Source organism: Sphingobium sp. SA2, from assembly GCF_032227065.1.
Lineage (GTDB): Bacteria > Pseudomonadota > Alphaproteobacteria > Sphingomonadales > Sphingomonadaceae > Sphingobium.
Window position 1 is genome coordinate 2829965 of record NZ_JAPMXX010000006.1, and the last position, 225678, is coordinate 3055642.

Here is a 225678-nt window from a genome sequence, read left to right on the forward strand (position 1 = left end):
TCATCATGTTCGACCAGCGCGGTGCAGCCTTCCACCCAGTCGCCGTCATTATAATATTCTATGCCGTCGATCTCGCGCATCTCGGCATTGTGGATATGGCCGCACACCACGCCGTCGACGCCGCGCGACCCGGCTTCATGCGCCACCACTTCCTCGAAACGGGAAATGAAGGACACCGCATTCTTGACCTTATGCTTGGCCATCTTGCTGAGCGACCAATAAGGCAGGCCCATGCGCTGCCGCACCGCATTCACCACGACGTTGAGGCGCATCAGCGTCGTGTAGGCGGCGTCGCCGACGAAGGCGAGCCAGCGATGCGCGAGCATGATCGTGTCGAACTCGTCGCCATGCAGCACCAGCAGCTTGCGCCCATCGGCGGTCTGGTGGATCGCCTTGCGCCGGATTTCCACGCCGCCAAAGCTCATGCCGGTGAACTGGCGGAACATTTCGTCATGATTGCCGGGGATGTAGACGACCCGCGTGCCGCGCTTGGCGCGCTTCATCAGCCGCCACACCACGTCATTGTGGGTCTGGGGCCAGTAGAAGCGGCGCTTCAGCCGCCAGCCATCGATGATGTCGCCGACAAGGTAGATGGTATCGCTGTCGACGCTGTCGAGGAAATCGATCAGCATCTTGGCGTTGCAGCCGCGCGTGCCGAGGTGAATGTCCGAAATCCAGATGGTGCGATAGCGGCGACGCTGCCCCGCCCGCTCCGGGATGTGGAACGGGTCATCAATGCCCTGTTCCATCTCACCCAGGAAGGGCAAGCGCGTAATGGCGTTCATGGTACGGTCCCCAAAGACGTCTATCCTTGGGACCGAGTCCTTAGCGCGCCATTGTTACAAGTCCGCACCGAATATGACGGAAATGCTACGTTTTGCGGGGGTTTTGGCTTAGTCGATGTGGCTGAATGATTGCTGCAAGTTTATTTAACGCCGTCATTCCCGCGAAGGCGGGAACCCATCTCCCGACCTCTATTCTGTGGGAAATGGTGGGAGATGGATCCCCGCCTTCGCGGGGATGACGGGGAGAAGGCATGTCGTGCCGAAACATAAACGGAGAGCCAATGGATCCTGACTTTCGTCAGGATGACGGCGGGTGAGGCAGGACCGCTCCAATTCATCCCCTCACACTACTAGCACGATCTTCCCGAAATGTTCGCCGGCGTCCATCCGGGCGTGCGCCTTCGCCGCATCCGCCAGGGCGAAGCGCTGGTCCATGGCCGGGCGGAGCTTGGCTTCGTCGACGAAGGGCCAGACGTTGCGGACCAGTTCGTCGGCGACCAGGCTTTTGAAACCGACCGAGCGGGCGCGCAGGGTCGAGCCGGTCAGGGTCAGGCGCTTTTGCATGATGGTCGGGATGAAGATGCTGGCCTTCGCGCCGCCCAGCACGGCGATCGACACATGCCGTCCGTCTTCGGCCAGGCATTCCAGGTTGCGGGGCACATAGTCGCCGCCGACCATGTCCAGCACGGCCTGCACCCCCTGCCCGCCGGTTATGCGTTGGACCTGCTCGACATAATCCTGGGTGCGGTAGTTGATCGCTTCGTCCGCGCCCCAGCCCTTGGCCTGAGCGCATTTCTCGTCCGATCCGCAGGTCACGATGACCTTGACGTCGAACAGGTTGCACAGGCGGATCGCCATCGTGCCGATCCCGCTGGTACCGCCATGGACCAGCACCGTGTCGCCACCCACCGCATAGGCGCGCTCGAACAGGTTGGTCCATACGGTGAAGAGGGTTTCAGGCAGCGCCGCCGCCTCCACCATGTCATAGTCCGCCGGGACCGGCAGGCATTGGCCCGCAGGCGCCACCGCATATTGCGCATAGCCCCCGCCAGCCAGCAAGGCGCATACGCGCTGGCCGACCAGCATATCCGAACTGCGTCCGGCCGCAACGATCGTGCCGGAGACTTCCAGCCCCGGAATGTCCGAAGCGCCGGGCGGTGGCGGATATTTGCCCTGTCGTTGCAGGACGTCGGGCCGGTTGACGCCGGCGGCGGCGACCCGGATCAGCACCTCGTCATCGCCGGGGATGGGCAAGGGGCGGCGCATCGGCACCAGCGCGTCGGGACCACCGGGCGCGGCGATGCCTATCGCCATCATCTCCTTGGGCAAGGCCTCAACGTCCGCCATAGATTCCCCCTAAAAACCCCAGATGCTGCGATGCATCAAAATTGCCTCATCCAGCATCCACCCATATTGACACCGTGAGCAACAGGGTCAACATTGGCAACCATGGACATGGATGACGACCTCCCCCGCAAGGGCGACGATCTTCTGACCCGGCTTATCCAACAGGATCTAGGCCCCCTGTCCGTGATTGAACTGGAAGCCCGCATATCCGCCCTGGAAGCGGAAATTGCCCGCACCAAAGCAAAAATGCAAAGCGCCGTTAACCATAAGGCAAGTGCCGAGGCGCTATTTAATCGATGACCCCACGTCAAGCCCCAAGCGCCCCGTTCAAGGGCATATTAGGGCATGGACAGTCTGGCAATTCCGGCGATCGGGCGCTGCGCCTTGATCCGCCGTCGAGCAATGCCGACATAGGGTTCACCATCACCCTTCATTGGGGTCAGGAGTAGAGTAGATATGCCTTCATTCGCGCCCGCTCTGGAAACCACGCTGCACAATGCGTTGACCCACGCATCGGAGCGCAAACATGAATATGCCACGCTGGAGCATCTCCTCCTGGCACTGATTGATGACGAACATGCGTCAAAGGTGATGCAGGCGTGCGGCGTGGAAGTCGGCGAACTGGGCGACGCGGTCACCCAATATCTCGACACCGAACTCGACAGCCTCAAGGTCGAGGGGGCAAGCGACCCCTCCCCCACCAGCGGCTTCCAGCGCGTGGTCCAGCGCGCCATCCTCCATGTGCAATCCTCCGGCAAGGATGAAGTGACGGGCGCCAATGTCCTCGTCGCGCTCTTTTCCGAACGCGAAAGCTATGCCGTCTATTTCCTGCAACAGCAGGATATGAGCCGCCTCGATGCCGTGAGCTTCATCAGCCATGGCGTCGGCAAGGGCACGCCCGCGCCCGAGCGTCAGGAGACCAAGGGGGCAGCCGAGGAGGAAAAGAAGGTGCAGGACGGCAAGGGAAAGAAGGACAGCGCCCTCGATCAGTTCACCGTCAACCTCAATGAGAAAGCGGAACGCGGCAAGGTCGATCCGTTGATCGGCCGCGCGTCGGAGGTGGACCGGACGATCCAGATCCTGTGCCGCCGCTCGAAGAACAACCCGCTTTATGTCGGCGATCCCGGCGTCGGCAAGACCGCGATCGCCGAAGGGCTGGCGCGCAAGATCGTCGAGGGCGAAGTGCCCGACGTGCTAAAGGAAGCGGTGATCTATTCGCTCGACATGGGCGCGCTGCTGGCCGGCACCCGCTATCGCGGCGATTTCGAGGAGCGGTTGAAGGCGGTCGTCACCGAGCTGGAAAAGCTGCCCCATGCGGTGCTGTTCATCGATGAGATCCACACCGTCATCGGCGCTGGCGCGACCAGCGGCGGGGCGATGGACGCGAGCAACCTGTTGAAGCCCGCTTTGTCGGGCGGGACGATCCGCTGCATTGGGTCGACCACCTACAAGGAATTCCGCAACCATTTCGAGAAGGACCGGGCGCTGCTCCGGCGCTTCCAGAAGATCGACGTCAACGAACCGACGATCGAGGATACGATCAAGATCCTCGCCGGGCTGCGCTCCGCGTTCGAGGATCATCATCACGTCAAATATACCCCCGACGCGATCAAGGCGGCGGTGGAATTGTCGGCGCGCTATATCAACGACCGCAAGCTGCCGGACAAAGCGATCGACGTGATCGACGAAGTCGGCGCGATGCAGATGCTGGTGGTGCCGTCCAAGCGCAAGAAGGTGATCACGCCCAAGGAGATCGAGCAGGTCATCGCGACCATGGCGCGCATCCCGCCCAAGACCGTGTCGTCCGACGACAAGAGCGTGCTGGAAAGCCTGACCACCGATTTGAAGCGCGTCGTGTTCGGCCAGGACAAGGCGATCGAGACGCTGTCGTCGGCGATCAAGCTGTCGCGGGCGGGCCTGCGCGATCCCGACAAGCCGATCGGCAACTATCTCTTCTCCGGCCCGACCGGCGTCGGCAAGACGGAGGTGGCGCGTCAATTGGCGACGCTGCTCGGCATCCCGCTGCAGCGGTTCGACATGTCGGAATATATGGAACGCCATTCGGTCAGCCGCCTGATCGGTGCGCCTCCGGGCTATGTCGGCTATGACCAGGGTGGCTTGCTGACCGATGCCGTGGACCAGCAGCCGCATAGCGTCCTGCTGCTCGACGAAATCGAAAAGGCGCATCCCGACCTGTTCAACATCTTGTTGCAGGTGATGGATAATGGCCGCCTGACCGACCATCATGGCAAGACCGTCGATTTCCGCAACACCATCCTCATCATGACCACCAATGCCGGTGCGTCGGACATGGCGAAGGAAAGCATCGGCTTTGGCGAACTGACGCGCGAGGATGTGCAGGAGGATGCGGTGAAGAAGCTCTTCACGCCGGAATTCCGCAACCGCCTCGATGCGATCGTGCCCTTCGGCTACCTGCCGCCCGAAGTGGTCGCCCGCGTCATCGACAAGTTCGTGCTGCAACTCGAACTGCAACTGGCCGACCGCGACGTTCACATCACGCTGGACGAAGAGGCGAAGGCCTGGCTCACCAAGAAGGGCTATGACAAGCTCTATGGCGCGCGCCCGATGGGCCGCCTGATGCAGGAAAAGGTCAAGCAGCCGCTGGCCGAGGAACTGCTGTTCGGCAAGCTGGTCCATGGCGGCGAAGTGCATGTCCATATGAAGGACGAGGCACTCGCCTTCGAGATCACCCCGGCGGCCCCCAAAAAGGGCAAGAAGGGTGGCAGGGCCAAGGCGGCCGAAGGCACGAAGTAACTGGGCTTGGACGTGCGACGGAAAGGGCGGCCTGCGAGGGTCGCCCTTTTTCTTATGTGCCAAACCTTTCCTTTTGAAGGGAGAGTGGCCGTCGGCTCGTTGATATTGCAACCTCGGCAATGGGGGCTAATCTGCAACGATGCGGATAGCCGATCGCCTCTATAATATGCGCCGCCGCTATTTCGGCACTTGGTCGGTCGAAGACCCTCGTCCGATCCAAAAGCAGGCACCCTATACCTTCTTCCTGCCGACACCCGACGAGATCATGGCACTCCGGCCGGGCGATCTTGTTAAATTGACCATCAAAGGATCACCACCCGGCGTCGAATATGACGCCGAGCGCATGTGGGTCATTCTGGATTCTCTGGGGCCAGAGGAGTGGCAGGGACGTTTGGACAATCAGCCAAGTGACATGCCGCAGTTGCAGCCGGGAGCCCGGATCGGATTCCAGCCCTATCACATTATCGACCTTCTATTTGAAGGCGAGCGCGAACGGCCTGAAACGATCCCCATGCGGCAATATTGGGATCGATGCCTGGTCGATAGCTGCGTCGTCGATGATGCCGTGCCAGTTCATTTCATCTATCGCGAAGAGACAGAGCTTTCGGAGGAAGGGGACAATTACCCCGATAGCGGCTGGCGTATACGGGGCGACTATCGCGCAACAAGCGACGATGAACTGGCGAACCGCGAAATGAGATATATCGCGATCGGGAAAATATTAAATGCGGACGATAGCTGGCTGCATCTGATCGATGAGCCTGTCGGTTCCGCCTATATCCGCGACTTCGAAACCGGACTCTATGAGGCCGCCGACTAGAGCATGATGACTTTACACAGAACCGTTCGTCCTGAGTAGCCATTGAGCGAAGTCGAAATGGCGTATCGAAGGATATAAAGCGCAGCCGACCCTTCGATACGGGTCTTCGACAAGCTCAGCCCCTACTCAGGGCGAACGGAGTGATGCGACATAAAGTCATCATGCTCTAAATTTGCAGGGAAGTGGCGTTTCCTCGCGGTCTGAAGCGGGAAATCTTGATGCTACAGCGTTTCCAGCAGCCTATCCGCCTGGGCGCGGGCTTCGGCGGTGATTTCCGCGCCGGAGAGCATGCGCGCGATTTCTTCGCGACGTTCCTGGTCGTCCAGCGCGTGGACGCCGGTGCGGGTGACGGTGCCGTCGCTGGATTTGGCGATCAGCAGATGGCCCGCCCCGCGCGCCGCGACTTGCGGGCTGTGGGTGACGACCAGGATCTGGTTGCTTTGGGCGAGGCGGGCGAGCCGTTCGCCGATGGCCGATGCCACCGCGCCGCCGACGCCACGGTCGATTTCGTCGAAGATCAGCGTGTCCGCCCCGCCCTGTTCTGCCAGCGCGACCTTGAGCGCGAGGATGAAGCGGGAGAGTTCGCCGCCCGAAGCGATCTTGGTCAGCGGGGCGAAGGGCGCGCCGGGGTTGGTCGAAATCTCGAACTCGACCCGGTCCATGCCCTGCGCGGTCCACTGCCCTTCGTCCAGTGGCGCGACCACGGTGCGGAAGCGAGCAGCGTCCAGCTTCAAGGGCGCAAGCTCGCCTGCCACCGCTGCATCCAGGCGACCGGCGGCCAGTTGGCGTTCGCCCGACAGTGCCTGCGCCGCGGCCCGATAGGCGGCGGCCTTGGTCGCGACTTCCGTTTCCAGCGCCGCGATATGTTCCTCGCCGCCTTCGATCGCGGCCAGCTTTGCCGCCATTTCTTCGCATAGGGCGGCCAAGTCATCGGGCTGCACCTGATGCTTGCGGGCAAGGCCGCGCAGGTCGAACAGGCGGGTTTCGATGCTGTCGAGCCGGGCCGGATCGAAGCTCAATGCTTCGGCGGCTTCGGCCAAGCGGTCCTCGGCCTCGCCCGCTTCCACCACGGCGCGGTCGAGCGCTTCGAGGACGGCGGTCAGCAGCGGCTCCTCGCCCGCGATCCGGTCCAGCCGCCGGGCAGCCTGGCGCAATTGCGCGAGGCCGCCGTCGGAGCCGGTCAGGCACTCGCTGATAGTGGTGAGATCGTCGGTCAGGCGCCCGCCCTTCTGCATCGTCGCGCGTTCCTCGGCGAGCGTCGCTTCCTCGCCAGGTTCGGGCGCGAAGCTGCGCAGTTCCTCGACCGCGTGGGCGAGATAGTCACGGTCGCGCGCGGCATTTTCGACGGTGGCGCGCGCTTCGGCGAGCGCGGCAGCGGCCTTGCGCCACGCGCCATGCGCCGTGCCGACGGCGCCGGTATCACAGCGGCCATAGACGTCGAGCAAGGCGCGATGGCCGCGCGCGTTGAGCAGGCCGCGATCATCATGCTGGCCGTGAATTTCGACCAGCGAGCCGCCCAGTTCGCGCAGCAACGCCGCCGAGCAGGGCTGGTCGTTGACGAAGGCGCGGCTGCCGCCGTCGGCCTTGACCATGCGGCGGATGATGAGCGGTTCGCCCGGCTCCATCTCCACGCCATTGTCGGCCAGCAGCGCGGCGGCGCGATGGTCGCCGGTCGGCGGATCGAAGGTCGCGATGACGCTGGCCTGCGCCTCGCCATTGCGGACGAGGCCGCTGTCGGCGCGCGCGCCAAGCGTCAGCCCCAGCGAATCGAGCAGGATCGATTTGCCCGCGCCGGTTTCGCCCGTCAGCACGGAAAGGCCCGCGCCGAACTCCAGGTCCAGCGCTTCGATCAGCACGACATTGCGGATGGACAGGGCGGTTAGCAAATCAAAGGACTCTCCCCTCCCGCTTGCGGGAGGGGTTGGGGGTGGGCGCGTCGCGCAGCGGCGTATGGCAACGCCGGGGCCGGATGCTCGCTACGCTCGCAGCCCACCCCTAGCCCCTCCCGCAGGCGGGAGGGGGACAAGAAATGTTACGCCTTGACGCCATGTTGCTGCATCAGCTTGTAGGAGCGTTCATACCATTCGGAGCCGGGATAGTTGGCACCCAATACGGCGGCGGCCTTTTGCGCTTCGGCGGGGACGCCCAGCGAGAGATAGGATTCGACCAGCCGCTCCAGCGCTTCGGGCGTGTGGGTGGTGGTCTGATATTTGTCGACCACGGTCCGGAAGCGGAGCGTGGCGGCGATCCATTGGCCACGGCGCTGATAGAAGCGGCCGACTTCCATTTCCTTGCCCGCCAGATGGTCGTTCACCAGATCGACCTTCAACCGCGCATCGGCGGCATAGCGGGTGTCGGGATAGCGACGGATCAGTTCGCCGAGCGCCGCCAGCGCCTGCTGCGTGATCTTCTGGTCGCGGGTGACGTCGGCGATCTGCTCATAATAGCAGAGCGCGATCAGATAATAAGCGTAGGGGGCGTCCTTGTTGCCGGTGTGGATCGCCAGGAAACGCTGCGCCGCGGAAACGGATTCGGCATAGTCGGTGTTCATATAATAGCTGAACGCCGACATGAGCTGCGCCCGGCGCGCCCAGGGCGAATAGGGATGCTGGCGCTCAACCTCGTCAAACAGCGCGGCGGCGAGCTTATACTGGCCGCGATCGAGCCGGTCCTTGCCGCTATTATACAGCGTCGACACGTCGCGGGCGACATATTGGGTGTCAGCCTTGTTTTTCGATGTCGAGCAGCCCGTAAGCAGAACGGCAGCAAGCAGGACCGGGGTGGTGGCCGCGCCGATGCGCGTCAGTGTTTTCGTCAGCATGATGCGGGTCATAGCCGAGCGGATCGCTGCCGCCAAGCGGCAGAATTGTCGCACGATCAACAGGCGGCGCGTGGCGGCAGGATAAGTTGTGCGACGGCACCGCCATGCGCGCCCGGTGCCAGGGTAAAGCGCCCGCCGATCTGCGCCGCCAGCGTGTTGGCGATGCGGAGCCCTAAGGATTTGCTATGCTCCACGGCGAAATCGGGCGACACGCCGTCGCCGTCATCAGACACGCGCAGGCATAGCTCCCCTGCATGATGGTCCAACACCACGGCAATAGTCCCGCCTCGATGCGGCAGGCCATGTTCGATGGCGTTGCTGACCGCTTCGGCCACGACCAGCGCCAGCGGCACGGTGATGCCGGGTTCGAGCTGCACCTCTTCGGGCGCATCGACGCTGATTGCGATGTCGGTGCGGCCGCTGGCCTCGATGACATCCGCCGTCAGCGTCTTCAAAAAGGCCCGCACCCCCTGCCCCGCGCCGGACGGATCGTAGAGCGCCCGGCTGATCCGGCCGATCAGCGCCAACCGTTCGGAGGCGTCATCCAATGCGCGGCGCGCCACGTCATGATCGACATGGCGGCGTTGTAGCGCGAGCATCGCGGCCACGACCTGTAGATTGTTGGACACACGATGCTGCAATTCGTGGAAGAGCAATTCGCGATTTTCAGCGAGCGCCGCGCTACGTTCCCGCTCGATGGCCAGGTGGAAATTGGCGCGCTGCATGAAGTGGATCAGCACGATATCGACAAGCACGACGCCGGTGTAAAAGATCATCGCTGCGGCCACGCCCGGATTGAGGACGAAGCTGTTGCGGGGGGCGATGAAGAAATACCAGGAGGCGGCGGCGCACAGGATTGCGGCGAATAGACCCGGCCGGACTCCGAACAGGAAAGACGCCAGAATGACGGCGGGAAAGAATGTCACGAACGGATAGCCGTCGGGCAGCAGCGGTTCCGCCGCGAAGCGCAACAGCAGCGCCAGCCCACAGAAAGACAGCGTCAACGCATAAGCATAGACCGGTCGGTTAAGAACAAGCGGTAGCCGTTCGACGAACCGCGCGTTGCTACGCTGCATGCCATGTTCCGATATCCATGTCGTTACACTAGCAGAACTTCATGCCAGTGCATTGATCGAAATCAGTCGGCGGGTGCGCACATGAAAAAAGGCGCCCGGTCAAACCGGACGCCCTCTTTTTCTTGGTTGCTCCGAAGAGCGGCCGATCAGTCCTGCGTCAGGAAGTCGGGCAGGCCGGCATTCGAGCCATCATCCTTGCCGTCGTCCTTGGCAGCGTCGTCGCGCGGGCCACGGTCGCGGCGGGGGCCACGATCACCACGACCTTCGCTACGTTCGCCACCACGGCCACCGCCGCCATCACGACGCGGACCACGGCCACGATCGCCCCGACCTTCGCCACCGGCGCGGGGTTCGCGCGCTTCACGGGCAGGACGGGTATCCTCCAGTTCTTCGCCGGTTTCCTGATCGACGACGCGCATCGACAGGCGAACCTTGCCGCGCGGATCGATTTCGAGAACCTTGACCTTCACTTCCTGGCCTTCCGACACGACGTCGGTTGGCTTTTCGACGCGCTCATTCTTCATTTCGGACACGTGGACGAGACCGTCCTTGCCGCCCATGAAGTTCACGAAGGCACCGAAATCGACGATGTTGACGACCTTGCCGTCATAGATCTTGCCGACTTCCGCTTCCTGCGTGATGCCGAGAATCCACTTGCGCGCGGCCTCGATCTGCGCCGGATCGGAAGAGCTGATCTTGATCAGGCCTTCGTCGTCGATATCGACCTTCGCGCCGGTTTCAGCGACGATCTCACGGATCACCTTGCCGCCGGTGCCGATGACTTCGCGGATCTTCGACTTGTCGATCTGCAGCGTCTCGATGCGCGGGGCATGGGCCGACAATTCGCTGCGCGTGCTGTCGAGCGCCTTGGCCATTTCGCCCAGGATATGCGCGCGGCCTTCCTTGGCCTGATGCAGAGCGGCTTCGAAGATTTCGCGGGTGATGCCCGCAATCTTGATGTCCATCTGCATCGTGGTGATGCCTTCGGAGGTGCCGGCCACCTTGAAGTCCATGTCGCCGAGATGATCTTCGTCACCCAGAATGTCGGACAGGACGGCAAAATTCTTGCCTTCCAGGATCAGGCCCATGGCGATGCCGGATACGGGGCGCTTCAGGGGCACACCGGCGTCCATCATCGAGAGCGAACCACCGCAGACGGTCGCCATCGAGGAGGAACCGTTCGATTCGGTAATGTCCGAAAGAACGCGGATCGTATAGGGGAACTCGTCCTTGCTTGGCAGGACGGGGTGCAGCGCACGCCATGCGAGCTTGCCATGACCCACTTCACGACGGCCCGGCGCGCCGAAGCGGCCGACTTCACCGACCGAATAGGGCGGGAAGTTATAGTGCAGCATGAAGTTTTCATAATGCAGGCCAGTAAGGCCGTCGATCATCTGCTCCGCGTCCTTGGTGCCCAGCGTCGTGGTGCAGATCGACTGGGTTTCGCCGCGCGTGAACAGCGCCGAACCATGGGTGCGGGGCAGGAAGCCGACCATCGCTTCGATCGGACGGATCTGCGTGGTGGTACGGCCGTCGATACGCTTCCCGTCCTTGAGGATGGCCCCGCGCACGATTTCCGCTTCCAGCTTCTTGGTCAGCTTGATGCCGGCCATCACGGTCTGGGCGTCCAGGCCATCGGCGGCCAATTGTGCCTTCGCCTTGGCGCGGGCTTCGTTCAGCGCGTTCGAGCGGGCCGACTTGTCGGTCAGCTTGTAGGCAGCGGTGATGTCCTTGCCGATCAGCTTCTTGAGCTTGGCCTTCAGGTCGCCCAGATCATCGCTCTTGGCCATGTCCCAAGGATCCTTGGCGGCCTTTTCAGCGAGGCTGATGATGGCATCGACGATCTTCTTGCTGGCGTCATGCGCGAACAGGACGGCGCCCAGCATGACTTCTTCCGACAGCTCCTTGGCTTCGGATTCGACCATCATGACGGCGTCGTAAGTGGCGGCGACGACCAGGTCGAGTTCGCCGGTCTTCACTTCGTCCAGCGACGGGTTGAGCTGATATTCGCCATCCTTGTAACCGACGCGCGCGGCACCGATCGGCCCCATGAAGGGCACGCCCGACAGGGTCAGGGCAGCCGATGCGGCGATCATCGCCACCATGTCCGGCTCGCTTTCGCCATCGAACGACAGCACCTGGGCGATGACGTTGATTTCGTTGTAGAAGCCTTCGGGGAACAGCGGGCGGAGCGGACGGTCGATCAGGCGGGAAACCAGCGTTTCCTTTTCGGTCGCACCGCGCTCACGCTTGAAGAAGCCACCGGGGATGCGGCCGGCGGCGGAATATTTTTCCTGATAGTGAACGGTCAGCGGGAAAAAGTCTTGGCCTTCCTTCACGCTCTTGGCGGCGGTCACGGCGCACAGCACCACGGTTTCGCCATAGGTCGCCAGCACGGCGGCGTCAGCCTGGCGCGCGATGCGGCCGGTTTCGAGGGTCAGCGTCTTGCCGGCCAGCTCGATCGATACTTTCTTGACGTCAAACATAGATTTTTTCCTTCGCCCGCATCGGCCCTATTGCCGGGCGGGGCCTTTGGTGGGTCGTGTCGACCCATGAGGTGAGGAGCGAACTCCTCCTATCCGTTCGCCCTGAGCGAAGTCGAAGGGCTTTGCTGAGCGGAGGCGAAGTACACTTCGCTTCGCTCAGTAGAAGGCTTCGACAAGCTCAGCCCGAACGGTGTGGGGAAATGTCCCCTATATCATGAGCGCCGTGCCGAATTGCCCGACGCCATGTTTCAGAATCAGAAACGGCCCCGCATGGGGGCCGTCACTTTTAACAGGCTTACTTACGCAGGCCCAGCTTGCCGATCAGGTCGGTGTAACGCGCCTGATCCTTCTTCTTGAGATAGTCCAGCAGCGAACGACGCTTGTTGACCATCATCAGCAGACCACGACGGCTGTGATTATCCTTGTGGTGACCCTTGAAATGCTCGGTGAGGTTGGTGATCCGCTCGGTCAGGATCGAAACCTGGACCTCTGGCGAACCCGTGTCACCCTCAGCGCGGGCATATTCCTTGATCAGCGCTTCCTTGCGCTCGGCAGTAATCGTCATCTAATCGTCTTCCCTCGACATCAGGTTGAAACCGCGCACCACGATGATCTCTTGATCATCCGACCGGACCAGCGCGACGGGGATATCCCCTTGCGTCGCCAGATACAGGCCGGTGGTGGCAGTGATCCCGGTCAATACCTTCCCCTGGCGGAGCATAAGGGCTTGATCGGGAGAGACGGGGAGAGCCGGGATGTCGTCCAGCCCCGCCGTCAGCGGTAGCATAAGCCCACCGATGCCGCGCTCGTTAGCAGCATGACGCAATTTGTCCAGCGAAATCGCGGATTCCAGGGTGAAGGGACCGGCCTTGATGCGGCGGAGCATGGTGACATGGCCGACCGTGCCGAGCGCCAGCGCGATGTCGCGGGCGAGGCTGCGGATATAGGTGCCCTTGGAGACATGGGCGCGGAGGGTGATCTCGTTAATCCTCTCCCCATCGGGGAGAGGATATGAAGGCTTGGCAGCTTGCTGCCTAGCCGGAGTTGGAGAGGGGGTTGGCGCGCCCTCCCCCTCTCCAAGCTGCGCTAGCCCGCTATGCGGGCAAGCTGCGCTATCCTCTCCCCGCCGGGGCGAGGATATATGCAGCCCATGCACCACAACCGACCGCAGCTTCATCTCGACCTCTTCCCCCTTCCGCGCCAGATCATAGGCGCGCTGGCCGTCGATCAGGATGGCGCTGTAGGCGGGCGGGGCCTGGTCGATTGGGCCGGTGAAGCGCGGCAGTACCGCTTCGACTTGCGCCAGCGTCGGCCGCACAGCGCTGGTCGCGATCACTGCGCCTTCCAGGTCCAGCGTGTCCGTCTGCGCGCCGAAGGCTACGGTAAAATCATAGATCTTGTCACTATCGAGCATCCGTCCGGCGAGTTTGGTCGCTTCGCCGATCGCGATCGGCAGGACGCCGGTCGCCAGCGGATCGAGCGTGCCGCCATGGCCGACCTTGCATTTGCCAGCGCCGCTGTCGCGCAGGGCGCGCTTGACCGCGGCGACGGCCTGCGTCGAGCCAAGGCCATGAGGTTTGTCGAGAATGATCCAGCCGTGCATTGTGCGCCCCTATAGGGCGGCGCGCGCGCTGTCAGCCCCGCATCTGCGCCATGAAGTGACGGCGGCACAAGGCGACATAGCGATCATTGCCGCCGATCTGCGTCTGTTCGCCCCGCCGGATCGGCCGCCCCTCCCCGTCCACGCGCAGGTTCATGGTCGCCTTGCGCCCGCAATCGCACACCGTCTTGATCTCGCTCAGGCTATCGGCCAGCCCCAGCAACTGCGCGCTGCCTTCGAACAATTCACCCTGGAAGTCGGTGCGCAGGCCGTAGCAGAGCACCGGCACGCCGAGTTCATCGCACACCCGCCCCAGCGCCCACACTTGCGCGCGGCTTAGAAATTGCGCCTCGTCAACCAGCACGCAGGAGAGGTGCGTGTCGTGATGGCGCGCGGCGATGGCGGCGAACATGTCGGTGTCAGCCTCGAACAGATGCGCCTGCGCCTCCAGCCCGATCCGCGACACGATCCGCCCCCGGCCATAGCGATCATCCACCGCGGCGGTCCACAGCATCGTTTCCATGCCGCGCTCGCGATAGTTGAAGTCCGATTGCAGCAGCGTCGTCGATTTGCCCGCATTCATCGAGCTATAATAGAAATAGAGCTTCGCCATGGTCGCTTACCGGATCGTCGGAGCGACGCGCGACAGGAAGCGCACCAGTGCATCGGCGAGCGCGATCCGCTTGTCGGAAAAACTATGATCGGTCGGCCACACGGTCAGCCGTGCCTGCGGATTAGCGCCCTGCGCATCCGCCGCCGCCTTGCGCGCCTGATCGCCGATGCCCTTTTCCGCGCCGATGATGCTGAGCGGGCGGCGGCCATAGGCGGCCATGCGGCGGCCAAGGTCGAACTTGTCGCCGCGATCGCGGATTTCGCCGGTCAGCCCGTCATAGGTCGCGCCCTGGAGCGGCGGCAGATCGCTTGCCACCTCCGCCTGCCACGCCGCCGCGCCTTCCGGGGTAGCGAGCGAGGCGACCGTTTGCGCAGGGTCCCATGGGTCGATCAGGAAAAGGCCCGCCACGCGCGATTCGGCGGCGGCGACATCGGCAGCCATGAAGCCGCCCATACTGTGCCCCGCCACCACAATCGCGCTGGTGTCGATGCGATATTTCGCGACGGTGGCGGGCTGTTGCAGAAATTGGAGCGCGGCGAAGGCGTCGTCCGACGCACCGCCGAAGGAGAAATCGCCGGGACTACCCCATGACCCGCGATAATGGAGCGTCAGCACATGCCATCCGGCCCGGCGCGCGGCTTGGGCGAGGTCCAGATTTTGTTCGTTGCCGGGGAAGCCGTGGAGGAGCAGCAAGGTGGGGTGCAACCCGCCGCCCGCAGCGGTGTAGAGAGCCGCGTTCATCGCGCCATCGCCCGAAGGGATGACGAAGGCGCTCATGCCTGCGGGATACGCTGCGTCTGGGGCGGGATCGCTGGTGACGGCGGGGTGGATGGCGGGTTCTTTGGCATTGGCCGGGATAAAGGCACACGACAGAAGTGCACAGGACAGCAGCAACGCCCGCATGGTTGGATTCCCCGATATCATGTCAACGTGATGACGGCGACGGGAGGCGAATCCCCTACCGTCCGCTCTATCCGCCGGTCGAATGTCAAAAACATGTCCGCCTCGGCAGCCATAGATAAATGCATCATATCGGCAAAATCAGCACCAGCGGCAAAGCGATCCAGAACCCAGTCTATGCGGGCCGGTTGCCCCAACGCTTCCGGTAAATCGATTACGTCAAGCAAGGCTGCCGCGATACGCTCGCGCGGCCATCCATAGCTCGCGCGCAATACCCACTCCGTTTCGACCAATACGGTCGGCAATAAGATAAACCCCTGCCTGATCCGGTCAGCCGCAACAGCCGCTTGCGCCAAGTCGTCGCCCGTTAGGAAGCGCACCAGCACATTTGTATCGATCGCCGCTGCCATTAGTCCTGGCGGTCGCGGAACATCTGCGTGATGGCCTGGTCCATGTCTTCAATAGAAACGGGCGGCCCTTGATGCTGGTAACGGGCCTTGATACCCACCATGATGTCTTCGAAGCTGCGACCGGACTTTTTGTGCTGGGGATTCAACAGCACGCCCCCACCCATCGGCACGACGTCGAACACCTGCCCCGACGTAAAGCCGAGTTGGTCCCGCACATCCTTAGGGATGACAATCTGGCCCTTGGCCGAAAGAGTCGTTTTTGCGTTCATGCCGGTAAGATGCGTCTTACCGTTAGCCAAGTCAATCCTCGTCCGCGTCGTCCTTGACCAAGTCCTGCGCGACCTTGGGATCGCGCAGCAGCTTGTCGATATGGCTGCCTTCGTCGAAACTGTCGTCGGCCAGGAATTTGATCTTGGCGGCATATTTGAGCCGGGTGCGCGATGCGACTTCGCGTTGGAAATAGGCGGTGTTGGTGCGCAGCGCCTTCAGCACCGCCTCCTCTTCCCGGCCCAGCAGCGGTTTGATGAAAACCGTGGCGTGGCGCAGGTCCGGTGACATGCGGACTTCGGTGACGCTGACGACATGCTTGGCCAGCACATCGTCATGCACGTCGCCGCGTTGCAGGATTTCCGACAGGATGTGCCGCACCTGTTCGCCCACGCGCAGCGCGCGGACATTTGGACCTTCATTCTGACTGGACATATATCATCCTCATGGCCCCGGCCGAAGCCAGGGCCACGTCTTTCCTATCACAGCGTACGAACGCGTTCCTCGACCTCGAACAGTTCGAGCGTGTCGCCGGCCTTGATGTCGTTGGTGTCCTGCAACACCGCACCACATTCCATGCCCGCGCGGACTTCGGACACATCATCCTTGAAGCGCCGCAGCGAGTGGATGACCGTTTTCGACACGATGACATCGTCGCGGGTGAGGCGCGCATTGAGCCCCTTGCGGATGATGCCTTCCATGACGAGCAGGCCTGCCGCCTTGTCCTTCTTGCCGGCCGGGAAGACCTGCAGGACTTCGGCGCGACCGACGATCGTTTCGATGCGTTCCGGCGCGAGTTGGCCCGCCATTTCGTTGCGCACTTCTTCGAGCAGGTCGTAGATCACGTCATAATAGCGCAGCGAGATTTTCTCGCGGATCGCCAGCGGACGCGCCTTGGCATTGGGACGGACGTTGAAGCCGATCAGCGGCGCACGGCTGGCCGAAGCCAGGGTGACATCGCTTTCGGTGATCGCGCCGACACCCGAACTCAGGATACGCACCTTGATCTCGTCCGTCGAAATGCGGTTCAGCGCACTGACGATCGCTTCGACCGATCCCTGCACATCGCCGCGGATGACCACCGGATATTCGATGACCTTGGTGCTGAGCGCCGAGAACATATTTTCGAAGTTGGTCGGCACCGATGCCGTCCGCTTGCGGGTGATCTGTTCCTGGCGATAGGCGGCGACCTCACGGGCACGCGCCTCATTCTCCACGACCGTCATCTGGTCGCCCGCCATCGGCACGCCCGACAGGCCCAATATCTCGACCGGAGTCGATGGTCCCGCGGATTTGACCTGCTGGCCCTTGTCGTTGATCAGCGCGCGCACCTTGCCGCTCTCTGCGCCGATGACGAAGGTGTCACCGACCTTGAGCGTGCCCTTGCGCACCAGCACGGTCGCGACCGCACCACGGCCCCGGTCGAGTTGCGCCTCGATCACATTGCCTTCGGCCGCGCGATCGGGGTTGGCGGTCAACTCCATTAGTTCGGCCTGGAGCAGGATCTTTTCGATCAGTTCGTCGAGGCCGGTCTTCTTGAGCGCCGAAACCTCTACGTCCTGCACGTCGCCGCCCATATCCTCGACCACGATTTCCTCGCTCAACAGGCGCTCACGCACCTTTTGGGGGTTCGCGTCAGGCTTATCGACCTTGTTGATCGCCACGATCATCGGCACGCCGGCCGCCTTGGTATGGTTGATCGCTTCGATCGTCTGCGGCATCAGCCCGTCGTCGGCCGCCACCACCAGGATGACGATGTCGGTGACGTTCGCGCCACGGGCACGCATTTCCGAGAAGGCTTCATGGCCCGGCGTATCGAGGAAGGTGATGACATCGCCCTTCTTCGTCGTCACCTGATAGGCACCGATATGCTGGGTGATGCCACCGCTTTCGCCCGACACGACACTGGTGCCGCGCAGAGCGTCGAGCAGCGACGTCTTGCCATGATCGACATGGCCCATGATCGTGACCACGGGCGCACGGGGCTTGAGCGCTTCGACCGCATCGGCTTCACCCTCGATCCCGATTTCAATGTCGGCATCCGACACGCGCTGAATGCGGTGGCCGAATTCTTCGACCAGCAATTCGGCGGTATCCTGATCGATCGACTGGTTAAGCGTGACCGCCTGCCCCATCTTGAACAGCGACTTGACCAGATCCGCGCCCTTTTCGGCCATACGGTTGGCCAGTTCCTGCACGGTGATGACTTCGGGCACGATCACGTCGCGCGACTGTTTCTCGCGCGTCTTGGAGCCACCGGCATAATGCGCGCGGCGTTCCTTTTCACGGGCACGCTTGAGCGCCGCAAGGCTGCGGGCGCGCGCGCTGTCGTCATCGGCCAGCGCCTTGGTGACGGTAAGCTTGCCCGCCTGGCGACGATTATCTTCGCCCTTCTTCGCGCGTTCCGGCTTGGTCGGTTCGGGACGCTTGACCGGCGTAACCGGGGTGAAGCGGCGCGGCGGCGGCGGAGCGGCCGTGGTCGGCGCAGCAGCGGCACCAGCGTCGGCCTCGACCGGCGTTTCAGCGGGCTGAGCAGCCACAGCTTCCTGCGGCGCGGCGGGCGCTTCGGCGACGGGCGTGGGTTCAGGCGCAGGCGCTTCCTCGACCGCTGGCGCGGACGCGGCGGTTTCGGCGGCCTGGCGATTTTCTTCGGCGCGGCGCTTTTCGGCTTCGATCGCGGCGAGACGCGCGGCATCTTCACGACGACGCGCCTCTTCCTGCGCGTTCATGCGGGCTTCTTCGGCCTCCCGCAGCAGCTTGGCCTGCAATTCCTGACGCGACATCAGGCTCTGCGGCGGCGCGGTGCGCACCGGCTGTTGCTGGCGCGGCGGAGGGGGCGCAGCCGGACGCGGCGCGGCAGGCGCAGCGGCGGCGGCGGTCGGCGCAGGATCAGCCTGCGGCGTGGCAGCGGGCGCACCACCGGTGCTTTCGCCCGGCTTGCCCAGGACGCGGCGCCGCTTCACTTCGACCACGACCGTATTCTTGCGGCCATGGCTGAACTGCTGCTGCACCTGACCGGATTCCACGGTCCGCTTGATGCCCAGTGGCTTGCGGCCCAGAACCGGCTTGTCTTCCTTGCTGTCACTCATACGATCGAACTTAACCCTTCACTTCCGCTTCGGCCGGATAGGCCCGCCGACGCCTTATTTATACGTTTGCCTGGACGCCCGGCGCATCGGTGGAGCGTGGCTCCCCATGCACAGGCGCCTCAGCAGCGCAACCCAGATAGCTTTCCAATCGGCCGATGGCCGCACGCAGACGCGACGCCGCACGCGAGTCGGTCACTGCGATATGGACGACATTGTCGCGCCCCATTGCCATAGATAGGGCGTTGCGGTCCACAGGCAAGACGATGCCCGCAAGATCCGTGCCTTCCGCTTCCTGTCCGACGCGCAGCGCCTGGTCCAGTTTGCGGTTGCCGTCAGGCGCCGCATCCATTGCGTGGAGCAGCAACCGCACCTGGCCCTTGCGGCAGGCGACGTCAATCTTTTCCGATCCGGTGAGCAACATCGACGCGCGCGATTCCAGACCCAGCCGGTCAAGCAGCGCGCGGCGAAGGCCGGTTTCGATCTGATCCGCGAGATCGTCGGGGATCGCCAGTTCGCCGGTCTTGAAGGCGCGGGCGATGGCGCCGCGCAACTTGCCCTTGGCCAGCGCCACTTCCAGTTCGGCGCGCGACACCCCGATCCAGGCACCACGTCCCGGCGCCTTGGCGCGCAGGTCGGGGAGCAACTGATCCTCCGGGCCGATGGCCAGGCGGATGAGATGGTCGGGGTCGGCGCGGTCGCCGGTCAATATGCATTTGCGTTCGGTCATGCCTGCCCCTCCGCCAAAACGGATGAACTGGCAACCCCAACGCTATTGGATAAGCCTAAACGCTCATCGGGGAGTGTCCGCAACATTGGCGTCCTCCCTTGATAAAGCGACAACCGGCGCGCGGTCAGCCAGAAGCTGACCCGCCGCGCCATAATTCTCGGTCGAAATTTCCGAAATCACCACCTGCACGGCAGCCGCAGGCTTTCCCAGCCGCTCAACGAGCGACTGGGTGACGTCGGCAACGATCGCGGCTTTTTGCGCGCGGGTTGCCGTGCCGGCCAGACGGATATCGACAAATGGCATCTTGGCTCAGGCTTCCTCGTCTTCAAACCAATGCGCACGGGCGGCCATGATGATCTCATTGCCCTGCTCGTCCGACAGGCCATAGGCAGCCAGGATGCCACCCTTGTCCTCGGTCGTTTCGCTCTTGCGGCGGCGTTGGTCAACGCGCTTCTTCTGCACCAACTCGTCGGTGGCGAGGTCGGCCAGGTCGTCGAGCGTTTTGATGCCCGCCTTGCCCAGCGTCACCAGCATGGCTTCGGTGAGGTGCGGCATGTCGGCCAGCGCATCTTCGACGCCCAGCGCCTGACGCTCTTCGCGCGCAGCCGCTTCGCGACGATCGAGCGCTTCTTGCGCACGATTCTGCAGTTCGGCAGCGAGGTCTTCATCGAAACCTTCGATCCCGGCCAGTTCCTCGACGCTGACATAGGCGACTTCTTCCAGCTCGCCAAAGCCTTCGGCGACCAGCAGCTGCGACAGCGTTTCGTCAACGTCCAGTTCGTTCTGGAACAGTTCGGAGCGCGACACGAATTCCTTCTGGCGCTTCTCGCTGGCGTCGGCTTCGGTCATGATGTCGATCGCCTTGCCGGTCAATTGGCTGGCGAGGCGGACATTCTGGCCGCGACGGCCAATGGCGAGGCTGAGCTGATCGTCGGGGACGACGACTTCGATCCGCTCTTCTTCCTCATCGATGACGACGCGGCTGACCTGCGCGGGCTGCAGCGCGTTGACGACGAAGGTCGCGGTATCTTCCGACCAGGGGATGATGTCGATCTTTTCGCCCTGCATTTCCTGCACAACGGCCTGTACGCGGCTGCCCTTCATGCCGACGCAGGCACCGACCGGATCAATGCTGCTATCGCGGCTGATGACGCCGATCTTGGCGCGGCTGCCCGGATCGCGGGCGGCGGCCATGATGGTGATGACGCCGTCGTAGATTTCGGGGACTTCCTGCGCGAACAGCTTCTTCATGAATTCGGGATGGGCGCGGGACAGGAAAATCTGCGGTCCGCGATTTTCGCGGCGGACGTTCAGCACGACCGAGCGAATCCGGTCACCGACCCGGACAACCTCACGCGGGATCTGCTGGTCGCGGCGGATGACGCCCTCGGCCCGGCCGAGATTAACGACGACATGGCCGAATTCGACCGACTTGACGACGCCGGTGATGATCTCACCCACCCGGTCCTTGAACTCTTCATGCTGGCGCTCGCGCTCGGCGTCGCGGACCTTCTGGAAGATCACCTGCTTGGCCGACTGGGCGTCGATACGGCCGAGGTCAATGGCGGGCAGCGGATCGACGATGAAGTCGCCGACGACCGAGTCTGCCTTCAGCTTCTGCGCGGCTTTCAGATCGACCTGCTTGAAATAATCCTCGACCGTGTCGACCACCTCGACCACGCGCCACAAGCGCAGGTCGCCGGTTTCAGGGTCCAGCTTGGCACGGATGTCGTTTTCAGCGCCATAGCGGGCGCGCGCGGCGCGCTGGATCGCATCCTCCATCGCCTCGATGACGATGGCCTTGTCGATCATCTTTTCCGACGCCACCGAATTGGCGATGGCGATCAGTTCTGCCCGGTTGGCGGAAATGGCGTTGGCCATGACTTATGAACCCTTATTCTTCGGTTTCAAATTCATCCGCCCCATCGGAGGAAAGCGGCATGGTAGCAGAAATCAGCGCGTCGGTCAGCACCAGCTTGGCACCATCGATCAGGCCGAAGGGGATGACGACGTCGCCAGCCTTGGTATCGCGAAACTGAATATCCTCGCCCTCGACCCCGCCAAGGATGCCTTTGAAGGTCTTGCGGCCCTCAATCGCCTCGGTCACGGTGATGCGCGCTTCGAACCCGCCCCATTCGACAAAGTCGTGCAAGCGGGTGAGCGGGCGGTCGATGCCGGGCGAACTGACTTCGAGACGATAGGCCTCCTCGATCGGATCGACCTCGTCCAGCAAATCGGACAGGCGGCGCGACAAAGCGGCGCAATCCTCGATCACCAACTGCTTGGTTTCGGGGCGTTCGGCCATGATCTGGAGCGTGCGATCATCGCCCGATCCGAACAGCTTGATCCGTACAAGGTCAAAGCCCAAAGCCTTCGCCTCAGGTTCGATCAACGCTGTCAGTGCGGCGATGTCCGCCATGCGATCTCCAAATCCAGATATATGCGCGCTTTCGCTGCCGCAGGCTGGTAGCCTGCGACCCTGACATGTTTGACGATGTAAGGAAGCAAGGCCGATATAGGCGGACACCATTAAATCTGCAACATTAATCGTCGCCACTCATTCTATCGCTCAAGACCCACCTGTGAACGCTCATAACCGGAGATCGCGATGCGCCGTATAGCCATGACCGCCCTGCCCCTCATCCTCATGGCCTGTTCGGCCGAAAACGCCACGGGCCAGAATGCGGCCGCGCCTGCCGACAAGCCCTTTGCCATCGCCACCATCGCGGATTTCGATTCGCCCTGGGCGATGACCTTCCTGCCCGACGGCCGCGCGCTGGTGACGGAGAAGGCGGGCGAGATGCTGTTGTTCGATCCCAAGAATGGCACGAAAATCCCGATCGCGGGCATCCCGACCGTCGATAGCGCCGGACAAGGCGGATTGATGGACGTCGTCCTGTCGCCTGGCTTCGCGCAGGACAAGATGGTCTATTTCAGCTTTTCCGAAAGCCGTGACGGCGGCAAGGGCGTCGCGCTGGCTAAGGGCGGCTTTGCGCAGGCGAGCGACGGGACGACCAGCCTGACCGACGTGCAGGTAATTTTCCGCGCCAGCCCCTATGTCGAGGGCAATGGCCATTATTCCGGGCGCGTCGCCTTTTCGCCCGACGGCAAATATCTGTTCTTCACCAATGGCGAGCGGCAGAAATTCGATCCGGCCCAAGACCCCAAATCGACCCTGGGCAAAGTGTTGCGCCTCAATCCCGACGGCACCCCGGCGGCAGGCAATCCGCTGGCGGCCAAGGGCTTTCATCCCGCCATCTGGTCCTATGGCCATCGCAACCTGCTCGGCATCGCCTTTGACGCCGATGGCCGCCTGTGGGAGCAGGAAATGGGGCCGAAGGGTGGCGACGAGGTAAACCTCATCAAGCCCGGCCTCAACTATGGCTATCCCACCGTGTCGAACGGCAGCCATTATGATGGTCGCGACATTCCCGACCATAAGCCGGGCGATGGCTTCGAAGCACCCAAGGTGAGCTGGAATCCGGTGATTTCACCGGCTGGCCTGCTCTATTATTCGGGCGATATGTTCCCGGCGTGGAAGGGATCGCTGTTCATCGGCGGCCTGTCGAGCAAGGCGCTGGTCCGGGTCAAGCTGGACGGCGAGAATGCGGCCAAGGGTGATCAGTGGGATATGGGCGCGCGCATCCGCGATGTCGACCAGGGGCCGGACGGCGCGCTGTGGGTGCTGGAGGATGGCGGCGATGGCTCGCAGGGGCGGTTGTTGAAACTGACGCCCAAGCGCTGACTATAAGCGCAATGCCCTCGATCGACGATCCGTGCGGTCGAGGGCAAAGTGCCGGAAGGCTTCACCGTTTGAAGGATAGTGTATGAGTGGCCCCAAATTATTCGAGCCGATAACGGTCGGCGGCCTGACACTGTACAACCGCATCGTCATCGCGCCGATGTGCCAATATTCGGCCGTCGATGGCCAGATGAATGACTGGCACCAGATCCATTTGGGACAGTTGGCGCTGTCCGGCGCGGGATTGCTGACGATCGAGGCCAGTGCCGTCCTGCCCGAAGGCCGGATCAGCCATGCCGATGTCGGGTTGTGGGATGATGCGACCCAAGCGGCGATGCAACAGGTGCTGGACAGTGTTCGCCGCCATTCCGACGTGCCGATCGCCATTCAGCTAGGCCATGCCGGTCGCAAGGCATCGACGCATGTCCCCAGGCAGGGGGGCAAGCAAATCGCACCGGACGCGGTCAATGGTTGGCAGACGGTGGCTCCGTCGGCGCTACCCTTCACGTCCGGTAGCGTTGCGCCGCTCGCTCTGGATCGCGATGGCATCGCCAAGCTGATCGAGGCCTTTGTGAGCGCGGCGAAACGCGCGCATCATCTGGGCATCGACGCCATTCAGTTGCATGGCGCGCATGGCTATCTGCTGCATCAATTCCTCTCGCCCCTCTCCAACCAGCGGGACGATGATTATGGGGGAAGTCTGGAAAACCGGATGCGCCTGCCGCTGGAAATCTTCGATGCCGTCCGCGCGGCCTTCCCTGCCGACAAGCCGGTGACGATGCGCGTGTCCGGCACGGACTGGGTGGCGGGCGGATGGGATATCGAGCAGACCATCGCCTTCGCCAAAGCGTTGGAGGCGCGGGGTTGCGCGGCCATCCATGTGTCGAGCGGCGGGCTACATCCCGATCAGGCGATACCGGTTGGGCCGAGCTATCAGGTGCCTCTGGCCCGCGCGGTCAAGCAGGCCGTGTCGATCCCCGTCGTCGCCGTCGGCCTGATCACTGACTTCGAGCAGGCCGAAGCCATTGTCGGGACGGGGGACGCGGATATGATCGCTCTCGCGCGGACCATTCTCTACGATCCACGCTGGCCATGGCATGCGGCGGCGCATCTGGGTGCGACCGTCAAGGCGCCCAACCAATATCTGCGGTGCCAGCCGCGCCAATATCGCCATTTGTTCGACGCTGCGCGTCGCTGACCGCCGACAAAAAAGGGAGCGTCGAAGCGCTCCCTTTTTCCTTATACCAACCGGCTCTGCTTGACCGCCGCTTCGATGAAGCTGGCGAACAGGGGATGCGGGTCGAAGGGTTTGGATTTCAGTTCCGGGTGGAACTGGACGCCGACGAACCAGGGATGGTCAGGCCGCTCGACGATTTCGGGCAGCGTGCCGTCGGGCGACATGCCGGAGAAGAGCAGCCCGCCCTTTTCCAGCGGCTCGCGATAGCCGGCGTTGACTTCATAGCGATGGCGGTGCCGTTCACTGATTTCGGTGGTGCCATAGACGCCTGCGACAACGCTGTTGCCCGTCAGTTTGGCAGGATAAGCGCCCAGCCGCATCGTGCCGCCAAGGTCGGTTTCGGCGGTGCGCTTCTGCAAGCCTTCGGTGCTCATCCATTCAGTGATGAGGCCGACGACCGGCTCGCTGGTTTCGCCAAATTCAGTGGTCGATGCCTGTTCGATGCCCGCCGTGTTCCGCGCGCCTTCGATACAGGCCATCTGCATGCCGAGGCAGATGCCGAAGAAAGGCACGCCGCGTTCGCGCGCGAACTGGACCGAAGCGATCTTGCCTTCCGACCCGCGCACGCCAAAGCCGCCGGGGACCAGGATGCCGTGCATCGGCTCCAGCCGGGCGGTGATGTCCGAATCCGCTTCCTCGAACAGTTCCGCGTCGATCCACTTGATGTTGACCTTCACCCGATTGGCGAGGCCGCCATGGTGGAGCGCTTCGTGCAGCGATTTATAGGCGTCAAGCAGGCCGACATATTTGCCGACCACGCCGATCGTCACTTCGCCTTCCGGGTTCTGCTGCCGGTCCATGATGTCGTCCCAGCGGTCCATCGTGGGCGCGGGCGCATCATCGATACCAAAGGCGCGCAGGACTTCGGCGTCCAGCCCTTCGGCATGATATTGCTGGGGCACGGCATAGATGCTGGAGGCGTCGAGCGCCGGGATGACCGCTTCGGGACGCACGTTGCAGAAGAGTGCGATCTTCTTGCGCTCGCTTTCGGGCAAGGGATGTTCGCAGCGGCACAGCAAGATGTCCGGCTGGATGCCGAGCGACGTCAGTTCGCGGACGCTATGCTGGGTCGGCTTGGTCTTCAATTCGCCCGCCGCCGCGATGTAGGGCACCAGCGTCACATGGACGAAGATCGACTGGCCGCGATCCAGGTCGTTATGCAGTTGGCGAATCGCCTCCATGAAGGGCAGCGATTCGATGTCGCCCACGGTGCCGCCGATTTCGCACAGGACGAAGTCGAGACCGTCGGTGTCAGCCAAAGCGAACGCCTTGATCTCGTCCGTGACGTGCGGGATGACCTGTACGGTTGCGCCCAGATAATCGCCGCGCCGTTCGCGCTGGATGATCGTCTGATAGACACGGCCCTGCGTCACATTGTCCGACTGGCGCGCGGAAACGCCGGTAAAGCGTTCATAATGGCCAAGATCGAGGTCGGTTTCCGCACCATCGTCGGTCACATAGACTTCGCCATGCTGATAGGGGGACATGGTCCCCGGATCGACGTTGAGATAGGGGTCGAATTTCCGAATGCGGACGCGATAGCCCCTCGCTTGCAGCAGCGCTGCAAGGGATGCGGCCATAAGGCCTTTTCCGAGCGAGGAGACCACGCCGCCGGTGATGAATATATACCGCGCCATGGGAGAGAAGGGTTAGCCTTTCGGAACAACAAAGGGCAAGCGCGCGAATCCACGCGCGCTTAAAAAAGATCAGCGATGTCGATGAACGGTTTAGTTGGCGAGGGGAACCGCGCCGTTGGCCGCCGCACCATTGCCGACCGAATCGGCCGCACCGGTCAACGGATCGACGGTGCCGGTCGCGGGCGCGCCCTGGCTCGTCGGTGCCTGCCGCACCAGCGAGGTGTCGATATCGGTCGGGGCGTGACGCACCGCCGCGATCACCGCCATGGCGATCGACAACAGCACGAAGACCGTCGCCAGGATGGAGGTGGACCGGGTGAGGAAATCCGCCGCGCCGCGCGCCGACATGAAGCCAGCCGGGCTACCGCCCACGCCCAGCCCGCCGCCTTCCGACTTCTGCATCAGGATGACGGTGACCAGCAGGGCGGCCACGATGGCCTGCACGACGAGAAGAAAAGTGAACATGCGACGGGTTTCTGTCCGGGTAAGGAGGGCGTTGCCGGGCACATAGCGACGAAGCGACGCGGGGGCAACCGCCGCTTTGTAGTTCCGCCTGCTGGGAAGAGGTGGCGACGTCCAAATATCCTCCTTGGCGGGGGAGGATTTATCGATCAGCGTGACTTGGCCGGATTCCAGGTCGTGACGGTGCGGCCGGTCATGGCCTTGACCACGCCCTGCAGGGTGGCGGCATAGGCGATGAGTATATCGACCAACGCCGCGAACGGGCCGCTTTTCGCGCGGACACCGGCCCAGATGATCAGGGCGACGGCCAGGGCGCCGACCATATAGAGCATGGGCGAAATCCGCATCGCCAGCGTCCCCGCAGCAATCGCGCCGGTCAGGATGAAGACGCCGCCGAACCAGCGGACGATCTTGCGCGAGGCATATTTGAAGCGATCGATCGCGCGCATTTGGCGCAGTTGCGGGCGCAGGTGGACATGGGTGTGCCAGGCGCGGGCGGCGATCCGTACCTTGCGGCGATATTCGTCCTTGCGCCCCGTCACCAGCCGTTCGCGGGCGATGACGTCCTTGGCCTTCACCAGGCGCTTGCCCGCGAACACGACGGCCATCGAGACCGTGAGGTCATCCAGCACGCTGTCGGGGAAATCGGGATAGAGGCTACGGCGGATGGAGAAGATCGAACCGTCTGCACCCAGCACATTGCCGGTGCGCGATTCCTCGTCCTTCAGCCGTTCCTCGATCCGCCAGTAGAGCGAGCCGACCGAGGCGGTCGCGCTTTCGTCCGCGCCGATATAATGGAGCGATCCCAACACGCCGCCGACATCCGGCTCGGCATAGCGGGCGAGCAGATTGTCGATTGCGTCGCCGTCCAGCAGAACATTGGCGTCGGTGAAGATCAGCACGTCGCCAGTGGCGCGGGCGGCGAGTTGCTTCATGCCATGCGCCTTGCCGCTGCGGCCGGGACCACGGATCAGGGTGACGAGATCGCCCTGCGCCGCGATCAGGTCGCCGGTGCCGTCGGATGAGCCGTCGTCAAAGGCCAGGCATTCAAGCCCCGGATGGCGCGCCTTGAGCATGGCGATATTGGCGAGCTTTTCGGGCATCGCATGGGCTTCACTATAGGCGCAGAAGAGCAGCGAGGCGCTGGGCGGCGTGGTCGCTGTCGGCGCTTCTGGAAGCGTCGGTAAAGCGCGCAAAATCAGGGGGTAGAAGAGGAAGGGCCATAGCAAAGCGAACAGCGAAGCGGACAGTAGAACGCCTATTAGCAGGTCGGTCATGCTCAATAGGCCTTGTGGTGGACGAGGACGCCCAGAGTCGCGACGATGATGCGCAGGTCGCGCCAGACCGACCAGTCGCTGACATATTCCAGGTCCGATTGGAGCCGGTCGATCAGATCCTGATGATGGTCGGTCGAGCCGCGATGGCCGCGCACCTGGGCGAGACCGGTCATGCCGGGCTTGATGCAGTGGCGCGCCCAATAGCGGGGGTCGACTTCCCAATAGAGGCTGTCCCCTGCCCGCGCGGCGGCGGCGTGGGGGCGCGGGCCGACGATGCTCATATCGCCTTCTAAAACATTGAAAAGTTGAGGCAATTCGTCGATACTGGTCCTACGCAGGAAGGTTCCGATCGAGGTCACGCGATCATCGTCCCGCTTGGTCAGGGTCGCGGCCTTCGTGTCGCTGGCCTCTGTCCGCATCGAACGAAATTTGTAGATGGAGAAGGAGCGGCCATCCTTGCCGATGCGCGGCTGGCGGAAGAGGATCGGGCCGGGGCTGGTCAGTTTCACCGCTAGCGCGGCGCCGATCAGGATGGGCGAGAGCAAGATGGTGGCAACGGTAGCGACGATCAGGTCGAACAGCCGCTTGATCAGCCGGTCCCGGAACTGGAGCGGGCCGCCCGCGACGATGATGGTCGGCTGGCCATCAAATTCGGCGACGCGCGCGGGGGCGAAACGCAGCAGTTCGGGCACGACGATCTCGCCACGGGCGGACAGCGATTTGAGCGCCGCCGACCAGTCGGCCATCCGGTCGAGCGAACAGGCGACGATCACGCGCTCGGCCATGCCGACCGCGCTCGCCAGCCGTGCCGCCATGTCGGCATCATGGCGTTCGGGGCGCAGGTCGATGGCGGCGGCTTCGATGACGGTCATATGCGGCCCGGTGGCGATCATCACGCCATCCATGATGACGACGGTGAGGTCGGGCACGTCGCCCAGCACCTGACTCGCCAGCCGCGCGATCGCGAGGCGCACCAGTGCGACGGCAAGACCGCCGAGGCCAAGGCCGGTTACGAAGGTGAGGCGCGACAATTGTTCGGCCATCTTGCCGAGATAGACGATCAGCAGCATCAGCAGCGCCGCCTGCACCAGCGCCCAGAGCGCGCGGACGATGCCGCGCCGGACATTGTTGATGCTTTGAATGCCATAGCCGCCGCCCTGCACCGCCAGCAGCGCATAGAGCGGCGCGATCATCGCGAACATGACGAGGCCGTGCGGCTTGCCCGGCTCGCCCCACAGCGCGCCCAACACGAACCAGTTGGCGGCGAGGAAGGCGCAGAACAGCCCGGCCATGTCCCCGCCCAGGCACAGCGCGTAAAGCCGGAACCGCACGATTTCCTTGGAAACTGTCACTGCTGCGCCCCGATCATCGCCATGCGCTCCGTTGGCACCGGGCGGCGCGGGTTGCAATAGCCCTAGATACAGTCCCCTGTCGTGCATACAGCCCAAAGGCCAATAAACGGCTGCGCTATACTGATCAATATCGCATAGGCCACCAAGAGTGCCAGGAGATATTTTTCCTTCCATTTGGATGGAGGGTTAGCAATCCAAAAACCGCTTATTCCAGCAGCAACGGAAAGCGGCATCATGGCCAAAGCCGCAACATCGCCGCTCCAATAGGGGCGCACAATATGCGCAAAACCAAGCCAGACTAACCAAGGTGCCGCGAACATCGCCGTAACGCCGAGAAAATTGCGCATTGCCCGGCCTACGCCCCGAACAGTCGCGTCAGGGACTTATCCAGCATCAGCAATTGCCACAGCAGGCGGCCATGGTCGGCGACGCCGGAGCGGTGGTCGGTGGCGATGCGGGCGAGCATGGCGCTGTCGAACCATTCGGTCCGGGCCAGCGCCGAACCGCCCGCGATGGCAGTGGCTTCGCCGGCGAGCGCGCCGCGGAACCAGGCGCTGATCGGGGTGACGAAGCCCATTTTCTGGCGGTAGAGTATGTCCTGCGGCAGATAAGGCTCCATCGCCTTTTTCAGCAGATATTTGCCGCTATTGCCGCGAATGCGCTGGCCAACCGGCAGGCGCGCGGCAAATTCGACGAGGCGATGGTCGAGCAGGGGTTCGCGCGCTTCTAAACTGACGGCCATGCTCATCCGGTCGGTCTTGGTCAGAATGTCGCCGGGTAACCAATATTTGATGTCGGCATATTGGGCGCGGTCGAGTGCGTCGCGCGCGGGCGCGTTGGCCATCGCCTTTATATAGCGATCTTCGGCGCGATAGCCGCCGAGCCGTCCCTTCACCTCCTGCGTGAAGAGGCGCTGGCGCAGGGCGTGGGGGGTGATGCCGACCGACGCGGCATAGGCTTCGCCGCCGCTGCCCGCCAGTTCGAGGAAGGTCGATTTGGCCCGCAGCGCGCGCGGTGCCCAATCTGCCTTGGGATAATATTTGCCGAGCGTGCCGAACAGGGGTTCGCGGACCGAGGCGGGGATGAGGCCGCGGATGCGTTCGCCCTGCATCTGGAAACGGTGGCGGCGATAGCCCGCAAAGGCCTCGTCCGCGCCATCGCCCGACAGCGCGACCGTAACCTGCTCACGCGCCAGTTCGCACACGCGGAAGGTCGGCAACGCGGAGGCATCGGCAAAGGGCTCGTCGAAATGGAAGGCGAGCCGGTCGATCAGACCATAATCGTCGGGCGAGACGATGCGGCTGCGATGATCGGTGGCGAAGCGCCGGGCGATCCGGTCGGCATAAGCGGTTTCGTCAAGCGCGGCGACATCGAAGCCGATGGTGCAGGTCTTGACGGCTTGGCTCGACGCCTCGGCCATGAGCGCGACGACGCTGCTGCTGTCCACGCCGCCCGACAGGAAGGCACCCAGCGGCACATCGGCGACCATGCGCGAACGAACGGCCTGCCGCATGAGGGCGACCAGTTCTTCTTCCGATTCCTGGGGTGAGGATTTGGTGCGGTCGGCAAAGCTGACATCCCAATAGCGGTGCGGTTGGGGCAAGGTCCGTCCGCGCACCAGGCGGAGCGTTTCGCCCGCGCCAAGCTTGCGCACGCCCGCGACCAGGCAGGCATCGTCGGGGACATAGCCATAGGCCATATAATCTTCGAGCGCGGAGAGGTCCGGCGCGCGGCGCAGCAGCGGATGGGCAAGCAGGCTCTTCAATTCCGATCCGAAGATCAGGCTGCCGTCGGAGAGCAAGGCATAATGGAGCGGCTTGACCCCCAGACGGTCGCGCACCAGCCAGAGCGACTGGGCGCGCGCGTCGAACAGGGCAAAGGCGAACATGCCGTTGAAACGGTGGACGCACTCTTCGCCCCATTGGCGATAGCCGTGGAGGATGACTTCGGTGTCGCTATGGGTGCGAAAGACATGGCCCTTCGCCTCCAGTTCGGCGCGGACTTCGGCGAAATTATAGATTTCGCCGTTGAACACGACCGCCAGCGCCTCGTCGTCGGTCAGCATCGGTTGCGCGCCCGATTCCAGGTCGATGATTGAGAGGCGCAGATGCCCAAAGCCTACGCCCGGCGCGGTCCAGATGCCGCTGCCGTCCGGGCCGCGATGCGGCATCGCATCGAGCATGGCGCGCACCCGCGCGGGATCGACCGGCTTGGCCGTTTCCAGATGAAAGATACCCGCTATGCCGCACATGCGAACCTCCTTAGCGGATGCCCGCGCTGCGGTCAGCCAAAAGCTGTATGTCGCCGATATTGGTCAGGAAGGCGCGGATCGCCGCATCGGCGCGCGCGCCCTGCCCTTCTTCGGCGGAGATGAGGATGGCGACGGCGCGCTGATCCTGCCCCAGCAGGCGGGCTTTCATCGTGGCGATCTTGACCTGCGGGCGGCTGCCGGTGGGTGCATTGCCGCCCACGACATAATAGCTCAGCACCTGACGCACGACCGGGCCGGGGGCGGTGATCTGTTCGCCGCGCGCGCCTTGCGGTGCTGGGGCTGGCGACGACCAGACCCATTGGCCATCGGGATCGGCCGCGCCCTGGCCGAAGCCGACCAGTTCGCGGCCTTCATCCTGCCGTTCATAGGCGATGATGGCGAGGTCTACGATCTGGCCGTCAGCGTTGCGATAACGGCCCAGAGTGGCATGGTCCGCGCCATCGAAGCGCGGCTTCCAGGGATAGGCCATCGGCGTCGCGCTACGGGTCCAGCCGGGGACCGAGGGCAGGTCGATGCGCGCGGGCAAGGGATCAGCATTGGCGGCGGTGGCGGCGAGCCACAGCGGCGCGGCGACGATCAGGGCCAGTGCAATGCCCGCGTTCCGGCCTGCCGATCCGGTTTGGACGACGGGGCTTTGCAGGCGTTGCGGATCGAACCAAGGGTCGCCAGGCTTGCGATCGAAAAAGGGCCAAGCGGTTGCCATCACCACGATCATGATGATCGCGAAGAAGACCCAGCCATAAACGACATGATCAAAGCCCACCGCCGCATCGATGGTGGTCAGATGCGCGACCAATATGGTGGCGAAAGCGCGCACGCCATTGGCGAGGATGGAGAGCAGCAGCGCGCCGGCCATGAAGATGATGCGGCGCGGCCAGCTTTTGAAACAGACGTTACAGACGAGAACGCCATAGGCGGTCATGGCGATCAGGAACTTCGCGCCCGAACAGGCCTCCGCCACTTCGAAATAGCCGGTCGGCGTGGTGATGAAGATGCCCTCCATATGCGCGGGCACGCCCGACAGGTCGAGGAAGAACATCGTTAGATGCGCCGTCACCAGTTGCAGCGGCGGCACGAGTTCCTCGCCGAATGGCACCATGAAGAAGGCGTAGAAGAGCGGGAAGATGAGTGCACGCGCGACCGCGGGACCGAGCAGCGCGACGGTCGCGCCCTGGAGCATCAGGATGAGCGCGCCATGGCGAACCATCGCCACGCCCGCCGCTGCGCCCAGCAGCCAGGCGAGCGCGCCCAGCCCCAGCCAGATGAGGCCCGGCGTCCAGGCGACGGGCTCCAATTGGCGCAGACCGGGCAGACGTTGCTGCACCAGCCAGGCGATGAGCGGCGGGATGAAGAGGCAATGGCCGAAGGTGGAGGAATTCCACCAGATCGACACCATCGAATGCACATCATCGAAAAATAGCGTCAGGATTGCGAAGGCGACGACGCCGAGCGCGGTCAGATGGCCGCGCCATCCGGTCAGGTCGACGAGCGGGGTGCGCGCCATGGGCAGCGTCTGTCCGGTCATGCGGCGCGGCTGTCCGCTTGGGGACCGAACAGCAGGTCGGGCAGATGGGCGAGCGTGGCCGACCAGCGGTAGCGGGCCTCCATCCGCGCGCGGGCGGCGATGCCGAGCTGGGCTGCGCGGGCGGGATCGGCGAGCAAGGCGTTGATCTTGGCGGCTTCTTCGGCCGGGTTGGCGGCGATCAGGAAGTGCATTTCATCCTGCGCGTCGATGCCTTCGGCGGCTTGGGGCGAGGCGACGACCGGGCGGGCCATTGCCATGGCTTCCAGCACCTTGTTCTGGATGCCGCGCGCGATGCGCAAGGGCGCGACGACGATGTCAGCCGCCGCCAGCCAGCCGCGCACGTCGGGCACGCCGCCGGTCACGATCACGCCGGGCTGGGCGGCGAGCGCTTCGACGGCCTTGGACGGGTTGCGACCGACGATGGCGAAGCGGGCGTTGGGATGGACGGTGCGGATGGCGGGCAAGGTCTGGCGCGCGAAACTTTCGACCGCCTCGACATTGGGGCGATAGTCCATTTGCCCGGTGAAGACGAGCAAGGGGCCGTCGCCATGTGCCATTGGGGGGAAGTCAGCGGCCGGATCGAAATAGTCGAGCGCGACGCCATTTTCGAGCGGCACGATGCGGTCGGGGCCGAGACCGCTGGCGGCGCGGAACAGGGCGGCTTCGGCTTCGCTGACGAAGGTGGAGATGTCGGCGCGGGCGGCGACGCGGCGTTCGAAGTCGAGCAGCACGCGCCCCTCGCGCCGGTTGATCCAGCCCATCGGACCGGACCCCTGCGCGCCATAAGCGGCATATTTGGCCGAATCGAAATCGACGAAATCCATGAGGAAGCGGACGCCGGGGGGCAGCGCGGGGACGAAATGCGCCATCTGCGCCGAATAGGCGACGACTGCGCGGATCGGGCGGTCGGCGAGCGTCTGCGCGACCCATTGGTGCAGGCCAGGATGGTCGAACAGCGACACGAGCAAGGGTTCTCGCTTGGCAAGGCCGGTGAGGCCCGCCACTATCTTGGACCTGTCGCGCCGTAGCAGGCAATGGCTCTGCGCCACGGCGGCGAGTTCCCCGGCAAAGCCCATGTCGCGATCATCATCGGCGAAACAGCCGACATGGACCGGCGCGACCTGCGCCAGCCGCTTGAGCAGGTTGCAGGAGCGGATCTTGTCACCCCTGTCCGGCGGAAAGGGGATGCGATGGCAGAGGAAGAGGATCTCGCCCGTCATCCAAGGCCCCGCGCGATATGCGGGCCGATCAGCGTCGCGAGGCTTTCGGGGAGCTTCTTCCAATATTCGACCTTGCGCCGATATTGGGGCGAGAGCGGATTGACGTCGCGCGTCTCCTTGCCCGGCGCGGTACGCAGATGATAGCCGAGCGGGTCGCCCTCGAAGCCCCAGGTCTTTTTCCAGGCGGCGGGGCCGGTGCCGACCTTTGACCGGCCGAAATCGAAGGTCGTGCAGCCGCGCTCGCGCGCCTGGCGCATCAGCAGGAAATAGAGCGCTTCATTCGAGCGCATCGTCCGCGCGCCATCCGCCGCGCCATGCCAATAGGGCATGCACGCGCCGCCATGATAGAGGCTGATGACCGCCGACAGGGGCGTGCCATCCTTCGACACGAGGGCGATGTCGGCGTCGTCGCCGAGGCGGTCGAGTACACCGTCGAACAGGGCGCGTGGGAAAACCGGGGTGCCCAGATGGTGAACGCTATGGGCGTAGAGGCGGTAATGGATGTCGCGCAACCACTTGTCGCGGCCACTCTCGAAGGTCAGGTCGTTGGCAAGGCTTTTGCGGATTTCGGCGCGGTGGCGCTTGGGGACAGCCTTGAGTTCCGCTTCATCGTCGGCGGCAAGCGGGCGCGAGAAGCCGAGATAGGCGTCGGCTTTGGCCTGCCAGGCGAGACCGGCTGGCGCTTCGCCGCCGCGCAGTTCGAGTGTCGCGCAACCAAGCTTTTCGGCCAGCGTCCAGGCGGCGTCGGCCAGCATCTCGCCGGCCTTGCGATGGGTGGTGAGGATGCCGCCATCGACCGCGAAGCCGCTGCCGACGAGGGCGCGGCCGAACAACATCGAGCGGATATAGGTGAGCGGCAAGACGCCGACGATCTGACTGCCGAGCCGTGCGACCAGCATCCGGGCTTTCTGACCCGTGCCATGTTCGACCCCCATGATCCAGCCGGGGCGCTGGAACGGCGTCGATGCCGGATGCGCGCGCACCCAGGCGTCGATCGCGGCGACCTCCGCCGTGTCGGTAAGGCGCGCCTCTTCCACGATGAGGCCGACCTCGGTTATCCCTTGCATGAACACGACGTCCTAATCCCCCCGACCCCAGCCGGCCCCATGGACCGGCATAGCATATATCCCAGATGTCATCCCAAACCGCGCGCGATGAGCGGGCCGACCAGATTGGCGACCGGCAGCGGCAGTCGTTTCCACAGCGCAATGCGGCGCTGATATTTCTCGCTATGCGGGTTCACGTCGCGCCGCGCGCCATCGGGCGCCCATTCATGATAGACCAGAGGCTGCGGCGCGAAACCGAAACTTTTTTTCCAGGCCGCCTGCCCGCTGCCGACTTTTGAGCGGCCAAAATCGAACGTCGTCATGCCGCGTGCGCGACCATGGCCCATCAGGCGGTAGTACATGAGTTCGTTGGAGCGCAGCCGCCGCGCATCGGTGAGGCCGCCGCCCCAATAGGGCATGACCCGGCCGTTATGATAGAGAGTCAGCACGGCCGAGACGGGCCGGTCGCCATCGCGCACGATCAATATGTCCGCATCGTCGCCGAACCGGTCCAGCACGGCGCGGAACAGGCGCGCGGGGAAGACCGGGGTGCCGAGGTTGCGGACGCTGGTGGCGTAGACGCGATAATGGTCGCGCAGATGCTGGCGGCTGCGGCCGATGTCGATCGCCAAGGCGGGGTTAGCGAGCGCCTTGCGCAGTTCGGCGCGATGTTTGCGCGGGATGGCGCGCAGTTCCGCGTCGTCGGCGGCGGCGATCGGCCGGACGAAGCCGACATGCTGATCGGCGCGCTGTTCCCAGGCTCCGCCGGGCACCGGGCCGCCGCGCAGTTCGAGCGACAGGCCACCGCGATCGCGCGCCAGATCTTCCGCCGCCCTGACGAGGGCCGTGGCGGCGCGATCATTGTCCGCCAATATACCGCCATCGACGGCGAAGGCGGTCGAGACGAGCGCTTGGCCGAACAGGCGGCTGCGCACATGATGCAGCGGCAACAGGCCGCTGATGCCGCCCGAAGGGCCGACTGCTGCGAGTAGCAGGGCCGGATTGGCGGTGCCGTCCTGCACGGCGAGCAACCAGGCCGGGCGGTGAAAGGGCGTGCCGTCGGCATGGGCCATGACATAGGCGTCAACCGCTCGCGCCTGTGCCGGGTCGGTCAGGTCCATGATCGTGACGAAGGGGGTGGCGGACTGCCCCATGGTCAGGACGCGCGCGCCGCTTCGGCATCGGCCAGCGCGTCGACCCGCGTCCAGGCGAAGTCGCGCGTCAGGCGGCGCAGCTTGGCGGCCATGACGGACAGGTTGCTGTAATGGCGCAGGCGCGAGCGCAACGGCGCCTCAGCGACGCGCGGCTGGTCCGGGTCGATTTCCCACGGGTGGAAATAGATGATCGCAGGTCGCCCGGCCTGATGATTGACTTGCCGGATCGCCCAGCGCGAAAATCCATAGGGAAGCAGGCGGAAAAAGCCCCCTCCCCCCGCCGCCAGCGTTCGATTGCCCAGTTTCGCCGTCGTCACCGGCAGTTCGACCAAGTCCGACCCCGACACGGGTTTCCAGGCGAAGCGCGGCGATTCGGGCCAGCCATAATGGTCATGCCGGATCGGCGCGACGCTGGAGGAATAGCGATAGCCCTCCTCCGCCAATATGGGATGCGCCCAGGGCGTGCGCGTGTCGATCGAGAAACTCGGCGCGCGATAGCCGGTCACGGCCTGGCCGCTGGCATCTTCCAGGATGGCGCGCGCCTTGCGCAGGTCGGCGCGGAAGGCTTCGGGGGTGAAGGTGAAGACGCGGGCATGGTCATAGCCATGGCTGGCGACTTCGTGGCCCGCGTCCGCAATGCGTCGTATCAGCGCGGGATAGCGTTCGGCCACCCAGCCCAGGGTGAAGAAGGTCGCCTTGACGTCTGCCTGCGCGAACAGGTCCAGCACGGCGTCTGTATTGCCCTCGACCCGGTGAGTCAGCCCGTCCCAATCGGCGCGACGGATCGTGCGCTCGAACGCGCCGACCTGGAACCAGTCCTCGACATCGACCGACAGGGCGTTCTGCATCATTCCGGTGATCCCAGCGCGTCTTGCAGTCAGGCGGCGACGCTATCCTGCGTCACCCCCGCCATGCGATCTTCGCGTTCGACCCAATCGACCAGCAGGGTCAGGACGCGACGCAGTGCTGTGTCCTGTTCCTCTGCGCGGAATTCCAGCGAGGACAGCCGCTCCTCGATCAGGGTGAAGCAATCCTTGAGCGCTTCGGGATCGATGGTCTGGGCGGGGACGAAGGGCACATGCGCCTGCACCGCACGCAGCGAGGCGATTTCGGCGCGCAGTGCTTCGACCTCGCCCAGCATGTCGTGGCGCAGCGTCTCGACGGCTTGGGCGTCGATGGTGTCGGGCTGTTCGGCCTCGGCTTCGTGCAGGTCGGCGATCTTGGCGTCCAGTTCGTCGGCCAATTCTTCGACGACGTCGGCTTCGGGCTGATCGTCATCCTCTTCGATGGCTTCCACCCCGACAGGCGGCGCGAAAGGCGCACGCTGCATCGACCAGTCCTGCTGGTCATAGGGCGACGTGAAGTCGCCAAGGGTGGCGTCATCCTGTGCGGGGCTGTCTTCGAGCGCGACCGGCGCGTCTTCGATCACTTCGTCTTCGATGACTTCGTTCACGATCTCGGCGTCCTGTGTGTCGGAGGCCAGCGGCCAATTTTCTTCGATCATTGGCTGCTCCGCCTCGACTTCGGGCATGATTTCGTCTGCTTGCGCGACGGTTTCCAGTTCGAGCGGCGCCACATCCTCCTCGATGTCTGCTTCCGGTGCGATCGGGGCAGCGTCCTCACCCACATCTTCGACATCGTCCAGCGCGGACGGCGTCATTGCCGCTGGCGTGACGTCGATGTCCAGACCCATGTCGGCCACGACCGCCTGCACCACATCGGCGTCGATCGCTTCCAACTGCTCGATCGCGCCCATCAGCAGGACGCGACTGACCAGCGCGTTCAGGCGGCGCGGTACGCCGCCGGTCGCGGCGTAGAGTGCGGCAAAGGCGTCGCGGCTGAAGATCGGGCGACCATCCCAGCCCGCCACCGTCAGGCGATGGATGACATAGGGTTCGACTTCATTGGCCATCATCGGTTCGAGATGATGGGTGGCGATGACGCGCTGGCGCAATTGTTCAAGCTGCGGCGATTTGAGCAGGTCGCGAAATTCGGGCTGGCCGAGCAGGAAAATCTGCAGCAGCGACTGGCCGCCCAACTGGAAATTGGACAGCATCCGCAGTTCCTCTATCGCCGAGACGGCGAGATTCTGCGCCTCATCCACGATCAGCAGGGTGCGCCGTCCGGCGCGCGCCTGCATGTGGAGATAGGCTTCGACCTGTTGCAGCGTCGCCGCCTTGGTCATGCCTTCGGTCGCGAGGCCGAAGCTCTGCGCGGCGAGGCGCAGCATGTCGTCGCCCTGCACCTGGGTCGAGACGATCTTGACCGCGGTGAGCCGCGAAGGGTCGATGGTCTGCATCAGATGGCCGACCAAAGTGGTCTTGCCCGCGCCGATGTCGCCGGTGATGACGATGAAGCCTTCGCCCTGCGCCAGACCATAGCCCAGATAGGAGAGCGCCTTGCGATGGGTGGCGCTTTCAAAATAATAATGGGGGTCCGGCGTCAGCTGGAACGGGCGACCCTGCAATCCGTAGAATTGATCGTACATATCTTCGTCTCCCCAGGCCGACCCGTTAGAAGCTGTAGCGCAGGCCGACCTGGCCCAACGCGCTGATGATGGTTTCGAAATCGTCCGCCTGAACGCCGTCAACGCCGACCGAGGCCGATGCCGACAAGCGCCGGGTCAGGCTCTTATAATAGCTGGTGAACGCGCCGAAGTTCAGCACGTCCGGCCGATCGCCACTGGCATCGAAATAGTTGATGTAGGTCACCAGATCCATGCTGTCGCTGTCGTTGAACGTGTAGGTGACCGAACCGTTACCATACCAGTTTTCGTCGCGCGATCCGCTGATTAGCACGCTCTGACCCTGCGGCGTGATGAACTTGCGCTGCGAATAGCCAGCGCCAAGGCCCCAGCCCCATGGGCCGCGCCGCAGCGAATATTGCGCCGCGACGCCGCGATAGCGGAAATTGGCGTCGGTGATGCCCGACAGCGAATCGTTGAAACATTGCCCGCCGCCGGTGGTCGAGAAGGCGCAGCCGGTGAGGTCGCCGGTGAAGGGATTGCGCACGACATTGAGGCTGCTGCCCGACACGGCGGCGACATCGGCCATGATCATGCGGCCGAAACTGTCGATGCCGTCGAACACCATGACGCCGAAGCTGCTGTCCTGGCCCTGCCAGGTGAAGCTGCCCTGATAGGTCATGCCGCCATAGCGTTCGCCCACCCGCGCGGTCAGCGATGTGCGGCGGCTGGGCCGCCACAAGACGCCCGCGTCCCAGATGATATCGTCGAAATTGTAGATGAGCGCGCGCGGCGAGCTTTTGTCGGTGACATAGCGGCCATTGCGGATGAGCGGCGTGCCGTCGGTCGCGCGTTGCGGCGAGCGCTGGCTGATCTCGATCTTTTCATAGCCGATGCCGCCGATCAGCGCGACGGTGCGCGAGACCGGCAGGGTGGCATCGAGCCGACCCCAGGCATTTTCAAACCGCTGGTCGAGCTGGCTGGCGTCTTCGCGATTATAGCCTGCGCTGGCGGTGAGGCCGACCGGCAGCAGCGTGCCGGGGGCAAAGCCAACCGACCCCAAAAGGCTGTGCGTCCAGCTATCGGCGAAGGAACCGCCCTGCCCGCCCGCAAAATCGGCATTGACGCTGTCTTCGACCCGCGCATAGCCCAGTTGATAGGAGCCGTTGACGGTGAAGTCGCCGACCTGCGTCGTGTAGGACGGGCCGACATAACCGGCATAGACCTGGCTGGTATAGCTATTGTCGTTGAGCGAGGTCGCGCCCGACAAGCCATCGGTTCGCACCCGCGTCGCAAAGCCGCCCGCATTGAGCGAGAGACCACGCGCCAGGTTGACGCGCGCGCTGGCGATACCGCTCAGCACATCCTGGTCCGGTGCCTGGCTACCCCAGCCAAAGCTGTGATTATATTGAACGTCGACCACCGCCTCGACGCGGCGGTTCTGCACTTCGGCGGTCAGGCCAGCGGTGACATTGGTATAAGTCAGCACATCGCCGCCGCCCTTGAGCGGGCCGGTCACGACCTGATCGATGCCGATATAGGGCGTGACGTTCATGCGGCGATCCGTATCCTGCGCCAGCGCAGGCGCGGCGGCGGTCGCCAGCGCGACGAGCGATGCGCCGCCGATCCAGAAACGGGTCATGAGCGGGGTTCCCCCTTGGCATAATAGCTGCCGAAACGACGGCCGCCGCCGGTGAAGCGCACGGCGTTGAGCAGAAGCTGGACCTGCGCCCCGCCCTTGAGCAGGCCGATTGCGTCGCGCACGGCGGCTTCGCTGGTCTTGTCTGCGCGCACCACCAGCAGGGCGATGGCGACATGGCTGGCCAGCACGGCGGCGGGCGAAGCCGCTAGCAGCGGCGGCGAATCGAAAATGAGGATGCGGTCGGGCCGGCCTTCTGTCAGACGCGCGAGCAATTGTTCGGTGCGCGCGGAGGACAGAAATTCGGTGTCCGCATTGCTACGCTGTCCGGCGGGCAGGATCGAGAGCGAGGGAATGTCGGTGCGGATCACACAATCCTCGATCGCCACCATCGGATCGGCGAGCGCGTCCATGAGGCCAGGGCCAGCCTCCAGCCCCAGCGCGGCGGGGATGCCGGGCTTGCCGAAATCGGCGTCGATCAGCAGGATTTCGCGATCCTTTTCGGCCGCGAGGCTGAGCGCCAGGTTGATCGCGCAGAAGCTCTTGCCGTCGCCGCTATGAGGCGAACAGACGAGGATGCGGTTGCCGCGCTTATTATCCTGTAGCTGCGCCAGCAGGTCGCGCTTGAGCAGGCGAAATTCCTCGCTCATCGCGGTGACGGGGCCGTCGGGCTGGAGCAGGCCTGCTTCGGCGAGCGCGATGCGGTCGATCGGCTGGATGGGGCCGGTCCAGGGCAAGGCGCGGAAGCTCGTTGGCGCGGGGGCCAGTGCGGCGGGCGCGACAGCGACCGGCTCGACGAGCGGCGGCGCATCGGCGGGCATTTCGACCGCAGGCGCGGCGCGGCCACGCAGCGCAGCGCTGAAATCATAGATTTCGGTGGCGCGCTCGATCAGCGATCCGCCTTTGATGGGGCTATGCTGGTTCATGTTTCCTGGTTCCTTCACGCCCACATCTCAAGCCATGCCACGCTGGACAAATTCGACGACGATCAACAGCAGGCAGACCGCCGCCAGCCCGCCGCTGGCGCCCGCAAACCATTTCATCCGCTGCTTTTCGACGGCGACCTGCGTCGCGCTGACCGCCTGGCTGATCGATCCGGCGACCGGCAGGCCGATGGCGCGTTCCAGACGGACGGCGGTGGGGAATGTTCCCTTGAGCTGGCCCATGGCGAAGGCGACGCCGACACCCGCACCGATGCCGACGATGAGCACGCCGAGCAGCAGCAGCGGCCGGTTGGGCGCAGTCGGCGCGGTAGGGACGCTGGGCGGGTTGATGACGCGGAACTGGACCGATCCGGTTTCCGACTTCACCTCGCCACGCAGGCGGATTTCCTCGCGGTCGGCGAGCAGTTTGTCATATTGGGTCTTGAGCACTTCATAGTCGCGGTCGAGCTTTTCCTGCTCCGATGCGATGCCCGGCTCGTCGACCTGCTTCGCCATCATGGCGTTGAGATCGGCCTGGAGCTGTGCCTTGCGGGTGGAGAGCGCCTGCACCGTGGCGGCGCGTTCGGCCTGCATCGACTTGATCGACAGATAGGCGGGGTTGGGCGTGCCACCGCCGCCGCCCGCGCTGCCGCCGCCACCCTGACGGCGCAGCGCATCGACTTCGCGCTGGGCGGCAATCACATCGGGATGGTTGGCGGTCCAGCCGCGCGCGCGCATCCCGGCAAGGTTCGACTGGGCCTGGCTAAGCACCGAGGGGCCGCCCGCCGCGCCGACGCCTGGCAGGCTTTGCGGCGTGCCTGCCAACTGGCCGTTCATCGCGCTCAAAGCGCTTTGCGCCTGCACCAGCTGCGAATCGATCTGGTTGATCTCCATCCGCGCGGCGTCCATGCGCTGGCTGATGGAGCCTGCGCCGGGCAGCAGTCCGACATAGCGCTGGGCAAATTCGACGCGGCGCTGGTCCGCAGCCTCCATCTGCTTGCCGCGCGCGGCGACCTGCTGGTCGAGGAAGGCGAGGCTCTGCCGGGTCTGCGTCCGATCGCCGGAGAGATTTGCTTCCTGGAAGATGTCGATCAGCTTTTGCGCCACCTGCTGCGCGATGCGGGCATTCGCACCGTCCGACAGGCTCGAATCAGCCGATACGGCGCTGATGTCGATCATGCTGGGGTCGGCCTGCGCCATCACGGTGATATTTTCCCGCAGGGTCGTGATCTTGGCGGCGACATCGCGCGGGCCGGAGACGCCCTGCGACAGATCGGTTTCGCGCACGACCTTTTCGAGATTTTCGGCGCTCGCCAGCGTGCTGCGCACGCGCTCCAGTTCTTGCTGCGACTGGACCTGGGTGATGCCGACCTTGTCCTCCAGCAGCGACTGGGTGCTGACATAGACCCGCGCCTTGGACTCATAGCTGTTGGGTATCAGCGCCACGCCGAGCCAGCCAAGCATGGCCACGCCCCAGGCGACGCCCAGCGCGATCCAGCGGCGGCTCCATATGCCATGGAGCAGGACCAGCAATTCGTCGTACAGACCGGCCATATCAGAACATGCTTTCAGGGATGATGATGACGTCGCCGGGGGCGAGCATGACATTGGCGCGCGTGTCGCCCTTCTTGAGAAGGTCGTTCAGGCGGACCTGATATTCCTTTTGCTTGCCGCTATCCTTGTCGAAGCGGACGAGGCGCGCGCGGTTGCCCGCGGCAAATTCGGACAGGCCGCCAACCGAGATCATCGCGTCGAGCAAGGTCATGTTGGCCCGATAGGGGATGGAGGCGGGCTTGTCGGTCGCGCCGACGATCCGCACCTGTTGACTGAAGGTGCCGCTGAAATTGTTGACGATGACCGAGACGAGCGGATTTTCGATATATTTGGTGAGTGCCAGCTTGATGTCGTCGGACAGCATCCGGGGCGTCTTGCCCACGGCCGGCATGTCGGTGATCAGCGGCGTGGTGATGCGTCCGTCGGGCCGCACCTGGACCTTGGCGCCCAGTTCGGGATTGCGCCACACGAAGATGGTGAGGTCATCGAGCGGGCCGATGATATATTCCTCGCCCGGCCCTTCCTGCGTCGACACGAAGGATGCTGGGGGCAGTTGCGGCCCGGCAGGCACCGTGGCGCAGCCCGACAGGGCGACGGCGGGCAAGGATGCACCGATCAGGAGCCTGGAAACGGACAGGAAACGCATATTCTCACCTCTTTGTGCGGCCTTGCGCGACCGGCCGCCAAAGAGGGGTGGCAAGGCCGTTCAGCACAGGGCTTCGGACCTCTTCATGCCGTCAAAGGGTAAAGATACCGTTAGGAGTTATGTGTAGAGTAATTCAGCCAAGTAAAACTTCACGAGGACTTGGATGGCCAAGAAAAGCGGTCGGGCTGGCCGACGCGCCATAGGCTCCTGCAAGGAAGATGGCAATGAGGTCGCCTTCCTGCACCGGCGGTAACGCCACCTTGTCGCCGAGCCGGTCGATCGGCGTGCAGAGGCAGCCGACGACCGTCAAGGGATCAGCCGCCGGGTCCGCGCCGAAACGGTTGGCGATGGCGATCGGATAGTTGCGGCGGACCACGGTGCCGAAATTGCCGCTGGCGGCGAGTTGATGATGCAAGCCCCCATCGACGACGACGAAGGTTTCGCCCTGGCTGACCTTTACGTCGATTACGCGGGTCAGATAGACGCCCGCCTCCCCAACCAGCCAGCGGCCGAGTTCGATCGCGAAATGGGTGGGTTTGAGGATGTCGGGCAATGCTTCCAGCGCGCTGTCTAGGGCGACACCAATGGGACGGATGTCGAGCGGGACGTCGCCGGGGAAGTAAGCAAGGCCAAAGCCGCCGCCCAGATTGACCAGCGGCGGCGCTACGCCGACTGCTTCTGACAGCCGCGCCGCCAGCGCGAGGGTGGCGGCCTGCGTCTCGATGATCGCCATGGCGTCGAGATTTTGCGAACCCGCGAAAATGTGCCAGCCGCGCCAGTCGGCCCCGCCGTCGATCATCGTGCGGGCAAGTGCAGCAGCGCGATCGGCATCGACGCCGAACGGCTTGGCCCCGCCGCCCATCCGCATGCCGGAGCCTTTGAGATGGAAGTCCGGGTTGACCCGCACAGCGACGTGCGGGGTCTTGCCGATGCGCTGGCCGATGGCGAGTGCGCGACGCCCCTCCCCTTCGGATTCGAGGTTCAGCGTGACGCCTGCAAAAATCGCCGCTTCCAATTCGTCATTCCGCTTGCCCGGCCCGGCAAAGCTGATCCGTGACGGGTCCATCCCGGCCGCGAGCGCCATGTCCAGTTCGCCGCCCGACGCGATGTCGAAGCCATCGACTTGCGCCACCATGCCCGCGAGCAGCGGGGCGTAGGGGTTGGCCTTGATCGCATAATGGAGGTGCAGGGCGGGCGGCATGGCGGCACGGAAGCGCCGGACCTGCGCTTCGACGATGGCCATGTCATAGGCGAAGAGCGGCGTGTCGCCTGCCTCATCCACCAGGCTGGCCGCGCCATAGCCGCCGATCAGCAACATGCCCTCCTCGCCCGCGAACCAGGGCGGGATCGGTCCCATCGGCTTCATCTGTAAAACCCTCTCAGCTTCATATGTGCTCCTGCGAAAGCGGGAGTCCAGGGCGATAGGTCACCCGCCTCACCCTAGGCTCCTGCTTTCGCAGGAGCACCATGTTGGTGCGTGAGGGCGACTCGATCGGTCTTGCCGTTGGGATTGCTGGGAAATTCGTTCAACACAAGGATGTCCCTTGGCTGCATATAATTGGGTAGTTCGCTTTTCAGATGCGCCGCGACCGTTTGCGCGACCGCCGGATCGTCGGCGCGCAGCAGCAGCCGGACTACCTGGCCAAGCCGGTCATCCTTCACCCCCAGCGCCACGGCTTCGGCGACACCGGCGACGGCGACGGCGGCTTCCTCTATCTCGGTCGGACTGATGCGGTTGCCCGCCGACTTGATCATCGCATCGTCGCGACCGACGAAATAGAGCAGCCCCTGCGCATCGCGCCGCACAGTGTCGCCCGACCAGACCGCCATGCCGCCATAGAGGGAGGCCGTCGGCGCAGGCTTGAAGCGTTCGGCGGTGCGGGCGGCGTCGCGCCAATAGCCCTGCGCCACCAAGGGGCCGCAATGGACAAGCTCGCCCGGCTCGTCATCGTCCGTGACGCTGCCATCGGGGCGCAGCACGAGGATTTCGGCAAAGGGGATCGCGCAGCCCATCGAATCAGGGTGGCTGGCCACCAGGGCGGGCGGCAGATAGGTGGAGCGGAAGGCTTCGGTCAGGCCATACATGGGGTAGAGGTCGGCGCGGGGGAACAGGGCGCGCAGTTTTGCCACAAGAGGCCGGGTCAGCGCGCCGCCGCTGTTGGTCAGGCGCTTGAGCTTGGCGGCGACCTCCGGTGGCCAGTCCAGTTCGGTCAGTTGCACCCAGAGCGGCGGCACCCCGGCGAGCGTGGTGATGTCGCGCCGGTCGACCAGCTTCATCAAGTCGCGCGGGGTGAGATAGTCGAGCGGATAGACGCAGCCGCCCGCAATCCAGGTGGAGAAGAGCTGGTTCTGGCCATAGTCGAAGCTGAACGGCAGGACGCAGGCGGTGCGATCGTCCGCGCCCATGCCCAGATAGTCGGCCACCGCCACCGCGCCCAGCCAGAGATTGGCGTGGCTGAGCATCACGCCCTTGGGGCGTCCGGTCGATCCGCTGGTGTAGAGAATGGCAGCCAGCGTATCGGGCGCAGCGTCGGACGGACCGATCGGGTCGCCGCCGCTCATGGCGCAGGCGGCGTCATCTTCGCGATGCAACGGGCAATCGGGCGGCACGTCGCCAGGCTGCAGGCTGTCGAGTCGCGCTGCCGTGCCGATCAGCATAGCCGCCCCGCTGTCGGACAGGATATGGGCGACTTGGGCATGTTTGAGCAAAGGATTGATCGGCACATGGACGAGGCCCGCGCGTGGCGCGGCGAGCGGCATCAAGGCTGCGACCGGCCCCTTGGCGATCCAGCTGGCGACGCGCGCGCCCGGTTCCAGCCCGAACCCGGCAAGCCAGCCCGCCAGCCGCCCGAGCGTTTCTTCCAGTTCGGCGAAAGTATAAGTGCCCGATCGCCCGTCCAGCGCCGGGCGGAGGGGGTCGCCACGCAGGAGGACATGATCGATCGGCAGGCTGTCCGCAGACGGACCTGTCGGGCTTAACTCCATTTCCAGACTTTGCACCTAAGCGTTCCTCTTCTGGTTGCGGAGATAGTCGGTTGCCGACGACAAGGGAATATCACAGCCTGGCCGAAGTCGGGCACGCGCTGCAGGGCCGTGCCGATCGCATCGCCATGCCTTCCCTGTTCGACCGGTTCGACTGGTATGCGCTGCTGCACCAGCATTGCTTTGCCGCCGCGCCGGTGCGCGTGCTGGTGGCGGAGGATATGGGCGCGCAGGCGTGGATAGTCCTGATGCAGCCGGAGGCGCGGCGGGTGTCGGCGCTGGCCAACTGGTATAGTTTTGCCTGGGCGCCGATATTTGTGGGCGATCCCGACGAAGCGCAACAGCGTCGGTTGCTCGATGCACTGGCGCGGCATTTGCTGGCGGGCAATAGCCAGATGGACCTCTATCCGCTGGAAGATGGCGGCGCGTTGCGCGCCAGTTTGCGGCGGGCGGGCTGGTTTGCGCTGTCGCGGCCGATGGGGGGCCGCTATCTGCTGCGTCCGGCGGGGCGCGATTTTGCGACCTATTGGGCGGCGCGGCCGGGCCGGTTGCGGACGCTGGTGCGGCGCAAGGCGCGCAACAGTCCTTATGTACTGTCGATCAGCGACCGGCTGACCGACGATCTGTGGCGGGACTATGTCGATGTGCATGATCGTAGCTGGAAGGCGGCGGAGCCGGGGCTGACCTTCCTGCGCGCGCTTGCGGAACAGGAGAGCGATGCGGGGACGTTGCGGCTGGGCTTTGCGCGGCTCGACGGGCGGGCGGTTGCGACGCAATATTGGACGGTCGAGCATGGCATCGCGCTTATTCACAAACTCTCCCATGATCGCGCCCACGATGCCGGGTCGCCTGGGACGTTGCTGAGCCATGCCATGTTTGCGCAGGCCATCGACCAGGATCGGGTCGATCTGATCGACTATGGCACTGGCGACAATGGCTATAAGGCCGACTGGATGGAGGAGCGGATCGCGCTGCACCGGATCGACGCCTTCAATCCGCGCTTTGCGTCGAGCTGGCTCCCGGCGGCGCGGACGGCCATTTCCGCGCTTGTCGGATAGGGCATGAATGACTAGGAAAGCGCCCTTATGCGGGCCAATCATCCTTCGCCGGTCGGTCAGGCCGATACCATCGACACCCTGACGCGGACGTTGCTTCGCGACGTTCTGGGCCTGTCCCAGGAGCGGGTCGATGCGTTCGAGGCGGACACGCCCCTGTTCGGCGCGCTGCCTGAACTGGATTCCATGGCGGTTGCGGGGCTGCTGACCGAGATGGAGGATCGCTTCGATATCCTGATCGAGGATGACGATATCGACGGTGACACGTTCGAGACGTTCGGGTCGCTGGTGGCCTTTGCGCGGGGTAAGGTCTCCCAATAAGGTCCGTTCGGGCTGAGCGAAGTCGAAGCCCTTGCCTGAGCGGAGGCGAAGGCACCTCGCTTCGCTCGGTAGAACCCTTCGACTTCGCTCAGGGCGAACGGCGGTAAATTACGCCTCCACCATCGCTTCGAAGTCCGCTTCGGCGAGAAACTTCTCGACATCGAGCGCGGCCATGCAGCCCATGCCGGCGGCGGTTACGGCCTGGCGGTAGATTTTGTCGGTGACGTCGCCCGCGGCGAAGACGCCGGGGATGGCGGTGTGGGTGGTGCCCTTGTCGACCAGCAGATAGCCTTCGTCCATCGGCAGCTTGCCGGTGAACAATTCGGTCGCGGGGTGATGGCCGATGGCGACGAAGCCGCCGTCGGTCGGTTCGTGCGACCGCTCGCCGGTGACCGTGTCGATGAGATCGACGCCGACCAGCCCTTCGGGCGTGCCGCCGCCGACGAATTTGTCGACCGCCTTGTTCCACAGTATCTTGATGCTCGGATGGGCGAACAGCCGTTCCTGCAGGATTTTTTCGGCGCGCAGCGTGTCGCGGCGGTGGATCAGGGTGACGTCATGGCTGTGGTTGGTGAGGTAGAGCGCTTCTTCGACCGCGGTGTTGCCGCCGCCGATCACCACCACCTTCTTGCCGCGATAGAAGAAGCCGTCGCAGGTGGCGCAGGCGGACACGCCCTTGCCCTGGAGATGCTCTTCGCCCTCGACGCCCAGCCATTTCGCCTGCGCGCCGGTGCAGATGACGAGCGTGTCGGCGACATAGACGATGCCGCCATCGCCGGTCAGGCGGAAGGGACGCTGCGACAGGTCGACATCGACGATCTGGTCATACATCATCTTCGCGCCGACATGTTCGGCCTGCGCCTGCATCTGTTCCATCAGCCATGGCCCCTGGATCACATCCTTGAAGCCGGGATAATTTTCGACATCGGTGGTGATGGTCAGCTGACCGCCCGGCTGCATCCCCTGCACCACGATCGGCGCAAGACCAGCGCGCGCGCCATAGATGGCGGCGGACAGGCCAGCGGGGCCGGAACCAAGGATGAGCATGCGGGTCGAGTGGGTGGCGGTCATGAACGGGGCTTTCCGGCTGCGATTCGTGGTGAGGGGAGAGATAGGCGGTGACGGCGCGCAGGCAAGCGATGGATTTGCTTGGGGGGCGTCAAGAAGGGATGTGAGTGGGGTTACTGCGGCGCGACAGGGCGAAGTTCACAGTGTCGCAGGCGTGATTTTCGGGGGCGATTCGCGGGCATTGCGACGGGGAAGCCACCGGGACGCGACGGCGACGCGCCAGGCTCGCGACTGTGACGCGACAGTTGGGTAACGGTGACGCGACGGTGGCGCGACGGGGATTGGCTGGGGACGGATGGTGGCAGGCGGCTGATGCACCGGCGGGTTAGATCAGGGATTTTCCTACATTGGAAGGGGCCATCAGGATTGCGTGTTGCCAGCTTATTTCCCGCATCCTTATTCCCCGCCTTCACCCCGCGACGTTCCTGTCCTACATGGGATGGGATGAGCGCTCCCCTGTATAACAAAGACATATTGCGGCTCGCCGCCAGCATCCCGCATCATGCCCGCCTGCCCGAACCGCAGGCGAGTGTGGAGAAGCGGTCGCCGACCTGTGGATCGCGGATCGTGGTCGATGTGGCGATGGCCGATGGGCGGCTCGCTGACATGGGGCTGGACGTGAAGGCCTGCGCGCTGGGGCAGGCGTCGGCGTCGCTGATGGCGGCGCAGGCGATCGGGATGAGCGCCGATGAACTCGCCGAGGCGCGCGACAAGCTGACCGCTTATCTGTCGGGCGCGAGCGAGGATCTGGATTTCTGGCCGGGCCTGGCGGTGCTGGCCCCGGCGCGCGGCTATCCGGCGCGTCATGCGTCCATTCGGCTGGGCTTTGAAGCGATTGCCGAAGCGGCACGGATGGCGGATGCCTGATGCAGAGCGTGCCTGCCCCCCTGCCCGTTCCGGTCAGCGCCACCGATATGCTGTTGTCGGAAGGCGTCATCCTGCTGGGAGCCGCCGTGCTGTTCGTCCTGCTGTTCCGCCGGTTCGGGCTGGGGGCGGTGCTGGGCTATCTGGTCGCGGGTGCGCTGGTCGGGCCGCAAGGGCTGGGGCTGGTCGGCGGCGGCGAATCCAAGCTGGCGATTGCCGAAATCGGCATCGTGCTGCTGCTCTTCCTCGTCGGCCTCGAACTGCATCCGGCGCGGCTGTGGCGGTTGAAGCGCGATATCTTTGCGCTGGGGCTGGCGCAGGTGGTGTTGTGCGGTTGTGTGCTGACGGCGATCATCTTCTATTCCACCGGCTTCACCTGGGGCGCGGCGATCGCGCTCGGTCTGCCGCTGGCGCTATCGTCCACCGCGCAGGTGTTGCCGGGGTTGAAATCCAGCGGGCGGATCAACTCGCCCTTCGGCGAAAAGGCCTTTTCGATCCTGCTGTTTCAAGATCTGTCGATCGTACCGCTGATCACCATCATCGCCGCGCTGTCGCGCAACCCGACCGATGCCGCCGGGCCGCCCGGATGGGTGCTGGCGGGTTATACGGTCGCGGCGATCGCGGGCCTCGTACTGGCAGGGCGATTCATCCTGCGGCCATTGCTGGGGCTGGTCGGGCGGCTCGGCGAGCGCGAATTGTTCGTGGTGGTCGGGCTGTTTACCGTGCTGGCCGCGGCGGCGCTGATGCACAGCCTGCATCTGTCGACCGCGCTGGGGGCGTTCGTGGCGGGCGTGATGCTGGCCGATTCGCCCTATCGGCATGAGATCGAAGCCGATGTCGAACCGTTCCGCTCGATCCTGCTTGGCCTCTTCTTCCTGGCGGTCGGCATGGTGCTGGACCTCAAGACCGTTGCGGCCAATCCGGTGTTCGTCATCGGCATGGCGCTAATTCTGGTGGCGACCAAGGCGGCGATCATCGCTGGCCTGGCGCGATTGTTCGGCATGGATTGGCGACCGGCGCTGGGCGCGGGGCTGCTCTTGTCGCAGGGCGGCGAATTTGGGTTCGTGCTGTTTGCGCAGGCGCAAAGTGCGATGCTGATCGCGCCCGAAGCGTCGAGCCTGTTCAGCGCGATCGTCACCTTCTCCATGGCGACGACGCCGTTCCTGATGCTGTTCGCCCGCCGGTTCGAGTTCGCCGCGTCGCGCGATGGCGCTGACTTGCCCGGCCCGGACGAGGCGCCGCGCGGCACCGCGATCATCGTTGGCTATGGCCGTTTTGGCCAGACGGTGGCGCAGATGTTGATCGGCCATGGCTTTGCCGTCGTATCGATCGACAAGAAGCCCGCGCAGATCGAAGTGTCGCAGCGGTTCGACACGAAAGTCTATTATGGCGATGGCACGCGGATCGACCTGCTCCATCGCGCAGGCGCCGACGATGCCCGGCTGATCGCCTTTTGCATCGATGATCCCTCGCTCGACAGCCGCGCGCTCCAGCCGATCGCCGAGGCCTTTCCGCAGGCTGCGCTGATGGTGCGCGCATTCGACCGCAGGCAATTGCTGGCGCTGCAGAATATGGACCTCGCCGGTGTGGTGCGCGAAGTCTATGAATCGGCGATCTGCATGGGGGTGCAGGCGATGCAGGCGCTGGGCGTGCCCGACGAGGAAGTCGAGGAGGTCGAGCGCCAATATCGCGCCAATGACGAACAGAGGCTGGCGTTGCAGATCGAGCATGGCGACCTGATCGCGGCCAAGGATCTGATCTACCGCCCCGGCAAGGGGATGCGGCTGCTGACGCGCGGCGATGGAGAAAAGACATGATTGCTGTGCTGGCTGCTTTGTCCGCGGCGCTCGCCATTGGCGCGGGCGCGTTCGGCGCGCATGGTGTGAGCGATCCCAAGGCGGTTGATTGGCTGCGCACCGGCGGCACCTATCAATTGATCCATGCGGTCGCGGCGATCGCGATCATGGGCGTCGCGCGCGGCGCGGCGGTGCTGCTGCTGATCGGCGCGGCGATCTTCGCGCTGTCCCTCTATGCCATGGCGCTGGGTGCGCCACGCTGGCTGGGGGCAATCACGCCGATCGGCGGGGTGCTGATGATCGGCGGCTGGCTATGGGCGGCATGGCAGTTCGGGCAGCGCTGACAGCCTGCCCTTGCCCCCGGCCCCGCCCCGGCCTAGATTGGTGCGATGGCCGACCATAAACATCATCATATTGAGCCGACCGGCACCAAATTGGCCGACGCCGCGCGCCGCACGCTGGAAGCCCAGAGCGAACAGTGGACGCCGATGCGCGCCGCCATTTTCGATGCGCTGTCGGCCGAGGAAAAGCCTGCATCCGCCTATGACATTGCCGATACGGTGTCGAAGGCGCGGGGCAAGCGGGTGGCACCCAACAGCGTCTATCGCATCCTCGACCTGTTCGTGACGAACAATATCGCCATGCGGGTGGAAAGCGCCAATGCCTATATCGCCAACGCGCATCCCGGCTGTCATCACGACTGCATCTTCCTGGTGTGCCGCAATTGCAAGCAGGCGACGCATCTGGATGACGACAAGGTGACCAACCAGGTCCGTGCCGTCGCCGAGCAGGAAGGCTTCAAGCCCGAACGACCGGTCATCGAGATATTGGGCACCTGCGCGAAATGCGCGGCGTGACCGCGGCATCGCGCCGTTCGCCCACCCGCTCCAGCGCCTATATGAGTCTATCCCTTTCATGAATGATCGCCCGCAAACGCCGTTGCTCGACCAGGTTATCTGGCCATCCGATCTGCGCACCCTGAAGCCCGAACAATTGCGGCAGTTGGCCGATGAATTGCGGCAGGAAGTGATTTCCGCCGTGGGCGTGACGGGCGGCCATCTGGGGTCGGGCCTGGGCGTGGTGGAGCTGACCACCGCGATCCATTATGTGTTCGATACGCCGCGCGACAAGCTGGTGTGGGATGTCGGCCACCAATGCTATCCGCACAAGATATTGACCGGGCGGCGCGACCGCATCCGCACCTTGCGCCAGGGCGGCGGGCTGTCGGGCTTCACCAAGCGGGCCGAATCCGACTATGATCCGTTCGGCGCGGCGCATAGCTCGACCTCGATCAGCGCGGCGCTGGGCTTTGCCATAGCCAACCAGATGCAGGACCGGCCCGGCAAGGGCATCGCCGTCATCGGCGACGGCGCGATGTCGGCGGGCATGGCTTATGAGGCGATGAACAATGCGCAGGCGGCGGGCAATCGGCTGGTCGTCATCCTGAACGACAATGACATGTCGATCGCGCCGCCGGTGGGTGGCCTTTCGGGCTATCTCGCGCGGCTGGTGTCGAGCCGGGAGTTTCTGGGGCTGCGCGATCTCGCCAAGAAACTGGCGCGCAAGCTGCCCCGGCCGCTGCACAATGCGGCGCGCAAGACCGACGAGTTTGCGCGCGGCATGGCGATGGGCGGCACCTTGTTCGAGGAACTGGGCTTTTATTATGTCGGCCCGGTCGATGGCCATAATCTCGACCAGTTGATCCCGGTGCTGGAAAATGTGCGCGACGCGGCCGAGGGGCCGTGCCTGGTCCATGTCGTGACGAAGAAGGGCAAGGGCTATGCCCCGGCCGAAGCCGCCGACGACAAATATCATGGCGTGCAGAAATTCGATGTAGTGACGGGCACGCAGGCGAAAGCTCCGCCCGGCCCGCCAAGCTACACCAATGTCTTTGCCCAGGCGTTGATCGCCGAGGCGCAGCGCGACCCGAAACTGTGCGCGATTACCGCGGCGATGCCGTCTGGCACGGGCCTCGATAAATTCGCCCTCGCCTTCCCCGATCGCATTTTCGACGTCGGTATTGCCGAGCAGCATGCGGTGACTTTTGCCGCAGGGCTGGCGGCGGAGGGGATGCGGCCCTTCTGCGCCATTTACTCGACCTTCCTGCAACGCGCCTATGACCAGGTGGTGCATGATGTCGCGATCCAGAACCTGCCGGTGCGCTTTGCGATCGACCGGGCCGGGCTGGTCGGCGCGGATGGATCGACCCATGCGGGCAGTTTCGACGTCACCTACCTCGCCACTCTGCCCAATATGGTGGTGATGGCGGCGGCGGACGAAGCCGAACTGGTGCATATGACGCATACCGCCGCGATGCATGACAGCGGCCCGATCGCGCTGCGCTATCCGCGCGGTAACGGGACCGGGGTGGCGATGCCGCAGACGCCCGAACGGCTGGAAATCGGCAAGGGCCGGATCATGCGCGAAGGGCGGCAGGTCGCGATCCTCTCGCTCGGCACGCGGCTGGAGGAAGCGCTCAAGGCGGCAGAGGTGCTGGAGGCCAAGGGGCTGTCCACCACCGTTGCCGACCTGCGCTTTGCCAAGCCGCTCGATGAAGCGATGATCCGCCGGTTGCTGGCGACCCATGAGGTTGCCGTGACGATCGAGGAAGGCGCGATCGGCGGTTTGGGCGCGCATGTGCTGACGTTGGCGAGCGATCTGGGACTGACCGATGCGGGGCTGAAGATCCGCACGCTGCGGCTGCCGGATATTTTCCAGGATCAGGACAAGCCCGAAAAACAATATGCCGATGCGCGGCTGGATGCCGATGCGATCATCGACACGGTGTTGACGGCGCTGCGGCATAATAGTGCGGGGATTGGCACGGAAGCGCGGGCTTAGAGAGCATGGCCAAACTCGCTTTAGCCCTGATCATCATATTGGGGCTATTGGGTGTGTTTGGCTCTGTGCAGGCAAGAAGGCGCCTCAGGCGGCTGACAACGCAACGTCAAGGTGTTCATCCCAGCACCTTGATAGATCAACTTATACAGGCAGGCGTGAGAGAATCTGTCACCGAGTTCATATGGGACGCACTGTCGCCCTATTATGGCGATGGCGATATTCTACCCCACCAAGACGACGACTTGATTAGAGATGCTGGCATCGACCCGGAAGACATCGAAGATATCGTTGCGAGCTTTTTTCATCAAAACCGGCTATCCGAGCCAACGACCGATGACCCGGAACATATCCCTCAGAACATGAGCATATGCGCCTTGGGGCATTACCTCATGTCCTGCGAAGAGCGATACTCAGCCGTCTGACATCGCCTTGAACGCTCCACGAGACGTTCAAGGCGAATGAACTGTCGCTTACGGTTGCGGCGTCACCGCCCTGGCGTCCTGGCCGTCGCCTTCGGGGGCGGCGATGATGTCGCGGGTGGTAGCGCCCTTTTCCACGACTTCGGTGGCGGGGTCGCCGGCCGAGGAGCGGATGCCTGCTGCCGCATTGGCGCGGCCCGCAGCGTCGAGCGTCGCGGTTTCAGTGGCGCTGCGCTGGGCAGGGCCGCCGAACATGGCGTCCATCGCGGCCTTGCCCGAATCGACCGAGGCGGCCGACGGGGAACCGGGCGCGGGCGGGACCAGCGCGAAGTCAGGCGGGATCACCAAGGGCGCCTGGCGCGACACGGCGAATTCGTCGGGGCGCTCGCGGTTGAACAGGCCACCGCCGCCGCCACAGGCGGACAGGGTAGTAAGCAAACCGGCGGCGAGGATCAATTTACGCATTACTTCAAAGTCTCCGTCTTTGCGTCCTTGTCGCGCAGCAGCAACGCCCGCGCAAGCAGGATCAGCACCCCGATGGTGATGGCCGCGTCGGCCAGGTTGAAAATCAGGAAGGGCCGCCATTCGCCAAAGTGCAGATCGGCATAATCAATGACATAGCCGAGCCGCATCCGGTCGACAATGTTGCCGATCGCCCCGCCCAGGACGAGGCCGAGAGCAGCGACATCCTGCCGCGCCTTTTCGCGCCACATCCACACGGCGACGAACCCGGCGATCAGGATGGTCATGCCCACCAGCGCCCAGCGCATCAGGTCGGTATCGGCGTGGAAGAAGCCCATCGAGACACCGCGATTTTCCAGCCAGCGCAGGCGGAAGATCGGCAGGATTTCGATGCCGATATCCGCGCGGCTTTTCAGCGCCAGCGGATAGGTGACGGTATATTTGATGAGCTGGTCGAGCGCGAGCGTCACGATCGCCACGGTCAGGCCCAGCGGGCGGTGGTTGATGGGGGTGGGCATGCCTGCGCTCTCTAGCCTAAAAAACTGTCGTCATCCTGAACTTGTTTCAGGATCCATGCGCCCAACGCTTCGCGCGTCATTGTGTCGCTTGCGCTCATGGATCCCGGATCAAGTCCGGGATGACGGAATGGAAGAACATTGCCTAGCCCGCCAGCACCGCGTCGCAGCGGTTGCAGAGCGTGCCGTCGGTGGTGACTTCGGGCAGTTTGCGCCAGCAGCGGCCGCATTTATGCCAGCTGCTGGGCTGGACGGTGATGCCATCCCCCTGCCCCATGGTCACGCGCGCGACGATCGCCACTTCGGCGAAATCGACATCGCCGACCGCGAGCAGTTCGCCCATGGTGACGTCGGCGTCGAGGCTGGAGCGGACGATCTTTTCGCGGCGCAGCGGCTCGATCGCTTCGTTCACTTGCTCGCGCTGGGTGCGCAATTCGCGCCATTTGTCGTCGAGGTCGCGGTCGAGCCAGTGATGGTCGATCTCCGGCCATTCGAGGAAATGGACGCTATCTTCGTCACTTGGGAAGCGGCTTTGCCACACTTCCTCGGCGGTGAAGGGGATGATCGGCGCGGCGTAGCGGACGAGCGCGTGGAACAGCGTGTCGAGCAGGGTGCGATAGGCGCGACGCTTCGGGTCCGTGGGCGCGTCGCAATAGAGGCAGTCCTTGCGGATGTCGAAGAAAAAGGCCGACAAGTCGCTATTGGCGAAGTCGAACAAGGCGCGGGTGTAGCGGCTGAATTCGAGCCAATTGTCGCTGTCCGCCGCCTTGTCCACGACCGACTTCAATTCCGCATCCAGCGCCGCCAGCCGGTGGAGCATATAGCGCTCCAGTTCGGGCATTTCGGCGTAGGAAACGGCCTCCGTCACATCATCATAGTCGGCAAGAGCGCCCAGCATGTAGCGGAAAGTATTGCGTAATTTGCGATAGGCGTCGGACGACCCGGCCAGCACTTCCTTGCCGATGCGGACGTCGTCGAAATAGTCGGTGCTGGCGACCCAGACGCGCAAAATGTCGGCGCCGCTTTCGGCCATGATCTTGAGCGGATCGACCACATTGCCGAGCGACTTGGACATTTTCTTGCCCGTGCCATCGAGTGCGAAGCCGTGGGTCAGCACGGCGTCATAGGGCGCACGGCCGCGCGTGCCGCTCGATTCGAGCAACGAGGATTGGAACCAACCGCGATGCTGATCGGACCCTTCGACATAGAGGTCGGCGCGAGTGCCTTCACCATAGCGTGCTTCCACGACGAAACTATGGGTCGAGCCGCTGTCGAACCAGACGTCGAGAATGTCGGTTACGACCTCATAGTCGGCCAGGTCATAGTCGGGGCCGAGCAGCGCCTGATGATCGGCGCCGAACCAGGCGTCGGCACCCGCCGCCTTGAAAGCGTCGATGATGCGCGCATTGACCGCCTGATCAACAAGATACTGGCCGCTCTTGCGATGGACATAGAGGGCGATCGGGACGCCCCAGGCGCGTTGGCGGCTGATCACCCAGTCGGGGCGATCGCTGACCATCGCATTGATGCGGTTGCGCGAGCGTTCCGGCACCCAGCGGGTGTTCTGGATGGCGTCGAGCGCGACACCGCGCAGGGTTGGGCCGTTGGTCGGCAAGGCCGTCGCCAGCGCGCCGGTGATCGGCTCCAGTGGCGGGAGCGGATAGTCGGGCATGGTGTTGCCAGATGGCTTATCCATGGGGATGAACCATTGCGGGGTGCAGCGGTAGATGATCCGCGCCTTCGACCGCCAGCTATGGGGATAGCTGTGGCGGAAGTCGCTGGCCGAGAGCAAGGCACCGGCGCCGCGCAGGTCGGTGCAGATCGGGCCATCGACGCCGTTGAACTTGGTGTTGATGACGCTGCCCTGGCCCGGCAGCCATTCCCAATCGTCGCGGTAGAAGCCTGCGTCATTGACCGCGAAAACCGGGTCGATGCCGAGCTTCTTGCAGGCGATGAAATCCTCCTCGCCATGGTCCGGGGACATATGGACAAGGCCGGTGCCCGCGTCGGTGGTGACGTGGTCGGCGGGGAGGAAGGGACGAGGGCGATCGAAGAAGCCATCTCCCTTAAGCCCCTCCCCTTCAGGGGAGGGGTTGGGGTGGGGGCTATCCCCAAGCGCTATGCCATCTTGAGAGCCCCCACCCCCGGCCCCTCCCCTGAAGGGGAGGGGTGAAGAGAGGCGGCCCGCCATGGGGTGGCGCGCGATGGCTCCGGCGAGCTTTGTCCCAAGACCAGTCCACACCGTATTGGAAACGTGAACGCTAACTTCATGCGGCACATTCTCTTGAGAAAGTGCTTTGCCTATACGCTTAAGGAACTCAGCAAGGATATCAGGTTCATTTGCAACCAAGAACTTCTGACCCGACCACTTATTAATCTTCGCAAGGTCATAAGCGTGTTCGGTTTGGAGACGATTAACCGTCGATGTCTCTACGACCACATACTCAATCTCTTCCCCATAAGCGATCGCCTGATTCACCGGGATCGTCCAGGGCGTCGTGGTCCAGATCACCGCATAGGCACCGACCAGTTCGGGCGCGTTTGGTGCCTCCACAATCTCGAACGCCACGTCGATCTGGGTGCTTGTCACATCCTCATATTCGACCTCCGCCTCGGCCAGCGCGGTCTTCTCCACGGGCGACCACATCACCGGCTTGGCGCCACGATAGAGCTGGCCGCTTTCGGCGAATTTCAGCAACTCGCCGACGATGGTCGCTTCGGCGTCGAACTTCATCGTCAGGTACGGATCGGCCCAGTCGCCCATGACGCCGAGACGCTTGAACTGTTCCTTTTGCACGCCCACCCAGCGGTCGGCATAGGCGCGGCATTGGGCGCGGAATTCCTGCGCTGGCACCTCGTCCTTGTTCAGCTTCTTCTTGCGATATTCTTCCTCGATCTTCCATTCGATCGGCAGGCCGTGGCAATCCCAGCCGGGCACATAGGGCGCATCCTTGCCGAGCAGCGACTGGCTGCGGACGATGATGTCCTTCAACACCTTGTTCATCGCATGGCCCATATGGATGTCGCCATTGGCGTAGGGCGGGCCGTCATGCAGGATGAAGCGTTCGCGCCCGGCGCGCTTTTCGCGCAGTTTGCCATAGAGGTCCATCGCCTCCCAGTGCGCGGCGATCGCCGGTTCCTTTTGCGCGAGGCCCGCCTTCATCGGGAAGTCGGTCTGCGGCAGGAATACGGTGGACTTATAGTCGGGTGCGTCGGTCATAATGGGTCCGGCAATGAAATTACTCCGTTCGTCCTGAGTAGCCATTGAGCGAAGTCGAAATGGCGTATCGAAGGATTGATGCTTCGATACGGGCCTTCGACAAGCTCAGTCCCTACTCAGCACGAACGGTTGATGTGAGCGCCGCATTAGGCGAGGTGGGGCGTTCCCGCAAGGTTTTGGCCCGCAAGGATTTGCCGTGCATCGGCGCAGTCCTGGGCAATGCCGTTCATCAGCGCGTCCAGCCCGTCATAGGCGCGTTCGGCATGAAGATAGGCGATCAGTTGCACCGCGATCCGCTGGTCATAGAGATTTTCGGCGAAATCGAAGAAATGCGGTTCCAGCAGCAGTTTGGGCGGGTCGAACATAGGCCGGATGCCAAGGTTCGCCGCGCCGTCCAAAATCCGACCGTCCGGCAACAGGCCGCGCACTGCGTAGATGCCATAGGCCGGGCGCAGATAGTCGCCCATGTCGATGTTCGCGGTGGGGAAGCCGATGGTGCGGCCGAGCTTGTCGCCATGCTGGACGACGCCTTCGATGGTGAAGGGCCGGGTCAGCAGCCGGGTGGCGGTGGCGCAATCGCCCGCCTGCAATGCGGTGCGGATGCGGGTGGAGGAGATGATGTCGCCGCTGGCGTCGGCGACCGGGGCGACCGCCTGCGTCCATAGGTCCGAAGCAGCGCCGAGTTCCGCCAGCACCGCGACCGATCCTGCACGGCCACGGCCGAAGGTAAAATCCTGTCCGGTGACGACGCCCGCGACACCCATATCCTCGGCCAGGAGGCGGACAAACGCCTGCGGGTCGAGCGCGGCGAGTTCGGGCGTGAAGGCGAAGACCAGCATCGCGTCGGCCCCGGCGGCGGCGAACAGCGCCTGCCGCTGGTCCAGCGTGGTCAGGCGGAAATGCGGAGTGTCGGGCCGGAACAGGCTCATCGGGTGCGGATCGAATGTCGCGACGATGACCGGACGACCCTCGGCCCGCGCGCGCGCGATGGCGTGGCCGACCACGGCCTGATGCCCGGCATGAAATCCATCGAAATTGCCCAGCGCCATGACGGCCCCGCGCATATGCGCCGGAACCGGGGCGCTGCTTGTCAGCCGCTCCATGGCGCGGCCTATAGGGGGGTGGGATGGGTGTGGCAATTGGCGATCCACTAGCGCTCCGTTCGCTCTACGCCTGGCGATGGGGCTTGGACCTCGCTGCACTCGGCCGAAGGCTTCGACAGGCTCAGCCCGAACGGATTTTCACGGTCCGCTGTTTTTCACCAACGTCACGAAACTATAAGCGGGGCGGCCGTCGAGTGCGGGATGAGGATCGCGCGCGACTTCCACCCAGTCGGCCGGGTCGGGATAGGCGATGCTGGCGTCGCCTTGGGCCTCCAGATGGACTTCGGTCAGTTCGATCCGGTGCGCGAGCGGTAGGAACAGGCGGTAGATTTCCGCGCCGCCGATGACCATGACGGTGGGCGCATCGGCCAGTGCCAACGCGCCATCCACATCATGCGCCACGTCGGCCCCTGCCCCGGTCCAGGCCCGGTCGCGGGTCAGGACGATGTGGCGGCGGCCCGGCAGCAGGCCCGGCAGGCTGTCGAACGTCTTGCGCCCCATGATCATCGGATGGCGAAGCGTCAGCGCCTTGAAGCGTTTGAGGTCGGCGGGCAGTCGCCAGGGCAGGTCGCCGTCCCGGCCGATGACGCCATTGTCGGCGCGGGCGAGGACGAGCGTGATGTCGGTCACAGCGTCAGCCGCGTCACATGGCCCATCTTGCGGCCCGGCCGCGCTTCGTCCTTGCCGTAGAGGTGCAGATGGTTGGCCGGATCGGACAGGATCGCGGGCCATTCATGCGCGGCCTCGCCGATGAGGTTGCGCATCTCGACCCGGCGCGCGGCGAGCGCAGTGTCGCCCAGCGGCAGGCCGCAAATCGCGCGGACGTGATTTTCGAACTGGCTGGTCAGAGCGCCCTCGATCGTGCCGTGGCCGCTGTTATGGACGCGGGGGGCCATTTCGTTGAAGACCGGGCCGTCGGCGCTGGCGAAAAATTCGCAGGTCAGCACGCCGACATAGTCGAGCGCATCGGCAATCTGGCGCGCCAGGGCGCGGGCGGCGGGCACCTGCCCCTCGATCAGCGGCCCGGCGGGCGCGATCGACGTGTCGAGAATGCCGTCGACATGGACGTTGGCCGAACTGTCCCAGAAGCGCACTTCGCCATCGACGCCGCGCACCAATATGACCGAAAATTCCTCCGCAAAGGTCACGAAGCCTTCGAGGATCGCGCTTTGGCGATCGATCGCGTTCCAGGCACCGACCGCGTCGCCCGGTTCGTTCAGGCGCGCCTGCCCCTTGCCGTCATAGCCCATGCGGTTGGTCTTGAGGATCGCGCGGCTGCCGATCGTCGCGATCGCTGCTTCCAGATCGTCCAGGCTGTCGACCGGCGCGAAGGGGGCGGTCAGCCCGCCGAGGTCGCAGACGAAGCGCTTTTCGGCGAGCCGGTCCTGCGCCACGCGCAGCGCCTGCGCGCCGGGGCGGACGAGGCCATGGCCCGCCAGTGTTTCGACCGCCGAGGGGGCGATATTCTCGAACTCATAAGTGACGACATCGACGCCATCGGCAAAGGCCGCGAGCGCGTGGGGATCGTCATATTCGCCCCGCGTCCAGCGCGGCGACACGTCGGCAGCGGGGCCGCTCTCTTCCGGCGCGAAGATGTGGGTGCGATAGCCAAGCTGCGCGGCGGCGATGGCGATCATCCGGCCGAGCTGGCCGCCGCCAAGGATGCCGATGGTCGAACCGGGCGCGATGGTCGTCATGGGCGTGATCAGTCCTCGACCGTTTCGGCGACCGCATCGGTCTGCTTGGCGCGCCAGGCGTCGAGCCGGTCGGCGAGCGCCGGATCGTTGGTCGCGAGGATGGCGGCGGCGAGCAGCCCGGCATTGATCGCGCCGGGCTTGCCGATCGCCAGCGTCGCCACGGGGATGCCGCCCGGCATCTGGACGATCGAGAGCAGCGAATCCATGCCCTTGAGCGCCTTCGATTCGACCGGCACGCCCAGCACCGGCAACCGCGTCATCGATGCGCACATGCCCGGCAGATGCGCCGCGCCGCCCGCGCCCGCGATGATGATCTTGAGGCCGCGGCCGACCGCGCTGGTGGCGTAATCATAGAGGCGTTGGGGGGTGCGATGCGCCGACACGACCTTGCATTCATGGGCGACGCCGAGCGCGGCGAGCGTGTCGGCGGCGTGGCGCATCGTGTCCCAATCGGACCGCGAACCCATGATGATGCCGACCTCGATTGCCCCGCTCATGCCCGTGCGTTCCCCTCATGGCGCGGCCGTTACGGTGCCGCCCGGAAAGCAAAGCCCCTTAGCGGCAGTCGAGACGTTGATCAAACCGCAAATCCTCCCCTGGTAGGGGGGGGACCACGAAGTGGTGGAGGGGTGTCACCCTATCGATAGCGGGACACCCCTCCGTCTGGCCTACGGCCAGCCACCTCCCCTGCTAGGGGAGGATGGAGAAAAATCACCGTTCCGAGAGATAATAGCGGTCGATGGCGCTCAGGTCGTCGGCCAGTTCGTAGACGATGGGCTGGCCGGTGGGGATTTCCAGATGGGTGATCTCGTCATCGGGGATGTTGGAGAGATGCTTGACCAACGCGCGCAGTGAATTGCCGTGGGCGGAGATCAGCACGCGCTTGCCGGCCTTGAGGTCCGGAGCGATCGTCGCTTCCCAATAGGGCAGGACGCGGGCGATCGTGTCCTTGAGGCTTTCGGTCGAAGGAATCGCGACGCCCGCATAGCGGCGGTCCTGGCTGAGGTCGAATTCGCTGCCTGCTTCCAGCGCTGGCGGCGGAATGTCGAAGCTGCGGCGCCAGATCTTGACCTGATCGTCGCCATGCTTGGCCGCCGTCTCCGCCTTATTGAGGCCAGTGAGGCCGCCATAATGGCGCTCATTCAGACGCCAGTCCTTTTCGACCGGCAGCCACAGCCGCCCCATTTCCTCGATCGCCAGATTGAGGGTCTTGATCGCGCGGGTCTGGAGCGAGGTGTAGCATTGGTCGAAATCCAGCCCCTTCTCTTTCATCAACTGCCCCGCGGCGCGCGCTTCGCCCACGCCCTTTTCGGTCACATCGACGTCCCACCAGCCGGTGAAGCGGTTTTCCAGGTTCCACGACGACTGGCCGTGGCGGATAAGGACGAGAGTGGGCATCGGGCACGTCTCCTGCACAAGAGCGAACATGTAAGTCCCATGACGGGATTATCGCATAAATCGCCACCCCCACACCCGTTCGGGCTGAGCTTGTCGAAGCCTTGTCCTTCTCTTCAAGAAGTGCAGCCCTTCGACAGGCTCAGGGCGAACGGGGAAAGGTAGGCCGCGATTATGCAACGATCCCCATAGCAACCAAAATCGGGGGCGCAAGGTTGCAGCCGCCCGCATCGCGCCCACATTGCAGTCGATCGGGCGATGGGGTAGCCATGGCGCACAGGGCAGAAGGAAGCGGCATTTGGCATTTGTAAAGGGCGCGTGGCGCATTTTGGTGGCGATCAAGGACGGGCTGGTGCTGCTGTTCCTGCTGCTATTCTTCGGCGCGCTTTATGCCGCCCTCTCCTTCTCGCCCAAGCCCGCGACCAGCGTCAGCGCAGGCGCGCTGTTGCTCGACCTGGATGGCACGATTGTCGAGCAACCCGCCGAGGTCGATCCTTTCTCGCTGCTGTCCGGTTCCGGTCCCGACATGAAGGAATATCGCCTTTCGGATATTGTCGCGGCGCTGGAAGCGGCCAAGACCGATACGAAGGTTAAGGCTGTGGTGATGGATCTGGACGGTTTCATGGGTGGCGGACAGGTTGCCATCGCGCGGGTCGGCGAGGCACTTGACGGGCTTCGCGCCGCCAAGAAGCCGGTGCTGGCCTATGCCACCCTCTATACCGATGACAGCTATCAGCTTGCCGCCCATGCGAGCGAGGCGTGGAGCGATCCGCTGGGCGGCGTCGCGATCATGGGTCGGGGCGGGTCGAGCCTCTATTATAAGGGGCTGATTGACAAGCTGGGCGTCAACACCCATGTCTATCGCGTCGGCACCTATAAGAGCTTCGTCGAACCCTATATCCGCGCCGACCAGTCGCCCGAAGCCAAGCAGGCGAGCCAGGCTTTGGCGGATGTGTTGTGGCGCAACTGGCAGGATGATGTCGCCAAGGCACGGCCCAAGGCGCAGATCGCGGCCTATGCGGCCGACCCGGTCGCGGCGGCCCGCGCCGCAGGGGGCAATATGGCGAGCGCCGCTTTGTCCGCTGGGCTGGTCGACAAGCTGGGCGACGCGACCGCTTTTGGGGCGCGCGTGGCCGAGATTGCGGGCGAGCCGTCCGATGCCAAGGCCGGTGCCTTCGCAAAGATCGATCTCGCCGCTTATGTGAAGGCGCGCAAGCCCGCCAATGACGGGCAGATCGGCGTGTTGACGGTCGCGGGCGAGATCGTCGATGGCGAGGCCGGACCCGGCACGGCGGCGGGAGATACTATCTCCGATTTGCTGCTGACGGCGCTCAACGAAAAGGAGTTGAAGGCGCTGGTCGTGCGGGTCGATTCGCCGGGCGGATCGGTCATGGCATCAGAGAAGATCCGCAGCGCCATCATGACCGCCAAGGCGGACGGACTGCCGATCGTCGTGTCGATGGGCAATGTCGCGGCCAGCGGTGGCTATTGGGTGTCGACCCCGGCCGACATGATCTTTGCCGAGCCGGACACCATCACCGGATCGATCGGCGTGTTCGGCATCTTGCCGAGCTTTGAAGGGACGCTCGCCAAGATGGGCGTCACCACCGATGGCGTGGCGACCACGCCGCTATCGGGCCAGCCGGACCTCGCCGGCGGCACATCGCCGCAGTTCGACGCGATCATGCAGATGGGGGTCGAGGATATCTACCGCCGCTTCGTCGGCCTGGTCGCGCAATCGCGCCGCAAGACGCCCGAGCAGATCGACGCCATCGCGCAGGGGCGCGTCTGGGACGGCGGCACCGCGCGGCAGAACGGCCTGGTCGATCGCTTCGGCGGGCTGGAGGACGCGATCGCCGAGGCCGCGCGCCGGGCGAAGATCGACCCCAAGACGGCGCGCGCTTATCGTATAGAGAAGGCGCCGGACAAATGGGCCGAATGGATCGAAGCGATGGCGGAGCGCGATAGCGACGATGCGAACGCGCCGCGCGACATGCTGGCGCGCCAGGCGATGGTCCAGCGTGGCTGGGCGATGCAGGCGGTTGCGGACGTCAAGGCGCTGGTGATGGGCGCAGGCGTGCGGGCGGACTGCCTGGAATGCCGTGGCTATGGCGCACCGAGAACGCGTAATGCGGCGGATGAGCGCGGGGTGATGGCGATGCTGGCGGGGTTGTGGGGGTAACGCCCAGTCCCTTCTCCCCAATGGGGAGAAGGATACGGAGCCTTGCCGAACATAGTGAGGTTAGGCGAAGTTGGATGAGGGGGTTCGACGCTGATGTATCGCGCTTCTGTGAGGGCGCTGCACCCTCACCCAGCTGCGACTAGGCAGCACGCTGCCAAGTCTTCGCAGCCCTCTCCCTCAAGGGAGAGGGGGATTGGGGCTACTCCCCATCCCGATACACCGGCAATCCCAGCCCGCGCCGGATCGCAATAGCGCGTAGCGTGAAGCCCAGCACGGCGGCGATCAGGCCTGCGACCGGCACGTCCAGACCGATGGCGCGCAGCAGCACGAACAGGCCGGAGGCGACGGCCGCGGCGGTCACATAGAGTTCGGGGCGCAGCAGGATCGACGGTTCGCCCGCTAGCAGATCGCGCATGATGCCGCCGACGCAGCCAGTGACGACGCCCATCATCCCGGCGACGAAGGGCGGCACGCCAAAGCTCATCGCCTTGGCCGCGCCGAACACGGCGAAGGCCGCTAGCCCGATCGCGTCGAGCCAGTCGAGCGCGCGTTCGCTCCAGAATTTGCGCGGCGTGAACCAGACCATCAGCGCCGCGACCATACAGGCTATGGCGGGTATGGGATCAGCGACCCAGAAGACCGGCGCGTCGATCAACAGGTCGCGCACCGTGCCGCCGCCGACGCCTGTCACCAGCGCGAAGAAGGCGAAGGTCACTAGCGTCTGCTGCAACCGCGCGGCGGCCAGCGCCCCGGATGCGGCAAAGACGAAGGTGCCGACGATGCTCAAGGTTTCGAGCACAGGGCCGATGGTGGTGGCGAGCGAGGCGACGGGGGGAAGCATGGCGCGATCTAGCGCTGCTCACCCGCTTGTGTCGAGCGAACCTCATCATATTTCCGTCATTCCCGCGAAGGCGGGAACCCATCTCCTACGCTATCGTCGGGTGCGTGGTTGGGAGATGGGTCCCCGCCTTCGCGGGGATGACGAGGTTCGGTTTCAAGAGTCTATTTCCGCCCTTTTTCGGTCGCGAGGCGGCTCATCAGGATGGCGGCACGCTTGGCTTGGCGTTTCATGCTCGACAGGTCGGCCTGTTCCGCCGGGCTGTGGTCGCCGGTCGATGTGACGCCTAGGCCGATCAGCCCGTCCACATCCTGCGAGACGAAGCTGATATCGCCCGCGCCACGTTTGAGCGGATCGAGTTCGGGCATCGTTGCAAGGCCGAGGTCGGCGTTGACGCCGTTGAGCTTGGCGAGCAACGCGCGGTTGCCCGCGGTCGGGGCCATAGAAGGATAGCCCATGTCGAAGGCAATGCTGGCCGAGGTGCCGGGCAGATGCCCTGCCCCGACGATCGCCTGCATCTTGGCGCGCACGCGGGCGGTCTGCTCTTCGCTCAGCGTTCGGAAATCGCCTTTGGCGACAGCGATGGGCGGGATGATGTTGGTCTTGCCGGTCACCGCGATCCGCACGCCGTCCTTGTCCACGTCCGCGCTTTGCCCGCCGCCGATCAGGCCGACATTGAAGGTCAGATTGGGTTCGGGCAATTCCTTGCGGAAGGCGACGATGATCCGCGCCAGTTCATAGACCGCGCCGTCGCCCGCACTGGCGGAGAAGATGCCCGAACTATGGCCGGACTTGCCGGTCGCGGTCAGCGTCCAGCTGTTGGAGGATCGCCGAGCGATCGACCCCATATCCTTGCCGTCCTCGACCGAAAGCCCTTCGAAATCGAGCGCCACGTCGGCGCGCTTGCCCGCCTGGATCAGGTCGGCGCGGGCGATGCTGATGGGTTCGCCCGAATCTTCCTCGTCGCCGGTCAGCACGACTTCGATATTGGCGTTTTTGAGGGTGCCCGCCGCCTGCATCGCTTTCAACGCCAGCAGCATCGTGACGACGCCGCCCTTGTCGTCCGCCACGCCCGGTCCCTTGGCCAGATCGCCTTTGCGCTCGAATGTCTGGAAGGGCGAGTCGGGTTCGAACACCGTGTCGAGATGGCCGATGAGCAGCATCTTCGTGGTTCCGGCGCGGCCCTTATGCACCGCGATCAGGTGCCCGGCGCGCTTGGCGGCGTCCATCGGTTGCCAGGTCACGGCGAAGCCCAGCGCCTCGAACTGCGGGCGCAGCATGTCGGCCACCGCCTTCACGCCCGCGAAATTCATCGATCCGCTATTCTGGTTCACCAGGGTTTCGAGCAGGCCGATCGCGGGTTCATAGCCCGCCTCGACGCTTTGCGTCATGGCGCGTTCGGCGGGCGACAGCGCCGCCATGGCGGGCGTGCCCGCCAGCAGCAGCGCGCCCGCGATCAGGCCTGCCCGCATCACTTGGCGAGTTCCGCTTCGATCGCCGCGACCAGCGCCGCATCGTCGGGCGCGGTGGTGGGCGCAAAGCGGGCGGCGACGCTGCCATCCTTGGCGATCAGGAATTTCTCGAAATTCCACAGCACTTCCGGCACCGGATTGGGGGTCATGCCATAGCCTTTGAGCTTCTCGCGGAAGGCATCGCCCTCCCCCTGTGCTTCCGGCACTGCGCTGGTGAGGGCGGCATAGAGCGGGTGCTTGTCCGGGCCAGTCACCACGATCTTTTCGAACATGGGAAAATCGACGCCGAAATTGGTGGTGCAGAAAGTGGCGATCTCGTCATTGCTGCCCGGTTCCTGCGCGCCGAAATCATTGGCGGGGAAGCCCGCGACCACCAGCCCCTTATCCTTATAGGCGGCGTAGAGCTTCTCCAGCCCTTCATATTGCGGGGTCAGGCCGCATTTGGAGGCGACATTAACGGCCAGGACCACCTTGCCTGCATAGTCGGCGAGGCTGGTGTCGGCACCCTTGATCGTCTTGAGCGGGATCTGCTGAATGTCGGTCATGCTTGGTCTCCTATGGTTGGCGCGAACCCTGCCACTATATGGCCGCGCCGAAAAGATGGCCTACGCCAGCGGTCATCGCCATCGCCAGCGCGCCCCACAACAGGGTGCGCAGGATGGACCGTAGCGGCCTAGCCCCGCCCAGCCGCGCGCCGACATAGCCGAGCAGCGCCAGGCAGATGAGGCACAGGCCCACGATCGCGACCAGCGCGCTGCCAGCCGGGACGATAGCGGAGACCAGCACCGGCGGGGTGGCCCCCACGGCAAAGCTGGCGGCCGAGGCCAGCGCCGCCTGTACCGGGCGCGCGGTCGCCATGTCCGAAATGCCCAGTTCGTCGCGGGCATGGGCGCCCAGCGCATCGGTCGCCATCAGCTGTTCCGCCACCTGCCCGGCCAGATCAGCGGTCAACCCGCGTTCGACATAGATGTCGCGCAGTTCGATCCATTCGGCGTGCGGCTGGGTGGCGAGCGCGTTGCGTTCCTTGGCAAGGTCGGCGCGTTCGGTGTCCGACTGCGCACTGACCGAGACATATTCACCCGCTGCCATCGACATGGCACCGGCCACCAAAGCGGCGATGCCGGTCAGCAGGATGGTCTGGCTGCTCGCGCCCGACGCGGCAATGCCGGTCATCAGGCTGGCGGTGGATACGATGCCGTCATTGGCCCCCAGCACGGTGGCGCGCAGCCAGCCAACGCGGTTGACATAATGGACCGCGTGGTGGGGCTGGTCGATTGCCATGTCGGTCTGTGCGTTCATCGGTCCGTCCCCGTTTCGATCCTGTCCCATAACTGCCGTTCGCTTCGAGCGAAGTCGAGAAGCGTTTGCGCGATAGGTTCTCGACTGCGCTCGAACCGAACGGAGGTAGATGACTTACCCCGCCAACCCTTCGGCCTTTTCCGCCAGTTCCAGCCAGCGCATTTCCGCCGCCTCTTTCTCCGCCTTCGCCTTGTCGATCGCGCCGGTCAGCGCGGCGAATTTCTTGGGGTCGCGGGTGTAGAGCGCGGGGTCGGCCAGCGCCTCTTCATCGCGGGCGATGGCCGCTTCCAGTTCCTCGACCCGCTTGGGCAGCAGTTCCAGGTCGCGCTGGTCCTTATAGGTCAGCTTGGCGGAGACGGGCTTGGGTGGCGCGGGCGCGGCGGCGGCCTTTTTCTCGGCCTTGGCGGCCTTGCGCGGATCGCGCTTGGCGATCCAGTCGGCATAGCCGCCGACAATCACGTCGACGACGCCGGTGCCGTCCAGTCCCAGCGTGACCGTCACCGTGCGGTCGAGAAAGTCGCGGTCATGGCTGACGATCAGCACCGTGCCGTCATAATCGGCGATCACTTCCTGCAACAGGTCGAGCGTTTCGAGGTCGAGATCGTTGGTCGGTTCGTCCAGCACCAGCAGGTTCGATTCGCGGGCAAATTCGCGCGCGAACAACAGGCGCGAGCGTTCGCCGCCGGAGAGGGTCGCGACCTTTGCTTCGGCAAGGCTGGGATCGAACAGAAAGTCTTTGAGATAGCCATGGACATGCTTGCGCACCCCGCGCACGTCGATCCAGTCGCCGCCCTCGGCCAGCACGTCGCGCACCGTCTTGTCGCCCTGCATCAGGCTGCGCTGCTGGTCGATGAAGATCATGTCGAGCGTCTGGGCGAGCGTAACGCTGCCGCTGTCGGGCGCGAGTTCGCCGGTCAGCAGCTTGAGCAGCGTCGATTTGCCCGCGCCATTGCCACCGACGATGCCGATCCGGTCGCCGCGCTGGATGCGCAGGGTGAAGTCTTCGATGATGACCCTTTCATCACTTCCGTTCGTGTCGAGCGACGTCGAGACACCTTCGCGCTGCCGCTTCTCGACTTCGCTCGAAGCGAACGGAGATTTAGGAAAGCGCTTCGTGACATGCTCGGCCTTTATGACGCTCTTGGTCTTGCTGTCGTCGCTGGCCACGGCGATCTTCGCGGTCCCCTGCGGCCCCTGCATCGCGGCGCGGGTTTCGCGCATTTCCCACAGCTTGGCGAGCCGCCCCTGGTTGCGCTTGCGCCGTGCGGTCACGCCGCGTTCGAGCCAATGCGCCTCGATCTTCAGCTTGGCGTCCAGCTTTTCGGCCGCGCGCGCCTCTTCGGCATAGACCGCTTCCATCCATTGTTCGAAGCCGCCGAAGCCGATTTCGCTGCGGCGCATGACGCCCCGGTCGAGCCAAAGCGTCTGCCGAGTAAGCCGGGTCAGGAAGGCGCGGTCATGGCTGATGACGACGAACGCGCCATTATAGCGCGCCAGCCAGTTTTCCAGCCAATCGATCGCGGCGATGTCCAGATGGTTGGTCGGCTCGTCCAGCAGCAGCAGGTCCGGCTCGCTTGCCAGCGCGCGGGCAATCGCCGCACGGCGCCGTTCGCCGCCGCTTGCCGTCTTCGCTTCGCGCGACAGGTCGATGCCCAGTTGGTCGGCAATCGCCTCCACCTCATGCGGTGCCGGCGCGAATTCGCCCGCCAGCGCGAAATCATGCAGCGTGGCGAAGGGCGTGACGTCTGGGTCTTGCTCCAGCATGATGACCCGCGCGCCCGGCTGCACCGATCGCGTGCCACGGTCCGGCTCGATCAAGCCCGCGACCAGTTTCAACAGGGTCGTCTTGCCCGCGCCGTTGCGCCCGATCAGCGCCAATCGGTCGCGCTGACCGACATGAATGTCGATCCCCTCGAACAACCAGTGGGAGCCTTGCGAGAGGCCAAGATTTTCGTAGGAAAGAAGAGGTGCTGCCATGGCCGTGCAGCTAGGCGTTAGCGCGCCGGGGGGCAAGGGCGAAGGAACCCGAAGCTGTCCCACGGCTTTCAACGCATGTCAGCGTCCGTTCATCGCAGCCGATACAAAAGACCGGCATCCCCACAGGAGAGTTATCCTTCATGAAATCCGCCCTTGTTCTTCTGGCCCTGGCCAGTGCCGCCCTGCCCGCCATCGCGGCTGCCCAGACCAATGTGACCATCGCCGAAACCGCGCCGGTCGTGACGCTGAACGTCACCGAAAGCGTGGAAGGATCGCCCGACATCGCGACCGTGGGCACGGGCGTCCAGACCCGCGCGCCGACCGCGCAGGCCGCGATGCAGGACAATGCCGCTAAGACCGAAAAGCTGATCGCGGCGCTGGCCCGTGCAGGCATCGCCAAGAAGGATATTCAGACCAGCGGCATCAACCTGAACGCGCAATATGACTATAACCAGCGCGACGGCGAACCCACCGGCCCGCGCTTTCTGGGTTATGAGGCCTCCAACACGCTGACCGTCAAGCTGCGCGACGTGAAGAAGGTCGGCACGCTGCTCGACGCGATGGTCGCAGCGGGCGCCACCAACGTCAATGGCCCGAGCTTCGCGATCGATGATCCCGCGCCGATGCTGGCCCAGGCCCGTGGGCAGGCGTTGAAGAGCGCCAAGGCGCAGGCGGATTTCTACGCCCAGGCAGCCGGTTTCCGCACCGCGCGGCTGATTTCGATCAGCGAAAGCAACAGCGGTGGCCAGCCGCCCATGCCAATGCTGCAAAGCGCCCGTTTCAAGGCGGATTCGGTCGCCACGACTCCGGTCGAACCCGGCCAGGTCAGCGCTTCGGTGACGCTGACCGTGCAATATGCGCTGGATAAGTAAGTCCTTTTCGTCCCCGTCATGCCTGCATCCGCAGGCGTGACGGGGACGGCGCGAAACAATCCCCATCATTCACCACCTGTTCAATGCCCTGCGCCTATGCCATGCCCATGCTTATGAAGTGGAAAATCCGGCCAGCCTCCATGATGATCGGGATCGGCACGGCGCTCGCGCTGGTGGCGACGATGCCCGTCGCTGATGCAGGCGGTCGCCGCGATGAACAGGACGCCGCCCGACGTGCGATGCTGGACGGGCATGTCATGCCCTTTTCCATGATCAAGCGGCGGGTCGATGCCCAGATGGGCGGGGCCACTTATGTCGGCAGCGAGTTCAACCCCGGTGCCAACCGCTATCGCCTGAAATATGTGAAGGACGGCAAGGTGGTATGGGTTGATGCCGACGGCCGGACAGGCGATATCATCGGCTGGGCGCGCTGACCGCGCTCGCTTTATAAAAGAAACGGAAAGCCCATGCGTCTGCTGATCGTCGAGGATGAACCGAATCTGGGCCAGCAGCTCAGGAACACGCTGGAGGGCGCGGGCTATGCCATCGACCTCGCCACCGATGGCGAGGACGGCCATTTCCTCGGCTCCACCGAAAATTACGATGCGGTCGTGCTGGACCTTGGCCTGCCGACGATCGACGGGCTGACGGTGCTGGACCGCTGGCGCAAGGAAGGCCGCGCCTTCCCGGTGCTGGTGCTGACCGCGCGCGACAGCTGGTCGGACAAGGTGGCGGGCCTGGACGCAGGCGCAGACGACTATCTCGCCAAGCCGTTCCAGAGCGAGGAACTGATCGCCCGTCTGCGCGCACTGATCCGCCGCGCATCGGGCAATGCGTCGAGCGAACTGACGGCGGGCGACGTGCGCCTCGACACGCGGTCGGGCAAGGTGACGCTGGCCGGAGATCCGGTCAAACTCACGGCGCAGGAGTATAAATTGCTGTCCTACCTGCTGCATCACAAGGGCAAGGTGGTCAGCCGCACCGAATTGATCGAGCATATTTACGACCAGGATTTCGACCGCGATTCCAACACGATCGAAGTGTTCGTCACGCGCATCCGCAAGAAACTGGGTGCCGACGTGATCACCACCATCCGCGGCTTGGGCTACAGCCTAGACGAGCCGGGGCGCTGATCTCTTTGCAACCGTTCGTGCTGAGTAGGGATTGAGCTTGTCGAAATCCCGTATCGAAGCATCCTGCACGAACCCTTCGATACGCCGCTTCGACAAGCTCAGCGACTACTCAGGGCGAACGGGCAATTTGTGAATAGCACGGTCGACCAATCCCCCGTCCGCTCCACCGGGTCCATCAGCCGCCGGATGATGGGCATTGCCGCGCTGTGGATCAGCCTGTTGCTGATCGGCGGCGGGGTGGCGCTGGACCGGGTGTTGAGCGACGCGATCACCCGCAATTTCGACGATGGCATGAATTATGTGCTGACCGCGATGATCGCGGCGGCCGAGATCGGGCCGGAAGGCGAGGTGTTGTTCAACCGCGAACTCGCCGATCAGCGCTTTCTGGAGCCTAATAGCGGCCTTTATTATCAGGTCAGCGCCAAGGGGCATGAGGATTGGCGTTCCCGCTCGCTGTGGGACCGCGCGCTCAAAGTACCGGAGGAGCATCGCGACCGGCACCTGCATGTCTATGACAGCAAGCAATTTCCCGGCGAGGATCTGCGCATCATGGAGCGGACCGTCGTGTTGCCCGGTTCCGACAGCCGGTGGCTTTTCATGGTCGGGCAGGCGCGGTCCGGGCTGGACGCGCAGATCAAGACGCTGCGCGCGACGTTGTTCCAGAGCTTTGCACTGCTGGCGCTAGGGCTGTTCGTGCTGGCGACGTTGCAGACCTTTTACGGGCTGCGGCCACTGCGCAAGGTGCGGCAGGAAATCGTGCGGATGCGCGACGGGCAGAAAAGCCGCCTGACCGAGCCGATGCCCGCCGAAGTGCTGCCGATGGTCGAGGAATTGAACGCGCTGCTCGCCCATAATGAGCGGCAGGCGGAGGAGGCGCGCACCCATGCGGGCAACCTTGCCCATGCGCTCAAGACGCCGCTGACCGTCATCATGAACGCCGCGACCGCGCAGTCGCCCGACCTGGGCGAAGCGGTCATCCGCGAGGCGACGACGATGCGGCGGCAGGTCGACCATCACCTCGCCCGCGCCCGCGCGGTCGGACGGCGCGGCGCGGCGCAGAGCCGGGCGGAGGTGTGGGCGAGCCTGACTGCGGTCGAGCGCGCGGTGCAGCGCCTCTATCCGCAGGCGCGGGTGGACATGGATGGCGACAAGGGCGCGGCGGTGCGCGTCGAGCGGCAGGATCTGGACGAAATGCTCGGCAACCTCATCGAAAATGCGGCTAAATATGGCGGTGGATCGGTGTTTGCGACGGTAAAGCGCGCGGGCGACATGGTCGAGATCTTGGTCGAGGATGACGGCATGGGCATTCCGTTGGAAGAGCGCGTCCGCATTTTCGATCGCGGCGTGCGGCTCGATTCGGGCAAGCCCGGCACCGGCCTTGGCCTCGCCATCGTGCGCGATGTCGCGGAAATCTATGGCGGGTCGGTGCTATTGGAGGAAAGCGAGGATCTGGGCGGACTGCTCGCGCGTTTGCGCTTGCCTGCGGCCTGATCTTTCCCTTGCCATCATGGGTCGCAGTTGCGAAACAATAGCAACACCTCCGCTCCCACAGGACCGATCATGCGGCGATATTTTTACTTCATCGCTGGTTGGGCGTCGCTGGGCCTCGGCACGATCGGGGCGTTCCTGCCCTTGCTGCCGACCGTCCCGTTCATGATCCTGGCCGCTTTCTGCTTTGCCCGGTCTAGCCCGACCCTGGAGGCCAAGCTGCTCGATCACAAGCATTTCGGCGCGCATATCCGCCGCTGGCGCGAAGGCGGGGCGATCAGTCGGCGAGGCAAGAAGGCCGCGCTCGGCGCTTTTGCCTTCAGCGTCGTGCTGGCGCTGATCTTCTCGCCCTTTCCCTGGTCCCTGATCCCGATCGCCGCCGCGCTGATCGGCGGGACGTGGATTTGGACCCGGCCTGAGGCCTGAACGGCTCAGCAGCGGCATTTCGCTTTGGCGGCGCGTTTGGGGGCGGTGGTGGCGAATTCGGCGGGGGTCAGTTTGGCGTCGCCATCCTTATCCGCCGCGCCGAAGCGGTCCGATGTCGCCACCGCCCATTCCTCGAAGGACAGCAGGTTATCGCCATTTTGGTCGAGCGCCTTGAACGCCTTGGTCCGGCTGCCGAGCATTTCGATGCGGGTGATCACCCCGTCGCGATTGCGGTCGTAGCGGGCAAAGCGTCGCTCTTCACGGCTTTGCGGGCTTGCCTCGGCGGGCATGGGCGGCGCGGCCCCCACGGCATCGGGATCGCCCTCCGGCAAGTTCTCCATAGCGGGCGGCGGTGGTGCGGCCATGGCCAGTTGCGGTGCGGGGTCGCTGCTCGCTTGGCCCGACCACCAGAAAAGCCCGCCCGCAACCAGCAGCAGCGCCGCCATGCCCCCTGCCAGCAATCGCCCCATATGCCCGCTCCCTCGCTCCTGCGAAGCGCAGCCTATCGCGTCTGCCTATCGCCCGACAAGCGCGATCCGCAGCAGCCGCCAGGCAAGCGAACGCGGCATCCCCAGCGGCGCGCGCCGTCCGGCCAGCACATCCTGATGCGCCAGCGTGGCCACTATGCGCACCGGTTTCCATGCACGCGGCCAGCGCGCGCCGTCCATCCGTGGCGCAATCTCCCGCGCCAGCGCCAGCGCGGCGTCGGCTAGCGTCACGTCACCGACATGCCCGGCCATGTCCCACAAGGCCCAGACCTGCCCCGCCGCGTCCAGCCAATCCGGCGCATCGGCGACATCGGTCAGCGCGCGGAACAGACCGCCGCCCCGACCGACGGCATAGGCGCGCAGGCCTTCCACATCGATCTCCGGTTCGACCACCAAAATTTCCCAGCCGTCGATCATCGCGACCAGCCCCGGCGCGGCCATCGCCCCCGTGGCGCGCAGCGCATCGACCACCGGCTCGCCCCGCCCCTTGCGCGCATCGGCATCATCGATGACGTCATTCCACCAGGCGAGCCGCATCTGCCCGATCGCGGGTTCGCTGGTCGTGCGCGCGACATGGGCGAGCCGCGCGTCGAACGCCCACAGCGCACGGTGCCGCTCCGCCCCCGGCCCGGCATGGGCCACCAGCACATCGACCAGCGGCGGCAATTCCTGCGCCAGGCCGCTCATCGGTGCGCACAGCCGCAGAGCAGGCGGGATTGGCGGGTTATCGGTCCTTTAACCATCTTCCTCATACACATTCTAACGAGTGCGCCTGCATAGGCGAAAATAATCTGTCCGGCCCGAAATGGGGGGCGACGGGCACGACATGGGTGATGGCGGACAAATGGGCAAGCAGATCGAACATCCTGTAGGGTTGTTGGCGCGGCTGGCGAAGAACCAGGCGGGCAATACGCTGGCCATTGTCGCGGCAGCGCTCATCCCGCTTGCGGGGATGATCGGGGGTGGCCTTGATATCAGCCGTGGCTATCTGGGCCAGACCCGCCTGCAACAGGCTTGTGACGCTGGCGTACTGGCAGGGCGCAAATTGATGGGTACCAGCGGCGTGTTAACCAGCGCGGTGACGGATGAAGTCCGCAAATATGTGAAATTCAACTATCCCAACAACTATCTGGGTTCGACGCTTCAAGACGCCAATATCGTACCAACACTGGGCGCGAACGATCAGATCGTTCTGACCGTTTCCACCACCGTTCCGACCGTCATCATGAAATTGTTCGGCAAGGACGACATGACCGTTTCTGCGACCTGCAGCGGGCGTAACGACTATTCGAACATCGACATCGTGCTTGTGCTGGATACGACCGGATCGATGGCGTGCAAGCCGGAATTTACAGCGAGCGAGTGTTCCAACTGGATCTACAACAACAATCGAAGCGGCAAGACAATGACAGTAGATGGCAAGACCGTCACCTATGTCCTTGAACAGGCCGACAATGGTACGAACATTTCCCGGATGCAGGCACTTCGTACTGCATTGGCTAACTTGCAAACGCAGATGGCTACCATCGAAAGCCAGTTCAACATGACCGAACAGGGTAAGCGCAAGCGCGTGCGCTGGTCGATCATTCCCTTCTCCCAGATGGTCAATGCCGGGTTCAGCAAGGGCTCTGCCGGAACGACACTCTACGCGCGTCAGCCAGGTTGGTTCAACACGACGGGCACTTATCGCGCTTACACCTGCGGTCGGTATTATTGCAGCTATCCTGACAATATCGTGTCCCACAACAGCACCTGGATGCGTGACACCTGGGACGGCTGCGTCGAAGAACAAAGCACTAGCAATAGCATCACATCGACGTCCAGCACGGTTCCTGCGACCGCCTACGATATGAACTACAATACGGTGCCGACATCTACCGACACACGCTGGACCGTCGCGGATCCTTCAAAAGTCGGTAACGCCCAATATGCGTGCCCGAAAGCCATGCGCGAAATGCAGCAGATGACGGCTTCCCAGTTTAACGATTATTTCAGTCTGACAAATGGCTTCGCGGCCAATGGCGGCACCTATCTCGACATCGGTTTGTTGTGGGCAGCCCGGCTGCTATCGCGCAATGGCAATTGGGCGTCGGACAATCCAGCCACCTACAATACTTATCCCGTTAATCGCTATGTCATTTTCATGACTGATGGTCAGATGGACACGGGCAATACAGGCTATGGTGCATATGCACAGGAAACGACATGGCGGCGGGTTGCGGCCAATGGCACCGTAGCGACTTCCAACACCAATCACACGGCCCGCATGCTGATCACCTGTGCCGCCATCAAAAATATGGCGAGCACGAAAATCTACACCATATCCTTTGGCGCAGGCTCCGGCTTGACCCAGGATCTCATCGACTGTTCTTCGGGTGCGGAGAATGAATATGCGTTCGAGGCGGCCAATGCCTCCGATCTGAACAATGTCTTCCGCGACATCGGCGAAAATATCGGGTCGTTGAGGTTGGCGCAGTGACCGTTTTCTCCCGCATTTCACCCAGGCTGTCCCAAGATCAGCGGGGTGCGTCCGTACCGGAATTCGCGCTCATCCTGATACCGCTATGCCTGATTCTATTCGGCGGATTGGACATGGGATATCAAATCTATGTGCGGTCGGTACTACTGGGCGCGATGGAGCGCGCCACTCGCCTGACGACCTTGCAGACCGTGGACAGCACAGCGGTTGAGGACGACATTGAAGCAACCGTCCAGCGCCTGGCTCCCAACGCGACGGTCCGCACGACCAAGGGCAGCTTCCTGCAATATAGCCAGATCAACGCGATGGAACGGCTGACCAAGGATTCGAACAATAATGGCACGCTCGACAGTGGCGATTGCTGGGAAGATGTCGATGACAATGGCGAGCGCAATGTGGTGACGGAGGGCAAGACCGGCATCGGCGGTGCTGACGATATCGTCCGGTACAATACCGTTGTCACCTACGATCGCATCGTGCCGATCTATCGTTTCATCGGGATCGGCAATAGCGTCACGCTGACAGCGACTACAATGACACGCCGACAGCCCTATGAGTTGCAGAGCGTCCTAACCCCCAAGTGCAAGGCATGACCATGGCCATCGGCAAGCGGCTTCGCCGGTCCTATCGTGAGATTAGGCGCAATATCACAGGGGTTGCCGCGATTGAGTTCGCGCTGGCACTACCCGTTCTCATGGGCCTTACCCTCTATGGTGCCGAGGCGGCGAATATGGCGTACACCTCGCAAAAGATAGGCGACATTGCGACCCTGACCGCTGACAGCATTTCCCGCATTCGGCTAAGCATCTCGAACGGCGACGTGTCCGATGCTCTAGGCGGCATCAAAATATTGGGCGACAGCATCGATCTGCGCAATAATGGTCGGATCATCGTGTCCAGTATCGCGCCGGTGCTGGACAATTCCAACACTGTCACCAACCAGAAGCTGCGCTGGCAGCGGTGTTCCGGGGCGTTGGTCAAGACATCGGCCTTCGCGACCACAGAGAACAGCAATATCGGCGTCGACGGTATGGGACCGGAAAACCGAAAAATCGCCGCCACGAAGGGTAGCGAACTGATCTTCGTCGAGGTCTATTATACCTATCGACCGCTCATTTCGGCATCTTTCTTCGGCACGCCGCAAATGTCGGCCTATGCCGCTATGGCCGTCCGCGAACGGACGGCCAACGATATATTGACGAACGGCACCAATTCGCCCTGTACCACCTACGCCGCCTGACGGCGACGTAGGTATTTAGGCTCAGCGGTAGCAGACCTTCTTCGCCGCTTCGACCACGCGGGCGGCGTCGATGAGGGCGGCTTTTTCGAGGTTTGCGGCATAGGGCAGCGGCACGTCTTCGTTGGTGACGCGCAGTACCGGGGCGTCGAGATCGTCGAAGCCCTTTTCCATGACGACGGCGGCGATTTCCGATGCGATCGAGCAGGTCGGCCAGCCTTCTTCGACCACGACGATGCGGTTGGTCTTTTTGAGGCTTTCCAGCACGGTCGCGGTGTCGAGCGGGCGCAGCGTGCGCAGGTCGATGACCTCCGCGTCGATCCCCTCTGCGGCCAGCGTTTCCGCGGCGTCGAGCGCAAGGCCCACGCCGATCGAATAGCTGACCAGCGTCACATCCTTGCCCGGACGCATGATCCGCGCCTTGCCGATCGGCAGGACATAGTCATCGACCTTGGGCACGTCGAAGCTGCGGCCGTAGAGCAGTTCGTTTTCCAGGAACACGACCGGGTCGGTCGAGCGAATCGCCGCCTTGAGCAGCCCCTTGGCATCAGCCGCGTCATAAGGCGCGATGACGATCAGGCCGGGGACGGCGGCATACCAGGGTGCATAATTTTGGCTATGCTGCGCGCCAACGCGGCTGGCCGCCCCGTTGGGACCACGGAACACGATCGGGCAGCGCATCTGGCCGCCGGACATATAGTTGGTCTTGGCCGCCGAGTTGATGATGTGGTCGATCGCCTGCATGGCGAAGTTGAACGTCATGAACTCGACGATCGGACGCAGGCCGCCCATCGCCGCGCCGGTGCCGATGCCGGCAAAGCCATATTCGGTGATCGGCGTGTCGATGACGCGCTTGCCGCCAAATTCATCCAGCAGACCCTGGGTGACCTTATAAGCACCCTGATATTCGGCCACTTCCTCGCCGATCACGAACACGCGCTCGTCGGCGCGCATTTCTTCGGCCATCGCGTCGCGCAGGGCTTCGCGGACCGTCGTTTTGACGAACTCGGTGCCTTCGGGCAGGTCAGGGTCGGCAACGGTCGCCTTGGCTTCCGACGCCAGCTTGGCGGTGCCGCTTTCGGCCTTCTTGGGGGCTTCGGCTTCGACCTTGGCAGGCGCAGCTGCCGCCTTCGGTGCGGGTGCTTCGTCCTCGCCCTCTTCACCGGCCATCGTCGCGATGACGGTGCCGACCTTCACGCCTTCGGACCCTTCGGCGATCATGATCTTGCCGATCTTGCCTTCATCGACAGCTTCGAATTCCATCGTCGCCTTGTCAGTCTCGATCTCGGCCAGAATGTCGCCGGACTTCACTTCGTCGCCTTCCTTCACCAGCCACTTGGCCAGCGTGCCCTCTTCCATCGTCGGCGAGAGCGCCGGCATCTTGATTTCGATACCCATTAATATTGCTCCACCAGCACGTCGGTATAGAGTTCGGCCATGTCCGGCTCAGGCGAAGATTCGGCGAAATCGGCCGCTTCGCTCACGATCTTGCGGATGTCCTGGTCGATTTTCTTGAGTTCGTCCTCACCCACGCCATGGTCGGCGAGATAGGCCTTGGCGCCCTCGATCGGGTCGGACTTGTCGCGCATCGCCTGCACTTCTTCGCGCGACCGGTACTTGGCCGGATCGGACATGGAGTGGCCGCGATAGCGGTAGGTCTTCATTTCCAGCAGGATCGGGCCATTGCCGCCCTGCACCCACTTCAACGCTTCCTCGGTCGCGCCGCGCACGGCCAGCACGTCCATGCCGTTGACCTGAATGCCGGGGATGCGGAAACTTTCGCCCCGGCGATAGAGCTGGTCTTCGGCCGAAGAACGGTTGACGCTGGTGCCCATGGCGTATTGATTATTCTCGATAACGAAAATGATCGGCAGCTTCCACAGCTCGGCCATGTTGAAGGATTCATAGACCTGGCCCTGGTTGGCCGCGCCATCACCGAAATAGGCGACGCACACGCCGCCATCGCCATTATATTTGTGCGCGAAGCCCAGGCCCGCGCCGAGCGATACCTGTGCGCCGACGATACCATGGCCGCCGAAAAATTTATGTTCGACGCTGAACATATGCATCGAACCGCCCTTGCCGCGCGAAATGCCCGCGCCACGGCCGGTCAGTTCGGCCATGATGACGTTGGGATCGATGCCATAGGCCAGCATGTGGCCATGGTCGCGATAGCCGGTGATGACGCTATCCTTGCCGGGCACCAGTGCCGACTGGATGCCGACCGCAACCGCTTCCTGGCCGATATAGAGGTGACAGAAGCCGCCGATGAGGCCCAGGCCGTACAGCTGGCCCGCTTTCTCCTCGAAGCGGCGGATGAGGACCATCTGCCGGTAGAATTCCAGCAACTCTTCCTTGCTGGGTTTATAATCGGTCGGAGTGTCGGGGCGAGGCCGGTTATGGTCCGCGCCGACCGGGCTTTTCGCCTCGGCCTCTGCGCGGGTCGGGCGCGGCGTCGTTGGTTTCGCCAAGGCTCTTATCCTCTTGCGTGGGGTAGGATGGAAGGAAGCCCGATATAGCGGCAGAGTTGCATATATTGCAACGGCGGACCCGACGGAATCCGGGCCAAAGCTATCATCTTGGGCTAATATTGGTCGCGGCGAAGGCTCAGTTGAGCGGCACGATCACTTCATCATGGTGGATAACACCAAGCTGGCGGCGGATCAGTTCGTCCGACAGATCGGGATCGACGCGGCGCGGGTTGAGCAGGTCGACCCGGTTGCGCAAGTCGGCGCGCGCTTGCTGCACCCGCTTGAGTTCCGCCTTGGCCGCGCCGAGCTGCCGCGAATAATCGCCCCAGGCGAGGATGCCGTTCGACCCCACGACGACATAGCCCGCGAAGGACAGCAGCAGAAGCAGCGCGATCGCAGGGCCAAGGGCCGAGAATAAAAGGAGACGTAGCTTCGCGATGTGCGCCATCGCCCACAAGAATCACAAGAAAAGGTCGGCCGCAAGCGAATTTTGTCGAACTTGCGGCCAACCGAAGGAAAGCCGATCAGCGGAAGATGGAGCGTCCGGCATAGACTGCGACATCGCCCAGTTCTTCCTCGATGCGGATGAGCTGGTTATATTTGGCGAGCCGGTCCGACCGCGCGAGCGAGCCGGTCTTGATCTGGCCGCAGTTGGTGGCGACCGCGAGGTCGGCGATGGTCGCGTCCTCGGTCTCGCCCGACCGGTGCGACATGACCGCGGTGTAGCGCGCGCGGTGCGCCATATCGACCGCGGCCAGCGTCTCGGTCAGCGTGCCGATCTGGTTGACCTTGACCAGCAGCGAATTGGCCAGGCCCATGTCGATGCCCATCGAAAGTCGCTTGGGGTTGGTGACGAACAGGTCGTCGCCGACCAGCTGCACCGAACCGCCGATCTTGTCGGTCAGCGCCTTCCAGCCTTCGAAATCATCCTCGCTCATGCCGTCCTCGATCGACTTGATCGGATAGTCGGCACACAGAGCGGCGAGATAGTCGGCCATTTCGACGGGGCTGAGCGACAGGCCTTCGCCCGAAATCTCGTACTTGCCGTTCTTGAAGAACTCGGTCGCGGCACAGTCGAGTGCCAGCATGACGTCGTCGCCGGGCTTGTAGCCAGCCTTCTCGACCGACAACATGATGAAGTCGAGCGCATCGCGGGTCGAGGCGATGTTGGGCGCGAAGCCGCCTTCATCACCGACCGACGTCGCCAGCCCCTTGTCGTGCAGGCCCTTCTTCAACGTATGGAAGATTTCCGACCCGATCCGCACGGCGTCGGCGATGCTTTCGGCACCCACCGGCATGATCATGAATTCCTGAAAATCGATCGGGTTGTCGGCGTGTTCGCCGCCGTTGATGATGTTCATCATTGGCACTGGCAGCACATGCGCCGACACGCCGCCGACATAGCGATAGAGCGGCAGGCCGCGCGCATCGGCAGCGGCCTTTGCCACCGCCAGGCTGACGCCCAAGATCGCGTTGGCGCCCAGGTTCGACTTATTGTCGGTGCCGTCGAGCGCGATCATCGCGGCATCGACTTCGCCCTGATCCTCGGCATCGAAGCCGATCAGTTCGCCGGCAATCTCGTCATTGACGGTGTCGACCGCTTTCAGCACGCCCTTGCCCATATAGCGGCTCTTGTCGCCGTCGCGCTTTTCCACCGCTTCATAAGCGCCGGTCGACGCGCCCGACGGCACCGCCGCGCGGCCGAAGCTGCCATCCTCCAGCATGACGTCGACTTCGACGGTGGGGTTGCCCCGGCTGTCGAAAATCTGGCGGGCGTGAATGTCGAGAATGGCGGTCATGATCGCTCCCTGCACTGACAATGGGCGGGCAACCCTGATGGCAGCCCCTCCCCTGTTTTTCCGCGCTCCGCTTAGCCAGCAGCCCGGCTATTGGCAATGCAGGGCTTGCACGCATCGGAAAAATGCCGATGGTCGAAAATGTGACGGCAACGGAACTGCATGCCGCTGCGGAGCATTTGGAATATAACCACCTGCCGCCTCGTGCGGCGCACCATGCTGCATCAAGAGGGAGATTGAGGACGATGGATGATACCCCGGTAACGCCGGCCGCCAAGCGCGGACGCCCCCCCAAGGCCAAGACCCTGGACACCGCCGCCAGCGCCGTCGCCGTGAAGGCCGAGCCGCTCAAGAAAGCCGCGACGGAAGCTGCGTCTGACGCCGCCGCTGACGTGGAAAGCACTGCAAAGGGTCTGAGCGCCCAGATCAAGCCGATCAAGGAGCAAGCCGAGAAGGCTGCCAAGGCTGCGGCCGAGAAGTTGAACGCGGTTGATTGGAAAGCCCATATCGACCCGATCAAGGAACAGGCTGGCAAGACCGCCAAGTCCGCCGCAGGCGTCGCCAAGGACAAGACTGGCACGGCCATGCAGAGCCTGTCCAAGCTGATCGCCGACACGGCCGCTACCGTCGATGCCAAGCTCGGCCCGCAATATGGCGATTATGCCCGTCAGGCCGCCGAACAGGTTGCCGGTGCAGCAGACAGCCTCGACAATAAGGATGTCGATCAGTTGATGGCCGAAGCGCGCGATTTCGTACGCAAGAGTCCGGCTGTCGCGATCGGCGCGGCCGCCGTTGTCGGCTTCGTGTTGATGCGCCTTGCCAAAGGGTCGGACGACAAGGCCTGAGGGTTTGCCTTTCCGGCTTTCCCGTCACTGAAACGAAGGGCTCCGGTTTCGGGGCGGAGGATCTATTGACACAAGAGCCAACGGAAACGGCGGTTACGCCGCACGCCGAAGGATTCGAGCCAGGCGGTCCGGAAGAGGGCGCGCGCACCGAAAGCGTGCGTGACGCCTTCGCCCGCCTGTACGCCGATGGCCGGGCCTATGCCTCGGCCGAAGCGGACAAGCAGAAACTGCGGCTCAGCATCGTCGGCGTCGGCGTTCGCAATGCGGCGGTGTTGGGACTAGTGGCGCTCATGCTCGCCTTTGCCAGCATCGTGGCGTTGCTGGTCGGTCTTGTCGTGGCCTTGTCCCGCCATCTCGACCCTTTGTGGGCGACGCTGATCGTAACCGGCGGCGGGCTGCTGGTCACGATCCTGCTGCTGCTGATGGCCAAGGGCTGCATCACCCGCATGAAGAAGGCGATCACGCCATGACGCAGGAACTCGCCTTTCGAGAGGCCTGCGCCCGCGCCGACCTGGCCCGCGCGCAGATGAAGATCAGCGCCGCGCAAGCGAAGGCGCGGATCGCGCCTGCACTTCTGATTCAGGACGCTAAGGACAAGGCGATCGACGGCGTATCTGGCGCTGTATCGAGCGCGGTAGCTCTCGGCGCAGCCAAGGCGCAGCAACGCCCCGTTGCCGTCGGTGCAGCCGCTGCCGCGTTCGCGCTTTTTCTGGCGCGGGGGCCGATCACGGCACTTTTCCAACGCTTATACGTTCGTTTCAGGAACACCCCAACAGATATGCCGGAGAATGACCATGGCTGACATTCGTGCCCAAGTGAACCGTGCCCGTGAAGCGGCGAATGACGCCGCCTCGACCGCAACCGACCGCATCCGTGAAACTACGGCCAAGGCGCGCGAAGGCGCTGGCGAACTGGTCCAGACCGGCCGCGACAAGGCGGGCATGGCCTATGGCGATGCGCGCGACAAGACGCAGCGCGCCGCAACCCGCGCCAACCAGATCGTGCAGGACCATCCGGTGGCCGCCGTTGCCGGTGCGATTGCCGTTGGTGCCGTCGTGGCCTGGATGTTCCCCAAGAGCCGCGCGATGATGAAGGCCTTGCCGGGTCTTGCCGTTACCGCCGGATCGCGGGTTGCCGAAGCGGCGCTCGCCGCCCGCGCGGCGGCCGCCGAGGGCGCTGAAACGGTGAAGACCAATGCCGCCCATGCCCTGCACAGCGCGGGCGACGCCGCTTCGCACGCGCGCGACAATCTCGCTTCGGCCGATCTGTCGGCCAAGGCGTCGAAGCTCGCCGATGACGTGACCTCGCTTGTGGCGCACCGTATTGAAGCGCTGGGCGATGCGATCAAGGCGCGGTTGCCCAAAAGCTAATCGCGACGGCGTGAAAAGCATGCCAACACGGCTTTAGTCCCCCTTGGATGGGGCGTGCGGCGCTGCTAGGGTCGCCGCCCACCCAAGGGAGATAATAAAACGCCATGAGCAAAATGCATCTGGTGCTGGGCGGTCGCGTAACCGATCCGCAGACGCTCGAATTTCAAGACCTCAGCAAAGTCGATCTGGTCGGCGTGTTTCCCGACTATGCTTCGGCAGAAAAGGCCTGGCGCGGCGCGGCGCAGCGCACGGTGGATGACGCCGAAATGCGCTATGTGATCGTGCATCTGCATCGCCTGCTGGAACCCGAACTACCCAAGGCGGACTGAAACTGGCCATAGCCGTTCCCCGGATGAAACCGGGGAGCGGCTATATTTGGTAACTAAAGCGTGATGACTTTACTCAGAACCGTTCGTCCTGAGTAGCCATTGAGCGAAGTCGAAATGGCGTATCGAAGGGTATAGGCGCAGCCGACCCTTCGATACGGGTCTTCGACAAGCTCAGCCCCTACTCAGGGCGAACGGAGTTATGCGACTTAACGTCATCATGCTCTAATCAACCGCGCGCGGCCTTTTGCGGAAGCGCCAGCGGAGCAGCGGCCGAGTCAAAGCCAGCCCGGCGAGAAAGCCGCCGATATGCGCGGCGACCGCAATCTGTCCCAGATCGCCCATGCCCCCGGCGGTGGCGAATCCGATCATCAGTTGCAGCGCGATCCAGCCGCCAGCCAGCCAAGCCAACCGCACGATATTGGCCGAAAACGGCCCAATGCGTCGTACCTGCTGCTGGCTATAGAGCAAAGCATAGGTCGCCACGACAGCCGAAATGGCCCCGCTCGCGCCGACCATAGGCCCGGTCGAACCCGGATCGATCAGCCACTGCGCCCCGCAGGCCGCATAAGCGCCCATGCCGTAGAGCAGCAGCGTCGGCCCCTTGCCCAACACATGTTCGACATGCCGCCCGCAAAAGACGAGCATCAACATATTGAAGCCGACATGCAGCCATCCGGCATGGATGAGCGTGCAGGTGAGCGGCGTCAGCCACCACGGCACCGCCGCCAGCCCCGCCAGCAGGTCGGCATCGCCCACACGCGCGGGGATGAACCCGCCCAACACGGCGGCATTGTCGATATGACCCGTCAGATACAGGATCAGGAACACGGCGAAGCTGATCGCCGCGATCCCGTTCGTCATGGGGCCAGCGGGCAATTTCACGGGATCAGATGAACTCGATTTTCTCGACCGAGTAGAATTTGTCGCCCGACGGCACCGACACCTCGACATCTTCGCCGACCGTGCGACCGATCAGCGCGCGCCCCAGTGGGCTGTTGTACGAGATCATACCTGCCTTGGCATCCGCCTCGGCCTGACCGACGATCTGATATTTGACCGGCTTGTCATCTTCATCGAGCAGGGTCACGGTCGCGCCGAACACGATCTTGTTGCCCGACAGCGTCGCGGGATCGATGATCTGCGCGCGCGACAGCTTGTCTTCCAGATCGTTGATCGTGGCCTCTACCTGGCCCTGCCGTTCCTTGGCGGCGTGATATTCCGCATTCTCGGACAGGTCGCCATGGGCGCGCGCTTCCTCGATGGCGTCCACGATGAGGGGCCGTTCGGCCTTGAGTTCGCGCAGCTGCGCATTGAGCTTTTCATAGCCCATCTGCAGCATCGGCATCTTCTCAACGGTCGCCATTTTGCAAATCCTTCGTCAAAACTTCCCTTTGGCGGCCCGAACAGCGGGCCGCCCGCAGCATGCTTCCTTGTGCAGGGGATCAGGCGTGCGACAGGGGATAATAGGACTGGAGCGAGCGCACTTCAAGGGGATGCTCCCGCAAAGCCTCGATCGCATCGGCCGCAGCGACGCTGGCGGCCGCCGTGGTGAAGCTGGCAACCTTGCCGCGCAGCGCGCTGGTGCGGATCGCCTTGCTGTCCTTCAACGACTGCCAGCCCTCGGTCGTGTTGAAGATCAACTGCACGTCGCCGTCGGTGATCTTGTCCACGATATGCGGACGCCCCTCGGCCACCTTGTTCACCTTTTCTACCGCGATGCCATGGTCCGCCAGATAATCGGCGGTGCCGCCGGTCGCGATGAGCGTGAAGCCCATATCGGCCAGCTTGCGCGCGGCGGGCAGGATCACTGGCTTGTCGCTATCCTTGAGCGAGATGAACACCGTGCCACTGGTCGGCAGCAGCGTGCCCGCACCGATCTGCGCCTTGGCAAAGGCGGTCGCAAAATTGCTATCGATTCCCATGACTTCGCCGGTGCTCTTCATTTCCGGCGACAGGACGGGATCGACACCGGGGAAGCGCCCGAACGGGAACACCGCTTCCTTGACCGCCACATGGTCGATCGCATTGCGGTCGATCTTGGGCAGGTCGCGGATCATCTCGCCCGCCATCACCCGCGCGGCGATCTTGGCGATCGGCGTACCGATCGCCTTGGCGACGAAGGGCACCGTGCGACTGGCGCGCGGGTTGACCTCGATCAGATAGACCATGCCATCCTTCACCGCGAACTGGATGTTCATGAGACCGCGCACCGACAGCGCATGGGCCAATACCTCGGTCTGCCGTTCGATCTCCGCGATGATCTCGTCGGACAGGCTGTAGGGTGGCAGCGAGCAGGCGCTATCGCCCGAATGGACGCCGGCCTCCTCGATATGCTGCAACACGCCCGCGACCACGACATCTTCGCCATCACACAGCGCATCGACATCGACCTCGATCGCGTCGCGCAGATATTGGTCGATCAGCACCGGCGATTCGCCCGACACTTGGACGGCGGTGGTGATATATTCCTCCAGCTGCGCCTGTCCGTCGACAATCTCCATCGCCCGGCCACCCAGCACATAGCTCGGCCGCATCAGCACCGGATAGCCGATGCGGTTGGCGACCGCGATCGCCTCCTCGCGGCTGCGCGCGATGCCATTGGCGGGCTGACGCAGCTTGAGCTTGTCGATCAGCGCGGCGAACCGCTCGCGATCTTCGGCCAGGTCGATCGCGTCGGGCGAGGTGCCCAGGATGGGGATGCCCGCATCCTCCAGCGCCTGCGCCAGCTTGAGCGGGGTCTGCCCGCCAAACTGCACGATCACGCCCTTGAGCGTCCCGTTGGTCATTTCGACGGCCAGGATTTCCAGCACATCCTCGGCGGTCAGCGGCTCGAAATAGAGCCGGTCCGACGTGTCATAGTCGGTCGACACCGTTTCCGGGTTGCAGTTGACCATGATCGTCTCATAGCCCGCCTCCGACAGCGCGAAGCAGGCATGGACGCAGCAATAGTCGAACTCGATCCCCTGCCCGATCCGGTTCGGCCCGCCGCCCAGAATCACGACCTTTTCGCGTGTCGTCGGCGCGGATTCATTCTCCGCCTCACCGAATATCGGCGCTTCGTAGGTCGAATACATATAGGGCGTCTTGGCCGCGAACTCGGCGGCGCAGGTGTCGATGCGCTTAAATACCGGCCGCACGCCCAGCTTATGGCGCAGCTTGCGCACCTCCGCTTCGGTTACGCCGCCGGTCATCGCCTTGACCGCGTCGTGGATCAGGCCCGACCCGCGCGCGATGCCCCGCTCCATGCCGCGCAAATTGGCGGATTTGAGCGCCAGATAAGCGAGCCGCTTGTCGGAAAAGCCCATAGACTTGAGGTGCCGCATGCCATCGGCATCGCGCGGCAGGCCGTTTTCCAGCACCTGCGCTTCGGCCTCGACGATTTCCTTGATCCGCTCCAGGAACCAGGGATCGAATTTGGCGATGTTGTGGATTTCCGCGACGGTCAGCCCTTCGCGCAACGCCTGCGCCGCGACCAGCAGCCGGTCGGGCGTCGGCTGCGCCAGGGCCGCGACGATGTCGTCCTTGGGCGCGCCCGCCAGATGATCGACATCGTTGAAGCCGCACAGCCCGGTTTCGAGGCCCCGCAGCGCCTTTTGCATCGATTCATGGATGTTGCGGCCGATCGCCATCACTTCGCCGACCGACTTCATCGCGGTGCCCAGCAGCGGCTCAGCACCCTTGAACTTCTCGAACGCGAAGCGCGGGATCTTGGTCACGACATAGTCGATCGTCGGTTCGAACGAGGCCGGGGTCGCCCCGGTAATGTCATTCTCGATCTCGTCGAGCGTATAGCCCACCGCCAGCTTCGCCGCGACCTTGGCGATCGGGAAGCCGGTCGCCTTGGACGCCAGCGCCGACGAGCGCGACACGCGCGGGTTCATCTCGATCACGACCAGGCGCCCATCCTTGGGATTGACCGCGAACTGTACGTTGGAACCGCCTGTTTCCACGCCGATTTCACGCAGCACCGCAATGGATGCGTTGCGCATGATCTGATATTCCTTGTCGGTCAGCGTCAGCGCCGGGGCGACGGTGATGCTGTCGCCGGTATGGACGCCCATCGGGTCCACATTCTCGATCGAACAGATGATGATGCAATTGTCGTTGCGATCCCGCACGACCTCCATCTCATATTCTTTCCAACCGAGCAGCGACTCTTCGATCAGCACTTCGGTCGTCGGCGACGCATCCAGCCCGCCGCGCACGATGGTCATGAACTCATCGCGATTATAGGCAATGCCCCCGCCCGTGCCGCCCATGGTGAAGCTAGGCCGGATAATCGAGGGAAGCCCTGTAAACTCCAGCCCTTCCAGCGCCTCTTCCATCGTATGCGCGATACGCGAGCGCGCCGATTCCAGCCCGATCTTGTCCATCGCGTCGCGGAACTTGATCCGGTCCTCCGCCTTGTCGATCGCCTCGGCATCCGCGCCGATCATCTGGACGCCGTACTTCTCCAGCGTCCCGTCGTTGAACAGCGCCAGCGCCGTGTTCAGCGCCGTCTGCCCGCCCATCGTCGGCAACACCGCATCCGGCCGCTCCTTCTCGATGATCTTCGCCACGATTTCGGGCGTGATCGGCTCGACATAGGTCGCGTCGGCAAATTCCGGGTCGGTCATGATCGTCGCCGGGTTGGAATTGACGAGGATGATGCGATAGCCCTCCTCCTTCAACGCCTTGACCGCCTGCGTGCCCGAATAATCGAACTCGCACGCCTGGCCGATGATGATCGGGCCAGCGCCGATGATGAGGATGGAGGAGATGTCGGTGCGTTTGGGCATTGTTTAGAGTGCTCTCATTGAATAGGTTGATTGCAATGCAATCATGGGAGACGGGCGATGGGTAGCGTTACGATCCGCAACATCGATGATGCCGTTAAGGAAGGCGCTCGATTGTCCGCGGCGAAAAATGGGCGTTCGCTGGAAGCCGAACTGCGAATTTTGCTCGAACAGACTTATGCGCCGACGGCACCCGATGCCGCGCAAATTCGCGATCTGACGGGCGACGACTGGGTTCATGACCTGATTGCGATTGCAGGCGGCGCAGGACTTGAACTGCCGCCTCGGCAAGATCATCCCGCTGATCGCGAGATTTTTGGTGCTGATTGACACGAACGTCTGGAGCGAACTCGCCCGGCCCAGACCGGAGCCCAAGGTGATCGCCTTTCTGGCCGCCAATCGCGCAAATTGCACATTATCCACCATCGTATTAGCAGAAATGGAATATGGCATCGCCAAAGCGATCGACGCCACGCATCGGTCGCGCCTTATCGCCTTCAGAAACCGGATCGAAACACTATTGATCGACCGGATCATAAAGCCCGATGAGGCAACAGCCGTTGTATGGGGACGCCTGAAGGCCGAACTGGAACGCGCCGGACAGATAATCGCAGACATGGACCTGCTGATCGCATCGCAAGCGATCGCGGCCGGTATACCAGTCGTCACCCGCAACGTATCAGACTTCGCCCGGACAGGTGCCGCCATCATCAATCCTTGGGAGCCATGAGCGCCTGCGCGCGCGAACAATCAATCTCGCACGCCTGGCCGATGATGATCTGACCAATGCCGATGATGAGGATAGAGGAGATGTCAGTGCGTTTGGGCATTAATTCTTCTTCGCCTTTAGGAATTCGATAATTCCATCAATAGTTGCGCAGCCTTCCGGGCTGCTTGCGTTCATAATGTTGACGCCAGCACTTACAATTGGCCCTTTTTTGGGTTCGAAGGACCAGCCGAGGAAAGTCATCTTTGCAGCGCTGGCTACCTCAAGCATCCTAGGCAGCCTGTCGTTCAACCAAGTGTTTGTAGGATAAACGCTTTCCCAAGCCTCCACACCGGCGCTGCCCCCGATTCCATCAATTTCGACATCGAATGGCATGGCGTCGAAAATCGGCTTAGAAAGCTGGACGCATTCAGCAGCTTCACCCCAGCGATCATTCTCTTCATCGGCGGGGCAGAAGAAATGATAGCAGACATGGCAGGTTGCCGGATCAATCGCACCGAGCGCATCGATCTTCGATAACGCCGCCTTACCGACCTCCAATAGATGGTCTAACGAGGTTGCAGCAGCACTCAATGCACCGCCCCCGTCCGGGCCTCGCACCCCCAACCGTCATACTCAACGCCGCACAATATCTCGATCTGCAGGCATTTCTTGGTCAAGGCCTTGATCGACGCCTCATCCACCGCCTGTTCGCATTCCAGGAACAGGAACAGGTCGCCATCTTCATCCTCTTCGCGGTCGAGTTCGACCATGCCGAACTGGCTGGCGATTTCCAGGACGCGGTCGAAATCCTTGTCATTGCCCTTGAAGCTGACGTCCACGGCGCGCGGGATCATCGGCTTGTCGCCATTGGCGGCAAGGTTGGCGAGGACTTCGCGGTCCGCTTCCCATTCGGCGGCGAGGCGGGCTTCATCGACGGGGGGCAGCTTGATGCTCACGCCGTCACCGGCTTTTTCAGGCCATCGACGAACCGCTGGAACAGGTAGAAACTATCCTGCGGCCCCGGCGAGGCTTCGGGGTGATATTGCACCGAAAAGGCGTTCTTGTCAGTCAGTTCGATGCCGCAATTGCTGCCGTCGAACAGCGACACATGGGTCGTGCGGACATTAGCGGGCAAGGTCTCGGCATCGACCGCAAAGCCATGGTTCATCGACGTGATCTCGACCAGGCCATCGCTCAGCCGCTTGACCGGATGGTTCGCGCCGCGATGACCCTGATGCATCTTGATCGTCTTGGCGCCCACCGCCAGCCCCAGCAATTGATGGCCAAGGCAGATGCCGAAGATCGGCACGTCGCGCGCCAGCAGCGCCGCGATCACCGGCACGGCATAGGTGCCGGTCGCTGCCGGATCGCCTGGGCCATTGGAGAGGAACACGCCATCAGGAGCGAGACCCATGATCTGCTCGACCGTCGCCGTCGCGGGCAACACGGTGACGCGCGCGCCGGCCTGCACCAGATTGCGGAAGATGTTGTTCTTCGCGCCATAATCGATCGCCACGACATGCGGCGCGCCTTCACCCACGGCGTTCAGGCCATAGCCCTTGCCCAGCGTCCAGCCGCCATCCTGCCACAGCCGCGTTTCCTGCCCCGTGACTTCGATGGCGAGGTCCATGCCCTCCAGCCCCGGCCAGCCCGCCGCCTTCGCCGCCAGCGCGGCAAGGTCGAACGCGCCATCGGGGTCATGCGCGATCACGATATTGGGCGCGCCCTTCTCGCGGATCATCCGGGTCAGCGCGCGGGTATCGACCCCGGCGAGGCCAATGCGGCCATTGTCGGCCATCCACTGGTCGAACGGCATGACATTGCGGAAGTTGGACGGTGCGGTCACATCCTCGCGCACGACGCAGCCCAGCGCATAGGGGCTGGTCGCCTCGACATCGTCCAGATTGGTGCCGACATTGCCGATATGGGGGAAGGTGAAGGTGATGACCTGGCCCGCATAGCTGGGGTCGGTCATGATCTCCTGATAGCCGGTGATCGCCGTGTTGAAGCAGAGTTCGCCCACCGCATCGCCGACAGCACCGAAGCCGCGCCCGAACACGGCACTGCCATCGGCAAAAACCACGACCCCGGTCGCTCCTTTGGGCACGGTAAGGGTCTTGGCGTCAGCCATGAGATCAGCGTCCTTTTTTGCGTTGGCTTTGGAACCCGTCTGATGCGGGTTAAACGGCCGGTCACCTATGCCTGTGCGCGCTTGGGGTCAACGTCTGTTAAAAATCTCTTTTCGCATTATATCTGTCGCTTTCCGCAAAGACACGAGGATTCGCTTCGCAATGATTCGCGAGCAGATAAAGAGCGCCCAGATCACCGCCATGAAAGCAGGCGACAAGGAACGCCTCGCCGCCGTGCGCCTCATCCTGGCCAAGCTCAAGGACCGCGACATCGAACTGCGCACCTCATCGAGCATGCCCGACGATGACGCCACCGTGGTCGAAGTGCTGCAAAAGATGGTCAAGCAACGCCGCGAGTCGATCGAAATGTTCACCAGCGGCGGCCGCGACGAACTGGCGGCCAAGGAACAGGTCGAACTGGACGTCATCGAAAGCTTCCTGCCGACGCAGTTGAGCGAGGACGAGACCAGGGCGGCGATCGACGCGATCAAGGCGGAAGTCGGTGCCGCGAGCTTGAAGGATATGGGCAAGGTCATGGCCGTGCTGAAGGAACGCCACGGCAGCGTGATCGACATGAGCAAGGCCAGCGGCATGGTGAAAGCGGCCTTGGGCTGACTTGAAAGCCCCTCCCTTTCAAGGGAGGGGTTGGGGTGGGTGATGGCGCTACGCATCAATGCCAGACTAGGCCAATATGCCCGCGACATGCGCCGCGAACCCACCGACTATGAACGCCGCCTCTGGAGCGCCCTGCGCGCATCCCAACTGGGCGGCTTCAAATTTCGACGCCAGGCGGTGGTGGAGCCTTATATCTGCGACTTCCTTTGCCCGTCGATCGGCCTGATTGTCGAAGTCGACGATGATCGGCACGATCCAATCAAGGACAGGGACCGCGATTTCGATCTTGCCCATCAAGGCTATCTGGTGTTGCGCTTTTCCAATGCGGATGTGCGCGACAATATGGAAGGGGTGCTGAGCGTCATTCTTGATCGGGCGAATGCCTTGCCGCCAAGGCAGAAGATCACCCACCCCAACCCCTCCCTAAGTAGGGAGGGGCTTTAATGCCTCGTGTCTCGACTTCGCTCGACACGAACGGATGTGGTGCGTCATCGCGGGAGGGGAGATTTTGAGTCTAACCCCCGCCTTTCTCGACGAACTGCGCATGCGCACGTCGCTGTCCACGCTCATCGGCCGCACCATCAAGGTGCAGAAGGCCGGGCGCGAATATAAGGCCTGCTGCCCGTTCCATAACGAAAAGACGCCCAGTTTCACGATCAACGATGAAAAGGGCTTCTACCATTGTTTCGGCTGCGGGGCGCATGGTGATGCCATCCGCTGGATGACCGATCAGCGCGGCCTGCCCTTCATGGAAGCGGTGAAGGAACTGGCGCAGGCGGCGGGGATGGATGTGCCCGCGCCCGATCCGCGCGCCGCCAAACGCGCCGAAGCGGCCAAAGGCCTGCACGACGCCATGGCCGCCGCGCAGGATTTCTTCGCCGCCCAACTCGACGCGATCGAGGGGGCGGAGGCGCGCGCCTACCTCGGCAAGCGCGGCATCAGCGACGCCACCCGCCGCGCCTTCGGCTTTGGCTATTCGCCCGACAGTCGCGGGCGGCTGCGCACCGCGCTCAAGGAGTTCGGCGATCCGATGCTGGTCGAAGCGGGCCTGCTGATCGATCCCGACGCCGCCGAACCGGACAGTGACCGGGCCAAGAAGCGCGATCCCTATGATCGGTTCCGGGGTCGCCTGATGCTGCCGATCCGCGACATTCGCGGGAGGACCATTGCCTTTGGCGGACGGATATTGGGTCAGGGCGAGCCCAAATATCTCAATTCTCCCGACACACCGCTGTTCGACAAGGGCCGCACCCTCTACAATATCGACCGCGCCTCCCCCGCCAGTCGCCAGACCGGCCGGGTCATCGTGGTCGAAGGCTATATGGACGTGATCGCGCTCGCACAGGCCGGCTTTGGCGATGCCGTCGCGCCGCTCGGCACCGCGCTGACCGAACATCAGATCGAACGGCTGTGGAAGATGGTGGAGGTGCCTATCCTCTGCTTCGATGGCGACTCGGCGGGGCAGAAGGCCGCGATCCGTGCCGCCACCCGCGCCCTGCCCCTGCTGCGTCCCGGCCACAGCCTCGCCTTCGCCACCCTGCCCCAGGGCCAGGATCCCGACGACCTGCTGCGCGCCAGCGGTTCGACTGCTATGGACGCGGTGCTGGACGCCGCGCAGCCGCTGGTGGATCGGCTGTGGAGCCATGAGCAGAGCATCGCCCCGCTCGATACGCCGGAACAGAAGGCCGCGCTCAAGCAGCGGCTGCGCGTCATCACCGACGCGATCGCGGACCCCGATGTCCGCGCCCATTATGCCCACGCCTTTCGCGAACGCTATGACGCGCTCTTCTTCGCCCGCCCCGCCTTCACACCCACGGCGCGCGGCGGCGGCGGCGGCAACAGCGCCGCCCGCTGGCAACGCGACAAGCGCGGTAACTGGAAAGCGCCGATCGGCCCGGCGGGCCATGAGGTCCGCGCCATCGGCGCGAGCGGCATGGAACAGCGGCTCTTGCGCGCGATTCTGGCCGGCCTTTTGCGCCATCCCGACCAGATTGCGCTGCATCGCGAGACGCTGGCGGGCCTGCCGATCGGCGATCCCATCCTCGCCCGGCTGGCCGATTCGATGATTAGTGCGTCACTACGCAAAGAAACTGTTGAAACACAGGGCCTCCTTACCATATTGGGGGCAGGTGAAGTGTATAATATGGCTAAAGGGATGCTCCGGGCCGACACGTTCACACTCACCCCTCACAAGATGACCGCTGACCCGGATCGCCTTGCGCGCGATCTGGAGGAGGCCATTCGGGTGATGGCGCAGGGACCGGAGCTTGAGGCAGCGCTGGCGGAGGCGACACGGCGGTTCAAGAGCGACGTCAGCGAGGAAAATCTCGCTGAGCAACAGCGCTTGCTGGCGCTCAAGGCCGACCATGACCGTCGACTGGCGGAACTGGCGCAGCCCGAAGACATTGTTTGAACGAGCCGTTCCCTCGCGGGGCGGCAAGGTTTGAACGAAACGTCCCTTTGGCGGACGATGCATTGGAATTGATCGCTCCCGCCAGAGGGAGCGGCGGAGTTAAGGCGAATAGATGGCGACCAAGGCGAACAGCAAGAATGCGGCGGGTGCAGGCGATGGTGGGGATGAAGGTGGCGATGCGCCCCTGCTCGACCTCAACGAAGCCTCGGTCAAGAAGCTGCTCGCCCGCGCCAAAAAGCGTGGCTACATCACCTATGACGAGCTGAACAACGCCCTGCCGCAGGACCAGATGTCCTCCGAGCAGATCGAAGATGTCATGTCCGCGCTCAACGACATGGGCGTCAACATCGTCGAAAATGAAGAAGCCAACGAAGATGGCGAGGACCAGCAGCGCGAGGACGACAACGACGACGCCAATGAGGCGGCGGACGATGACGATGGCTCGCCGCGCCTGGTCACCGAAAAGAAGAAGGAAACGGTCGATCGCACCGACGATCCCGTTCGCATGTATCTGCGCGAAATGGGCGCGGTGGAGTTGCTCAGCCGTGAGGGCGAAATCGCCATCGCCAAGCGGATCGAGGCCGGTCGCGACACCATGATCCTGGGTCTGTGCGAAAGCCCGACCACCTTCAACGCGATCATCGAATGGTCGACCGCGCTCAACAATGGCGAAATGCAGCTGCGCGAGATTCTCGATCTCGACGCCATGCTGTCCAAAGACCCTGCCCCGGAAAGCCTGGAGGAGGGCGCCGAGGATGATGATGGCGAGATCAGCGAGAAGACCGCTGGTCCGAGCTTCAAGGAAGAAGAAGAGCCGGAGGAGGAATCCGCCGACGCCGACGAGGATGAGGACGGCACCGAACGCCGCACCCGCCGCGTCGAAGAGGAAGAGGAGGAGGACAACACCCTCTCCCTCGCTCAGATGGAAGAGACGCTCAAGCCGATCGCGCTGGAGAAGTTCGCCACCATCACCGAAATCTTCCGCGCCTTTTCGGCCATTCAATCGTCGCGCATGCTCGCCATGGGCACCGGCGAAGTGCTGAGCCAGAAGGATGAGGATGATTATCAGGAGTTGCGCGAAAGCCTGACCGCGCAGGTCGAAAGCGTCCAGTTCCATCAGCAGAAGATCGAATATCTGGTCGATCAACTCTATGCCTATAACCGTCGCTTGACCGCGCTGGGCGGGCAGATGCTGCGCCTGGCCGAGCGCCACAAGGTCAGCCGCAAGGATTTCCTCGACCGCTACGTCAATTTCGAACTGGACGATGCCTGGCTCGACCGGGTCAGCGGCATCGACAAGAAATGGGCCGCCTTCGCCGCCGCGGAAGCGCGCGCGGTCGAACGCATCCGCAACGAAGTCAGCGAAATCGCGCAGGCCACCGGCATGTCGCTCGGCGAATTCCGCCGCATCGTCAACATGGTGCAAAAGGGCGAACGCGAAGCGCGCATCGCCAAGAAGGAAATGGTCGAAGCCAATCTGCGCCTCGTCATCTCGATCGCCAAAAAATACACCAATCGCGGCCTGCAATTTCTGGATCTCATTCAGGAAGGCAATATCGGCCTGATGAAGGCGGTCGATAAGTTCGAATATCGCCGCGGCTACAAGTTCAGCACCTATGCGACCTGGTGGATCCGGCAGGCGATCACCCGCTCGATCGCCGATCAGGCGCGCACCATCCGCATCCCGGTCCATATGATCGAGACGATCAACAAGCTGGTGCGCACCAGCCGCCAGTTCCTGCACGAGCAGGGCCGCGAACCGACCCCGGAAGAGATGGCCGAGCGCCTCTCCATGCCGCTGGAGAAGGTGCGCAAGGTGATGAAGATCGCCAAGGAGCCGATCTCCCTCGAAACGCCGATCGGCGACGAGGAAGATAGTCACCTCGGCGATTTCATCGAGGACAAGAATGCCATCATCCCCGTGGATGCCGCGATCCAAGCGAACCTCAAGGAAACGGTCACCCGCGTCCTCGCCAGCCTAACCCCGCGCGAAGAGCGCGTGCTGCGCATGCGTTTCGGTATCGGCATGAACACCGATCATACGCTGGAAGAGGTCGGGCAGCAGTTCAGCGTGACCCGCGAGCGCATCCGTCAGATCGAAGCGAAGGCGCTGCGCAAGCTCAAACACCCTTCGCGCAGCCGCAAGATGCGCAGCTTCCTCGACCAATAATCTGCCGCTTTTCAGCGACATGAAAATGGGCGGCCCGCGGGTCGCCCTTTTTTATGTCGGCGTAAACCGCTTCTTTACCCCCTTTTGCTTAACCTGCGTTGCGAAGCCCGTCGGCGGATCGGGCAAGACAGGAATCCTGGCATGAGTGAAGCGGCACCCCGCTACCAATTTGGCGATATCGCGCGGATATTGGAGGCGCTGGTCGCTGCCGATGGCACCGCAGCGCATAGCTATGCGCTGCGCGCGGGGACTGGCATTGCCCGTGACACGCTGCTGTCGCTCGGCGACCTTGCGGACGCGGCCTATTATCTCTGCCTGCTTCATGGCCGCCATCCCGGCGTCATCGATCATGCCGCCACCCGCTCGGCCGACAATGCCGCGCGCGGCTGGCTGATCGAAGCCGCCGACGCCTTCGCTGCCGAACGCGCCTATATCACCCAGGTGACCGTCGCCGCCGGTCCCGTCCCCAGCACCGCTGGCCAGGCTGATTGCGAAACCGCCGTCAGCCAGCAACGCCATGCGCTCGACATGCTCGCCCAGTCCGACCGGCGCGGCTGCGCCATGGGCGCGGCGATGGCACTGGTCCTCGACTGGCGCGCCGTGCGCCAGGTGCTCGACATCGCCGCCCTGCGCGCGGGCATCGAACCCCATGCCTGCTCCCTGCCCGACCGCGCCGCCACGCTCGATGTCGCCCGCGCGATCGGCGGCGATGACGGCGTCGACCGGGCCATCCAGTTCGGCGCACGCCAGTTGCTCAACCAGCATCGCGGCCTGTGGGACTTGCTCGCCGCCCGCGCCGATGTGCGCGCGCGGCAAGACTGAACCCCACCGATACCGCCCACACGGCTTGCGCCCATGCGCCGCTTTGCCTAGTCCCGCCACAGTGACAGGCTAAGCAGGCGGACGATGATGCGTTTTGAAGGCACCCAGGACTACGTCGCCACCGACGATCTGAAGGTCGCGGTTAACGCCGCCGTGCTGCTGCGCCGCCCCTTGCTCGTGAAGGGGGAACCGGGCACCGGCAAGACCGTGCTGGCGCAGGAAATCGCGACCGCACTTGGCGCACCACTGATCGAATGGAACGTCAAATCGACGACCAAGGCGCATCAGGGCCTCTATGAATATGATGCCGTCGCCCGCCTGCGCGATGGCCAACTCGGCGACCCGCGCGTCCATGAAATCTCCAATTATATCCGCAAGGGCAAATTGTGGGAGGCGTTCACGTCCCCCACCCTGCCCGTGCTGCTGATCGACGAAATCGATAAGGCCGACATCGAATTCCCCAACGATCTGTTGCAGGAACTCGATCGCATGGCCTTCCACGTCTATGAAACCGGCGAGACGATCGCGGCCGCCGACCGGCCCGTGGTCATCATCACCTCGAACAATGAGAAGGAACTGCCCGACGCCTTCCTGCGCCGCTGCTTCTTCCATTATATCAAATTCCCCGATCGTCAGACGATGCAGGCGATCGTCGACGTCCATTTCCCCGGCATCCAGAAAATCCTGGTCAGCAAGGCGATGGATATTTTCTACGAGATTCGCGACGTGCCGGGCCTCAAGAAAAAGCCCTCGACCAGCGAATTGCTCGACTGGCTCAAGCTGCTGCTGAACGAGGATATGCCGCTCGACGTCCTGCAGAATAGCGACCCGACCAAGGCGATCCCTCCGCTCCACGGCGCGCTGCTCAAGAATGAGCAGGACATCATGCTGTTCGAACGTCTCGCCTTCATGGCGCGGCGTCAGGGCCGGTAAGGATTCACCCCAACGCAGATCCCCATAATCTCGCGCGAATCCGCTTGCACCCGCGCGCATTGTCTGTAGCCTTCCTGTAACTATTCAACGCCGCGCCAAGACGGTCTGGATCAGGAGCTGGATGCCAATGCCAAAGCGCGCCCTTTTTCTCTTTACCGCCGCCCTCTGTCTGGCCGCACCCTTTGCCGCGCAAGCCGAAGATACGCTCGAAGCCTGGACGCCGACCGATAGCAGCATCCGCGCGACCGCCGCCGGGATCAGCCTGCCCCACAGCATCGCCACTCTCTCGCTCACCAAGAGCGGCGAAGCCTCCAACGGCGGTCGCGGGATCGACAATTATGCGCAATATGTCTCGCAGGACGGCGCGGTGCAGGCGACGCTCTACGTCTATCTGCCCACCTATGCCGACGCCTCGCTCGCCGCCTATATGACCGACAAGGCGGTGATGGAGCGTTTCGGCCCCAAGACCCGCCGCACCGCCTATGCCAGCGCGCCCGTCGCGGGCCATGCCGACCGCGCGATCCGCGCCGTCTATGATGATGCGGCCGATGGCGCGCTCACCACCGCGGCAGGCTTCGTCCATGCCGGCCGCTGGATCGCCAAGATCCGCGTCACCGGCCCGACCGAACGCCGTGCCGAAGTGCTGGCCGGGCTGGACGCCATGCTTGCGCAGATGACACTGGACGATCCGGCCTCGCTCCACGCCACCGCCCCCGCCCGGTTCGACGCCTGCCCGGTAGCCGCCAACAAGGACGCCCGCCTCACTCGCACGACCGGGACCGGCGAATCCGTGCCGCAAGAGGTCCGCATGCCGCGCGAGGGCAAGGACGCGCTCTGCGTGCGCGGCACCGTCACCACCGCGCAGGGCAGTTACGACATGCTGCAGCAGGTCGGGCGCTCAGACGGCGCGATCATCGTGCCCGTCGATGACAGCGGCACCGTCCTCGCCTTCGATCCCGCCACCAGCGGTACAGGCTATAAGCTGTCGATCCACATGGTCGGCCAGACCGACCTCTACGGCACCTACGACCGCGTCCCCAGCCCCCGCCAGGTCGCGGCCATCCTCGACGGCGACGATCCCCACACCGCCAAGGCGAGCGCCACCGCCGCCTACACCGCGACCGGCGAGGTGACGCTGGTGCAGGCCAATCAGATCAGATAGCCCACCTCATACAGGCCCCAGCGTCGCCCGCCGAACAGCAGCGGCACGAACACGCTGCGCAGCGCGCGATAGCGGCCTTCGCCCAAATCCTGGCGATAGGTGTAGAGGAAGAAGTCGCCCTCGCCGTCCAGTGCGCGGCGGGTCTGGCTGTCCATGAAGATTTGCCGGTTGCGCGCATGTTCCATATTCCAGTCATGCGCGCCGGGCCGCTGCGGCTGGCTTCGCGCGCTGATATGGGTCGGCAGATAGCCATTCATGTCGATCAGGCAGCAGCCCACGATCGCGCTGTCCTGCGCCGTATGCCGGTCCAGCGCCGGGCGCAGGATCGCGTCGGCAAAGGCGGTGAAGCCGGTCTGATATTGTGCCGGGTCCGACCCCGCGACGCGCCGATAATCGACGTCGAACAGCTGCGCCGTGTCGATATGTCCGTCGGCCAACCCCTGCTCGATCAACGCGCCGATCTCCTCCGCGCCTTCCTCGGCCAGCGCGATATAGCGGCTGTTGCGCGTGCGTTGCGGGCCATGGGCTGCGCTGTTGAGCATCGCATTGGCCATGGACTCCAGCCCTTCGAGCTGCACCCGCGCCTCGTCCGCCCGCGCCGCGCTTTCGCTGGCCGACTGGCGAAACGTCGCCAGCCCGTGGCGCAGCGCCGCGACGTCGCCATCGGCCGCATCGGTGCAGGCGACGATCGTCTCGGATCGCTCGCCAAATTGCGTCACCAGCGACGCGATCTCGGCCATGCTCAGCCGCAGCCGGTCGATATGGGTGCCGACCCCGCGCCCGCGCACGATATTGGATTCGACGCCCCCGATCAGCTGGCGCGCATCGCGATCCAACTGGCTCAGCTTGTCACCCACCGATGCGGCCGATTCCCCCGCCTGTCCCGCCAGCCGCCGGATTTCGTCCGCCACCACGGCAAAGCCCTGCGTCGCTGCACCCCCGCGCGCCGCCTCGATCGCGGCATTGACGCCGAGCAGCCGCGTTTGCCGCGCGATCGCACCCAGTTCGTCGGACACATCGCCCACCGCTTCGATCACACTGAGAAATTGGCGCAAATGCCCCTCCAGCCCGGTGACATGCTCGACCAGACCAGTCAGCTCACCGATCGACAGGGTGATGACGTCATGCCCCTCGGCCAGGATCTGCCCGGCCCGCCGCGCGGTCAGACGCAATTCCTGCGCCGCCGTCACGCTCTCGCCATGGCTGGCCGCCAGCGCATCCATATTCGCCTGCAAATCGGCCAGTTGCGCGGCGTCGCCCTGGATGCGGTGATTGAGCGCGCCCAGAAACCCGGCCGTTTCGCTGCATTGCAATGCAATGTCGCCTGACCTTTCGCCCAGATCGGCCAGTAAGTCCCCGTTTTTCAAGCGCGCCCCACAACGTCAATTATGTCTGGATAGTGACGCATTAACCCTGCACTGCAACACTTAATATTGTGCTGCCGTTATGATCGCGCGACCGGCTTGCATCGCCGCGCCTGCTGTCCGACAAGCCTTCCCATGTTGCTCAACTTTCTCGACGCCCTGCGCGCGGCCGGCATTCCCGCCAGCATCAAGGAGCATCTGCTGCTCCTCGAAGCACTCGACCGCGACGTCATCGCCCGCCGCCCGGAGGATTTCTATTATCTCGCCCGCGCGACCTATGTGAAGGACGAAGGCCTGCTCGACCGCTTCGATCAGGTGTTCGCGCAGGTGTTCAAGGGCGTGTTCAGCGCGGAAGGTGTCGAGGCCGACATCCCCGAAGAATGGCTCCGCCTCGTTGCGGAAAAATATCTGAGCGCGGAAGAGATGGAGAAGATCAAGTCGCTGGGTGACTGGGACGAGATCATGGACACGCTCAAGAAACGGTTGGAGGAGCAGAAGGGGCGGCATCAGGGCGGCAATAAATGGGTCGGCACCGGCGGCACCTCGCCCTTCGGCCATGGCGGCTATAATCCCGAAGGCGTCCGCATCGGCGGCGAATCGCGCCACAAGCGCGCGATCAAGGTCTGGGAAAAGCGCGACTTCGCCAATCTCGACAACACCAAGGAACTGGGTACCCGCAACATCAAGGTCGCGCTGCGCCGCCTGCGCCGCTTTGCGCGCGAAGGGGCAGCCGACGAACTCGACCTCGACGAAACCATCCGCGGCACCGCACGCCAGGGCTGGCTTGACATCCGCATGCGCCCCGAACGGCATAATGCGGTCAAGCTGTTGCTGTTTCTCGATGTCGGCGGATCGATGGACCCGTTCGTCACGCTGTGCGAAGAATTATTCTCCGCCGCGACCGGCGAATTCAAGAATCTGGAATTTTTCTACTTCCACAATTGCCTCTATGAAGGCGTGTGGAAGGACAACCGCCGCCGCTTCGCCGAACGCACGCCGACCTGGGACATTCTCCACAAATATGGCCATGATTATAAGGTGATCTTCGTCGGCGACGCGGCGATGAGCCCCTATGAGATCAGCCATCCGGGCGGATCGGTCGAACATATGAACGAGGAAGCAGGCGCGGTCTGGCTCGAACGGGTCGCCCACACCTACCCCGCCACCGTCTGGCTGAACCCCACGCCGCAGGCCCATTGGGGCTATAGCCAATCCACCCGGCTGATCCGCGACCTGATGAACGACCGCATGTATCCGCTGACGATCGAGGGGATAGACGAAGCGATGCGGGAATTGACGCGGAAGCGGTAATTTGGTCCATATCGGACAGTATTCGGCGCTGCGCAACAGATGGCATCGAAACGGTCCAAACTCCCGTTGTTACGCATGCGATATGGGACCAGCTTCCTCTTGCCATAACAGGTGGGAGAAGACTCATGCGTGTCGTCTATATTATTCCTGCACTCGTTCTTTCCTTTCCAGCAGCCGCACTGGCGCAAGATAATGAATGTACCGCACAAGAGGCTGCGATCAACGAAATCACCACCTTGTTCGCCCAGGATCAGGAAGACATCACCACCCGATCTGAAAGCATCAAAAATGATGCAGGCAAGGCGGAAATTTCCGGCACCGTCGACATAAAGATGGTCGAACAAAAACTGATTTTCGATATCCCTACTGTTGTGATGAAGACGAAAGCCATGGCGCTCGACTTGCCCCAGGTAACGATGAATTTGCGGGCGATGTCGTGGGATGAACCCGTAATTACGATGGTAGCAAAGAAGGTGGGTCAGTATCCGGAATTTCGGTGCAGCGGAGGCTGGATTCCCAAGTGCAAGGTCGAGTGGAGTGATATCATCACCCACGTCCCGGTCACGACGATGCAGCGACGCGAAATCAAAATGCATATTCCCGAAACGAAAATGGACCGCACCGACTTTAAATTGGATATTCCCGAAATTCACTCCGACCGGAAGGAATGGTTCGTAAAAATCCCCGAAGTCACTCTGCGCAATTTCGTAGTTGAAGCAGAAAAGCTCAAGTCGCGCGGCGACGAACTCGGCTCCGACGCCATGGCGCTGGCGGCTCGTCAAAAGGAAACAGCCGCTCAACGCACAGCCGCTTTGTTCGAATGTCATCTCGCGACGTTGCAGGTAAAACGCGCCCAAGTTGCCGGCACCTTCGAAACGGCGCTGAATACGCTTGATAGCAGCATTGAAACAATGCGCAAAAATGGTGCTGATCCCAGCAAGGTCGTCACGAATGATAGCGCGACGCCGATGGACTTGCTGGCGAGCAGGTCCGACCTGATCGCAAAACGGGACGCCGCTCTTGCGCAGATCGACACCGCCGTCACGGCCATGCAAAAGGACGAGAAACTGACGGTCGAAAAGACAATTGCCTGAAGCGGCAGGCGGTCTCGCCCCGAAAGGACGAGACCGCCCCTTTACGCCTTGAACACCACCCCACCCGTCATCGCCTCCAGCACGCCCGTCGTGCCCGGAAAGCTGATCGGCAGCCCCAGCATCGACCGCACCGCCATATAGGCAAAGCCCTGCGCTTCCAGCGCGTCTCCGTCCCAGCCCAGGCCATCAACCGGCACCACGTCCAACCCCGTCCGCGCCCGCAGCATCGCCATCAAGGTTGCATTATGCCGCCCGCCGCCCGCGACATGGATGCAGGCGGGGCGCACTGCCAGATGGTCGATCGCCCGCGCCACCGCCGCGGCCGAAAAGGCGGTCAGCGTCGCCGCGCCATCCTCCAGGCTCAGGCCCAGCACCGCGTCGATCGTGAACGCTTCCCTGTCGATGCTCTTGGGCGGTGGCAAATCGAACCAGGGATCGGCCAGCATCGCCGCCAGCCGCGCCTCGTCCACTTGGCCAAGCGCCGCCACCGCGCCGCCTTCGTCATAGGCCGCATCGCCCTGCGCCTGCATCCAATTGTCGATCAGCCCGCTCGCCATGCCGGTGTCGAACGCGACCAGATCGCCGTCCGTCCCGATCGCGGTGATATTGGCCACGCCGCCCAGGTTCAGGATCGCGGCGGGCTTCGTCAGCCCCTCCGCCAGCGCGCGATGATAGACCGGCATCAGCGGCGCGCCCTGCCCGCCCGCCGCCACATCAGCGCTGCGCAGGTCGCCCACCACCGTAATGCCGAACGCCCCCGCCAGTGCCGCCCCGTCGCCAATCTGCCAGGTCCAGCCCCGATCGGGCCGATGCGCCACAGTATGGCCGTGAAAGCCGATGACGCCAATATCCTGCGCCACATGCCCGCTGCGCCCCAGCAGGTCGGCGACCGCCTCGACATGCAATTCGGTCAGTTCGCCCTCGACCGACGCGATCAGCGGCTCGAACCCCGGCGCATTCATCGCCATCGCCCGCGTGCAGCTTTCCGCCAGCCGCACGCGAAACCCGTCATCATAGGCTTTGGCGTGAAAGGCGACCGGCGTAACCGCCCGCTTCCCGTCCGTCTCGATCAAGGCCGCGTCGATGCCATCGCGCGACGTCCCGGACATCAGGCCAATTGCCAGCATTCGTTGAACTCCGTTCGGATGGGGGGACTTTTCGCCACGCATCGCCAATGCTACAGGCGCGGCCCATGAGCAACTATCAGTCCGATCTTCTGCGCCTGCTCGAAGCGCGCGGCTACATCCATCAGCTAACCGACGCGGCCGGCCTCGACGCGATGGCCGTAAGCCAGGTGGTGCCGGGCTATATCGGCTTCGATCCCACCGCGCCCTCGCTTCATGTCGGCAGCCTGGTGCAGATCATGATGCTGCGGCGGATGCAGCAGGCGGGGCACAAGCCGATCGTCCTGATGGGCGGCGGCACCGGCAAGATCGGCGATCCTTCGCTGCGCGACGAAGCCCGTTCGCTGCTGACCAACGAAAAGATCGCGGAGAATGTCGCGAGCATCAAGCGCGTATTCGAACGCTTCCTGACCTTTGGCGATGGCCCGACCGACGCGGTGATGGTCGACAATGCCGACTGGCTCGACAAGCTCGAATATATCCCCTTCCTGCGCGACATCGGCCAGCATTTCTCGGTCAATCGGATGCTCAGCTTCGATTCGGTCAAGCTGCGGCTCGACCGCGAACAATCGCTCAGCTTCCTCGAATTCAATTACATGATCCTGCAGGCCTACGACTTTCTGGAATTGTCGCGCCGGGCCTCCTGCCGCCTGCAAATGGGCGGGTCGGATCAATGGGGCAATATCGTCAACGGCATCGAACTTGCCCGCCGGGTCGATGGCACGCAGGTCTTCGGCCTTACCTCCCCGCTCATCACCACGGCGGACGGCGGCAAGATGGGCAAGACCGCCAAGGGCGCAGTGTGGCTCAATGCCGATGCGCTCTCGCCCTACGACTATTGGCAATTCTGGCGCAACACGCAGGATGCCGATGTCGGCCGCTTCATGCGCCTGTTCACCGACCTGCCGCTCGAAGAGATTGCCGAACTCGAACGGCTTGGCGGCGCGGAAATCAACCATGCCAAGAAGCTGCTGGCCGATGCCGCCACCGCCATGGCCCATGGCACGGACGCCGCCACCGCCGCCGCCGACACCGCGCGCAAGACGTTCGAGGAAGGCGCATCCGACGCCAACCTGCCGACCGTCAGCCTCGGCACCGACGGCCTGACCGTCGTTCAGGCGACCGCTGGCCTGGGCTTTGCGCCATCGAACAAGGAAGTCCGGCGCAAGCTGGCCGAAGGCGCGATTCGCGTGAATGGCCAGGTCGTGACCGATCCGGCCATGATACTGAACGCAGGCGACAAATTGAGTTTCGGCGCGAAAAAGCATGGCATGATCGTCGCCTAACGGGGAATAGAGTCTTAGGCCGACATTAACGCTTTCTGGCAGGACGTCGTTCACATCTAGACGGGCAGGCTGCGGCCATGTCCTCGCTATTCGCCCATCTCGACCATGTCCAACGCTCGCGCGATCCCGCCGTGGATCAGCGCCGGGCGCGCCGCGATCTTGTTGACCTGGTCAGCCACGTCACTGTGGACATCCGCGCCCATAGTGTGCGGATCATCAACCTGTCGCCGCTCGGCCTCATGTGCCGCAGCGACGAGAGGGTATCCGTTGGCGAGCGCGTGACCGTGTGGCTCCCACTGGTGCAGGACATGCCCGCCGACATACGCTGGGTGGAAGATGGCCGGATCGGCATGGAGTTCATCGAGCCGATCAAGCCGCGCATCTATGACGCGCTGATGGCGCTCATCCCGCCGCGTCGGACGGCCTGGTAAAAGGCACCATCGCCGCCCCCTCCGCCGTCTCGATCCGCTGCCGCCCGCGCACTAGCGCTTCGGGCATCTCGGTCCGCAAAAAGTCCAGCATCGCCTCTCGCACATCGCAGCGCAGGTCGAACGCCACCCCGGCATTGCGCGCCGACAGCAAGCAGCGCAGTTCCAGCGCGTCGGCACGATGGTCGGTCACCTGCAACAGCACGACCCGCTTGTCCCAGCGCGCGTTGGCGGTCGTCACTTCCACCAACTTCTCGCGGATACGCGCCACATCGGCGGTCGGATCGACATAAAGGAACACCGTGCCCAACAGGTCCGACGTCTTGGTCGTCCAGTTCTGAAACGGCTTTTCCAGAAAATAGGATACCGGCACCACCATCCGCCGATCGTCCCATATGCGGACCACGACGAAGGTCAGCGTAATATCCTCGATCCGCCCCCATTCGCCCTCGACGATCACCACATCGTCCAGCCGGATCGGCTCGGAAAAGGCCATCTGGATGCCCGCGATCAGATTTTTGAGCGCTGGCTGGGCCGCCGCACCCACGGCCAGGCCGACCAGACCGGCCGACGCCGCCAGCGTCACGCCGATCGTCCGCACGCCGGGGATCGCCATCAATATCATCGCGATCACCAGCACCGCGATGACGCTCTGCGCGACACGATAGAGGATGCGGACGCGGGTATGGCGTTGGCGCGCTTTCAGATTATCCTCCGCGTTGATGTCGACGCTGCGCTCGATCATCACGCGGGTCGCGCGCATCAGCCGGAACAGCAGCCAGCCGACCAGCAACGCGAAGACCATCTTCGACCCGATCGACCAAAGCCCTTCGACGCGCGGTCCCAACTCCAGCGGCTGCACCCCCGCGCCCAATGCGAGCAACACCACCAGCCACCGCGTCGGCTGAAACAGCGCCGGTAGCAACACCGGGTCCATCCGCTGCCGCACCAGGCGCAACACGACGGCGTAGAGCGCCCAGTGAAGGAGAAAGGCCGAAGCGACAGCGAGCGCGATCGAAACGGCTGCCGTCGATGTGATATGGGTCAGGCTCAGGTCCATCCCGCAAAAACGCGGCACAAGGCCGATTGTTTCGCAGGCGCAGCATAATTGCCGAGGATTTGGACCTCCTTCTTTCCCGCCCGCTCGCGCGCGCTGCAACCCACCGTCGCGCTCAGCCAGCGGCCTGCTCTTCTTAGCCCTCTCCCGCCTTCGCGGGACCACCAATGTTGTAACTCGCTGCAAATTGCGATCTGATTCGACGTGGCTAGCGCGACGGCGTCCCCAACTCCCAGGCAAGAGGTTTGTTGTGTTGATTTCACACGATAACCCCAAGCCCCAGCAAAAAAGTCCATATTTGTTTCCACGTATCGAGTGGGCAGCTATCGTATGAACGGGCCGACACGGGAGGCAATCTAGCTATTCCAGCTTGTGCTAATCGAGCGTACGCTGCGGTGCATGGGAATAGTCTGTTTGCCATGCAAACATTCGGCCGGTTCCAGACTAGCGGAGTCCTGGAAGCCAAAGAATGAACCGCGCCATTTCGATCGAAGTTGACGAAATTATGGGGGATTCTTTTTTTGCTCAAGGCGGCGGGCAGCTATTTCCCGCATCTGCCAGACGCCGGACCTCCTGCGCGGCGACCTGCGCCAGCCATGCGCGGCGTTCGGCCTTGTCGGCATTTTCCTCCGCCAGCTTGCGCGCGGCCTGCGCTTCGTTGCGCTGCTGCACGGCCATGCGGGCATAGGTGAAGGCAGCGATCGACAGACCGCTCAGCACCATGATCAAAAGGAAGGCGAAGGCAGACAGCCCAGCGGCGATGCGGCGGCTGCGGCGCTGGTCGCGGCGGTAGAGGCTGGCATAGGGGGTGCCAAGCAGCCCGGCGATCAGCTTTAGTTTGACAATGTTGCGATCATTTTTCTGGAGATCAGGCGCCAGCGGTTCGAGCGGCTGGCTGCGATCCAGTTCCCCGTCCGCGTCGAGCGCGAACAGCAACGGCGCGGGAAAACAGTCGGTGTCGGGATCGCCTGGCTTGCCCGCCGCGATCAGCGCGAATACCGGGGCGTCGGGCTGGATTGTCTTGAAGCTGCGAATCTCCTTGTCGACCCAGATCGAACGGGCGGCGGTGGGGGAGCAAATGACGATCAGCGCGTCGGAGCGGGTGAGCGCACCCTCTAATTTGGGGCCAAGTTCGGCAGCGCCCGCCAGTTCATCCTCATCACGGAAAATCGGCCGCAGCCGCGAGGGGATCGGGCCGCGATCGCCCGGCGTGCCGACCAGCGCCATGGGCACGCGATAATTTTCGATCGCGCGGTGCAGCCAGCGCGCGACCTTCATGTCGGCATGGCTGTAGCTGATAAAGGCGGCATAGCGCCCGGCCCCTGCCCCGCCGACCAGAGCGGTGAGTTGTTTCCGGGCGAAATCGGCCAGGTCTGCGCCACCGCTCAGCACTGGCTTTCCGACCGCTGCGGCAGTATCCACGGGAATGGAGATGATCTTGCTGAAAGGGTTGGACATGAAGCGCAAAATCCTAATCGCAAGTGGGGCGATGATGCTGGCATGTGGTGGCGCGATGGCGCAGGAGGCTGCGCCCGCCGCCAAGACGCCTGCGGCCAGGCCCGCCGACCCGTTCGCGCAGGCGATTGCCGCGCGACAGGTCGCCGACTTTGCCCGGCGTGACGGCGACCCTTATGCAATGTTGACCGCTGCGCGGATGCTGCAGCAGGTGCCGATGAGCGATGGCGCGACCCCGGCGGAGGGCGGCGCGGCCTTTTCGCCCGATGCATTGTTTGCCGAAGCCAAAGCGCTGGCTCGTGACGATCAGGCCTTGCTGTTGCAAATCCGCCTGTCCCAGTCGGCCGCCGGGCGCGGCGTGACCGCATCGGCCTTCGGTAAGGGGCTGGTGCGGCGGGTACAGGATGTCGGCGCGCGCAACGCCTATCGCTTCACCGTCACCGCCAAGGGTGGCGAGCCGCTGCGCATCGGCGCGATCGGCGACATCGGCACTAGCATGTATATCCGCCTGCTCGATGCGTCGGGCAGGCAATTGTGCCTGGACGATAATGCAGATTATGCCCCGGTCTGCGCGGTGACGCCGCGCGCGTCGGGCCAATATCGCATCGACATCGGCAACAAGAGCGCAGCCAAGAGCCGCACGGTGATTTTGAGTAATTGAGACCGGCATTCCGTCAGTTGCCGGTATAAAGTTCGCCGATCGACAGGCTGGCCTGCGCCTTGGCCAGCAGATCGCGGATCGGTGCGACCAATCGGGCGGCGGCGCGCTGGTTTTCGACCGTGCGCAGCAGCAGGCGGAAGGCTTCGGGCGGCTGGGGCGTCATCAGGGCGACCACATGGTCCGCGCCATAGGGGGCGATCACCTGGCTTTCGAGCAGGGGGAGTGACTGGCCGGGTGCCAGGCGGCCGTCGCCGTCCGAGGGATCGGACGGGAAGAGGCGCTGGACGGTGCCGTCCGACGCTATGTTGAACACAGTGGCATATGGGGGCGCGGCGCCTGACTGAGCGGCCCCCTGTTGCGCCAGCGCCAGCGTAACCGGCGCGCCGGACGGATAGCGCGCGCCATTGTCCAACGGGCCGATCGTCAGCCGACTGTGCTGTTCGGACAGCAGCGGACGCAGCGCCTCGATCGCCGCCCATTTGTCGATCACGCCGCGCAGTTGCGGCAGGGTTTTGACATTTTGCGCGACCATGTCGCCGGTGCGGCGGAGCATGACCTGACGAACAGTGTCCCAGACGAAATCCGCGCCCTTGCCATCGGTCAGGATGCGCCAGGGATGGTCGCCAGTGACGCTGGCGCGCACCTTGACGTCCGCGACGTACAGGCCCGGCAGCGTCGGGGCGACCGGTGGGGCGGGCGGCGGCGGCACGGTGGCGAACAGCCCCTGCCCTTCGCGGCCCGGCGGGATGATGCTGGCGCTTTCCTGCCGCTGGCCGCTCAACATGCGGACCTGGACATTGAGATAGGCGCCCAGTTCGCCGATGGTCAGCTTGCCATCGCCGTCCTGATCCGCCGCCATGCCCGTGCCATCGGCGCGCGGCGTGGTCAGCCCCTGCTCGAACGACCAGGTCAGGAAACCGCGCGTCGGCGCGCCCTCGACCGGCAGGGCATTTTCCCACGCTACCTGATCGTCGCGGGCAGCGCTGATGTAGAAGAGGTTGGGCAGATCCTCCCGCGTGGCGGTGAGCGCTGTGCCCTCGACCGACGCCCCCTCTACCGAGGCCAAGGTGCTGGCAAAGCGCGGCGCGGGGCGCGACCCCAGATCGACATTGCGCCCGCCCAGCGTCAGCCGCGGGGTCATGCCCATAGCCCGCGGATCGACCGAGCGATGCAATGTGCCCGAATGGCAGGTGTCGGCCATCATCAGCACCTGCACCCCACGCGGGATGTAAAGAGCGAGCCAGGTGTAGAAATCCTTGTCGACGATGAAGCGTTCAGCGTCCTTGCTGTCGGGGTCGAAACCAGGGAGCGGCAGGAACTGGTCGGTGTCGCCGTCGCGCGTCCCCTTGACGCTGGCTTCGGCCAGCGCGCCATGGCCAGTATAGTAAAGGAATATCCAGTCGCCCGGTTTTGACCGAAGGCCCAAAGCATGGAGCGCGGTTTCGACCGTGGTGCGGCTGACGCCGTCATTACGCAGCACTGTGACATCGCTGGCCCCCTGGCCGCGAATCACTGTCTCCATGGCTTGAAGATCATTTTCGGGACCGGCCAGGTCCATGATCAGACTGGAGCGGAACTGCCATGCGCCGACCAGCAGGGCACGGGTTTCGGCCTTGGCGACCGAGGGGTATGCCAATATTGTGACAAAAGCCGCCAATACTGTTGCCCAGAGTCCACGACGCCCCTTCGCCACTTGGAATCTCCCCCGCTTTTTTGTTGCCTGAACAGTCAATAACCCATAATCTGATAATGGTTAGGGGAGCAATAACTATATCATGACTCGGGGCGGAACGATGATAATAGTAAGAGACGTCTTAGCCATTGCTTCTCTAGGACTTTCGCTGGACGTAGCATCCGCTGCGCTGGCGCAGGTCACTCCGCCCGCGACACCGCCGCAGGATCAGCGGGGCGATGCGGCCGATGGTGCTGCGGCCCGTGGCGTGCGCATCATCGCCCCCGAAGCGCCGCCCGCCAATATTGTTGCGAATGGGCAACAAGCCGTGCCCGCCACCCCGCCTTTGCCTGCCCCACCCACAGCCAATGCGATCGCGCCGGCGAAGCAGCGCCCGGCCGAACCTGTCGGTACGTTGCCGCCCCCCGTGGCGACCCCGGCGGTATTGAAAGGCTGCGACCGGCCAGTCGCCAAGCCTGCGCTCCGCTTTGCCGACCCCGCCCGGTTCGACCGCGCGCTCAAGTCCAAGCTGCGGCGCGGCCGGACAGTGGTGGTCGATCTCGATGCGCCCTATCCGGTCGCCAATGAAGCGCCCGCGCCGCTGGGTGCCTGGCTGAACGAAATTGAAAAGAGCGGCGGCATGGTCACCGTCAGCCCCTATTGCCAGAAGGGACGCGGCCTTGGTGGCTTTTTCGCCAAGCTGTTCGGCGGTGGCCCGGCCGAACCCTATAAGACCGCGCGCGCCTATGACGCGGTGCTGCATGTCGATGCGGTCGACCAAATCGTCACTCAAGTGGAATTCGCCCCGCGCAAGGCCGTGAAATGATCGCGCGGCCCGGCCTGTCTCTAGCGCCGCTGTTCCGCGCCATAGCAGCGCTGGGCCTGCTGGTTGCGCTGCTGGTGGCTGGCGGGACGGCGCGGGCAGCCGATGAACCCCGGCTGGCGCTGGTGATCGTCAACGGCGCTTACCAGTCGTTCGACAGGCTCGCGTCCACCTATGCCGATGGCGACAAGATCACCACCGCGCTCAACGCCACCGGCTTTGTCGATGCCAGCGGTGAGGGACCGGTGCAGGTCAGGCGCGACCTGTCGCGCGATGCGATGCTGGCCGCCATCGCCGATTTTCGCGCGAAGCTGGCCGCAGCCGGACCCAAGGCATTCGGGATGCTCTATTTCTCCGGCCATGGCGCGGCGCTCGGCAGCTATGGCGACGTCATGCTGCTGCCGGTCGATGCCGGGCGCGACGTGACGGCGGAGACGGCGACGCTGACCCGCGCGGCGCTGACCCGCAACCTGCTGGGGTCGGGGGCGAAAACGATGCTGATCGTGCTGGACATGTGCCGCAATGTGCTGGCCGCGCCGCCTCCGTCGCTGGCGCAGATGATCGCCGACGAGACCGGCGTCGAGACGAGCGCCGTGGGCGAGTTGGCCGGGAGCAAGGGGCTGCGCCGCATGGTGCGCGCGCCCGCCGCCGCGATCCGCCCCGATCAGGGCTATCTGGTCGCTTTCTCCACCAGCGCCGACCAGTTCGCGTTCGATGACGGCATCTTCTCCAAAGTGCTGGCCGAAGAAATCCGCCGCCCGCAGCAGAATATCGCCGACGCCCTCAAGCGCGTATCGGATCGGGTGGCGCTGTCGTCAGGCAAGAATTTCCAGAAGCCGACCTTCGACTATGGGCTTCAGGGCGCGCCGCCCTGTTTCATTTCCTGCGACCGCTCATCGAATGACCGCTTTTACGATTGCGCCAATTGCCCTTGGATGCGCGCCATCCCGGTCGGGACCACGCCGTTCGGGTCACCCCCATCGGAACCGGGACGCGGCAATGACGAGCCGGTCCAGACCAATGTGCGGATCGAACAGCCCTTTGCCATCGGCGTCTATGAAGTGACGATTGCGGAATGGAATGGCTGCGTGCGCGACAATGCCTGCACGAAGCTGGGCAATTGGGCGAAGGAAAATCCCAATCCGCTGATCCCGGCAACCGACATCAGCTATGAGGATGCGCAGGCGTTCCTGGCCTGGCTGACGGTCAAATCCGGGCGCACCTATCGCCTGCCGACCGAGGCGGAGTGGGAATATGCCAGCCGTGGCGGCACGCAGAGCGCCTTTCCGTGGGGCGATGACATCAGCCCAAGCCAGGCCAATTATGATCATACCGCCCGCTATCGCGGATCGGACACCGCGCCCTATCGTGGTTGTCCCGAAAGCGTGAACGGCTATCCCGCCAACGCCTTTGGCCTCAACCAGATGCAGGGCAATGTGTGGGAATGGACGTCGGGCTGCACTGACCAGTCGTGCCGGACGCGGGTGATCCGTGGCGGATCGTTCGAGAGCGCGCCCGATGCGCTGCGATCGGCCAACCGGCTTACGCTCACGCCGACCAAGCGGCGGCAGGATGCGGGGCTGCGGGTGGTGCGGGATCTGGACCCGGACGAAATACTCGGCGCGTCCTGACAAGTTTCAATGTGGGTCAGGAACCGGAGAGGGAAACCGGTTCTGTAAATGGGGTGAGACAATGAAGAAATATCTGGCGACGGCGGCATTGGTGGCATGTGTGCCGGGGATGGCGCAGGCATCGCCCTACCTGGCGACGGTGGGCAGCCCGAACAGCTTGCAGCATAGTGCGGTATCGACCGCGCTGAACCTCAATGACCTGGACTATGACGATGATCCGGACACGCCCGGTTTCGACATGGAGGGGGATGCCGATACGATCGGCGGCGCGATCACCTATTGGGGGTCGGCAGGGGTCGAGGGCCAGCGTTACGAATTGCGCTATCAAAAGGCGCTGCGCCCGTTCGAGGGCAGCCGCGCCCGCGTGCTGATCGACCCGGTGCTCAACGTCCTGCACGTCAATAATGGCGCGACCGCGACGATGGGGACGCTGTCCACCGGGGTCGAGATACCGGTCCAACCCAACTGGCTGATCACCCCGCGCGCCGCCTATGGCGTGACCGACGCAGGTGCCTATTTCGGATCGACCAGCAGCGACCTGATCACCCTGTCGGCCAGCAGCCGCTACAAGATCGCGCAGGTCGGGCGCGGCGACCTGACCATCGGCAATATGATCGGCTGGTCCACCACGACCGATTGGGGGCTGGGTCGCGACCCGGCCTTCTATGTGAAGGAAAATGTCTTCACCTTCCGCAACGGCGTTGCCTACCAACTGCCGTTCAAGGGACGGATGTTTGGCGGGCGGCAGGGGTCGATGCGCGCCAGTTACACCTGGACCAAGCTGACCGACGATCCGCAATCCTATGAAAATGTGCATGAAGCGGCGCTGAGCATCGGCGTCCGCACCCGCGAGGCCGAACAGAAGAGCAAGGCCGAACAACTGCGTATCGGCCTGATCTACACCCATGGCACGAGCAGCTTTTCGCATGATTTCGATTATGACGCGGTGACGCTGACCATCGGCTATCGCTTCTAAAAACAGCCTATCCAAGGGGAGGAACGGGCGATGACGCATCGGGCCATGCGCTGGAGCACAGCCGCGTTGCTGGCACTGTCGGGGGTCGGCCTTTCGGCGCTGTCGGCGCAGGAGGCGGACGATCCGCAGTTCATGACCGGCGCAGAACCCGTTTCTCCCGAAGAGTATGCGAAACTGCCCAAACAGGGGCGGTTTCGCGCCTATCTGCCCAAGCGGGTCGACCTGTCCAACGCCTATCCGCCGCCCGGATCGCAGGGGCCGCAGCCCAATTGCGTCGCCTGGGCGACCACCTATGCCGCGCGGACGTTCCTCAATTTCCGCGACAAGGATGTGCAGCCGGCCGCCCCCGCCGACCAGATGAGCCCGGCCTATGTCTATAACCGGCTGCGCCCCGCGGGGACGCCGTGCAACGGCACGATCAGCATCGTCCAGGCGCTGACTTTGCTCAAAAATGAGGGGACGGTCAGCCTGGCCGATTTCCCCGACGACATGACCAAATGCGCAATCCCCGCACCCGATGCGCTGAAAATCAAGGCGGGCGATTATCGCCTGCTCGACTGGCGCGCGGTCGATCGAGAGGTGAAGGACGACTGGCGCACGCCGATCATATTGGACGACGTCAAGGGCGCACTGGCGCGCGGCGCGCCGGTGATCTTCGCCATGCCCACGCCGGTCGATTTCAAGGCGCATCGCGGCGACGGCATCTACACCCGCGCCGAGAAGCCGCAAAAGGCCAATTATCATGCCATGGCGATCGTTGGCTATGATGAGGAACGGCAGGCGCTGCGCATCATGAACAGCTGGGGACCGATCTGGGGCGACAAGGGCTATGCCTGGATCGACTATGCGACCTTCCGGCTGCTAACCGGCGAGGCCTATTCGCTCGAAGCGCCGGTCGCGCCAGCCGCGCTCGGCGTGCCGCCCCCTCCGCCCAAAAACGCGGCGCAGATGGTGACGGAGCAGGCCGACGCCATGCCCTGCGGTGCCGTCAGTGTGAAAGGCGGCGCAGTATCCGGCTTTTCCGGCGACCTGAATGCGATTGCCGCTTTACGCGAAGCGGCGTTAAAGGCCGACCCCAAGACGAAGTTCGAGGTGCGCCACCTGCCCTGGCCGCAATGCGAGGCGGCGCTGACGCTGGCCGCACCGCTGGCGCGCGCGGGCACCCGCATCACCACGCTGACCGAGGCGGGCGCGCCGCGCGAGGGCGATCCGGTGACGATGAAGGAGAATGAGATTTTCGGCGTCAGCGCGACCACCACGGCGGCGCGGCCTTATCTGAGCATCATCTACCTGCAGGCCGATGGCAGCGCGGTGGAACTGCATCGCGGCCATCCCGAACCCGACCGCAAGGGCGTGCGGCAGGTGATGATCGGCCTGTCCAAAACCGCGCAGCGCTATGCCGTCGCGCCGCCCTTCGGCCCGGAACTCATCCTCGCGCTGGCATCCGACAAGCCGCTGTTCGGCGACGATGAAGTGGTCAATGGCACCGAACGCCAGTTTCTGACGCGGTTGCGTGCCAAACTTGTCAATCATCCCGGTGACGGCGTCTCCGCCGCCTTCGTCCGCCTGCACACCAGCAACTGACGCTGGCGATGACCGGGGCGATGACCGGAGGCAAGCGGCGCAAGGGATTAAGGCTGCCGCCGGTCGCGCCGATCGTGCGGTTCGGGGCGATGGGGGCTGCATTTCTGCTCGGCACATGGGGATTCGCCCAAGCCTATGGGCAGGCCGGGATACCCTCCACCCTCGCGCAGGATGCGTTCCGCTCGCTGCGGCTGATCGTCGGCAATTTCCCCCAGGCGCTGGAGGGGCGTGATCTGCCCGTCGCGCTGCATATCGCGCGCTGGGCGCTGCCGCTGCTGACCTTCTGGTCCACCGTCGCGCTGGCATGGGAACAGTTGCGCAACCCCTGGCGGCTGGCGGTTATCCGGGCGCGCGGCGACCATCTCGTGATTGCGGGCGACGCCGATAGCGGGCTGGCGGCGCAGGCCGCGTCGGGCGCGCTGGAGGAAGGGCGGCGGGTTTTGCTGTGGCCGGGCGACCGCCGCACTCTCTGGGTTGCCGACGCGATCGAGGCCGGGGCGGCAGAGGTCGAGCAGGCGGAAACTGGCGAAAGCGCGCAGGCGCTGGCGCTGGACAAGGCGCGGGCGGTGCTGCTGCTGAGCCGGGAGGCGCGGACAAACATCGCGCTTGGCTCCGCCGTAATGGGACAGGCGGCACAGGTGCGCGCTGCTGGTGATCCGCTGGACGTCATCCTGCGCGTCGATGACCTCGACCTGCGGCGCAGCGTCGAACAGCGTTTCGAGCAGGGCGACCGCAAGACCGCGCGAGTGCGGCTGGCCGCCCTGCCCGACATTGCCGCGCGACAACTGGCGCTGGCCCGGCCAATCGATGGCTTCATGCGCGCAGGACAGGTTGGGCGCGGCTTGCTGGTGATCGGCTTTACCCCGCTGATCGAACGCTATATGCTGCGCACGCTGGCCGGGGGTCACTATCGCGACGGCGGCAAACCTTCATTCTTCATCCACCTGCCCGCTGCCGCGACGACCGAAACCGCTTTCCGAGCGCGCAATCCGACGGCGGACAGCCTGTCGCCGCTACGCTTTGTCGAGGCCCGGACTGATCCAGCGGGGATCGGCGCGCTGATCGACCTGCATGTCGCGGCGCACGGGGAACCTGTCGCGATCCTGATCGATGTGGGCGACGATGACCGGGCGCTGGCGATCGCACTGGCGGTGGATGCGCGCTATCGCGCCGCCGCGCTGGTTGCGCCGCCGATCCATGTGCGGATGGATGGCGGGCATGATGCGCGGCTGGGCGCGGGGATATGGCCGTTCGGCGCGCTCGCTGATCTGGCCGATCCCGACATGCTGTTGCAGGACCGGCATGACGCGCTGGCTCGGTCGATCCATGATTTCTATCTGGAAGGCCGCTTTGCCGAGGGTGAGCGGATCGGCGTGCGGGCGTCGATGCAGGAATGGGAGAATCTGCCCGAATCCTTCCGCGACGATAACCGACTGGTCGCCGACTGCTACAGTCTCAAGCTGCGCGACATTGGCGCGCGGCTGGTGGAGGGCAGCGGACCGTCGCTGCTGCTGACCCCCGACGAGCTGGAGGAATTGTCGCGCGCCGAGCATGATCGCTGGATGGCGGCCAAGCTGGTGCAGGGGTGGACGTTCGGCGCGGTGCGCGACGATGCTGAAAGGTTGCATCCCGACATCATCCCCTATGATGATTTGAGTGAAGAGATCAAGGATCTGGACCGGGAACAGGTGCGGATCATGGCGCGGTTGCTGGGCGCGTCGGGGCGGCGGGCGCTGCGGGTGCTGACCGTTGCAATCCTGCCCGGTGGCGAGAGTGCGCCGCCCGATCCGGGCGCGTTGCTGGCGGCGCTGGACGCGCATTATCCCGACCGGGCACCATTGTTTGTAGGCGATCTGGCCGATGGCTGGTCGCGGGCGATGATGGGCCTGCTGCATGAACGGGGGGGGCTGATCCAACTAAGGCTGACCGGCCATGTTCAGACGATCATCGACACGCTCCCTGGCGGCGACGCCCGAATGACGGCGGAACTGGTGCGGGCGGCGGACGGGATTTACGCCGTGGCCGATCCTGCGGACCTGCCCGACGCGCACCTCATCCTAGCGCCTGGCCCTGCCGACGACACCCGCGCGGTGCAGTTGGGAGGCGATGGCGCGATCGTCCGGGCACCATGGGCGCGCTAAGGGGTAGCGGCAAGATCCTTGCCGCGCTGGGGGCCGGGCTGTGGCTGATCGGGCGCGCGGCACGCGGCATGGCGCGGCGGGTGATCGCGGGCGACCGGCTGGCGCAGCGGCAACTGGCGGACGGCCTTCGCTTGCACGTCTGGCGACCCTTGCGCACCTTGCTGCCGCTGGCCGCGCTGGCTGGGATGATCGCCGGGATTGGCGCGGCGCGGCTGCTGGCGCTCTATAATGCGCAAATTCCGGTGCAATCGGCGCTGGCACAAACGCTGCTGCGCGATATCGTGCCGTTGCTGGTCGGCCTGTTCGCGTCGGGCAGCGTTTCGGTGGCGCTCTCGTCCCGGCTGGGGGCGATGTCGCTCAATCGGGAGATTGACGCGCTGGAGGCGCTGGGTCGCGACCCGGTCGGCCATGCGCTGGGTCCGGCCCTGGTCGCCGTGCTGTTGTCCGTGCCGATACATATGATGCTGGGGGGCCTTGCGGCGCTGGTCGGCTGCGCCCTGCCGCTGGGGCTGATCGCCAATATCAGCTGGTCGCAATGGGCAGGTTTTTCCTTTTCGCACGAGGCGGCGGGCGCAATGCTGACTGGCATGGGCAAGGTGCTGGTTTACGCGCTGATCGCCTTTGGCGTGGGCGGCGCGGTGGGGGCCAAGCCGGTGCGATCCCCCGCCGACATTGGCCGCCGCGCGACCACCGCCTTTACCGCCGGACTGCTGGGGATATTCACGGCGGCGGCGATATGGACGGCGCTGTCGTGACGCAGTTGCTGGCCTTTGAAAGCGTCGGCCTGGTGCTGGGCGGGGTGCGGTTGTTGGACCAGATCGACCTGACTATCGCGGCGGGCGAGCGAGTCGCCATTGTCGGGGAAAGCGGGTCTGGCAAGGGCTGGCTGCTGCGGCTGGCGGTCGGGCTGGCCGAGCCGGACAGCGGCACGGTACGGCTGATGGGGGTGGCGCTGGACGATGCGAATACCGACCAGCGCCGGTTGTTGCGCGCCCGATGCGGGCTGGCGATGCAGGGCGGATCGTTGCTGGGTGACCTGACAGTCGAGGAGAATATGCGGCTGGCGTTGGGCCACGTCGGCGGACGCGATGCGCGGGCGGCGCGGCGGATCGACCGGCTGTTGCTGGAATATGGGCTCGAGCAGGCGGCGACCGTCCGCGCCGACATGCTGTCCATCGGCGAGCGGCGACGGGCCGAACTGGCGCGCGCCTTCATGCGCGATCCTGACCTGTTGATTTTGGACGAGCCGTTCGAAGGCGCCTATGCGCGCGGCGCAGTGCTGGAGGAACAGGTGCGACGGCGAATCGTGCCCCATGGCCGGGGGCTGTTGCTGCTGTCGCAGGATGTGGCGCTGGCAGGGCGACTGTGCGAACGGGTCTATCGGCTGGAGGCTGGGCAGTTGGTGTGACCCGAATGCCCCCTCCCCGTTCGGGCTGAGCTTGTCGAAGCCCCAGCCTTTCCCTTCAAGAAGGACGGCGCTTCGACAAGTTCAGGGCGAACGGAGGTGATTTGATCGCGATGCTTCAACAGGGGGCAGCAGTAACCTTACCCGACACCGCATCCTCAACAAATGCCGCGACCGCCTGTTCGATCGCACCCTGAAACGCCGCAGCCCGCACCGTGCCTGCCGCCGCAGCGATTGGCTGCGTCGCGCAATAGCGGCCGGTCCACACCGCCTTGCCCTGCGCCACCTGGGTCACGTCGAAAGCGACCACCGCTTGCGCAACTCCTGCGCTGGTCACTTCCTCGAACCGATCGAGCGTCGCCACTACCCGGCGGTCGGCGGCAAGCGACAGATCCGGCCCGGTGACAGCCGCAAAGCGGGTACGCAACCCCGCGACCAGCGCGCGGGCGAGCATGGTGGCGGGCGGTTCTTCCCAGAACAGGGTCGAGGCCTGGCGGATTTCGCCCGGCGTGGCCGCATCGACATAGGCGTAGCGCAGCCCGCCGCTCAATCCCCGCGCCTGCACCGGGGCTACCGCCAGCGTCGGCGTCGGCTGGACCGGGCCGGGGGCGAAGCGGGGCGAGACGCGCATGGTCACGGGCGCGTCGCCACCTTTCAGCGCTGCGCAGGCCGGGAGCATAAGCAGCAGCAGGATCGAGGCGAGGCGCATCATTTCTTTCCTCCCGGCGGTGGCGGATCGGCATAGCGCTGGCCCCGGATCGCAAAGGTCGGGTCGCCCGCCAGCCGTTCGCTGAGGTTTCCAAGGCTGGCGCTGGTACGTTCCAGATTGGCGCTGGTGGCGATCAGTGAGGCGGACGCCCCTTCGAGGATCATCCGCGCTTCGCTGGCGCTGCCCTTCCCTTCGGCGAGCAGCCCGGCGATGCTGCTCTGGTTCTGCGCGACCATCGCCTGGGTTTCGCGCAGGATGCCGTTGAGCGCAGCAATGTCGATCTCCGATGCGCGCCCGGTCGCCTTGCGGACGTGGGAGAGGGTCAGCGCAATATCGCCCTGCCCTGGCGTGAAGCTTCGGTCGAGCTGGGTGCTGAGCGAATTCAGCGCGGCGAGGGTTTCGGTCGCGTTACGCGCGACCTGCGCCATATCGACCGCGCTGCCCGACCCGTCGCCCTGCAACATCGTGGAAAGCCGCTGCGCCATGGCGTTGGCGGTGCGGGCGACGGCAGCCGCTTCGCCAATCGCGATGGATGCGGTTTCGAACAGGTCGGCGGGGCGGCGGCATCCGGCGATGGCATCGGCGCTTTGTGGCCCGGCGATCGTGTCGCAACCATAGGCAAGGCGCGCGGTGGCGCATTGGGCAGCGGCAGTTTCCAGCGCGACCAGTTCGATGCGCGGGGCAACCAGCGGATTGGCCGCGGCAACCGTGGCAAAGGCGCAGCGGGATGGCCGCCAGTCCTTTGCGACGCCCATATGGACCGCGAAGGTGCGGCTGGCCCCGTCCAGTTCGACGGAACGCACCTGCCCGATGGGTGCGCCGCGAAAATAGACCTGAACACCGGGCGAGACGCCCTCGACATCGTCGAGCGTGGTGGCGATGACCCGCTGGCGGAAGAAGGGATCGGGGACCAGCGCCACTATCGCTACCAGCGCCACGGCGAAGATCGCGGTCCCGACGCCCCATCTGATCTGCGTTGCTTCGTCCGGCGTCATCGCCCCCTCCCCCGATGCAACAACAGACCCGTACGGGGGGCTTGTCAAGCGGGATCGGATGCGCGAGACTTCCACGCTATGTTCGAAGTCTGGCTCGACGGCACATGGGATATCGTCGATACGATCGGCCTAGCGCCGCCCGAAACCATAGTCTGCATCGTCGGGGGCCGAGACGCCACCGACATCGCTTTCATGACCGGTTCGGCGACGTGATGATGAACGCCCAGTCGACCCTCGTCTCGCGGGTAAACGATTATTCGTGACGCGTTATCCGCTTCCCAAAGCGCGCCTTGCAAATCACATTTTCGCGAACGACTTCAGCGTGAACCGAAGACAGCGCGCTTGTCCTCGCGGCGGCGGCCGACCAGCATGCCGCGTTCCAACCGGGCGCAAAGCGCGGCGTAATAATCCGACAGAAAGCCTTCATCGTCGCCTTCGTCCGCCAGCCCCGCCTTGCGCCGGATGGTCGCCGCTACGGTAGCGATCGCGTCATCCTGCCCGCTGCGCAAAACCGTCTCCAACGTCTGCAATTCATAAATGCCATACAGGTCGAGCGCGGCGTCGCTGAAGACGCGGCGCGGCTGCGCGGCGCGCGCCGCGACAAGATCCGTGCCCAATGCGGCGCGGACATTGAGGACGACCCAGGTGCCCGCCAACAGATCGCCGACACGCAGTCGGTCGCGGTTGAAGAGAGGGAAGAAAAGGAAAATGCCCGTCCAACTCAGCGCGAACAGCGTGAGGAAACCGTCGGCCGCGTCCTGCGCCGCCTGCATCCCCAGGAAGGACAGAGGCAGGAACACCTCTATCTCGCGCAGCGCGTTGCGGGCGATCACCGCCCCGCCGGCCAGCCGCCCGCCATCACGCGCGACAACCCGCAACCCCAGCATCCGCTTGCCCGGCGTCGCGCCGCGTCCGCCCATTTCGAACAGGATGAACCATCCGTTGCGTAGAACGAAGGCACCGATCAGCCAGAGTATCTGGAAGACTTCACCGCCGCCGCCTGCAAGGCCAAGCAGCGTGATCGCGGTGGTCGCCAAAATCAGGCTGATGAAAAGGATCAGCATGTCGATGATGAAGGCGGACGCGCGCGTCCCCGCGCTCGCCAGTTCCAGACGCAGGTCCACGCCCTCAGGCGTGACGAAGCTGCGGCGCAACGACCGCGGCGCGCCGGGCTTGCGGTTACGCCGCCAGCGCATCGCGACCCTCTCGCCGACGCGGCAGATAATAATAGGCAAGCCAACCGACCAGCATGGCCAGGCCGATGCCATAGCGCATCGGGTCGGACTGGACCGTTTGCCGCCCGATCCCTTCCAGCAAGCCCGCAACCAGCAACATCAGCACGACCCCGGCCATGACGACGGCAGCACGACGTCCGGCCCGCACGGCGGCCTCGACACGGTCCTCGCGACCCGGAAAAGCGATGGCCGTCCCGATCTTCATCCCCGCCGCCCCGGCCAGGATGATGGCGAACATCTCGGTCGAACCATGGATGGTAAGCCAACCGAGAAAATTGAGGCCCAATCCCTTCTGCGCGAACAGGCAGAGCATCGCCCCTAAAGTCAGGCCGTTATAGAGGAGCAGCAGCACGGTCGGCACGGTAAAGGCGAAGCCGAGCGCGAAGGCGAAGATGGCGACCTGGCTGTTATGGGTGAAGAGATAGGCGGCAAAGGTCGCGAGGCCGCTTCCTTCTTGAGGCCCATAGATGGTGGCACGCAGCGCTTCGGTGCTGGCCGACGGGTCGCGCCCGCCCGACATCGCATCGGGAATGATGCTGTAATACCAGCTGGCATCGCTGGCGACCAGCCACCAGCCTGCAGTGACGCCCACGATAGTGAAGATCAAACAGGCCAGGGTCTCGCGCCACAAAGCCTGGACTCCGAGTGGCCAATCTACGGCCAGGAAGCGGCCAAGCTGGCGCAGCGCGGTGTCGGGCACGCCGTACAACTGGAAATAGGCGCGGGTGCATAATTGTTCGAGATAGGTGACCAATGCGCGGTCGAGCGAGGTTTCGCGCGCGACCGACAGAGACGATAGCGCCGAGCGGTAGAGCAGCGGCAGAGCCAGAATATCATCCTCCGACAAAGCCCGGACAGATCGCTTTTCCATGCGGATGATAAGCTGATCGAGCCGCTCCCACTCCGCCTCATGCGCGGCGCGGAAGCGGCTGGCGTTGACCAGCGGCGCGGCTGCGCCTTCGACCATGGCGCTCACAACAGGTTCCTCCGCTTGAGATCGACATAGCCCTGCACCAGCCGGTCGGCGACGCGGTCATGCTCGGCTTCGATGACATGGGCGCCCAGATGGCGCAGGCGGGTCAGCACGATCAACCGATCCTTGAGCAGCGCAGCAGCGGTGACCGCGCGCGTGACATCGTCCGCGCTTTGCGGACGGCGGTCGAGGATCGATTCCAGTTCCTCGTCGCGCAGCACCACGACCAGCAGCAAATGCCTTTCCACCAGCCGCCCCGCCGCGCGGACGAGAAATTCGGCAGAGGTGAGATCGGTAAATTCCGTGAACAGGATAATCATCGACCGGCGCGTCAGCCGGGCCGCCAAATTGGTCAGCGCATGGGTATAGTTGGTTTCCTCGCCGCTATAGTCGATCTGCGCAGCAAGCCGTTGCAACTCACTGAACGCCGCCGCGCCCGACACCATTCCGCTGGCGATGCGCGGGCGAGAGTCGAAGGCGTGGAGCGCGACACGGTCCCCCAGCTTGAGCGCGACCCAACCGGTCAGCAACATGGCCGAGACTACCCGGTCGAGCCGACTGAGTCCCCCGACCGGCTCGCTCATCTGCCGCCCTGCGTCGATGGCGAAGACGATCTGGTTGTTGCGTTCAGACCGAAACTCCTTGGCGTGCAACTTGCTGTGGCGGGCCGACTGCTTCCAGTCGATGGCCCGTCGGTCCATGCCGGCATGGAATTCGACCAGCACGTCGAAATCCGCACCGTCGCCACGATCGATTTGCGCCATCAGGCCTTGAAGCGCATGCCGCTGGAATATCTGCGCGCCGCGTTCGTGGACCGGGCGGATGTCGGGCAAAATCGCCATGGTCACGTCGAGCGGCAGGCTATGCTGTTTCCAGACGAGACCCAGCGGCCCGCGCCAACGAAGCCAGGCGCGAGTGATCCGCGCGGTGCCGCGCCGGGCTGCGCGCAACGGGATGGCGGCCACGCCCCGCCCGTCGATCAATTCGACCCACGGACTGTCCTCCTCCTGTTCCAAAAGCGGCCCGCTTCCCACCAGCAGTTGCGCGCGGGCAGGCGCGGCACCGGGGATGGTCATGCTTGCCCTGCCGTCCACGCTCGCGCCGACGCTGGCGGTTCTTGGTAGATCGAGCGTCAATTGCGCCTGCGAAGGGCGTGCGCCCTGCAGCGCGTCCGCCAGCGTCGCCAGCAGCACCGCGATCGGCCAGGCCAATGCAGCATACCAGCGTCCCGGCACCATCAGCGCAACCAGCAAGGTCACAGGTGCGCCGGCCGCCGCCGTCCAGATCGCGGTGCGGGTCGGATAGATCATCGGGTCAGCGCGGTGCCTCGATCGTTTCGATGATGCCGGTCACGACATCCTCGATGCGGCGGCCGTCAATCTCGGCGGCAGGCGATAGGATCAGGCGGTGGCGCAGCAAGGCCGGGGCAAGTGCTTTGACATCGTCGGGGATGACGAAGTCCCGCCCATCGAGCGCCGCGCGAGCGCGCGCGGCCCCGGCCAGCATCGCGCCAGCGCGCGGGGACGCACCGCTTTCCAGATCGGCAACATCGCGCGTGCCGCGAATGAGACCAAGAATATAATCGACCACTTCGTCGACAAGCAGCACCTGATTGACGACGCCGATGGCTTCGCCGATGCGGGCCGCGTCGGCGACGGGCACAACGCCCCATTCCTGCGGCGTCATCGCATGGGTCCGCGCGCCGTGGGTGGCGATGATGCGCCGTTCCTCCGTCGCGCTTGGATAATCCACGCTCTGCTTGAACAGGAAGCGGTCGAGTTGCGCCTCAGGCAGGGGATAGACGCCCTGCTGCTCGATCGGGTTTTGCGTCGCCACCACCATGAAGCGGTCGCTCAGCGGCAGGCTGTCGCCATCGATGGTGACGGTGCGTTCCTGCATCGCTTCCAGCAACGCCGCCTGCGTCTTGGGCGGGGTGCGGTTGATTTCGTCGGCCAGCAGCAATTCGGTGAAGATCGGTCCCCGCGTCAGCGTGAACTGGCTGGTCTGGAAATTGAAGAGATTGGCGCCGACTATGTCACCGGGCATCAGGTCGGGGGTGAATTGAATGCGCCCGAAATCCAGGCCGAGCGCACGGGCAAAACTGTGCGCGATCAGGGTCTTGGCAGTGCCGGGCGGACCTTCGAGCAGGATATGTCCGCCCGAAAACAGCGCGACGAGCATGAGGTCGACCGTCGCCTCCTGCCCCACCACGGCGCGCGCCACTTCCTGGCGGATCGCCTGGCCCAGCGCCTGAACTTCGGTCACATTCACTTGGCTTTCTCCCCCTGCCAATCATGGAGCGCCTGCGCGGCTTCGAGCAGGCTGTGTCGGTCGCTGGCCGCTTGCACCGCCTGCGCCAGGTCGGTGAAGCGGTGCTGCGCCTTCAAACTATCGAGATGCTGGTCGAGCGCGCCGTCGCGCAGTCGCGCTGGCACGCCGAAGGCGCGCGCCGCCCGATCGCGAATGGCCGCGGCATAGCGGCCGCCCAGCCGCGCCTCGCGGCCCGCTTTGCGGATCAGTAGCGCACTGTTGTCGACCAGCGCCGCCTTGCCCAAAGCGACGGCGCGCGTCCGGGCGCGCGGCGGGCCGAAGCGACCAAAGGCATGAATGCCCGCCAGCAGCAACGCGGCCAAGATGGTCAGCGTCATCGCCAGGAAAGGCGGCTCGAACAGCAATTTGAGCGGACTGCGCGAATGGCCAAGCCCGTTCAGCGAGACATCGAAGGCAACACCTTCGGCCCCGGTGCTGTTGATCCAATCGAGCAGGGCCAGCGCCGCGCGCGCCTGGGTCACATCCTTCATCCCGCGATTGTTGAGCAGGTCGGGGTCCGCCAGCACATAAAGCGGCCCCTCGCCGACCTGGCCCAGCACGATGCCGCCTTTGCCGTCCGTCAGCAGGGGCGTGAGCTTGCGCCAGCGATCGTCCTGCTCGTCATTGTCGGGATCAATGCCGGTGATGACCTGAATGGGACGCGGCTTCCAAAATCGGCCCGGCACGCCGCGCGCCGTCAGTACCCCGCCACCGCTGCGATAGTGGCGCATGGTGAAGCGCACGCCCGGCGAGAGGACACCGATCGGTTCGGACAGCGGCAATATCCCTTGATAACGCGCCCACCCCTCATGGTCTTCATCCCGAACGGTGCGCCATTTGGGCAAAATGAACAGGGTGGGTCGACTGGTCCGCTGGGTCAGCGCCTCGCTCACGTCGATGCCGCTGGTTTCCGGCGTCACGACCAGCAGATCTTCGGTGTCGAAATCGCGCGCGCTGCGCACGATCCGCGGCTGCCGCCCGGTCGCCTCGGCCAAAGCGACCAGCCCCGCATAGCCCGTCACTGCGTTGGACAAGGCATGACCGCCACCATTGCGACCCGACCGCAAATCCGGCGCATAGGCACCCAGCACCAGCATCGCCGCAAAGCCTGCAATGCCGATCGCCAGCATCAACGCGACGGTGCGCCCGCGAAACAGCGTGGCGTCGTTCGCCGGGCGGCCAAACGCAACGTCGCTCATGCCGTCCAGGTCCGGCTTTGCGCGAAATCGGCATAGGCGCGGCGGCAGCGGTCCCATTCGACAGCCGCGATCGGGCGGCGGCCAAATAGGCTGCGTTCCACGGCTGCGGCAATCTCTGCGAACAGGCGGCGCGGCGCGGCGGGCACGCCCTGCACCGTGGCGAGATCGCGACTGGTAAGGGCCGGGCGGACAATCTGCGGACGGCGGCGAGACAAATCCTCGACGCTGCGCAGAAGCAGGTGATGCACCGCTTCGGCATAGCGCCCCTGCGCGGCCAGCGCGTCGGCTTCCTCCAGCCAGGCGCGCGCCGGTTCGGCATCGGGGGTCCAGTCTTCATCAGGCGCGACGGGAACGGCCACCGCGCGGCGGCGCAGGCGCGGCAGTCGCCAGACCCCGTGCCGGATGCGATCGACCGCCATCCACAAAAGGAACAGCAGCAGCGCCGCGATCATGGTCCACAGGAAGATACGGGCATAGGGTGCGTCAGGCATGAAGCTGCCGATCCAGCGCAGGAAGCGGTCGACCGGCGCCAAGGCCTGCTCCAGCCATTCGCCCAGCGCCTTCAACCAGGCCGGAGGCGGCTGCCGTCCGGGCGCGGGCAGCAGGTCGAACTGCACGTCCCCCTCCGCCCGCAACGCCCGATGCGCTGCGGCAAGTTGATCGTCCGCCATCTCTGCTGGTGCGGCCATGCCCCGATTACCCCCGTCACGCCGAACCCTAACGCCTGGGCGCGGCGGCGCAAGCTATTCAAAGAGTGACAAAGTCCATCGAATGAGACAGCATTGATGCCAAGTCCATCAATCGGGGGGTATCAAAATGGCGACGCGAGCAGGTTCTAGCGAGGAACAATCTTTTTCCATCGGCACGGTGCTAAGTCGCGCCTTTGGGACATTGGGTGACAATCCGATCGCGACGTTCGGCATAGCCTTCCTTTTGGGCGCCGTGCCGCAATCGCTCTACACCTATTTCATCGGGGCAACGCTCGCGACGGCTGATCGCTCCAGCACGGTCGGCGCGGTAGCGGTGTCGATAGCCTCCTTCGTCATTTTCCTGCTGCTGTCCATGCTGGTTCAGGGCGCGCTCGTCCGCGCAACCCTGGCCTATGCCGAAGGCCAACGGGCGAGCTTCGCCGCATGCGTGCATGCGGGTCTTGCGGTCGCGGTCCCGCTGATCGGCCTCACCCTGTTACTGGTCCTGGGGGTCGTGGCGGGTTTCATCCTGCTCGTGGTGCCGGGCATCATGCTCTACATCATGTGGTCGGTCGCCGCGCCCGCTCTGGTCGTGGAGAGAAATGGCATATTCGCCGCTTTCTCCCGCAGCCGGTATCTGACCAAGGGCGCGCGCTGGAAGATTTTCGGGCTGCAATTTTTGTTGTTGGTCCTGGTATGGCTGCTGACGGCCGTGCTGGGCGTCGTCATGGTGACGAGCGGCATGATGTCCATGGCAACCGCCGACGCATTGGCGCTGTCGCCGCTCTATCTGATATCGACCGCCATCACCAATACGCTGATCATCGCCTTCTGGAGCACGACACAAGCCAGCCTTTATACCGCGCTGCGCAACTGGAAAGATGGTCCCCAATCACAGGATCTGGCCGACATCTTCGCATAGGAAGGTGAAGGCGGTGGCGCGGCAATCGAACATGCATTCATAGCTTAACGCGTATTGCATTGATGTCTCAAGGGCAGGATGAATGCGCTGTTCCTCAAGGTGGAGAAAGGCTTTTCGGCAGGACCGGTAGGCTGTGGCTATCGCACAGTGAGGCGGCTTTCCAGCGAAGGTGAAATGGTGCGCGGCGAATGCCAGATCGAGCCAAGCGAAGCGCCAGTGGTCGAGCGCATCTTTCGCGAGTTCGCGGCCATGGAGCAACACGACCGTAACCGGCAAGCTTTGCCAGGGCGTGGCTATTCTCAACACTGAACTCTATGTCGGAAAGCGGGTCTGGAACCACAAACATTATCTCAAGAATCGCTGACGGGTCAGAGAGTAGCCCGCACCAATCCCGAGGCCGAATGGGTCTGCGGATCGTCAGCGACGATCTATGGCAGGCTGTGAAACAGCGACAGGACGCGCTTACCGACAAATATATCCAGGCCACGCAAGCCAGCCGGATGCATCTTGGCAGACGCCCGGTCCATCTGCTCTCGGGCCTCATCTAACTGCTCTCGGGCCTCATCCAGTGTGGCCTGTGCGGCGGCAAGGTCGGTGTGGCGGTCAGTGGGCGCACGGCTGTTTAAACCATCATCGCCGCCAAATCTGCGCCAACAACCGGTCCATTCGCCGTGAAGTGCTGGACCAGCGGGCACTTGCGGGCCTTCGGGTTCACGGGAGAGGCAATATTGGCCACGGCAAGCAATCGCCACTCCCTACCCCCCCCGCAACAACCCCACAGCCGCATCCTTCTCGAACAGATACAAGCACACCCGCGCTGCCTGCCCGCGCGCACTGTCCAGCCCGCCGTCGCGATCGATCAGCAGCCTCGCGTCATCGCGCGCCGGGTCGATCAGCGCGGCCATATGTTCGGGCGTCGCCAGCTTCAACGCCGCCTCGCCCGACTGCCGCGTGCCCAGCACTTCGCCCGCGCCGCGCAGCCGCAAATCTTCCTCGGCGATCAGAAATCCGTCATTGGTCTCGCGCATCAGCGCCAGCCGCGCGCGCGATGTCTCGCCCAGCGCGCCGCCCCGGATCAGCAGGCAGACCGAAGGCTTGTCGCCGCGCCCCACCCGCCCGCGCAACTGGTGCAACTGCGCCAGGCCGAAGCGTTCGGCGCCCTCGATGATGATCAGGCTGCTATTGGGCACGTCGACGCCGACCTCGATCACCGTGGTCGCGACCAATATCTGCGTCCGATTGGCGGCGAAGGCCTCCATCGCCGCATCCTTGTCCGGCCCTTTCATCCGGCCATGGACCAGCCCGACCGCTTCGCCAAAGCGCAGCCGCAGCGATTCCGCGCGCGCCTCAGCCGCGGCCTGATCGCTGGTTTCGCTTTCCTCGACCAGCGGGCACACCCAATAGGCCTGCCCCCCGCTGCCCACATGGCGGGCCAGCGCATCGACCACCTCGTCCAGCCGCGTCGCCGCCATCACCACCGTCTGGATCGGCTGCCGCCCCGGCGGCATCTCGTCCAGCTTGGACACTTCCATTTCGCCATAATAGGTCAGCGTCAGCGTGCGCGGAATCGGCGTCGCCGTCATCACCAGCAGATGCGGCGCCTGGGTCGCCTTGTTCGCCAGCATCATCCGCTGCGCCACGCCAAACCGATGCTGCTCATCGATTACCGCCAGCCCCAGCGCCTTATACTGCACCTTTTCCTGAAAGATCGCATGGGTGCCGACCAATATGTCGATGCTGCCATCGGCCAGCCCCATCAACGTCGCCTCGCGCACCTTGCCCTTGTCGCGCCCGGTCAGGATGGCGATCTCCACCGGCAATCCCGACGCCATTTTGCGCAGCGTCTCATAATGTTGCCGCGCCAGTATCTCGGTGGGGGCCAGCATCGCCCCCTGCATCCCCGCTTCGACCGCATTGAGCAGCGCCATCAGCGCTACCAGCGTCTTGCCAGACCCCACATCCCCCTGCAGCAGCCGCAGCATCGGCGTCGCCTGCGCCATGTCGCCCTCAATCTCGCCGAACGCACGCCGCTGCGCCCCGGTCGGCGCAAAGGGCAGTTTCAGCATCGCCCGCAGCCGCCCGTCGCCCGCGATCGGCACGCCCCGCCGCCGCCGCGACGATTGCCGCACCAGCATCAACGCCAACTGGCCCGCCAAAATCTCGTCATAGGCCAGCCGCTCGCGCGCCTGGGCATCGGACGGATCGGCATGAATGCGCGTCAGCGCCTCGCGCCACCTCGGCCAGCCCTTTTGCGCCAGCAGGCTGGGCTCGACCCATTCCGGCAAATCGGGCGCACGGGCCAGCACCTGCGCCACCAAATCGCGCATCCGGTTGTTGGTCAATCCGTCGGACAGGCCATAGACCGATTCGCGCGCAGGAACGCTGCCCGCTTCCTCCGGCGGCAGCACATCGGGATGCACGATCTGCAGCGTCTCGCCATAGCTTTCCAGCTTGCCCGACACGAATTTGGCTTCGTTCAGCGGCAACAGCTTGCGCGGCCACCCGCTATTCTTGCCGAAATAGATGAGCGACACATAATTGCCGTAGCGGTCGGTCGCCTGCACCCGAAATGGGGTGCGCGCGCCGCCGCTGGCCTTATAGTCCACCGGCGTCAGTTCGATGCCGATCACCCGCCCCGCATCGGCCATGTCCAGTTCGTCGGTCAGGTGCCGGTCGACCCAACTGACCGGCAGGTGAAAGGCGATATCGACCGCGCGCGCCAGCCCCAGCCGCTCCAGCGGGCGGGCCAGCGCCGGGCCAATGCCCTTAAGGACAGAGATTTCGGCAAAGAGCGGATTGAGAATATCGGGTCGCATGTCTATCTGCTGCGCTCTACTCCAGGCAGGACATATACTCAAACGCACGTTCGGCCCGGCTGTTTTTGCTCAACCCTACTCCCGTTCGTGCTGAGTAGGGGCTGAGCGAAGTCGAAGAGCCGTATCGAAGCACCGGCCCTTCGATACGCCATTTCGCCTTCGCTCAATGGCTACTCAGGACGAACGGAAATGGGAATGACCATGAACGAAAATCCCCAGATGCGCCGCATGAAATTCCGCGCATGGCACCGCGGCACGCGCGAGGCGGACTATACCGTCGGCGGCTATTTCGAACGCTATCATGCCGAATGGGACGAAGCCGACGTTGCCTGGTTCGAACGCTTCATGGACGAACAGGATGCCGATATCATCGGCTGGGCCTTGGGCACCATCCCCGTGCCCGACCAATGGAAAGGCCCGATGATGGACAAATTCCTGAAACTCGATTTCGTGAAGATCGAGAACTGATCATCCTCCCCTAGCAGGGGAGGTGGCGGGGCGCAGCCCCGACGGAGGGGTGTCACCCTATCGATGGAGCGACACCCCTCCACCACTTCGTGGTCCCCCTCCCCTTACAGGGGAGGATTTAAGAGCGAACATATGACCGATCTCCAAACCATCCTCCGCGCCAAAGCCCCGCTGACCCTGTCTGGCGTGCCTGCCGGGTTCCAACCCTGGCTGCTCGCCGACATCGCCCGCGCGGCCTATGGGTCGGGTCAGGCCCGCGCGCTGTTCATCGCCGCCGATGAGCAGCAGATGCGCGCCATCGCCGACACTGCCCATTATTTCGCGCCAGAGATCGGCATCATCGAAATCCCCGCCTGGGACTGCCTGCCCTATGACCGGGCCAGCCCCTCGCTGCGCGCCGCCTCGGCGCGGCTGGCGGGCCTGCACGCGCTGCAAGCCGCGCCCAAGGCACCGCAACTGGTCGTCACCACCCTCGCCGCCATGACGCAGCGGACGCTCACCCCGTTCCGCGTGCGGCAACTGGTCGCCCATCTCGCGCCCAAGGAGCGGATCGCGATCACGCGGCTGGCCGCCATGCTCCAGGGCAATGGCTATGTCCGCACCGACACCGTGCATGATCGCGGCGAGTTCGCGATACGCGGCGGCATTGTCGATCTGTTCCCCGGCGGCGAGGAGCAACCGCTCCGCCTCGACTTTTTCGGCGACGAGATCGAAACCGTCCGCCGCTTCGACCCCGCCGACCAGCGCACCACCGGCAGCATCGATGGCTTCACCCTGCTCCCCGCTTCCGAAGCGCTGCTGGACGAGGAAACCATCAAGCGGTTCCGCAGCCGCTATCGCGAAACCTTCGGCGCGACCGCCACCGGCGATCCGCTCTATCAGGCGGTCAGCGAAGGCCGACGCCTCGCGGGCATGGAACATTGGCTGCCCTTGTTCGAGGACAAGCTGGTGCCGCTCGCGGACCATATCGGCGCGGACACCGTCATCATCCGCGACCATGGCGTCGCCGGTGCCGCCGATGCCCGGTTCGAGGCGATCCGCGACTATCATGCCAACCGGGTCCAGGCCAAAACCTCCGACCCCGGTGCCTATCGGCCATTGAAGCCCGACCTGCTCTATCTCGACGCCGCCGAATGGTACGCAGCCGTCGCCACCCGGCCGATGCACGCTACCACCCCCTTCCACGAGCCGGCCAGCGCCGAGGTGCTGGACTTCGCGGTCGATGGCCCGCGCGACTTCGCCCCCGAACGCGCGCAGAATATCAACATCTACGAAGCGGTCGGCAAACATATCGCCGCGCTGCAACGCGCGAAGAAAAAGGTAGTGATCGCCAGCTATTCGGGCGGCGCGCGCGAACGATTGTCCGGCCTGCTGCTCGACCATGGAGTCAAGCGCCTCGCCGCCGCCGATGGCTGGCAGGAAGCGCTCGGCATCGCCGCCAATGGCAGCGTGACGCTCACCGTCCTGCCGCTCGACCATGGCTTTGCCGCGCCCGACGTCGCGGTCCTGACCGAACAGGATATGCTGGGCGACCGGCTCGTCCGCCGCGCCAAGCGCAAGAAGAATACCGACGCCTTCCTCGCGGAACTCGCCACCCTGTCGCCCGGCGACCTCGTCGTCCACATGGACCATGGCATTGGCCGCTATGAAGGGCTGACCCAGATTCCGGTCAGCAAGACGGCGCATGATTGCGTAGCGCTCAGCTATGCGGGTGGCGACAAGCTGTTCGTGCCGGTCGAAAATCTCGAAGTCCTCTCCCGCTACGGGTCGGACAGCGATGGCGTCGGCCTCGACAAGCTGGGCGGCGAAGCCTGGCAACGGCGCAAGGCCAAGATGAAGGAGCGCATCCGCGAAATCGCGGGTGAATTGCTCAAGACCGCCGCCGAACGCGCACTGCGCGCCGCCACCGTCGCCGAACCCGATGTCGCGGGCTACCCTGCCTTTGTCGATCGCTTCCCCTATCAGGAAACCGAGGATCAGGACCGCGCGATCAGCGACGTGATCGAGGATCTGGGATCGGGCAAGCCGATGGATCGCCTCGTCTGCGGCGATGTCGGCTTCGGCAAGACCGAAGTCGCCCTGCGCGCCGCCTTCGTCGCGGCAATGGCGGGGATGCAGGTCGTCCTCATCTGCCCGACCACCCTGCTAGCGCGCCAGCATCATATGCAGTTCGAGGAACGCTTCCGCGGCTTCCCGGTCAATATCGGCCGCCTCTCCCGCCTCGTCACCGACAAGGAGGCGAAGGCGGTCAAGGCGGGCCTCGCCGACGGCACGGTCGATATCGTTGTCGGCACCCATGCGCTGCTGACCAAAGGCATTGATTTCAAGCGGCTCGGCCTCGTCATCGTCGATGAGGAGCAGCGCTTCGGCGTCACCCACAAGGAACGCTTGAAGTCCTTGAAGACCGACGTCCATGTCCTCACCCTGACCGCCACGCCCATCCCGCGCACGTTGCAAATGGCGATGTCGGGCCTGCGCGAACTCTCGGTCATTCAGACGCCGCCGGTCGATCGCCTCGCGGTCCGCACCTATATCATGCCCTGGGACGGCATCGTCATCCGCGAAGCACTGCTACGCGAACATTATCGCGGCGGGCAGAGCTTCTTCGTCGTTCCCCGCATCGCCGACTTGACGGAGATCGAAGAGTTTCTGCGCAACGAAGTCCCCGAAATCAAGGCCGTCGTCGCCCACGGCCAGATGTCGGCGACCGAGGTGGAGGAACGCATGTCCTCCTTCTACGACAAGCGCTACGATGTGCTGCTCTCGACCACCATCGTCGAATCCGGCCTGGATATCCCCAGCGCCAACACGCTCATCATCCACCGCGCCGACCGCTTCGGCCTCGCCCAGCTTTACCAATTGCGCGGCCGGGTCGGCCGGTCGAAGACGCGCGCTTATGCCTATATGACCACGCCCGCCAACCGCATCATCACCGAGACAGCGGAAAAGCGCTTGAAGGTCTTGTCCGATCTCGACACGCTCGGCGCAGGGTTCCAGCTCGCCTCCCACGATCTCGACATTCGCGGCGCGGGCAACCTCGTCGGCGACGAACAGTCGGGCCATATCCGCGAAGTCGGTTTCGAACTCTACCAATCGATGCTGGAAGAAGCGATCATGGACGCCAAGGCGGGCGGCGTCGGCCTCGAAATCCGCCGCGACAGCTTCTCGCCCCAGATCAGCGTCGATGCGCCGATCATGATCCCCGACGATTATGTCCCCGACCTCGACCTGCGCATGGGTCTCTATCGCCGCCTCAACGAGTTGGAGGACCGCCAGGCGCTCGAATCCTTCGCTGCGGAACTGATCGACCGTTTCGGCAAGCTGCCTGCCCCCACGCAAAACCTGCTCAAGATCATCGAGATCAAGCAGAATTGCGTGAAGGCCAATATCGCCAAGATCGATGTCGGGCAAAAGGGCGCGCTGGTCAGCTTCTTCGAAGACAGCTTCCCCAATCCGGCGGGCCTCATCGCCTATGTTCAGCGGCTCGACGGCGTCGCCCGCCTGCGTCCCGACAGCAAGATCGTGGTCAACCGCGCCTGGGCCGATTCCGCCGCCCGCCTCAACGGCGCGCTGCAATTGTCGAAGGGGCTGGCCAAGGCTGCCGCTTGATCAGGCAGGACTTTGTCGCCCTTCGGCAATGAGCTGGCAACAGTGGATACCTACATCCGCCGCAGGTGATCGGGCAATATAGCCCGGCGCCGCAACGCAGGAGAATGATAATGAGCCTAACTCTCATCGCGCTGGCGGCCGCTGCCGCCACGCATAGCGTAACCCTCGATCATCATGGCACGTCGATGCAGGCGCTCTACACCGCCCGCGCCGATGTCGAAGCGCGTACCGTGGGCGCAAAGACGCCCAACCGCATGGATATGCAGCGGTGCAAGTGGACCGCGACGGTCGTCGTCGATCGCAAGCTCGACCATGGCCCCGCGCTCGCCCGCACCCTCGCCAGCGACACGCGCTTTTCCGGCAGCGAAGCCGGTGCCTGCGCACGCGACGACCGGCTGGAACAGCGGGTGCTGGCCCAGCATGGCGATCGCATCCAATCGACGCTGGTGGCGATGGCGGAGCGTGATCGCGCGCCGCTGATGGCCGAACTGGATTCGGTGCGCGCGCTTGCGTCGAACTGATCCCAAACCGATGCGGGTGGCATGGGCAGCGGCGTTCGGGCTCGCCGTCCATGCCCTTCCCGCCATCGCGCAGGATCGCGGCCTTGCCGCCACGATCGAAGCCGCCAGCGACGAACGCCGCCGGGGCCTGAGCTGGAGCGATGGCGATCCGGTGCTGCGCAGCACCCTGTCCATCCCCGTCACCTCCGGCCTCAGCCTCGATGGCGCAGCCACCACTTTATGGGGCAGCACCCGCCATGGCGGCGCCGACGCAGCGATCGACATCGGCCCCAGCTGGTCGCAGCAGATTGGCGGCTGGCGGCTGACTGCGCAGGGCCGCTATCATCTTTTCCCCGGTGCCTCGGATCAGGGCTATGGCGAAGTCGGCGCACAGGCGGGCTTCCTCATCGGCCCGGCTAGCGTCGACATCGCCGCTCATTATGCCCCGCGCCAATCGGCGATCGGCGGCGACAATCTCTATGTCTCCGCCGCCGCCGCCGTCGCCGTCCCCGGCACGCCCTTCACCCTGTCGGGCCATGTCGGCCGCTCGTCGGGCAGCGTGCGCGATCCCCTCGCCGCCGCCCGCCTGCGCCCGGATGGCAATTATTGGGACCATGGCGTCGCGCTCGACTGGTATCGCGGCCAATGGTTCGCTGGCATCCGCTATGCCGGCAGCGGCATAGACGGCCCCGGCCGCACCCATGCCGGCGACCGCCTGATCGCCCGCGTCGGCTTCAGCCTCTAAGCGCGCGCCACATCCAGCGCTTGTCGCGCCCGCCGCAATGCCATAGCGTGCGCCCCTTATCCCAATGGAGGCGCGCGCTATGGCTGTCGAACTGACGATACTGGCATGGTCGATGGTCCTGCTGCTCGTCCACATCTTCGCAGCGGCGCATTTCAAGACCAAACAATATGGCCCGCGCTGGAACATGGGCGCGCGCGACGAAAAGCTCCCGCCGCTCCATCCCCTCGCCGGACGCCTCACCCGCGCCCAGGCCAATTTTCAGGAAACCCTGCCCATCGCCATCGTCGCGCTGATCGGCGTGGTGCTCGCGGGCCGCACCAGCGACACGACCGCGCTCGGCGCCTGGATCTGGCTGGGCGCGCGCCTCGCCTATCTCCCCGTCTACGCGCTCGGCATCCCCATGATCCGTACGCTGATCTTCCTCGTCAGCCTGATCGGCCTCGGCATGGTCCTCTGGCCCCTGCTCGGTCTCTGACCCTTGCCCCGCGCGCCCGCGCCCGCTAAGCGGCCGCCCCATGACAGCGCATAAACCCGGCGATCCGACCACGCTCAACCGCCTCTATGGCCGCCAGTCGGGGCACAAGCTGCGCCAGGGGCAGCAGGAACTGGTCGATACCTTATTGCCCGCCGTGTCCGTGCCAAACGAAGGCCCGATCACCGCCGCCGATCTATTCGGCTATGACCGCCCGCTCCATTTCGAGATCGGCTTCGGCGGCGGCGAGCATATGGCCTGGCGCGCCGACCTGCTGCCCGACCATGGCTTTATCGGCTGCGAGCCGTTCCTGAACGGTGTCGTCACCGCGCTTGGCCATATTCGCGACGGCGCGCTCGGCAATGTCCGCGTCCATATGGGCGACGCCCTGACCGTGCTGAACCGCATCCCCGACGGCTCGCTCAGCTTCGTCTATCTGCTCCATCCCGACCCCTGGCCCAAGGCGCGCCACGCCAAGCGCCGGATGATGAACCCCGGCCCGGTCGCGATGATCGCGCGCAAGCTCAAGCCTGGCGGCGAATTTCGCTTCGGCACCGATCACCCTGTCTATCTGCGCTGGGCGCTGATGGTGATGAACGGCCATCCCGATTTCGACTGGCTGGCAAGCGACCCCAAGGATTTCCTCACCCGCCCCGGCGGCTGGCCCGAAACCCGCTATGAGGCCAAGGCCCGGCGGCTGGGCCATGAAGTCTGGTATTTCCGCTATCGCAAGCGCTGAGCCGCAGGGCTCAGTCCGTCCCCTCGAACAGCGCGGGCGGCGCGCCATGGGCGTCGGGCCATGCCAGATAGGCCACGTCTGTCGGCCCCACGACGAAATCGCGGACCCGCCACGCGCTGCCTGTCCGCTGCAACAGCGCATAAACATCCGCCCCATCGAGCATCCCGGCGCGCAGCCGCTCGGCATGGCGCGTCCGGGTAAAATCGATCGCATCACCGGCCGTCGTCTGCGGCACGACATGGGCGAAGGCCCAGTCGCCCTGCACGCGCAAGGCCCGCACCACGAATTGCACTGGTTGCCCAAGGTCACGCGCAATCTGTGGCCGCAACGCATCCAGCACCGCCCGCCGCTGCGGATCGCCGACGCCGATATTGCGCACAACGGTCGCTGGGGCCGCCCCAACCGATGGGGTCGCCACCGATCCGATCACGATCGAAGCCGCAGCTGCCATCTTGCCCATCATCCGCATCGCTTCGCTCCCCTATGGCCGACCCGGACCAGGCCAACCGATATGACAACGGCGCAGCGAACCACGTCCGCTGCGCCGTCAGTTTCGCCAATCCCCGCCTCCCCCCGGATGCGGGCACCGACGTCCAGTGTCAGTTGGCCTTGCTCAGATCGACCTTCTCGACCCATTCGGGGTAGAAGCTCGGTTCGCGATTGGACCAGCCCGCCGCTGTCGCCGCCGCCTCGCTGATCGACTGCAACAAGATGCGCCGCTTTTCAGGGTGGAGATGCGGCAGGCTCGCCGCCGCGCAGAAGGCGCCGGGTAACCAAGGCCGCGCGCCCGCGCCCAGCAGCCGCTCATACAGGAAGCGATAGGACGAAAAACTGGCCAGCCGGTCCTGCCCCAGGTCGAAGGCGGAGATCGTCACCAGCGGGGCCATGAACGGCTCCACCTGCTCCAACCCGCTATCGTCGGGCACCCGCGCCTTGATCTCGTCCAGCCGTCCATAGATGCGCGCCTGCGCCCGGATGGAGGCTTCCTCGACCATGTCGCGCGACCATAGCTTCATCGCGTCGCGGCGATGCAGGCCGATGTCGAGCGACCGGCGAATATAACGTTGCGTGGCAGACGAGAAGCTCGCGAACTCGCGCAGTTCCGCCAAGGTGATGGCGCCGTCTGCAGGTTTTGCACTCGTACCCATGTTCATGCCCTCCGACGTGTAGTCGATCGTCAGAACATGCGCCCTCTATGGTTACTGAAGGCTTAAGCGCCTGTTCCGCCGCCGTTCACAAGGGATCAGATTTCCTTGTGCAGCGCAACATGTAAATCGGATGACAATCATCATTTGGTCGCGTCGCCCGTTACGCCCCTGGTCGCCGCGCCAGCACCGCGCCGATCATGCTGCGCCACACCGCCACGTCGCCCGCTTGCGCCATCTGCGCGTCCGGTTCGCGCAACGTATGCAATATGGCATAGGCGTCCTCGACATGGTCCTGCCACGCCGCATCCACGGCCCCTGAAGCATGGGGATCGCTGCCTTCGCCATTATGGCTCAGATGCCGTCCGGCCAGGACGCGGGCAATGCGCTCGACGGCGGGGGTTGCGGATGTCGGCATGGGGTGCAGGCTCCTCTCGTTACGGGCGGCGATGGCTTCACCTGCCGCCCGCAAAGTCTATCATCGTTCGGATCGAAAAACCATCAATCCTCCGGCGTAAAGCCCGAAGATGGCACGGGTTCACCCTTGTCACCGGGTCGCGTGCTGGACGGCGGATCGGATGCGTCCATCGAATCCTCCAATTCCTCGTCCAGCTTTTCCTCGGCATCGCGAACATGGTCCTGCGCGTCGCTGCTGCGCGCCGCGTCGGCTTGCTCGTGGGCCTTGGTCTGGGAATGATCAATCGGGGTCATGCGTCTCTCCTCCTCGATGCCACACAGGCATCTCCCCCGATCAACGGGCCGGGCCGCATCCCGGTTCCCGCGCGCCGTTCGACCAACGCGCCAACCGCTTCGACCAGCAGCCACGCGATGGGGCGACAAGCGGCCCACGCGCGCGTAAACAGGATGCCATGACAAATGCGCCCGACGACGGCGAACGCGGCATTTCGCCCGCGATCGCGCTCTATTCCATTCTCGGCTTCTGGTTATTCTATGCCGTGCTGGTCACGCTGCGCGCTACGGTCATGGGCTTCGATGCCCCCTATGAGCTGGCCGCGCGCCGGGCCATCGTCACCGTCATCGGCATCGTCACGACCTGGATCTTCTACCTGATGCTGCGCCGCTTCGACACGAAGCCCTTGAGCGTCCGCGTCGTCGCCGCCTTCTCGCTCGCCGCGCCCTTCGCGCTCGCCATGGCATCGGCCAATTTCTACATGTTCAACGTCTATGATCCGGTCAACATCTTCACCGATGGCGACCGGATGAAATTTCGCAGCGAAGAACATTTCGCGCTTATCCAGATCGTCGAGGATGCGATCAGCCGCTATTTCTTCCTCTCCGCCTGGGCCGCGCTCTACCTCGCTCTCTCCTACGCCAGCGAAGTCCACCGCACCGAACGCCGCGCCGCCCGGCTGGAACGCGCTGCGCAACAGGCCGAACTGCGCTCGCTGCGCTATCAGGTGAACCCGCATTTCCTGTTCAATACGCTCAACAGCCTCTCGACCCTCGTCATGCGCAACAAGCCCGACGAAGCGGAAAAGATGATCCTGTCGCTCTCCAACTTCTACCGCACCAGCCTGACCGGCGATCCGCTGGACGACGTGCCGTTGGCTGAGGAAGTCCATCTCCAGCAGCTTTATCTCGATATCGAGGGTGTCCGTTTCCCCGAACGGCTGACCAGCGTCATCGACATCCCCGCCGACCTGATGACCGCCTGCGTCCCCGGCCTCATCCTCCAGCCGCTGGTCGAAAATGCGATCAAATACGGCGTTTCGCGCACGTCCAGCCCGGTGCAGATCCGCATCACCGCCCGCGCCGATGGCGACCTGCTCCACATCAACGTCACCGATAATGGCGACCAGCCGCCCGGCGACGCCGATCGCGGCAGCGGCATCGGCCTCGCCAATGTCCGCGACCGGCTGACCGCGCGCTTTGGCGATCAGGGCCGCATCGCTTATGGTCCGCGTGAGGGCGGCGGCTTCTCCGTCCTCATCACCCTCCCCATCATCCGCCAGAGTTGCTGATCCCCATGTCCATCCGCACCATGATCGTCGATGACGAACCGCTCGCGATCGAGCGGCTGCAGATGCTGTGCGCGCGCGAACCGCGCCTGACGCTGTGCGGCACCGCCAGCGATGGCGAAGCCGCCCTGCGCCTTATCGAAGCCTTGAAGCCCGACCTCGTCCTGCTCGACATCGCCATGCCGCTGCTCGACGGCATCGGCGTCGCCCGCGCGGTCGGCCGCATGGGCCTGCGTCCCGCCGTCATTTTCGTGACCGCCTTTGAAGGCTTCGCGGTCGAGGCGTTCGATCTTGCCGCCGTCGATTATCTGCTCAAGCCCGTCGCGCATGACCGGCTGACCCGCGCGATCGACCGGGTCGAGGCCGCGCGCAGCCTGCCAGCCACCGACGCCCCCGCCATCTCGACCGAAGCCCAGACCGACTGGGCCGAGGAATTTTGGGTGCCGCACCGGTCCGAGCTGATCCGCATCGCCACCGACCAGATCGACCGGATCGAGGCGGAGCGCGACTATATGCGCCTGCACGTCGGCACCCACAGCTACCTCCTCCACCAGACGATCAGCAGCCTGGAGGAACGGCTCGACCCGCAGCAATTCGTCCGCCTCCACCGCTCCCACATCGTCCGCCGCGACCATATCGCCCGCCTGCGCCACGACGGCAGCGGCGTCTGGTTCGCCGCGCTGGCCAACGGCAACGAAATCCGCATCGGCCGCACCTTCCTCGCCAACGCGAGAGCCATGACCGGCCGCTGACCAATCCTCCCCTGTAAGGGGAGGGGGACCACGAAGTGGTGGAGGGGTGTCACCCTATCGAGAGCGTGACACCCCTCCGTCAGGGCTACGCCCTGCCACCTCCCCTGCCAGGCAGGGGAATCGCATATGGGCTTGAACGATTGATCGAATGGGATTCTTGGGTGGTCTCCATAGTTGGAGGCGACCGATGGATGATTTTTCGGCATATTTCGGTGAGGTTGACGATCCGCGCGCGGGCAATGCGCGGCACTTCTCGAACTGATCTTCGTTGCGCTTGCGGCGGTTCTGTGCGGTGCCGAAGATTGTACGGATATGGCGGAATTTGCCCGTGCCAAGCTGGGCCTGCTGCGTCAGGTGGTGGATCTGGAGCATGGTCCACCGAGCCACGACACGTTCAGCCGGGTCTTCCGGTTGCTCGATCCCGAGCCGTTCGAAGCGGCGTTTGCACGCTTTACGGCGGCATTCGCAGGTGCCCTCGAAGGCGTGGTGGCGATTGATGGCAAGGCTTTGCGCGGGGCGTATGAACGTGGGCGCAAGGCGACGCCGCTGCATCTCGTCAATGTCTGGGCAGCCGAGAAGCGTCTGGTCATTGGCCAGCGCGGCTGGCACCCGGTCGCAATGAAGTCGCCGGCGTGCTGGAGGTGCTTACGCTGTTGCGTCTGGACGGCTGTATCGTCACCGCCGATGCCCTGCATTGCCGGCCCGACACGGCGCAGGCCATTCTCGCAACCGGTGCCGACTATGCCCTGGCGATCAAGGAAAACCGGCCAAAGCTGCTAGCCAGCGCCAAAGCGCTGATCGCAATGGGCGAGCAGGCGGATGTCGCCACGATCCGGTCAGGCCCGGCCCATGATCGCACCGAAATCCGACACGCGATCGTGGTGCCCGCCGAAACCCTCGACTTCCCCGGCATCGCGGCGGTGGGGCACGTGGAAACGTGTCGCCGCAACGCTGGTCGGGACGAGCCACCGGTCAAACGCTGGTTCCTTCTGTCCCGGCCTTTGACCGCCAAACGGCTGATCGAAGTCGCGCGTGCGCATTGGACTATCGAAAACCAGATGCACTGGGTGCTCGACGTCGCCTTCGACGAAGACGCCGCGCGAAGCCGAAAGGACCATGCCCCGCAAAACCTCGCGCTGATCAGGAAACTTGCGCTCAACATCTTGAGAACCCACCCGGACAAGGGATCAATCAAAGGCAAAATCAAACGGGCGGGCTGGAACGATGCATTCCTTCTCTCAATGCTTGGTCATATGCGATAGCCCTGCCCTGCAAGGGGAGGATGGAAAAAACACAAAAAAAGGCCCGGCAATCACCGGGCCTTCTCTCTATCACGTCGCGCTACCAATCAGTTCGCGACCAGCGGCAACCCATCCTTGCCGCGCGCATCGCGCATCGCTCGCGTTCGCTCGGCCGGCCCGCGCGATCGCGGCGCTGATCGGCGCTTCGACGCGGGCGATCGCCTTGGCCTTGCACGCCTGCTCGGTGGCGAGGTCGCTGGCGGCGCACACCCGCTTGGCGGCACGCGCAATGCGGCTGCGCAACTGCGCCTGATGCGCGGGGTTCGAAAGGTCGAGGTCGCCATGATAGACCGGGCTGGTGCGGCCATTGGAGGCGAAATCCTCGGCGGAAGCGGCACCGGCGCTGGCGAACAGGATGGCGGAAGCGGCGGCGGCAAACAGGGTCGAACGGAACATCATCTATCTCCTTACAAAATCTGGTTTGGCCGGTCCGCCGCCAAATTGGGGGGGCTGCGCAGCGGGCCGGGGGGTGCGAACGGGGAGCCGGGGGTCTTGGGGGGTCGGCGTCCTGCCCCGTTCGCCCATTCTGTTTAGCCCTGCGCCCCGCCCGATGCCCGCCCGCTTCGACCGGCAGCCCGCGTCATCGGCGAACGACGCCTGCACCGACGAAGCGCAAAATCGCGCCGACAAACCGCAGGACGAACGACATCTCGCCCCGCCACGAACGACATGTGCCGTAACGGAAAGCGCGAATCGTAACGATGGGAGGGACAATAGAAAACGCCCCCGGCGCAAGGGATGGCCGAGGGCGTATCCAGGTTGCTGTCGGGCACACCGGGATCAGGGTAAACTGTCAGGCCGGAGACGACACCATCAGGGCTGAACCGTCTCTGAACTTACCGCCATTATAGGGCAGCGCACGCCCGATGCGCCGTCCGTTCGATAATCGGCCCTCCGCTCCCGCTGGGCGGCATGGACGCGGGATCAACCGTCAATCAGGCCCGACCAACGACATGGGCGGCGCATCCCGCTCCAGCGGCGGCAGCCCCGCCACCTCCAACGCCTCCACCAGATAGGCCTCGAACGCCGCATCGCGCGACGGTGCCCGCTGCCGCATCCACGCCAGCGCCACCAGCGCCCGCCACGCCGCCAGCGCTTCGGGGTCCAGCCCAGTGAGCGCCCGGTGCCGCCGCACATAATAAGCGCTCGCCGCATCGCGCATCTTCGCCGCCGCCCAGCCCAGCACAGCCGCGCCGCCCTCGCCACCGACATCCCCGCCCGGCCCGAAGCGCATCACCATCTCGGTCCGCACCACATCGGTCGCCGCCATGCCCCGCGCCGCGCGCGACCAGTCGATCACCGCCAGCCCCTCCTCGGTCACGATCAGATTGGCGGGGTGCAGGTCGCCATGCGACAGCGCATCGCCCTCGTTCAGCTGGTCCAGCCGGTCGACCGCCGCCGCGCGCAGCCGCTCGCCCACCGGTGCCGCCTCTATGTCCACGCGCAATATCGCCTTGCGACTGCGCAGCGTCGGCACATGGCATTCCGAAATCCGCTGCTGCAACCGCGCCATCTCGCCCAGCGCCCAGCGCCCGCGATGGGGATTGCGCGCCATATAGGCCAGCAGGTCCGGCCCATCCATGTCGGCATAGACGATCCCCTGCCGCCCGCCCGCTTCCTGCACGCCATAAGTGCGCGGCACCGGCAGCCCACTCGCCTGCACCGCCCGCGCGATCGCATATTCGCGCGCGACGATGCTGGGGTCGATCCCGTCGTGAAACAGCTTCAACACCCGCCCCTCGCCCAGCCGGAACACCTCGGCACTGGCCCCGGCGGCGATAAAGGTGGAAGGATCAGGCAGGCTCATGATGGCGCGCGCTGTGCCGCAGCGGCGCGCGCTTGACCAGCCCTTTTGCGGCGGGTGCGCCTCAGCCTGCCATGAAGATGTCCGCGCCAGGAGCCACCACACGATGCTCAAAATAGCCCGTGTCGATATAATGTTCGGTCAGCGCATCGACGTCGCTACCGAAAGCGGCAGCCAGGTCGGGATTGGCCGCCGCATAGGCCAGCGCATCGAACCCGTCGACATCCCGGCCTTCTTGCTGCCCTGCCAAGATATAATGGCGCGCAGCCGCGTCATCATCATCGCCCAGCGCGACGATCAGGTCCGCGTTCGACGCAATGTAACGCAAGCCGTCAAAATCGTCGGCCATTCGGCCTTCGCCATAGCCGTTTTTGATGAAATGCTCGGCCGCCGCCTCCACGTCCGTACCAATCGCGCCGATCAGATCGCCATGGGACGCGACATATTGCAGCCCGTCGAACAGATCGTCGCTCCGTCCCTCATCACGACCGCCCTGGATGAAATGGCGCGCCCCGGCGTCCGCGTCCGCCCCGAATGCCTCGATCAGATCGCCATAGGAGGCGATATATTGGAGTCCATCAAACAACGCGTCGCTGCGGCCTTCGACAAAGCCGCCATCGATATAATGGCGCACCGCGGCCTGCGTGTCGGTACCAAAAGCGGCGATCAGATCGTCATAGCCTGCGATATAATCGAGCGCGTCGAACTCTTTGGCATCGCGCCCTTCGGCAAAGCCGCTCGCCACATAATGCGCGGTCGCGCTATCTGCATCGGATCCGAAGGCAGCGATCAAGTCCTCATAACCCGCGATATAGCGCAACCCGTCAAACGCCGACAAGCTACCCGCCAGATCGGCACTTCCCAGCGCCCCGTTGGCAAAGGCGACATGTTCGACATTCACGATCCGCGAAGCGCCCTCTTCGCCTATGACGAAAGTCAAAGCGCCCGACACGAGATAGCTGTAACTTGCAACGCCACCCGTAAGAACCAGCGTATCGAACCCATCCCCGCCGTCGACGATATTGTGGCCCGTCCCTGGCAACAGGCGATCGTCGCCAGCGCCGCCGTCCAAAATGTCGTCCCCGGCGTCGCCCTGCAAGGAATCCCCGCCGTCCCCTCCGGCGAGAGCATCATTCCCGCCGCCACCACTCAGAACGTCATCGCCATTGTCACCCTGTATCTCATCGTCGCCATCGCCGCCGATGATGCGGTCGTCACCCTCGCCGCCAAAGGCAAATGCGCCATCGCGATCGATGAGGATGGTGTCGTTACCCGCTTCGCCGAACAAACGATCAAGACCCGGCGAAACATCGCTATTGCGCCCCAGCCCGCCGCGCAGGATGTCATCGCCATCGCCGCCATAGATCATATCGACGCCCAGGCTGCCGGTCAGATCATCATTCCCGCCCCAACCGTCGATGCTGATCCCTTCGGCCGCGCTGCGTACCGCGCCCGCGACGACGACATCATCGAACTGGGTCAACGAAAGACCGCTGACATATTCGAACCCGGACAATGTCCCTCCACCGATGTTCAGGGCCCCGCCACTGGTCAACAGGGTCAGGTCAGCGGACACACCACTCGTAGCGCCGGAATAAAAGTTGGCGAAAAGGCTGTCATCGCCAATCCCGCCATCGGCGCTGTCGCCATAGGATATGCTGATGCGGTCGTTGCCCGCACCGCCAAAAAGAATATCGGGATGCTCGTCGAGGCCATAGCCATATTCGCCAAAACCATCGATCCAGTCGTCGCCGTCGCCGCCATAAATGACGTCGCTGCCACTACCCCCGGCAAGATCATCATTGCCCGAATCGCCATAAAGAGTGTCGTCACCGCCCCCGCCACGGATCAGGTCATTGCCATTCCCGCCTTCGATCAGATCGTCGCCATCGCCAGTGCTGCTGATGACGCCGTCGCCATAGAGCTTGTCATCGCCATCATTGCCGCGGACCACATCGTCACCGATGCCACCATAGATGGTGTCGTTGTCGCGCCCACCTTCCAACAGGTCATTGCCCTGGCCGCCGGACAGTTCGTCATCGCCGTCGCCACCGGACAACTGGTCGTTGCCGCTGCCGCCAACCAGATAATCATTGCCGGCTTCCCCCGACATGCGGTCGTCGCCTGCATCGCCGAACAGCGTGTCTCCACCGTCTCCGCCCATCATCTGGTCGTTACCGGCACCGCCGAACATCAGGTCATCGCCGCCCAGCCCGGACAGGCCGTCATCGCCGTCGCCACCTTCCAAATTATTGGCCTGGTCGTTGCCGGAAATCGTGTCGGCATGGGCCGATCCCACCACCTGCTCGACATCGACAAACTGATCGCCGTCCGGCCCCTCGCCCCAGTTTGACTGACCCAGGGTGACGGTGACGCCTTGGCCATAGCGGCTGTAATCGACCGTGTCGGTTCCTTCGCCGCCACTGAAAAAGTCGGCCGCCGTCCCACTGAAAAACCGGTCATCGCCAGCACCACCATAGAGCGTCACGCTGCTGTCATGCGCGGTCACGCTATCAAAACCGTCTCCGGCAAAGATGGTGATCCGCTCGCTTTGGGTCGCCGCATCGATCACGTCGCTGGCGCGACTACCCTCCAGCTGCACCACGATTTCGATGTTGCGTATCGTCCCGCCGGCAATGATGCGCGGTGCCTCGCCCAGAAACTGGGACGTCGATATGGTAACCCCGTCTGTCGCGCCATAGAAGGAATAATAAAGCCGGTCCGTTCCCGCTCCACCATCGACATCGTCGCCAGTGCCGACGCCGATGATGTCATCGCCGTCGCCCCCGAATATCTGGTCATGCTCCAGGCCGATATCGACGCCCGTCCAGTCTATCGTGGCACCCGCATAGGGGTCGACCGTGCCGGACCACAGCTTGTCGTTGCCGCCATTGCCGTAAATGATGTCGGCACCGGTCCAGCCATAGATTTCGTCATCACCGTCCGTACCGTTAAATACATCATCACCAGGCGAACCAAATGTAACGGCCACAGCATTTCTCCGACTTAAGTGGCTATGGACTGGACAATAAATCCTGGCGGGTCAACTGTTACGACCTCTATGATGCCGAGGATCAGACAGGGTCATCGCCGTGTGCCGTTCCGTGGCCTTGCGTGCGCAGGCGCGCTCCCTCCGCCCGCAAAGCCCCCCTCCCCTAAACCACCCGCGCCTCGACCAGCCTCGCCGCCAGATCCCGCGCCGTCCGCGCCGCGCCCATCAGCGTGGCCGATCCTGCCCCGCACCAGTCGCCATAGCCCGCCAGCCACAGCCGCGGCGCCTTGATCGACCGCTGCTCCTCCACCAGAACGCGCCCATCCGCCTCCACCACGCCCAGACCCGCCAGATGCGCCAGCGCCGGGCGAAAGCCGGTGCACCAGATGATCGCATCGACCGCCGTCTCCGTCCCGTCCGGCCACACCACACCCGTCGCCGTCATCCGCACGAAAGGCCGCCGGGTGCTGAGGTCACCGCGCGCCCGCGCCGCCTTGACCGGCGGCACCATGACGATATCGCCAATGCCGCCCACCGGCACATCGCTTGGCCCTTCCTTCATCCGCGCCACCGCCCGTTCGAACAGCACCCGGCCATCGACATCATCGGGCAGGAACAGCGGATCGTGCGTCGTCACCCAGCTGGTGCGCGCCACCGGCGCCAGTTCCGCCACGATCTGCGCCCCGCTATTGCCACCGCCCACCACCAGCACGCTCTGCCCCGCATAGGCGTCCGGCCCGACATAATGCGCGGAATGGACCTGCACCCCCGCAAACAGCGCCCGCCCCGCCATGTCGGGCATATAGGGATGCGACCAGGTGCCCGTCGCGCTGACCACCATCCGCGCGGCAAAGCGCCCCTTGTCGGTCACGACCGCCAGAGCATCGCCCGCCTGCTCGACCGCCGCCACCCGCACCGGCCGCTCGATCGGCAGCGCATAGCGCGCCTCATAGTCCCGCAAATAGCCCAGCACGTCATCGCGCGTCGGATAGCCCGCATGGGTCGGCGGCGGCATCAGCCAGCCGGGCAGCGAACTATAGCCAGCGGGCGAAAACAGCCGCAACGACTCCCACCCATGCCGCCACCCCCCCACCCGGCCCGTCTTCCGCATCCAGAATCAGGAAATCCGCCCCCGCCCGGCGCAGATAATAGCCCAGCGCCCCCCCATCTGCCCGCCCCCCCGATGATAACGATATCGCGCACGACAGGATCGGTCATAGCCTCACATCCTCAATCGCCGCACCGCCCCTCCGCCAGCCCGGCGGCAGGATCAGGCAGCGGCACGGTAGCGCCGAAGGTGCGCCAGCCAAGCGCACTTGGCCAGACATTTCACGGAAAGGACGCGCCTTATACCATCGCGCCATAAGCCTGACTCACACGCGCTGTTCCCCGGCGAAGGCCGGGGTCCAGTTCTGCCCGTGGGACTGGCCCCCGGCCTTCGCCGGGGAACAACAAGCTATAGGCTCCCGTCCATGCCTTGCTATTGCGCCCCTGGCTGTAGCGGCTGGCGATCACTACCACGCCTTGCCCCGGCTGCGATTTTCAACACCGGCTTGGGCGCCGTCCCCGCCGCCCGCTTCGCCTCCAGCGCCCCCACGATCCTCTTCCCCTCTCCCGTCTTCACCGGCATTATGTAGCAAACGCACCAAGGCGGTTGCACACGTCCGCGCCTGCGATGGCGGACGTATCGCAGATGGGGGCGTAGCGTGATTGGGGCGCTGGTCGCATTCGCGTTGGGGTTAGGAAATGGCTCCACTTACGTATCTCCGCAAATGGATAGCTTTTCCACCCAGCACGCCCTCCGCGATCGTGGGGTGGATAACCATATCGAATTCGTCGGGGCCGAAAATAAGAAAGCTGATTTCCGTTTCGTGCCATTCTCCTCCGGGGGAGGATTTGTAATATGCAGCCGCCGTTACCGTTGCAGAGACGGGGCTAAGCTGGTCAGTGACATTGTTATTTCTGAAAAAGGCAAAATTAGACCTAATTCTTATTTCACTAGTATCCCCAGGTATAAAAGGATCGTTCGGCTTAATTCTATCCGATCTAGCCTTATAAAATCGATGCATTATTCGAGTAATAGGCTCTCTATTGTCGGGATTTACAATATTGACGTGGGCGCAATGGTAGCAGTCGTAGGCAATATTCTTACCAATGTTTTTGAATTCGACGATGAACTCAGCTGTCATCAAGTGAGATTTTCGTTCAAACTTCACCAAGTGGCAGTCGATCGCGACCCAAGGCCTTTGGGCCGCGCGGGCGATTTCGTTGGCGTCCTGCATCGCTTTGGTAGCGTTCCCCGTATCCTCCACTGCTTGGCGGGTAAGGCTTACTTGCTTCCAAATGAGAACGGTGCCGAGCGTAGTTATAGCCGCCATCAGCCCCGAAACTACAAGCATCCAGAAGGTCCAGACAGACATCGCCTCTTGGGCAGCGAGATCACGTTTTTCATGATCTTGGCCACTTTGGGGGGCTGGATTAGCTATCGCTCGTTCTATTGGGCCGGGGAGGCCCGCCAGCTCTGGAGGGCCTTCTGCTACGCCGTGATAAGCGCCGCTGGCGCTTTGGCTGTGTCCTACAGTCTGATATTGCTTATGATCGGGGCTGTATAGCGAACCCCAATATGCGCCGAAGCCAGCGGCAGTTATGAGTGCGCCTAATCCCGCAAGTGCAGCGCCGATGCCCCGATAGCCTCTAAACATTGCACCAAAAACACCGCTGTAAATTTGCCCCGGCTCAGCTTGTTCCTGATATTCGGCTCAGAGTCCATGACTCCGATGTCCGCCAGCTTGCCCACCAGGTCGGCATAGGACAGCCCCCGGCGCTTTAGCTCTGCCTTGAGCATCGACTTTACCTGATCTTCCCAATCCTTCGCCGTCTTAGGCATGGTCGTATCTCCTATGATGTTATGTGCATCATATGCGATACGTTTGCCATTGACAACAGTGCATGAATGCCATTATATACGATGCATAAGCAACGGATACGATGGCATGCAGCACTTTCTCCTTTCAAGCCAAGCCCGCACGATCAGCCTCAAGGCTGTTTTCACCATGGGCGAAACCAAGGCTTATGAGACGTTCTGCCAAATGCGTTGGCCGGAAAATGACGGTGAAGCGGTTTGCCCGCGTTGCGGCTGCGTCGAAACCTACAACATCACGTCGCGCCGCAAGTTCAAGTGCGTTGCCTGCTATCACCAGTTTTCGGTCACTAGCGGCACGATCTTCGCAAGCCGCAAAATGTCGTTCACCGACCTCTTGGCCGCGATCGTGATCTTCGTGAACGGTGCTAAGGGCATCGCCGCTCTGCAATTGAGCCGCGATCTGGATTGCCAGTATAAGACGGCGTTCGTTCTCACGCACAAGCTGCGCGAAGCCATGGCCCGCGAGAACATGGGCGCTACCCTTGGTGGCGTTGTAGAGGTCGATGGTGCCTATTTCGGGGGCTATGTGAAGCCTGCCAATGAAAAGGCCGATCGCAAGGATCGCCGCCTGTTGGAAAACCGCACCGGCAAGCGTCAAGTCGTGGTCGTCGCCCGCGAACGCGATGGCCGCACCCTCTCGACCGTCACCAGCTCAGAAGCCCAGGGTGTGCCCTTTATTCGCTCTGTGGTTGAAGCTGGCGCTACCGTCCATGCCGACGAAGGCACCGCATGGGATACCCTGCACGCCGCCTACGACACGGGCCGCGTCAATCACTCGTTCCGCTACATGGACAAGGGCGTTTGCACCAATCAGGCCGAAAGCTATTTTAGCCGTCTGCGCCGCATGGAAGTCGGCACGCACCACCATATCGCTGGCCCTTATCTGAACGCCTATGCCGGTGAGGCTTCGTGGCGCGAAGATAACCGCCGCGTCGCCAACGGCGCGCAGGCTGGCAAGGTCGGTGTCGCTGCGATGGAAGCGCCGATTAGCCGCCAGTGGAAGGGATATTGGCAGCGGGCGGCTTGACGGTATCCTAATACCTGTGGTAACTGAATACCGTTATGGGTGTTCATTCTACTGCCTTGTTGGACGCAATGGATTCCCGGACTGCGAGTCTCCGGTCTGTAAACATTCCTTTATCTGCGCTGCGAATTGCCGGGCGAGCGCCGCAGGCAGCGCGAGAGGCAAGTCGTGAACCTCTACTGATCCCTGTGCATCTTCTGCATGATAGCGCAGTTGGAATACCAGCACTTCATCATGAACAGCAATGAGCCAATCTTCCACCGGGCAAGCTGCCACGTTCCCATCAGGTCTAGCCTTCCAATCCATATCACACTCCGCCGAATCAAAGGCGTAAGCTGGCCGATCTAGCGCGACGTGTCATTGGCATTCCGCCAACCGCCTACAATAGTCACCACACTCCCACGCTGTCTGGCCTGATCCAGCGCCTTGTAGACCGACTTACGGATGCGCGGCGACATAGCCTCCCCGCGATCCTCCGCAACGCGCTGGGCTATGGCGTCGGTTGTCATCGACTCATTAGCTTTTCGAAGGACTGCGAACACGGCGCGGGTTATTTCTCCCTTCGCCGCCCATGTAACGCGGCCAACGACGCGAAGCGGTGGGATGGCCTCAATATCCATGTCGGGAGCGAACGACGCCAGCACCCTGTCTAATGCCGCTAATTCATCGGAAAGCCCGGCATGTTCATCTGCCAGCATGTTCATGCGACAAGTCAGTTCGCGGCGGCGTCTCACCAGTGCGGATATAGCTATGATGCTCATACGATGACATTACGGCACGCGCGCGATTATGTCTGTCATTGTGTTGGTGCGTTTGCTACATAATGCCGGTCTTCACGGGAGAGGTCGGGTGAGGGTCTTCCCTTCCTGCTTCTTCGCCATCCTCGATCCGCACCACTGGCCAGGGCGTCACATCCGCATAGCCGATAGGCATCGCCATCAACGCCCCGCCTCACGCCACCTTGCGCAACTGATAGCCACCCGCATCACCCGCCACATGGCCCAGCCGCTCCAGCGCCTTCGACGCCCCCACGATCCTCTTCCCCTCTCCCGTCTTCACGGGAGAGGTCGGGTGAGGGTCTTCCCTTCCTGCTTCTACGCCGTCCTCGATCCGCACCACTGGCCAGCGCGTCACATCCGCATAGCCGATAGGCATCGCCATCGACGGCCCGCCTCACGCCACCTTGCGCAACTGATAGCCCCCAGCATCACCCGCCACATGGCCCAGCCGCTCCAGCGCCTCCAGCGTCGCGGCGATCCGCCGTTGGACTTGCCGCCCCTGGCTGTAGCGAATGGCGATGGCCTCGGCGCTCAGCACGCCGCCGCCGCGCAGTTCGGCCAGCACCGCCGCCGTCTGGCCGATGGCGTCGCGCGGGAAGGCCGGCTTCTTCGCCTTGGCTTCGGGCAACAGCCCTTCGATCTGCTCGGCCACATCCTTGCGCACCGACAATTGCGTCAGGCCCGCCTTGGGAATCTGATAGTCGGGCCGCAGCCAGCGGACGATGCCCTGCTTCTCTTCGGCATGGCGCGCCGCATTCAGCGCCACCAGCCGCTCGACAATCTGCTCGTCGCTCAGGTCACGGGGCCAGCCATAGGCATCCGCCACCGCATCGTCGATGCGGCTGTGCAGTTCATGGATGATGTCCACCCGCCCCCGGCGGCGCTGGTCCTGCTCGACATCGCTGAATGCCTCGCCCTTCACCAGCTTCTCGCGCAGATTATACAGGCCGGTCAGCGTCAGGTCGCCATGTTCGGCCAGCACCGCCTTCCGCGTGGCGTCCAGTTCTTCGGCGAGGTCGCCGATGATGGTGCGCTGGGCGGGGGTGGCGTCGGGGAAGGGGAAAGGATCGAAAACTTTGCTTTTGGAATAGCGAGGATCATTGCCTATGCCCAGCCAGCCGCCAACCCTGAGCGCCCATTCCGTATGGGTCTTACTGGACAAAACGCCAAGTTCGTAGGGCGTTTGGAATGCGAAGCAAACGATCATGTGATCCGGCACTACGTCAGTCGTAATGAATTGGAAAATACGGTGTTTGGACGTTTCGGTTGTGCCAATGTAACGCGTTAAACCTGCCAAAGCCGGTCTGAATGTCCGCCGAGGTTCGCCGAATATCCACCATCGGGCTTGAAATGCAGCACGTCGATTTGCCGCCCTGACTGGCTTCACGGTCTGTAGTAAGTGTTGATACACTTCAGGAAATTTTGTTCGGATTTCGTCGTCGGTAAAACCAAAGGCATCGATGACCCATCGCCTAGGATTCTTTCGGACTAGGTCGGCCCCTCCAAGATACGGCTTAACGACCTGATCGGCATCAGTAGCCTGCAATTGGTGACGCGCTTGGCTTTCATCGAGTACAAAACCCCGGCCCGCCAACATCATACCATTGCAAGATAAACCCTCATTTGAATTCAAATCGTGCGATGATGCGGCATCCGCGCCAATTGAAAAATCTGCGTTGATGACGCCTTCCGTTTGCCGAAAAATGATTTCTGGCGTGTCAGTATCGACACCAGACTCATCAATCTCTTCTAATAAAATGCCTTCTGCTTTGCCCGCAACAGCGACAGTCATCGCGATCCGCACAGCCGCTGCATCGCGTGTTGCCTTCGTCCACGGATGATCGGGGATCGCCATCACCAGGCTGACCGGCGGCCGTCCCTCCATCCGCTTGGCAATCACCCGGCGGCTGAACTCCTGCGTGATCGAATTGGTGGTGACGAAACCGAAGCGCTTGAGCCGACTGCCCTTGCGCACCAGCATCTCCGCCGCCCGGTCCCACCAATACATGACGAAATCAGCCGACTTGTTGATCTTCGGATTGGCCTGCCAGAGCGCCTCGACATAGGCATCACCTAAAGCCGACCTTAAAGCAGCGCCCTTGCCGATAAACGGCGGATTACCCACAATATAGTCCGCCTCCGGCCATTCCGGCCGCCGCGCATTGGGCAATTCTGTGCCTGATCCATCGGCATTGGGCCGTTCGGGATCATGTTTCAGCACCGCGTCCATCGCGCTGATGTTCGACAATTTTTCCAGCACCGGATCGCTGATCGTCGCCTTGTTGCGCATCTGCCATTGCAGGTATCCCAGCCACAGCACCAGTTCGGCGATCGCGGCGGCGCGCGGATTGAGTTCCAGCCCCAGGAAATTGCGCGGATGGACCGTCTCGGTCTCCATCGCCAGCGCCTCCTGCCCGCCCAGGTCCGCCAGCACTTCCAGCACGTCGCCTTCCAGCCGCTTCATCAGTTCCAGCGCGACATAGAGGAAATTGCCGGTGCCGCACGCCGGGTCCAGCACCCGCGTCTGCGCCAGCTTCACATGGAAATCATGCACGACCTTGATCGCCGCCGCCGGATTGGCCTCCCGCTCCAGTTCGACCGCGCCCAGCACTGCCCCTTCCCATTCCGCCTTCAACGGCGCGATGATGGTCGCCTCGACCAGTCGCTCGACATAGGCGCGCGGCGTATAATGGGCGCCCAACCGCTTGCGCTCATCCTTGTCCAGCGCCTGTTCCAGCAAGGTGCCGAAAATCGCCGGTTCCACATCGGTCCACACATGCTTCGCTGCTTCGTAAAGCTCGCCAATCTCTTCCTTGCGCAGCGGAATGGCGCTGACATCGGCGAACAGCCCGCCATTGAACTTGCGCACCGCCTTGCGCAGCGTCGTGGAAAAACCGCCCTTGTCCATCGTGCGCCACAGCTCTTCCAGCATCGGCGCAAAACTGTCCGGGTTGCTCCGCGCGTCCGACAGCACGTCCAGAAAGCTGCCCTGTTCCAGCAGGCCGCTATCCTCGGCGAACATGGTGAACAACACCCGCATCAGGAAATGGGCGACCGGCTCCGGCTGATGCCCCCGGTCCTCCAGCAACTTGCTGACGCTCGCCAGCCGCTTGGCAATGTCGCGCGTCACTTCGGCGGCATGTTTGGCCGGGTCCAGTGCGTGCGGATCGGTCCAGATCTTGCGCAACCGCGCCTGAATGGCGGGGTCGGTCAGGTCGTCCAGATAGACGCGGAACCCCGCCCGGTCGGGAAACTGCCGGTAATTGCGTCCTTGCCCCGAAAAATCGGCGAATACTTCGATGGCATGGCCCACATCGCACACCAGGATGAAGGGCGGCCACACATGATCGGCGGGCAGCGCGCGGGCATATTGCTCCGCCTGTTCGCGCGCATTGCGCATCAGCACGTCCCAGCCGCGATGCGCGCTGCGCCGACCGCGCGCGTCGCTCACTTCCATGCCCGGCAAAGCCTGCTGCGTCGCGGGCAGCGCGACTTCCTTGCCGCCGCCCCGTTCCCGGCTCTGCTTGGCCTCCAGCACGAAACAGCCGCGTTTATACAGGTCGATGCGGCCATGCCCGGTCTTGCCCTCGGCATCCCGAAAGGACACGGCGCGTTCGAACACATAATCATTATGGATATGCGTGGCGCCCGCCGGATCGGGCTGGGGCAGGTCCAGCACCTGCGCCAATTCGGTCAGGAACAGGGGGAAATTGGCTCTTTCAGCGCCGCCCTCATTGTTCCGCCAGCGCTGTATGAAATGCTTTATGTCCACGACTACCCCTCTGCCGCATCAGCTAACGGGGAAAAGCCTGTCCCGCCAAGCGCTTTTGCAACCACCCTCGCATTTGCGCGTCCCTGTCCCTATCTTCCCCTCTGGATTCCTCCTCGGAACATTTGTAGAACGGATCGCATGAGCCTTACCCACATTATTCAGCAGAGGTTTTCCGAATGCTGACCCACATATCCGTCCGCGGCGCGCGTGAACACAACCTCAAGGGCGTCGATGTCGATCTGCCCCGCGACAGCCTGATCGTCATCACCGGGCTTTCGGGGTCGGGCAAATCCTCGCTCGCCTTCGACACCATCTATGCCGAGGGGCAGCGCCGCTATGTGGAATCGCTCTCCGCCTATGCGCGCCAGTTTCTAGAGATGATGCAGAAGCCCGATGTCGAACATATCGAGGGCCTCAGCCCCGCGATCAGCATCGAGCAGAAGACGACCAGCCGCAATCCCCGCTCCACCGTCGCGACCGTCACCGAAATCTACGATTATATGCGGCTGCTCTGGGCGCGCGTCGGCATTCCCTACAGCCCCGCGACCGGCCTGCCCATCAGCGCGCAGACCGTCAGCCAGATGGTCGACCGCGTGATGCTCCTGCCCGAAGGCACGCGCTTCTACCTGCTCGCCCCGGTCGTGCGCGGGCGCAAGGGCGAATATCGCAAGGAACTCGCCGAATGGCAAAAGGCGGGCTACACCCGCGTCCGCATCGACGGCGAGATGATGCTGATCGAAGACGCCCCCGCGCTCGACAAGAAATATAAGCATGACATCGAAGTCGTCGTCGACCGCCTCGCCGTCGCCCCCGACATGGGCACGCGCCTGGCCGACAGTTTTGAGCAGGCGCTGAAGCTGGCGGATGGGCTGGCGTTCGTGGACCTGGCGGATACGACCGTTGCAGAATTGGGGGCCGCCCCCACCCCCGTTCGCCCTGAGCCTGTCGAAGGGCCGTCCTTATCTTCGGAAGAACAGAGCGGGGCTTCGACAAGCTCAGCCCGAACGGAGAAAAAGCTCAAAGGCGCGGAAGTCCCCGCCAACCGCATCGTCTTCTCCGAAAAATTCGCCTGCCCCGTCAGCGGCTTCACCATTGCCGAGATCGAGCCGCGCCTCTTCTCCTTCAACGCCCCCATGGGCGCCTGCCCCGCCTGCGATGGCCTGGGCGAGCGGCAGGAGTTCGACCCCGAACTCGTCGTCCCCAACGAAGCCCTCAGCCTCAAAAAGGGCGCGGTCGTCCCTTGGGCCAAGTCCAACCCGCCCAGCCCCTACTATATGCAAGTCCTAGGCTCCCTCGCCAAGGAATTCGGCTTCTCGCTCGACACCCCCTGGGCCGACCTGCCCGGCGAAGTGAAGCTCGTCATCCTCCACGGCACCGGCGGCAAGCCGGTGACGCTCAAATTCATGGACGGCCGCAAAAGCTACGAAGTCAAAAAGGCGTTTGAGGGCGTCATCGGCAACCTCAACCGCCGCCTCCTGCAAACCGAATCCGCCTGGATGCGCGAGGAACTGTCCAAATATCAACGCGCCCAGCCCTGCGAGACCTGCCACGGCGCCCGCCTCAAACCCGAAGCGCTCGCGGTCAAGATTGCGGGTGAGGACATCTCCCTCTCCACCCGCCGCTCGGTGGTGGACGCGCTCGCCTTCTTCACCGCGATGCCCGGCAAGCTCAACGACCAGCAGAACCAGATCGCCCGCGCCATCCTCAAGGAAATTGTCGAGCGCCTCGGCTTCCTCAACAATGTCGGCCTCGATTATCTCAACCTCGACCGCACCAGCGGCACGCTGTCCGGCGGCGAATCCCAACGCATCCGCCTCGCCAGCCAAATCGGCTCCGGCCTCTCCGGCGTCCTCTACGTCCTCGACGAACCGTCGATCGGCCTGCATCAGCGCGACAATGACCGCCTCCTCGTCACCCTCAAACGCCTGCGCGACCTCGGCAACAGCGTCATCGTCGTCGAGCATGACGAAGACGCCATCCGCCACGCCGACTATATCGTCGACATGGGGCCGGGCGCGGGCATTCGCGGCGGCGAGATCGTCGCCCAGGGCACGCTCAAGCAGATCCTCAAGGCCAAAAACTCCCTCACCGCCGATTATCTCAACGGCACCCGCCGCATCGAAGTGCCCAAGAAACGCCGCAAGGGCACCGGCAAGAAGCTGACCGTCCACAACGCCCGCGCCAATAATCTGCGCGGCCTCACCGCGTCGATCCCGCTCGGCACCTTCACCTGCATCACCGGCGTCTCCGGCTCCGGCAAGTCCAGCTTCACCATCGACACGCTCTATGCCGCCTCCGCCCGCGCGCTGAACGGCGCGCGCATCCTGGCCGGCGCGCATGACAAGGTGACGGGCCTTGAACATTGCGACAAGGTGATCGACATCGACCAGTCGCCCATCGGCCGCACCCCCCGCTCCAACCCGGCCACCTATACCGGCGCCTTCACCAACATCCGCGACTGGTTCGCGGGCCTCCCCGAATCCCAGGCGCGCGGCTACAAACCCGGCCGCTTCAGCTTCAACGTCAAGGGCGGCCGCTGCGAAGCCTGCACCGGCGATGGCCTGATCAAGATCGAGATGCACTTCCTCCCCGACGTCTATGTGACGTGCGACGTGTGCCACGGCGCGCGCTACAATCGCGAAACGCTGGAGGTGAAGTTCAAGGGCCACTCGATCGCCGACGTGCTCGACATGACGGTCGAGGATGCGGTCGAATTCTTCAAGGCCGTCCCCCCCATCCGCGACAAGATGGCCATGCTCGCTGAAGTGGGCCTGGGCTATGTCAAGGTCGGCCAGCAGGCCACGACCCTATCGGGCGGCGAAGCCCAACGCGTCAAACTCGCCAAGGAACTCGCCCGCCGCGCCACCGGCCAGACGCTCTACATATTGGACGAACCCACCACCGGCCTGCATTTCGAAGATGTCCGCAAACTGCTCGAAGTCCTCCACGCGCTGGTCGACCAAGGCAACAGCGTCGTCGTGATCGAACATAATCTGGACGTCATCAAGACGGCGGACTGGATCATCGACATGGGACCAGAAGGCGGCGTCAAAGGCGGCGAAGTCGTGGCCGAGGGCACCCCGGAAAAGGTCGCGAAGGAACCGCGGTCATTTACCGGGCATTATTTGGCACCGTTGCTGGGGTTGGAGAGTGTGGCGGAATGACCGCCACTTAGCCGTATTAAATCAAGAGGGAGTGCCAACATCTTTTTCAAGATCGCTAACTTCTTTCGATATTAAACGACCAAACTCACGCTCAATACTATCAAATTCCCAAGCTGAAACTTCCTCTATTTGCTTACCTAACAATATCGATATTATCTCGATTTTTTCAGCATGAGACAAATTATCAAAATCTGGAATGTAACTCGTTCCGGACAAATTATAACGAATTTCATGATAAGATTTTACAAATGATTTAATTCTCCCAATTTTATCGCTCCCAACACCAACACGGTTTAGTTGCTCTTTGATAAACTTATCCAAGTATGATAGCTGAGATAAATTTTCAGTTCTGGAAAAAAATATCATCCAGCCATATTTTTTTGAGTCTATTTTACATCCTGTTATTTTCAGATTAATTCTAAATATAAGCTTATTTATATCATTTCTATACCTGAAATCAGTTATAACCTTCAGAATGTTTTTAAACATCTTCTGATAAGAAGAAGTTCTTATAGATACTTTTTCTTTCGTTATATGATAGCCGAGAAAATCGATGCCTTCATTCGAACTGCGAATTTCGGTTTTTCCTGCCTTACCTAACGGATGAACCTTTAGTCCTATGCGGGATAAAGAGCGTCGCATCCTGAACAACGATTGTTCAGCAGATATTGGTTCGCATATTAGAAGAATATCATCGACATATCGATAATAATTCTGATTCTTAGCGATCTGAATTTTATCAAAATTAGTCATATAGATTGATGACAATGCACCAGAAACACTTAGACCTTGAGGAACACCTATCACATTATTGCTTTGTGAGTCACCTGTAGCCGTGCTGATTGCCTTCTCACAAAGATTTATTGCAAATTTCTCTACACCTGCCTTGTCAAGTTCAGTTAGCATTCGACTATGAACGATGCTTGGAAAGAAATTCATCACGTCCAAACGGACCAAAGCTGGACACCTCGAAGAACCGGCTGTTTTCGTTGAGATGACGACAGCCGGGACTGCAGCCGCATGATTGGCATGATGCGCGGGCATATTCTTTTGTGATTTCGGTGATTTTCCATGCCACCGATGCCGTTGGGGAGCAGCGTTCGCATCAAGCGGGCGCAGTTCGTCCCTCGAGCCAGGCCAGGCGCTGGAAGTTATAGGCCAAGTTGGCCATGCCGATCTTGATGGTGGCGCGGGCGATGCCGATGGTGCGCACGACGAACCCCATCCGGTGCTTTTGCCCGGCGAACACATGCTCAACCTGGGCGCGGATCTTGGAACGCCGAGTATTGGCCTTGGCGATCCGCTCGGGCAACGGTCGCCGCGGCTTGCGCTTCTGGTGAATGTGGCTGGTGAACATGCCACTCGCCAGGAACGCCTCGTTCTTCTTGGATCGATAGGCGGTATCAGCCCAGACGCCGGAGGCAGTGTTGTCCTTGCTGATGAGAACCGGCAGCCGTGCGCCGTCATGGGCATTGGCGGCGCTGGCATCCCAGGTGCGGATCAGCCCATGGGTTTTGTCGATGCCGATGTGATTCTTGTACCCGAACATCGGGATGGCGAGATCAACCGGCTTGGCCGCCTTGGGGTCGGCGCCCTCCCTGACCTTGGCTTTGCTGTACTTGATCGACCAGCGCGCATCGCGGTCCTTCTGCCGCGCCTTGGCCGGCTTCCAGTCCTCGGGCATCCGGCCCTCCTTGATCGCTGCTTTCTCCGCTTCGGTATTGCGCTGTTTGGGTGCCGGCACGACAGTGGCGTCGATGATCTGGCCGCCCATGGCAAGATAGCCCCGATCCTTGAGCGCCGCATCGAAGCGGGCGAAGAGTTTATCTATGGCCTTGGCATTTACCAGGCGTTCCCGGAACAGCCACACCGTCGTCGCATCCGGCACAGTGCGATCGAGCCCAAGGCCCAGGAACCGTTGAAATGATAACCGGTCTTTGATCTGAAACTCGGTTGCCTCATCCGACAGCGAATAGAGCGCCTGCAGCACCAAGATCTTGAACATGAGCACCGGATCAAATGGCGGTCGCCCGCCCCTGCCGCGAACGCTGCGTCGGAGCGCTGCCACCAGCGGCCCACGGAAAACCTCGAAATCCACAACAGCCCCTAATCGCTCCAGGGGGTCCCCCGCCGCGCTCAGTGCCTCGTACCTGTCTGAAAGATCGAAGAAACCAGGCTGCCCTGTCATCACTGCCTCCGCCGCATCGTAGGCCAAGTGAATCAAATCTGTCCATCAAACGCCAGTGTTTTTCGAGGTGTCCAGCCTGCTCTTCGGTACTACTACGTATTGCAGAAACGACTTTTGCGACGAGCGCATGTGGCGGAGGGCCAATAGAGGATGGCACGTTGCTGTGAAGTAATCCGCACAGCGCACGTAGAGTTAAGCGATCGCGAACAGTGGGGATTGAAATCTGACGAGGCTCGCGAGAAGCACCTCTAAGAATCAGGCGCTCCTTATATGGAGTAAACTTGTAGGCTTCCGTGAGTACATTGCGCTCAATCAAATCAATCTCGGATTTAAGAGCATCAACAAATTTTCCAACTCGGATGCCATCTTTACCCGTCGCTTGTGATTTAGCAATTCTTGACTGAAATAAATACTCTAAATTTTCAGCTAGAAAATGATCCTTTTGAGGAATCTTAGCCTTACTATCTTCCATTAAAGAGACTAGATCGAAGGTCATATTTATCCAGCCTGCGAAACCACGTTGATAAACGTGACTATTATCCATGGAGGCGCAATGAACAATAATGTTACGGCTATCAGAACTGATAGTCTTTTAACAAGTAATATAACAAACATCTCATTTGTTATCGACAATTTTCCTTGGGCATTATTAAGAGACTGCCCCCGAATCCGTGCATCAAATAGCATATTGTCATAATCACGGTCTGATTGATTTTCATAGATTCTTAATATTTTAGCATACTGCTCCATCTTCGCATTTTCGTCTAAGCTGCTTTCGTACAACTCCTGCAGATCAAGATAGCAGTTGCGAAATTGGTTCGCCTTATCATCATATCGTTCGCCATAAATGAAAAGCGATAATCCAAAAATGAGCACCGACATCGCAGTGACTACTACTTGAGAGTTAGCAAACGTATATTTACCGGACAATTCGATGACTGATATCGCAATAATCCAGAACGAATACCAACTGAGGAGTAGATGCGAGACCTTCCCGGTCAACCGAAGACGAGCCTCTGTCGTCATTCGAGTTTTATAAGTGATATAAATTTTTTCTGTACGCGGATGTGTGGTCATTTGGCGGGCGCAGGCATTGAATCACTAATTCCTCAAAAGAAGAAAGAATAAACTCAGATAAACTCAGCGATAAGGACAACCCCTGAATGGGGCTAACGGCAATTGCCGTTCCGCCCGCCGGTACCAAGGTTAACGAGAAGTGATTTCAATCACAACAAATATTAAATGTCGCTAAGAATATTTGGCGCCCCGACTATCGAGCTTCATCGGAAAATGCTAACATTGAGTTATGCAAGTCGACGACAATTTCCATGCCTCTGACTTCGACCCGCCGCCTCATCTGATGTCGCCGGAAGACCCCGCCGAATATGACGCTTGGTTCCGCGCAGAGGTGGAAGCTGCGATGGCATCAACCGAACCCGGCATTCCGCATGAAGAGGTCATGAAGGAATTGCAGGCCATCTTGGACCGCCACAAAAACAAGTCCTGAACACCACCTTGTTCCCATTTTGTTCTTTCCTACATCCCCCCTTTCTGCCTACCCTTGCCGCAAACCCCACAGCCGGAGGCGCGCGCACTCATGTCGTACCACTTCCCCACCCTCACCCCGTCGCCCGAAACCCGCGCCGATGGCTGGTCCCCCGCGCGCCAACGCCGCTTTCTCGAAACCCTCGCGGCCACCGGCGTCATCCGCCTCGCCTGCGAAGCGGTCCGCATCACCGCGCGCTCGGCCTATAATCTGCGCATTCGTCAGGACGGCGCGGCCTTTCGCCTCGGCTGGGACGCGGCGATCCTCATCGCCCGCGCGCGCCTCGCCGATGATCTGATGGCCCGCGCCATCGTCGGTCAGACCGAAACCATCCGCAAGGATGAAGAGAATTTCGAAGTCACCCGCCACCGCCACGACAATCGCCTCGCCATGTCGATGCTCGCCCGGCTCGATCGCATGGCCGACTGCCCGACACCGGGCAGCGACGCCGCGCTCGCCCGCGTCGTCGCGCAGGATTTCGCCGCCTATCTCGACATGCTCTGCCCAGCCGACGAAGCGCAGGCGGAGGCCGATCAGCTCGGCCTGCCCCGCCCCGGTGCCGAAACGATGGCGCGCGACATGGACGATGCCCGCCTGCTCGACGGCACCAGCCCCGCCACGCCCGAAGCGGTCGAAACCGCCGCCACCGCCCTGTCGCCCGGCGCCTCCGCCGCTTTGTTCGTCGCCGCGCGCATGACGCTGATGACCGGCACCGCCAAGGCCGCCTATCCGCCCTTTTCCGCCTTCCAGGAACGGTGTGAACTTCCGCCCGATCCGCCCCGCGAACCGGAGCTGGACCTCACCACCCTGCCGCCCGAAGAGGCCGTCACCCATCTGCGCGGCATCTGGTGGGATGAATTTCTCGAACAATGGCGCACCGATTACCCCCCTCCACCCGGCTTCGTTGGCGAGGAAAGCGACAGCATCTATGAGATCGACGCCTATGAGCGTGACCTGACGCCGGACGAGGAGGACGCCGTCAACGCCCGCATCGCCGCCGATCGCCGCCCCTATGAGGAAGCCGCCGCCCGCGCCCGCGACGCCTATTTCGGCACCGCCCAGGCCGCTGCTTCTGGCTGAACGCGCGGCGTTTGGGGCTGAACGGGCCGTGTTTGCGATCGCAAGAAAGGGGGCATCGGGTCGGCCGGGCGCACGCCATTTGCTATTTGCTGCGCCTTGCCCTACATAGGGGGGGCTACAGTCGCAAATCGACGGTTTTTGGCGCTTTGCGGCACCTTACTTCCTTCTTTCCCTGCCCCTTAGCAACCCGGCGCGTCCACACGGGGTTCGCCGACAGCAAAGAAGGAATAATTTATGAGCAGCATCACTGGCGTCGTCAAGTTCTTCAACGCCGACAAGGGCTATGGCTTCATCGCCCCCGACAATGGCGGCGCGGACGCGTTCGTTCACATCAGCGCCGTCGAGCGTGCTGGCCTGGCTACCCTGCGTGAAAAGGACCGCGTGTCCTATGACCTGGAGCAGGACAAGCGCGGCAAGATGGCTGCGGTGAATATCTCGCACGCCGAGTAATTCAGACGGCCTTCGGATCGGGCGCGGCGCTTTGCAAAAAAGCGCCGCGCCCGCCCCATTTTCCCTTTTTCCAAGAGGAGACCCGACATGGCCGCCCCTGATTATCGCACCCTCGCTGCCAAGGCGCGCACTGACGCCGACGCCGCCACCCTCAATAATGTCCGCGACCGCTGCCTGCGCGCTGAAGCCGCATGGCTCGCCATGGCCGGCCGCCAGGATTTGACCGACGCGGGCCGCGCCCGCCGCGACAAGACCGCTCCGGAAGCGCTCGACGCCGCCTGACAATCCACATCGTTGCGGAACTCCTGGGGCCGCCGCCGGTTATGACTGGCGAACCCCATCCCCAAGGAGTATATCATGATCCGCACCCTGATTTTCGGCGCCATCGCAGGTTATGTCGGCAAGAAGCTGTATGACGACGGCAAGCTGACCCAGTTCAAGGACGACATCGTCGCCCGCTATGGCGAAGCCAAGGCGGAACTGGCCGACAAGAGCGACACCACGCTGCGTCCAACGACCCCTGCCATGACCAGCCCTTCGGTGGCATCGGCAACCAACTTCAACTGATTTACCCGGATACCGGCGGCCGCTCACCCCCGTTCGCCGCCGGTCGCCGTCCGTCCTGAGCCGCCGCTCCCTCTAGCGGCTCGGACGGGCGGCATCCCGTCTGCCCGGCCATCCCAAAGAAGGAGCCACCCCATGCGCAAACCCATCCTCGCCGCTGCGATCCTCAGCATGCTGCCGCTCGCAGCCTGCGCAACCGACAACTACGGTGGCGGCGGCTACGGCTACGACCGTCCCAGCGACCGTCGCGGCCCGCCCCGCGGTCAACGCCGCCCACTGCGCGACAATGACCAGATCTACCGCGACCGCGACGGCCGCTATTATTGCAAGCGCGACGACGGCACCACCGGCACGATCGTCGGTGCCCTGGCTGGCGGCGTCCTCGGCAACGTCATCGCTCCCGGCGGCTCCAAGACGCTCGGCACCATCCTGGGCGGCGGCGCTGGCGCCCTGGCCGGTCGAGCCATCGACAAGAACGACGTCAACTGCGAATAACCCCGCCGACGACGCACAAAAAAAGGGCGCGAACCATATGGTCCGCGCCCCTTTTTGTGCCTTGCCCAGCCCTTACAATTTGCTGGTCAGTTCCGGCACGATCTTGAACAGATCACCCACCAGGCCGATATCCGCCACCTGGAAGATCGGCGCATCCTCATCCTTGTTGATGGCGATGATGGTCTTGCTGTCCTTCATCCCCGCCAAATGCTGGATCGCCCCGGAAATACCCACCGCCACATAGACTTCCGGCGCAACGATCTTGCCGGTCTGCCCGACCTGATAGTCGTTGGGCACATAGCCCGCGTCGACAGCGGCCCGGCTCGCCCCGACCGCAGCGCCGAGCTTGTCGGCGAGCGGATAGATGACCTCCTCGAACGTCGGCCCGTCCTTGAGCGCCCGGCCACCCGACACGATGATCTTGGCGCTGGTCAGTTCCGGCCGCTCCAGCTTGGCGATCTCCGCGCCGACAAAGGACGACAGCCCCTTGTCCCCGGTCGAAGCCACCGCTTCCACCGTGCCGGAACCACCTTCGCGAGCCGCCTTCTCGAACGCCGTACCGCGAACGGTGATGACCTTCTTGGCATCCTTGCTCTTGACCGTAGCGATCGCATTGCCCGCATAGATCGGCCGCGTGAACGTGTCTTCGCTCTCGACCGAAAGGATATCGCTGATCTGCATCACGTCGAGCAGAGCCGCGACGCGCGGCGCGATATTCTTGCCGTTGCTGGTGGCGGGCGCGATGAAGGCGTCATGATGCCCCATCAGTTCCACAACCAGCGGCGCGATATTCTCGGCGAGTGCATGGCCATAGGCGGCATCGTCAGCGACATGCACCTTGCCCACACCGGCAATCTGCGCGGCGGCAGCGGCAACGCCATCGACGCCTTCGCCAGCGACCAGCAGATGAACTTCGCCGAGCTTCGCAGCGGCGGTGATGGCGGAAAGCGTCGCGTCCTTGACCGCGCCGCCCTCATGTTCAACCCATACAAGCGTCTTCATGCGGCAACTCCCATGGCCTTGAGCTTGGCAACCAGTTCATCGACATCGGCGACCTTGACGCCTGCGGTGCGCTTGGGCGGTTCGACCACCTTCAGCGTCTCCAGCCGTGCGCCGATATCCACGCCATAATCGGCCGGCGTCTTCTGCGCGAGCGGCTTGGACTTGGCCTTCATGATGTTGGGCAGCGACGCGTAGCGCGGCTCGTTGAGGCGCAGGTCGGTGGTGATGATCGCAGGCGTCGACAGCTTCACCGTCTCCAGACCGCCATCGACTTCGCGCGTCACTGACACGCTGTCGCCTTCGACCTCGACCTTCGACGCAAACGTGCCCTGCGGCAGGTTCAACAGCGCCGCCAGCATCTGGCCGGTCTGGTTGCTGTCATCGTCGATCGCCTGCTTGCCCAGGATGATCAGGCCAGCGCCTTCCTCTTCCTGCACCTTGGCGAGCAGTTTCGCGACGGCCAGTGGCTCGACCTCTTCATCCGTCTGGATCAGGATCGCGCGGTCGGCACCCATGGCGAGCGACGTGCGCAAAGTTTCCTGCGCCTTGGCGACGCCGATCGACACGGCGATCACTTCGGTCGCCACGCCCTTTTCCTTCAGGCGGATGGCTTCTTCGACCGCGATCTCGTCGAACGGGTTCATGCTCATCTTGACGTTCGCCAGATCGACGCCCGTACCGTCCGCCTTCACGCGCGGCTTTACATTATAATCAATGACCCGCTTGACGGGCACAAGGATCTTCATTTCAACATCCTCCATTATAAACGCCAACACGGGCGCGGGCAGCCCGTTACCGGACTACCCGCACCCAAATGGTGTCAGTTCAGGTTGAAAGCGGCCTCAGGCTGCCTTCCTCACTTCCGCCACGATCTTGCGTGCTGCATCGCCCAGGTCGTCCGCGGGGACGATCGCCAGGCCCGAAGCCGCGAGAATATCCTTGCCCTGCTGGACATTGGTGCCTTCCAGGCGAACCACCAGCGGAACCGACAGGTTCACTTCCTTGGCCGCTGCAACGATACCATCGGCGATGATGTCGCACTTCATGATGCCGCCGAAGATGTTGACCAGGATGCCCTTGACCGCCGGGTCCTGCAAAATGATCTTGAACGCCGCCGTCACCTTCTCGGTCGTGGCGCCGCCGCCGACGTCCAGGAAGTTGGCCGGGAATTCGCCGTTCAGCTTGATGATGTCCATCGTCGCCATGGCGAGGCCAGCGCCGTTGACCATGCAGCCGATGTTGCCGTCCAGCTTGATGTAAGCGAGGTCATATTTGGACGCTTCGACTTCGGCTGCATCTTCCTCGGTCAGGTCGCGCAGTTCGGCGATGTCCTTGTGACGGAACATGGCGTTACCGTCGAAACCGACCTTGGCGTCGAGCACCAGCAGATTGCCCTGCTTGGTCAGCGCCAGCGGATTGACTTCGATCTGCTCGGCGTCGGTATCGAGGAACGCGGCATAAAGCGACGAGGCGACCTTGGACGCTTGCTTGGCGAGGTCGCCGGTCAGACCCAGCGCAGCGGCGATCGAACGGCCATGGTGCGGCATGAAGCCGGTGGCGGGATCAACCGAGAAGCTGTGAATCTTTTCAGGCGTCGAGTGGGCGACCTCTTCGATGTCCATGCCGCCTTCGGTCGACACGACGAAGGCCACTTCGCTGCTGCCACGATCGACCAGCAAGGCAAGGTAGAACTCCTTGTCGATGTCGGCGCCGTCGGTGATGTAGAGACGGTTGACCTGCTTGCCCGCATCACCGGTCTGGATGGTCACCAGCGTGTTGCCGAGCATGTCGGTCGAGTGGGCCTTGACCTCGTCCAGGTTGAAGGCGAGGCGCACGCCGCCCTTGGCTTCAGGGGCCAGTTCCTTGAACTTGCCCTTGCCACGGCCACCAGCATGGATCTGCGACTTCACGACATAGAGTGGCCCAGGCAGCTTCTTGGCGGCTTCGACTGCCTCTTCGACGGAGAAAGCGGGATAGCCAGCCGCGATCGGCGCGCCATATTTCGCGAGCAATTCCTTGGCTTGATATTCATGAATATTCATGGGGCTTGCCGTCCTTTTCCGTCGAACCGTGATACGACGGATAAAGCACAGGCCTGTTTTGATGGCCAGAGCGATTTCGCAAAACGACTTTGCAAAATTGCAAAACCTTTGCGAAGCCCTCGGCCGAATTATTGCGAAATCGGCACTAAAAAGTGCAGCCAACAGCCGCCTTGCTCGTCACCAAAAATATCTCCGCATCGCCGAGCGCGCGCACCTTATGCAGCCATTGATCGACACCAAGCGTCCCGATGTGCGACTTGCGGACCGACGCGAGCGATTGCAGTCGGCGCAACTGTGTGAGGCTGAGCCTGTCAGCCATCTCTTCGGCCATGCACCCCGCCAGCTTGGGCGCCAAACCGGCTTCGACCAATCCGGCGCGCAGCCGTGATTCGGGTGAAAGACTGGCGCAGGCGGGCAGCAAAAGGCACAGCGCGACGGTCAAGGGACGAAAGAGGATGGCGGTCATCCGCCCCTGATGGCAACAGGCGTTGACAGGCGCAATGGTCATCGCGCGCCATAGGGGAGCATAAGCAGATGGACAGGATATTCACCCGGCTTTCCCATCGCGTCGCCGGATGGACCGGCCAGCCGCTGGCCTTCATCCTGGCCAGCAGCACCATCCTGATTTGGCTGACGACCGGCCCGCTTTTCGGCTATTCCGATACCTGGCAATTGGTCATCAATACCGGAACCACCATCATCACCTTCCTGATGGTATTCCTGATCCAGAATGCGCAAAATCGCGATGGGTCAGCCATACAGGCGAAGCTGGACGAACTGATCCGCGCCATCGACAACGCGCGCAACGATTTCATCGGCATCGAACATCTGACCGAAACCGAACTTCACCGCATCAAGGCCGTTCTGGAACAGGACTGCCGCGACGATGAAGACTATCATCTCGTGATCGAGCGGCTGCTCAAACGACGATAAGCCTCAATGTGCCCGGCCGGTCATGCTTTCATTACGCCGTCGATAGGCGTCCACCTGGTCGATATAACCGCGCGCCAGATTTTCATAAGCGATACGCGCCTGATGCGACGGGCAGCTTTGCGCCCGGATCAGAGACATCTGCTGCCGATGCAGCAAATAATTGATATCCGTCTCCCTAGTCATGTCGCCGTCCTCTCTTTGCATGAGACTGGTCGATTGGCTGCGCTGGCAAGGAATAGGCAGAAGCAGCGACTCAGCTTATATCACGATCGGCGATGATCGCGAAGTAAGCGGTAGAGTATCGACACGCCATTCGACGCAATTGACAGGCGACCTGGCCCATTCAACCATCGGCCAAACAGGCGCGATTGCAAGGCAGCCATGATGGTAAGGGATAACATCCCGGATACGCACAGTAAAAAGGGTTGGCATCCCCCTGCGCCAATGGCATCCTGCATCACGCTTGTAGGGGAAGGGCGGAAAATTGGGGGACATGGCGGTCGCTTTCCTTGCGACCCTGCATCATGAAATCCTGCTATTCGCCGTCGTCGGCCTCGCCATCGGCGGGATTGACGACTTGCTCATCGACCTTTTGTTCCTGTCGCGTCGGCTTTGGCGCGATCTTGTCATCTACGCCCGCTATCCCCGCATGACGACGGCAACGCTTCCCGCTTCGGCAAATCCGGGCAGGATCGCCGTCTTCATCCCGGCCTGGAAGGAAGTCGAGGTGATCGGTCCGATGCTGGCCCATGCGCTCGGTTGCTGGGGCAACGCCGACTATCGCATCTTCGTCGGCACCTATCCCAATGATCCCGATACGATCGATGCCATCGCCGCTGTGGCCGAGGGCGACCCGCGCGTGGTGGTCGGCATCAATCCGCTGCCCGGCCCCAGCACGAAGGCCGACTGCCTCAACGTCCTGTGGCGTGCGATGCTGGCCGATGAAGCGCTGCTTGAACGCCGCTATAAGGCGGTCGTTCTCCATGACGCGGAAGATGTCGTCCACCCCGACGAAATTCGCCTGTTCGATTTCATGATCGATCGGTTTCAGCTGGTCCAGTTGCCCGTCCTGCCCTTGCCCGGCGAGGGTTCCTGGTTCTCTCGTGCCATCGCCAATCATTATTGCGATGAATTTGCCGAGAGCCATGGCAAATATCTGACAGTGCGCGAAGCGCTCGGCGCGTCGGTGCCGTCAGCCGGGGTCGCCTGCGCGTTCGAACGCGATGCGCTGGCTGCTTTGGCCGACAATCCTGCGCATGGGCCATTCGACCCTTCGTCCCTGACGGAAGATTATGAAGCGGGATTACGCATACGCGATGGAGGTGGCCATGGCGTCTTCGTGCGTATTCGCGATGCGCACGGCAATCTGGTCGCGACCCGCGAATATTTCCCCGACACGATGGAGGCAGCGATCAAGCAGAAGGCGCGCTGGATCGTCGGCATCTCGCTGGCCGGATGGGACCGCATGGGCTGGCGCGGCGGCACCGCGGAACTATGGATGCGGGTGCGGGATCGGCGGGCGGCGATCGCCGCACTAATACTATGCGCGGCCTATACCGCCTTCTTGCTATGGCCGCTATTGTGGATCGTGGACCAGTTCCAGCCAGACTATCATCGCCCACCCTCGCCCGCCGTTGATGCGCTGCTCCGGCTCAACTTCGCCCTGATGGTGTGGCGCGCCCTGATGCGCGCTATGTTCGTCGGCCATGCCTATGGCTGGCGCTATGGACTGGCCGCGATCCCGCGCACCTTTCTCGCCAACCTCATCGCCATCATGGCGACCCAGCGCGCCATCTCGCTCTATGCCCGATCGCTTTTGGGCAAACCGCTATCCTGGGACAAGACGCAACATCATTTCCCCAATCTCTCGGCCGATCCGTGACCAACGACAAAAGCGGTCAACCTCTGCGCTTCCTGGCGCTGCTGATGATCGCCTGGGTCGCCATACGCATCGCCGCACAGTCCGGGTCGTCGCCGCTCAACCCATTACCGCTGGTTCGCGGCCGCCCTGCGACAGCGGCGATCGTGCCCCGACAATTCAGCGCGAAGCCACCGACAAGAACGGCCATCATACCGCAGGCCGCCGCCATCAAACCAGCCGCTCTCAGGGATAGCGGCGCGCGGATAGCAAGGAATATGGCTGGTATAGCGCTTGATCCGGCACCCCACAGCAGCGCACCGGCCCCAACCTCCGGGTCAGATGGCCCTGCCCAAGCCCCCTACGCCTTTCCCTCTCCTCTACCGATCCCCGCACCCGGCCCTCCAAACCGGGCAGATCGCTGGCATGGCAGCAGTTGGATGCTTTGGCGCGGTGGCGGCATGTCGCAAGCCGACCTTGCGAGGACAGGGCGTCTGGGCGGCTCGCAGGTCGGCGCGCGGCTGGATTATGTCCTGAACCCTGCCGCTCGCCACCGTGCCACGGCCTATGCTCGCGCCAGCAGCGCCTTGGACAGTCCCGCCGCCCCGGAGGCTGCCATCGGCCTCTCCCTCCAACCCTTCACCCCCCTCCCCGTCAACGTCGCAATCGAACGACGCATCGCCCTTGGCGCAGGCGCGCGCGACGCCATGGCGGTGATGGCCGTCGGCGGCTTTGGCCCAACGCCGGTCGCCCTGGGCATGGAGGCCCAAGCCTATGCCCAGACCGGCATCGTCGGCTTTCGCCAGCGCGACGCTTTCATCGATGGCAAATTATCGTTGCTCACTCCCGTCCAAAACACAGCTCTGAGGCTCGGCGCGGCTATATCGGGTGGCGCGCAGCCAGGCGTGGAGCGGCTCGACATCGGCCCGGAGATACGGGTCCGGCTCCCGCTTCAACCCGTCGCCGCGCGGCTATCGATCGAATGGCGCGAACGGATTGGCGGACGCGCCGCGCCCGCATCCGGCCTAGCCCTCACGCTCGGCGCGGATTTTTGACGGCGGAGCGCCACAACGGCTTTATATCTCCGTCCTTTAGTTCTACCCCTCAAAGGCCATGGATCTTTACCTGCCCATCGCCAATTTGTCGGTCAACGCCTTGGTCATCATCGGCCTGGGCGGGGTCGTAGGCCTGCTATCGGGTATGTTCGGCGTGGGCGGCGGCTTTCTGACAACACCGCTGCTGATTTTCTATGGCATCCCCCCAACCGTCGCCGCCGCGTCCGCCGCCTCGCAGGTGACCGGCGCGTCGGTTTCTGGCGTAGTCACCCATATTGCGCGCGGCACCGTCGATTTCCGCATGGGCGGCGTCTTGATCGCCGGTGGCGTGGTTGGCGCTGGCCTTGGCGTGCTGATCTTCCGCCTGCTGCAATATCTGGGGCAGATCGATACGGTGATCGGGCTCCTTTACGTCCTGATGCTGGGCGGCATCGGCCTGTTGATGGCCAAGGAGTCGATCCAGGCGCTGATCGCGCTCAAGACCGGCAAGCGCGCCCCGGCGCGCAAACGGCGGCATCATCCGCTGGTGGCAGCGCTGCCGATGCGCTGGCGCTTCTACGGGTCGGGCCTCTATATCTCGCCGCTTGCGCCGCTGTTGCTCGGCATGGCGACCGGCATATTGACCATGTTGCTGGGCGTCGGTGGCGGCTTCATCCTGGTGCCTGCAATGCTCTATCTGCTCGGCATGACCACCCAGTCGGTGGTCGGCACGTCGCTGTTCCAGATTTTGTTCGTCACCATGGCCACCACCATGATGCACGCGATGACGACGAAGGCCGTCGATCTGGTGCTCGCCATGCTGCTCCTCATCGGCAGCGTGACCGGCGCGCAGGTCGGCACCCGGTTGTCGATGACGATGCGGCCGGAATATCTGCGTGTCTTGCTCGCCGCGATCGTGCTGCTGGTCGCGGCCCGCATGACGCTGGGGCTGGTGTGGCGGCCGGACGAGATCTTCACGATCGAGGTGCGCTGATGCGCAGCCGCGCCTTTGCCCTGCTGCTGCCCGCCGCAATGATGTTGGCCGCTGCCGACGAACCGCAGCTAGTGCCCGACGTCTCCCAGCGCGAAGTCATCATCCAATATAGTTTCACCGGCGCAAACCTGCTGCTGTTCGGCGCGATCGTCTATCCCGGCGGCGTCCGCCCGGAAAAGCCCGCCGATATCGTCGTCGTGCTCAAAGGACCGGACCAGTCCATCCTGATGCGCGAAAAGCAGCAAATCGCGGGCATGTGGGTCAATGCCGATAGCGCCCGCTTCGAATCCGCCCCCACTTTCTACGCCATGGCCTCCTCCCGTCCGATCGACCAGATCGTCGATGAACGCACGGCGGCGATCTATGAACTCGGCGTCGACAAGCTGCAGTTGTCGCCCTCCTCGCTCAACGACAGCGCCGAGATGGACCGGTTCCAGGCAGGATTGGTCGATTTGCGCGACCGTGCCGGCCTGTTCGTCGAACGGCCCGGCGCGGTCGAAATCAGCGACGGCGTATTGTATCGCGCCCGCCTGCCGCTGTCGGCGCGGGTGATCGTCGGAGACTATACCGCCGAAACCTTCCTGGTGCAGGATGGCCGGGTCGTCGCGGCGGCCGTGCGCGACATTACGGTGCGCAAGTCGGGGTTCGAACAGTTCATGGCCAGCGCGGCGGAAAACTGGTCCTTCCTCTATGGCCTGGTTGCGATCGCCCTTGCGGTCGGCATGGGCTGGGCCGCAGGCGCGATCGCCCGCCGCCTCTAATCGACCGATATTCCCTGCCCCGCCAGCCAGTCGCGCGCGGGGGCCAGCGCGGTTTCATGCCGCTTCCAGCGCGCGACCGCATCAGCATTGAGCGGCTGGCGCACCTGCGCCGCGCTGGGCGTGGCGACCGCCGCCTCATTTTCGTGGAACGACAGGCAAGCCGCATCCCATGCCAGCCCGGCATGATCGAGCAGGCGACTGGTCTGCCCCTCCTGATCCGCCACCAAGGCTTCATAGGAGAGTTGCAGCACCCGGCCGGGAAACAGCCTGTCCCACAATGCCATCAACCGGTCGAAGCGCGCATAATAGCGGGCAATGTCCATCAGGTCATAGCTATAGGCATAATAGGCTGACTGGCTGGCAAACAGATTTTTATAATTGCTCCATATCGTATCCATCGGATGCCGACGCAGGCAGATGATCTTCGCGTGCGGCAAAGCATGGAGAATATGGCCGATATACAGGAAATTGGCGGGCAGCTTGTCGATGAAGCGCGCCTTGCCCTCCGGCCGATGATGGTGCGCCCGCGCCATATAAGCCTGCCCGATCGCCAGCGGATCGGCCGCCGCGCTCGCGGCGATCGTCTCCGGGTCGATCACCAGCCGCGACCGCGTGCCCGCCAATTGCTTGACCGCCAGCGGCATCGCCTGCAACTCGCCCGCCGATCCGACGAGCGGATGCGAAGAGAGGATACGATCAACCAATGTGGTGCCGGTGCGGGGCATACCGGTCACGAAGATCGGTGCGTCCTCGCTCTCCAGTCCAGTTCCCCAAGCGGACGGCGAACCATCGGCAAATAACCGCTCGATCGCATCGAAAATCGCGGCATCCTGCGCAAAATCATAGCCGATGGCGCGCTTATGCGCGGCGTTCGCCGCCGACAAATGCGCAAAGGCCTCGGTCGCATGGCCCATATCCTCATGGCTTTTGGCCAGCGCATAGCGGATGCGCAACGCATCCTCCGGTCGATCCGCCCGCGCCAGCGCCGCTTCCAGCCGGGGCACAGGGTTGGCCGCCTCGGTCTGGCGCGACAACAGGCTCAGCCCATAATGCGCGCGCGCATTGCCGGGATCGGCCGTCAGGATGACCTCATAATGGCTGGCGGCCGCCTCGACCCGCCCGGTAAAACCGCACGCCGCCGCCAGATTATAGCGATAGTCCAGATTATCCGGCTCGTCCGCCACCGCCGCTTCAAAGGGCGCCAGCGATGCCGCATGATCGCCCAGCCGCGCCAGCACGCAACCAATCGTGTCGAACGTGCGTGCGTCGCTCGGCCCCATCGCCCAAGCCTGCCGCGCAGCCTGCCCCGCCTCGCCATCGCGCCGCAACAGGATCAGCAACCGCGCATATTGGGCGAGATGTTCCGCCTCCGGCCCGCGCGCCACCGCATGTTCCAGCATCGGCAGCGCCTTGGCCACCTGCCCCGCCTCTGCCGCGGCCAGCCCAAGCAGGAAATAGCCCGCCGGATCGTCCGGCCGCGTCATCGCCAATTGCTGCGCCGCCTGCGCCGCCTGCGCCAGATCGCCCCGCGCCAGCGCCGCGCGCGCCTGCGCCTCCAGCGTCATGCCGTCCCCAGGGTGAAGCCGGCCACCCGCTCGATCATCCAGAAACAGCCGACGATCCCCGCGCCATAGAGCGCCGCCTGCCGCACCCACTGATCCCGGTCGAAGATCGCCGCCAGTTTCATGACGCCCAGCACGCAGCCAACGAAGATCAACTGCCCCAGTTCGACCCCGCCATTGAAGAAGAGCAGGCCCGACAGCCGCTCGTCCGGTGCAACACCCAGTTCGCGCAGCACGGTGGCAAAGCCCAGGCCATGGAGCAGCCCGAAGCCCGCGACCACGGCAAGCTGGCGACGGCGACGGTGCGGGTCTGCCATGTCCTCCGCCCGTGCCCGGATCGCCTCGCGCGCCATGAAGGCGATCGACAGCGCAATCACCGCTTCCACTGGCGGCACCGGCACCTTGACGATGTCGAAGAAGGCCAGCGCCAGGCTAAGCGAATGGCCGATGGTGAAGGTCGTCATCAGCGCCAACAGATAGCGCCCCCGCGCCAACAGGCATAGGCACAGGACAAAGGCCAGATGATCCCACCCGCCCAATATGTGGATGATCCCCTGCCACGTATATTCGACAGCGATCTCCGGCAACGCCCGCTGCCGCGCCGCCACAGCCCCGATCGGCAGCGAGAGCGTATCGCCCGTTGGCTGCAACGCCTGCTGCACCCGCGTTCCGGTGGCGGTCGACAGGAATGTGCCGCCATCGACCGCCCATGGCGTAATGATCGCATCCTCTGCGGTGATGGCCCGGTCGCAATCGATGCTGATCGCATAGCGGGTGACGGTCGCCTCGTTCAGCCGCTCGCGCGCCGTCTCGCGACAGCCTTCGGGCAGGCCCAGCGGGTCGTTACTGGCCAGAACGGACGGGATGGACGCGCTCAGGTCGAAACTGCCTGGCTCCATGCCCGGCTGGATCGCATAGTCGCCGACGCGGAACACATCGGCCTGTGCGGGCGCGGCGACCAACGCCAACAGCAGGAGCAGCCAACGCAGCATCCTATTGCTCCACCCGCACGCGATAGCCATCCTCCAGCTTCTGCACTTCCTTCTCGACCAGCGCGCCGCTCTGCTCGGCCAGGAAATCCTGCTTCACCTGATCGCGCACCGCGGGATAGGCGAGCATCGCGGCCGGTCCACGATCGCGCACCCGCGCGAAATGCCAGCCGCGCGTGGATTGCAACGGGCCGATCCACTGGCCCGTCGGCGTCTTGTTCAGCGTGTCGAGGAAAGGCTGGCCGAACATGCCGCGCAGCATCGACACGCCATAATCGGGCAGATCATGCCCCATCCAGAAATCATCCCCCTTCACCGTCCCACCCGCGTTCAACTGCGCCAGCAAGGCAGGCGCATTGGCGGGCCTCTGTTCGAAGAACACATGATCCACCGACAGCCGCGGTTCGGCCCGGTACAGGTCGCGATGCGCCGCATAATAGCCCATCAACTGGTCCTCGCTCGGCTCCGCCGGCGCGCCCGCGATCATGAAGCGCACCCGGTCGATCAGCCGCTGCTTGGTGGTCTTGTCGGTCATGTGCATGCCCCGCTCCACCGCTTCGCGGAACAGCAATTCGTCGGCGACATAATCATGGATCAGCTTGGCACGCGCCTCCGTATCCGGCTTCTTGCCCGCCATCATCTCATAATCGTCGGACAGGCTTTTCTGGACCGACAAAGGCACATCGATCGTCTCGCGCCGCGCAGTCACCGCCCAGTACAACGCGAAGATAACGCCCGACACCGCCAGGAACAGGATGAACGGATCGCGGGCGAAAAATCCCCGCAGCGAAGCAGAAACACGGCGCATCAGCGCAAGACCCTTTCACTAGGCACCACCGGGTTATGGCAACCCCAGCCTATCCCCCCTCTACGTCAAATGACGCATGGGCCGACATCGCGGCCAGTCGCCCTTCCTCAGCCAAATACCGAAGTTCACACCGTCGCAGGGCCAGTTTGGCGCGCTTCCTGGAGGACACGCTTTGATGTCAGGCGAGCATCTCCGCCGTCACCGGCAGGCTGCGTATCCGCTTCCCCGTCGCCGCATGGATCGCGTTGACCAGCGCCGGAATCACCGGGGGCAAGGCCGGTTCGCCAAGGCCAGTCGGCGGATAATCGGTCTTCACGAATTCCACGATGATGGCGGGGGTGTCGGGGATGCGCTGGAGCGGGTGGGTGTCGAAATTGCCCTGCTCGACTGCGCCCGCGACCTGGGTGATCGCCTGCCCGGCGAGCGCCTGCCCCAGCCCCTCGATCACCGATCCCTGCACCTGATGCAGCGCGTTGATCGGGTTGATGATTTGGCTGCCGACATCGCCCGCGACCCAGACGGTCTTCACCTTGGGCACGCCATCGGCGACCTCCACGTCCAGCACCTCGGCGAAATAGCCCATATGGCTGTAATAGAAGGCAAAGCCGAGGCCCCGCCCCTTGGGCAGCGCCTTGTGGCCCGACCAGTTGGCCATCGCCACCACCTTCTCGATCACGCCCTTGGCGCGCGCGGTGACGAAGGGCGGCTGGTTGGTACCGCGCGGCATTTCCTTGGGGTCGGCGAGCAATTCGAGCATCAGACCTGGCAAATCCTTGCCCGCCGCAACCGCAACCTCGTCCATGAAAGCCTGTGTCACGAAACCCAGCGCATTGGAGCCTGGCGCGCGCAGCCAGCCGGTCGGCATGTTGGTCGGCAGAAAACTCTGTTCCAGCAGCACATGGTCGATCAGCCCGGCGGGCAGTTCGTGCGCGGGCAGATCGCCACCACGCACCGCCTTGCCATCCTTGCCGAAGGTCACGAAATGATCGTGAAATGCGGTGAGTTTGCCGCCCTTGTCCAGCGCCGCACGGAAACCGTGCCAGCCCGCGGGACGGTAGAAATCGCGGCGCATATCGTCTTCGCGGCTGTAGAGCAGCTTGACCGGTACGCCCGGCAGTTGCGCGGCGATCTTCGCCACCTGCACCATATAGTCGTTCATCAATCGCCGCCCGAAGCCGCCGCCGATGCGCGAGAAATTGATGCGGATTTTCTCTGGGGCCAAGTTCAGCGCCTTGGCCACCAGCCCGCGCCCATTTTCCGGGTTCTGCGTCGGCGCCCAGATTTCGATCGCGCCATCCGTGAACAGGGCTGTGCAATTTTGCGGCTCCAGCGTCGCATGGGCGAGGAAGGGGTAGCTATAGTCTGCGCTGACGACTTTCGCCGCCGACGCAAAAGCCGCGTCCACGTCACCCGTCCGCGTGATGTCGGTATCGGCCTTCACCTTCGCACGCGCGACAGCCTGCGTGGCATAGCTTTCCGTCGAGAAGCCAGCGACAGCGCTGGTGTCCCATTCGACCTTGAGCGTCTCGCGCGCCTTGTTTGCGCTCCACCAACTGGTCGACAGGATCGCCACACCGTCATAGCCCGACTCCGCCGTGCCATCGCCCTTGATCGGCAGCACATGGGCGATGCCCGGCAGCGCCTTGACCGCGTCCAGATTGGCCGATGTGAACGTGCCGCCAAAGGCGGGGCAGGTTTCCAGCACCGCATACAACATGCCGGGCAGCTTGAAATCGATCCCGAACAAGGGCTTGCCCGCGACGATGGCCGGGGTATCGACCCCGACAACCGACTGGCCGATGATGCGGAAATTGGCCGGGTCTTTCAGCTTTAGCGTGGCGGGGTCAGGCGCAGGCAGCTTCTCCGCCGCGGCCGCCAGCGCCGCATAAGCCACCGACTTGCCCGATTTGGGATCGGTCACCTTGCCGCCGCCGGTCGTCAGCGTCTCCGCCCCAACGCCCCATTGCGCCGCCGCCGCTGCGACCAGCATAGCCCGCGCCGCCGCGCCGGCCTGCCGCGTGGGTATCCATTCGCGCGGCGTCGTGCGACTGCCGCCTGCGCTCTGGCCACCGAAGATCGCGGCGTCGGCATGGGTCTGTTCGACCGTGACCTGCGCCCAATCGACGTCCAGTTCCTCGGCGATCATCATCGGCAGCATCGTCTTGGCACCCTGGCCGATCTCGGCATTTTTCGCGCCGATGATGACGCGATTGTCGGGCAGGATGCGGATGAAGGCATTGAGGACGACCGGCGTGCCGTCCGCCGCCTGCGCCATCGGCACAGCCAAGTCGAACAACAAGCCACCGCCTGCGAGCAGCGAAGCGGAGATGAAACCCCGGCGCGAGAGGATCGCGGCGCTCATGCCGCCGCCGCCTTGATCGCGGCGCGGATGCGGACATAGGTGGAGCAGCGGCACAGATTGCCCATCATCGCCGCATCGATCTCCTCGTCGCTCGGCTTTGGAGTCTGGCTCAGCAGCGCGGTCGCGCTCATGATCTGCCCGGCCTGGCAATAGCCGCATTGCGGCACGTCCTGCGCGATCCAGCTGTCGGCGATACGCTGGCCCACCGCACTTTTCGCCACGCCTTCAATCGTAGTGATCTTCGCCCCCTGTACATCGCCCAGCGGCGTCTGGCATGATCGCACGGCATTGCCATCGACATGGACGGTGCAGGCACCGCAAAGCCCTGCGCCGCACCCGAACTTGGTCCCCACCATGTCCAGATCCTCGCGCAGCACCCATAGCAGCGGCTTGGCGGGGTCGCCCGCCACCTGCCGCGCCACGCCATTCACCGTCAGACTGATCGCCATGCCGTCATTCCCTCTCATGCCCCGCCCAAGATGCCTGATCGCCGCGCCCTGTCCAGCCGGTTCATGACGCAAGCGCCACAATTTTTGCGTCCGTATCCTGCCCGACCGCAGCGTCAGCCTGCCCATGCGCCAACAAGGCTTCAAGTTGCGCGCGCCCGTCAATCGCCCCGCGCGCCAGCAGCCGCCCGCCCGCATCGATCAACGCGGCGCTGGGCCGGGTGCCGATACGGAAATCCGCGCCGACCTGCGCATTGAGGATGATGTCGGTGTCGCGGATGCGATGCTGGCGCAGCATGTCGGCATAGTCCTCCGCCCGCCCTTCGCCCAGGAACAGCAGCCGCAACTGCGTGCGGTTCGTCAGCGCCAGCGCGTCGCGCACGGCGGAACGGCTGGCGACGCAGCCGGGCGCGATGAACAACAGCAATTGCGCGCGGCCATCCGCGCTAGGCCCACCGATGGTCAGCATATCGCCCGCCAGCGTCGGCGCGCTCACCACCGGGGCAGCGCGGCCAGGCACGGCCACCACGGCGCGGGGCGCAACCGCCCCGGCCCCCTCCTGCATCGCGCGCACTTGCCGCGACAGGGCGACCACCGCCACCACCAGCAGGATGACGACCATCCACAACAGGAACAGCGACGCGATCAACATAGAGGCGGCGCTACCGGAACCACCAAAGCGCCTCGATAGGGCGTTTGACGTAGGGCCGCGCGTCAGCCCGCTGCTATCGTCTTGCCCGGGATTGCTCGCAGGAGTCCCGACCACGTAGGCAGACGATAATCGCCGCTCCCATGGCCGCTGCCAAGACCCGGACCTTGCACGTAAGGTCCGGGTCTTTTACCCAGCCGCTACGTCAATCACCCCATTTGCCAGACGCGCACCCCTGCCCTAGCCTGCCGGGCAGAATGGACCAGGGTTCGGGGGAATGAGATGACGATGAAACGCATGGCGCTGGGCGCATTGCTGATGGCGACGGTAATTTCCTCGGCGGCGGTGATCGCGCAGTCCGACAAGCCGACCATTCCCCCCGCGCTGGAAGCCAAGATCAAGGATTTGCCCAAGGCGAAGCGCGAGTTTCTGACATCCGACCCGGCCGAAATGTTCGCCGGTTCCTACGACAAATTGTTCGAGCGGCTGGCGACCAAAAGCCCGCAGGAAATCGACGCCTATATCGAAGCGATGATGGACGCGGTCGAGGCGTCGAAATTCAATGCCAAGACGGACATGGCGGCGATCCCGCTCGATACCGACAATGAGAATTTCAACGGCTGGAAACTGCGCCGCCCGTCCGGCCTTGATCCCAAGCGCGAAGCCGGGCCGTTTGAACTGAGCTATTACGCCAACGGACGCGGCGGCGGCGTCTATGGCGGCGGCATCGCCACCTTCGCCGGCGCACCCGTCGCGATCTTCCCCGAAGATCTGGTCGCGGGCAAGGTGGACGTGGCGATCGTCGGCGCGCCGCTCGACATGGGATCGGGCTATCGCGGCGCGAAGGGCGGGCCGTCGGCCATGCGGACCCAATATGGCGCAGGCGGGATCGATATGTACACGATGGTCGATCCGTCCAAGGAATTGAAGATCGTCGATTATGGCGACATCGCCATCGACAATATGTCGACCGAACGCACCGTCGCCCATGTCCGCGAGCGGGTCGCCGAAATCGCGCGCACCGGCGCGCTGCCCTTCATCGTCGGCGGCGACCATAGCCTCGAATATAGCGATGTCGCTGGCCTGGCCGATGTCCATGGCAAGGGCAGCTTCGGCGTCGTCCATTTCGATTCCCACTATGACGCGGGCAAGGGCGGCGTGCATTTCATCACCCATGGCGCGCCCGTCTATCGCGCGGTCAAGGAAGGCCATGTCCTGGGCAAAAATTACATCCAGGTCGGCCTGCGCGGCCCCTGGCCCGAAAAGGAAGGTTTCGAATGGATGCGCGACAATGGCGTGCGCTACCATGCGATGCCGGAGATCGAGAAAAATGGCTGGGCCGCGACGATGGAGCGGGCGCTGAAGGAAGCGCGTGAGAGCGGCAAGAAGATCTTCATCTCCTTCGACGTGGATGTGCTGGACCCGGCCTTCATCCCCGGCACCGGCACGCCCGTCCCCGGCGGCCTGACGATGCGCGAAGCGATCCCGATCGTGCGGCGGCTTTGCGCCGAAAATGAACTGGTCGGCTTCGAAATCGTCGAACTCGCCCCCGTGCTGGACCCGACCTATCGCAGCGCGCTCAACGCCAATTTCATCATGCACGCCTGCCTGACCGGCGTAGCGATGCGCAAGAAGGGCATCCGGCAGACGGGCTTCCTGTCCGACCTGACGACTGAGCATGGCCAGCCCTTCTACGGCGAAAAGGCCGCAAAAGACGGCAAGACCGAAAAAGTCGATCCAACTTATGGGCGGGGTGGGCGGCGGCGTCCGACCACCTGATCACGCACCACCCAAACACGCAATCCCGTTCCCCGGCGAAAGCCGGGGCCCAGGGCCACATGACACAGCGCTTGGGACTCTGGACCCCGGCTTCCGCCGGGGAACAGTATCGCCGCTATCCCCCACCCCATACGTCATATACCCCATGTCCCGACTACCCGCGCCTGATCAGATGGTGTCCATGACCGTGCAACGCGCCATTACCGTGCCTCCCAAGTCCCGGCACCAGCGCGTCGATGGCCGCGCCATGGTGGCGTTCGGGCCGCGCGGCATCCGCGACATGATGCAGGTCGCGCCCGCGCGGCTGCTGTTCCCCGAAGGCCGCGATGGCGATTTTCCGCTAGCCGTCACCGTCACCACCTGCGGCGGACTGACCGGCGGGGACCGGCTGGCGCTCGACATCATCGTCGATCCGGGCATGTGCGCGACCATCGTGCCGCAGGCCGCCGAAAAGCTCTACCGCGCGCTGGACGAGGATGAACCCACCCGCATCGACACCAGCATCGCCATCGGCGCGGGCGCGACCTGCGAATGGCTGGCGCAGGAAGCGATCTTGTTCGACCGCAGCCGCATGCGCCGCACGCTGAGCGCCGACATGGCCCCTGATGCTCGAATGCTGGCGATGGAAATGCTGGTGCTGGGACGCGGCGCGATGGGGGAGACCTATCAAAGCGGCCTGATCCACGATAGCTGGCGCATCCGGCGCGGCGGGCGGCTGGTCTGGGCCGACGCGCTCCATATCGAGGGCGACTTCGCCACCGCCGGCCGGGCGCCCTTCGGCTTTGGCGATGCGAGCGCGGTCGCCACGCTCGTTTATGCGGGGCCGGACGCCGCCGACTATCTCGACCTCGCCCGCACGCTGGTCGAAGCGCCCACCGGCGGCGCGACCAGCTTCGACGGCTTGCTGATCCTGCGCCTCACCCGCAACGATCCCCACGCGCTGCGCAAGGATGTGATGCGCGCGGCAGGCGTGTTGCGCGCCGCGATATTCGGCCTATCGCCCTCCATGCCCACCATCTGCTATTGTTGACCCCATGAACCTGACAGGACGCGAAAAAGACAAGCTGCTGGTCGCGATGGCCGCCATGGTCGCGCGCAATAGACTGGCGCGCGGCGTCAAGCTCAACCATCCCGAAGCGATCGCGCTGATCACCGACCATGTGGTCGAAGGCGCACGCGACGGCCAGTCGGTCGCCGCCCTGATGGCCAGCGGCGGCCACGTCCTGACCCGCGACCAGGTGATGGAGGGGATAGCCGAAATGATCCACGACATTCAGGTCGAAGCGACCTTCCCGGACGGGACGAAACTTGTCACCGTGCATCGGCCGATCCGGTGATGGCTATTACGCCCCCAACACCGTTCGCCCTGAGCTTGTCGAAGGGCCTTTCTTTCTTGCAGAAAAGGGCAGGGCTTCGACAAGCTCAGCCCGAACGGTTGCGGGGGTGGACAGCATGATCCCCGGCGAAATCCTCCCCCTCCCCGGCGACATCGTCCTGAACGAAGGCCGCACCCCCATCACCCTCACCATCGCCAATAGCGGCGACCGGCCGATCCAGGTCGGCAGCCATTATCATTTCGCCGAAACCAACCCGGCCCTGCTGTTCGACCGCGACGCCGCGCGCGGCTATCGCCTCGATATCCCGTCAGGCACCGCCGTCCGCTTCGAACCCGGCCAAAGCCGCGACGTGCAGCTCATCCCCTATGCCGGCGACCGCATCGTCATCGGTTTCCGCGGTGATGTGATGGGGGAATTGTGATGGTCGGCGTCACATCAGCCGTTCGTTTCGAGCGAAGTCGAGAAACGCTCGCACGCCCGTTTCTCGACTTCGCTCGAAACGAACGGAAGGTCGCCTCATGCCCATAACCATGTCCCGCCGCGCCTATGCTGGCATGTTCGGCCCCACCGTTGGCGACCGCGTGCGGCTGGGCGACTCCTCCCTCCTCATCCGCGTCGAGGAGGACCGCACCATATATGGCGAGGAAGTGAAGTTCGGCGGCGGCAAGGTGATACGCGACGGCATGGGCCAGAGCCAGATGTCCCGCGCGGACGGCGCGCCCGACACCGTCATCACCAACGCGCTGATCCTGGACCATTGGGGGATCATCAAGGCGGACGTGTCGATCCGCGACGGCCGCATCGCCGCCATCGGCAAGGCGGGCAACCCGGACGTCCAGCCCGGCGTCACCATCCCCATCGGCCCCGGCACCGAAATCATCGCGGGCGAAGGCCGCATCCTGACCGCCGGCGGCATCGACGCGCACATCCACTTCATCTGCCCGCAGCAGGTGGACGAAGCGCTGAACGCAGGCATCACCACGATGCTGGGCGGCGGCACCGGCCCTGCGCACGGTACGCTGGCCACCACCTGCACGCCGGGCAGTTGGCATATCGGGCGCATGTTGCAGGCGCTGGAAACCATGCCGATGAATTTCGGCCTGATGGGCAAGGGCAATGCCAGCCAGCCAGCCGCCCTGGTCGAAATGATCCGCGCCGGTGCCTGTGGCCTCAAACTGCACGAAGATTGGGGCACCACGCCCGCCGCGATCGACTGCTGCCTCTCGGTCGCGGACGACTATGACATTCAGGTCGCGATCCACACCGATACGTTGAACGAAGCAGGCTTCGTCGAAAGCACGATAGGCGCGTTTGCGGGCCGCACCATCCACGCCTTCCATACCGAGGGCGCAGGCGGCGGCCATGCCCCCGACATCATCAAGCTGGCGGGCCTGCCCAATGTCCTGCCATCCTCCACCAACCCGACCCGGCCCTACACCGTCAACACGATCGAGGAACATCTCGACATGCTGATGGTCTGCCATCATCTCGACCCGCGCATCGCCGAGGATGTCGCCTTCGCCGACAGCCGCATCCGCAAGGAAACCATCGCGGCGGAGGATATTCTCCACGATCTGGGCGCTTTCTCGATGATGTCGTCGGACAGTCAGGCAATGGGCCGTGTAGGCGAAACCATCATCCGCTGCTGGCAGACCGCCGACAAGATGAAGCAGCAGCGCGGCAGCCTAGGCACCGACGACGCCGACAGCGACAATTTCCGCGCCAAACGCTATATCGCCAAATATACGATCAACCCGGCCATCGCCCACGGCATCAGCCACATCGTCGGCTCGATCGCGGTCGGCAAACTTGCCGATCTGGTCCTGTGGTCCCCCGCCTTCTTCGCGGTCAAGCCCGACATGGTGATCAAGGGCGGCAGCATCGCCGTCGCACCGATGGGCGACCCCAATGCCAGCATCCCCACGCCCCAGCCGGTCCATTACCGCCCGATGTTCGGCGCCATGGGCCGCGCGGGCTCACTGTCCGCGGTGCATTTCGTGTCGGCGGCGGGGATCGCCGACGGCATCGCCGAACGCCTCCACCTCGCCCGCCCGCTCGAAGCCGTGCGCAACACACGCAGCGGCATCGGCAAGGCCTCTATGATCCTCAACGACGCCATGCCGCATATCGAGGTCGACCCCGAAACCTACGAAGTCCGGGCGGATGGGGAATTGCTCACCTGCGAACCAGCGAGCGTGCTACCGTTCGCGCAACGATATTTCCTGTTTTGACAAGCTGCCCTAACCACCCTTCACCCGTCATCCCCGCGAAGGCGGGGACCCATCTCCGGACCTCGCGTCTGGAGACAGGGTGGGAGATGGGTTCCCGCATTCGCGGGAATGACGGAGTGATTACATCATGCTGACCGCCCACGAAGTCCTGCCCCACGGCCACTGGTCCGGCCCCGCCGCCGACCATATCACGCTCGACCATGATGCGCGCCATCGCCGCCGCTGGGTCTACACCGCCGACCATGGCACGCTGTTCCTGCTCGACCTCGCCCGCGCGACGGTGCTGGGCCATGGCGATGCGCTGCAACTGTCGGACGGCCGCCTGGTCGAAGTGCTCGCCGCGCCCGAAGCACTGGTCGAAGTCACCGCCGCCGACCCCTCCGCGATGATCCGCCTCGCCTGGCATATCGGCAACCGGCATCTGCCCGCCGAATTGCACCCCCACGCCATCCGCCTGCGCGACGATCATGTCATCAACGCCATGCTCGAAGGGCTGGGCGCGACCGTCACCAAGATCAACGCCCCCTTCACCCCAGAAGGCGGTGCCTATTCCGGCGGCGGCCATCACCATCACGGCCATGATCACGATCACCACCACGATCACCACGCCCACGACCATGCTGGCTGACGCCGCCCTCCACCGCCTGCTCGCCTGGACCTCGCCCTCCTATCCGGTGGGCAGCTTCACCTATAGCCACGGCCTCGAAACAGCGGTCGAGGATGGCCGCATCACCACCGCCGCCCATGTCACCGCCTATGTCGAAGCGGTGCTGGCGCGCGGCGGCGGCTGGATCGATGCGGTGCTGTTCGTCCACGCCTACCGCGCTGCGCACGATGACGCCGCCTTCGACGCCCTCTCCGAGCTCGCCGCCGCCTTTCGTGGCAGCAGTGAAACCGCGCTCGAAAGCCGCCAGCAGGGCGGCTCCTTCCTCTCGGTCACGCGCAAGGCCTGGCCTCACCCCGCGCTCGACGCCTTCGCCGCGCGCAACGGCGATCACCCCATGGCCCATGCCATCGTCATGGCGCTCGCCTGCGCCGTCCACGCCATCCCGCTCGAACCCGCGCTGCACGGCTGGCTCCACGCCACCGCCGCCAATCTCGTGTCCGCTGGCGTCCGCCTTGTGCCGCTCGGCCAGACCGATGGCCAGCTGGCGCTAGCCGCGCTATCCCACGCCATTCCTGCCATTGCAGAAAAGGCGCTCGTCACCCCGCTCGAAGACCTCGGCACCGCCGCGCCCGACCTCGAACTCGCCTCCCTGTCCCATGAAACCCTCTACACAAGGTTGTTCCGCTCATGACTCCGGTTTCTCTTGGTCACAACGGTCCCCTGCGCGTCGGCATTGGCGGCCCGGTCGGCTCCGGCAAAACCGCGCTGACCGACCGGCTGTGCAAGGCGATGCGCGACCATTACAACATCGCCGCCATCACCAACGACATCTACACCCGCGAGGATGCGGAGTTTCTCACCCGCTCCGGCGCGCTGGTGCCTGAACGCATCATGGGCGTGGAAACCGGCGGCTGCCCGCACACCGCCATTCGCGAGGATGCCAGCATCAACCTCGCCGCCGTCGACACGATGCACCGCAAATTCCCTGGCCTCGAACTCATCTTCATCGAAAGCGGCGGCGACAACCTGGCCGCCACCTTCTCGCCGGAACTCGCCGACATCACCATCTATGTCATCGACGTATCGGCGGGCGACAAGATCCCGCGCAAGGGCGGCCCCGGCATCACCCGCTCCGACCTCCTCCTCATCAACAAGATCGACCTCGCCCCGCTGGTCGGCGCGGACCTGGGCGTGATGGACCGGGACGCAAAGAAAATGCGCGGGCAGCGCCCCTTCCTCTTCACCAACCTCAAAGACAATATCGGCCTGCCCGCCGTCATCGACTTCATCGTCGCCACCGGCGGCCTGCGCCCTTATCCCGCAGACACCGCCGCCCTCTGATGGACCGCGCCGCCTATGTCCTGCGCGAAAAGCGGCTCTACAATAAGTGGGTCGCCAGCCAGACATTGGAGGATTATGCCCTGCGCTACACCGCCGACAGCGCCCGGCGCTGGTCGGCGGGGCAGGTCGCCAACACCGCGATCGGCGCGACCGCCTTCCTCGCCTGCGAAGCGATCGGCGCATCGATCACCCTGACCTACGGCTTCGCCAACAGCGTCGCGGCCATCGCCGCCGCCGTCGCGCTGATGTTCGTCATCGGCCTGCCCATCGCCTACCATGCCGCTAAACATGGCCTCGACATCGACCTGCTGACCCGCGGCGCAGGCTTCGGCTATCTCGGCTCGACCCTCACCTCGCTCATCTATGCCAGCTTCACCTTCCTGCTCTTTTCGGTCGAAGCGACGATCATGGCGGTCGCGCTCACCGCCATGACCGGCATGCCGATGAGCGTCGCCTATCTCGTCAGCGCGCTCGTCGTCATCCCCATCGCCCTCTACGGCATGAGCGCCATCACCCGCTTCCAGATCGCGACCCAGGGCATATGGATCGTGCTGCAAGTCGCGCCGATCGCCTATATCCTCTGGTCCGGCCCTTCCGCACTGGCGGAATGGTCGCGCTTCACCGGCCAGCTTGGCGCGCCCGATGGCAGCGTCAGCCTGCTCTATTTCGGCTTCGCCCTCTCTACCCTCCTGTCCCTCCTGCCCCAGATCGGCGAGCAGGCGGATTATCTCCGCTTCCTGCCCAGCGCGAAAAAGATCGGCAAAGGCAAATGGTGGGCCGCTATGCTCGCGGGCGGCCCCGGCTGGACGCTGATCGGTGGCATGAAGCTGCTGCTCGGTTCCTGGCTGGCCCATTATCTCATCGGCGGCGCGGCCTCGGCCAGCGACGCCGCCAATCCAACGGCGATGTTCCAGACCATCTTCACCGCCATGTCGGGCCATGCCGGCCTGTCGCTGGTGCTGACTGGCCTGTTCGTCATCATCTGCCAGCTCAAGATCAACGTCACCAACGCCTATGCCGGGTCCATCGCCTGGTCCAATTTCTTCGCCCGCCTGACCCACAGCCACCCCGGCCGCGTCGTCTGGCTGATCTTCAACGTCCTCCTTGCGCTGCTGCTGATGGAGGTCGGCATCTTCGACGCGATCGAGGCGATCTTGATCCTCTACGCCACCGTCGCTGCGGGCTGGATCGGCGCGCTCGCGGCCGACCTCATGATCTCCAAGCCGCTCGGCCTGTCCCCTGCGGGCATCGAATTCAAGCGCGCCCATCTTTACGACATCAACCCCGTCGGCATAGGCGCGATGCTGCTGTCCATCCTCGTGTCAGGCAGCGCGCATCTGGGCCTGCTGGGACAATTGGCGCAGGCCTTCGCACCGGTCATCGGCATGGCCGTCGCCTTCACCGCCGCGCCCGTGATCGCGCTAATCACCCATGGTCGCTATTATATCGCCCGCCGCTCGCACTGGGCCGAGGGCGCGGAAACCAAGACCTGCATCATCTGCGAAAATGCCTTTCAGCCCGTCGATATGGCGCATTGTCCGATGTATGCCGCGCCGATCTGCTCGCTCTGCTGCACGCTGGAAGCGCGCTGCCATGATCGCTGCAAATCCGACAGCCGCGCCACGCAGCAGGCCGCGCGCTGGCTCGAACGGCTGCTGCCCCAACGCATAGCCCGCTATGTCCATACGCCGGTCGGCCATTTCATCGCCGTCATGGCCGCCATCACCATCGCCAATGCTGCCTTGCTGGGCGGCATCAACTGGCAGATCGGCAGCCGGATGCCGGACATTGCGGCGGAGATGTCCAGCCTGATGCTCGGCCTCTTCCTCCTCTTCTCGCTCATCGGCGGGGTCATCGCCTGGATGATCGTCCTCGCCCACCAAAGCCGCCGCACCGCCATGCAGGAAAGCGAGCATCATGTGCAAAAGCTGATGGAGGAAGTGATCGCCCATGACGTCACCGGCGCGGAACTGCAAAAGGCCAAGGAAGCCGCCGAATCCGCCAATGCCGCCAAGAGCCGCTATCTCGTCAGCGTCAGCCACGAAATCCGCTCGCCGCTCAACAGCATCTACGGCTATGCCCAGTTGATGGAGCGCGGCCACGACATCGCGCCCGTCGAAGCCGCCAAGATCATCCGCCGCAGCGCCGAACATCTGACCAATCTGGTCGAAGGTCTGCTCGACATCAGCCAGGTCGAAAGCGGCGTGCTGCGCATCAGCAGCGAAACCGTCCGCCTTGCCCCCTTCGTCGATCAGATCGCCAACATGTTCCGCCCGCAGGCCCAGTCCAAGGGCATAGAATTCCTGTTCGAGCGGCCCGAAAAGCTGCCCGATTTCGTCCGCACCGATCAGAAGCGCCTGCGCCAGATCCTCATCAACCTGCTGTCGAACGCGATCAAGTTCACCCGCACCGGCTCGGTCACCTTCCGCGTCGCCTATCGCAGCCAGATGGCGACCTTCGACATCATCGACACCGGCCTTGGCATCGCGCCCGACGACTTGAAGCGCGTGTTCGACCCCTTCGAACGCGGCAGCAACCCCGACGCACAACGGCAAAAGGGCATCGGCCTTGGCCTCTCCATCACCCAGGCGCTGGTCCAGATATTGGGCGGCGACCTCTCGGTCGTCAGCGAAGCCGGCAAAGGCACGCAATTCACCGTCCGCCTGATGCTCGGCCATGTCGCCAACCCGATCGAGGACGCGCCCCCAGTGGACCGGATTTCCGGCTACGTCGGCGACCGGCGCAAGGTGCTGTTGATCGATGATGACCCGTCGCAGGTTGCGGTGCTGCGCGGCCTGCTCGAACCGCTTGATTTTACGGTGATGGAGGCGCTCAGCGGTCGCGCTGGCTTGGAGATCGCCAAAAACAACGCGCCCGATATCGTACTGCTCGACATCTCCATGCCCGGCGAATCCGGCTGGGACATCAGCCGGGCGCTACGCGAAACATTGGGCGGCAAAGTGCGGATCATCATGGTGTCGGCCAACGCCCATGAATATCATCGCGGCGGCGACGGCCGGGCGGCGCACGACATGTTCCTCATGAAGCCCGTCGATCTCGATGCGCTGCTGGACGCCATCGCCGATCAGTTGCATATCCGCTGGACCGGTGACGCACCGCCACCCGAAACCCCCGCGCCCGACGACCTTCTCCTGCCCGATCTGCCGGAGGATGCGCTGCCGATCCTGGCCGATATCGAACAGAAAGCGATCATCGGCCATGTTCGCGGCATCGAATCGAGCATCCGCGCGCTGGAACAAGCCGTGCCGCAAGCGCAGCCGCTCGCCGCCCGGATGCTCGCCCATCTCGACCGTTTCGACCTCAAGGGGCTGATAAAAATCATAAGGGCCATAAAATGACCACCCCGACGCCGCGCTCCGATACCGTCCTCGTCGTGGACGACACGCCCGAATCCCTGCGTTTCCTCACCGACACGCTGGAGGCCGCGAACATCTCTGTCCTCATCGCCACCAGCGGCGAAGCGGCGCTCGAACTGCTCGACCATGTCGTCCCCGACCTCATCCTGATGGACGCAGTGATGCCCGGTCTCGACGGGTTCGAAACCACCCGCGCGATCAAGCAATTGCCCCAGGGCGCGCCGGTGCCGATCATCTTCATGACCGGCCTCACCGAAAGCGAGCATGTCGTCCATGCGCTCGAAGCGGGCGGCGTCGATTATGTCCGCAAGCCCATCGTGGTCGAGGAATTGCTCGCCCGCGTCCGCGTCCATATGGCCAATGCGCGCCAGACCCAGGGCGGCCATTATGCGCTCGACGCCACCGGCCGCAATCTTATCGCCGTCGGCGCGGATGGCGCGCTCTCCTGGCGCACGCCGGGGGCCGACAAGCTCATGGAAGCGCTGGAACCGGCCTGGTCGCGCACCGACACCGCGCTGCCCGCCATGCTCCGCGCGCCGGTCGCCCGCCTCCTGCCCGACGACCTGCCATCGGGCACCACGGTCAAGACCGAAAGCCCAGGCGGCGATACCGTCGAACTCATCATCGTCGGCCGCCCCCGCCGCGACGAAGTGCTGATCCGCCTCAACCATCTCGACCCGCTCGCCGACATCGCCCGACTGCAAAGCCATTTCGGTCTCACCCAGCGCGAAGCCGAAGTGCTGCTCTGGATCAGCTATGGCAAACCCAACCGCGTCATCAGCGAGATATTGGTCATCAGCCCGCGCACCGTGAACAAGCATCTGGAACAGATTTTCGAGAAATTGGGCGTCGAAACCCGCGCCGCCGCCGCCGCCTTCGCCGTCCGCGTTATCGCCCACTGACGCTACCGCTCGTACCTAGAGCGTGATGACTTTACTCAGAACCGTTCGTCCTGAGTAGCCATTGAGCGAAGTCGAAATGGCGTATCGAAGGATATAGAGCGCAGCCGGCCCTTCCCTTCGATACGGGTCTTCGACAAGCTCAGCCCCTACTCAGGGCGAACGGAGTGATGCTACTTAAAGTCATCATGCTCTAGCCCCGTTCGTTTCGAGCGAAGTCGAGAAACGCGCGCGCCTCAATCCGTCCCGGTCAATATCGCCGCATAGTCCACCGGATCGACATTGCTCCCCGACAGTACAACCACGCTGACCCCGTCGGTCGGCGGCGCAAGCCCGTGCATCACCGCCGCCAGCGCCACCGCCCCGCCAGGCTCGACCACCAGCTTGAGCGTGGAAAAAGCAAAGCGCATCGCCGCGCGGACCTGCCGGTCAGTCACCACCAGCCCACCCGTAACCAGCGCTTTGTTGATGGGGAAAGTCATCGCGCCCGGCATCGGCGCCTGCAACGCATCGCAGATCGACCGCGCGTCCGCCGCCACCGCCTCGCGCACGCCGCTGCGCAGCGACCGGGCGGTATCGTCAAACCCCGCCGGTTCGACGGTATAGATGGCGGCGTCAGGCACTTGCGCCTTCACCGCCGTCGCGATCCCCGCCGTCAGCCCGCCGCCACCGCAACAGACCAGCACCTGCCCCAGCGTCGCGCCAGCATCCTTGACCTGCTCGACAATCTCCAGCCCGACCGTCCCCTGCCCGGCGATGATGAACGGATCGTCGAACGAGGGCACCAGCGTCGCGCCCCGTTGCTCCGCCAGCGCGGTCGCGATCGCCTCGCGGCTCTCGCGCAGCCGGTCATAGGTCACGACCTCCGCCCCCAGCGCGCGCGTATTGGCCAGCTTGATCGCGGGCGCATCGGCAGGCATCACGATGGTCGCCGCGATGCCGAGCAACTGCGCGGCGTCAGCGACACCCTGCGCATGATTGCCCGAAGACCAGGCGACCACGCCCGCCGCGCGCTCTTCCGCATTCAGCCGCGCCAGCCGGTTATAGGCCCCGCGGAATTTGAACGATCCGGTCCGCTGCGCGCCCTCGAACTTGAGCAATACCCGCCCACCGCATAGCGCGTTGAGCCGATCATTCTCGATCAGCGGGGTGCGGACGGCCGCCGCCGCGATGATCCAGGCGGCGTCGGAAATGTCGGCGGGGGTGATGGCAAGCGGGTCTGTCATGCCGCATCCTAGCGCCATGATCGACCCGCACGCAATCAGTGCATCGCGCTCCAGCGATCGGCCATCAAGCGAATGTCGATCGCCAGCGACAGCGGATTGAACGGCTTGCTCAACACCCCGGCGGGGTCGAGCGCACGCATTTCCTCTTCCGCCTCATGGCCCGAACTGTCCGTCAGAAAAATGACCGGCATGTCCGCAAAGGCGGGATCGCGGCGCAACCGCCGCAATAATTCCGGCCCGCTCATGTCCGGCAATCGATAATCCAGCATGAGAATGTCCGGTCGCGCGTGCTGCGCCAGGCACAGGTCGATCGCTGCCGCGCCGCTCGGCACGCTGCGGATGGTCATGCCGGTGTCCAGCAGCGTCGCCATCTCGACCACCAGCCGCATGTCGCTGTCATTATCGACATGCAATATTCGATAGCTTTGGCTCATCGCCACGGACTTTCCAGATAGGGGATGCAGCCGCGTCATGCCGCGATCATCCTGCCGCGCCGCCGCCGGAACCGGCGGTCGAGGACGATCCCGCGCAGCATGAACAGCTGCATCGGTATCGCCCATAAATTATGCAGCCCTTGATAGACTTTGGGCGTCAGTTCGGGCTGCACCAATGTCGTCACATGGATCGCCACCGCCAGAAACTGGCAGGCGGTCGACCAGAGCGGCCAATGGTAGTCGCTGCGCAAACTCAGCCATAGAAAGGCGACCAGACACGCCGCATCCACCTGCAACAGCGAATAGGCGGTGACTTGCCAATTGGGCTGAATAACGGTGACGAGTACGCCCGCTACCGTCTTGAACAAGATGATGGCGGCACCCAAGCGCCCGGTCATGCCGCCCTTTGCCGCTGCATAGAGGCAGCAGCAAAGAGTCATGATCCAATAGGTCAGAAGCAGCATGGCCGTGGGGTCACTTCATGGTCACAGGCACCGCATCATTGCGGATCGGGTTAGGCGACCTCACGCAGCTGCGCTTCCTCGACGAAAGGCAACGGACAGATCGGCCCGACCGTGCAGCCAATCTCCACTTTGCGCAGATTGGATTCCATCTTCATCTCGATCAGCTTCTGATGCGCGCTGACGAAGGCGCCGCGGCCCGCCACGATGGTCGAAAAGCCATTGGCGATATCTTCCAGCACCGGCTGCGTCATCGCGTCGTTCAACTGCGCGTCGCTGAACGCTTCCAGCACGTCGGTCGTCAGCATCGACAGCTTCTTGAGCGCCCCGTCGATCGCATTATGCGTGCGGCCGATATCGGTCACGACACGGCGGGCGAGCATCGGATTATAATCAGGCATGGCATATCCCCTCGCGGAACCGCACGGCTCCACGTTGCTAGGTTGAAAAGATGGAAAGGTCAGGCGGCGTCGTCAGGGTCAGGACAGGACGACAAACGCACCCTTGCTGATGATGATGATCGCCGTCGCGGTGATCATCAGGAAAAAGGCAATCCGGGCTATCGCATATAGCCTCTGCTGAACGGTCAGGTCATTCGTCTTGCCTCCGATGGGCGGCAGGCCGATCCGTTCGACTAACGTCACTGGCTCGGCAGCCGGTAGGTCCACAATGGAGGAATCCTGCGGGTCATCAAGGCGGGACGGCTTTAATTCAAATTGTTTGAACGGCTGCGCGCTCTCCGCATCCATCAGGATACGGGCCGCATCGCGCCGATTTTCCGCGCCCAGCGTGACGCGGGCGCGGTGGATATATTGATCGACCGTCTGGTGCGACAGGCCGACTTCAGGCGCGATTTCCTTGGAGCTGCGTCCGCTCGCGGCGAGGCGCAGGCATTGCTTCTGCACATCGGACAGCTTGGCAATCCGATCTTCCAACATGCGTCTCCCCTGCATCTGCTGCGACGGTACGGGCCGGGCCTGGATCATAAAGGAATACCATGAAGCATGAGCAATATCGCGACTTATTAACGCCTGACCCCTTTCCTATCTCTGAATCGCGCCGGGAAAAATCGGAAAATTCGGACATATTACGCATGGCCCGTCCCCCGACTGGGCATCGTTGCGAAATGCGGATCGCATACGAGTCATCGTCATTCCCGCGAAGGCGGGAACCCATCTCCCAACCTTCGGTCTTTCGATAGGGCCTGAGATGGATCCCCGCCTTCGCGGGGATGACGAAAAACCTGTAGATCCTGAACAGCGCAACGATCCCCCGACTGGTTCCGCCGCCGCTCTTGCCGCATAGTCGTCGCCGTCCTTCAGGAGTCGATCCCATGACCAGCCTCACTTTCTACACCAACCCCATGTCGCGCGGGCAGATCGCCCGCTGGATGCTGGAGGAAACCGGCGTCGCTTATGACACGGTCATTCTCGACTATGGCACGACCATGAAGGCGCCCGACTATCTCGCCATCAACCCGATGGGCAAGGTGCCCGCAATTCGCCATGGCGATACCATCGTCACCGAATGCGCCGCCATCTGCGCCTATCTCGCCGACGCCTTCCCGGCCGCCAATCTCGCCCCACCCACCGATGCGCGCGGCGCCTATTATCGCTGGCTCTTCTTCGCCGCCGGGCCGCTCGAAGCTGCCATCACCAACAAGGCGATGGGTTTCGTCCTGCCCGAAGGCCGCGAACAGTCGGTCGGCTATGGCACGCTCGACGACGTGCTGCAGGCTTTGGAACAAGCAGTTTCCGTGCCCCAATGGATCTGCGGCGACCAATTCACCGCCGCTGACGTCTATGTGGGGTCGCAGGTCGATTGGGGTCTCGCCTTCGGCACCATGCCCGCAACACCCGCGTTGACCGCCTATGCCGAACGTCTACGCACCCGCCCCGCCTATCAACGGCAAAAGGCGATCGACAACGCCCTCATCGCCAAAATGCAGAAGCCAGCCTGATCGATCCCGTTCGTGTCGAGCGAAGTCGAGACACGCTGTCGCGCGCAGGTCCAAAACGAAAAGGCCCGGCGGATCGCTCCGCCGGGCCTTTTTCTATTCTCTCAGCGCAGTCGATCAGTCGCGGCTGCCGCCCATGAAGCGCAGCAGGAACAGGAACATGTTGATGAAGTCGAGATAGAGGTTCAGCGCCCCCATGATGACCGTCTTGCCCATCATGTCCGTGCCCTGGACATAGGCATACATGCTCTTGATCTTCTGCGTGTCATAGGCCGTCAGACCCGCGAACAGCAGCACGCCGACGCCGCTGATGACCAAATCCATCACGCTCGACTGGAGGAACAGGTTGATCAGCATCGCGACGAACAGCCCGACCACACCCATGATCAGGAAAGTGCCGAATGCCGACAGATCCTTCTTGGTGGTGTAGCCGAACAGGCTCAGGCCCGCGAAAGCGGCGGCGGTCGCAAAGAAGGTCTGCGCGATCGACGTGCCGGTATAGACCAGGAAGATCGACGAGAGCGACAGGCCCATCACCGCGGCATAGGCCCAGAAAAGCCCCTGCGCAGCCGCCGTCGACAGCTTGTTGATGCCAAAGCTCAGCACCATCACGAAAACCAACGGCGCGAACATGATGACATATTTCAGGATGCCGGGACCGCCCAGCACCTGCGCGGCCATGCCGCTCGACGCAAACAGCATCGCGACGACGCCAGTCAGCAAGACGCCGCTCGCCATATAATTATACACCGACAGCATATAGCTGCGCAGTCCGGCGTCGAACGCCGCGCTACGGTCAGCGGTCGCGCCGCCAAAGCCCGCCATATTCGAACGGGTGTCGGAACGGGGGTCGGACCAGTTGGCCATGAAATTCGTCTCCTTTGTCGGTCATCCAATGCCGACACCTCTATTATCGCCCTTTTGCCCGGCATATTCAAGTCCGGGGTGCAGCAGCATTCTTACGTTACAATTGGCGCGGGCGTTCGCTAAACGCTATCACGGCCCCATGCATCGCCTGTTCGTCGCCGTCCGCCCTCCTGCCAGCCATCGTGCCGCGCTGCTCGCCATCATGGCGGACGTAGCCGGTGCCCGGTGGCAAAGCGATGCCCAACTCCATCTCACCCTGCGCTTCGTCGGCGAAGTGGATCGTCATCGCGCCAACGACCTTGTCGATGCGCTCCGCCTGATCCGCTTTACGCCCTTCGACGTCGCTGTCGCGGGGGTCGGCCTCTTCGATCGCAAGGGCGTGGTCGACACCCTGTGGGCCGGGGTCGAACCGCGCGATCCCCTCGCCAGCCTGCACCGCAAGATCGACCGCGCCTGCGTCGCCATCGGCTTGCCGCCCGAAGGCCGCGCTTATCGGCCGCATATCACGCTGGCGCGCTTTGGCCGGGGCGGCGGTCTGCTCGACCCGTTCCTCGCCCGCCACGCTGCCTTGACCAGCCCGCCCTTTGTAGTCGACAGCTTTGCCCTGTTCGAAAGCCATCTCGGCCATGACGGGGCCAGCTATCACGCGATCGCCCGTTTCGGCGCCCATGTCGGCGAAGGCGATTTCCAAGATTGAAGCGCGGCAGGCCAGGCCCGCCGCGCCACAGCATCACTTGGCGGCGATAACCCCGCAGGCGATGCGCCCGCCCGCATTACCGGCCGGATCGCTCTTATTATCGTCCGCCTGCGCATGAATCACGACCGCCGCGCCATCGGCATCCATCAACGGCATCGCCCCACCGCTGATCATGCCGCCCGCAACATGATATTCGATCTCGCCCGTGCCGTCCGGTCCGGCCAGCATATTGGGCATGTCGCCCATATGCATACCCGCCGGATTATCCTTGCCATGCTGGCGATTGGTCGGGTTCCAGTGGCCGCCCGCGCTGGTGAAATCGGGGCCGGTGCAGGTGCCCGTTGTGTGGATATGGACAGCATGCGTGCCGGGCGTCAGGCCCATCGCCTTGACCACGACATGCAGCCCATCGGCCGCCTGCGTGATCATCGCCTCGCCCCGCGCGGCGCCGTCGCCCGCCATCAGCTTGGCCCCCGCCATCGGCGCGGCGCTCGATGTGCTGTCCGACATGGTGGCACAACCCGTCGCGGCCATGGCGAGGGGAAGGGCGAAAAGCAGGGGCTTGAAATGCATAATATACTCCCGGTGAGACGATACTGACTGGGCGAACGCTACAACAGGTCATTTTGTTGCAAATCATCGCCCCTTGTCGTGACGCATACGGAATAAAGATAGCAGACACAGACCGCCAGCGCGATTTACTGTCGGCACGACCAGATACCCATCCGCCATCTCAGCCCGCGCTTCCCGGTCCAGGGTTGGCAACACCATGGAAGCAAACCACCCCGCTCCCGGCTATCCGTCGACCCCGATCGTAACTGATAGATCCCATTCCCCGGCGAATGCCGAGGTCCAGTCCGGAGCATGGAACCGGCTTCGGCCGGAGCACAACGTCCAATGGTCTCTTCACTGCGCTCAGCCATCAGACAAGGCGATCTCGCCTATGCCGCGCCCGAACCACTCGGCACCCACAACTCCAGACGCAAAGAAAAAGGGGCTGGTCTTGCGACCAGCCCCTCATCCATTCTCCATCCCGAAGGACGGAAAATCTTACATGCCCGAACCGGGACCGTAGGTGATTTCCACGCGACGGTTCTGCAGTTCGCGAACGCCGTCGGCGGTTTCGACGCGGGGGTTCGTTTCACCGAACGCCTGGGTCGTCATCACGCCGTCAGGGATACCCTTCGACGCCATGTATGCCTTAACGGCGTCAGCGCGACGCTGCGACAGACCGACGTTGTACGAAGCCGAACCCGACTTGTCCGCATAACCTGCCAGCATGACCTGGGCGCTGCCGCAGTTGCTGTAGGCCGAAACCGCGTTGTCCAGGATGGTGGCGGCGTCAGGCGTGACGTCCGACTTGTCCCATTCGAAGAACACGATGTACGGTCCGGGGCTGCATTCCGCGACCGGAGGCGGCGGCGGAGGAGGCGGCGGGGGCGGCGGGGGCGGCGGCGGGGCGGCGGAGGAGCCGCTTCAACCGGTGCACCGAAGTTGTAGGTCAGACCCAGCAACAGGCTGTGCGTGCGCAGCAGGGTGTCGGCGGTCGAACCGGCCTGGCCATAGATGCTCTGATAAGCCGGGATCAGCTTGATATCGTCCTGGTTGAAGAAACGATACTTGAGCGAAACGTCGACATTGTTGGTGACGGGGTAACGCACGCCGGCCAGAGCCTGCCATGCAAAACCGGTGTCGCTGTCGTTGACGATGTCCGAAGCGATCTTGGCGCGCGAAACGCCAACACCACCGCCGACAAAGCCCTGCAGGCCGTCATCGGGACCGAAGTCCAGCAAACCGTTCAGCATGAACGACAGAGCCGAAGCCGCGCCGCCGAAGCCGCCGCCGGTACGATCGAAATCGATCTTGGCGCGCTTGTAGGCCGCTTCGGCCTCCAGGCGGAAACCACCAAAGTCGTAGCCGATGTTGGCGTCGACGTCATAACCCTTGTGGTAGTCGATCGCAGGAACGACCGAACCGCCGGGAGGGACAGCCGAGAAGGTCATGTTCTGGTCTTCGACCAGGAGCACACCGGCGTCTACGCCAATGTACCAGCTGTCGTCACGTGCCATAGCCGGGGTGGCCAAGGCAGTGGTAGCAAGAGCAGCCGCGAGGGCAAGCTTCCGCATCTGAATTCCCCTTTCAAAAGTGTCACGAAGGACTGCTGAAACCCTGTATCGGGAAGAAGGTTTCATGGCAAGTCCACAAATAGAGAAACCGTTGCAAAAATAGCGCAGTAGCACGCTGTTCGTGGACGGTTCAGGCTATTTGACATCCCCCTAATGCTAAAAGGTAAACATCCCAACAAAAAAATGGGATTGTTACAGAATTACGAATGAATGAGGCCATGTGCCCGCAAAGCAGTCAGCAGCAAGGCGATGCTATTACGCGCCTGCGCGTCGATCGTTTCGCCCCCGGTCGGGGCTGCGATTCCCGGTTGCCGCGTCCCGACGACTTTCAGCTCGTCGATATACAGCCCGTCGCCCCGCTCGGCAGCACCGCGCCACGCACTGCCATCATGCTGCAGTGCATGATCGCGATCCGCCACCAACAGCCGCAATCCCGCCTGCGGAGCGATAAATCGCCATCCGCCGTCGGTCCATAACGCCACCGCACCGTCATACCCGTCCCACGCCCCCGCCGCCTCCTCAGCGACGATCCAGCATTGGCCGATTTCCGGCGCAACCGGCGGGCTGGCCAGGTCCGCGCTCTGCGCGACCCCGTGAACCAGCGCGTCGATCCGCACCAGCGCCTCATTGTGGAACATTTCCTTTTGCGCCTGCCCGGCGAACAAAAAGGGCAAGGCCCATCGCGGCGTTCCGTCCATATCCCGTCTCCCGATAAAGTCCCGCCAATGTCAGGCGGTAAAATCGATCCGCGCCGCCCGCCCGATCGCCCGCGTCCCCACCTGCCGCACGTCCAACACCAGCGCGCGCCCAGCCACCCCGTCCGCCGCGATCATCGCCGCATCATACTGCCATTGCGGCATCGTGCTTTCCGCCGCCCGCGCCACCGCCCCGCCATCCAGCACCGTCACCGCATAGCGCTCGCTCTCCTCGCCCAGCGGCACGTCGCCCCCGCTCGCCCAGCGCCACCCGTTGCGGCTGCGCCGTGTCCAGCCGAACGCCCAGCCGTCCGCCGTCGGCTGCGCGGTCAGATGCACCGGCGCAGGCGGCATCACGGCGTCACCGCCGATCGTCAGCATCGCCGCCACCGGCACCGCATCGCCGCGCCCCACCGCACGCACCTCGACCATCGCGCCGATCTCGCCCTGCCCGCCCAGCGCCGTCAGCGGCTCGACCAGCCGATCCTCCTCGATCAACAGGAAAGCCTCGCCCGCCTCATGCCCCGCCATCGCCCCATTCGGTCCCGCGCAGCCCCCGCCGCAACCCGCTCAGCACGAACCGCCCAGCCCCCCAGCGCCTCGACGCGCCGGCAAACTGGATCAATCGCGCCCGACCAGGCACAGATCCGTCCTGCGCCAATCCCGCCTCATCGGCCGGAAACACATCCATATCATCGGCCAGCAACGCGACGGTCAGCGCATGACGCGCATCCACCAACACCGCGCTCCCCGACCGGCAAGGCCGTCTCCGCTGCGCCGACCACCGCGCGCGGCGCACTCGGCCCGATCGGCACCGCCTCGCCTGTCCTGCTCATCACACGAACAGCGCCGCGCTGCGCCACCCCACGCCCCCCGCTCGCCGCCGCCACGATCAACGGCCCATCGGCCAGCCCTTCACGCACGGCGGCAATTCGGCGAGCGCCAAATGCGTCGCCCCATGCGGGGCGCATCCACCTGGCGCACGATCGCGCCGGAGGACGCCGCGCCCGGCATCATCGGCCCGGCCCCCGGCACCTGGCGCGCCAGCGCCAGCCGCACCGCCATGCCCTCCCATTCGCGCTCCTCGATCCGCCACAGCCCCGGCGCATCGTCCACGCTAACCACCGCGCCCACCGCCAGCGCCAGCGCTGACCAGTCGCACCGCAGCGTCATCGTCGCCCGCCCGGCCCATCCTGCCTGCAACCGCGCACCCGCCAGGCCTGCGCTGCGCCTCCGCCTCCAGCACGGCAGGCAGCGGTTCGACGCCGCGCTCGCCCCGCCCCGGCCCCGGTCGCATCACCCGCTGCACCCCCTGATAATCACGCGCGCCATCATAATGGCGCGGCGATAGCGCCACCGGCACCGTCTCGGCCGCCGCCGCCGATCGCTCGACCGCGTCCATCGCCCGCCCATTGACCCGCCGCACCAGCATCGCGCCATCGACATGCGCGGCTGCTACGCCACCCGCCACCGCCAGCCGCAATCCCCCCGCATCGCTCTGCAACGCCAGCCCATGCACCTCGCTCAGCGCCGCAATCGCCTCACGCACATCGCCGCCGCTCGCCGCAAAGCCCGCCACTTCGGGCAGCCCCTCGCCGCCAAGCGCCCCGTCGCTCAAATCAGCGGCAATCGCCCCCACCGACACCGGCCCCACATCCGCCACCACCTCGAACGTCAGTGACGGAATGCGATTGCCATAATCGGCCAGCGCCAGATCCTCGAACAGCACATAAGCCATCCCCCGATGTGCGGGCGTCATCGCCACCCCTTGCGCCGACGCGATCAGCGGATCGACCGGCTGGTCCTCGCCGCCCTGATGCACGCGAAAGGCCGACAACTCGGTCTTGAAATCCCCCGCCGCCCCGCGCAGCAAATTACCATCGGCCCAGATCCGCCCGATCGACCCGATCGCCCGCGCCGACAACGCCACCGCAAAACTCGCGCTATAGCTATAGCTGGCCACGCTCGACCGCCCCTTGCCGCCACCGCTCTTGCTGCGCACTTCCTTGAGGTCGGTCGCCCAGATCACCGTGCCCGCCACCCGCATCGTCCCGAACAGGCGCGGAATTTGCGCGCCATAGGTCGATGTCTGGATTTGCAGGTCGGGCAGGCGCGGCCCCTCGCGCCCCTTGGGCTTGAACAGGATTTCCCGGTCGATCACATTGCCCAGCACCGCGCCGATCGCCGCCCCGATCGGCCCGCCCAACGCTGTCCCCACCGCCGTCAGCACCACCGTCGCCATGACCGCTTCCTTTATATTTCAGTAAAACCGTTCGTCCTGAGTAGCTATTGAGCTTGTCGAAATAGCGTATCGAAGGATCGGGGCGACGCCCACATCATCAGCCCCATTCCGCCCGCCACCAACCGATCACCGGCCAGGGCGAAGCCCCAGGCATCTCGACCACGCGCCGCAACCCCGCATGGGCATGGACAAAACCACCCGGCACCAAAATCATCAGATGCAGTTGCAACGGCCCCGGCCGCACCAACGCCAGGTCGCCCGGCGCGCCCTGATCCACCCGGACCAGCCCCGCCGCGCCCAGCCAGCGCTCGGCCAGCCCGACATCCCCGCTCCGCAACCCATAAGCGACCGGCCCAGCCCCATCCTGTCCCAGCGCCAAAACCGCCAGCCCGACACAATCCACGCCCGCCTCGCTCCGCCCATGCAACCGGAACGGCACGCCCACCATCGCCCGCGCCGCCGCGACGATCCGTGTCGCCCCGCTCATGCGCCGGGATAGCGGGTCAACAGGTCCATCCCCGGCAGATAAGGCTCGCCGCGAAAATTGACCGCATTGCCAAAGCGCCCGGCACAAGTCGCCAATTGCCGATCACACCCCTGCGTCAGCAGCGCCAGCGTCCCCGCCTCCACCGCAAAAGCAGGCGGATTGGTCAGCGTCACCCCCGCCGCATCATTATCCGCCACCCCCTGCGTCGGTCCCGCATTGGCCCCGCCCAGCCAGCGCAACGTGCCAAAATCATAGTCCCCCGCCGTCAGCCCGCCGATCGCCACCTCCGCATCCGCCACGCCCGTCACCGTCACCACCCGACGCCGCCCGGCCATATCCACCCGGCACGCCCGGTCGCCCAGCCGCGCCCGGCAATCGGGCGCTGTCGATGGCACCACCGCCGCGCCCAGCACCGCCGCCGCCCCGACCAGCTCGGCGGTAAAGGCCGCCCCCTTGCGCGCCACCGCACCCATCTCGCCCGACGCCAGCAACAGCCACAGCGCCCCCGGTTCCTCCCATTGCGTCAGCCGCAACTCCAGCGCCGCCCCGTCCCAGCGTCCCGCCATCAGGTCCGCCTCGCTGATCGCCTCGCTCGTCAGCGCCCCGCCGACATCGCTATCCTCGCCATCCAGCCCGATGCCGCTGCGGATCGCCGATGGCGTCATCCCCGGCGCGGCGCGGTAGATGAGGCCGCCGATCATCAGGTCGCGATCATGGCTGGTCAGCCCGATCGTCACCCCGTCCCGCCGTTCGATCCGCCAGCAAAAGGCCAGGGTGCCAAGCGGCTGGCCCAAACTCTCCCCCACGCTCATTCGCGTATCTCCACCAACGGCACCGACGGCGCTTCCCCCGCCGCAAAGGTCGCGCAGTTGATGTCGATCCGGTCCTCGGCAAAGCGCACCGGCACATCGAAGCGGAACCCGGCGGTCAGCAGCACGCCGTCCGCCGGAGCCTCGTCGAACGCGATTACCCCCAGCCCGGCATGATTCCATCCGCTGCTCATCTCGACCCCATCGGCCGCCACCCGGATCGTCCCCGCCACCGGCCGCGTGATGACCCGACCCTGCGCCTCCGCGCCCAGCCCATAATGGCGCATCAACGGGAAGCTCGTCCGCACCCCGTCGCCAACCCCCAGCCTTTGATCCAGCGGCCCCGGCACACTCCCCGGCGCACCGCTGCGATCATCATAGGGATCGGCAAAGCGAAACCCCCGCGCCGCGCCCCGTCGCGCGCGAAAGAAGGCGATCAGCGTGGCAATATCCGCCTCGCTCCGCACCCCCGGCCCCGCATCGAACGACAATCGCGCATCGGCCCAATCGCTGCTGCGCCGCTCATGCCCGGACGGGCTTTCCACGATCTGCGTCGAAAAGGCCGGCGACACACTCGCCTCCCGCCCTATCCCCAACGGAAAGACCACATCATCAAAGGCCTGCATCGCATCCTCCCCATCCCGCCTGAAAAGCGTCAAGCCATCACGGCAGACCTGCGGCAGCGCCCAGAGGAAGGTCGCCGCGCTCCCCCGCGCCACCGACGCCTGCGCCGCCGCCACGATCTCCCGCCACTGCGCCGCTTGGCTCCCCAACAGCACGAAGCCCGACAGATAATGCTGCTCGTCCACCGGATAGCCCAGCCGCGCCGTCGCCAGCGCCACCCCCTGCGCCGTCCGCGCAGGCCGCCCCTCGGTCACCCAGTCATAATCTTCCAATTGCAGCACATCGAACGCAGGCGCTGCCCAGCCCAGCGGCATGTTCGCCCGCTTCGCCTCCGGGGCCTGCGGGTCCAATATCGTCGGCAGATAGGCCAGCAAATGCGTGACTGCCTCCGGCACCGCCGCCTTCACCGCCGCACACAGCGCCGCCGTCGACGCCGCCAGCAGCGCCCCCGCCTGATCCAGCAGCGCGCATTGGGCCGCATCCAGTTCCCCGCGCACATCGGGGATCGCCACCGGATCGCCGCCAAAGGCCGCCCGCGCCGCGTCGTCATACAGGCATATGCGCCCATCGGCGGGCATCACCCACCACCATGGCTCGCCGACCTGAAACCGGATCGGCAATAGCGCCGCCAAGCCTATGGAAACAAAGGCTAGCGCTACCGCCTGCAAATAGCCCATCGCCCCGCCATGCGCGGGCGACAGCAATGTCGATGGCGGCACCCATCCGGTCAGCGCCGGATCACCATTGCCCGCCCGCTGCTTCCAATCGTTCCAGCAATGCGCGTCGAACAATTCATAAGACAGCGACCAGATCACATCGAAGCCCAGCCGTCTGGCCTGCGCCGCAAAGTCCCGGTGCCACGCCGCGCAGGGCGCATTCAGCGCGCCCCCGATCAGGCTGACATATAGCCCGTCGTCCACGCGTTCGAGCCGGAAATAATGGCTCATCCCGACATAATGGTTGATCGCCCCGCGATAGCCCAGCGCATGGATCGCCTCGACCACCCGCTGCGGCGTCTGGTTGAAACAATCATCATAGCCCGTCGCGATTCCCAGCCCATGCTCCGGCAGCATCACATCGCCCACCACCAGCACCGACCCCGCCCCGTCGCACCGCATCCCGGTCAGGTCGGCCCAGCCCTCCTGTGCCACGGCAAAGGGCGTCGCACCTTCATCATAGTCGGGCGGCACCAGCGAGATGAACATCCGGTCGATGTCCCCCGCCCACACTGGATCGCTTTCGTCGGGCAACAGATAACCACCCTCCAGCGCGGCAAAATCCAATATGATCTCCGCATCTTCCGGCCCGCCGCTCGCATAATTCCACAAACGCACATACCAGGCGCGCGCCACCCCGCTTGCGTCCCGCCCCTCGATCGTCAGCGTCGGCCCATGCGTCTCGTCCAGCTTGCGCACGCCGCCACTGCGCCAGCGGAACCGCAACACACAGTCGCGAAAATCCCGTGCCGTCTCAAGCGCCAGCAACGGATGGCTCCACCCGTCCACCGCGTCCCAGATCAGCCCCGCCAGATCGCCCGACCCATAAAAAACCGCATCCACCCGCAGGGAATCCGGGCCGGTCGTGACCACGCTCGCCATCATCGGGCGCGGGAAATTGACGGTCCAGTGCGTCGGCGCAAACCGCTTGAGGAAGCGCGTCTCCTGCCCCCGCCGCGCGTCCGCCAGCCAATAATCAAGTTGCCCCATCAGCCCAGCGCCCCCTTCACCGCCCGCGCCACCTGCCGCGCGCTCCGCGCCAGCAAGCGCGGCTCGCTCTCCTGTCCGCGCCCATTGACCGCGATGCTGACCCGCACATCGCGCGCACCGCCGCCGCCCGCGACCACCTGGCCACTGCTCGTCGGCACGAACATCTCCGGCCCGCGCTCGCCCACCATATGGGCGCGCCCCTGGCGCCACCGGCCTGCCTGTCGCCCGCCCTGGCAGCCCCAGCGCCGCCGTCAGCAGCGACGCGCCCAGACTCACCAGCCCGCCCGCCGCCGCTGCTACCGCCCCCCCGCCGAGCGCGCCGCGCACCGCGCCCGCCGCAATCTCGTCCAGCACCGACAGCGCGATCCGCCGCAAATCCTCGAACCCGAACTTGCCGGTCCGCACCGCCCGCATCAGCCCTGCTCGCTCGATCCGCCGTCCGGCCCGCTCGGCCCCCTCGCCCAACGGCCCCTCCAGCCCCGCCCGCATCGCCTCGACATCGCGGCTCAACCCCTGCCTATCCGCCCGAACCCGCACCACCAGCGTCTCGATTTCCTCGTCCACCAGCGCCTCCTGTAAAAAAAACCTTCTCCCCGGCGGGGAGAAGGATACGAAGCCTTGGCAGCTTGCTTGGGGGCGCAGTTGGAAGAGGGGGGGCTCGACGCCCGATCAATCCGGCATCACCCCATCAACCGCGCCAACTCACCCCCCATCCACCCCAGCCTCAACCGCGTCCTCCCCAACGCCGCCCCAGCACCGCCGCCAGCTCCGCCGGCGTCGCCCGCCAAAACTCCTCCGGCCGCCAGCCAAGCAACCACCCGGCCACCCCCGCCAGCCGCCGCGCGCCCTCGGCAAAGCGCGTCATTTCCCCGCCAATATCTGCTGCAAAATCGCCTTCAGCACCGGCGTCAGTCGCGCCAGCCCAACGACAAGCATTGCCTCGCCCAGCGTCTCCCGGTCCATCCGCTCGCGATCGACCAGGCAGTGCCAGAACAAAGCCGCCATATCGCCCAGCGACAATTTCCCGTCCGCTGCCCGCTCGACCAGGTCGAACAACGGCCCCAGTTCGGCTTCCGCCGCCACCAGCGCCCCGAAACTCGGCCGCAACGCCAGAACGTCGCCGCCAATCTCCAACGCCGCCTCGCCCCGCTCAGCATTCACCCCGCTCATTCCGACACCACCGCGCCGGAGCTTTCCAGGCTCAGCGCATAATTGCGCTCGCCATTATAATCCCCGGCATAGTCGAGCCGCGTCACCAGAAAGCGCCCGCGCATCCGCTCGCCGCTCTCGAAACTCAGCTCATATTGGTCGATCGTGCCCGACAGCGCATGGTTGCGGATGCGCACCTCCGCTGCCGATCCGGTGAACAGCCCGGCCGCCGACACGCTGACCGATCGAACCCCCGCCCCCGACAGCAATTCGCGCCATCCGCCCGAATCCTTGGACGTAATGTTCACCGCCTCGCCATTTACGGACAATTGCGTAGTCCGCATCCCCGCCACGGTCGCATATGTTGCGGGGATGTTGCCGTCCCCCACTTTCAACAGAAACGCACTTCCTTTTTCGACGCCCATGGCGCATCCTTTCATCAGTCAAAGCGTGCAAAACGCAGGTTCAGGAGAGTCCCGATGTTTCTGATTATGTCGCTGGTCACGATGCTGGCCGCCGCCCCTTCGGCCGACGCCGTGGGCGCAGGCCGCAAGGCCTATTCGCAATGCCTGTCCGCCCAGGTGAAGCCCGGCCTCGACAAGAAATTGCCGCTCGGCGAGTTTCAATCCGAGATGAAGAAGAGCTGCGCCGACAAGGAAGCCGCCTTCCGCGCCGCGATCGTCGCCACCGACAAGGCCGACGGCATGTCGGAAAAGGCGGCACAAGCCGACGCCGACGACCAGATCGCCGAATATGTCGACAAGATCACCGCTGAATATGAAGACTATAACCGCCCAGGCTGACCACCCCCCTCTCTCCCCAGCGGGGAGAGATACGAAGGCTCGGCAGCTTGCTGCCTAGCCGCAGTTGAGAGGGGGCTCGACGCCAGCCACAAGCGACGCCTAGCCCCCCTCCCAAACCGCCCTTAGCCGATAGTCGATCACCGCCTGCCACCCGCTCGGCGGTCGCCCGCCACTCCGCATCACCCGCGACCGCACCAGCCGCGCCGTAACGATCCGCCACCCCTCACGCGCCTGCACCGCACTAATCGCCGGCTCAATCCGCCCGATCAGCCCCGCCAGCCGCCCCGGCGTCTCGCCCGCATCCTGCAAGCCGATGGTCAGCCGCACTTCGCGCCCCTCGACCTGTTTGCCGCCCCAATCGGTGCCGATACAGTCGCCGACATGGCCATAGGGCGCACTCGCCCGCACCGGCTCGCCATCATAAAGCGCGTTCAGCCCCGCCATCAGCGCGCCGTCCGCCCGCAACGCCGCGATCACCGCGCTGCGCACCGCCAGTTCCGCGCTCATGACCCCGTCCTCCCCGCCTCGCGCAGCGCCAGATCGCGCCACCAGCGCGCCCGCAAACCCCGCGCCGATACCCGCACCACCTCACCGTCGATCGCCACATCAACGCCCGCCTCAACCAGCGCCGCCGCAATCGCCACCCGCCTGCGCGCCGCCCGCGCCTCGACCCGCCGCATCAACGCCGCCCTCATGCCAGTCGCATCCGCCGGAACGGCCGCCACAGCGCGCTCACCACCGCGGGCGGCGCACCGCCCTCATTCCCGCGCGCCATAAAATGCTCCGCCGCCAGCCGCACGATCCCCTGCCGCAGCGATTCGGGCAGGCCGTTCATCTCCGCCGCCATCCCCGCGCGATAGCGTACCGCCAGCCGCCGCCGCTCGTCCGCCCGCGTCGATCGCACCCAGCCGTCGCCCGCCGCATCGATGTCGATCGCATAGGCATCGACCGGCAGCGCCTGCGTCACCCCCTCGCCATCCACCGCCTCCACCCCCTCGATCGCCATCACCGGCCGCGCGCCCAGCCGCTGCCAACCCTGGCGCGCCGCCATCGTCTCGCGCGCGCCGCGCACGATCAGCCACTGGCCGACAAATTGCTCGCACAGCGCCGCCGCGCTGCGCAGCAACCCGGCCAGCACCGCATCCTCCCCATCCGTCTCGATCCGCAAATAGGCCTTGAGTTCATCCAGCGACGCAGCCAGCGCCCCGCTCTCCTCCTGCGCCAGCATCAACGTTCCTCCACCCTGACCGTCACCGACCGCTCATCCACCTGCCCGTCGGACAAGGTGACGCGGTTGGTCAGCCGATAGAGCTGCCCCACCGCCCCACCGCTCACCCGCACGCTGGTCCGCCCCGGCTCGAACGCGGCCTCCTCCACGGTCAGGCCGCCCGCCGGATGGACGCTCCACACACTCGCAATCACGCTCTGCCCCGCCAGATAGGCGGACCAGTCGATGACATGGTCGATCCGCGCCTGCGGATCTTTGGCAATCAGGCTCATCGGATCATCCTCCCCCGTAACGCTTCCGGCCGGTCGGGCGCAGGCCGCGTCGCGACCCGCATCCCCTGCCCCGGCCGCACCCCGCCGCGCCACGCGCCGCCCCAGGGCGCATCGCCACCGCGCAGGTCGCCGATTGCGCCCGCACCCAGCGCCTCACCCTGCAACATCCTGCGCCTCCAGCAGCGCCAGCCGCACCTCGATCCGCTCGATCCGCCGCCGCTGCCACGCCGCCTCCAGCGCCAGGCACTCATCATAGCGCAACCCCCACCGGTCGCCCTCGTCCCAGACATCATGGCACAGCAGCCCCAACCGCACCGCCGCGCCATCGCCCAGCTGCGCGTCGATCGCGTCGAGCACCTGCTGCGCCAACAGCCCGATATGCCAGCGCGCGCCCGCGCCCTTCGCCGCCACCGCATCGGCAAAGCGAAACTGCCGCCAGTTGACCGCGCCCCAGGCATCGAGCAGATCGTCGCCGACCGCCGCCACATCGTCCTTCACCCGCGCATCGGACGTGTTGATCGCCCCGCTCGCGGCATGGACCACCGACCAGCGCGCCGCCGCGCTCCCCAGCGCAAAGCCATTGTCATTGGACGGCGCAACCGAGCCGAACGCGGTCAGCGCCTGATGCTCCAGCCGCAACGCCTCCTGCATCGCCGCCGACCCGTTGCGCCCGACATGGAAACTCATGCGCGACGCCAGATTGGTCGGCCCCGGCGCAGCGGCGGTCAGCGTCGTGCGGATGCGCGACAATTCGGCGAACGTCCCGCCGATCATCCCCCACACATTATAGTCGCCGATCACGTCATTGGTGACGACATCGCTGCGCGCCGCGAACGTGCCGTTGGCGCGATAGAGCCGGTTATTGGCCAGCGATCCGAACGACAGCACGCGAAAGCTCGCCTGCCCGCCATCCATGAAGATCGACATGGCCTGCGTCTGCACCGACACCTTGCCGATCGCCCCTTCCAGCGCATAATCCTCGTCGCTCTGCGTATTGATATGCAGCTCCGCCCCGCGCATCCGCTGCACGCCACTCGCGCCCAGCGCGCCCACATGACTGCGCACCGCCGCGCCATCAGCCTGCCCCAGCAAGGCCCGGCCGAACGCCGTCCCGCTCACCGCCGCAATCGCGTCCAATTCCCCGCTCGCCGCCTGCCGCCCCGCCAGCGCCTCGCCAAGCCCCTCAATCTCGCCAATCCCATGGCCATGCGTATCGACCGCCTCCAGCCAGGCCGCATGCACGGTCAGCGCCACGGACTTCTCGCCCACCGAAAAATCCACCGCCGCCCCGCCCGCCGAAGACGCCACCGGCGCCCGCACCAGCCGCCCCGCACCATCCAGCGTCCCGGTCCCCGCCTCCCATTGCGCAGGATCGACCAGGTTCATGATCACATAGGGAAAGGCCACCCCCCCCCCACCGCCGCATCAAAACTGCGAAACCCCGCCATCGCCCCACCCAGCAGCAACGGCCCCATGCCCCCCATGGCAAACCTCCCGCACCAGATCCGCCAGCATCCCATCACTGATCCCCATCCCACCCCCCCCAGAAAAAGACCAAAAAAAAGCCCCCCCCCCTTCAGGGAGGGGTTGGGGTGGGGCGTGCCCCACCTCCCGTCTTACGAAGCCGCAAACCGCATCAATTTGATCGCCTCGCTATTCGCCACGCCCCCGCCGATCCGCCTGACCGCATAGAAATGCACGAACGGCTTGTTGCTGAACGGATCGCGCAGGATGCTCGTCTCGTTGCGCTCGGCCACGACATAGCCCGCCTGGAAATTGCCAAAGGCGATCGACAGGCTGTTGGCCGCGATGTCGGGCATATCCTCCGCCTCGACCACCGGATAGCCGAGCAACGTCGCGGGCTGCCCCGCACTCAACCCCGGCTGCCAGATGAACGCCCCGTCGCTCGTCTTCATCTTGCGGATCACCGCCAGCGTCGCCGAGTTCATCACGAAACACGCCCCCTGCCGATAGGGCGCGCGCAAACTCTGCACCAGGTCGATCAGCCGGTCCTGCGGGCTGGATGCGGCAAAAGCCCCCGCCGCCCCCGACGCCACATATTGCAGCGACCCGAACGCGCGCACCGCGTCCGCCTCATTGGTGGTCGTATAGGTCAGGAACCCCTTGGGCTTGTTCGTCCCATTGCCGGTAACGAAGGCCGCCCCTTCCGCCACCGCAAATTCCCGCGCAATCTCGCTCGCCAGCCAGCCCTCGACATCGAACTGCGCATCGTCCAGCATCGCCTGGCTTGCCGCCGGATTGGCGAACAACTCGCCCGACGGCGGCACGATCTCGTTGAAGACCGGCGTCCCCGTCTCGGCCCGCGCGCCCGTCTCGCTCGCCCAGCCCGACACGATGCCGCCCGCGCTCACCAGCTTGCGATAGCCCGCCGTCCCCGTCCGCACGACATTGGCGATGGCGCGGATCGGCGACAGCGATTTGAGCGTCGTCCCGATCAACTGATCAATCTCGCGCGGCACCGCATAGCCCCCGGCCGCGCCGGTCGCGCCGGAAAAGCTCTTCAGTTCCACCCCCGCTTCCAGCCCCTGCCGCACATAACGATCGACAAAAGCACTGCGCGCCGGATCAACAACCCCGCCCTTCACCCCATCCAACGCCGGCCGCTGCATCGCCACTCGCAAAGCCCCCAAATCCGCCTCCAAAGCCGCAATCCGCTCCCCCTGCACCACCGCATCAAAGCTGCTCTCCAAAGCATCCGTCATGTCATTCTCCCGCTAGAAAACACAAAAAAGGGCGGCCCCGGATGGGACCGCCCTACAAAAAACAAACCTTCTCCCCAGCGGGGAGAAGGATACAAAGCCTTACCGGCTATGCCGGTTAGGCGCAGTTGGAAGAGGGGGAACCGCGCCCGCGCCCTTGCTTCACAACCGCCCCACAAACCATTGCTGTTTACGCATGATTCTCCGCTCGGTTATCCGTCTGCTGTTGTGCACGGCTGTCTTGCCCACCGCCGCCCAGGCTGGCGATTTTCCACAAATCGCCTTCATCGCCATGGGCTATGCCGAATTATCAAGGGACACCCTCCCGCCCGACGGACATCAACAGAGACGTATGGCGGACAAGACCGGGTTCCTCGCCATCACAGCCGATCTGAATGGCGATGGAAGGGCTGATGAAGTCCGCATCCTCGCCAATCCCGACCGGGGTGATGCGCACGTCGTCGCCGTTATCCAGTCGCCCGACCAAATCGATACCTATGTGCTCATCAGCCTATCCTTCGCCGACAGAGGACAAATGGGCATTCAGATCGCGCCGCCGACACCTTCTCAGGGCCAATCACGCCCGCATATCGTGCTGTTCCGTTTTGATGGCGCCGCTGAATGCTTGGTCTTTCAAGGCAAGGAATTTGAGCAAGTGCCCATGCCAGCCGACTGGACCTTGCCGAATTGACACCCCTCACCCTCGCCACCAACGGCGCGCATCACATCCCCGCCGCCCTCGACGCCCACACGCTCACCATCCTCGAAACCGCGCTCGCATCGCTCCCCGCCGACCGCCCCGGCCAGCGCCTGACGCACCTCACCGCCATCGCCCCGCTACTCGCGCCCACCGGTCCCATCGGCCACCACGCCGCCGCCTATCTGGGCGCGGCTGCAAAGCCCGTCCGCGCCATCCTGTTCGACAAGAGCGCCGCGACCAATTGGGCGCTGGGCTGGCATCAGGACCGCACCATCGCGGTGCGCCAGCGGATCGACACGCCGGGCTTTGGCCCCTGGACGATCAAGGCGGGCATCCAGCATGTCGCCCCGCCGCAATCGCTGCTCGACCGGATGCTGACTTTGCGCATCCATCTCGATCCTGTCGATGCCGACAATGCGCCGTTGCTTATCGCCCCCGGATCGCACCGCCATGGCCGCATCGCCGAACCCGCCATCGCCGCCCATGTCGAACGGCACGGCAGCTATGCCTGCCTCGCGGATCGCGGCGACATCTGGCTCTACGCCACGCCGATCCTCCACGCCTCCGACGCCGCCCGTACCCCCCGCCACCGCCGCGTCCTGCAACTGGACTATAGCGCCGACGACCTGCCCGGCGCGCTGGAATGGCTGGGGATATGACACCCTCAAACCTTCTCCCCAGCAGGGAGAAGGATAAGAAGCCTTACCGGCGCAGCCGGTTAGGCGAAGTTGGATGAGGGGGATCGACGTTTCAGCCCCCCTCCACCCTAATCACCCGCGCGCCCTCCTGCATCGGATGGCTCACCAAACTCACCTCCACCAGATCCAGCGCCAGCAATTCGCGCGGCCCTAAACCGGCTCCACCGCCTCGCGCCGCCTTCACCCGATATCCGAACGACAGCCCATCGATCGCGCCCGCCCGCAGCGCCGCCGCCGCCTCGCGCCCCGCTGCCGTCCGCACCGACACCCGCCCGATCACGCGCAGCCCGCGCGCATCCTCCGCCAGCCGCTCGACAGTCCCGATCACACTGCCCGGCCCATGCTGCCACAGCAACGGCACGCCCGCCGCCACAGCGCCACCAAACGCGCCCGCCCGCACCACATCACCGCCCCGATCCACCCGATCGAAAATCGCCGCATAGCCCGCAAAGCGCACGTCCCCTTTCATACCCAATCTCCGTTCGCTTCACGGTACAGCTTTGGTCGAGATTCAGGTCAGGGGGAGCCGAAAATGGTGCGTTTCGAGAACCGGCGCGCAGCGTGCTTAAAGCACGTGAGCACCGGAAGCGCAGAAAAGTGCCATTTGCAGGCCGCCCTGGCATGAATATCGGCCAAAGCTACGCCCGCACCAACCCCAACAACCCCATCTTCACCGCCATCCCCAGCAGCAGCAGCGCCAGCCCGATCCGCACCGCCCAGCCGATCACCGCCCCGCGCGCCGCCTTCTTCGCGTCGCGCCAGGCGCGCAGCAGTTCGCGCAATTCGCGCACATCGCCCTCGGCCCGCCGGTCGGCCAGCCCTAGCCGCTCCAGCGCCCGCCCCGCGCCCAGCTCGCTCGCCTCCTCCACCAGCGCGCGGATCATCACCATGTCCACCGCGCCCGGCACCCCCTGCGCCTGCGCCACCAACCGCGCCAGCATCTCCGCATCCGCCGTCATCCTGTCCTCCTCTTAACCCCCTCTCCCCAACGGGGAGAGGGCAGCGAGACTTGCCAGCGTGCTGGCTAGTCGCAGCGGGAGAGGGGGCTCGACGCCCGCCCTCCCTGGTTCCGTTCGGGCTGAGCTTGTCGAAGCCCTGCCCTTCTGCCGACACGCATGCTAATGACATCGCATGCGCGCCGCCCTCATCCTTCTAGCCCTCGCCATCAGCGCGCTATGGATATGGCGTGCAGACTGGTTCGCCATCGATAGCTGCCTCGACAGCGGCGGCCGTTGGAATGACCAGGCGCGCACCTGCGACCGCTAAGCGATTCCCAACATCGCCCGCTTCTCCTCGCCCGTCAGAAAATCCGCCGCCGCCACCCGGTCCCACAACGCCGCGCGCTCATCGCTCAGCGCCGCCACGCCATCCAGATCCGCGTCGATCCGCAGCCCCGGCCACCATCCGGCCAACCCCTGGCCCAATCCCGCGCCGATCTTCGCGACCAGCGGCAAGATCGTCTGCCGCCACAGCGCCTTGTTCGCCTCGCGATAATTGGCGTAACTATTGTCGCCGGGCAGCCCCATCAGCATCGGCGGCACGCCGAAGGCCAGCGCAATCTCCCGCGCCGCCGCCGCCTTCAACCCGACGAAATCCATCTCGGCGGGCGTCAGGCTCATCGCCTGCCAGCGCAAACCGCCTTCCAGCAGCATCGGCCGCCCGGCATTGGCCGCGCCCGCAAAGGCGACCTCCATCTCGCGCTTGACCCGCTCGAACTGGTCGGGCGACAGCACCGATCCATCGCCCGGTTCGTACACCATCGCCCCGCTCGGCCGCGCCGCATTGTCGAGCAGCGCCTTGTTCCAGACGCTGGCCGCATTGTGGATCGCCACCGGCCCCGCCGCCGCGCCGACGCACCCCAGCCCATAATGGTCGTCCAGCGGATGCAGCGCCTTCAAGTGCAACACGCTCGGCCGCCCCGCGCCATCTTCGGGCGACAGCCGCGTCACGCTCTCCCCTACACGGTACAGATAAGCCGCAGGCCACCCCCGCGCATCCGCCTCCACCGACACCCGTTCGGGCCGCAGCGCGAACAGCTCGGCGGGCATCCCATCCGCCCCCACCATCAGCTGCACATAGGCATTGCCGTGCAACAACAAATGACAGGCCAGCGTCTCCACCAACCCCTGCCCCGCCGACGCCCGGCCGACCAGCGCCAACACCCGCGCCGCGTCCTCAACCCCGCCAACCTTCAACGGACAGGCGCCCGCCCCCTCGGACACCAGCCGCATCGCCCGCTGCGCCACCGCATTGCCCATCACCCCGCTACGCACCTGCGCCTCATAGCTCGCAGGCCACTCCCCCAAAGCCACCGCCCCGGTCCCCCAGGCGCGCGCCAACACCGGCCGGACATCCGCAGATGCCGCCGCCTTCATCCCAAAAAATTTCATGGATATGTCCCCCAAAACGCAAAAAACCCTCACCCCAACGGGGAGAGGGCTAGTGAAGGTTGGTGGCGAAGCCGCCTACCGAAACTGGGAGAGGGGCTTCCCCCCTCACGTCAAACCAGGATGGCTTTCATTTACCCCCCAACCGCCGTTCGTTTCGAGCGAAGTCGAGAAACCTGCGCACAGGTTTCTCGACTTCGCTCGAAACGAATGGGTCAAGGGTACACCCCGCTCAATTTACCTATTCCGCGCCAACACCCGGTCACAGGTCGAATCCGTCCCCTCGCTCTTGCCGATCACGCGCCCGGCCAGCGCACCCGCGCCCGCACCCAGCAGCGTCTCGCCAACCCCGCCGCCCGCCAGCAACCCGACGCCAGCGCCACCAGCCGCGCCGATCACCGTGCCCTTGTCGCGGCCCTTCTTGCCCTGCAGCAGGCAATAGCGCACATCGTCGCGATCACGCGGCGCAGCCCGCGCCACCCGCGCCCGCTCCTTGCTGCTTAGCGACGCCGCCAGCACCGGCGACGCAACCAACGTCACTGCCACCAGCGCACCCAAAATCTTGACCGTCTTCATGCGCGTCACTCCGTAAATGCTTGATATCATGCAGCCGAAACGATCAAGCGCCGCCGCAAGTTCCGCGTCTACAACCCCCGCACCTGCGCCACCCCCTGCCGTCCCAGCATCAACTCGCTCAATGCCCACACCAACGCATCGGCGCGATCGGGCGATCGCCCCGGCCCCTCATAGCCGCCGCCCAGCACCAGCCCGCACATCTCATCCTCCAACTCCGGGAAAGCCCCGCGATGCGCCACACGCCCGGCTTCGTACAAAGCCGCCACCGGCTCGGCCCGCGCCACCTTGCCCCGGCTCGCATGGACCAGCCGCACCGGCAGCGCCTCCTCCGCCGCGCGCAGCACGCTGGTCACCATCGCGCCGCCATTATTCGCCTCGGCCACCACCTTGTCCGCGCCATGCACCAGCGCCGCCGCCGCCACCGCGCGCGCCCAGACTTCGGGCGAGCAACCCTCGACACTGGCATCCGCGATCACATAACCGCGCCCGTCGCGGCCGAGCCCCACCACCACGATCCCGCACGCATCGCCATGCGCGGACGCGGGCGGATCGACCGCCACCACCACCCGCGTCAGCGCCGCCGCATCCCCAGCGCCGCCCGGCACATGCGCCACCCGGCACCGCTCGATCAGGTCGCGCGACCATAGCGCCCCCGCCACCTCCTCGATCAATTCGCCGTCCAGCTCCTGCCGCCCCAGCCGCGTGCCGCCATAGCTGCGCGTCATCGCCGCGATGAAGCCATCGGCCAGGTTCGCTTTATTCTCGACCGTCCGCCCGCGCGTGACGACGACATCGCCATCCGCCACCAGCCGCCGCACCAGCGCCACCGGCCGCGGCGTCGTTGTCGCCATCACCCGCGGCGCACTGCCCAGCCGCATCGTCATCATCAGATTATCCCAGGCGCTCTCCGCAAAGGGCCATTTGGCGATCTCATCGGCCCAGCCATGGCTGAACTGCGGCCCGCGTAAACTCTCCGGCTCCGCCGCCCCGAACAAGGTCGCCACCGCGCCATTGGGCCAGATCAGCTTGCGCAGCGCAGGCGCAAAGACCGGCCGACACCACCAGGGCGCAATCGCCAGCAGCCCCGACGCCCCCTCCACCATCACGCGCCGCGCCTCGCCCAGCGTCGCGCCCACCAGCGCGATCCGCGCGCCCGGATCAGCCTCGGCAATCCCGCGCACCCATTCCGCCCCGGCCCGCGTCTTGCCAAAGCCGCGCCCGGCCATCATCAGCCAGATGCGCCAGTCGCCCGGCGGTGCTACCTGCCCCGGCCGCGCCACCGCACCCCAATCATGCGCCAGCGCCTCGCTCGCCACCGGCCCCAGCGACCGCAACAGCCGGTCGCGCTCGCCCGGCCGCTCGGCCAGCCATTCGATATGCGAACTCTGCATCGCCCTCCCCTTATCGGGGCGGCGACACCGCCCCTATTTGCGCGGGGCCATGCCCCCGAACGTCACGATGCTCGCCGCGCCATCCTTGCCGATCGCCGCCACGCCGATGAAATGATCATCGACCACCACATCCTTCAGCACCGTTTCGGTCGCCCCGGTCACGATCCGGCTGTCCGCCCAGTCCTGCGCATCGGCCCGCCGCCAATAGACCTTGTAAGCGCTCGCCCCCGGCACCGCGTCCCAGAATACCCGCGTATCCATCGACAGCGCGCCATCGAGCGACACGACCGCAGGCGCAGCCGGCGCGTTCGCCAGCGTCCGCAACGCCGCGACATTGAGCGCCGTCACCTTGGCCAGATAGGGAAAGTCCATCCCCTTGACGGTATCGCCATAGTCGCGGCCAGCCTCGACGCGCAGATCCTGATGCTGCCGGTCATAATTTTCGATCCCCACCGAAAAGCGCACCGCCGGATAGCCCGCCTCCAGCAGCGGCGTATGATCGCCACCCCGCCCGAAACGATCGGGCCGCCGCACCGCGAACACGTCCAGCCCGATCTGCGGATTGGCCTCGGCAATGTCATCGATCGCCTTGGCCAGCGCGCGCGAGGGCCCATCATCCTCGCCGCCAATCCCGCGCCGCGTCATTCCCGCCTTGGCGCCCTCGGCCGACCGTATCCCTTCGGAAAACACCCGCACCCGGTCAGAAACGATCCGGCCATTCTGCCCGGTCGTGTTGCCGACAATATCGTTGTTCAGCATCGCCCGCACCTGCCAGCCCCGCGCCTTGGCGGTGTTCGCCAGCAACTTGCCGCCCAGCAAGCCCTGCTCCTCGCCCGACAGCAAGGCATAAACGATCGTCCCGTCAAACTTTTCTCCGGCAAGCACCCGCGCCGCTTCCATCACCAGCGCGCTGCCCGACCCATTATCGTTCGCGCCCGGCGCATCGCTGGTAAAGTCCATCACATCGCTGACCCGGCTGTCGATATGCGCCGCGATGATCACCACCTGATTGGGATCACCCGTCCCGGTCTGGATCGCCAGCACATCCACCACATCCGCGCCATCGGGCACCCGCGGCCCGGTAAAGCGCTCCGACACGCTCTCAACCTTCAAACACCCGCCGCACGTCTTGCCGATCGCCGCAAACTCCTTCGCCGCCCAAGCCCGCGCCGCCCCAATCCCCCGCTTGGGGTCGCTCGCCGACGACAAAGTATGCCGCGTCCCGAAACTCACCAATTTCTCGACGGTAGCCTTGAGCCGCGCCGGATCAGGCGCCTGGGTCTGGGCGATGGCAGGAGTGGAAAGCGCCGAAGCAGCAACGAGCAAGGACAGGATTTTCATGCGGGCCACCCTATCGCCTGTTGCCGGACTGTAAAGCCGTCTTACCCCTTCATCTAAAGCCCTCTCCCGCTCTTCGCGGGAGAGGGTTGGGTGAGGGTCTTCTTCTTCTGCAAAAGCGCCATACGAATGGCCTCAATCACGCCATCGAAATTGTCCACCACGTCGCTGTTCCAAAACCGCATGACGCGCAACCCGCGCCCTTCCAGAAATTCGGTCCGCGCCCGATCAGCCTCGTCGCTATGCTGACCGCCATCGAGTTCGATGACCAGCGCCGCTTCAACGCAAAGAAAATCCACGACAAACGGCCCAACGGTCGCCTGTCTTCGAAATTTGAAGCCTTCAAGTTGACGGTTGCGCAAGGCGCCCCAGACCACGCGTTCGACATCGGTCATATCGCGGCGAAGGCGGCTCGCATGCGGGCTGATCTGGCGACGGACCGGATACATCGGGTTCCGCTATACAGTAAGAAAGACCCTCACCCAACCCTCTCCCGCGAAAGCGGGAGAGGGCTAGAATGTGGACAACCCCGCCCAAGCCAACGACCGCCGCGCTGGTCGACCCATCGCTGGAAATAAAGCCCCGCTAACCCCCTTCCCTTAAAGCCCTCTCCCGCCCTTCGCGGGTTCAAACGAGGCACGTGACTCGTTTGAAGGTTGGGTGAGGGTCTTCCTTCCTTCTTTTTCGGAACGCCCCACCCCGGACAACTACCTAACGACCACCCTGCCGCCCCGGCCCATAATCGCGCCAACCATCCCCATCAGGAGACGACGCATGAGCGAACATGGCCAGGATCTGCACAGCCTCTTCCCGCAAGCCACCGACCGGCTGCACGACCTCAAGCTCAACGACGCGCATTTCCGCACGCTGGCGGATCGCTATCACGCCCTGCTCGGCGAAATCACGCCGATTGAGGACGGCACCGCCCCCGCATCGGACGAACGGCTGGAGGATCTCAAGAAGCAGCGCCTCGCCCTGCTCGACCAGATCGGCGCGCTGATCGCCGCCGAACCCGCCTGACACGGCATCGCGGCCCCCCCCCTCACGTCCCCGTCGCCGCCCGCTTGCGCGCGATCTCGTCCATCGCGCGGCGCAGGCGCGCCACCGCGTCGGGGCTGTCGGGCCGCTGCACCCCCGCCGCCGCGCGATAGGCCGCCACCTTGTCACGATGCCGGATCAGCAGTTGCAGCGCCAGTTTCAGGTCGCGCGTACGCTTGACCTTGCGGCTCTTCACCGCCCCTTCGCCGTCCAGCACGATCTCCTCGCTCTCGCTGCCGAACAACACTTCGCGCATCAGCATCGCCTCGATCTCGGCATAGCCGATGTCGATCGCCCGGTCCCAGTCGGCGGCAAAGCGCGCGTCGCGCTGCCGCCGTTCATAGGCACCCGCGCGCCGCACGCCCGCCACCCGCGCCGCCTCGCTGACGTTGCAGGTGGTCGCCAGCACCTCCAGAAATTCCCTTTCCTGCGCCCTGGTCCAGCTGTCCTTGCGGGCCTTGCGCTGTTGCGCGCGCGTGCCGTCCGCCACCGCCTGCCGCCCCGGCCGCAATTCCACCCCCGCACCGTCCGCCATCCCAGCCCCCGCAACGCAAAAAGGGCCGACCCACCCAGATCAGCCCTTGGTTCGCCGCGTCATCCGCGACTCACATTTTTCCACTATGCCGATACGTGCCAGAACAGCGTGACGATGTCAAGTATAATGTTCCAGATAGGTTATTTCTCCAGCATCGCCGCGATCATCGGCGCTTCCAGTGCCATCGCCGCCGCCACGCTCGGCCGCGCCTTGACTTGGCTCAGCCACGCCACCACCTTGGGCCAGCGCGCCGCATCCAGCGCGTCTGACACATAGCCGATATTGATCAACGGACAGCCCGCCGCCAGGTCCGCCAGCGTGAAGCGATCGTCCACCAGCCAGCCCCCCTTCCCGTCCGAAGCGTCGGGCAACACACCCTCCAGATAGTCATAGAGTCCCGGCAACTCCTCGGCCTCCGCCTTGTCCGCCGCCGCCAGGTCCGGCTCGCGCTTCAACCGTCTGGCCACCGCCCGGTTGAAGAAGATCTTAACCCCCACCGGCTGCGCCACCGTATCGCCAAATTCCTCATACCATATCGTCCGCGCCCGCGCCTTGGGTTCGGCCGGGATCATCTCCGCGCCGGGGCGCAATGCATCCATATAGGTTATGATCGCGGTCGAATCGCACAGCAGAAAGTCACCATCCTCCAACGCCGGAATCTTGCCGAAGGGCGACCCGTTCAGATAGCCCTCGCCCCCGCGCCCGAACCCGGCCGCCTGCACCTCGACCTCGATGCCCTTCTCGGCGGCAAAGGCGATCACCTTGCGCACAAAGGGCGATGGCCGCGACCCGTGGATAATCATGCAAACGGCTCCTTTGGTTCGACTCACTGGGCCGAACCATGACAGATCAGTAGCAGATCGCAACCCTCATGCCGCCTGGGAAACATCCGTCACGAACGGCGCGATCACCGCCATCACCCGCGCCACCGTCTCCGCCTTTTCGCCCACCGGCGCGACATAGTCGATCACGCTGCGCGCTGCCTCAACCCCCGCCCCGCGCGCGATCGCCCAGGCCGCCAGATAATGCGCCGCCATGCATCCGCCCGCGCTCGCCACATTGCCGCGCGCCACGAACGGCGCCTCCAGCACGCGCAGCCCCGCCGCGATCGCCATC

At 64.1% G+C, this 225678-nt stretch carries 228 protein-coding genes and 3 pseudogenes (2 of these 231 only partly in view); 90 read left to right on the forward strand and 141 right to left on the reverse strand.

The features are described from left to right. Positions 1 to 785 carry the 5' portion of a UDP-2,3-diacylglucosamine diphosphatase gene (locus OVY48_RS21245; protein ID WP_069064845.1) on the reverse strand. The gene continues 91 nt to the left of window position 1, outside the view, so the window shows 785 of its 876 coding nt (coding positions 1-785); it begins with the start codon at positions 783 to 785; its stop codon lies beyond the left edge, outside the window. A 342-nt stretch (positions 786 to 1127) separates the two neighbouring features. Further along, positions 1128 to 2132: an NAD(P)H-quinone oxidoreductase gene (locus tag OVY48_RS21250; protein WP_313924348.1), complete on the reverse strand. Its 1005-nt coding sequence runs from the start codon at positions 2130 to 2132 to the stop codon at positions 1128 to 1130. 102 nt (positions 2133 to 2234) lie between these two features. On the opposite strand from OVY48_RS21250, the gene OVY48_RS21255 reads away from it, so the two are divergent. The 3 genes from OVY48_RS21255 (at position 2235) to OVY48_RS21265 (ending at position 5727) form a co-directional block, all read left to right on the forward strand. Continuing rightward, the gene (locus OVY48_RS21255) at positions 2235 to 2432 is read left to right on the forward strand and encodes a DUF1192 domain-containing protein (RefSeq protein ID WP_037476881.1); all 198 of its coding nucleotides are present in this window, start codon (positions 2235 to 2237) and stop codon (positions 2430 to 2432) included. A gap of 156 nt (positions 2433 to 2588) precedes the next feature. Beyond that, positions 2589 to 4907: an ATP-dependent Clp protease ATP-binding subunit ClpA gene (gene clpA / locus OVY48_RS21260; protein WP_037476879.1), complete on the forward strand. Its 2319-nt coding sequence runs from the start codon at positions 2589 to 2591 to the stop codon at positions 4905 to 4907. Positions 4908 to 5046: 139 nt separating this feature from the next. Further along, positions 5047 to 5727 carry a DUF2185 domain-containing protein gene (locus OVY48_RS21265; RefSeq protein WP_313924349.1) on the forward strand — a complete coding sequence of 227 codons (681 nt, stop codon included), beginning with the start codon at positions 5047 to 5049 and terminating at the stop codon, positions 5725 to 5727. A gap of 221 nt (positions 5728 to 5948) precedes the next feature. Here the strand turns inward: OVY48_RS21265 and recN are convergent, their stop codons facing one another. From recN to rimP, 16 genes are all read right to left on the reverse strand, one after another. Next, positions 5949 to 7613 carry a DNA repair protein RecN gene (gene recN / locus OVY48_RS21270; protein WP_313924350.1) on the reverse strand — a complete coding sequence of 555 codons (1665 nt, stop codon included), beginning with the start codon at positions 7611 to 7613 and terminating at the stop codon, positions 5949 to 5951. A gap of 146 nt (positions 7614 to 7759) precedes the next feature. Continuing rightward, positions 7760 to 8548: an outer membrane protein assembly factor BamD gene (locus OVY48_RS21275; RefSeq protein WP_313924351.1), complete on the reverse strand. Its 789-nt coding sequence runs from the start codon at positions 8546 to 8548 to the stop codon at positions 7760 to 7762. A gap of 56 nt (positions 8549 to 8604) precedes the next feature. Further along, positions 8605 to 9624: a histidine kinase dimerization/phosphoacceptor domain -containing protein gene (locus tag OVY48_RS21280; protein WP_313924352.1), complete on the reverse strand. Its 1020-nt coding sequence runs from the start codon at positions 9622 to 9624 to the stop codon at positions 8605 to 8607. A gap of 146 nt (positions 9625 to 9770) precedes the next feature. Beyond that, positions 9771 to 12110, reverse strand: a complete 2340-nt coding sequence (gene pnp, locus OVY48_RS21285) for a polyribonucleotide nucleotidyltransferase (RefSeq protein WP_313924353.1) — start codon at positions 12108 to 12110, stop codon at positions 9771 to 9773. Positions 12111 to 12405: 295 nt separating this feature from the next. Beyond that, positions 12406 to 12675: a 30S ribosomal protein S15 gene (gene rpsO, locus OVY48_RS21290; protein WP_037473756.1), complete on the reverse strand. Its 270-nt coding sequence runs from the start codon at positions 12673 to 12675 to the stop codon at positions 12406 to 12408. Next, on the reverse strand, positions 12676 to 13713 hold the full coding sequence (truB, locus tag OVY48_RS21295) for a tRNA pseudouridine(55) synthase TruB (protein WP_313924354.1): 1038 nt from the start codon (positions 13711 to 13713) through the stop codon (positions 12676 to 12678). Positions 13714 to 13744: 31 nt separating this feature from the next. Next, positions 13745 to 14323 carry a thymidine kinase gene (locus OVY48_RS21300; RefSeq protein WP_069064854.1) on the reverse strand — a complete coding sequence of 193 codons (579 nt, stop codon included), beginning with the start codon at positions 14321 to 14323 and terminating at the stop codon, positions 13745 to 13747. 6 nt (positions 14324 to 14329) lie between these two features. Continuing rightward, the gene (locus OVY48_RS21305) at positions 14330 to 15226 is read right to left on the reverse strand and encodes an alpha/beta hydrolase family protein (protein WP_313924355.1); all 897 of its coding nucleotides are present in this window, start codon (positions 15224 to 15226) and stop codon (positions 14330 to 14332) included. A gap of 17 nt (positions 15227 to 15243) precedes the next feature. Beyond that, positions 15244 to 15633 (reverse strand): type II toxin-antitoxin system VapC family toxin, encoded by a 390-nt coding sequence (locus OVY48_RS21310; RefSeq protein ID WP_313924356.1) that lies wholly within the window; start codon positions 15631 to 15633, stop codon positions 15244 to 15246. Further along, complete coding sequence (locus OVY48_RS21315; protein ID WP_313924357.1) at positions 15633 to 15932, reverse strand: AbrB/MazE/SpoVT family DNA-binding domain-containing protein; 300 nt, start codon at positions 15930 to 15932, stop codon at positions 15633 to 15635. Before OVY48_RS21315 ends, OVY48_RS21310 begins: the two co-directional genes overlap by 1 nt. Before the next feature lies 1 nt (position 15933). After that, positions 15934 to 16335 carry a 30S ribosome-binding factor RbfA gene (rbfA, locus tag OVY48_RS21320; RefSeq protein WP_037473764.1) on the reverse strand — a complete coding sequence of 134 codons (402 nt, stop codon included), beginning with the start codon at positions 16333 to 16335 and terminating at the stop codon, positions 15934 to 15936. Positions 16336 to 16382: 47 nt separating this feature from the next. Beyond that, positions 16383 to 18989: a translation initiation factor IF-2 gene (gene infB, locus OVY48_RS21325; protein ID WP_313924358.1), complete on the reverse strand. Its 2607-nt coding sequence runs from the start codon at positions 18987 to 18989 to the stop codon at positions 16383 to 16385. 58 nt (positions 18990 to 19047) lie between these two features. Continuing rightward, positions 19048 to 19716 (reverse strand): DUF448 domain-containing protein, encoded by a 669-nt coding sequence (locus tag OVY48_RS21330; RefSeq protein ID WP_313924359.1) that lies wholly within the window; start codon positions 19714 to 19716, stop codon positions 19048 to 19050. Positions 19717 to 19779: 63 nt separating this feature from the next. Then, positions 19780 to 20019, reverse strand: coding sequence for a tautomerase family protein (locus OVY48_RS21335; RefSeq protein WP_037473771.1), 240 nt, complete (start codon positions 20017 to 20019; stop codon positions 19780 to 19782). 6 nt (positions 20020 to 20025) lie between these two features. Then, on the reverse strand, positions 20026 to 21597 hold the full coding sequence (gene nusA / locus OVY48_RS21340) for a transcription termination factor NusA (RefSeq protein WP_037473774.1): 1572 nt from the start codon (positions 21595 to 21597) through the stop codon (positions 20026 to 20028). A gap of 13 nt (positions 21598 to 21610) precedes the next feature. Further along, positions 21611 to 22135, reverse strand: coding sequence for a ribosome maturation protein RimP (gene rimP, locus OVY48_RS21345; protein ID WP_069064856.1), 525 nt, complete (start codon positions 22133 to 22135; stop codon positions 21611 to 21613). A 189-nt stretch (positions 22136 to 22324) separates the two neighbouring features. Here rimP and OVY48_RS21350 point away from each other — a divergent pair, with 189 nt between their 5' ends. Together OVY48_RS21350 and OVY48_RS21355 are read left to right on the forward strand one after the other, a co-directional pair. Then, the gene (locus OVY48_RS21350) at positions 22325 to 23461 is read left to right on the forward strand and encodes a PQQ-dependent sugar dehydrogenase (RefSeq protein ID WP_313924360.1); all 1137 of its coding nucleotides are present in this window, start codon (positions 22325 to 22327) and stop codon (positions 23459 to 23461) included. An 82-nt stretch (positions 23462 to 23543) separates the two neighbouring features. Beyond that, a complete protein-coding gene (locus OVY48_RS21355) occupies positions 23544 to 24656 on the forward strand; it encodes an NADH:flavin oxidoreductase/NADH oxidase (protein ID WP_313924361.1) in 1113 nt (370 codons plus the stop codon). Positions 24657 to 24697: 41 nt separating this feature from the next. Here OVY48_RS21355 and OVY48_RS21360 read toward each other — a convergent pair whose 3' ends face one another. The 18 genes from OVY48_RS21360 to OVY48_RS21445 form a co-directional block, all read right to left on the reverse strand. Then, positions 24698 to 26332, reverse strand: a complete 1635-nt coding sequence (locus tag OVY48_RS21360) for a CTP synthase (protein ID WP_313924362.1) — start codon at positions 26330 to 26332, stop codon at positions 24698 to 24700. Positions 26333 to 26422: 90 nt separating this feature from the next. After that, entirely contained in the window at positions 26423 to 26797 is a 375-nt protein-coding gene (secG, locus tag OVY48_RS21365) for a preprotein translocase subunit SecG (protein ID WP_096061969.1), read from the reverse strand. Between the two features lie 146 nt (positions 26798 to 26943). Further along, positions 26944 to 28071 (reverse strand): glycosyltransferase, encoded by a 1128-nt coding sequence (locus OVY48_RS21370; protein ID WP_313924363.1) that lies wholly within the window; start codon positions 28069 to 28071, stop codon positions 26944 to 26946. 2 nt (positions 28072 to 28073) lie between these two features. Continuing rightward, positions 28074 to 29423, reverse strand: a complete 1350-nt coding sequence (locus OVY48_RS21375; protein ID WP_313924364.1) for a sugar transferase — start codon at positions 29421 to 29423, stop codon at positions 28074 to 28076. A gap of 62 nt (positions 29424 to 29485) precedes the next feature. Further along, positions 29486 to 29770: a hypothetical protein gene (locus OVY48_RS21380; protein WP_313924365.1), complete on the reverse strand. Its 285-nt coding sequence runs from the start codon at positions 29768 to 29770 to the stop codon at positions 29486 to 29488. An 8-nt stretch (positions 29771 to 29778) separates the two neighbouring features. Then, entirely contained in the window at positions 29779 to 31674 is a 1896-nt protein-coding gene (locus OVY48_RS21385) for an XrtA/PEP-CTERM system amidotransferase (RefSeq protein WP_313924366.1), read from the reverse strand. A gap of 10 nt (positions 31675 to 31684) precedes the next feature. Continuing rightward, positions 31685 to 33220, reverse strand: a complete 1536-nt coding sequence (gene xrtA / locus OVY48_RS21390; RefSeq protein ID WP_313924367.1) for an exosortase A — start codon at positions 33218 to 33220, stop codon at positions 31685 to 31687. After that, a complete protein-coding gene (locus OVY48_RS21395) occupies positions 33217 to 34440 on the reverse strand; it encodes a TIGR03087 family PEP-CTERM/XrtA system glycosyltransferase (RefSeq protein ID WP_313924368.1) in 1224 nt (407 codons plus the stop codon). The genes xrtA and OVY48_RS21395 overlap by 4 nt, the downstream gene beginning before the upstream one ends. Further along, a complete protein-coding gene (locus OVY48_RS21400) occupies positions 34437 to 35507 on the reverse strand; it encodes a FemAB family XrtA/PEP-CTERM system-associated protein (protein WP_313924369.1) in 1071 nt (356 codons plus the stop codon). Before OVY48_RS21400 ends, OVY48_RS21395 begins: the two co-directional genes overlap by 4 nt. A gap of 68 nt (positions 35508 to 35575) precedes the next feature. Next, positions 35576 to 36640 (reverse strand): FemAB family XrtA/PEP-CTERM system-associated protein, encoded by a 1065-nt coding sequence (locus OVY48_RS21405; RefSeq protein WP_313924370.1) that lies wholly within the window; start codon positions 36638 to 36640, stop codon positions 35576 to 35578. 2 nt (positions 36641 to 36642) lie between these two features. Further along, a complete protein-coding gene (locus OVY48_RS21410) occupies positions 36643 to 37491 on the reverse strand; it encodes an XrtA system polysaccharide deacetylase (RefSeq protein ID WP_313924371.1) in 849 nt (282 codons plus the stop codon). 26 nt (positions 37492 to 37517) lie between these two features. Then, on the reverse strand, positions 37518 to 39128 hold the full coding sequence (locus OVY48_RS21415) for an XrtA/PEP-CTERM system-associated ATPase (RefSeq protein WP_313924372.1): 1611 nt from the start codon (positions 39126 to 39128) through the stop codon (positions 37518 to 37520). A 25-nt stretch (positions 39129 to 39153) separates the two neighbouring features. Beyond that, positions 39154 to 40746: a hypothetical protein gene (locus OVY48_RS21420; RefSeq protein WP_313924373.1), complete on the reverse strand. Its 1593-nt coding sequence runs from the start codon at positions 40744 to 40746 to the stop codon at positions 39154 to 39156. Then, positions 40743 to 41669, reverse strand: a complete 927-nt coding sequence (locus OVY48_RS21425) for an AAA family ATPase (RefSeq protein ID WP_313924374.1) — start codon at positions 41667 to 41669, stop codon at positions 40743 to 40745. The genes OVY48_RS21420 and OVY48_RS21425 overlap by 4 nt, the downstream gene beginning before the upstream one ends. Positions 41670 to 41696: 27 nt before the next feature. Then, the gene (locus OVY48_RS21430; RefSeq protein WP_313924375.1) at positions 41697 to 43220 is read right to left on the reverse strand and encodes an XrtA system polysaccharide chain length determinant; all 1524 of its coding nucleotides are present in this window, start codon (positions 43218 to 43220) and stop codon (positions 41697 to 41699) included. A gap of 1 nt (position 43221) precedes the next feature. Next, complete coding sequence (locus OVY48_RS21435; protein ID WP_069064870.1) at positions 43222 to 43866, reverse strand: XrtA/PEP-CTERM system exopolysaccharide export protein; 645 nt, start codon at positions 43864 to 43866, stop codon at positions 43222 to 43224. A gap of 133 nt (positions 43867 to 43999) precedes the next feature. Next, positions 44000 to 45232, reverse strand: a complete 1233-nt coding sequence (locus OVY48_RS21440) for a pyridoxal-dependent decarboxylase, exosortase A system-associated (protein ID WP_313924376.1) — start codon at positions 45230 to 45232, stop codon at positions 44000 to 44002. Positions 45233 to 45306: 74 nt separating this feature from the next. Then, on the reverse strand, positions 45307 to 46851 hold the full coding sequence (locus OVY48_RS21445; RefSeq protein ID WP_313924871.1) for an acyl-CoA ligase (AMP-forming), exosortase A system-associated: 1545 nt from the start codon (positions 46849 to 46851) through the stop codon (positions 45307 to 45309). A 50-nt stretch (positions 46852 to 46901) separates the two neighbouring features. Here OVY48_RS21445 and OVY48_RS21450 point away from each other — a divergent pair, with 50 nt between their 5' ends. Together OVY48_RS21450 and OVY48_RS21455 are read left to right on the forward strand one after the other, a co-directional pair. Beyond that, complete coding sequence (locus OVY48_RS21450; protein ID WP_313924377.1) at positions 46902 to 47906, forward strand: GNAT family N-acetyltransferase; 1005 nt, start codon at positions 46902 to 46904, stop codon at positions 47904 to 47906. A gap of 27 nt (positions 47907 to 47933) precedes the next feature. Continuing rightward, positions 47934 to 48224: a phosphopantetheine-binding protein gene (locus OVY48_RS21455; protein ID WP_069064874.1), complete on the forward strand. Its 291-nt coding sequence runs from the start codon at positions 47934 to 47936 to the stop codon at positions 48222 to 48224. Positions 48225 to 48332: 108 nt separating this feature from the next. On the opposite strand, the gene trxB is transcribed toward OVY48_RS21455, so the two are convergent. Then, complete coding sequence (gene trxB, locus OVY48_RS21460) at positions 48333 to 49295, reverse strand: thioredoxin-disulfide reductase (protein ID WP_069064875.1); 963 nt, start codon at positions 49293 to 49295, stop codon at positions 48333 to 48335. A gap of 441 nt (positions 49296 to 49736) precedes the next feature. On the opposite strand from trxB, the gene OVY48_RS21465 reads away from it, so the two are divergent. The 6 genes from OVY48_RS21465 to OVY48_RS21490 are packed head-to-tail and all read left to right on the forward strand — an operon-like array spanning position 49737 to position 55215. Continuing rightward, a complete protein-coding gene (locus tag OVY48_RS21465) occupies positions 49737 to 50159 on the forward strand; it encodes an iron-sulfur cluster assembly scaffold protein (RefSeq protein WP_313924378.1) in 423 nt (140 codons plus the stop codon). Further along, positions 50159 to 51973, forward strand: coding sequence for a cation:proton antiporter (locus OVY48_RS21470; RefSeq protein ID WP_313924379.1), 1815 nt, complete (start codon positions 50159 to 50161; stop codon positions 51971 to 51973). Before OVY48_RS21465 ends, OVY48_RS21470 begins: the two co-directional genes overlap by 1 nt. Continuing rightward, positions 51970 to 52296 carry a DUF423 domain-containing protein gene (locus tag OVY48_RS21475; protein ID WP_313924380.1) on the forward strand — a complete coding sequence of 109 codons (327 nt, stop codon included), beginning with the start codon at positions 51970 to 51972 and terminating at the stop codon, positions 52294 to 52296. The genes OVY48_RS21470 and OVY48_RS21475 overlap by 4 nt, the downstream gene beginning before the upstream one ends. Before the next feature lie 45 nt (positions 52297 to 52341). Next, on the forward strand, positions 52342 to 52809 hold the full coding sequence (locus OVY48_RS21480) for a Fur family transcriptional regulator (protein WP_037475183.1): 468 nt from the start codon (positions 52342 to 52344) through the stop codon (positions 52807 to 52809). Between the two features lie 58 nt (positions 52810 to 52867). Further along, complete coding sequence (dxs, locus tag OVY48_RS21485; RefSeq protein ID WP_069064879.1) at positions 52868 to 54793, forward strand: 1-deoxy-D-xylulose-5-phosphate synthase; 1926 nt, start codon at positions 52868 to 52870, stop codon at positions 54791 to 54793. 5 nt (positions 54794 to 54798) lie between these two features. Beyond that, the gene (locus OVY48_RS21490) at positions 54799 to 55215 is read left to right on the forward strand and encodes a hypothetical protein (RefSeq protein WP_313924381.1); all 417 of its coding nucleotides are present in this window, start codon (positions 54799 to 54801) and stop codon (positions 55213 to 55215) included. A gap of 48 nt (positions 55216 to 55263) precedes the next feature. On the opposite strand, the gene OVY48_RS21495 is transcribed toward OVY48_RS21490, so the two are convergent. From OVY48_RS21495 to gpmA, 8 genes are all read right to left on the reverse strand, one after another. Next, positions 55264 to 55677, reverse strand: coding sequence for a DUF3035 domain-containing protein (locus OVY48_RS21495; protein WP_037475187.1), 414 nt, complete (start codon positions 55675 to 55677; stop codon positions 55264 to 55266). Continuing rightward, positions 55677 to 56192 carry a signal peptidase II gene (lspA, locus tag OVY48_RS21500; protein WP_037475189.1) on the reverse strand — a complete coding sequence of 172 codons (516 nt, stop codon included), beginning with the start codon at positions 56190 to 56192 and terminating at the stop codon, positions 55677 to 55679. Before lspA ends, OVY48_RS21495 begins: the two co-directional genes overlap by 1 nt. Positions 56193 to 56334: 142 nt before the next feature. After that, positions 56335 to 59409 carry an isoleucine--tRNA ligase gene (locus tag OVY48_RS21505; RefSeq protein WP_313924382.1) on the reverse strand — a complete coding sequence of 1025 codons (3075 nt, stop codon included), beginning with the start codon at positions 59407 to 59409 and terminating at the stop codon, positions 56335 to 56337. 146 nt (positions 59410 to 59555) lie between these two features. Next, the gene (locus OVY48_RS21510; RefSeq protein ID WP_313924383.1) at positions 59556 to 60512 is read right to left on the reverse strand and encodes a bifunctional riboflavin kinase/FAD synthetase; all 957 of its coding nucleotides are present in this window, start codon (positions 60510 to 60512) and stop codon (positions 59556 to 59558) included. Between the two features lie 138 nt (positions 60513 to 60650). Further along, complete coding sequence (locus tag OVY48_RS21515; RefSeq protein ID WP_313924384.1) at positions 60651 to 61142, reverse strand: dihydrofolate reductase; 492 nt, start codon at positions 61140 to 61142, stop codon at positions 60651 to 60653. Then, positions 61139 to 62209, reverse strand: a complete 1071-nt coding sequence (locus OVY48_RS21520) for a 5-(carboxyamino)imidazole ribonucleotide synthase (protein ID WP_313924385.1) — start codon at positions 62207 to 62209, stop codon at positions 61139 to 61141. The genes OVY48_RS21515 and OVY48_RS21520 overlap by 4 nt, the downstream gene beginning before the upstream one ends. Before the next feature lie 8 nt (positions 62210 to 62217). Continuing rightward, positions 62218 to 62706, reverse strand: coding sequence for a 5-(carboxyamino)imidazole ribonucleotide mutase (gene purE, locus OVY48_RS21525; protein WP_313924386.1), 489 nt, complete (start codon positions 62704 to 62706; stop codon positions 62218 to 62220). Between the two features lie 214 nt (positions 62707 to 62920). Beyond that, positions 62921 to 63607, reverse strand: coding sequence for a 2,3-diphosphoglycerate-dependent phosphoglycerate mutase (gene gpmA / locus OVY48_RS21530; protein ID WP_313924387.1), 687 nt, complete (start codon positions 63605 to 63607; stop codon positions 62921 to 62923). 295 nt (positions 63608 to 63902) lie between these two features. On the opposite strand from gpmA, the gene sppA reads away from it, so the two are divergent. Next, entirely contained in the window at positions 63903 to 65786 is a 1884-nt protein-coding gene (gene sppA, locus OVY48_RS21535) for a signal peptide peptidase SppA (protein ID WP_313924388.1), read from the forward strand. 199 nt (positions 65787 to 65985) lie between these two features. Here sppA and OVY48_RS21540 read toward each other — a convergent pair whose 3' ends face one another. The 5 genes from OVY48_RS21540 to OVY48_RS21560 all read right to left on the reverse strand — a co-directional run bounded on the left by OVY48_RS21540 (position 65986) and on the right by OVY48_RS21560 (position 71372). Beyond that, the gene (locus OVY48_RS21540; RefSeq protein WP_313924389.1) at positions 65986 to 66627 is read right to left on the reverse strand and encodes a trimeric intracellular cation channel family protein; all 642 of its coding nucleotides are present in this window, start codon (positions 66625 to 66627) and stop codon (positions 65986 to 65988) included. 161 nt (positions 66628 to 66788) lie between these two features. Continuing rightward, positions 66789 to 68096, reverse strand: coding sequence for a M20/M25/M40 family metallo-hydrolase (locus tag OVY48_RS21545; RefSeq protein ID WP_313924872.1), 1308 nt, complete (start codon positions 68094 to 68096; stop codon positions 66789 to 66791). Continuing rightward, on the reverse strand, positions 68096 to 68641 hold the full coding sequence (locus OVY48_RS21550) for a glutathione peroxidase (RefSeq protein WP_310222829.1): 546 nt from the start codon (positions 68639 to 68641) through the stop codon (positions 68096 to 68098). The genes OVY48_RS21545 and OVY48_RS21550 overlap by 1 nt, the downstream gene beginning before the upstream one ends. 34 nt (positions 68642 to 68675) lie before the next feature. Continuing rightward, entirely contained in the window at positions 68676 to 69395 is a 720-nt protein-coding gene (locus tag OVY48_RS21555; protein WP_313924390.1) for a VIT family protein, read from the reverse strand. Between the two features lie 114 nt (positions 69396 to 69509). Next, positions 69510 to 71372 carry an ABC-F family ATP-binding cassette domain-containing protein gene (locus OVY48_RS21560; protein ID WP_313924391.1) on the reverse strand — a complete coding sequence of 621 codons (1863 nt, stop codon included), beginning with the start codon at positions 71370 to 71372 and terminating at the stop codon, positions 69510 to 69512. Between the two features lie 140 nt (positions 71373 to 71512). Between OVY48_RS21560 and OVY48_RS21565 the strand changes: the two genes are divergently transcribed. From OVY48_RS21565 to OVY48_RS21585, 5 genes are all read left to right on the forward strand, one after another. After that, on the forward strand, positions 71513 to 72244 hold the full coding sequence (locus OVY48_RS21565) for an SIMPL domain-containing protein (RefSeq protein ID WP_069064891.1): 732 nt from the start codon (positions 71513 to 71515) through the stop codon (positions 72242 to 72244). A gap of 83 nt (positions 72245 to 72327) precedes the next feature. After that, a complete protein-coding gene (locus tag OVY48_RS21570) occupies positions 72328 to 72678 on the forward strand; it encodes a hypothetical protein (RefSeq protein WP_096062015.1) in 351 nt (116 codons plus the stop codon). A gap of 33 nt (positions 72679 to 72711) precedes the next feature. Continuing rightward, on the forward strand, positions 72712 to 73377 hold the full coding sequence (locus tag OVY48_RS21575; RefSeq protein WP_037473392.1) for a response regulator transcription factor: 666 nt from the start codon (positions 72712 to 72714) through the stop codon (positions 73375 to 73377). Positions 73378 to 73563: 186 nt separating this feature from the next. After that, on the forward strand, positions 73564 to 74868 hold the full coding sequence (locus OVY48_RS21580; RefSeq protein ID WP_037473391.1) for a sensor histidine kinase: 1305 nt from the start codon (positions 73564 to 73566) through the stop codon (positions 74866 to 74868). A gap of 69 nt (positions 74869 to 74937) precedes the next feature. Then, positions 74938 to 75291: a YbaN family protein gene (locus OVY48_RS21585; RefSeq protein ID WP_313924392.1), complete on the forward strand. Its 354-nt coding sequence runs from the start codon at positions 74938 to 74940 to the stop codon at positions 75289 to 75291. Positions 75292 to 75296: 5 nt separating this feature from the next. Here the strand turns inward: OVY48_RS21585 and OVY48_RS21590 are convergent, their stop codons facing one another. Next, entirely contained in the window at positions 75297 to 75761 is a 465-nt protein-coding gene (locus OVY48_RS21590) for a hypothetical protein (RefSeq protein WP_313924393.1), read from the reverse strand. Positions 75762 to 75806: 45 nt separating this feature from the next. Continuing rightward, complete coding sequence (locus tag OVY48_RS21595; protein WP_313924394.1) at positions 75807 to 76466, reverse strand: squalene/phytoene synthase family protein; 660 nt, start codon at positions 76464 to 76466, stop codon at positions 75807 to 75809. A gap of 157 nt (positions 76467 to 76623) precedes the next feature. Here OVY48_RS21595 and OVY48_RS21600 point away from each other — a divergent pair, with 157 nt between their 5' ends. The 3 genes from OVY48_RS21600 to OVY48_RS21610 are packed head-to-tail and all read left to right on the forward strand — an operon-like array spanning position 76624 to position 79498. After that, complete coding sequence (locus OVY48_RS21600) at positions 76624 to 78258, forward strand: TadE/TadG family type IV pilus assembly protein (protein WP_313924395.1); 1635 nt, start codon at positions 76624 to 76626, stop codon at positions 78256 to 78258. Beyond that, positions 78255 to 78851 (forward strand): TadE/TadG family type IV pilus assembly protein, encoded by a 597-nt coding sequence (locus OVY48_RS21605; protein ID WP_313924396.1) that lies wholly within the window; start codon positions 78255 to 78257, stop codon positions 78849 to 78851. Before OVY48_RS21600 ends, OVY48_RS21605 begins: the two co-directional genes overlap by 4 nt. Continuing rightward, positions 78848 to 79498: a TadE/TadG family type IV pilus assembly protein gene (locus OVY48_RS21610; RefSeq protein WP_313924397.1), complete on the forward strand. Its 651-nt coding sequence runs from the start codon at positions 78848 to 78850 to the stop codon at positions 79496 to 79498. The genes OVY48_RS21605 and OVY48_RS21610 overlap by 4 nt, the downstream gene beginning before the upstream one ends. A 21-nt stretch (positions 79499 to 79519) precedes the next feature. Here OVY48_RS21610 and OVY48_RS21615 read toward each other — a convergent pair whose 3' ends face one another. From OVY48_RS21615 to eno, 4 genes are all read right to left on the reverse strand, one after another. Continuing rightward, on the reverse strand, positions 79520 to 80893 hold the full coding sequence (locus OVY48_RS21615; protein ID WP_313924398.1) for a pyruvate dehydrogenase complex E1 component subunit beta: 1374 nt from the start codon (positions 80891 to 80893) through the stop codon (positions 79520 to 79522). After that, the gene (pdhA, locus tag OVY48_RS21620; RefSeq protein ID WP_313924399.1) at positions 80893 to 81966 is read right to left on the reverse strand and encodes a pyruvate dehydrogenase (acetyl-transferring) E1 component subunit alpha; all 1074 of its coding nucleotides are present in this window, start codon (positions 81964 to 81966) and stop codon (positions 80893 to 80895) included. The genes OVY48_RS21615 and pdhA overlap by 1 nt, the downstream gene beginning before the upstream one ends. Before the next feature lie 136 nt (positions 81967 to 82102). Further along, positions 82103 to 82414, reverse strand: coding sequence for an FtsB family cell division protein (locus OVY48_RS21625; RefSeq protein WP_037473378.1), 312 nt, complete (start codon positions 82412 to 82414; stop codon positions 82103 to 82105). Positions 82415 to 82490: 76 nt separating this feature from the next. Continuing rightward, positions 82491 to 83765: a phosphopyruvate hydratase gene (gene eno / locus OVY48_RS21630; protein WP_037473376.1), complete on the reverse strand. Its 1275-nt coding sequence runs from the start codon at positions 83763 to 83765 to the stop codon at positions 82491 to 82493. A 242-nt stretch (positions 83766 to 84007) separates the two neighbouring features. Between eno and OVY48_RS21635 the strand changes: the two genes are divergently transcribed. The 5 genes from OVY48_RS21635 to OVY48_RS21655 all read left to right on the forward strand — a co-directional run bounded on the left by OVY48_RS21635 (position 84008) and on the right by OVY48_RS21655 (position 86306). Next, positions 84008 to 84607: a hypothetical protein gene (locus OVY48_RS21635; RefSeq protein ID WP_313924400.1), complete on the forward strand. Its 600-nt coding sequence runs from the start codon at positions 84008 to 84010 to the stop codon at positions 84605 to 84607. A gap of 65 nt (positions 84608 to 84672) precedes the next feature. Then, entirely contained in the window at positions 84673 to 85077 is a 405-nt protein-coding gene (locus tag OVY48_RS21640) for a phage holin family protein (RefSeq protein WP_313924401.1), read from the forward strand. Then, positions 85074 to 85409, forward strand: coding sequence for a hypothetical protein (locus tag OVY48_RS21645; RefSeq protein ID WP_313924402.1), 336 nt, complete (start codon positions 85074 to 85076; stop codon positions 85407 to 85409). Before OVY48_RS21640 ends, OVY48_RS21645 begins: the two co-directional genes overlap by 4 nt. After that, on the forward strand, positions 85402 to 85977 hold the full coding sequence (locus OVY48_RS21650) for a DUF883 family protein (RefSeq protein WP_096062087.1): 576 nt from the start codon (positions 85402 to 85404) through the stop codon (positions 85975 to 85977). Before OVY48_RS21645 ends, OVY48_RS21650 begins: the two co-directional genes overlap by 8 nt. A gap of 104 nt (positions 85978 to 86081) precedes the next feature. Next, positions 86082 to 86306, forward strand: coding sequence for a DUF4170 domain-containing protein (locus OVY48_RS21655; RefSeq protein WP_037473495.1), 225 nt, complete (start codon positions 86082 to 86084; stop codon positions 86304 to 86306). A 222-nt stretch (positions 86307 to 86528) separates the two neighbouring features. Here OVY48_RS21655 and OVY48_RS21660 read toward each other — a convergent pair whose 3' ends face one another. The 3 genes from OVY48_RS21660 to carB form a co-directional block, all read right to left on the reverse strand. Further along, complete coding sequence (locus OVY48_RS21660; protein WP_313924403.1) at positions 86529 to 87167, reverse strand: rhomboid family intramembrane serine protease; 639 nt, start codon at positions 87165 to 87167, stop codon at positions 86529 to 86531. Between the two features lie 25 nt (positions 87168 to 87192). Beyond that, complete coding sequence (gene greA, locus OVY48_RS21665; RefSeq protein ID WP_037473492.1) at positions 87193 to 87669, reverse strand: transcription elongation factor GreA; 477 nt, start codon at positions 87667 to 87669, stop codon at positions 87193 to 87195. A 79-nt stretch (positions 87670 to 87748) separates the two neighbouring features. Beyond that, positions 87749 to 91084, reverse strand: coding sequence for a carbamoyl-phosphate synthase large subunit (carB, locus tag OVY48_RS21670; protein ID WP_313924404.1), 3336 nt, complete (start codon positions 91082 to 91084; stop codon positions 87749 to 87751). Positions 91085 to 91141: 57 nt separating this feature from the next. Here carB and OVY48_RS21675 point away from each other — a divergent pair, with 57 nt between their 5' ends. After that, on the forward strand, positions 91142 to 91411 hold the full coding sequence (locus OVY48_RS21675; protein ID WP_037473490.1) for a FitA-like ribbon-helix-helix domain-containing protein: 270 nt from the start codon (positions 91142 to 91144) through the stop codon (positions 91409 to 91411). Between the two features lie 46 nt (positions 91412 to 91457). Next, positions 91458 to 91811, forward strand: coding sequence for a type II toxin-antitoxin system VapC family toxin (locus OVY48_RS21680; protein ID WP_409593725.1), 354 nt, complete (start codon positions 91458 to 91460; stop codon positions 91809 to 91811). Positions 91812 to 91910: 99 nt separating this feature from the next. Here the strand turns inward: OVY48_RS21680 and OVY48_RS21685 are convergent, their stop codons facing one another. From OVY48_RS21685 to carA, 3 genes are read right to left on the reverse strand one after another with little or no spacing between them, the layout of a single operon-like run. Further along, positions 91911 to 92381, reverse strand: coding sequence for a hypothetical protein (locus OVY48_RS21685; protein ID WP_313924405.1), 471 nt, complete (start codon positions 92379 to 92381; stop codon positions 91911 to 91913). Next, positions 92378 to 92746, reverse strand: a complete 369-nt coding sequence (locus OVY48_RS21690; protein ID WP_037473487.1) for a ribonuclease E inhibitor RraB — start codon at positions 92744 to 92746, stop codon at positions 92378 to 92380. Before OVY48_RS21690 ends, OVY48_RS21685 begins: the two co-directional genes overlap by 4 nt. Next, positions 92743 to 93921 (reverse strand): glutamine-hydrolyzing carbamoyl-phosphate synthase small subunit, encoded by a 1179-nt coding sequence (gene carA, locus OVY48_RS21695; RefSeq protein ID WP_313924406.1) that lies wholly within the window; start codon positions 93919 to 93921, stop codon positions 92743 to 92745. Before carA ends, OVY48_RS21690 begins: the two co-directional genes overlap by 4 nt. Before the next feature lie 160 nt (positions 93922 to 94081). On the opposite strand from carA, the gene OVY48_RS21700 reads away from it, so the two are divergent. The 7 genes from OVY48_RS21700 to OVY48_RS21730 all read left to right on the forward strand — a co-directional run bounded on the left by OVY48_RS21700 (position 94082) and on the right by OVY48_RS21730 (position 102034). Beyond that, positions 94082 to 94534 (forward strand): GatB/YqeY domain-containing protein, encoded by a 453-nt coding sequence (locus OVY48_RS21700; RefSeq protein WP_313924407.1) that lies wholly within the window; start codon positions 94082 to 94084, stop codon positions 94532 to 94534. Positions 94535 to 94576: 42 nt separating this feature from the next. Further along, the gene (locus tag OVY48_RS21705; RefSeq protein ID WP_313924408.1) at positions 94577 to 94978 is read left to right on the forward strand and encodes an endonuclease domain-containing protein; all 402 of its coding nucleotides are present in this window, start codon (positions 94577 to 94579) and stop codon (positions 94976 to 94978) included. A 64-nt stretch (positions 94979 to 95042) separates the two neighbouring features. Beyond that, entirely contained in the window at positions 95043 to 96947 is a 1905-nt protein-coding gene (gene dnaG, locus OVY48_RS21710; protein ID WP_313924409.1) for a DNA primase, read from the forward strand. 112 nt (positions 96948 to 97059) lie between these two features. Then, complete coding sequence (gene rpoD / locus OVY48_RS21715) at positions 97060 to 99117, forward strand: RNA polymerase sigma factor RpoD (protein WP_313924410.1); 2058 nt, start codon at positions 97060 to 97062, stop codon at positions 99115 to 99117. 141 nt (positions 99118 to 99258) lie between these two features. Beyond that, entirely contained in the window at positions 99259 to 99939 is a 681-nt protein-coding gene (locus tag OVY48_RS21720) for a DUF6975 family protein (RefSeq protein WP_096061996.1), read from the forward strand. An 87-nt stretch (positions 99940 to 100026) separates the two neighbouring features. Further along, on the forward strand, positions 100027 to 100872 hold the full coding sequence (locus tag OVY48_RS21725) for an AAA family ATPase (protein ID WP_037477788.1): 846 nt from the start codon (positions 100027 to 100029) through the stop codon (positions 100870 to 100872). 127 nt (positions 100873 to 100999) lie between these two features. Next, on the forward strand, positions 101000 to 102034 hold the full coding sequence (locus tag OVY48_RS21730; protein WP_313924411.1) for a hypothetical protein: 1035 nt from the start codon (positions 101000 to 101002) through the stop codon (positions 102032 to 102034). Here the strand turns inward: OVY48_RS21730 and OVY48_RS21735 are convergent. Continuing rightward, a complete protein-coding gene (locus OVY48_RS21735) occupies positions 102022 to 103401 on the reverse strand; it encodes a methyl-accepting chemotaxis protein (RefSeq protein ID WP_313924412.1) in 1380 nt (459 codons plus the stop codon). The two genes, OVY48_RS21730 and OVY48_RS21735, sit on opposite strands and share 13 nt — an antisense overlap. Positions 103402 to 103533: 132 nt before the next feature. Between OVY48_RS21735 and OVY48_RS21740 the strand changes: the two genes are divergently transcribed. Further along, positions 103534 to 104709 (forward strand): vWA domain-containing protein, encoded by a 1176-nt coding sequence (locus OVY48_RS21740; RefSeq protein ID WP_313924413.1) that lies wholly within the window; start codon positions 103534 to 103536, stop codon positions 104707 to 104709. A 125-nt stretch (positions 104710 to 104834) separates the two neighbouring features. Continuing rightward, entirely contained in the window at positions 104835 to 105803 is a 969-nt protein-coding gene (locus OVY48_RS21745) for a hypothetical protein (RefSeq protein WP_313924414.1), read from the forward strand. A gap of 41 nt (positions 105804 to 105844) precedes the next feature. On the opposite strand, the gene OVY48_RS21750 is transcribed toward OVY48_RS21745, so the two are convergent. After that, positions 105845 to 106930 carry an anhydro-N-acetylmuramic acid kinase gene (locus tag OVY48_RS21750; RefSeq protein ID WP_313924415.1) on the reverse strand — a complete coding sequence of 362 codons (1086 nt, stop codon included), beginning with the start codon at positions 106928 to 106930 and terminating at the stop codon, positions 105845 to 105847. Between the two features lie 65 nt (positions 106931 to 106995). Between OVY48_RS21750 and tyrS the strand changes: the two genes are divergently transcribed. Further along, positions 106996 to 108213 carry a tyrosine--tRNA ligase gene (gene tyrS, locus OVY48_RS21755; RefSeq protein WP_313924416.1) on the forward strand — a complete coding sequence of 406 codons (1218 nt, stop codon included), beginning with the start codon at positions 106996 to 106998 and terminating at the stop codon, positions 108211 to 108213. Positions 108214 to 108290: 77 nt separating this feature from the next. Then, positions 108291 to 108644 carry a PilZ domain-containing protein gene (locus tag OVY48_RS21760; protein WP_313924417.1) on the forward strand — a complete coding sequence of 118 codons (354 nt, stop codon included), beginning with the start codon at positions 108291 to 108293 and terminating at the stop codon, positions 108642 to 108644. Here the strand turns inward: OVY48_RS21760 and OVY48_RS21765 are convergent. Both OVY48_RS21765 and OVY48_RS21770 read right to left on the reverse strand, forming a co-directional pair. After that, positions 108616 to 109701 (reverse strand): mechanosensitive ion channel family protein, encoded by a 1086-nt coding sequence (locus OVY48_RS21765; protein ID WP_313924873.1) that lies wholly within the window; start codon positions 109699 to 109701, stop codon positions 108616 to 108618. The genes OVY48_RS21760 and OVY48_RS21765 overlap by 29 nt on opposite strands. Positions 109702 to 110223: 522 nt before the next feature. Next, positions 110224 to 111156, reverse strand: coding sequence for a toll/interleukin-1 receptor domain-containing protein (locus OVY48_RS21770; protein ID WP_313924418.1), 933 nt, complete (start codon positions 111154 to 111156; stop codon positions 110224 to 110226). Between OVY48_RS21770 and OVY48_RS21775 the strand changes: the two genes are divergently transcribed. Continuing rightward, on the forward strand, positions 111155 to 111814 hold the full coding sequence (locus OVY48_RS21775) for a hypothetical protein (protein WP_313924419.1): 660 nt from the start codon (positions 111155 to 111157) through the stop codon (positions 111812 to 111814). The two genes, OVY48_RS21770 and OVY48_RS21775, sit on opposite strands and share 2 nt — an antisense overlap. A gap of 13 nt (positions 111815 to 111827) precedes the next feature. Here OVY48_RS21775 and OVY48_RS21780 read toward each other — a convergent pair whose 3' ends face one another. Beyond that, on the reverse strand, positions 111828 to 113450 hold the full coding sequence (locus OVY48_RS21780) for a caspase family protein (RefSeq protein ID WP_313924420.1): 1623 nt from the start codon (positions 113448 to 113450) through the stop codon (positions 111828 to 111830). A gap of 157 nt (positions 113451 to 113607) precedes the next feature. Here OVY48_RS21780 and OVY48_RS21785 point away from each other — a divergent pair, with 157 nt between their 5' ends. The 7 genes from OVY48_RS21785 to OVY48_RS21815 all read left to right on the forward strand — a co-directional run bounded on the left by OVY48_RS21785 (position 113608) and on the right by OVY48_RS21815 (position 122049). Further along, complete coding sequence (locus OVY48_RS21785) at positions 113608 to 114312, forward strand: hypothetical protein (RefSeq protein ID WP_313924421.1); 705 nt, start codon at positions 113608 to 113610, stop codon at positions 114310 to 114312. Further along, complete coding sequence (locus tag OVY48_RS21790; RefSeq protein ID WP_313924422.1) at positions 114309 to 115940, forward strand: SUMF1/EgtB/PvdO family nonheme iron enzyme; 1632 nt, start codon at positions 114309 to 114311, stop codon at positions 115938 to 115940. Before OVY48_RS21785 ends, OVY48_RS21790 begins: the two co-directional genes overlap by 4 nt. Positions 115941 to 116001: 61 nt before the next feature. After that, on the forward strand, positions 116002 to 116916 hold the full coding sequence (locus OVY48_RS21795; protein WP_313924423.1) for a hypothetical protein: 915 nt from the start codon (positions 116002 to 116004) through the stop codon (positions 116914 to 116916). A gap of 30 nt (positions 116917 to 116946) precedes the next feature. Continuing rightward, positions 116947 to 118500 (forward strand): C1 family peptidase, encoded by a 1554-nt coding sequence (locus tag OVY48_RS21800; RefSeq protein ID WP_313924424.1) that lies wholly within the window; start codon positions 116947 to 116949, stop codon positions 118498 to 118500. 8 nt (positions 118501 to 118508) lie between these two features. Then, entirely contained in the window at positions 118509 to 120641 is a 2133-nt protein-coding gene (locus tag OVY48_RS21805; RefSeq protein WP_313924425.1) for a RyR domain-containing protein, read from the forward strand. Further along, positions 120629 to 121396, forward strand: a complete 768-nt coding sequence (locus tag OVY48_RS21810) for an ABC transporter permease (RefSeq protein WP_313924426.1) — start codon at positions 120629 to 120631, stop codon at positions 121394 to 121396. The genes OVY48_RS21805 and OVY48_RS21810 overlap by 13 nt, the downstream gene beginning before the upstream one ends. Next, positions 121378 to 122049, forward strand: a complete 672-nt coding sequence (locus OVY48_RS21815) for an ABC transporter ATP-binding protein (RefSeq protein ID WP_313924427.1) — start codon at positions 121378 to 121380, stop codon at positions 122047 to 122049. The genes OVY48_RS21810 and OVY48_RS21815 overlap by 19 nt, the downstream gene beginning before the upstream one ends. 115 nt (positions 122050 to 122164) lie before the next feature. Here OVY48_RS21815 and OVY48_RS21820 read toward each other — a convergent pair whose 3' ends face one another. Next, complete coding sequence (locus OVY48_RS21820) at positions 122165 to 122758, reverse strand: ABC-type transport auxiliary lipoprotein family protein (RefSeq protein ID WP_313924428.1); 594 nt, start codon at positions 122756 to 122758, stop codon at positions 122165 to 122167. Continuing rightward, positions 122755 to 123750 (reverse strand): MlaD family protein, encoded by a 996-nt coding sequence (locus OVY48_RS21825; protein ID WP_313924429.1) that lies wholly within the window; start codon positions 123748 to 123750, stop codon positions 122755 to 122757. Before OVY48_RS21825 ends, OVY48_RS21820 begins: the two co-directional genes overlap by 4 nt. Positions 123751 to 123828: 78 nt before the next feature. Here OVY48_RS21825 and OVY48_RS21830 point away from each other — a divergent pair, with 78 nt between their 5' ends. After that, a complete protein-coding gene (locus OVY48_RS21830; RefSeq protein WP_409593572.1) occupies positions 123829 to 123963 on the forward strand; it encodes a hypothetical protein in 135 nt (44 codons plus the stop codon). Between the two features lie 104 nt (positions 123964 to 124067). Here the strand turns inward: OVY48_RS21830 and OVY48_RS21835 are convergent, their stop codons facing one another. Genes OVY48_RS21835 through OVY48_RS21860 form a run of 6 tightly spaced genes read right to left on the reverse strand, consistent with a single transcriptional unit; the run spans position 124068 to position 130156 of the window. Continuing rightward, positions 124068 to 124946 carry an RDD family protein gene (locus OVY48_RS21835; RefSeq protein ID WP_313924430.1) on the reverse strand — a complete coding sequence of 293 codons (879 nt, stop codon included), beginning with the start codon at positions 124944 to 124946 and terminating at the stop codon, positions 124068 to 124070. Then, the gene (locus OVY48_RS21840) at positions 124930 to 125952 is read right to left on the reverse strand and encodes a stage II sporulation protein M (RefSeq protein ID WP_313924875.1); all 1023 of its coding nucleotides are present in this window, start codon (positions 125950 to 125952) and stop codon (positions 124930 to 124932) included. Before OVY48_RS21840 ends, OVY48_RS21835 begins: the two co-directional genes overlap by 17 nt. Positions 125953 to 125957: 5 nt before the next feature. Then, positions 125958 to 127268, reverse strand: coding sequence for a DUF58 domain-containing protein (locus OVY48_RS21845; protein ID WP_313924431.1), 1311 nt, complete (start codon positions 127266 to 127268; stop codon positions 125958 to 125960). 4 nt (positions 127269 to 127272) lie between these two features. Then, on the reverse strand, positions 127273 to 128229 hold the full coding sequence (locus OVY48_RS21850; RefSeq protein ID WP_313924432.1) for a MoxR family ATPase: 957 nt from the start codon (positions 128227 to 128229) through the stop codon (positions 127273 to 127275). Further along, entirely contained in the window at positions 128226 to 129467 is a 1242-nt protein-coding gene (locus tag OVY48_RS21855; protein WP_313924433.1) for a hypothetical protein, read from the reverse strand. The genes OVY48_RS21850 and OVY48_RS21855 overlap by 4 nt, the downstream gene beginning before the upstream one ends. Next, positions 129464 to 130156 carry a DUF4129 domain-containing protein gene (locus OVY48_RS21860; RefSeq protein WP_313924434.1) on the reverse strand — a complete coding sequence of 231 codons (693 nt, stop codon included), beginning with the start codon at positions 130154 to 130156 and terminating at the stop codon, positions 129464 to 129466. Before OVY48_RS21860 ends, OVY48_RS21855 begins: the two co-directional genes overlap by 4 nt. A gap of 127 nt (positions 130157 to 130283) precedes the next feature. On the opposite strand from OVY48_RS21860, the gene OVY48_RS21865 reads away from it, so the two are divergent. Beyond that, on the forward strand, positions 130284 to 131078 hold the full coding sequence (locus tag OVY48_RS21865) for a hypothetical protein (protein ID WP_313924435.1): 795 nt from the start codon (positions 130284 to 130286) through the stop codon (positions 131076 to 131078). Positions 131079 to 131156: 78 nt separating this feature from the next. Further along, on the forward strand, positions 131157 to 131387 hold the full coding sequence (locus tag OVY48_RS21870; protein WP_313924436.1) for a hypothetical protein: 231 nt from the start codon (positions 131157 to 131159) through the stop codon (positions 131385 to 131387). A 446-nt stretch (positions 131388 to 131833) separates the two neighbouring features. Here the strand turns inward: OVY48_RS21870 and recG are convergent, their stop codons facing one another. After that, on the reverse strand, positions 131834 to 133894 hold the full coding sequence (gene recG / locus OVY48_RS21875; protein ID WP_313924437.1) for an ATP-dependent DNA helicase RecG: 2061 nt from the start codon (positions 133892 to 133894) through the stop codon (positions 131834 to 131836). A gap of 201 nt (positions 133895 to 134095) precedes the next feature. On the opposite strand from recG, the gene OVY48_RS21880 reads away from it, so the two are divergent. From OVY48_RS21880 to OVY48_RS21905, 6 genes are all read left to right on the forward strand, one after another. Continuing rightward, entirely contained in the window at positions 134096 to 134362 is a 267-nt protein-coding gene (locus OVY48_RS21880) for a succinate dehydrogenase assembly factor 2 (RefSeq protein ID WP_313924438.1), read from the forward strand. Between the two features lie 132 nt (positions 134363 to 134494). After that, entirely contained in the window at positions 134495 to 137971 is a 3477-nt protein-coding gene (mfd, locus tag OVY48_RS21885) for a transcription-repair coupling factor (protein WP_313924439.1), read from the forward strand. 110 nt (positions 137972 to 138081) lie between these two features. Beyond that, positions 138082 to 138492, forward strand: coding sequence for a hypothetical protein (locus tag OVY48_RS21890; protein ID WP_037476621.1), 411 nt, complete (start codon positions 138082 to 138084; stop codon positions 138490 to 138492). Between the two features lie 10 nt (positions 138493 to 138502). Then, on the forward strand, positions 138503 to 139216 hold the full coding sequence (locus OVY48_RS21895) for a TorF family putative porin (protein WP_313924440.1): 714 nt from the start codon (positions 138503 to 138505) through the stop codon (positions 139214 to 139216). A gap of 79 nt (positions 139217 to 139295) precedes the next feature. Further along, complete coding sequence (locus OVY48_RS21900) at positions 139296 to 139691, forward strand: MAPEG family protein (RefSeq protein WP_313924441.1); 396 nt, start codon at positions 139296 to 139298, stop codon at positions 139689 to 139691. Positions 139692 to 139731: 40 nt separating this feature from the next. After that, positions 139732 to 140427, forward strand: coding sequence for a tRNA (guanine(46)-N(7))-methyltransferase TrmB (locus OVY48_RS21905; protein ID WP_313924442.1), 696 nt, complete (start codon positions 139732 to 139734; stop codon positions 140425 to 140427). 10 nt (positions 140428 to 140437) lie between these two features. On the opposite strand, the gene OVY48_RS21910 is transcribed toward OVY48_RS21905, so the two are convergent. The 4 genes from OVY48_RS21910 to OVY48_RS21925 form a co-directional block, all read right to left on the reverse strand. After that, entirely contained in the window at positions 140438 to 140896 is a 459-nt protein-coding gene (locus OVY48_RS21910) for a hypothetical protein (RefSeq protein ID WP_313924443.1), read from the reverse strand. Between the two features lie 130 nt (positions 140897 to 141026). After that, the gene (locus tag OVY48_RS21915) at positions 141027 to 141575 is read right to left on the reverse strand and encodes a hypothetical protein (protein ID WP_043154962.1); all 549 of its coding nucleotides are present in this window, start codon (positions 141573 to 141575) and stop codon (positions 141027 to 141029) included. A 160-nt stretch (positions 141576 to 141735) separates the two neighbouring features. Beyond that, positions 141736 to 141990, reverse strand: coding sequence for a hypothetical protein (locus OVY48_RS21920; protein WP_069064926.1), 255 nt, complete (start codon positions 141988 to 141990; stop codon positions 141736 to 141738). 83 nt (positions 141991 to 142073) lie between these two features. After that, the gene (locus tag OVY48_RS21925; protein ID WP_096061980.1) at positions 142074 to 142283 is read right to left on the reverse strand and encodes a hypothetical protein; all 210 of its coding nucleotides are present in this window, start codon (positions 142281 to 142283) and stop codon (positions 142074 to 142076) included. A 158-nt stretch (positions 142284 to 142441) separates the two neighbouring features. Between OVY48_RS21925 and OVY48_RS21930 the strand changes: the two genes are divergently transcribed. The 3 genes and pseudogenes from OVY48_RS21930 (at position 142442) to OVY48_RS21940 (ending at position 145565) form a co-directional block, all read left to right on the forward strand. After that, positions 142442 to 143554: a histidine kinase gene (locus OVY48_RS21930; protein WP_313924444.1), complete on the forward strand. Its 1113-nt coding sequence runs from the start codon at positions 142442 to 142444 to the stop codon at positions 143552 to 143554. 5 nt (positions 143555 to 143559) lie between these two features. After that, positions 143560 to 144303 (forward strand): LytTR family DNA-binding domain-containing protein, encoded by a 744-nt coding sequence (locus tag OVY48_RS21935; protein WP_313924445.1) that lies wholly within the window; start codon positions 143560 to 143562, stop codon positions 144301 to 144303. 187 nt (positions 144304 to 144490) lie between these two features. Further along, positions 144491 to 145565: pseudogene (locus OVY48_RS21940) on the forward strand (ISAs1 family transposase). Between the two features lie 69 nt (positions 145566 to 145634). Here OVY48_RS21940 and OVY48_RS21945 read toward each other — a convergent pair. The 6 genes from OVY48_RS21945 to OVY48_RS21970 all read right to left on the reverse strand — a co-directional run bounded on the left by OVY48_RS21945 (position 145635) and on the right by OVY48_RS21970 (position 153287). Further along, a complete protein-coding gene (locus OVY48_RS21945; protein ID WP_313924446.1) occupies positions 145635 to 146003 on the reverse strand; it encodes a UrcA family protein in 369 nt (122 codons plus the stop codon). A gap of 532 nt (positions 146004 to 146535) precedes the next feature. Further along, positions 146536 to 147411: an aminoglycoside phosphotransferase family protein gene (locus OVY48_RS21950; RefSeq protein ID WP_313924447.1), complete on the reverse strand. Its 876-nt coding sequence runs from the start codon at positions 147409 to 147411 to the stop codon at positions 146536 to 146538. A gap of 61 nt (positions 147412 to 147472) precedes the next feature. Then, positions 147473 to 150400 (reverse strand): calcium-binding protein, encoded by a 2928-nt coding sequence (locus OVY48_RS21955; protein ID WP_313924448.1) that lies wholly within the window; start codon positions 150398 to 150400, stop codon positions 147473 to 147475. A gap of 163 nt (positions 150401 to 150563) precedes the next feature. After that, positions 150564 to 151463 (reverse strand): ArsO family NAD(P)H-dependent flavin-containing monooxygenase, encoded by a 900-nt coding sequence (locus tag OVY48_RS21960; protein WP_313924449.1) that lies wholly within the window; start codon positions 151461 to 151463, stop codon positions 150564 to 150566. A 676-nt stretch (positions 151464 to 152139) separates the two neighbouring features. Continuing rightward, positions 152140 to 153102, reverse strand: a complete 963-nt coding sequence (locus OVY48_RS21965) for a hypothetical protein (RefSeq protein ID WP_313924450.1) — start codon at positions 153100 to 153102, stop codon at positions 152140 to 152142. After that, entirely contained in the window at positions 153057 to 153287 is a 231-nt protein-coding gene (locus tag OVY48_RS21970; protein WP_313924451.1) for a DUF6471 domain-containing protein, read from the reverse strand. Before OVY48_RS21970 ends, OVY48_RS21965 begins: the two co-directional genes overlap by 46 nt. 106 nt (positions 153288 to 153393) lie before the next feature. On the opposite strand from OVY48_RS21970, the gene OVY48_RS21975 reads away from it, so the two are divergent. Beyond that, positions 153394 to 154350, forward strand: a complete 957-nt coding sequence (locus OVY48_RS21975) for an IS1595 family transposase (protein ID WP_313924452.1) — start codon at positions 153394 to 153396, stop codon at positions 154348 to 154350. Between the two features lie 341 nt (positions 154351 to 154691). Here the strand turns inward: OVY48_RS21975 and OVY48_RS21980 are convergent, their stop codons facing one another. From OVY48_RS21980 to OVY48_RS21995, 4 genes are all read right to left on the reverse strand, one after another. Next, the gene (locus OVY48_RS21980) at positions 154692 to 155051 is read right to left on the reverse strand and encodes a hypothetical protein (RefSeq protein ID WP_313924453.1); all 360 of its coding nucleotides are present in this window, start codon (positions 155049 to 155051) and stop codon (positions 154692 to 154694) included. Positions 155052 to 155163: 112 nt separating this feature from the next. Then, positions 155164 to 155286, reverse strand: a complete 123-nt coding sequence (locus OVY48_RS21985; protein WP_313924454.1) for a hypothetical protein — start codon at positions 155284 to 155286, stop codon at positions 155164 to 155166. Between the two features lie 12 nt (positions 155287 to 155298). Continuing rightward, positions 155299 to 155508 carry a hypothetical protein gene (locus OVY48_RS21990; RefSeq protein ID WP_313924455.1) on the reverse strand — a complete coding sequence of 70 codons (210 nt, stop codon included), beginning with the start codon at positions 155506 to 155508 and terminating at the stop codon, positions 155299 to 155301. A gap of 12 nt (positions 155509 to 155520) precedes the next feature. Next, positions 155521 to 158898: a DNA methyltransferase gene (locus OVY48_RS21995; protein WP_313924456.1), complete on the reverse strand. Its 3378-nt coding sequence runs from the start codon at positions 158896 to 158898 to the stop codon at positions 155521 to 155523. A gap of 176 nt (positions 158899 to 159074) precedes the next feature. On the opposite strand from OVY48_RS21995, the gene uvrA reads away from it, so the two are divergent. Continuing rightward, entirely contained in the window at positions 159075 to 162062 is a 2988-nt protein-coding gene (uvrA, locus tag OVY48_RS22000) for an excinuclease ABC subunit UvrA (protein ID WP_313924457.1), read from the forward strand. 21 nt (positions 162063 to 162083) lie between these two features. Here uvrA and OVY48_RS22005 read toward each other — a convergent pair whose 3' ends face one another. The 3 genes from OVY48_RS22005 to OVY48_RS22015 form a co-directional block, all read right to left on the reverse strand. Beyond that, positions 162084 to 163106, reverse strand: coding sequence for an RNA-directed DNA polymerase (locus OVY48_RS22005; protein WP_313924458.1), 1023 nt, complete (start codon positions 163104 to 163106; stop codon positions 162084 to 162086). Between the two features lie 61 nt (positions 163107 to 163167). Then, positions 163168 to 164250 (reverse strand): IS5 family transposase, encoded by a 1083-nt coding sequence (locus OVY48_RS22010; RefSeq protein ID WP_313924877.1) that lies wholly within the window; start codon positions 164248 to 164250, stop codon positions 163168 to 163170. Positions 164251 to 164748: 498 nt separating this feature from the next. Then, positions 164749 to 165327: an SLATT domain-containing protein gene (locus tag OVY48_RS22015; RefSeq protein WP_313924459.1), complete on the reverse strand. Its 579-nt coding sequence runs from the start codon at positions 165325 to 165327 to the stop codon at positions 164749 to 164751. A 229-nt stretch (positions 165328 to 165556) separates the two neighbouring features. On the opposite strand from OVY48_RS22015, the gene OVY48_RS22020 reads away from it, so the two are divergent. The 6 genes from OVY48_RS22020 (at position 165557) to OVY48_RS22045 (ending at position 168385) form a co-directional block, all read left to right on the forward strand. Then, a complete protein-coding gene (locus tag OVY48_RS22020) occupies positions 165557 to 165757 on the forward strand; it encodes an addiction module antitoxin (RefSeq protein ID WP_409593579.1) in 201 nt (66 codons plus the stop codon). 90 nt (positions 165758 to 165847) lie between these two features. Continuing rightward, complete coding sequence (locus tag OVY48_RS22025) at positions 165848 to 166876, forward strand: hypothetical protein (RefSeq protein WP_313924460.1); 1029 nt, start codon at positions 165848 to 165850, stop codon at positions 166874 to 166876. 234 nt (positions 166877 to 167110) lie between these two features. Continuing rightward, complete coding sequence (locus OVY48_RS22030) at positions 167111 to 167326, forward strand: cold-shock protein (RefSeq protein WP_037479442.1); 216 nt, start codon at positions 167111 to 167113, stop codon at positions 167324 to 167326. Between the two features lie 87 nt (positions 167327 to 167413). Further along, positions 167414 to 167608 (forward strand): hypothetical protein, encoded by a 195-nt coding sequence (locus OVY48_RS22035; RefSeq protein WP_069064935.1) that lies wholly within the window; start codon positions 167414 to 167416, stop codon positions 167606 to 167608. A 75-nt stretch (positions 167609 to 167683) separates the two neighbouring features. Beyond that, a complete protein-coding gene (locus OVY48_RS22040; RefSeq protein ID WP_037479446.1) occupies positions 167684 to 167893 on the forward strand; it encodes a hypothetical protein in 210 nt (69 codons plus the stop codon). A 132-nt stretch (positions 167894 to 168025) separates the two neighbouring features. After that, on the forward strand, positions 168026 to 168385 hold the full coding sequence (locus tag OVY48_RS22045) for a glycine zipper 2TM domain-containing protein (RefSeq protein WP_069064936.1): 360 nt from the start codon (positions 168026 to 168028) through the stop codon (positions 168383 to 168385). 72 nt (positions 168386 to 168457) lie between these two features. On the opposite strand, the gene OVY48_RS22050 is transcribed toward OVY48_RS22045, so the two are convergent. The 4 genes from OVY48_RS22050 to OVY48_RS22065 form a co-directional block, all read right to left on the reverse strand. Then, positions 168458 to 169387, reverse strand: a complete 930-nt coding sequence (locus OVY48_RS22050; protein WP_069064937.1) for an electron transfer flavoprotein subunit alpha/FixB family protein — start codon at positions 169385 to 169387, stop codon at positions 168458 to 168460. Then, complete coding sequence (locus OVY48_RS22055; protein ID WP_069064938.1) at positions 169384 to 170133, reverse strand: electron transfer flavoprotein subunit beta/FixA family protein; 750 nt, start codon at positions 170131 to 170133, stop codon at positions 169384 to 169386. The genes OVY48_RS22050 and OVY48_RS22055 overlap by 4 nt, the downstream gene beginning before the upstream one ends. Positions 170134 to 170229: 96 nt before the next feature. Next, entirely contained in the window at positions 170230 to 171429 is a 1200-nt protein-coding gene (sucC, locus tag OVY48_RS22060; RefSeq protein ID WP_096063395.1) for an ADP-forming succinate--CoA ligase subunit beta, read from the reverse strand. 145 nt (positions 171430 to 171574) lie between these two features. Beyond that, the gene (locus OVY48_RS22065) at positions 171575 to 171895 is read right to left on the reverse strand and encodes a hypothetical protein (protein WP_313924880.1); all 321 of its coding nucleotides are present in this window, start codon (positions 171893 to 171895) and stop codon (positions 171575 to 171577) included. A gap of 68 nt (positions 171896 to 171963) precedes the next feature. Here OVY48_RS22065 and OVY48_RS22070 point away from each other — a divergent pair, with 68 nt between their 5' ends. Next, entirely contained in the window at positions 171964 to 172362 is a 399-nt protein-coding gene (locus tag OVY48_RS22070; protein WP_313924461.1) for a low affinity iron permease family protein, read from the forward strand. Between the two features lie 3 nt (positions 172363 to 172365). On the opposite strand, the gene OVY48_RS22075 is transcribed toward OVY48_RS22070, so the two are convergent. Further along, positions 172366 to 172545 (reverse strand): hypothetical protein, encoded by a 180-nt coding sequence (locus tag OVY48_RS22075; RefSeq protein ID WP_096063398.1) that lies wholly within the window; start codon positions 172543 to 172545, stop codon positions 172366 to 172368. A 310-nt stretch (positions 172546 to 172855) separates the two neighbouring features. Between OVY48_RS22075 and OVY48_RS22080 the strand changes: the two genes are divergently transcribed. The 4 genes from OVY48_RS22080 to OVY48_RS22095 all read left to right on the forward strand — a co-directional run bounded on the left by OVY48_RS22080 (position 172856) and on the right by OVY48_RS22095 (position 177009). Further along, on the forward strand, positions 172856 to 174244 hold the full coding sequence (locus OVY48_RS22080; protein WP_313924462.1) for a glycosyl transferase family protein: 1389 nt from the start codon (positions 172856 to 172858) through the stop codon (positions 174242 to 174244). Between the two features lie 416 nt (positions 174245 to 174660). Continuing rightward, positions 174661 to 175275 carry a hypothetical protein gene (locus OVY48_RS22085; protein ID WP_313924463.1) on the forward strand — a complete coding sequence of 205 codons (615 nt, stop codon included), beginning with the start codon at positions 174661 to 174663 and terminating at the stop codon, positions 175273 to 175275. A 58-nt stretch (positions 175276 to 175333) separates the two neighbouring features. Further along, positions 175334 to 176248, forward strand: a complete 915-nt coding sequence (locus tag OVY48_RS22090; protein WP_037475664.1) for a sulfite exporter TauE/SafE family protein — start codon at positions 175334 to 175336, stop codon at positions 176246 to 176248. Next, the gene (locus OVY48_RS22095; protein ID WP_313924464.1) at positions 176248 to 177009 is read left to right on the forward strand and encodes a TIGR02186 family protein; all 762 of its coding nucleotides are present in this window, start codon (positions 176248 to 176250) and stop codon (positions 177007 to 177009) included. Before OVY48_RS22090 ends, OVY48_RS22095 begins: the two co-directional genes overlap by 1 nt. On the opposite strand, the gene OVY48_RS22100 is transcribed toward OVY48_RS22095, so the two are convergent. The 6 genes from OVY48_RS22100 to OVY48_RS22125 all read right to left on the reverse strand — a co-directional run bounded on the left by OVY48_RS22100 (position 177006) and on the right by OVY48_RS22125 (position 183828). Beyond that, positions 177006 to 178574, reverse strand: coding sequence for a tetratricopeptide repeat-containing sulfotransferase family protein (locus OVY48_RS22100; protein WP_313924465.1), 1569 nt, complete (start codon positions 178572 to 178574; stop codon positions 177006 to 177008). The genes OVY48_RS22095 and OVY48_RS22100 overlap by 4 nt on opposite strands. Then, positions 178571 to 179563, reverse strand: coding sequence for a HupE/UreJ family protein (locus tag OVY48_RS22105; protein ID WP_313924466.1), 993 nt, complete (start codon positions 179561 to 179563; stop codon positions 178571 to 178573). The genes OVY48_RS22100 and OVY48_RS22105 overlap by 4 nt, the downstream gene beginning before the upstream one ends. A 1-nt stretch (position 179564) precedes the next feature. Further along, the gene (locus OVY48_RS22110) at positions 179565 to 180368 is read right to left on the reverse strand and encodes a peptidylprolyl isomerase (protein ID WP_313924467.1); all 804 of its coding nucleotides are present in this window, start codon (positions 180366 to 180368) and stop codon (positions 179565 to 179567) included. A 178-nt stretch (positions 180369 to 180546) separates the two neighbouring features. Then, a complete protein-coding gene (locus OVY48_RS22115; protein ID WP_313924468.1) occupies positions 180547 to 182730 on the reverse strand; it encodes a molybdopterin cofactor-binding domain-containing protein in 2184 nt (727 codons plus the stop codon). Then, the gene (locus OVY48_RS22120; protein ID WP_096061489.1) at positions 182727 to 183179 is read right to left on the reverse strand and encodes a (2Fe-2S)-binding protein; all 453 of its coding nucleotides are present in this window, start codon (positions 183177 to 183179) and stop codon (positions 182727 to 182729) included. Before OVY48_RS22120 ends, OVY48_RS22115 begins: the two co-directional genes overlap by 4 nt. 61 nt (positions 183180 to 183240) lie before the next feature. Beyond that, the gene (locus OVY48_RS22125; protein ID WP_313924469.1) at positions 183241 to 183828 is read right to left on the reverse strand and encodes a methylamine utilization protein MauD; all 588 of its coding nucleotides are present in this window, start codon (positions 183826 to 183828) and stop codon (positions 183241 to 183243) included. Positions 183829 to 184113: 285 nt separating this feature from the next. On the opposite strand from OVY48_RS22125, the gene OVY48_RS22130 reads away from it, so the two are divergent. The 10 genes from OVY48_RS22130 to OVY48_RS22175 all read left to right on the forward strand — a co-directional run bounded on the left by OVY48_RS22130 (position 184114) and on the right by OVY48_RS22175 (position 195399). After that, positions 184114 to 185604, forward strand: coding sequence for an agmatinase family protein (locus tag OVY48_RS22130; RefSeq protein ID WP_313924470.1), 1491 nt, complete (start codon positions 184114 to 184116; stop codon positions 185602 to 185604). A gap of 181 nt (positions 185605 to 185785) precedes the next feature. After that, positions 185786 to 186634, forward strand: coding sequence for an urease accessory protein UreD (locus tag OVY48_RS22135; protein WP_313924471.1), 849 nt, complete (start codon positions 185786 to 185788; stop codon positions 186632 to 186634). A gap of 4 nt (positions 186635 to 186638) precedes the next feature. Then, positions 186639 to 186941 (forward strand): urease subunit gamma, encoded by a 303-nt coding sequence (locus OVY48_RS22140; RefSeq protein ID WP_043154324.1) that lies wholly within the window; start codon positions 186639 to 186641, stop codon positions 186939 to 186941. A 115-nt stretch (positions 186942 to 187056) separates the two neighbouring features. Then, positions 187057 to 187362, forward strand: a complete 306-nt coding sequence (locus OVY48_RS22145; RefSeq protein ID WP_313924472.1) for an urease subunit beta — start codon at positions 187057 to 187059, stop codon at positions 187360 to 187362. Between the two features lie 97 nt (positions 187363 to 187459). Then, positions 187460 to 189172, forward strand: a complete 1713-nt coding sequence (ureC, locus tag OVY48_RS22150) for an urease subunit alpha (protein ID WP_313924473.1) — start codon at positions 187460 to 187462, stop codon at positions 189170 to 189172. Positions 189173 to 189299: 127 nt separating this feature from the next. Beyond that, positions 189300 to 189800, forward strand: a complete 501-nt coding sequence (gene ureE, locus OVY48_RS22155) for an urease accessory protein UreE (protein ID WP_313924474.1) — start codon at positions 189300 to 189302, stop codon at positions 189798 to 189800. Next, positions 189751 to 190470 (forward strand): urease accessory protein UreF, encoded by a 720-nt coding sequence (locus tag OVY48_RS22160; protein WP_313924475.1) that lies wholly within the window; start codon positions 189751 to 189753, stop codon positions 190468 to 190470. Before ureE ends, OVY48_RS22160 begins: the two co-directional genes overlap by 50 nt. Further along, positions 190467 to 191120, forward strand: coding sequence for an urease accessory protein UreG (gene ureG / locus OVY48_RS22165; protein WP_313924476.1), 654 nt, complete (start codon positions 190467 to 190469; stop codon positions 191118 to 191120). Before OVY48_RS22160 ends, ureG begins: the two co-directional genes overlap by 4 nt. After that, positions 191120 to 194479 (forward strand): ATP-binding protein, encoded by a 3360-nt coding sequence (locus tag OVY48_RS22170; protein ID WP_313924477.1) that lies wholly within the window; start codon positions 191120 to 191122, stop codon positions 194477 to 194479. The genes ureG and OVY48_RS22170 overlap by 1 nt, the downstream gene beginning before the upstream one ends. Further along, the gene (locus OVY48_RS22175) at positions 194476 to 195399 is read left to right on the forward strand and encodes a DNA-binding response regulator (RefSeq protein WP_069064956.1); all 924 of its coding nucleotides are present in this window, start codon (positions 194476 to 194478) and stop codon (positions 195397 to 195399) included. The genes OVY48_RS22170 and OVY48_RS22175 overlap by 4 nt, the downstream gene beginning before the upstream one ends. Positions 195400 to 195632: 233 nt before the next feature. Here OVY48_RS22175 and OVY48_RS22180 read toward each other — a convergent pair whose 3' ends face one another. The 5 genes from OVY48_RS22180 to OVY48_RS22200 all read right to left on the reverse strand — a co-directional run bounded on the left by OVY48_RS22180 (position 195633) and on the right by OVY48_RS22200 (position 198455). After that, on the reverse strand, positions 195633 to 196622 hold the full coding sequence (locus tag OVY48_RS22180) for a threonine/serine dehydratase (RefSeq protein ID WP_313924478.1): 990 nt from the start codon (positions 196620 to 196622) through the stop codon (positions 195633 to 195635). 35 nt (positions 196623 to 196657) lie between these two features. Beyond that, positions 196658 to 197095, reverse strand: a complete 438-nt coding sequence (locus OVY48_RS22185; protein WP_083217070.1) for a PleD family two-component system response regulator — start codon at positions 197093 to 197095, stop codon at positions 196658 to 196660. Continuing rightward, positions 197092 to 197520 carry a hypothetical protein gene (locus OVY48_RS22190; protein ID WP_313924479.1) on the reverse strand — a complete coding sequence of 143 codons (429 nt, stop codon included), beginning with the start codon at positions 197518 to 197520 and terminating at the stop codon, positions 197092 to 197094. The genes OVY48_RS22185 and OVY48_RS22190 overlap by 4 nt, the downstream gene beginning before the upstream one ends. Before the next feature lie 50 nt (positions 197521 to 197570). After that, on the reverse strand, positions 197571 to 197918 hold the full coding sequence (locus OVY48_RS22195; protein ID WP_096061478.1) for a hypothetical protein: 348 nt from the start codon (positions 197916 to 197918) through the stop codon (positions 197571 to 197573). 78 nt (positions 197919 to 197996) lie between these two features. Next, on the reverse strand, positions 197997 to 198455 hold the full coding sequence (locus OVY48_RS22200; RefSeq protein WP_069064959.1) for a helix-turn-helix domain-containing protein: 459 nt from the start codon (positions 198453 to 198455) through the stop codon (positions 197997 to 197999). 395 nt (positions 198456 to 198850) lie between these two features. Between OVY48_RS22200 and OVY48_RS22205 the strand changes: the two genes are divergently transcribed. Further along, the gene (locus tag OVY48_RS22205; protein WP_313924480.1) at positions 198851 to 199477 is read left to right on the forward strand and encodes a glutathione S-transferase family protein; all 627 of its coding nucleotides are present in this window, start codon (positions 198851 to 198853) and stop codon (positions 199475 to 199477) included. A 114-nt stretch (positions 199478 to 199591) separates the two neighbouring features. Here OVY48_RS22205 and OVY48_RS22210 read toward each other — a convergent pair whose 3' ends face one another. Beyond that, positions 199592 to 200341, reverse strand: coding sequence for a Bax inhibitor-1/YccA family protein (locus OVY48_RS22210; RefSeq protein ID WP_037474800.1), 750 nt, complete (start codon positions 200339 to 200341; stop codon positions 199592 to 199594). Between the two features lie 139 nt (positions 200342 to 200480). On the opposite strand from OVY48_RS22210, the gene thpR reads away from it, so the two are divergent. Next, complete coding sequence (gene thpR, locus OVY48_RS22215) at positions 200481 to 201038, forward strand: RNA 2',3'-cyclic phosphodiesterase (protein WP_069064961.1); 558 nt, start codon at positions 200481 to 200483, stop codon at positions 201036 to 201038. A 33-nt stretch (positions 201039 to 201071) separates the two neighbouring features. Here thpR and OVY48_RS22220 read toward each other — a convergent pair whose 3' ends face one another. From OVY48_RS22220 to OVY48_RS22285, 14 genes and pseudogenes are all read right to left on the reverse strand, one after another. Further along, positions 201072 to 201611 carry a superoxide dismutase family protein gene (locus OVY48_RS22220; protein ID WP_313924481.1) on the reverse strand — a complete coding sequence of 180 codons (540 nt, stop codon included), beginning with the start codon at positions 201609 to 201611 and terminating at the stop codon, positions 201072 to 201074. A gap of 477 nt (positions 201612 to 202088) precedes the next feature. Continuing rightward, positions 202089 to 203164: pseudogene (locus OVY48_RS22225) on the reverse strand (OmpA family protein). A gap of 200 nt (positions 203165 to 203364) precedes the next feature. Continuing rightward, on the reverse strand, positions 203365 to 203862 hold the full coding sequence (locus tag OVY48_RS22230; protein WP_313924482.1) for a DUF2793 domain-containing protein: 498 nt from the start codon (positions 203860 to 203862) through the stop codon (positions 203365 to 203367). Positions 203863 to 203892: 30 nt separating this feature from the next. After that, entirely contained in the window at positions 203893 to 204390 is a 498-nt protein-coding gene (locus OVY48_RS22235; RefSeq protein WP_313924483.1) for a hypothetical protein, read from the reverse strand. Then, positions 204377 to 204598 carry a hypothetical protein gene (locus tag OVY48_RS22240; protein WP_313924484.1) on the reverse strand — a complete coding sequence of 74 codons (222 nt, stop codon included), beginning with the start codon at positions 204596 to 204598 and terminating at the stop codon, positions 204377 to 204379. Before OVY48_RS22240 ends, OVY48_RS22235 begins: the two co-directional genes overlap by 14 nt. A gap of 176 nt (positions 204599 to 204774) precedes the next feature. Then, complete coding sequence (locus OVY48_RS22245; RefSeq protein ID WP_313924485.1) at positions 204775 to 205032, reverse strand: hypothetical protein; 258 nt, start codon at positions 205030 to 205032, stop codon at positions 204775 to 204777. Further along, a complete protein-coding gene (locus tag OVY48_RS22250; protein WP_313924486.1) occupies positions 204977 to 206101 on the reverse strand; it encodes a phage tail protein in 1125 nt (374 codons plus the stop codon). The genes OVY48_RS22245 and OVY48_RS22250 overlap by 56 nt, the downstream gene beginning before the upstream one ends. Before the next feature lie 97 nt (positions 206102 to 206198). Then, a complete protein-coding gene (locus tag OVY48_RS22255; protein WP_313924487.1) occupies positions 206199 to 206588 on the reverse strand; it encodes a peptidoglycan endopeptidase in 390 nt (129 codons plus the stop codon). Beyond that, positions 206585 to 207400, reverse strand: a complete 816-nt coding sequence (locus OVY48_RS22260; protein WP_313924488.1) for a DUF2163 domain-containing protein — start codon at positions 207398 to 207400, stop codon at positions 206585 to 206587. The genes OVY48_RS22255 and OVY48_RS22260 overlap by 4 nt, the downstream gene beginning before the upstream one ends. Beyond that, positions 207397 to 209727 carry a DUF2460 domain-containing protein gene (locus OVY48_RS22265; protein WP_313924489.1) on the reverse strand — a complete coding sequence of 777 codons (2331 nt, stop codon included), beginning with the start codon at positions 209725 to 209727 and terminating at the stop codon, positions 207397 to 207399. Before OVY48_RS22265 ends, OVY48_RS22260 begins: the two co-directional genes overlap by 4 nt. Next, positions 209727 to 210291: pseudogene (locus OVY48_RS22270) on the reverse strand (tail tape measure protein). The gene OVY48_RS22265 and the pseudogene OVY48_RS22270 overlap by 1 nt, the downstream one beginning before the upstream one ends. Positions 210292 to 210451: 160 nt before the next feature. Next, the gene (locus tag OVY48_RS22275) at positions 210452 to 210592 is read right to left on the reverse strand and encodes a phage tail assembly chaperone (RefSeq protein ID WP_409593589.1); all 141 of its coding nucleotides are present in this window, start codon (positions 210590 to 210592) and stop codon (positions 210452 to 210454) included. After that, positions 210589 to 210897 (reverse strand): gene transfer agent family protein, encoded by a 309-nt coding sequence (locus tag OVY48_RS22280; protein ID WP_313924490.1) that lies wholly within the window; start codon positions 210895 to 210897, stop codon positions 210589 to 210591. Before OVY48_RS22280 ends, OVY48_RS22275 begins: the two co-directional genes overlap by 4 nt. Next, entirely contained in the window at positions 210894 to 211301 is a 408-nt protein-coding gene (locus tag OVY48_RS22285; protein WP_043155645.1) for a phage tail tube protein, read from the reverse strand. Before OVY48_RS22285 ends, OVY48_RS22280 begins: the two co-directional genes overlap by 4 nt. 54 nt (positions 211302 to 211355) lie before the next feature. Between OVY48_RS22285 and OVY48_RS22290 the strand changes: the two genes are divergently transcribed. Further along, entirely contained in the window at positions 211356 to 211679 is a 324-nt protein-coding gene (locus OVY48_RS22290) for a hypothetical protein (protein ID WP_313924491.1), read from the forward strand. Between the two features lie 99 nt (positions 211680 to 211778). On the opposite strand, the gene OVY48_RS22295 is transcribed toward OVY48_RS22290, so the two are convergent. The 7 genes from OVY48_RS22295 to OVY48_RS22325 form a co-directional block, all read right to left on the reverse strand. Continuing rightward, complete coding sequence (locus OVY48_RS22295; RefSeq protein ID WP_313924492.1) at positions 211779 to 212186, reverse strand: DUF3168 domain-containing protein; 408 nt, start codon at positions 212184 to 212186, stop codon at positions 211779 to 211781. Next, positions 212183 to 212374 carry a hypothetical protein gene (locus OVY48_RS22300; RefSeq protein WP_313924493.1) on the reverse strand — a complete coding sequence of 64 codons (192 nt, stop codon included), beginning with the start codon at positions 212372 to 212374 and terminating at the stop codon, positions 212183 to 212185. Before OVY48_RS22300 ends, OVY48_RS22295 begins: the two co-directional genes overlap by 4 nt. Continuing rightward, positions 212371 to 212907 (reverse strand): head-tail connector protein, encoded by a 537-nt coding sequence (locus tag OVY48_RS22305; protein WP_313924494.1) that lies wholly within the window; start codon positions 212905 to 212907, stop codon positions 212371 to 212373. Before OVY48_RS22305 ends, OVY48_RS22300 begins: the two co-directional genes overlap by 4 nt. Continuing rightward, positions 212907 to 213179 (reverse strand): hypothetical protein, encoded by a 273-nt coding sequence (locus tag OVY48_RS22310; protein ID WP_313924495.1) that lies wholly within the window; start codon positions 213177 to 213179, stop codon positions 212907 to 212909. The genes OVY48_RS22305 and OVY48_RS22310 overlap by 1 nt, the downstream gene beginning before the upstream one ends. Further along, positions 213176 to 213346: a hypothetical protein gene (locus OVY48_RS22315; RefSeq protein WP_313924496.1), complete on the reverse strand. Its 171-nt coding sequence runs from the start codon at positions 213344 to 213346 to the stop codon at positions 213176 to 213178. The genes OVY48_RS22310 and OVY48_RS22315 overlap by 4 nt, the downstream gene beginning before the upstream one ends. After that, positions 213333 to 214586 carry a tail fiber domain-containing protein gene (locus OVY48_RS22320; RefSeq protein WP_313924497.1) on the reverse strand — a complete coding sequence of 418 codons (1254 nt, stop codon included), beginning with the start codon at positions 214584 to 214586 and terminating at the stop codon, positions 213333 to 213335. The genes OVY48_RS22315 and OVY48_RS22320 overlap by 14 nt, the downstream gene beginning before the upstream one ends. A 209-nt stretch (positions 214587 to 214795) precedes the next feature. Further along, positions 214796 to 215902, reverse strand: coding sequence for a phage major capsid protein (locus tag OVY48_RS22325; RefSeq protein ID WP_313924498.1), 1107 nt, complete (start codon positions 215900 to 215902; stop codon positions 214796 to 214798). Positions 215903 to 216095: 193 nt separating this feature from the next. Between OVY48_RS22325 and OVY48_RS22330 the strand changes: the two genes are divergently transcribed. Next, a complete protein-coding gene (locus tag OVY48_RS22330; protein ID WP_313924499.1) occupies positions 216096 to 216590 on the forward strand; it encodes a hypothetical protein in 495 nt (164 codons plus the stop codon). Next, on the forward strand, positions 216587 to 217258 hold the full coding sequence (locus tag OVY48_RS22335) for a phytanoyl-CoA dioxygenase family protein (protein WP_313924500.1): 672 nt from the start codon (positions 216587 to 216589) through the stop codon (positions 217256 to 217258). The genes OVY48_RS22330 and OVY48_RS22335 overlap by 4 nt, the downstream gene beginning before the upstream one ends. A 91-nt stretch (positions 217259 to 217349) precedes the next feature. On the opposite strand, the gene OVY48_RS22340 is transcribed toward OVY48_RS22335, so the two are convergent. Then, a complete protein-coding gene (locus OVY48_RS22340) occupies positions 217350 to 217766 on the reverse strand; it encodes an HK97 family phage prohead protease (protein ID WP_313924501.1) in 417 nt (138 codons plus the stop codon). Between the two features lie 169 nt (positions 217767 to 217935). Continuing rightward, on the reverse strand, positions 217936 to 218256 hold the full coding sequence (locus OVY48_RS22345) for a DUF6127 family protein (RefSeq protein ID WP_313924502.1): 321 nt from the start codon (positions 218254 to 218256) through the stop codon (positions 217936 to 217938). 172 nt (positions 218257 to 218428) lie between these two features. Here OVY48_RS22345 and OVY48_RS22350 point away from each other — a divergent pair, with 172 nt between their 5' ends. After that, complete coding sequence (locus OVY48_RS22350) at positions 218429 to 218563, forward strand: hypothetical protein (RefSeq protein ID WP_313924503.1); 135 nt, start codon at positions 218429 to 218431, stop codon at positions 218561 to 218563. Here the strand turns inward: OVY48_RS22350 and OVY48_RS22355 are convergent. The 5 genes from OVY48_RS22355 to OVY48_RS22375 all read right to left on the reverse strand — a co-directional run bounded on the left by OVY48_RS22355 (position 218560) and on the right by OVY48_RS22375 (position 223438). After that, a complete protein-coding gene (locus OVY48_RS22355; RefSeq protein ID WP_313924504.1) occupies positions 218560 to 219687 on the reverse strand; it encodes a phage portal protein in 1128 nt (375 codons plus the stop codon). The genes OVY48_RS22350 and OVY48_RS22355 overlap by 4 nt on opposite strands. A gap of 234 nt (positions 219688 to 219921) precedes the next feature. Continuing rightward, entirely contained in the window at positions 219922 to 220260 is a 339-nt protein-coding gene (locus tag OVY48_RS22360; RefSeq protein WP_313924505.1) for a hypothetical protein, read from the reverse strand. Positions 220261 to 220328: 68 nt separating this feature from the next. Next, a complete protein-coding gene (locus tag OVY48_RS22365) occupies positions 220329 to 221651 on the reverse strand; it encodes a terminase large subunit domain-containing protein (RefSeq protein WP_313924506.1) in 1323 nt (440 codons plus the stop codon). A 33-nt stretch (positions 221652 to 221684) separates the two neighbouring features. Next, positions 221685 to 222992, reverse strand: coding sequence for a M28 family peptidase (locus OVY48_RS22370; protein ID WP_313924507.1), 1308 nt, complete (start codon positions 222990 to 222992; stop codon positions 221685 to 221687). Positions 222993 to 223045: 53 nt separating this feature from the next. Then, on the reverse strand, positions 223046 to 223438 hold the full coding sequence (locus tag OVY48_RS22375; RefSeq protein ID WP_313924508.1) for an endonuclease domain-containing protein: 393 nt from the start codon (positions 223436 to 223438) through the stop codon (positions 223046 to 223048). Positions 223439 to 223763: 325 nt separating this feature from the next. On the opposite strand from OVY48_RS22375, the gene OVY48_RS22380 reads away from it, so the two are divergent. Beyond that, on the forward strand, positions 223764 to 224009 hold the full coding sequence (locus OVY48_RS22380) for a DUF465 domain-containing protein (protein ID WP_313924509.1): 246 nt from the start codon (positions 223764 to 223766) through the stop codon (positions 224007 to 224009). 22 nt (positions 224010 to 224031) lie between these two features. Here OVY48_RS22380 and OVY48_RS22385 read toward each other — a convergent pair whose 3' ends face one another. The 3 genes from OVY48_RS22385 to OVY48_RS22395 all read right to left on the reverse strand — a co-directional run. After that, positions 224032 to 224562 (reverse strand): hypothetical protein, encoded by a 531-nt coding sequence (locus OVY48_RS22385; RefSeq protein WP_313924510.1) that lies wholly within the window; start codon positions 224560 to 224562, stop codon positions 224032 to 224034. A 140-nt stretch (positions 224563 to 224702) separates the two neighbouring features. After that, a complete protein-coding gene (locus tag OVY48_RS22390; RefSeq protein ID WP_313924511.1) occupies positions 224703 to 225365 on the reverse strand; it encodes a glutathione S-transferase family protein in 663 nt (220 codons plus the stop codon). A 66-nt stretch (positions 225366 to 225431) separates the two neighbouring features. After that, positions 225432 to 225678 carry the final stretch of a DJ-1/PfpI family protein gene (locus tag OVY48_RS22395; RefSeq protein ID WP_313924512.1) on the reverse strand. 365 nt of this gene lie beyond the right edge of the window, so 247 of the gene's 612 nt are visible here — the last part of the coding sequence; its start codon lies beyond the right edge, outside the window — the gene reads right to left on this strand; it ends in the stop codon at positions 225432 to 225434.

Bases quoted from the DNA above. Each gene is read 5' to 3' on its own strand.
- OVY48_RS21915 (WP_043154962.1), bottom strand. From the start codon at position 141,575: ATGGGTACGAGTGCAAAACCTGCAGACGGCGCCATCACCTTGGCGGAA.
- OVY48_RS22175 (WP_069064956.1), top strand. From the start codon at position 194,476: ATGACCACCCCGACGCCGCGCTCCGATACCGTCCTCGTCGTGGACGAC.
- pnp (WP_313924353.1), bottom strand. From the start codon at position 12,110: ATGTTTGACGTCAAGAAAGTATCGATCGAGCTGGCCGGCAAGACGCTG.
- OVY48_RS21985 (WP_313924454.1), bottom strand. From the start codon at position 155,286: ATGGCGATGCCTATCGGCTATGCGGATGTGACGCCCTGGCCAGTGGTG.
- OVY48_RS22085 (WP_313924463.1), top strand. From the start codon at position 174,661: ATGCTTTGGCGCGGTGGCGGCATGTCGCAAGCCGACCTTGCGAGGACA.
- OVY48_RS21425 (WP_313924374.1), bottom strand. From the start codon at position 41,669: ATGAACCAGCATAGCCCCATCAAAGGCGGATCGCTGATCGAGCGCGCC.
- OVY48_RS22160 (WP_313924475.1), top strand. From the start codon at position 189,751: ATGATCACGATCACCACCACGATCACCACGCCCACGACCATGCTGGCT.
- OVY48_RS22180 (WP_313924478.1), bottom strand. From the start codon at position 196,622: ATGACAGACCCGCTTGCCATCACCCCCGCCGACATTTCCGACGCCGCC.
- OVY48_RS22075 (WP_096063398.1), bottom strand. From the start codon at position 172,545: ATGACTAGGGAGACGGATATCAATTATTTGCTGCATCGGCAGCAGATG.
- OVY48_RS22370 (WP_313924507.1), bottom strand. From the start codon at position 222,992: ATGAAAATCCTGTCCTTGCTCGTTGCTGCTTCGGCGCTTTCCACTCCT.
- OVY48_RS21895 (WP_313924440.1), top strand. From the start codon at position 138,503: ATGCGGGTGGCATGGGCAGCGGCGTTCGGGCTCGCCGTCCATGCCCTT.
- OVY48_RS22275 (WP_409593589.1), bottom strand. From the start codon at position 210,592: ATGACGCGCTTTGCCGAGGGCGCGCGGCGGCTGGCGGGGGTGGCCGGG.
- OVY48_RS22255 (WP_313924487.1), bottom strand. From the start codon at position 206,588: ATGAGCGGGGCGACACGGATCGTCGCGGCGGCGCGGGCGATGGTGGGC.
- OVY48_RS21575 (WP_037473392.1), top strand. From the start codon at position 72,712: ATGCGTCTGCTGATCGTCGAGGATGAACCGAATCTGGGCCAGCAGCTC.
- OVY48_RS22385 (WP_313924510.1), bottom strand. From the start codon at position 224,562: ATGGCGGACGGTGCGGGGGTGGAATTGCGGCCGGGGCGGCAGGCGGTG.
- OVY48_RS21810 (WP_313924426.1), top strand. From the start codon at position 120,629: ATGGGCGCGCTAAGGGGTAGCGGCAAGATCCTTGCCGCGCTGGGGGCC.
- OVY48_RS21430 (WP_313924375.1), bottom strand. From the start codon at position 43,220: ATGGCCGGTCTGTACGACGAATTGCTGGTCCTGCTCCATGGCATATGG.
- OVY48_RS21770 (WP_313924418.1), bottom strand. From the start codon at position 111,156: ATGTCCAACCCTTTCAGCAAGATCATCTCCATTCCCGTGGATACTGCC.
- OVY48_RS22020 (WP_409593579.1), top strand. From the start codon at position 165,557: ATGCAAGTCGACGACAATTTCCATGCCTCTGACTTCGACCCGCCGCCT.
- OVY48_RS22340 (WP_313924501.1), bottom strand. From the start codon at position 217,766: ATGAAAGGGGACGTGCGCTTTGCGGGCTATGCGGCGATTTTCGATCGG.
- recG (WP_313924437.1), bottom strand. From the start codon at position 133,894: ATGCGACCCGATATTCTCAATCCGCTCTTTGCCGAAATCTCTGTCCTT.
- OVY48_RS21800 (WP_313924424.1), top strand. From the start codon at position 116,947: ATGACGCATCGGGCCATGCGCTGGAGCACAGCCGCGTTGCTGGCACTG.
- OVY48_RS22360 (WP_313924505.1), bottom strand. From the start codon at position 220,260: ATGAAGACGGTCAAGATTTTGGGTGCGCTGGTGGCAGTGACGTTGGTT.
- OVY48_RS22090 (WP_037475664.1), top strand. From the start codon at position 175,334: ATGGATCTTTACCTGCCCATCGCCAATTTGTCGGTCAACGCCTTGGTC.
- OVY48_RS21635 (WP_313924400.1), top strand. From the start codon at position 84,008: ATGGATGATACCCCGGTAACGCCGGCCGCCAAGCGCGGACGCCCCCCC.
- OVY48_RS21625 (WP_037473378.1), bottom strand. From the start codon at position 82,414: ATGGCGCACATCGCGAAGCTACGTCTCCTTTTATTCTCGGCCCTTGGC.
- OVY48_RS21590 (WP_313924393.1), bottom strand. From the start codon at position 75,761: ATGGGGCGATTGCTGGCAGGGGGCATGGCGGCGCTGCTGCTGGTTGCG.
- OVY48_RS21825 (WP_313924429.1), bottom strand. From the start codon at position 123,750: ATGACGCCGGACGAAGCAACGCAGATCAGATGGGGCGTCGGGACCGCG.
- OVY48_RS21745 (WP_313924414.1), top strand. From the start codon at position 104,835: ATGCGTGTCGTCTATATTATTCCTGCACTCGTTCTTTCCTTTCCAGCA.
- OVY48_RS21655 (WP_037473495.1), top strand. From the start codon at position 86,082: ATGAGCAAAATGCATCTGGTGCTGGGCGGTCGCGTAACCGATCCGCAG.
- ureC (WP_313924473.1), top strand. From the start codon at position 187,460: ATGCCCATAACCATGTCCCGCCGCGCCTATGCTGGCATGTTCGGCCCC.
- OVY48_RS21395 (WP_313924368.1), bottom strand. From the start codon at position 34,440: ATGACGGGCGAGATCCTCTTCCTCTGCCATCGCATCCCCTTTCCGCCG.
- tyrS (WP_313924416.1), top strand. From the start codon at position 106,996: ATGAGCAACTATCAGTCCGATCTTCTGCGCCTGCTCGAAGCGCGCGGC.
- OVY48_RS21750 (WP_313924415.1), bottom strand. From the start codon at position 106,930: ATGCTGGCAATTGGCCTGATGTCCGGGACGTCGCGCGATGGCATCGAC.
- OVY48_RS22035 (WP_069064935.1), top strand. From the start codon at position 167,414: ATGGCCGCCCCTGATTATCGCACCCTCGCTGCCAAGGCGCGCACTGAC.
- OVY48_RS21410 (WP_313924371.1), bottom strand. From the start codon at position 37,491: ATGATGCAGAACGCCCTGTCGGTCGATGTCGAGGACTGGTTCCAGGTC.
- OVY48_RS21970 (WP_313924451.1), bottom strand. From the start codon at position 153,287: ATGCCTAAGACGGCGAAGGATTGGGAAGATCAGGTAAAGTCGATGCTC.
- OVY48_RS22045 (WP_069064936.1), top strand. From the start codon at position 168,026: ATGCGCAAACCCATCCTCGCCGCTGCGATCCTCAGCATGCTGCCGCTC.
- OVY48_RS21455 (WP_069064874.1), top strand. From the start codon at position 47,934: ATGCGGGCCAATCATCCTTCGCCGGTCGGTCAGGCCGATACCATCGAC.
- OVY48_RS21610 (WP_313924397.1), top strand. From the start codon at position 78,848: ATGACCATGGCCATCGGCAAGCGGCTTCGCCGGTCCTATCGTGAGATT.
- OVY48_RS21265 (WP_313924349.1), top strand. From the start codon at position 5,047: ATGCGGATAGCCGATCGCCTCTATAATATGCGCCGCCGCTATTTCGGC.
- OVY48_RS21465 (WP_313924378.1), top strand. From the start codon at position 49,737: ATGAGCGCTCCCCTGTATAACAAAGACATATTGCGGCTCGCCGCCAGC.
- OVY48_RS22025 (WP_313924460.1), top strand. From the start codon at position 165,848: ATGTCGTACCACTTCCCCACCCTCACCCCGTCGCCCGAAACCCGCGCC.
- OVY48_RS22260 (WP_313924488.1), bottom strand. From the start codon at position 207,400: ATGAGCGTGGGGGAGAGTTTGGGCCAGCCGCTTGGCACCCTGGCCTTT.
- OVY48_RS22195 (WP_096061478.1), bottom strand. From the start codon at position 197,918: ATGCCTGATTATAATCCGATGCTCGCCCGCCGTGTCGTGACCGATATC.
- OVY48_RS21865 (WP_313924435.1), top strand. From the start codon at position 130,284: ATGGCGACGCGAGCAGGTTCTAGCGAGGAACAATCTTTTTCCATCGGC.
- OVY48_RS21675 (WP_037473490.1), top strand. From the start codon at position 91,142: ATGGGTAGCGTTACGATCCGCAACATCGATGATGCCGTTAAGGAAGGC.
- OVY48_RS21845 (WP_313924431.1), bottom strand. From the start codon at position 127,268: ATGATCTATCCGACCCGCACCGCGATCTGGACGGCGGCGGCCGGCGCA.
- carB (WP_313924404.1), bottom strand. From the start codon at position 91,084: ATGCCCAAACGCACCGACATCTCCTCCATCCTCATCATCGGCGCTGGC.
- OVY48_RS22295 (WP_313924492.1), bottom strand. From the start codon at position 212,186: ATGAGCGCGGAACTGGCGGTGCGCAGCGCGGTGATCGCGGCGTTGCGG.
- infB (WP_313924358.1), bottom strand. From the start codon at position 18,989: ATGAGTGACAGCAAGGAAGACAAGCCGGTTCTGGGCCGCAAGCCACTG.
- OVY48_RS22375 (WP_313924508.1), bottom strand. From the start codon at position 223,438: ATGTATCCGGTCCGTCGCCAGATCAGCCCGCATGCGAGCCGCCTTCGC.
- OVY48_RS22305 (WP_313924494.1), bottom strand. From the start codon at position 212,907: ATGCTGGCGCAGGAGGAGAGCGGGGCGCTGGCTGCGTCGCTGGATGAA.
- OVY48_RS21775 (WP_313924419.1), top strand. From the start codon at position 111,155: ATGAAGCGCAAAATCCTAATCGCAAGTGGGGCGATGATGCTGGCATGT.
- OVY48_RS22325 (WP_313924498.1), bottom strand. From the start codon at position 215,902: ATGACGGATGCTTTGGAGAGCAGCTTTGATGCGGTGGTGCAGGGGGAG.
- OVY48_RS22095 (WP_313924464.1), top strand. From the start codon at position 176,248: ATGCGCAGCCGCGCCTTTGCCCTGCTGCTGCCCGCCGCAATGATGTTG.
- OVY48_RS22220 (WP_313924481.1), bottom strand. From the start codon at position 201,611: ATGCATTTCAAGCCCCTGCTTTTCGCCCTTCCCCTCGCCATGGCCGCG.
- OVY48_RS21945 (WP_313924446.1), bottom strand. From the start codon at position 146,003: ATGATGTTCCGTTCGACCCTGTTTGCCGCCGCCGCTTCCGCCATCCTG.
- OVY48_RS21720 (WP_096061996.1), top strand. From the start codon at position 99,259: ATGAGTGAAGCGGCACCCCGCTACCAATTTGGCGATATCGCGCGGATA.
- OVY48_RS21835 (WP_313924430.1), bottom strand. From the start codon at position 124,946: ATGCGCTGGCGGCGTAACCGCAAGCCCGGCGCGCCGCGGTCGTTGCGC.
- OVY48_RS21505 (WP_313924382.1), bottom strand. From the start codon at position 59,409: ATGACCGACGCACCCGACTATAAGTCCACCGTATTCCTGCCGCAGACC.
- OVY48_RS21255 (WP_037476881.1), top strand. From the start codon at position 2,235: ATGGACATGGATGACGACCTCCCCCGCAAGGGCGACGATCTTCTGACC.
- OVY48_RS22125 (WP_313924469.1), bottom strand. From the start codon at position 183,828: ATGTTGATCGCGTCGCTGTTCCTGTTGTGGATGGTCGTCATCCTGCTG.
- OVY48_RS21645 (WP_313924402.1), top strand. From the start codon at position 85,074: ATGACGCAGGAACTCGCCTTTCGAGAGGCCTGCGCCCGCGCCGACCTG.
- OVY48_RS22185 (WP_083217070.1), bottom strand. From the start codon at position 197,095: ATGACGCGGCTGCATCCCCTATCTGGAAAGTCCGTGGCGATGAGCCAA.
- OVY48_RS21650 (WP_096062087.1), top strand. From the start codon at position 85,402: ATGGCTGACATTCGTGCCCAAGTGAACCGTGCCCGTGAAGCGGCGAAT.
- ureE (WP_313924474.1), top strand. From the start codon at position 189,300: ATGCTGACCGCCCACGAAGTCCTGCCCCACGGCCACTGGTCCGGCCCC.
- OVY48_RS22140 (WP_043154324.1), top strand. From the start codon at position 186,639: ATGAACCTGACAGGACGCGAAAAAGACAAGCTGCTGGTCGCGATGGCC.
- OVY48_RS21280 (WP_313924352.1), bottom strand. From the start codon at position 9,624: ATGCAGCGTAGCAACGCGCGGTTCGTCGAACGGCTACCGCTTGTTCTT.
- dxs (WP_069064879.1), top strand. From the start codon at position 52,868: ATGAATGATCGCCCGCAAACGCCGTTGCTCGACCAGGTTATCTGGCCA.
- OVY48_RS22290 (WP_313924491.1), top strand. From the start codon at position 211,356: ATGTTTCTGATTATGTCGCTGGTCACGATGCTGGCCGCCGCCCCTTCG.
- OVY48_RS21660 (WP_313924403.1), bottom strand. From the start codon at position 87,167: ATGACGAACGGGATCGCGGCGATCAGCTTCGCCGTGTTCCTGATCCTG.
- OVY48_RS21550 (WP_310222829.1), bottom strand. From the start codon at position 68,641: ATGACCGACATTCAGCAGATCCCGCTCAAGACGATCAAGGGTGCCGAC.
- OVY48_RS22365 (WP_313924506.1), bottom strand. From the start codon at position 221,651: ATGCAGAGTTCGCATATCGAATGGCTGGCCGAGCGGCCGGGCGAGCGC.
- OVY48_RS21975 (WP_313924452.1), top strand. From the start codon at position 153,394: ATGCAGCACTTTCTCCTTTCAAGCCAAGCCCGCACGATCAGCCTCAAG.
- lspA (WP_037475189.1), bottom strand. From the start codon at position 56,192: ATGCCCACCCCCATCAACCACCGCCCGCTGGGCCTGACCGTGGCGATC.
- OVY48_RS21990 (WP_313924455.1), bottom strand. From the start codon at position 155,508: ATGGCGATGCCTATCGGCTATGCGGATGTGACGCGCTGGCCAGTGGTG.
- OVY48_RS21480 (WP_037475183.1), top strand. From the start codon at position 52,342: ATGGCCGACCATAAACATCATCATATTGAGCCGACCGGCACCAAATTG.
- OVY48_RS21370 (WP_313924363.1), bottom strand. From the start codon at position 28,071: ATGACCGACCTGCTAATAGGCGTTCTACTGTCCGCTTCGCTGTTCGCT.
- OVY48_RS22105 (WP_313924466.1), bottom strand. From the start codon at position 179,563: ATGCTGCGTTGGCTGCTCCTGCTGTTGGCGTTGGTCGCCGCGCCCGCA.
- OVY48_RS22015 (WP_313924459.1), bottom strand. From the start codon at position 165,327: ATGACCACACATCCGCGTACAGAAAAAATTTATATCACTTATAAAACT.
- OVY48_RS21900 (WP_313924441.1), top strand. From the start codon at position 139,296: ATGGCTGTCGAACTGACGATACTGGCATGGTCGATGGTCCTGCTGCTC.
- OVY48_RS21760 (WP_313924417.1), top strand. From the start codon at position 108,291: ATGTCCTCGCTATTCGCCCATCTCGACCATGTCCAACGCTCGCGCGAT.
- OVY48_RS22100 (WP_313924465.1), bottom strand. From the start codon at position 178,574: ATGACGCTGGAGGCGCAGGCGCGCGCGGCGCTGGCGCGGGGCGATCTG.
- OVY48_RS22390 (WP_313924511.1), bottom strand. From the start codon at position 225,365: ATGATTATCCACGGGTCGCGGCCATCGCCCTTTGTGCGCAAGGTGATC.
- gpmA (WP_313924387.1), bottom strand. From the start codon at position 63,607: ATGCCCACTCTCGTCCTTATCCGCCACGGCCAGTCGTCGTGGAACCTG.
- mfd (WP_313924439.1), top strand. From the start codon at position 134,495: ATGACCGATCTCCAAACCATCCTCCGCGCCAAAGCCCCGCTGACCCTG.
- OVY48_RS22065 (WP_313924880.1), bottom strand. From the start codon at position 171,895: ATGACCGCCATCCTCTTTCGTCCCTTGACCGTCGCGCTGTGCCTTTTG.
- OVY48_RS21275 (WP_313924351.1), bottom strand. From the start codon at position 8,548: ATGCTGACGAAAACACTGACGCGCATCGGCGCGGCCACCACCCCGGTC.
- OVY48_RS21725 (WP_037477788.1), top strand. From the start codon at position 100,027: ATGCGTTTTGAAGGCACCCAGGACTACGTCGCCACCGACGATCTGAAG.
- OVY48_RS22250 (WP_313924486.1), bottom strand. From the start codon at position 206,101: ATGGCGACGGTGGTGCTGACGGCGGTGGGGACAGCGTTGGGCGGGCCG.
- OVY48_RS21790 (WP_313924422.1), top strand. From the start codon at position 114,309: ATGATCGCGCGGCCCGGCCTGTCTCTAGCGCCGCTGTTCCGCGCCATA.
- OVY48_RS21920 (WP_069064926.1), bottom strand. From the start codon at position 141,990: ATGCCGACATCCGCAACCCCCGCCGTCGAGCGCATTGCCCGCGTCCTG.
- OVY48_RS21560 (WP_313924391.1), bottom strand. From the start codon at position 71,372: ATGGCAGCACCTCTTCTTTCCTACGAAAATCTTGGCCTCTCGCAAGGC.
- OVY48_RS21815 (WP_313924427.1), top strand. From the start codon at position 121,378: ATGGACGGCGCTGTCGTGACGCAGTTGCTGGCCTTTGAAAGCGTCGGC.
- OVY48_RS21310 (WP_313924356.1), bottom strand. From the start codon at position 15,633: ATGGCAGCGGCGATCGATACAAATGTGCTGGTGCGCTTCCTAACGGGC.
- OVY48_RS21705 (WP_313924408.1), top strand. From the start codon at position 94,577: ATGGCGCTACGCATCAATGCCAGACTAGGCCAATATGCCCGCGACATG.
- OVY48_RS22200 (WP_069064959.1), bottom strand. From the start codon at position 198,455: ATGTTGGAAGATCGGATTGCCAAGCTGTCCGATGTGCAGAAGCAATGC.
- OVY48_RS21540 (WP_313924389.1), bottom strand. From the start codon at position 66,627: ATGCTTCCCCCCGTCGCCTCGCTCGCCACCACCATCGGCCCTGTGCTC.
- OVY48_RS21330 (WP_313924359.1), bottom strand. From the start codon at position 19,716: ATGACCGAACGCAAATGCATATTGACCGGCGACCGCGCCGACCCCGAC.
- OVY48_RS21495 (WP_037475187.1), bottom strand. From the start codon at position 55,677: ATGCGTAAATTGATCCTCGCCGCCGGTTTGCTTACTACCCTGTCCGCC.
- OVY48_RS21360 (WP_313924362.1), bottom strand. From the start codon at position 26,332: ATGGCGCGGTATATATTCATCACCGGCGGCGTGGTCTCCTCGCTCGGA.
- OVY48_RS22130 (WP_313924470.1), top strand. From the start codon at position 184,114: ATGAAACGCATGGCGCTGGGCGCATTGCTGATGGCGACGGTAATTTCC.
- OVY48_RS21385 (WP_313924366.1), bottom strand. From the start codon at position 31,674: ATGTGCGGCATAGCGGGTATCTTTCATCTGGAAACGGCCAAGCCGGTC.
- OVY48_RS21405 (WP_313924370.1), bottom strand. From the start codon at position 36,640: ATGGGGCAGTCCGCCACCCCCTTCGTCACGATCATGGACCTGACCGAC.
- OVY48_RS21595 (WP_313924394.1), bottom strand. From the start codon at position 76,466: ATGAGCGGCCTGGCGCAGGAATTGCCGCCGCTGGTCGATGTGCTGGTG.
- OVY48_RS21335 (WP_037473771.1), bottom strand. From the start codon at position 20,019: ATGCCATTTGTCGATATCCGTCTGGCCGGCACGGCAACCCGCGCGCAA.
- OVY48_RS22280 (WP_313924490.1), bottom strand. From the start codon at position 210,897: ATGAGCGGGGTGAATGCTGAGCGGGGCGAGGCGGCGTTGGAGATTGGC.
- OVY48_RS22265 (WP_313924489.1), bottom strand. From the start codon at position 209,727: ATGGGGCAACTTGATTATTGGCTGGCGGACGCGCGGCGGGGGCAGGAG.
- OVY48_RS21805 (WP_313924425.1), top strand. From the start codon at position 118,509: ATGACCGGGGCGATGACCGGAGGCAAGCGGCGCAAGGGATTAAGGCTG.
- OVY48_RS21925 (WP_096061980.1), bottom strand. From the start codon at position 142,283: ATGACCCCGATTGATCATTCCCAGACCAAGGCCCACGAGCAAGCCGAC.
- OVY48_RS22355 (WP_313924504.1), bottom strand. From the start codon at position 219,687: ATGAAATTTTTTGGGATGAAGGCGGCGGCATCTGCGGATGTCCGGCCG.
- OVY48_RS22330 (WP_313924499.1), top strand. From the start codon at position 216,096: ATGATTCTCCGCTCGGTTATCCGTCTGCTGTTGTGCACGGCTGTCTTG.
- OVY48_RS21585 (WP_313924392.1), top strand. From the start codon at position 74,938: ATGCGGCGATATTTTTACTTCATCGCTGGTTGGGCGTCGCTGGGCCTC.
- thpR (WP_069064961.1), top strand. From the start codon at position 200,481: ATGCATCGCCTGTTCGTCGCCGTCCGCCCTCCTGCCAGCCATCGTGCC.
- OVY48_RS21570 (WP_096062015.1), top strand. From the start codon at position 72,328: ATGCCCTGCGCCTATGCCATGCCCATGCTTATGAAGTGGAAAATCCGG.
- OVY48_RS21785 (WP_313924421.1), top strand. From the start codon at position 113,608: ATGATAATAGTAAGAGACGTCTTAGCCATTGCTTCTCTAGGACTTTCG.
- OVY48_RS22010 (WP_313924877.1), bottom strand. From the start codon at position 164,250: ATGACAGGGCAGCCTGGTTTCTTCGATCTTTCAGACAGGTACGAGGCA.
- OVY48_RS21490 (WP_313924381.1), top strand. From the start codon at position 54,799: ATGGCCAAACTCGCTTTAGCCCTGATCATCATATTGGGGCTATTGGGT.
- OVY48_RS22040 (WP_037479446.1), top strand. From the start codon at position 167,684: ATGATCCGCACCCTGATTTTCGGCGCCATCGCAGGTTATGTCGGCAAG.
- OVY48_RS21350 (WP_313924360.1), top strand. From the start codon at position 22,325: ATGCGCCGTATAGCCATGACCGCCCTGCCCCTCATCCTCATGGCCTGT.
- OVY48_RS21830 (WP_409593572.1), top strand. From the start codon at position 123,829: ATGTTCGAAGTCTGGCTCGACGGCACATGGGATATCGTCGATACGATC.
- nusA (WP_037473774.1), bottom strand. From the start codon at position 21,597: ATGGCCAACGCCATTTCCGCCAACCGGGCAGAACTGATCGCCATCGCC.
- OVY48_RS21930 (WP_313924444.1), top strand. From the start codon at position 142,442: ATGACAAATGCGCCCGACGACGGCGAACGCGGCATTTCGCCCGCGATC.
- OVY48_RS21965 (WP_313924450.1), bottom strand. From the start codon at position 153,102: ATGTTTAGAGGCTATCGGGGCATCGGCGCTGCACTTGCGGGATTAGGC.
- OVY48_RS21890 (WP_037476621.1), top strand. From the start codon at position 138,082: ATGAGCCTAACTCTCATCGCGCTGGCGGCCGCTGCCGCCACGCATAGC.
- OVY48_RS22135 (WP_313924471.1), top strand. From the start codon at position 185,786: ATGACCGTGCAACGCGCCATTACCGTGCCTCCCAAGTCCCGGCACCAG.
- OVY48_RS22030 (WP_037479442.1), top strand. From the start codon at position 167,111: ATGAGCAGCATCACTGGCGTCGTCAAGTTCTTCAACGCCGACAAGGGC.
- OVY48_RS21860 (WP_313924434.1), bottom strand. From the start codon at position 130,156: ATGGCCGCACCAGCAGAGATGGCGGACGATCAACTTGCCGCAGCGCAT.
- rpsO (WP_037473756.1), bottom strand. From the start codon at position 12,675: ATGACGATTACTGCCGAGCGCAAGGAAGCGCTGATCAAGGAATATGCC.
- OVY48_RS22190 (WP_313924479.1), bottom strand. From the start codon at position 197,520: ATGCTGCTTCTGACCTATTGGATCATGACTCTTTGCTGCTGCCTCTAT.
- OVY48_RS21600 (WP_313924395.1), top strand. From the start codon at position 76,624: ATGGGCAAGCAGATCGAACATCCTGTAGGGTTGTTGGCGCGGCTGGCG.
- OVY48_RS21445 (WP_313924871.1), bottom strand. From the start codon at position 46,851: ATGGAGTTAAGCCCGACAGGTCCGTCTGCGGACAGCCTGCCGATCGAT.
- rimP (WP_069064856.1), bottom strand. From the start codon at position 22,135: ATGGCGGACATCGCCGCACTGACAGCGTTGATCGAACCTGAGGCGAAG.
- OVY48_RS22245 (WP_313924485.1), bottom strand. From the start codon at position 205,032: ATGACGCTGCGGTGCGACTGGTCAGCGCTGGCGCTGGCGGTGGGCGCG.
- OVY48_RS22310 (WP_313924495.1), bottom strand. From the start codon at position 213,179: ATGAGCCTGATTGCCAAAGATCCGCAGGCGCGGATCGACCATGTCATC.
- OVY48_RS21935 (WP_313924445.1), top strand. From the start codon at position 143,560: ATGTCCATCCGCACCATGATCGTCGATGACGAACCGCTCGCGATCGAG.
- OVY48_RS22005 (WP_313924458.1), bottom strand. From the start codon at position 163,106: ATGCCCGCGCATCATGCCAATCATGCGGCTGCAGTCCCGGCTGTCGTC.
- OVY48_RS21435 (WP_069064870.1), bottom strand. From the start codon at position 43,866: ATGCGTTTCCTGTCCGTTTCCAGGCTCCTGATCGGTGCATCCTTGCCC.
- OVY48_RS21840 (WP_313924875.1), bottom strand. From the start codon at position 125,952: ATGGTCGAAGGCGCAGCCGCGCCGCTGGTCAACGCCAGCCGCTTCCGC.
- sucC (WP_096063395.1), bottom strand. From the start codon at position 171,429: ATGAATATTCATGAATATCAAGCCAAGGAATTGCTCGCGAAATATGGC.
- OVY48_RS21545 (WP_313924872.1), bottom strand. From the start codon at position 68,096: ATGCGGGCAGGCCTGATCGCGGGCGCGCTGCTGCTGGCGGGCACGCCC.
- OVY48_RS22230 (WP_313924482.1), bottom strand. From the start codon at position 203,862: ATGGACGGAACGCCGCGATGGGCCTTGCCCTTTTTGTTCGCCGGGCAG.
- OVY48_RS22205 (WP_313924480.1), top strand. From the start codon at position 198,851: ATGACCAGCCTCACTTTCTACACCAACCCCATGTCGCGCGGGCAGATC.
- ureG (WP_313924476.1), top strand. From the start codon at position 190,467: ATGACTCCGGTTTCTCTTGGTCACAACGGTCCCCTGCGCGTCGGCATT.
- OVY48_RS21820 (WP_313924428.1), bottom strand. From the start codon at position 122,758: ATGATGCGCCTCGCCTCGATCCTGCTGCTGCTTATGCTCCCGGCCTGC.
- OVY48_RS21905 (WP_313924442.1), top strand. From the start codon at position 139,732: ATGACAGCGCATAAACCCGGCGATCCGACCACGCTCAACCGCCTCTAT.
- OVY48_RS22050 (WP_069064937.1), bottom strand. From the start codon at position 169,387: ATGAAGACGCTTGTATGGGTTGAACATGAGGGCGGCGCGGTCAAGGAC.
- eno (WP_037473376.1), bottom strand. From the start codon at position 83,765: ATGACCGCCATTCTCGACATTCACGCCCGCCAGATTTTCGACAGCCGG.
- OVY48_RS21700 (WP_313924407.1), top strand. From the start codon at position 94,082: ATGATTCGCGAGCAGATAAAGAGCGCCCAGATCACCGCCATGAAAGCA.
- xrtA (WP_313924367.1), bottom strand. From the start codon at position 33,220: ATGACCGGACAGACGCTGCCCATGGCGCGCACCCCGCTCGTCGACCTG.
- uvrA (WP_313924457.1), top strand. From the start codon at position 159,075: ATGCTGACCCACATATCCGTCCGCGGCGCGCGTGAACACAACCTCAAG.
- OVY48_RS21870 (WP_313924436.1), top strand. From the start codon at position 131,157: ATGAATGCGCTGTTCCTCAAGGTGGAGAAAGGCTTTTCGGCAGGACCG.
- OVY48_RS21400 (WP_313924369.1), bottom strand. From the start codon at position 35,507: ATGCAAGGGATAACCGAGGTCGGCCTCATCGTGGAAGAGGCGCGCCTT.
- OVY48_RS22285 (WP_043155645.1), bottom strand. From the start codon at position 211,301: ATGGGCGTCGAAAAAGGAAGTGCGTTTCTGTTGAAAGTGGGGGACGGC.
- OVY48_RS22055 (WP_069064938.1), bottom strand. From the start codon at position 170,133: ATGAAGATCCTTGTGCCCGTCAAGCGGGTCATTGATTATAATGTAAAG.
- secG (WP_096061969.1), bottom strand. From the start codon at position 26,797: ATGTTCACTTTTCTTCTCGTCGTGCAGGCCATCGTGGCCGCCCTGCTG.
- OVY48_RS22315 (WP_313924496.1), bottom strand. From the start codon at position 213,346: ATGTTGCAGGGTGAGGCGCTGGGTGCGGGCGCAATCGGCGACCTGCGC.
- OVY48_RS21470 (WP_313924379.1), top strand. From the start codon at position 50,159: ATGCAGAGCGTGCCTGCCCCCCTGCCCGTTCCGGTCAGCGCCACCGAT.
- OVY48_RS21415 (WP_313924372.1), bottom strand. From the start codon at position 39,128: ATGTACGATCAATTCTACGGATTGCAGGGTCGCCCGTTCCAGCTGACG.
- OVY48_RS22380 (WP_313924509.1), top strand. From the start codon at position 223,764: ATGAGCGAACATGGCCAGGATCTGCACAGCCTCTTCCCGCAAGCCACC.
- OVY48_RS22115 (WP_313924468.1), bottom strand. From the start codon at position 182,730: ATGAGCGCCGCGATCCTCTCGCGCCGGGGTTTCATCTCCGCTTCGCTG.
- OVY48_RS21510 (WP_313924383.1), bottom strand. From the start codon at position 60,512: ATGGAGCGGCTGACAAGCAGCGCCCCGGTTCCGGCGCATATGCGCGGG.
- OVY48_RS21250 (WP_313924348.1), bottom strand. From the start codon at position 2,132: ATGGCGGACGTTGAGGCCTTGCCCAAGGAGATGATGGCGATAGGCATC.
- OVY48_RS21555 (WP_313924390.1), bottom strand. From the start codon at position 69,395: ATGAACGCACAGACCGACATGGCAATCGACCAGCCCCACCACGCGGTC.
- clpA (WP_037476879.1), top strand. From the start codon at position 2,589: ATGCCTTCATTCGCGCCCGCTCTGGAAACCACGCTGCACAATGCGTTG.
- OVY48_RS22235 (WP_313924483.1), bottom strand. From the start codon at position 204,390: ATGGCGGGGCATGAGGCGGGCGAGGCTTTCCTGTTGATCGAGGAGGAT.
- OVY48_RS21910 (WP_313924443.1), bottom strand. From the start codon at position 140,896: ATGCGGATGATGGGCAAGATGGCAGCTGCGGCTTCGATCGTGATCGGA.
- OVY48_RS21880 (WP_313924438.1), top strand. From the start codon at position 134,096: ATGAACGAAAATCCCCAGATGCGCCGCATGAAATTCCGCGCATGGCAC.
- OVY48_RS22110 (WP_313924467.1), bottom strand. From the start codon at position 180,368: ATGCGCCGTGTTTCTGCTTCGCTGCGGGGATTTTTCGCCCGCGATCCG.
- OVY48_RS21440 (WP_313924376.1), bottom strand. From the start codon at position 45,232: ATGAAGCCGATGGGACCGATCCCGCCCTGGTTCGCGGGCGAGGAGGGC.
- OVY48_RS21615 (WP_313924398.1), bottom strand. From the start codon at position 80,893: ATGGGTATCGAAATCAAGATGCCGGCGCTCTCGCCGACGATGGAAGAG.
- OVY48_RS22170 (WP_313924477.1), top strand. From the start codon at position 191,120: ATGGACCGCGCCGCCTATGTCCTGCGCGAAAAGCGGCTCTACAATAAG.
- OVY48_RS21795 (WP_313924423.1), top strand. From the start codon at position 116,002: ATGAAGAAATATCTGGCGACGGCGGCATTGGTGGCATGTGTGCCGGGG.
- OVY48_RS22345 (WP_313924502.1), bottom strand. From the start codon at position 218,256: ATGACGGCGGATGCGGAGATGCTGGCGCGGTTGGTGGCGCAGGCGCAG.
- truB (WP_313924354.1), bottom strand. From the start codon at position 13,713: ATGCACGGCTGGATCATTCTCGACAAACCTCATGGCCTTGGCTCGACG.
- rpoD (WP_313924410.1), top strand. From the start codon at position 97,060: ATGGCGACCAAGGCGAACAGCAAGAATGCGGCGGGTGCAGGCGATGGT.
- OVY48_RS21475 (WP_313924380.1), top strand. From the start codon at position 51,970: ATGATTGCTGTGCTGGCTGCTTTGTCCGCGGCGCTCGCCATTGGCGCG.
- carA (WP_313924406.1), bottom strand. From the start codon at position 93,921: ATGGCTGACGCCAAGACCCTTACCGTGCCCAAAGGAGCGACCGGGGTC.
- OVY48_RS22210 (WP_037474800.1), bottom strand. From the start codon at position 200,341: ATGGCCAACTGGTCCGACCCCCGTTCCGACACCCGTTCGAATATGGCG.
- OVY48_RS21565 (WP_069064891.1), top strand. From the start codon at position 71,513: ATGAAATCCGCCCTTGTTCTTCTGGCCCTGGCCAGTGCCGCCCTGCCC.
- OVY48_RS21355 (WP_313924361.1), top strand. From the start codon at position 23,544: ATGAGTGGCCCCAAATTATTCGAGCCGATAACGGTCGGCGGCCTGACA.
- OVY48_RS21950 (WP_313924447.1), bottom strand. From the start codon at position 147,411: ATGAGCCTGCCTGATCCTTCCACCTTTATCGCCGCCGGGGCCAGTGCC.
- OVY48_RS22070 (WP_313924461.1), top strand. From the start codon at position 171,964: ATGGACAGGATATTCACCCGGCTTTCCCATCGCGTCGCCGGATGGACC.
- OVY48_RS21765 (WP_313924873.1), bottom strand. From the start codon at position 109,701: ATGGACCTGAGCCTGACCCATATCACATCGACGGCAGCCGTTTCGATC.
- purE (WP_313924386.1), bottom strand. From the start codon at position 62,706: ATGAGCGGGGCAATCGAGGTCGGCATCATCATGGGTTCGCGGTCCGAT.
- OVY48_RS21520 (WP_313924385.1), bottom strand. From the start codon at position 62,209: ATGACGACCATCGCGCCCGGTTCGACCATCGGCATCCTTGGCGGCGGC.
- OVY48_RS22145 (WP_313924472.1), top strand. From the start codon at position 187,057: ATGATCCCCGGCGAAATCCTCCCCCTCCCCGGCGACATCGTCCTGAAC.
- OVY48_RS21300 (WP_069064854.1), bottom strand. From the start codon at position 14,323: ATGGCGAAGCTCTATTTCTATTATAGCTCGATGAATGCGGGCAAATCG.
- OVY48_RS22080 (WP_313924462.1), top strand. From the start codon at position 172,856: ATGGCGGTCGCTTTCCTTGCGACCCTGCATCATGAAATCCTGCTATTC.
- OVY48_RS21980 (WP_313924453.1), bottom strand. From the start codon at position 155,051: ATGAACATGCTGGCAGATGAACATGCCGGGCTTTCCGATGAATTAGCG.
- greA (WP_037473492.1), bottom strand. From the start codon at position 87,669: ATGGCGACCGTTGAGAAGATGCCGATGCTGCAGATGGGCTATGAAAAG.
- OVY48_RS21855 (WP_313924433.1), bottom strand. From the start codon at position 129,467: ATGAGCGACGTTGCGTTTGGCCGCCCGGCGAACGACGCCACGCTGTTT.
- rbfA (WP_037473764.1), bottom strand. From the start codon at position 16,335: ATGTCCAGTCAGAATGAAGGTCCAAATGTCCGCGCGCTGCGCGTGGGC.
- OVY48_RS21730 (WP_313924411.1), top strand. From the start codon at position 101,000: ATGCCAAAGCGCGCCCTTTTTCTCTTTACCGCCGCCCTCTGTCTGGCC.
- OVY48_RS21420 (WP_313924373.1), bottom strand. From the start codon at position 40,746: ATGACCCGTTTCTGGATCGGCGGCGCATCGCTCGTCGCGCTGGCGACC.
- OVY48_RS22300 (WP_313924493.1), bottom strand. From the start codon at position 212,374: ATGAGGGCGGCGTTGATGCGGCGGGTCGAGGCGCGGGCGGCGCGCAGG.
- OVY48_RS22120 (WP_096061489.1), bottom strand. From the start codon at position 183,179: ATGGCGATCAGTCTGACGGTGAATGGCGTGGCGCGGCAGGTGGCGGGC.
- OVY48_RS21380 (WP_313924365.1), bottom strand. From the start codon at position 29,770: ATGCGCAATTTTCTCGGCGTTACGGCGATGTTCGCGGCACCTTGGTTA.
- OVY48_RS21305 (WP_313924355.1), bottom strand. From the start codon at position 15,226: ATGCGGGCGTTGCTGCTGTCCTGTGCACTTCTGTCGTGTGCCTTTATC.
- OVY48_RS21580 (WP_037473391.1), top strand. From the start codon at position 73,564: ATGATGGGCATTGCCGCGCTGTGGATCAGCCTGTTGCTGATCGGCGGC.
- trxB (WP_069064875.1), bottom strand. From the start codon at position 49,295: ATGACCGCCACCCACTCGACCCGCATGCTCATCCTTGGTTCCGGCCCC.
- OVY48_RS22350 (WP_313924503.1), top strand. From the start codon at position 218,429: ATGCGCGCCGCCCTCATCCTTCTAGCCCTCGCCATCAGCGCGCTATGG.
- OVY48_RS21740 (WP_313924413.1), top strand. From the start codon at position 103,534: ATGTTGCTCAACTTTCTCGACGCCCTGCGCGCGGCCGGCATTCCCGCC.